Below are 230686 nucleotides of genomic sequence, written 5' to 3' on the forward strand. Positions count from 1 at the left end.
TGCGAGACTCCTGCGGGAAAAGCGCGTCCAAGGGAGACCCCACAGGCGCAAAGGCGCCGAGGAGGCTCCCGGACCGCCCGCGGAAAGCGAGTGCCCTACGTTCCAATCAACGTTCGAATTTTTAAAACCCTCAAAAAAAACTGTAGACAAACTCGATTTTCATCGAGTTTGTCTACAGTCTGAAGTGGAGTGTCTAATGACATTCCACTTTTGTTAAAAATTACGGAAGTTTTATTTTATTTTAAATAAATTGGTAACCATTTCATTGGTAAATCCGTCTATTTCTTAGGAGGGATTTTCATGAAGATGATGTTAAACCTTTTTTTATATACACTAGTGGCTATTATTCTGGGAAGCTGTCAATCCTCTTCAGAAAAGAACGCGCATGAGGCCATTTATAAGGGGGAAGAAGGTTTCATTACGGATCTTGATGATAAAAAGATTTTGATTAAAGGGACGTATTATAAGGTGACCAATGATACATATATTCAAGATCAACATGGTAATGACCTCGATTATTCTGACTTGGAGATCGGGATGAAGGTAAAACCATGGCATCGGGGTGATATTAAGAAAACATATCCTGCAAAAGCGGAAGCAGAATTGATTCGCGTGCTAACGGACGAAAAGAGCTTGGCGGAACAAAAGGCGGTAACTGCTGCAATTGAGCATATGAGCAAAGCGGAAAGTCAGCGATTCATGGTACTTGAAGTCATGCATTTACCTTCAGAGCATGTGTATAATATCGAAATGATGAATCGTTCCAACCTAGATTCATCATTTATAGTGACTGTAGAAGATTTTACGGATGAAATCTTATATATAAACTAAACCGGACAGAATCATTTATAAATTCTGCCCGGCTTAGTTTTTAGAAATTTCTATAAGAACTTAGCCTATGTTCTTATCAGTATTTTATAAAGTTTTCGCACCTAAATATTTTGGTTTCCAATAAGAATTATCCATATCCGTGATGGTTATTCCTTTTGAAGACGTAGCACTAATGAATTGACCATTTCCGATATAGATCCCAACATGCGATACTCCTGTTCTTCCAGAAGAAGTATCGAAGAAGACAAGATCGCCTTTAGATGGTGAAGATACTTTTAAACCCGTATTGGAATAGAGCAATGATGTTGTACGCGGTAAGGTAATTCCTTGTGATTTCTGGAATACATAATAGATGAATCCTGAACAGTCGAATCCAGTTGGTGTTGTCCCGCCCCATTTGTACGGTGTGCCTATTAAGGTTTTTGCATAGCTGATCAAGCTTGTATTATTGACATTATAAACACCAAGCGCATTAAATGTGCCTCGGCCGGCAATTCCGTCGGCAGTTAACCCTTTAGATTTTTGGAATTTTTTTACTGCAGATGTAGAATAGGTGCCGTAATATGTAGTCAGTGAACCTGAATATGTGAAATAACCTTTAGTTTTTAAAAGTTGTTGTAGTTGTTTGACATCGCTATGAGTCATTCCGGGTCTGAGGGTTTGATCTCCAATATTTGCAAAGGCTTGCAGTGGGGTTAGCATCATTGCAGAAGCAACGGCAGCTGAAGCAATCCATTTCTTCATAATTTTCATTTCCTCTCTCTCTATCTCTCTATTATTCTTAACAATATTATCCTACAATACCATTATGACAATTAGACATAATTTTGGTTACAGTTTCATTACAAAAAATGAGCAGTAAGACTAAAATAAGATTAGACTAAAGGCTATTGAAAAGGGAGGTTTTTTTAAAAAATAATGGGGATTAAGTTATATTTTTAATTATTCAAGATACTAATTAATCTATTTTTAAAAAACTATTTGGTTATAATGTATTTTTATGGTAATTTAGTATTTTTTAGTTATATTTAGTTTTTGAAGGGGATTTCCTTAAAAAGTAGAAATTTGCAATAAAACTTCCATTGAAAGAGAACGTATATTCGGTTAAAGTTATGGATATAATAAAAGCGAACGTATATTCTTATTAGGGTGAAGAAATGATGGATTATAGGACGATGCCGAAACAATCAATTATGTGTATTGATATGAAAAGTTTTTATGCAAGCTGTTCAGCGGTCATGCTTGGTTTGAATCCACTCGAATGTTATCTAGCGGTGGTTGGTGATTTGAATAGGACAGGTAGCATTGTGCTTGCGGCTTCTCCGAAAATGAAGAGGGAATTTGGTATTAAGACAGGTTCGCGGATGTTTGAGATCCCGAATGATCCAAGAATTGTCCTCGTTGAACCTAAAATGGCAACCTATTTAAGGATTTCGACGGAAATTACCCGCTTGTTCAACCGCTATGTCCCGAAAGAAGCGATTCATGTCTATAGTGTGGACGAAAGTTTTGTGAAAGTCGATGGAGCCGCTTCTTTATGGGGAGATACCCGGGTGATAGCTGAAAAAATAAAAGATGAAATCGAACGGGAATTACAACTTCCATGTGCCATTGGAATTGGGCCAAACATGCTGATGGCGAAGCTTTGCCTTGATCTGGAGGCCAAACATAAAGGGATTGCCGAATGGAAGTATGAAGATGTGCCAAACAAGCTTTGGCCGATTTCTCCGCTTCGTGAAATGTGGGGAATCGGAAGACGCGTAGAAAAAACTCTTCATGGAATGGGGATATTTTCGGTTGGCCAGCTTGCCAATTATGATCTTGAATTACTTGAAGCGAAGTTTGGAATTATGGGCAATCAGCTCTACCACCACGCTTGGGGAATAGATTTATCGGATATGGGAGCGGCGATTATCGAAGGACAGGTCAGCTTTGGCAAAAGTCAAATTCTCCTGCGGGATTATAAGGAGGAGAATGAGGTCAAGCAGGTCATAGTGGAAATTTGCGAAGAAGTTGGAAGAAGGGCACGTACTCACCGAAAGGCAGGAAGGACGGTCAGTCTAAGCATTGGCTATAGCAAGAATGAGTTTGGCGGAGGTTTTCACCGTTCTCGTTCGATTAACGAACCGACCAACATTACGATGGAGTTATATAAAGTCTGTCTGGAGCTTTTTCATGAGAACTATAATAAGCAAAAAACAGTTCGAAGCATATCGGTCACGCTCTCAAATATCGTGGATGATAACGAGATGCAACTGACTTTATTTGATGCTTCGCGCTGGAAAAAACGGGAGTTGGGTTATACGGTTGACCGGATTCGCCATAAATATGGATCCAAATCACTGTTGCGTGCGGTTTCGTATACAGAAGCAGGTACAGCTGTTTACCGAAGCAGGCTGCTTGGTGGGCATAAGGCGTGATAGAAAAATTCAGTAGTGACAAGTGATTTTAGATAATAATGTCACACAAAATGCAATGGAAAAGTAGGTGTTTCGAGGTGATTCGCGACAGGGGCCGTATCAAATGGGTTTCAATGATGTTACCGGAACATGTAAAATTACTAAGAGAATATAATGAAGGTCTGGATAAAGTCGAAAAGCCGGTTTTAGATGAACAAAAATATGAAGAATTCAATGAAATTATCTGTAGGGCCATGGAAGAGAATATTACTCTAAAATTTACTTATTATCAAAAAGGTGAAATTAATAAATTTATTGGTAATATTCATTATATCGATGGACTAAAGGAGAATTACGAATTATTAGCCAGGCATCCAAGAAGTGTATCTTAAAGTTAGTAAACATTATTGAAATTGAATATTAAGTATGATTTTTGGTTTAATTGCCATTGAAAAATAGGGATAGCCTGTTTTTTAAAACAAAAGGATCAAAACAGGCTATTTCGACGATTTAACCAACTTGATACTAGGGTTCAGCAAAGTCGCCATCAAGTGGAAGTTTCACAGTCCCCCCGAACGAAATTTCGGACAACATTTATTTCTCAATGAATGCACGTAAATGGCTGATAAAGTTTAAAATTTGAAAATGGATTTTCGCCATATCTTCTACCGTTTGCTTTTCGCAATTATCCAGCCACTCCTGAATTACCCCTAAAATGGCAGATGTCATAAAGGCGTGCATATAATTACGAAAAGCATCATTTTGTGCTGCTGGATGTTGACGAATTAAACGTTCTAATAGTATTTCACCAAATATATGCTTCAATTTTTTTGCAAAGGAGGGGTCTCCGTGATCGCCAAGAATGGCACGCAATGCATGGGCATGCTCACTAATGAATTGAAAAATTGCTACAAATGGTGGATATAATTGTTGCTGATGGAGGGCTAAAAAAGCCTCTTTTGGTAGAATAGAAGTAATGCGAACTTGAAGTTCTGCTAACAATTCCTGCTGTAAGTGATCCATCAACTCATATTTATCTGCATAATGCAAATAGAATGTACCTCGATTAATACTCGCGCGATCTGCAATTTTTTTCACCGATACATGCTGAAATCCTTCTTCCTCAACAAGTGCGATAAAATGCTGTTGAATGTGCAGTTTCGTTTTTTGGGCCTTTTGCTCATGAGTCGTCGCCATCGAATTTCTCCTTCACTAAACAGTCTTCAAAAATGTGTTGATTGTATTTGACCAAATACTATCTTAGAATGTTGATACATTCAACACCGTGTTAATTATTAAAGAGGAAGGGTGTGCGTGCAGTGAAATATGCGATTACCATTGAAGAAATTGCTAAAGGCTTTAAACACAAAAAAGTAATTCAGCCATTAAACCTGAGTATTGCAGAAAGAGAAATTTTCGGCTTATTAGGACCATCTGGTTGCGGGAAGACGACCTTAATTAAAATGATTGTCGGTATGATGAAGCCGGACGCTGGAAAAATCACAGTGCTTGATTGTGAAGTGCCAAATGAAGCATTGTTATCAGAAATCGGATATATGGCGCAGTCCGATGCCTTATATACAGAACTGACGGGTGCTGAAAATCTTGAATTTTTTGCAAAGCTTTACCGTTTATCGAAAAAGGAACAAAGAGAACGCATTCAGTATGCAGCCGAAATCGTACAGTTAACGAATGATTTGTCCATACGGGTTGCGTATTATTCTGGCGGCATGAAGCGTCGCCTGTCACTTGCTATTGCCCTCATCCAAAATCCGAAAATTCTTATTTTAGATGAACCAACTGTCGGCATGGACCCTATGTTGAAACAATCCATCTGGAAGGAACTCAAACGTTTAAAAAATGATGAGCATAAAACAATCCTCATTACAACGCATGTAATGGATGAAGCAGAACGTTGCGATAAACTAGCGATGCTACGTGAAGGAAAAATCATCGCATCCGGCACACCTGCCGCATTAAAGACACAATTCGGGGCACAAACCTTTGATGAAGTGTTTTTAAAGATTGTAGGTGAGATGTAATGCGTATTATATCTCTTGTTACACGAATTACACGACAAATGCTCCGAGATCGAAGAACACTTGCTTTACTCTTCTTTGCACCATTGCTCATCTTAACGCTCATATATTTTATTTTTCATTCAGAAGCGAGTGATTTAAAAATCGTTGTTACAGGTAGTAATGAAAACATCGCTGAAGCATTGAAACAAGCAGATTTTCAAGTAACGGTTGCCAAGCATTTTTCAAAAGAGAGCATGGCCAAAAATAACATCGACGGCTGGCTGCAATTTGAAAATGGCAACATGAAACTGACCCTTTTAAATGATGAACCGTCTCGTGCTAAGGCCGTTCAAATGAAATTAGCGCAAGGCTTGCAAGGAGATGCAAACAATCCTTCGATTGATGCACATTATGTGTATGGTGATGCAAATACGAAGATTTTTGATATTTTTAGTCCAATGCTCGTTAGTTTTTTCGTTTTCTTCTTTGTTTTTTTAATATCGGGGATTGCGCTGCTAAAAGAGCGTACAAGTGGTACATTAGAACGGTTACTTGTGACACCAATTAAACGATATGAAATTGTTGCAGGCTATGTAATTGGATATGGTTTGTTTGCACTCATTCAGACTATAATTGTTGTACTATACGCGGTAAATGTGCTGGATATTGTACTCGTCGGCTCCATTTGGCTCGTTTTATTGACGAATATACTTGTCGCACTTGTGGCATTATCACTCGGTACATTGTTATCGAGTTTCGCAACATCTGAATTTCAAATGGTACAATTTATTCCACTCGTCATCGTTCCACAAATCTTCTTTACGGGTATTTTTCCATTAGATGGCATGGCAGACTGGCTGCAACAAATTGGCAAAATCATGCCACTTTACTACGCATCGGATGCATTGAACGGTATTATGTACAAAGGCTTCACTTTCGCTGAGGTTGTGATAGATTTACTCATTCTCCTTGCATTTGCCATTGTTTTTATCACTTTCAATATTTTTAGTTTAAAAAAATATCGTGCCTTATAAATATATCTGTTAAGCCGATATAGCGCATGTAAGGTTAATAGAATAATAGGTGAAGGGCTGTTTGATAGGACTTTTTATCGGAAATAAAAGGAAATATCAGTAACGTTGAGCAGTGATTTTCTTAATGGAGGCAACATTGGTGAAAAAGAACCTCATCGAGTATCTTGAAAGTGGACTAAAGCAGTTTCATTAACAGAAACGTTTTTATCGTTTATAATGAGGGAACGAAAACACATGAGGAGGTATGTAATCATGTATATTGAATGGACGGAAAGAGCGGCAGATAAAATAGCCGGTAAGATACAGGGGCAAGAAGGATTTTTACAGTTGAAATATGACACAGATGGCTGTGGCTGCGTTGTGAGTGGTGTCACAGCACTATGGTTGGTCAGCGAACTTGATGAAGGTAACGAGAGAGTGGAAACAAACGGAATCTCTCTGTACGTAGAAAAGTCAAAAATGATTTTTCTGGATGAAGTTATGAAAATAGACTTTGTGCCGGAAGCGAATAGCTTTCAGTTAAAAAGTCCGAATCAAATCTTAAATCCGAGAATGAGTTACTTTAATAAAATCTAAAAAGAAGAAAAAGAGAGGATATCAAGCTTTCATGATAGATATCCTCTCTTTTTCTATCTCAAAACAAGCTGTTTAAGAAACAGATCAATTTGTTCTTCATATTCTTTTGGATTTTCATTATAAGATTGAGCGTGGGCGCCCTTTTTAGCAATGTACAGCTGCTTTGGGCCCTCTTTTGCTGCATATAATTCCGTTGTCATGGAAACAGGGATATAGGTATCATATTCACTATGAATGAACAGTACTGGTTTTTTAATATTTTTTATATAATTGATCGGTGACACTTCTTTAGTCCAATATCCGTCACGAAGTTTGATGAACGTACGACCAAGCGGAAACACGGTCCAAGAGGGCAAAGGGATTACCGAGTTGATTTGGTGTTTGATCTGCTCCTCAAAGTTAGAAAATGGGCAATCGGCAATGTAAAAATCAGCGCCATCTTCAAGCATCCCAGCATAAAGAAGCAGAGTCGCGGCTCCCATAGATTCCCCATGAATGCCAATGTGAAGGCCGTCGGAGCCTTTACGTCTTTTCAATTCGTCAATCACGGCCTTCAAATCGAATTTTTCATAATGACCATAACTGCTAGTCTTACCACCAGAATCTCCATGTCGGCGATGATCATAAATGATAGCATTGAAGCCGCGCTTAAGAAAAATATTCATGTACTTAATCGAATTAATTTTGTTCTCAGTCACACCATGAGAAATAATAATCCAATTATTCGATTCAAACGGTTCGATAAACAAACATTTCAAGGAATATCCTGATGGTGAAGGTACCCAGATTTCAGTTTTAGGTAGGTTATCAAAATCCTCTCTAATCAGACGCTTAGCCATGATTTCACGATTTTGGATAAAATCATCTTCCTTCTTTTTCATGTACATGATCCGATTAGAAAAATAAACGCCGACGCCGATGATATAGGTCAGAATTCCAGCCAATGCAAGCCACCATTTTTTCATGAAGATCCTCCTTAGTTATTTTCTTTATTTTACCATGAGGAAAATGGAGAAAACACTGTTTGAAAATCATAATGAGAGAAACCGCAGTCGTGATATAATAATTTCATAATGGCTAGGAGGTTTTAGGGATGAAAAAGAAACAGCCACGGAATCAAAGTCAAAGCAAAAAACAAGATAAAGAGTCATCATCATTGAAACTTGGTGATATGCTTAATCAAGATATCATGTCCCAGCTTCGTCAAAAGCAAAAAGAACTGAATGATGCTGAACAAGAGAAAAAAGCAGCGGAAGAAGAAAAAAAACGCGAAGAAAGAAAGCGGCGTGAGAAAAATAAATCATTCGAAGAGCTGCTGGGAGAAAGCGATCTTAACTGGAAGAACTATAAATGATGAAAAAAGGGAGCAGACTTGGGTACTGTCTCCCTTTTTGATAAACCACTCTTTCTGAAAGAGGACGACGATATTTATTCCATAACCAATATTGCTTTATTTTATAAAGTTTAACGATTATATTAAAGATAAGTTTGATGTGTATTCACATATCAAATGGACTACTACTAGCTGGTGATATGATGGAAAGAAAATTAGAATATGTACTGGAAAATCAATTATGTTTCCTTCTTTATGCAAGTTCAAGGGAAATGACAAAGAAATATAAACCGCTGCTTGATAAACTTGAAGTAACATATCCTCAATATCTTGTTCTTCTTCTATTATGGGAACAGGATACACTTACAGTAAAAAAACTAGGGGAGCTCCTTGCCCTCGACTCAGGAACGCTTACCCCCATGTTGAAACGAATGGAGCAGAATGGCTTGATTGTCCGTGAACGTTCTTCTGAAGATGAACGGTCTGTCATGATTAAGTTGACGGAAAAGGGACTTGGTTTACAGGAAGAGGCCTGTTTCATTCCCAATCGCATTTCGGCAATGTCGGGTGATGATAAGAAGGTGGTTGAGGATTTAAAAGCTTCGCTGCTCCAACTATTGAAAACATTACAGGAATTTTAGCAAAGAAAAGACGCTTGGTAACCCCAAGCGTCTTTTTGTCGACAAAAGGAGATTCGGAATGGTCTGTACCCCGAACCATGACTATAAAAGAAGACTTGGTTATCCTTCAGAATTATTACCTTTCTATATGGAATGACCTTGTTGGATTGAAGAAATTTACGAAACTCCTGCCGAATAACTGGCTAGCCGAGACACCAAAGGCGCTTGCTTTGATGAGGCTTGGCAGACAGTCGGCGGAAAGGGAGCGGATTTCTGAAAAAGGGTTTGTGAAATGATTTCCACTCCAGGCACTCGCTTTCCGCGGGCGGTCCGGGACCTCCTCGGCGCCTTTGCGCCTGCGGGGTCTCCCTTGGACGCGCTTTTCCCGCAAGAGTCTCGTACCTTCCATTCCAATCAACGTTGTTTTCTTTTAGATAGAACACGGATTACCCTAAAAAAACTGTAGACCGACAATAGAACATGCCTGTCTCAGTCTGAGGTGATTATTACCAAATCATTAAACCAAGACTTGGTTATACTCCATGATTTATTACTGTTTTATATGATGAAACCTTGTTGGATTGAAGAAATTTGCGACACTCCTGCCGAATAACTGGCTAGCCGAGACACCAAAGGCGCTTGCTTTGATGAGGCTTGGCAGACAGTCGGCGAAAAGGGAGCGGATTTCTGAAAAAGGGTTTGTGAAATGATTTCCACTCCAGGCACTCGCTTTCCGCGGGCGGTCCGGGAGCCTCCTCGGCACCTTTGCGCCTGCGGGGTCTCCCCTAGACGCGCTTTTCCCGCAAGAGTCTCGTACCTTCCATTCCAATCAACGTTGTTTTTCTTTTAGATAGAACACGAATAACCCTAAAAAAACTGTAGACCGACAATAGGAACATGCCTGTCTCAACTGAAATCAACTGCAACTTTTTCAAATAAAAAACTGCAGGCAAACTCGCTTTTCTTCGAGTTTGTCTACAGTCTGAGACGCTTGGTAACCCCAAGCGTCTTTTTGTCGGATTTAATCTACATCTATTTCAAAGGTGACGTCCACATTGCCATTAATTGCTTTTGAATAAGGACACATTTGATGCGCTTTATGAACAAGGGTTTCGAATGTCTCCTTGTCGACCCCGGATCCCTTCACGGCCAAAGTTACAGCCAAGCTGTACTGATGCATCTCACCCATCAAAAGACTGACGCTTGCGGTGACTTTGGAATCGAAAGAAACGCGTTCAATTTTACCAACTGATTGCAAAGCACTATCAAAACATGCAGCATATCCAGCTGCAAAAAGCTGTTCCGGATTAGATGCTTCAGGCATCTGTTTAGCCCTAGGTGTTCCAGGCATCGCAATATCAACCGTGAAGTTGCCGTCAGCAGAAATTGCCGTTCCTTCTCTTCCGCCATCAACTGTTACAGACGTTGTAAATAATGTTTTTGTCATCATTTTTTCTCCCTTATCTTCTTATTTTTTAATTGTGCGCAATTGAATTTTACAATATTAATTTTGGAATGTCCAAAGAAAAAGTTAAAAACGTTGGTATGAAGTTAAATTGGTTTGGAAAAGGGATTAGAATGATGGGAAACTTGAAAGCGGTACAGAAGCAGTAAGACGAAAAAAACGAAGGAACGGAAAAAGGCTGCCTATCACGTTGGTTAAACGGAGATAAGGTAGCCTATTGCTGGTTTATATTTTTTCTTGGAAACACAAGGTTAGTTTAAGTTCTCCCTTTTATTCCCGATGACTTTCATATTTGTTTGCTTTGGTCAACTGCTTCAACACATCAAGTTCAGTTTCAGAAAGCGAAGAGCTGTTAACGGCACGGCAGTTTTCACGGAGCTGCTGTAATGAGCTTGCTCCAGGTACGACAGCAGCAACGCTTTTGTGTGACAATATAAATTGCAAGGCCGTATCATTCAACTTTCTACCGGAAAGCTTGTTCTTTAATTGTGGAAGTAGATCTTTAAGTTCTTGATAACTATAGTCAAGATAACCATTTTCATTTGCCTTTTCAAGCATTTTCTCACTAAGTAGTCCTTTGGCAAGGGGGCCACGGGCAATGATGCTGATCTGATTGTTTTCCAAAAGAGGCATCCACTCTTCTGGGCGGCGGTCGAGTAGGCTGTACTGCATCATCACGGAGTCAAGATCAGACTTTTCGGTAAATTGCTTAATTACGTTGGGGCGAATTGAGGAAATTCCATAGTACCGGATATAGCCTTCCTTTTTTAGCTCCTCAAATGCTTCAACTGTTTCATCGATATTGTCTGAAATCGTGCCCCCGTGTAGCTGATAAAGATCAATATAATCGGTTCCTAGCCGTTTTAAGCTGTCCTTGACTGCCGTTTTGATATGGGTGCCAGATGGGTCCCAGCTCCAACTATCCTTATTTTCATTCCAGCGGTTTCCGACCTTAGTGGCTATGTATACTTGGTCGCGGACCGATTTTAGGTTTTTTCCGACGATTTCTTCATTCACACCGAAATTATATAAGTCAGCAGTATCAAAATAATTGATTCCTTCATCCAAAGCAGCCTGTATGATCTCAGATGCCTGACTTTCGACAGTACCCAATGACATGCAGCCGAGCCCGATTTCAGATACAAATAACTCTGAATTTCCTAGTCTGCGTTTTTTCAATTTTATCCACTCCCTTTACCTACATTGTAAAGGACAAATCCATTTCGCTCAAAGAATTCACTTGATTCGTTTTAAAGGAGAGGTTGCCTGCTGATCGTGTATGTCGGCAATCCAATCATTGATATAGACATATTTATTTTGCAATTGTTTTAGTTTTTGAATGACTTCCCAACTCTTTCCAGATAAAATGACGCCTTTTTCCAATACATAAACTTTCATCAAATCGCCCTCCATCTTTATTATGGTAAAATGTATGAAGAATAATGCTGCAATTAGAACAGAGGAGTGGTCAGGATGAAAAAATTTGAAGAAAAAACGATATCTTCGGAAAAAGTCTTCACCGGTAAAGTAATCAGCCTACAGGTGGATGATGTGGAGCTTCCAGATGGAAAAACAAGTAAACGTGAAATCATCAAGCATCCGGGAGCAGTTGCAATCATAGCGATTACAGCAGACAATAAAATCATCATGGTGGAACAGTACCGTAAAGCTTTGGAGAGAAGTCTGGTTGAAATTCCTGCAGGAAAGCTTGAAAAAGGCGAACAACCGATTCTGTCGGCAGAAAGGGAACTTGAAGAAGAGACAGGGTATGTATGCGAAAAAATGGAGCATATCATTTCCTTTTATACGTCCCCAGGCTTTGCTGATGAATTGGTCCATATTTATGTGGCCCACAGTTTGAAAAAGAAAGAAAATGCGGCCCCCTTGGATGAGGATGAATTTGTCGAGGTGATTGAGCTTACGGTAGAGGAAGCTCAAACCTATATAGATGAAGGGAAAATCCAGGATGCCAAAACGGCATATGCAGTTCAGTATCTGCAGTTGAAAAAGGTGATGAATTCATAAATGAAAGAGTGTTACGCTGACCTGCATATCCACATAGGCAGAACAAGAAGTGGAAAGGCCGTAAAAATAACCGGTGCTAAAACCTTAACCTTCAGCAAGGTGATAGAAGTGGCAAGTGAGAGAAAAGGTCTCGATTTAATCGGGATAATTGACTGCCATTCTCCTGAAGTTATCGAAGAGATTGAAGCAGGAATTCTGGACGGGAAGATTACGGAGAAGGATGAAGGCGGTCTTCTTTACCGGAACACAACAATCATTCCAGGCTCTGAAATTGAAATTTATGATCAGCATTGTAATGGCCCAATCCATGTCCTTGCCTATTTTCCTACTTTGGAAGCGATGAAGAATTTTTCGGTGTGGATGAGCGGTTATGTTAAAAATATCACCTTAAGCTCTCAAAGAATTTATTGTGAAGGAAGAACGCTGCAAAAAATCGTAAAATCACTTGGCGGCTTATTTATCCCAGCGCATGTTTTTACTCCCTTTAAAAGTCTATATGGTAAAGGGGTAAGATCGAGTCTGGCTGAAGTATTCGATCCTGAGTTAATCGACGCCATCGAGCTTGGGTTAAGTTCTGATACAGATATGGTCAAGGATATAAAAGAGTTAGAATCCTATGTCTTCGTGACGAATTCTGACGCCCATTCACTTGGGAAAATTGCTCGTGAATATCAAAAGCTTCGGCTTAAAGAACCAAGTTTTAATGAGTTGGCAAAAGCCCTTCAAGATAAAGAAGGACGTAAAGTAGCAGTCAATTATGGGTTGAATCCCTTATTGGGAAAATATCATCAAACCGTTTGTTCAGGATGTTTACATCAATTGTTAAGGGATAATGAACAATGTCCTGAATGTGGTAACAAGACTATCATAAAAGGGGTGTCGACTCGAATAGAGGAACTATCAGTTCCTAAAATAAATGGAGAGAAACGAAGGGAAAGACCGCCATATATTCATCAAGTACCGCTCGATTTCATCCCGGGACTTGGTCCAAAATCAATGGAAAAACTTCTAGAGGCATTCGGAACCGAGATGAATATCCTTCATGAGGTAACCCTAGAACAGCTCACAGAAATCGTTCCTGAAAAATTGGCCCACTATATCGATTCTGCCAGAAAAGGGGAGCTTACTTTTGAAGTAGGGGGCGGGGGGAAATATGGGAAAGTAAAAAAGAACAGCTAAATTATTTGTTTATGTAAGTGAAGGAAAAAGAGTCCTGACAGAGGAAGTTTATACTGTCAGGACTTTTTTTAGTTTGCTGTTTTTGCATATATATAGGTGTCTCGCAATTCCTTACCGTCTGCACTTAGACAGTCATTATGTAAAGTTCCTTCAAGAGTAAACCCTAGTTTTTCGGGAATTCGTTTACTAGCAAGGTTGTTAGCGTCACAGCGGATTTCAACACGTTTTGCCCCATAATGATGAAAAGCAAATTGGGTTAACTTTTCTATCGCTTCTGTTATGTACCCCTTTTTACTGTGCATCGTATCAATCCAATAGCCAATTTCAAATTTGGGGATATCCCAGTTAATTCGGTGCAACCCAGTGGAACCGATGAATTTGTCGTCTTCTTTCCTATAAATATGAAGTCTAATATCCTCTTTTAAAATAAAGTCCGCAAAGGCTTTTAGGACGTTCTGTTCTGAGGTTTCCAAGGACGGTTCCTGATGGGCAAATGGAAGCCATTGTTTTAGTTCATTCTGGGAACGGACAATGGCTTCATACACATCAATTCCATCTCCAGGTTGACAAGGTCTTAAATATAGCCGTGGAGTTTCAATTTTTTCTGGGAAATCCATTAATATAGCTTTCATATATAACACCTCCAAGTAATGGTTGTGGAAAATTATAACACAATATTACTCTGAGGTGCTTTTCCTGATTAGGAATTCATCCTTGTTTTCTTTAGCATATATGAAAGAGTAAAAACATAGATTCTAGTAAGCGGAGTTGGGAGGATGAAAGATGAAAAAAAAATCTGTCGTACAAAATGCCGTAATGAAACACATTAACGAACATTCCTCATTATATGTCTTTATCACTGTGCTTTTTTTAATGGGTGTCATTTTTGGCGCTGTACTCGTTAATAGTTTGAGTTTTACCCAAAAAGAGGACTTGTTCTATTATTTGTCACAATTTTTTGGACAAGTTACCAAAGGGGAATTTGCATCTTCGCATGATATGTTTAGCCAAAGTATTATGCATAACATAAAATATATAGGCCTCATTTGGATACTTGGGATTTCGGTCATTGGGTTGCCGGTTATCTTGATTTTGTTATTTATAAAAGGAATGGTTGTAGGGTTTACAGTAGGCTTTTTAGTTAATCAAATGGGGTGGAGCGGGTTCTTATTATCATTTGTCGCAATTCTACCACAAAATATATTCATTGTACCGATTTTCATCGTGATAACGGTCCTTGCTGTCTCGCTATCAATGAAAATGATCAGCCGGATTTTCCTAAAGCAAATTCGTGAGCCGCTGAAGCCAATTATATCACGCTATATTTTTTCATTAATTTTGTCAGGATTATTTTTAATTGCAGCTGCTGTATTTGAAGCATACTTATCACCCTCTTTAATGAAAAATGTCGTCAGTTTCCTGGGCCATTGAAGGAAATTTGCTAATCACAACAATTTTTTTATCATTAACAAGAAATCTATTTTGACAGTTTTCCCTCATTTGATATAATGGATAAGATAGCGGCGCGGGAGGGAATATAGGTATGGAAATAGAAAACAGAATTGATAGAATAAAAAAGCAGTTGCACTCGTCCAGCTACAAACTAACGCCTCAGCGAGAAGCGACCGTCCGCGTTTTACTTGAGCACGAAGAGGATCATTTAAGCGCAGAAGACGTTTACCTCCTTGTCAAAGAAAAGTCGCCGGAAATTGGATTGGCAACAGTATACCGTACGCTAGAGTTGCTGACTGAATTGAAGATAGTAGATAAAATTAACTTTGGAGACGGGGTTTCCCGTTATGATTTAAGACAAGAAGGGGCTGCACATTTCCATCATCATCTTGTTTGTGTGGAATGTGGTGCGGTAGATGAGATTCAAGAAGACTTACTTGAAGACGTAGAATCCATTGTAGAACGCGACTGGAACTTCAAGATAAAAGATCATAGATTAACATTTCATGGTATTTGTCATCGATGCCATGAGAAAGACGAGAATAAAGGTGAATAAAGTCGGACCTTTTCCATTAAATGGAGAAGGTTTTCTGCATTTTTAAAAGGGAAAATATCTGCAGAGTAAGGTTCATTCAACATGTAGCTGAATTCAGGAAATTAGGATAACGTCTCTTTTCTCTTTTATAGCTGTTTTGCTTTCTTCTTACCGAAACATGTATAAAACTTGTCCTGTTGGGCATAGATTGATACAAAGGATAGAATGGGAGGGGAAAGGTGATGAAAACTTCATTGTCGCTTGTTCTACATACAGCTAAAGTGATGATTCTCTTTGTTAGCTTCACTATTCTTTTTTATATAGGAATGGTATGGTTAAATCAGGAATATCAAAATTATCATCGTTATGATGAACCAAAAGGTATGGCTGTAAAAGTATCAAAGGCTGTTGATACGGGTGATGATGCATGGCTTGAACGCTTAATGTTGTTTTATTTAAACGGGGAGTAATGAATATGGAGAATCAAATTAGGGATTTTATTCATTTTTTAACCATTGAAAAAGGACTTGCTAAGAATACGCTCGTTTCTTATGAACGCGACTTAAATTCATATTGGAGCTACTTGAAAAATGTTGAAACCATTACCACCTGGAATGATTCGCGGAGGGTGAACATCTTGCATTTTCTCGTTCATTTGAAGGATCAGGGCAAATCGTCGAAAACGGTAGCGCGTCATATTGCCTCCATTCGGTCTTTTCATCAATTTCTTCTCCGAGAAAGGGTGACCGACCAGGATCCATCTTTACATATAGAAACACCAAAACCAGAGCGAAGCCTCCCAAAAGTGCTAAGCATGGAAGAAGTGGAAGCGTTATTAGAAGCCCCAAAGGTAATGGATGAATTTGGTTTGCGTGATAAGGCGATGCTTGAATTGATGTATGCGACAGGGATGCGCGTTAGTGAGTTAATATCAATGGATGTGAGTGATGTTCATGCATCGATGGGCTTTGTCCGCTGTATTGGAAAAGGAAATAAAGAAAGAATTATTCCAATAGGTCAAACGGCACTAGGTGCTATTGAACATTATTTGGATAGGGCGCGAGGGAAATTAGCTAGTCCAAAGCACCGAACAGAGTCACTTTTTTTGAATCATCATGGAAACAGGCTGACAAGACAGGGATTTTGGAAGATTTTAAAGAAACTTGTGAAAACGGCGCAAATAGAAAAAGAAATCACACCACATACTTTGCGTCATTCCTTCGCGACACATCTATTAATGAATGGGGCAGATTTGCGAGCCGTCCAAGAGATGCTAGGTCATGCGGATATATCGACGACGCAAATTTATACGCATATTACAAACGTTAGGATTAAGGATGTATATTCAAAATTCCATCCGCGAGCTTAGAAGTTTAGTAGAATGATAGAGAGGTTGTGAACTTCACTGCAAAACAGATGAAGGAGCAGCCTTTTTCGAAATTGAAAGAGAATAAACGGTCGATACCAAATTGCTGTAGTGGACATTGTGAACATCTAGTGATACTTTTTTTTTCAGAAATATATTATTTGTCTCCATCATGGTAATCGTTTACAATGTAGAGAGGTCAGACTTCTGACGTTCTCGAGGTTTTCATTTTATTGAAGAGTAACTAAACAGTATACGGGTAATATAGAGAGTATAAAAACTGATTTACTATTTTAGGAGGAATGAGCATGAAAGGGAATTCAGCGTTTAAACGTATTTTTGTAGTGGTTATGGACTCAGTAGGGATTGGTGAAGCACCGGATGCAGATTTATTCGGTGATAAAGGGTCAGATACACTCGGTCATATCGCAGAAAAAATGAATGGATTGAACATGCCGAATCTCGCAAAATTGGGTTTAGGCAATATCCGTGAAATTAAAGGGATAGATAAAGCGAAGCAACCGCTCGCATACTATACGAAAATGAAAGAAGCGTCTACAGGAAAAGATACGATGACCGGACACTGGGAAATAATGGGGTTAAATATATCTACTCCATTTCGTGTGTTCCCAAATGGTTTCCCAGAATTATTAGTCAATGACCTCGAAGCGAAAATGGGTCGTGGAATTATTGGAAATATTCCGGCTAGCGGGACGGAAATTATAGAAAGACTAGGCGAAGAACATATGAAAACTGGTGCATTAATTGTATATACATCAGCGGATTCAGTTTTACAAATTGCTGCCCATGAAGATATAGTTCCGGTAGAAGAATTATACCGAATTTGTGAAATAGTACGTGAAGTAACAATGGCTGATGAATTCAAGGTTGGACGCGTAATCGCAAGACCTTTCACAGGCCAACCAGGCAGCTTCAAAAGAACGCCTAATCGTCATGATTATGCTTTAAAACCATTTAACAGGACGGTTATGGATGAATTGAAAGATTCCGGATATGATGTTCTTGCAATCGGGAAAATATCGGATATTTTTGATGGAGAAGGGGTCACTGAATCCTTAAGGACCGTATCTAATATGGACGGAATGGATAAATTAATCCAAACCATCGAACAGGATTTCAATGGTTTAAGTTTCCTTAACCTGGTCGACTTCGATGCTTTATACGGTCACCGACGTGATCCAGAGGGTTACGGAAAGGCATTAGAAGAATTTGATGCTAGAATGCCAGAAGTACTCGATAAGTTAAAAGAGGACGATTTATTAATCATCACTGCTGATCACGGAAATGACCCGGTACATGAAGGGACCGACCATACACGTGAATATGTGCCATTATTAGTTTATTCTAAACGATTTACAGAAGCTACCGAGCTTCCGATAAGGGATACATTTGCTGATATAGGGGCGACAGTCGCTGCTAACTTTGATGTTAAAATGCCTGCTTTCGGAAAAAATATTTTGGGCGATATGAATTAAGGGGAGAGAATAAATATATGTTTAAAAAAATAGAAGCAGCTGCCTCATTTATAAAAAGTAAGATTGATGGTTCTCCAGAAATAGGATTGATTCTTGGTTCGGGACTTGGTGTATTAGCAGATGAAATTGAGAATCCAATTACGATCCCATATCACGATATCCCAGAATTTCCAGTATCAACTGTTGAGGGACATGCAGGCCAGCTTGTCATCGGTATTCTAAGCGGCAAAAAAGTTGTAGCTATGCAAGGTCGTTTTCATTTTTATGAGGGATACTCTATGGAGAAAGTCACATTCCCTGTGCGTGTAATGAAGCTTCTTGGAGTTGAGCAGTTAATTGTAACTAATGCTGCGGGAAGTGTTAATGAAAGCTTTGCACCAGGAGACTTGATGCTAATTACGGATCATATCAATTTAATGGGAGCAAACCCATTAATTGGTTCAAACGAAAAGCGTTTTGGTCCTAGGTTCCCTGATATGTCAGAAGCATATAACAAAGAGCTGCGAGCTCAAGCTAAAAAAATTGCTTCATCTCTAGGTATGGACATTAAAGAAGGTGTCTATATTGGAAATTCAGGTCCGACTTATGAAACACCCGCAGAAGTGAAAATGGCAAGGATTCTTGGCGGGGATGCAGTCGGCATGTCCACTGTTCCGGAGGTCATTGTGGCAAGACATAGCGATATGAAGGTACTCGGTATTTCATGCCTTACCAACATGGCTGCAGGCATTTTAGATCAGCCGTTGTCACATGTAGAAGTAATTGAAACGACGGAAAAAGTGAAAAGTAGTTTTCTGGAATTTGTTAAACAAATCGTTAAAGACATATAAAACAGTTCAAAATAAAATAAGCACAGCTAAATGTAGCGGTGTCTTTAAAAAAGCGGGGTATCTAATATGAGAATGGTAGATTTAATCGAGAAAAAGCGTGATGGAGAGGCTCTTTCTACGGAAGAAATTCAGTTCATTATCCAAGGGTTTACTGATGGAACCATTCCTGATTACCAGATGAGTGCTTGGTCAATGGCCGTTTATTTCAAAGGTATGAATGAGCAGGAACGTGCTGATTTAACCATGGCTATGGTTGAATCGGGCGATCAAATTGATTTAACTATGATTGAAGGAGTTAAGGTAGATAAACATTCCACTGGAGGTGTTGGTGATACGACAACTCTTGTTCTTGGACCATTAGTGGCTGCAGTTGGTGTTCCGGTAGCGAAGATGTCAGGACGCGGTCTTGGCCATACAGGCGGAACAATTGATAAATTGGAATCTGTTGCAGGTTTTCATGTGGAAATAGAAAATGACGAGTTTATACGACTTGTGAATAAAAATAAAATAGCTGTTATTGGTCAAAGTGGTAACTTAACACCAGCGGATAAAAAGTTATATGCATTGCGCGATGTAACGGCTACCGTTAACAGCATCGGGTTGATTGCTGGTTCAATTATGAGTAAAAAAATCGCTGCAGGTGCCGATGCAATTGTACTTGATGTGAAAACGGGAGCAGGCGCATTCATGAAAACTCTCGAAGACTCTGAAGAATTAGCTCATGCAATGGTGAGCATCGGGAATAATGTTGGGCGAAACACGATGGCTGTAATTTCAGATATGAGCCAGCCGCTAGGTTACGCAATCGGGAATGCTTTAGAAGTGAAAGAAGCAATCGATACGCTTAAAGGTGAAGGTCCCGAAGATTTAACGGAACTTTCCTTAACACTAGGCAGTCATATGGTGTTCCTTGCTAAAAAGGCAAGCTCGCTTGAAGAAGCTAGAACTCTGCTTGAAAACGCTATAAAAGATGGTTCTGCTCTTAACTCATTTAAGGTTTTCCTAGAAGCGCAGGGAGGCGATGGATCGGTTGTAGATCAGCCAGAAAAACTTCCGCAGGCTGCTTATACTTTTGAGCTTGAAGCAAAAGAAGATGGATATGTATCAAAAATCGTTGCCGATGAAGTTGGAACAGCGGCTATGCTTTTAGGAGCCGGACGAGCGACTAAAGAATCAGAAATTGACCTAGCAGTTGGGCTAGTACTCCGTAAAAAAATCGGAGAAGTCGTGGCAAAAGGTGAATCTCTGGTGACGATTTACAGTAATTTTGAAGATGTTTCAGAAGTAAAAGAAAAATTGTATGAAAGCATTTCTATCTCAAAAGAAAAAGTCGAAAAACCTACGCTTATCTATAAAGAGATTATGGAATAATGTAACTTCAAAAAGGTCGCTCTTTTTTTTAGAGAGTGACCTTTTTGTAACATTAGAAAAGCTTATGTTGCTTAATATAATCCCATGATTTTTAAAAAGAGGATGCCTATGCGCAGCCTCTTTTATTTTTGTGTTAATTTTCCTAATAATTATTATATTTACAAAATTTATCTTAAAATGAACTTATTTGTATAAAAATGGGTGTAATGGAAAAAATAAATCATATAAAGATTGGAGGGTATGGAGATGAAGCGGATTCTTTCTCTATTTTTAACCGTATTAATAGCTGCTGGTTTTAGCATCCCGCATACAAAAGCAGCGGAAGATAAAGGAGTCGACTTAGCGACTAATGCTAAATCTGCTATTTTAATTGAACGGGATACAGGCACCGTATTGTATGATAAAAACGCAGATGATCGTCTTTCACCGGCAAGTATGACCAAGATCATGACGATGCTGCTAATCATGGAAGCAATCGATAAAGGCGAACTTACCATGAAGGAAAAAATCAGGACAAGTGAGTATGCAGCGTCGATGGGAGGTTCTCAAATCTTCCTCGAGCCAGGCGAAGAAATGACCACGGAGCAAATGCTTAAAGGCATCTCGATTGGTTCGGCGAATGATGCATCGGTGGCAATGGCGGAACGAATTGCTGGATCGGAAGAAGAGTTCGTTAAGAAAATGAACAAAAAAGCGAAAGATCTAGGGCTAAATAACACAAAGTTTCAAAACGCGACAGGCCTTCCTGTTAAAGATCATTACAGCTCGGCTAATGATATGTCCATCATGGCAAAGGAGTTATTGAAATACGAGACAATTACAAGGTTCACGGGTACATATGAGGACTATCTCCGTGAAAATACCGAAAAGAAATTCTGGCTTGTTAACACGAATCGATTAGTGAAATTTTATCCGGGGGTAGATGGGCTAAAAACAGGATTTACAAATGAAGCGAAGTATTGCCTGACGGCTACAGCGAAAAAAGGGAATATGCGGGTCATTGCCGTCGTTTTCGGAGCAGCATCTCCGAAGGAACGAAATGCTCAGGTTACCAAAATGCTTGATTATGCATTTTCACAATACATCACATTTCCTGTATATAAACGAGGCGAGGTGATAGGAGAATCAAAGGTAAGTAAAGGTCACAAGAAAATGGTTATAGGAGTAACAAGTGAGCCTATTTCAGTTTTGACAACCAAGAATGGAACAGCAAAGGACTTCACAAAAAAAATTACTCTTAATAAAGATTTGAAAGCACCAATCAAAAAAGGCGATCAAATTGGTACGCTTGAATTGAAGAAAAACGGCAAGGTGTATGTCGAATCGCCAATTGTTGCGAAGGAAACTGTTGAAAAAGCCAGTTGGTGGCAATTGTATAAACGGGTTTTCGGCATGTTTACTCAAGTGAAATAGAATAAATTGTCGCATTACATGATAAATGTACTAATTTAGGCGAAAACCCACTAGTTTTGCTGTGAAGAAGGAATCTGCAAGTGAAAAAGAGAATTTGACTCTCTATAAGACAGTGAAGGAGGCTGTATATAGTGAGTCTTACGATTAATTTGGAGGCGAAAGATCGCGTCTTGTGCATTCGTCTCAGAGGTGATTTAGATCATCATACAGCAGAAAAATTGAAAAAACAGGCAGAGGCAGCAATTCAAAAGCATAACATCAAGCACATTATTCTCAACTTAGAAGAATTACATTTTATGGACAGTTCAGGACTAGGTGTTATTTTAGGGCGTTATAAGCAGGTAAACAAGAAACAGGGTGAAATGGTCGTCTGCGCAATTTCTCCAGCAGTAAAGCGGTTATTTGAGATGTCAGGGTTGTTTAAAATTGTTAAAATGGAACTATCCGAAAAAAACGCTTTGCAAAGACTGGGGGTTGCCTAAGATGAAAAATAAAATGGAAACGAAATTTTCTGCACTAAGCCAAAATGAATCTTTTGCCAGGGTTACAGTTGCGGCTTTTATTGCCCAGTTAGACCCGACAATGGATGAATTGACAGAGATCAAAACTGTCGTGTCAGAAGCAGTTACGAATTCGATTATTCATGGATACGAGAGTGACCCGGAAGGATGGGTCTACATTTCCGTGATTATTGAAGGTGATACTGTAGAGCTGACCATCCGTGATGAAGGGCTGGGCATTGAAGATGTCGAGGAAGCTAAACAGCCACTATTTACGACAAAACCTGAACTTGAACGTTCCGGTATGGGATTCACCATTATGGAAAACTTCATGGATGAAATCAATATTATTTCCCATAAGGGTGAAGGTACGATCATTCGATTAAAAAAGCACTTAACTACAAGCAGAGCTTTGTGCAATTAAGGGAGACTTGCATATGGATGTGGAGGTTAAAAAAGAGAAGAGCAAAAAAGGTCAGACCCATTTAAAAGATGAGGAATTACGGAATTTAATCCAACGCAGCCAGAGCGGTGACCAGGACGCAAGAAACTTGATTGTCAATAGCAATCTAAGACTTGTCTGGTCCGTAGTACAGAGATTCCTCAATCGAGGTTATGAACCGGATGATTTATACCAGATTGGCTGTATTGGACTTTTGAAGTCCGTAGATAAATTTGACTTATCGTTTGAAGTAAAATTCTCAACGTATGCTGTACCAATGATCATTGGAGAGATTCAACGTTTTATCCGTGATGATGGAACTGTAAAAGTCAGCCGTTCTTTAAAGGAAATGGCGAATAAAATTCGTAGAGCCAAAGAGGAACTTTCAAAAACGTACGGCCGTGTTCCAACTGTCAATGAATTGGCGGAGCATCTTGAGCTGTCACCAGAGGAAATAATCATGGCTCAAGAAGCTAGTCGAAGTCCTTCTTCTATCCATGAAACGGTTTATGAAAATGATGGGGACCCGATAACTCTTCTTGACCAGATTGCCGACCATAATGAAACATCTTGGTTTGACCAAATCGCTTTAAAAGAAGCCATCCATGAATTGAATGAACGTGAAAGACTAATTGTTTTCCTCAGGTATTATAAAGACCAGACGCAATCGGAAGTAGCAGCAAGACTTGGCATATCCCAAGTTCAGGTGTCACGGCTGGAAAAGAAGATTCTCCAGCAGATGAAAAACCACATGAATCAGTGATTCATGTGGTTTTTTTATTTGAGAAAAATTTGGGTTTTAGGAAAAGGTAAATATACTCTAGTCTTATTAAAAAGAAGCCCAAAGCATATGGGTATTTATGGAAATGCGGAAGTCGATGAAATTTTTTAGTTGAAATTAGAATTAAAAACGAATATTATAGTAAAGGTCGCGCTTTTCATTCGTTTTTTTACCTTTCATTCAACGAATGTGGTTAATCTAAAAAAAGTGTAGATGCAGTACAATTTTTAGGACACCTTTGACTTCGCATGCAAACGATTGTATCGGTGTTTCCTTTAGATCTGGAGGTCTAAATTATGTTTTTAGAAAAGTTTTTCTCCCTAAAAGAAAATAGGACGGATGTCCGTACTGAAGTTATGGCGGGTGTTACGACATTTTTAACTATGGTTTATATCCTTATTGTGAATCCGGCTTTATTATCCTCAATCGGAATTCCTTTTGAACAAGTCTTTATGGCAACAGTCATATCTGCAGTAATAGGTACCCTTATTATGGGGGTGGTCGCAAAATATCCAATTGCGATTGCACCGGGGATGGGCTTGAATGCTTATTTTGCTAGTGTAGTTGGTGCCCAAGGTCTTTCATATCAAACTGTATTTGGAACAGTTTTCATTGCAGGCTTGCTATTTTTATTGATAAGTGTAACGAGCTTGCGCAAAATGATAATTGATGCCATTCCGAATTCATTAAAATATGGAATCACCTCTGGAATTGGTTTATTCATCGCGTTTATCGGATTAAAAAACGCGGGAATCGTCGTACCAAATGATTCAACTATGGTGACGCTTGGCGATCTGCATCAACCTGGAACAGTTTTAGCACTTGCAGGTTTATTTATAACGTTAATTTTAATGGCACGCAATGTTAAAGGAGCAATTTTTATTGGGATGATCATTACGGCAGTCATTGGCTACTTTATCGGTCTGCTCAACTTTAACAGAGTGTTATCTGTGCCGCCAACACCGGTATTTTTCGATATTGATATTGCTGGGGTCTTTACGAACTCTCTATATTCAGTTGTTTTTGCCTTTTTACTTGTGACAATCTTTGATACGACAGGTACATTGATTGGAGTAACGGAGCAGGCAGGTTTAACGAAGGACGGGAAAATACCTCGTGCGAAAAAAGCATTTTTAGGAGATGCAATTGCAACGACAGTTGGCTCGATGTTTGGAACAAGCCCTTCCACTGCATATGTTGAATCTAGTACAGGTGTGGCCGCAGGAGGCCGTACCGGATTAACAGCCACAGTGGTAGCAATCTTGTTTGCAGTTTCTATTTTCTTTTCTCCCTTGATTTCGGCCATTTCTTCAGTTTCAGCAATCACTGCACCTGTATTGATCATCGTAGGTTGTTTTATGATGGAAGGTCTCGCTAAAGTCAATTGGAAAATGTTTGATGATGCATTTCCGGCATTTGCGATTATTTTAACGATGCCTCTTACATCAAGTATATCAACGGGGATTGCTATTGGATTCATAACCTATCCTCTTATGAAGTTATTTAGTGGAAAAGGAAAATCAGTTCATCCACTTATTTATATTTTTGGATTGATATTTTTAGTTCAACTGATTTTTTTCCCTACTCATTAAGTTAATAATGTAATCAATAAAAGACATGCTGTCATTCAGCATGTCTCAGACTGTAGACAAACTCGATGAAAATCAAGTTTGCCTACAGTTTTTTTATGGCTTGCAATTTGAACGTTGATTGGAACGTAGGGCACTCGCTTTCCGCGGGCGGTCCGGGAGCCTCCTCGGCTTGCGCCTGCGGGGTCTCCCCTAGACGCGCTTTTCCCGCAGGAGTCTCGCACCTTCCGTTCCAATCAACTTTGTTTTAGCCATTAGATATAACCGCTTTTGCCTACAGTCTTTTTTGTTTTAAAATAGGAGTATTAAAACTTGAGGTGATGACGATGCTTTCGAAACATAATTCTATTCAGCGAGATCAACTTGAAATGATTACTTTGGATCAACTGGTGCCAGCGAACCATTTGGTTCGTAAAATTGAGGCGGCCATTGACTTCACTTTCATTTATGACTTGGTGAAAGATATGTATTCAGAGATAGGGCGCCCAAGTATTGATCCAGTTATTTTAGTTAAATTGACATTCATTCAATATACCTTCGGTATTCGTTCAATGCGTAAAACGATTGAAGAAGTTGAAACAGATATGGCTTACCGTTGGTTCTTAGGCTCGATGGGCAAAGGTAACAATCAAAATGTTCATCGTAAACATAGTCATGTTTGCGGAAGAATCCTTCTTTTGTTCGAGGACGTGTATACGGTAAAGCGGGTGTTATTTTATTACCAAATAGATAGCTTGTAATCGCGGGTGTTTTATAAGCTATAATCTTGCCAAATATGGCGTGTCACTACTTTTTGATGGTCTTTACTTTCGGTACACTTTGATAAAAATGGACATGTCACACAAATGTGTTTTGGTGATTTGTACTCGCGAAAGCCCTCTTTATTCGTTGTTGAGTACTTTAAAGTCTCGCCCCATGAATTTAAAGAAGATGGCCAATTGGACATGCCAAGGTCCAAAAATGGCCTAACATAGTGGGCTCGTAGAGACCCAATTCCTTAATATTGAGCAAAATTCAAAGGGAATTTCAAAAGGGGTTCGGAATGTTTTAATTCCGAACCCCTTTTGTCTACAAACTGAGACATGCTGTCATTCAGCATGTCTTTTTTTGATTTATCTTTCACCCTCGCAATTAGTAATATTTGGACATCAGTTACTTCCTGCATTTTCACTGTGTTTCCAATCCATACTACAAACATAAGGAAATAAAAGGTCGGGATGTGATGATAATGGCAGTTGTATATATCAGGATGAGGAACCGTGTACACGTAAATGGAAATCAAACGGTGAGGATTAAAGATATTGCAAGGATAATCGGACCTGAAGAAGTGATTCAAACAATTGAAGAAACCTTTTTATTAACAGTAAAGAAGGAAGATAAGAATATTATTGTCATTGATTTGGCCCAACTTATCATGGCGATTCGTAAAGTGGATCCGCAAATTGAAGTGGAAACATTTGGGCCATCCCAGACCATCATCGAAGTCATATATTCGAAAAAGAAAATGTCTTACCTAACTTTTGCTCTAGTTTGGTTCTTATTATTTATTGGAGCTGGAATGACGATTATGAATTTCCATGTTGATGTCAGTATGGGGGAAGTTCATCAAAAAGTCTTTACGTTAATAACGGGAAAGATGGATGAAAAGCCACTATTAATACAAATACCTTATAGCTTCGGACTTGGCATAGGAATGATTTTATTTTTTAATCACTTTTTTAAAAAACGCTTTAATGAGGAACCTAGTCCGCTCGAAGTTGAAATGTTCAATTACCAGCAGGATTTAGACCGTTATGTCACCATGAATGAAAATAAGGAAAACGTGCGCCAGCTTGATGACAGGTAAAATTATCTTCGGAATCTTTGTCGGTTTAGCTGGAGGTTTTGCAACAGGTGCCGGTTTTGTAGCGTTTTTAACTGTACTTGGAGTGATTCCGAGACTGACTCAGCTGACGAAAACTATGAAAATGATTCATTACTATGAAGGAGCAATTATTGCCGGTGTTGTAGCTGGTACATGGTTCGGCTTACAAGAAACGAGATTGTTCCTGCATCACTTTTTATTAATTCCGATTGGCTTAGCAGACGGGATTTTTAATGGGATGCTGGCTGCTGCCTTGACTGAAGTTTTGAATGTTTTTCCAATTCTTTCTAAACGAATCGGAATTCAAGAGAAAATTATTTATCTATTAATGGCACTCGTTTTAGGGAAGATTGCTGGTTCTTTATTCCAATGGGTTTATTTTGTGGATTTGTAAGTTCTTAAGTACGATTCCTGATGATGAAAGAAGGGCCAAGATGGTGACCAAACGAAAAGTTATATTGATAACGGATGGAGATGAGTATGCAAAACGGGCTGTGCAGCTTGTAGCTAAGGAAATTGGAGGGCGATGCATCTCTATGTCCCAAGGTAATCCATCGCGTTATTCCGGTAATGAGCTAGTTGAATTAATAAAAAAGGCGAAGTATGATCCTGTACTGGTTATGTTTGATGATAGTGGCTTTATCGGTGAAGGATTCGGTGAACAAGCGATGAAAGTGGTTGCCGGCCATCCTGAAATAGATGTCCTTGGAGTGATTGCGGTTGCTTCAAAGACAAGGAGGGAAGAATGGACCAAGGTAGATGTTTGTATTGACCGGGATGGGAATTTAACACCAAACGGAGTTGATAAGTACGGGGCCGAAGAATTTGAACTAGGAAAGATTACAGGAGATACAGTGTATTGTATCGATGAATTAAATGTTCCAATAGTGGTCGGGATAGGGGATATCGGGAAAATGTCCCATCAAGATGATTTTAAAAAAGGAGCACCCATCACTAAGCTAGCAGTAGAAATTATATTGGAAAGGAGTGGTCAAGATGGCTTCAGAAAATCCTCAAGACATGAAACCGATTCCGAATAAGGTAGCAGAAGTAGACTCGTTCATGGAAGATAAGGTCGGTCTTGGCGTCAGCTTTGACTTAGGGGTAAGAAAAATAAAGGTCTTAAAAAAAGATGTACATCTTTACTATGTGAATGGGCTGACGGATACTGAGTTCATCATGGAAATCCTTGCCTCGCTAATCCATAACAAAAATACTGAAATCATGACGACAAAAGTGTTTGAATTAGTCAAAAACTTGCTTGTCCACCAATCTGTTGAAGAAATAAGTACGATGGATGAGCTTGTTGATCAAGTGCTGTCCGGTTTGATAGTCATCGTAGTCGATGGCAAAGCAATGGGATTGGTTGTCGATGTCAGGAGTTATCCAGGAAGGCAGCCTGAAGAGCCTGATACGGAAAAGGTGGTCCGTGGATCCAGGGATGGTTTTGTCGAAAATATCATCGTTAATACAGCGATAACCAGACGGAGAATTCGGGATGAAAGATTGCGTTTTGAAATTTTGAAGGTGGGGGAACGTTCGAAAACGGATATAGCAATCGGATACATTAAAGATATTGCCGATCCGGATTTAATAGAAGTCGTACGCAAGGAATTGAAAAATATAGAAGTTGATGGCATAACGATGGCGGATAAGACGATTGAAGAGTTTATCGTCAAGCAAGGATATAACCCGTACCCGCTCGTAAGATACACGGAGCGTGCTGATGTAGCGGCAACGCATTTACTTGAGGGGCATGTCCTTATTTATGTGGATACTTCACCGAGTGTCATCATTACCCCGTCCACTCTTTTCCATCACATGCAACACGCTGAGGAGTATCGGCAGGCACCTGCTGTTGGAACCTTGGTGCGCTGGGTACGTTTTTTAGGGATTTTTGTTTCGTTATTTATGCTGCCGATTTGGTTATTGTTTTGTTTAGAGCCGTCGCTTCTCCCCGATAAGCTTGAATTTATCGGGCCGAATAAAAAAACGCATATACCGATTGTTGTCCAAATCTTTATTTCTGATATTGGGATAGAATTTTTAAGGATGGCTGCCGTTCATACCCCTACCCCGCTTTCTACGGCAATGGGTTTGGTTGCGGCAGTTTTGATAGGACAGATAGCGATAGATGTTGGCCTATTTGTCCCGGAAGTGGTTCTCTACTCTTCCGTAGCGACAATCGGTACATTTATCACTCCAAGTTTAGAACTAGGGGTTGCGAATAAGATTTCCCGTTTAGCGCTGCTTGTGTTGGTTGCTTTATTTAAAGTGCCGGGCTTAATTATAGGTATCACACTTTATATTATTTTGCTTACCAGTTTAAAAACGTTAAATACACCGTATTTATGGCCGCTTCTCCCGTTTCAGCCGAAAGCTTTGTCTCATATAATATTTAGAAGACCTTATCCAGGTTCTATAGAACGTCCGAGTATTGTACATCCCCAGGACGTATATAGGCAGCCTAGAAAATCTAAAGGTTGATGTTGTCGAAAAGTTGTGGTAATTTAATTTTATTCGGAAAAAGCAGTAAAGTTAAGGCTTCACAAAGAGAAAGAGAGCTCTTTTGTCTCTTTGAAGTTAAACCAATCTGGCTTTCCCTTCGAACTACTTAGCAGTTTGTTTGATTAATGAGGATAGAAAACATTTTTATTCGGGATAATCGATTAATTTGAATGAGGCTTTTTCAAAGAGGGAGAACCTTTTTCGCTTGCATAAGTGGGAACTCTCTTTGAGGCTGCCTCATTTATTATTAATCGTTAGTTTTAAGTCAGGAAGGTGAGGCTATCATGCATTTGTACGGAACCGGTCGTGTCAATGATCGTGGACATCTTGAGATTGGTGGAGTGGACACAATCGAATTGATTGAACAATTTGGAACGCCATTATATGTTTATGATGTAGAGTTAATTCGCGAGCGTGCTAGAGGATTCAAGCGAACATTTGAGGAATTGGGAATTTCTGCTCAAGTCGCCTATGCGAGTAAAGCTTTTTCTGCGATTGCAATGATCCAGTTGGCCGATCAAGAGGGCCTATCACTCGATGTTGTCTCAGCGGGAGAATTGTATACAGCAATTAAAGCAAATTTTCCAACTGAACGTATTCATTTTCATGGAAACAACAAAAGTGAAGAAGAGCTACATATGGCTTTGGATTATAAAATCGGCTGTATTGTAGTCGATAATTTTTCAGAGCTGACATTATTAGAAGAGATTTGTACACAGCGAGAACAAAAAGTAAAAATCCTTCTTCGTGTGACTCCAGGTATTGAAGCCCATACGCATGATTATATTTTAACAGGGCAGGAAGATTCGAAATTTGGCTTTGATCTTATTAACGGGCAGGCTGAAGAGGCCCTTAGACAAGCACTACAAAGCGAATGGCTAGAAGTACTAGGACTGCACTGCCATATTGGTTCGCAGATCTTTCAAACGACTGGCTTCCTTCTTGCCGCACAAAAAATTATCGGCAAGCTCAAAAATTGGCATAAAACATTTGATTTCCAGCCAAAGGTATTGAATCTTGGAGGCGGATTTGGAATCAGATATACCGAAGAGGACGACCCGCTTCCAGCTTCTCAATATGTAGAAGAAATCGTTAGGGAAGTGCAGAACCTGGTTGCTGATTCTGATTTGGAGATGCCGGAAATTTGGATTGAGCCTGGCCGTTCATTAGTCGGCGACGCTGGTGTTACTTTATATAAAGTTGGTGCTGAAAAGGAAGTACCTAATGTTCGTAAATATATAGCCGTTGATGGTGGTATGAGTGATAATATTCGCCCAGCTCTATATGAGGCTAAGTATGATGCAATTCTTGCCAATCGGCCGCTTGATCTAGTAGAAGAAACAGTGTCCATTGCTGGGAAATGCTGTGAAAGCGGAGATATGTTGATTTGGGATTTACCTTTGCCAAGAGCTGGACGAGGGGATGTATTGGCAGTCTTTTGTACAGGGGCATATGGATATTCCATGTCCAATAATTACAATCGGATTCCTAGGCCAGCTGTCGTCTTCGTCGAAGATAGGGAAGCTCGTTTAGTCATTAAACGCGAAACCTTCGAAGATCTTATCCATTTGGATTTGGCACTTCATGAAGCAGCCGTTATGAATAAGGATTAAGAAAAGAGGATGGCATAGGCCATCCTCCCAGACTGTAGACAAACTCGATAATAATTGAGTTTGTCTACAGTTTTTTTAGGTTTTTAAAATTTGACCGTTGATTGGAACGTAGGGCACTCGCTTTCCGCGGGCGGTCCGGGAGCCTCCTCGGCGCCATTGCGCCTGCGGGGTCTCCCTTGGACACGCTTTTCCCGCAGGAGTCTCGTACCTTCCGTTCCAATCAACTTTGTTTTAACATTTAGATAGAGCTCCTTTTTCCTACAGTCTTTTTTGTTTTAAAATAGAAGTATTAAAACTTGAGGTGATAAGGATGCTTTCTAAACATGATTCTTTTCAGCGAGATCAACTTGAAATGATTACTTTGGATCAACTGGTGACAGCGAACCATTTGGTTCGTAATATGGAGGCAGCCATTGACTTCACTTTCATTTCACGCGGCCGCAGATGCAGCTGATAAAACACCAGCCATTACAAGCTATCTATTCGAAAAAGAAATTACACCGGCTTTACCATATACACGTCCTCGCACAAAAGAAGGATTCTTTCGCAAACATGCCTATATTTACGATGAACATTTTGATTGTTACCTTTGCCCTTCGGCGAGACTTTAAAGTACTCAACAACAAATAAAGAGGGCTATCGCGAGTACAAATCGCCAAAAAACATTTGTGCAACATGCCCATCTTTATCACGGTGTACAGGAAGCAAAGTCCACCAAGAAGTGGTGACACGGCATTTCTGGCAAGCATATGTGGAAGAAGCAGATCATCTGCGTACTCATCAAGATGTATGCGAAACGTAAAGAAACGATTGGGCGTGTATTCGCAGATGCAAAAGAAAAGCATGGTATGCGTTGGACTACTTTAAGGGGACTTAAAAAATTTTCGATGCAGGCGATGCTTACTTTCGCTGCCATTAATTTAAAGAAGATGGCCAATTGGACATGGCAAGGGCCAAAATTCAAAGGGAATTTCAAAAGGGGTTCGGAATTTTTTAATTCCGAACCCCTTTTGTCTACAAACTGAGAGGATGGCATAGGCCATCCTCCTTTTTATCTAAATCAGTTAAAAAATGATTTGATTGCGTCTATTAAACTATTGAAAACTTCTTTCAATTTATCTAAAAATGATTGTCCTTCTTCAGATCCAAGGAAATTGGACAGCTTATCTTTTGCCGCTGTCAGCTGATCACCAACAGCGTTCCAATCAATATCCAATTCTTTTAGCTTATTAAATAAATCAATCAAACTTTGGGTTTGATCTTCATTTAATACAATTCCCAGTTCATTTGCAGACGATTCGACAACCTTGCGGACTTCTTCAGTCGTAGTCGGTGGATTTTCAGCCATTTCTCCTTTAATTTTTGTTACGAGTGCAGAGGCTTCCTCTGTACCGATTTCATCACCCAATTTAGCTGTCTTCACCATTTCTTCATTTGCTGCTTGTTTCACATCCTCCGGAATTGTTTTATCGGAAGAAATCTCATACGCTTTAATGACTCCTGTTAAAGCGGCTGTACCTGAAACTGGTATCGGTGCAGTGACATAGACGGTAGCATCTTTTACCCCAGCAGTCGCCAGAGCATTGATATACATTTCATCAGTAACCCAATTAATGTTTTTCGACTCCAATTTAATGCCAGTACCTTTTTCCTCTAAAGTAATAGCAGAGGATGAAATCGCTTTTGTGCCGATTAGTCGGCTAGCAATATACCCTCCTAAATATTCATGTTCTTCTGCATTGGTAACCGTTAAAACCTCAACATCATCAGGAGCTTTCATTTCTGACAATAACATACTTTTTTGTTCTTTTGTCAAATTTTCCCCAAGTGTGACAATCATTTCACCAACAGCTGCGTCCGCAAATGCTTTGTATGGTAATAATAGGCATAATAAAATAGTCACAATGACCCATTTTTTCATTTTTTTCATAGTTATCCTCCTTAACATTTCCTGCTGAATTGAAACCTTTTATTTAAAGAGCACCGCTTTAAATAAAAGATTCATAGTATTGGACGAATCAAAAGGTAAAAAAGATACAGTTTTATCAAAAAATATTTATTTCGTCCAAAATAGCTAATGTTCTTATTAAGGACGAAAAGTGATTGTATCCTTGTCTAATATACCTGTGAGACACGCTATGAATCCAAAGTTTACTTTATCAAAGTAGTAAAACCAATGCAAGATTGCAAGGGGTATTTGTCAGATTGTGCTAAGTTATAGTAAAATGAATTCGTTGTTTAAATATTAGACCATTGAATAAAGGGAGTATGGGATGAGGAAAAGTAATAAAACTCTTTTACTTATGATGCTTGTTATCGCTTTGATGTGGGGAATCATATATTGGCTGTTCATCGCGTAGCACATAGGAGATCTTTAAATCAAGTGCTGAAAGTGATGTTGAAACGAAAGAAGATTTTATGTATGATGGAAATGTTATAAGTGGGGATTATTATTCAAAGCAAATTAATTAGAAACAGGTAGATAATAAAAACGTTATTTAGTAACGAGGGATATTATGTTGATTAAGTATAAGAAAAGTTATGAGAAGTTTGCCATGGGATTATTATCTTTCATGCCAAATGAAAAAGAGATAAAAGTGCTTCGGAATACGATGAAGGATTACGAAACAGATGGAAATCTACAGTTGTTCTTATGGAAAGAAGAAGAGATTACAGGCTTGATCGGAATAGAAGTCTCTCCAAATCACATTGAGATTCAACATATATCTGTAAATCCATCTTTTCGAAAGCAAGGTATCGGTAAAGCAATGGTCAGGGCGCTAAAGGAGCAATATCCTGACAAAGAATTCAAAGCAAATGAATATACGGAAAGCTTCCTTGACAAATGTGAAGAAGCTTAAACCATGAGAGCAAGAATAGAGGACCACTCTTAAGAGTGGTCCTCTATTCTTGCTCTTCGGAGGGATAGTTGTCGAGCCCTTTCTGAAATAACATCTGAACGGTCACGTTTTAGATGCTTGTCTATTAATGATAAATTACCCATGTCGCTATCTGTGCACCATTTGTATCCTTCCTGGCTGCATATTGCTTGGCATTGTACAATCAAATCTTGATCCGTTATCGGAAGGTTGATGCTTTCATATGGTTTTTTAGACAACATACGTGTATGGGTGTTCTGAAGCAAATTGAGCAGTTCTTCGGGATTGATGCCTAACTGTTGCAGCTCTACTTTTTTCGAACGGAGATTGGCGATAGCTTTAGCAAGGGTCCTTGTAGCACCTTGTTTGTTGCCTCTACGGTCGTGATATAGGGCAACTGCAATTTGAATCAGCCCGACCCAATGCGAGTAACGCTCTTTTGGTTCAGTATCCTTCCAGTATTCTTCAAGAATTTCGTGACATTCAAAATAATCCCTAGTGCCATGAAAATGGACAAGGAAAGACAGGTAGTCTTCCGGGTAATTCAATCTGAGCACCCCTTTTGTTTGATGGGTTCATTTAAGGTAGAAAAGCCATTTTAACCAGCTTTACACCGTGCGTGTATACTCTCTTTAGTTTATCACAGAAGATTACCCTGGAAAATAAGGAAAGCTGATTGCTATGCAATCAGCTTGATTCATCAGTCTTCAATTAGCACCAAGAAGCACCGACAATAATTAACAAAATGAACAATACTACAATAAACGCAAATCCGCCGCCGTGCCCAAAGCCACCGCTACCCATAATAAGTTCCTCCTTTGTTCTGCTATTCTTACATTCCTAGGTTATGTTGGTTTTACAAATGTGATTGGGCAGTGACCCAATTAACAAAAATCCCTTTTAAGAACTTTTCTAAGTGCCGCAAATTATTATTATTGGATAAAGGTCGGTAATCCACTATACTTGATTAGTAAAAGAAATAGGCCTAACATTGGCCAATTAGATTTAAATGGGGTATTTTTATGGGTTATAATATTAAAATTGATGCTTTTGAAGGTCCGATGGATTTACTCCTTCATTTGATAAATCGTCTTGAAATAGATATCTATGATATTCCAATGGCTGATATCACAGAGCAATATTTAGGTTACATTCATACGATGCAGCATCTTGAATTAGATGTGGCCAGTGAATATTTAGTAATGGCTGCGACACTACTTGCCATCAAAAGTAAAATGTTGCTGCCTAAGCATGAAGATGAACAATTGATTGATGAAGATGGAGAACTATTTGAAGAAGATCCACGGGACGAGCTCGTGGAAAAACTATTAGAATATAAAAAGTATAAAAATGCTGCAGAAGAATTTAAGGAGTTGGAAGAAGAACGAAGCTTGATGTTTACAAAACCGCCAAGTGATTTATCTGTATATGTAAAAGAAACGGAAAGTGAAAAACAAGAGTTGAATATTAGTCTATACGATATGTTGGGCGCTCTGCAAAAACTGTTGCGAAGACAAAAAATACAAAAGCCCCTATATACAAAAGTGACGAAACAAGAGATATCAATTGAAAAACGCATGGATGAAATCATGATTGAGTTACAATCATTTAAAGGAAAAAAAAGCTTTTTTGAGCTCTTTTCACAACCGGTTAAGGAGCATATCGTCATTACCTTTATAGCGGTATTGGAACTAATGAAACAAAATGAAATAATCGTTGAACAAGAAGATAATTTTTCGGAAATTATGATTGCAGCTAAGGAAGGTGTAGAACCAATTGGAAGTTATTAATTGGAAGGGGATTCTTGAGGCATTATTGTTTGCTGCTGGAGATGAAGGACTTTCAGTCAAACAAATCGCCTCTGTCCTAGAAATTACAGAATATCAGGCAACAGACATCGTTGAAAGCTTAAAGGAAGAATATATATCGGATGTACGAGGGGTTCAAGTGATTGAAATAGCAGGTGTGTTTCAAATGACTACAAAAAAAGAACACTCGAATTATTTAAAAAAACTTGTAGAAACTTCAAGTACTCAAGGTTTATCACAAGCTGCTTTGGAAACACTCGCAATCATCGCGTATAAGCAGCCGATTACGAGAGCTGAGATTGATGAAATTCGCGGTGTCAAAACGGAACGCCCGATTCATACACTTGTAACTAAAGTACTAATAAAAGAGGTCGGACGTGCTGAAGGGTCTGGTCGGGCTTATTTATATGGGACAACGAAAGAGTTTTTGGATTATTTCGGCCTGAACTCAATTAAAGAATTACCGCCACTCTCTGATAATCCAGATGAAAGCTTCGAAAACGGTGAAGCAGATTTGTTTTTTGAGAAATTTCAACAAACAATCGAATAACATTTTTCTTTAAATTGTGATAATATAGAAAAAACTGAATGCGGGGGGATTTCGGGTGAGAATTGTAACTTGCAATGGATTTGAGCTTGAAAAAGAAAAGTCAAATTCTCCGGAGGAATTTTTTAACCGATCCGTTATAGAATACATAAAGGATGGAGAAGAAAAGACACTGAACGTACTGTATCTTCGCTATTTTGATGAGATGGCCGCTCGTTGGACTCCGTATCCCACCAATCCTTTATTCAAAAGTTTTGACCGAGATATTTATATGGCTGATATCATTGCAATGGTTTGCCTCTTCAAAGACCCGAGTTTGTCCAGCCGAAAACGTATATACATTAATTCAGAACAAGAGTTAGCTGGTTATTTCGAAAATATAAATTTTGAAAAATTGGAGAAAGTGTTTATATCTATTGACCAAGCTAAACCATATGATATTAAATCACAAATAGATTTTTATATTTATTCATAATCATTTTGAGGAGGGTTCACGGTTGGGGAATACATTGGTAAAATCTCAGCTTGAGGATGTAAAAGGCTTTTTAGATACCACAGTAGCTCAATTAGAAGAGTTCTTAAATGAGACGACCTATTCTAAGCTTCAACAGGAAAAAAGAGGGGAAGAAAGTTATTATAAAGGAATTCTCTCTAGTTTAAGAAGAATGCTTGTAAGTTGTGAAGAGGGTTTAGAAGCTTGCCAAATCGTTCTTAAAAATGAAGTTTTTAATAAAGCTGCAGCTGAAAAGACGCTATATAGAGTGTATCATCAATGTATAGAAGAATACTTTTCCCCAAAATCAGACCGTTGGTTTGAAGACAGCCGATCTGCTTATACGGGAAAAAACTCGATTAAATTTCATCAAGGTGTACCGGACAGCATTATATCTATTCTGAAATCCGTAGAAAGTGGATTTCAGACCATGCGAGAAGATTTAGAGTATTATGAAACGGATTACCGGACAAAAATGTTACAGTCAAGATAAAGAAACAGCGAGGCTTAATAGGCCTTGTTGTTTTTTTTTTGTTTATAAATGGAATCTCCGCTTATTTGTAACATAAAATACTCTGATGATTTATGTGTAATTAGGTTACAGGGGGGTTGGAAAATGTCTGATGTAAGACAGTATGCAAAAGAGGTAAGTGATTGGATTGATGAAATTATGGCATATCTTGAGAGGATAGATATCACCGATTCTACAGTGTTGGCAAACATTGAAAGGCTTTCCCAATGGACTAATGATCTAGTTTCAGAGGAAATAGATTATGAGAATATGGTATTGATTGAAGAAGAGATGGCTCGGGTCTACGAAGAAATTGAAGAGATAGCTAGAGATCTCGGTACTCAGCAAAGACATACTCAATCTGTAGCAATTGGAAAACATACGCTTCCGCCGCTACCTTATGCCTATAATGCGTTGGAACCGACCATTTCAGAGGAAATCATGTACCTTCATCATGATAAGCATCACCAAACATATGTAGATGGTCTGAATAAAGCAGAATTAATGATGAAAAAAGCGAGGGAGACTAAGGATTATTCATTGTTGAAACATTGGGAAAAAGAAGCAGCCTTTCATGGATCCGGGCATTATCTGCATTCAATATTTTGGGAAGGGATGATACCAAGAGGCGGCGGACAGCCAAAGGGAGACTTACTTAAACAGATCGAGAAGGATTTTGGAAGTTTCGCGGCCTTTAAAAATCACTTTAGTGAAGCAGCAAAACAGGTTGAAGGTGTTGGCTGGGCGATTTTAGTCTGGGTCCCACGTGCGCGTAAACTAGAAATTCTTCAATCAGAGTTGCATATGATTTTAACACAATGGGATACGATTCCAGTACTTGTATTAGATGTGTGGGAACATGCATATTACTTGCAATATAAAAATAATAGAGCTTCTTATGTGGATAAATGGTGGGATGTTGTAAACTGGCCCCAGACAGCTTTACGGTTTACTGAAGCGAAAAAGCTTACTTGGAAATAACAATAACGATAAAATATATGTCGTACCAAAAACGAATTGTTTTTGAGTAGAAGGGCCGAGCCGTTAGGGTTCGGCATTTTTTCGTCTAAAAGGTCTGAATAGATTAGTTTTTTAGGATTAATTAGGAATAATGTGGGAAGTATATGAAAGATGAAGTAAATAATATTACGAATCGACAATTGATTCTCATTTGAAATTTATTATTTTATTGAAAAGGAGACAATATCATCTTTCAAAATAATTAGGATAGTTGTTATTTTTAACCTTGATATAACATTGAAGATATGTTAAGTACGCTATTTTAAAGTACAATGCGGTTTTATAAATTATTTAATGTATATCAATATAAAAACTGTGGCTAATTTGTGAACTTAAAAATTATTAAGGTATATTTATTGACTAGTTTCTATTTAATAATTATTATAAATAGGAGCAGATAAAAAAATATACTATTGGAGGAATTTATTATGTCATTGATTAATAAACAAGTTGAAGATTTTAAAGTACAAGCTTACCATGCAGGTGAGTTCAAGGAAGTAACATTAGAAGATGTTAAAGGAAAATGGGCAGTATTCTTCTTCTACCCAGCTGATTTTTCATTTGTATGTCCAACAGAATTAGCTGATCTTCAAGACAACTATGAAACATTCAAAGAAATTGGTTGTGAAGTTTACTCAGTTTCAACAGATACTCATTTCAGCCACAAAGGATGGGCTGATGCTACTGATACAATTGGTAAAATTCAATATCCAATGTTAGCTGACCCTGCAAACGTTTTATCTCGTCAATTCGGTGTATTAATCGAAGAAGATGGTTTAGCTCTACGTGGAACTTTCATCGTAAACCCAGAAGGACAAATTAAAGCATACGAAGTGAATGATTTAGGAATCGGTCGTAATGCTGAAGAACTTGTGAGAAAAGTTCAAGCTGCACAATTTGTAGCAGAACATGGTGATAAAGTTTGCCCAGCTAAATGGACTCCAGGTGAAGCGACTCTTGAACCAAGCTTAGATCTAGTAGGTAAACTTTAATCTTAGGATATAATCCGATTCGTTAATGGACACTATCTACACATTAATTACGAAGTCAATTCGTTTGACAAAACTTTTAATGACAAAAGGCACTTACCTAAAATAAGTGCCTTTTGTTATTCAAAATAAACTGTTTTTTAGTACGTATTATTATTCAACAAGGAGAACAACAATGGAAAAAATACATGATTTAATAATTATTGGTGGCGGTCCTGCAGGTCTTTCTGCGGGTGTATATGCAGGTAGAGCTAAAATTAAAACAATAATTCTTGAAAAAGGTACAGGTGGCGGACAAGCTGCAACAACATCAGAAATTGCAAACTATCCTGGTATTCGACACATTTCTGGCCCAAGGTTAGTTGAAGAAATGAAACTTCAAAATGAAGATTTTGGAGTGGAGTTTGCCAAAGCTGATGTAACAGGAGTGGATTTCTCTGGTGAGGTAAAGGTCGTTAAAACGCTTAGTGGGGATTACCATGCGCGAGCTGTAATTATTGCAACAGGCGCCTCTCCGAGAACACTTGGATTCCCTGGGGAAGAAGAATTTACTGGTCGTGGAGTAGCTTATTGCTCAACCTGTGATGGCGAATTTTTTGAAGGGTTGGAAGTTTTCGTTATTGGAGCAGGATATGCAGCAGCTGAAGAAGCTATCTTCCTGACTCGTTTTGCTACAAAAGTCACAATCATTGCCAGGGAATCAAGCTTCTCATGTGCTCCTTCTATTGTTGATAAAGTAATGGAAAACGATAAGATTGAAGTGAAATTCAATACAGAAATCCTTGGGGTATATGGGGATGGAATGATTCAAAGTACCCGCTTTATCAATAACGTTACCAAAGAAGAGTTTGAATATGAAGCGAAGAAAGAAGACAGTACGTTTGGAGTATTCGTATTCATTGGTTACGAGCCGAAAACAGAGATTTTCAACGGACATATCGAAATGGACCATGCTGGTTACATTCTCACAGATGATGATATGAAAACGAATGTGAAAGGTGTATATGCAGCTGGCGACTTAAGACCAAAATCCTTGCGTCAGATTATCACCGCTGTTTCTGACGGAGCGATTGCAGCAACGGATGCAGGTAAATACATTGCTGAAGAAAAAGATCGCTTAGGTATTAAAGATGAGCCTGCAGTTGAAAAACCAGCGAAAAAAGAACAGGCTGCTGTTCCAGCAGGAAAAAGCGCCCTATTAAGTGACGCATTACGTGGTCAATTAAAAGGAATCTTCGGCAAGATGGAAAGCGATGTAACGTTGGTATCTATTGTGGACGAAAGTTTGTCAAAATCAGTCGAATTGCGTGATTTTTTGTTGGATGTTGCTGAATTAGGTGATAAGCTTCATCTTGAGTTATATAACAAAGGTGAAAATAAGGAAATCGAAGAAAAAATCAATGCTGATAAGTTCCCGGTTGTCTCTCTATTAAATTCGAGAGGTGAATACAGTGGTGTCAAATACCATGGTGTACCAGGCGGTCATGAGTTGAATTCCTTCATTTTAGCTATTTATAACCTAGCTGGACCTGGTCAAGCGTTGGATTCAGTTGTTTTAAATTCGATTAAATCAATCAGTAAAAAAGCCAACATTAAAGTTATGGTATCATTGGCATGTCACTACTGCCCAGACGTTGTAGTGGGTGCACAACGTATTGCTATTGAAAACCCTAACGTTGAAGCTGAAATGGTCGATATAAGTAATTTCCAGGAAATCAAGAAGAAATATAAAGTCATGAGCGTGCCGGCTATGATCATTAATGATGAAGAAGTAGTATTCGGAGCTAAGAAAATTGATGAAATCGCTGCATTATTAGTATGATAGAACGCTAAATCGATAGGGGGACATCTTATGTCCCCTATCGATTTTTTTTTGGTTTAAACATGGAGGCTTCATCGGAAATTCACTCTACACAAAATATAAAATGATCCTCCTTTCATACTCCTCAATGAGTGGAGGGGCATTTGGATTTACCCTGATCTAGACTAGTACATGGGTAAAATTTTTTAATGTTATATAAAGTTTTATGGGAATAGCCCTTTTAAATCCTAGGATCTTATAGATATTCACATTCTTTTTATTCATAACCCTTGTCCCTTTGCATAAACTTGTACAAAAACAAGCTAAGAGACGAGGGGGCACTCATGCGTTTTCTATATAAAGGGTTATCAGGTTTGTCTATTGTCATTCTCCTATTGTCTTTTCTAACACCGGTACATAGCGCCAATGCTAACGTAGCCGTTAGTGCCCACAGCGCGATATTAATGGATGAGGAAAGCGGAAGGGTCATTTATGAGGTGAATGCTCATGAAAAAAACCGTATTGCCAGCATCACGAAAATCATGACGGCTATACTGGCTATTGAATCGGGGAAAATGGGGGAAACAGTAAAGATTAGTAGTAATGCCTTCGGGACTGAGGGTTCTTCCCTTTATTTAAAAGAAGGAGAAAAGATTAAGCTTGAAGATTTGGTATATGGATTGATGTTACGTTCGGGGAATGATGCGGCAGTCGCAATCAGCGAAAAAGTTGGCGGGAGCCTTGATGGCTTCGTCTGGATGATGAATCAAAAGGCAGAGGAAATCGGTATGAAGAATACAAATTTCTCAAATCCGCATGGTTTGGATAATACGAATAACCATTATTCAACAGCATATGATATGGCTTTACTGACTCGTTATGCCATGCAAAATAAAACGTATAAAAAGATTGCAGGTACTAAGGTGCACCGAGCACCTAATTCAACAGAACAATGGGATTATGTCTGGAAGAACAAAAATCGACTACTGACACAGTTATATGAGTATTGTACTGGGGGAAAAACAGGGTTTACCAAACTGGCAAAGCGTACTCTGGTCACGACTGCTACAAAAAACCATCATAATCTAATAGCTGTAACATTGAATGGTCCAGACGATTGGAATGATCATATTCAAATGTATGAATCCGCTTTTAAAGAATATAAGCCAACTGAAATTTTACCTGAAGGCTTGGTAAAAGATATGAAAAATAAAACCTATAGAGGCCATGTATATATTAAAAACGATTTTTCGTATCCACTCACTAAAGAAGAAAGAAAACTGGTCAATGTGAAAATGAAATTGTTGAAACCACAAAAGGCTTGGGAAGATAAACGAAAAATCCCTGAAGTAATTGGCAAAGCTACTATCTATCTCGATGGAAAAAAAATCGGTTCACGTTCTATTTTTTATGGAGAAGCTAAAGAAAGCTTCAAGCATCAATCCTTTCAATCTACCTGGGCTGAACTATTTGAAACAGTATTAGGAATCAAAAGCAATGGTTAATTATATTTGGGTTGGAATGACGGTGATCGGCATCGTATTTGGAATGATAAATGGAACGATGGATCAGGTGAATAAAGCACTTTTTGTCAGTGCAAAGGAAGCAGTCACCCTTTGTCTAGGGTTGATGAGCATTCTGGTTTTTTGGCTGGGGTTAATGAAAATAGCGGAAGAATCTGGACTGCTCGATAAGTTATCCAACTTGTTCAGACCTTTCATGAGGTGGCTATTCCCAGAGGTCCCACCCAATCATCCAGCAATGGGATATATATTATCGAATATGATGGCAAACACATTTGGACTAGGGAATGCAGCCACGCCTCTTGGTATTAAAGCCATGGAGCAGTTAAAGAAACTAAATGGAGGAAAAGCAACGGTCAGCCGCTCGATGGTTACCTTTTTAGCGATAAACACATCGAGCGTTACTCTGATTCCAACGACAGTCATTGCGATTCGAATGAATTATAATGCTCACTCCCCGACAGATATCGTATTTCCTACTATTATCGCCACGGCCATTTCAGCGGTTGGAGGGATTGCGATTGATCGATATTTTTATTACAGGAGAAAAAGGAACGGGAGGGAATAGGATGTTGCACTGGATGACCACCATTTCAATTTGGATGATACCGCTTTTGATACTAACAATATTACTGTACGGGACATTGAAAAAAGTTCCTACCTATGAGACCTTCGTCGAGGGGGGGAAAGAAGGAATTAGCATGTCCTTTTCCCTAATCCCTTTCTTAGTAGGAATGCTTGTGGCCATTTCCGTATTTAGGGCATCAGGGGCACTGGAGTTTATTGTACAATTTTTAAATCCGTTGCTTTCCCTGCTTCATTTTCCAGCAGAGGTTTTACCACTTGCGATAATCCGCCCGATATCAGGTACTGCGGCTTTAGGAATGACCAGCGACTTAATTGCAGTTTATGGGCCTGATTCCTTCGTTGGTCGCTTAGCTGCCACGATTCAGGGCAGCACAGATACCACATTCTATGTTTTGACCGTTTATTTTGGAGCTGTGGGAATTAAGAAAATGGGTGATGCGCTCAAGGTTGGTCTTTTAGCGGATCTAATCGGAATTGTAGCTGCTGTTATCGTTGTTACTCTCGTTTTCGGAATGAAATAAAAGTCTGGGAAATGGGTATCATTCCATTTCTTTTTTTTGTCCTTAAACTTAAACTGGGCCAGTATTTAGTGGAAAATTCAAACCTACATCTAAAAGAAACATTTTTTTGTATGGAAAAATAAGCTATGTTACACTCATTATGGAAACCAACCCATTTAACCGTCTGTATAATTGGTGTAATAATAAAAGAAAAGCTCTTAATCACGAAAAACCTTTTGTTTTTGCCTCTCTATATGTAATAATTGTATGATTGTGTATGTATAGACAATAACAAACGAATGATTATACTATGGGGTGAAGATAGATGGAACGATTACAAAAGGTGATAGCTCATGCTGGTCTGGCTTCCCGTCGTAAGGCAGAAGAGTTGATTTTAGAAGGTAAGGTAAAAGTGAATGGCAAAGTAGTGAAGGAATTAGGTGTGAAGGTAGGTCCAAATGACAAGGTTCAGGTTAATGAAGTCCCACTTGAAAAAGAAGCTCCTGTTTATTTCCTATTCTATAAACCGCGTGGTGTTATATCTGCAGTTTCGGATGACAAGAATAGAAAAGTTGTAACGGATTATTTCCCTTACATTAATGAACGGATTTATCCAGTTGGCCGCCTGGATTATGATACTTCTGGTTTATTGCTTTTAACGAATGATGGTGAGTTTGCAAACACGTTAATGCATCCAAAACATGAAGTAGATAAAGTGTATGTGGCAAAAGTGAAAGGAATGCCATTACGTGAAAGCTTGAAAAAGTTAGAAAAGGGAATTAAGTTGGAGGACGGTAAGACAGCTCCAGCTAAGACTAGGGTTCTGTCAACCGATAAAAAAAAGCAAACGGCTATTGTGGAAATCACTATACACGAAGGAAGAAATCGACAAGTCCGCCGGATGTTTGAAGCAATTGGTCACCCTGTAATTAAATTGAAGCGGGAACAATATGGCTTTTTAACTTTAGCCGGCTTAACTGCAGGTGACTCCCGTGAATTGACTCCACATGAGGTCAAATTAATGCGAACTTTAGCAACAACCGAGCCTAAACAACGGAGAATGTAAGAAAGAAGTTATCCTTGTATTAATAGGTTGAAACCACTACCCCATTCTTCTTACTTGAGGGATGGGTGGTGGAAAACAACCTGTAAATACCCTTTCTTTCATGAATCGGAAAAGAATGTCACAAAACCTTCGGAAATGTAAAAAATATGGACATGGTGTTAAATGGTATAATGGTATGGTTAAATTTTAGTGTTGCCTTAGGAGGATTTCTATGGATAAAAAAAAGCGACGCCTTGTTAGCAGAACCATCATTCTTCTGCTATTAGGTGCAGCTTTAGTGTTTGCCCTTTATACAAACTTCACTAAAGATAAGAATGAAAGTCTTCGAAAAGGATCAGATGCACCTAATTTCGTTTTGACGGATATGGAAGGCAAAGAGCATAAGTTGTCTGACTATAAAGGAAAAGGTGTCTTCTTGAACTTTTGGGGTACATATTGTAAGCCATGTGAATATGAAATGCCTTATATGGAAAGTCAATATAAAAACTATAAAGAAAAGGGCGTTGAGATATTAGCGGTTAATGTTGGGGAATCTGAATATGCTGTCAACAATTTTATTGCAAAACATAATCTTACCTTTCCTGTCATGATCGATAATGGTAGTAAAGTAGAGAATGCCTATCGCGTGGATATTTTGCCGGTCACCTTTTTGATTGATAAAGAGGGAGAAGTAATAGATATCATTACCGGAGCTTTGACAGAGGAGAGCATCCAAAAGCATATGGAGAGAATTAAACCATAATATTGGGGAGTTTTTGACATGAATGAAGTAAAGTGCGATTGTGGTCATGTAAATCCGTTTGGTACAAAAATTTGTGGCAACTGCGGGATGGTACTTGGAAACGAAAAAGAAAACAAGCTTATTGATATGCGATATGAAGGTAGTGCCAGGCGCTCACAAACCTATAAGAAAACAATCATTGACAAAATATGGAACTTTTTTTCTTCCGTTAAGGTAGGAGTTACGCTCATTGTCATTGCCTTAGTTGCTTCAGCGATTGGTACAATTTTGCCACAGGAAATGTACATCCCTTCGACTGCGACGCCAGCAGAGCATTATGAATTAGAATACGGCTGGTTTGGAAAGGTGTATTATGAACTTGGATTTCATAATTTGTATAGTTCATGGTGGTATTTGATTATCATTGGCATGTTGGGTATATCACTTTTGATTGCCAGTATTGATCGTTTTTTTCCTTTATATCGTTCATTGAAAAAACAAGGAGTCACACGTCATGACGGTTTTATGAAACGTCAGCGAATATATGGAGTAACAAAACTGGATGATCAAGATATCGACCTTGAAGAAGTGAAAAAGAGATTGAAAAAGCAGCGTTATCATATACGAGAGGAAAGCGGTAATATTCTTGCTGAAAAAGGCCGTTTTTCACGTTGGGGACCCTACGTAAACCATATCGGTCTTATCATTTTTTTAATTGGGGCGTTATTGCGCTCTGTCCCCGGGATGTATATTGACAAAGTTCTCTGGCTCCGGGAAGGCGAGACGAAAGAAATTCCGGGTACAAATGGGGAATATTATCTTCAGAACAATGGGTTTACCTTAGAGGTGTATGACAAGGAAAATGAAGAGGACGAGCAATACAGTGCCGCAATAGACAAAACCGGTACGATAGCTAAAACCTATCAATCCGATGTCACACTATATGAACGTCAGGGAGAAACGATACCTGGGGAAAAGGTTGACCTTGCTAAGCTCAAAGATTTTAAAATTAAAGTCAATGAACCTTTGAAACATGATCATTATGCTCTCTACCAAGTGGACTATAAACTAGATGAACTTAGTACGATGGCTTTTAATTTAATTAATAAAAAAACCAAAGAGAATTATGGAAGCTTGAAGGTTGATTTGAATAACCCTCAAAAGAAATATGAATTAAATAAGGGATATTCAGTAGATTTAATGAGTTACTTCCCAGATTTCGAGTTCGATGAAAAAGGCCAACCGAGAACGATATCGAAGATTCCGAATAATCCGGCATTTATCTTTAAAATGTACACACCGGATAAACCAGAAGGTGAAGTCAGTTTTGTTGCGATAAAAGAGACTGTGGAACCATTAGGGGAAAATACATATAAAATGGCTTTTAATGGTATAGAAACTAAAGATGTCACTGCTTTAACGGTTAGAAAAGATCTTACACTATGGATTCTGTTCACCGGTGGAATCATTTTCATGGTAGGTGTCGTCCAAGGTTCATATTGGAATCACCGTCGGATTTGGATTAAAAGGAAAAATGAGGAGATTTTAATTTCCGGCCATACAAACAAAAACTGGCACGGTATTAAAAGAGATATAAAACATGCAATAGAATCCACTTCTCTTTGCGAACCATCGGATCAACTTGAGGAGGAGAAATCTTCTACTAAGGGGGAAGTTTTAAATGGCTGAATTAAGCAGTAACTTTTTATATGCAGCTTTCATTTTATATCTGATTGCTACCTTTCTATTCGGAGGATCGATTAAGGATAAACGAGGAGCAGAGGAAAAGAAACAAAACAAATGGGCTAAATTGGGGATAATGATTACCATTCTCGGCTTTGCTTCACAAATTGGATATTTTATCACTAGGTGGATTGCTGCCGGACACGCGCCGGTAAGTAATCTATTTGAATTTACGACTTTTTTCGGAATGATGCTTGTTGGTGCTTTCATTTTAATTTATTTCCTTTATAAAATGCCTGCTCTTGGGTTATTTGCCTTACCTATTGCCTTATTAATAATCGCATATGCAAGTATGTTCCCAACAGAAATATCACCGCTCATTCCTGCTTTGCAGAGTGATTGGCTTCATATTCATGTAACAACTGCAGCAGCAGGACAGTCTATCCTAGCAATTAGTTTTATTGCTGCTATAATTTATTTAGTCAAATTCGTAGATCAATCTCAACCGAGCAAACGAACGTTCTGGCTTGAAATCATCATGTACACGTTAGTAAGTACCATAGGTTTTGTCATTATAACTTCAACTTTCGCAGCCATGGATTATAAAGCGAATTTCGATTGGGTCGATAAACATGAAAAGTTGGCTAAACAGGAATTTAACCTTCCTGCACTTGTAGGTCCCCATGAAGGGGAACTAACTGATACAGAACGATTTGAACCACTGGTGAACATGCCTGCGCTAATTAATGCTAAGAAACTGAATACAGTCATTTGGTCGATGGGAGTCGGACTCGTTCTTTATGGCCTGATAAGACTGATTTCTCGTAAAAGAGTTGCAGCCTTGATCAAACCGATTGTTAAAAATGTGAATTTGAATTTATTGGATGAAATCAGTTATCGTTCGGTTCTTATCGGTTTTCCAATCTTTACACTTGGAGCCCTCATTTTTGCCATGATCTGGGCTCAAGTTGCCTGGACACGATTCTGGGGCTGGGATCCGAAAGAAGTTTGGGCACTGGTTACCTGGTTGTTTTATGCAGCTTTCTTACATTTACGTATGTCAAAGGGTTGGCAGGGAGAAAAATCAGCTTGGCTAGCCGTTATCGGTTTTGCTATTATGATATTTAACTTAATATTTGTTAATCTTGTTATTGCTGGTTTGCATTCGTATGCTTGATTCGGTAATTTAATAAATTTAAGGGGGTCTTTTGATTGAAACATCGAGGAGAATACTTATCGATGTTTCTAAGAATGATCCCTTTTTCTATCCTTTTCTTTCCATGTTATTTCGGGGGAAAAAACAACCAGGCATTAGTGAGGGAATAGTAGGAGTGTGTTTATTGTGACAAAATGGTGAATAGTTCATAGAAGCTAACCAGAATTGGCTATTTATCGTACTTTAGATGGAAAAAATATTAGTCATAGAAGTTTTCGTTTTGTAAAATATATGTAGGGAGGCTGATTACATAATGTATAATGCTATTAAAGTTCTCGTAGTGGATGATGAGGAAAGAATCCGCCGTTTGTTAAAAATGTATTTGGAAAGAGAAGAATATATAATTGATGAAGCTGAAAATGGTGATGTTGCTTTATCAAAAGCTCTAGAAAATGATTATGATTTAATTTTATTGGATATTATGATGCCAGGAAAAGATGGAATCGAAGTTTGCCGTGAGTTAAGAGAGAAAAAAGCAACACCTATAATCATGCTTACTGCAAAAGGAGAAGAAGTCAATCGGGTACAAGGATTTGAAGTAGGGACTGATGATTATATTGTCAAACCATTCAGTCCTCGTGAAGTGGTGTTAAGGGTGAAAGCGTTATTACGCCGTTCTTCAAGCACGAGTTACATGCAAACCGAAACGACGACAAAAGATGTGATTGTCTTTTCCCATTTAACAATTGATAATGATGCACATCGTGTACTTGCAGATGACAAAGAGGTGTCTTTGACACCAAAAGAATATGAATTATTGTATTTCTTAGCGAAATCACCTGATAAAGTATTTGATCGCGAGCAATTGTTAAAAGAAGTATGGCATTATGAATTCTTTGGAGACCTTCGAACTGTTGACACGCATGTTAAACGCCTACGTGAAAAATTAAACCGTATATCCGAAAATGCTGCCAAGATGATTGTCACTGTTTGGGGTGTCGGTTACAAGTTCGAAGTTATTAATGACTGATGTTATGGGGCAGTGTTGTAGGGAAGCTTTGGGCAACCATTCTATTGCTCGTGTCTTTTGTATTAATCGTTTTAACAGTTCTACTAGTAGAATTCTTTCAGAATTTCCAAATTGAAAATATTGAAAATGATTTAACCAAAACGGCAGAGCAGATTATAGAGGTTACAAATAATCATCAGGGCTCTAGCGATAATGTTTTACAAATAGCTTCGGAATTGATAGGCAACGAAACGAAAATGATTATCCTTAATGATGACAAAATGATATTCTCATCAATCGGTGATAAGGAGATTAAAATTACGCCAGAGTCTATTAAAAATGATCCCGATTTGCTAAAAGTTTTTACAGAAAGAAAGACTGTAAAAAAAGAAATGGCGCTATCTGATGACAATGGAAATAAGGAATTATCTGCAATCGTTGTCGGAGTGCCACTTGAACTAAATGGGGAGCAAGACGAGGTCTTCTTATTTCAATCCTTGGAATCCATGGAAGAAACAACTAAGTCCACGACGCAATTCATTCTGTTGGCCGCAGGGATTGCAATTATTTTAACAACGATTTTTGCTTTCTTTTTATCTACAAGGATCAATGCCCCGCTGGTGAAGATGAGGGAAGCTGCCCTAGCCATTGCGAGGGGGAAATTTGATACAAAGGTGCCTATCTTGACTCAGGATGAAATTGGTGAGTTGGCAATAGCATTTAATCAGATGAGAAAGCAATTGAAATTCAATATGAATGCTCTTAGCCAGGAAAAAGAACATCTTTCGAGCATCCTTAGTAGTATGGCGGATGGGGTCATTACCTTCAATAAAGATGGAACTATCCTGGAAACGAATCCGCCAGCAGAAAGATTTCTGCAATCTTGGTACTTTGAAAAAGGCTACAACCGGGAAGATAACGTAAATGTCCCTTTGGTACTGATGAATCTATTTGATGAATCGGAGTCTTTCGATAAGGAACAGGTCGGTGAAATTACATTGCAGGGAAGGGATTGGGGGTTGATTGTCAGTCCTTTATATACAAATGCCGACAATATTCGCGGAGCAGTAGCCATCATTCGTGATATGAGTGATGAAAGGCGTATGGACAAACTTAGGACTGATTTCATAGCAAACGTCTCTCATGAGTTAAGAACGCCGATTTCAATGCTGCAAGGATATAGTGAAGCAATTGTTGATGACATAGCTGGAAGTGAAGAGGAAAAAATGGAGATGGCCAGGATTATTTATGATGAATCTCTAAGAATGGGCCGTTTAGTCAATGATTTACTCGATCTAGCTAAATTGGAATCAGGAAAAATGAGTCTCAGCTATGAATGTATACTTATTTCATCTTATTTAAAGAGGATTACAAGCAAATTTTCAGGGTTAGCTAAAGAAAAAGGGATAACGATATCCACTAATCTTCAAGACAACGGAATCGAGTGGTGTTTTGATCCCGACCGGATTGAACAGGTATTGACGAATTTAATTGATAATGCTATTCGTCATACCCCTCCAGGCGGGAAGATTGATGTCATTCAAAGGACAAGTGATCGAAGAGGGTTGATTATTGATGTGAAGGACTCTGGTTCAGGTATCCCTGAAGAGGATTTACCATTTGTATTCGAGAGATTCTATAAAGCGGATAAAGCACGTACACGAGGTCGATCGGGTACTGGCTTGGGATTGGCTATTGTTAAAAATATCATTAATGCCCATGATGGCTACATTTCGGTAAACAGTTTACCTAAAAAAGGGACGACATTCAGCATTATCCTACCTCGAATAATGGAAAATACTGAATGAATAACCGGTAGTTTGCCAGAAAATCTTGTTTCATAAGAAACAGTTGAGACAAAGGCAATTGGATTTATTTCCAACTTGTCTTTGTTTTTTTTCTTAGAAAGGGAGCAGGTTAGTAATATTCTAGTGAATAGGACTCTTCTATATAGATATTCACTCAATTTTGTAATAAGATCATATGTAAAGTGTAACTTTTATATATGAATGACGACTATATTTATGAACGGATGTGGGGAAATGATGGATTCCGTTTTCCACGATCTTTATGAAAAATATCATCAGGAAATTTATCAATTCATTTTTTATATGACTAAAAATCGTGAATCGGCAGAGGACCTTGTTCAAGAGGTCTATATAAGGGTTATGAAGGCCTATGACCGATTTGAGGGAAAAAGCAGTGAAAAAACCTGGATATATTCTATTGCGAGAAATGTGACGATTGATTATTTTCGGAAACAAAAAGGGTGGAGAGACAAAATCTTTTCTAACTTCGACTGGGAGAGGCAAATGATTAAAGATACACAGCCTATTCCGGAAGAGGTGGCTATTATGCATGATGATATCCATGATATATATCAATGTTTGAATCGATGCAAGGTCGACCAAAGGTCCGTCATCATATTACGATATATTCAAGCAATGTCCATATCAGAAACTGCTGAGGTATTAAATTGGACTGAAAGTAAGGTTAAAACAACCCAGCATCGTGCGTTAAAGGCAATTAAAAAGATGATGGAAGATTTGTCTGGAAAGGAGGATGACCCCATTGAGAAAATCCCGTTGGAAAGAAAACGAAATTGAAGACATGCTTCACCAGCTTCCGAAAGTAAAGGACAAACGAACAAAGGATGAGGTGTTTGCAAGGATTCATAATAAAAAGCGGAAAAAACAATGGTTTCCTCTTATTGCGGGTGTTGCCTCCTTATTCTTAATGGTTGTCCTGGCCTCTTCACTGATTACCGGGAAAGAAGGGACTACAAGCAAAGAGGAGAGCAGCGATAATGGGAATTTAGCCCTCTCTGAACTTAAAACCCTGTCAGATCCTGAACAACAGGATGCAAAAATAAAAGATAATTCTGCCGAAGACAAAGAGGAAAATAGCAAGTTTCAGAGTATGCATGAAGAAGAAATAGACAATAAAGAAAAAGTTTCTGATAGTGAACCGGTAAAAAAGGACAGTGAAGTAGCCCTTGCTCCTGCAATTTACCCAGACGATCTAAAAAATAAATCGACGATTACCATGGGTGTGCCAGATAATCAACTGAATTTTGTCATCCCGATTTCATTTGTTGTCAATCGTTATGATGAATCGGATACTGTAAACCAGTTAGTTAATCAAATGTCGGATATCAATGAGGAACAATATGGTCTCTCTGACTATTTCCCGCTTGATATAGAGATTACCCAAGGAACCGAAATGAATACTGCTCATATTGAGCTACATAAAGACAGCCAGTTATTGGATGAGGATATCCTCTTTCTCCATACGATGGAAGAGACGCTGTCCTATCTAAATATAGAGAAGATGACCTTTGCCACAGATGGAAAGCAAGGTGCAAGGTTCGCTCATGCAGGATTTTTAAAAGAAGCAGATATACCTAAACAAAAAAATCGCACATTTCTACTTTATCAAAATGATGAATCCTCACCAAAGTTTCTAGTACCAAGTAATATGAATTATCAGGATTTTGAGGAGGCACTTCAGGCAGGAAAAGAGGAGCCAGGCATAGAGGGAATATCTTCTGCTATCCCTGATGATTTAATTTGGGAAAAAATAAGTTCAGTTGGAGATCTTGTGACTATTCAATTAGCAGAACATACTGCAATTGAAAATAGTGAGGATTCGCTTCAAGCTTTAGAAGCTATCCTCTTTATTGCTAAGGAATTTGGCTATAAAAGAGTAAAATTTGAAAATGCTCCAATAGAAAAGGTTGGCAATCTAAATCTAACCGAAGACCTAGTAGTACCCAAAGCCCCTAACCAAGTTAATTGAGGTGAGGAAGTCCGCCAAAAGGAGTGGGAGCTAGGCTAAATAAAACATCCTGATAATGGTTGCTGTGTATCTAAAATCTCGTAGAAAAAGAATGTGCCCGCAATTAAGGGGGCACATTCTTTTTTTCTTATAATGAAATGCGAGCCATGAATGTAATTTCTTCTGTTTCCTTTAAAAATTGCTTCATGTTATCACTTAAAGGTTTATCAAAGCTTAAAACCATGATAGCTTCCCCACCAGCTTCTTTTCGACCTACCTGCATGGTGGCAATATTCACTTCATGATCACCAAGGATCTTACCAACGTTACCGATTACACCAGGTTTATCGGTGTGTTGAATATATAGTAAATTTGCTTCCGGATGGAAGTCGATTTTGAAGCCATTTAAACTTACAATACGAGAACCATAATTTTCAATGTAAGTTCCACTGATTGTTAGTTCACGATTATCACCTTTTACTTTAAGGCTAATAAGGTTAGAATAACCTAAAGAGTCTGCAGAGATTTTTTCTCCAACAGTGATGCCACGCTCTTTTGCAATAAGCAAGGCATTCACTTCATTGACAGAAGCGTCAACTCTTGATTTAAAGAAGCCTGATATTAAACTTTTTGTCAAAATGGCTGTATCAAAATCCAATGATTCTCCCGCATATGTAACGGAAATCTCTTGGATGCCTTCTTTCATGCATTGAGAAGCAATTGAGCCCATTTGCTGTACGAGTTGATAAAATGGTTGAACCTTTTCAAACACTTCTTTAGAAATGGCTGGAAGGTTGATAGAACTTGAAACTGGATTTCCCTCAAAATATGTCAGCACTTCTTGTGCAACTTGTACTGCAACATTTAATTGAGCTTCTTTTGTAGAAGCACCTAAATGAGGTGTAGCAATGACATTATCAAGTTCAAGTAGTTTATGGCCAAGTGGAGGTTCTTCAACAAAAACGTCCAACGCAGCGCCTGCTACATGCCCTTTAACAATCATTTCATATAGATCATCTTCGTCAAGAATTCCGCCACGAGCACAATTTAATACATAAACACCTTTTTTACAGGTAAGCAGTTTTTCTTTATTTATTAATCCTCTAGTTTCATTTGTTAGAGGTGTATGAACAGTAATAATGTCTGCTTTAGGAAGCAATTCATCTAATGGCAGGGAGGTGACAGACATTTTTTTTGCACGATCAGCTGTTAAGAATGGGTCAAATACAATGACTTCCATACCAAAAACTTTTGCGCGTTTGGCGATTTCTCCTCCGATACGTCCAAAACCAACTATACCTAATGTTTTACCGCGAAGTTCTGTTCCAGTATAAGAAGAACGTTTCCACTCGCCATTCTTCAGAGATGCATATGCTTGAGGAATGTGGCGCATCATTGAAGCCATCATTGCAAATGTATGTTCAGCTGTTGAAATGGTATTGCCGTCAGGGGCATTAACTACAACAATCCCACGTTTTGTCGCAGCAGGGATATCAATATTATCAACGCCGACACCAGCGCGTGCAATAATTTTCAACTGTGGCATACGGTTCATTAAATCTTCTGTAACTTTTGTTGCGCTTCTAACAAGTATTGCATCAATCTGATCAAGTTCATTTGCTGCTTCTTCTACTGTCTTTTGAATAAGAAGAATATTGGATGCCTCTGATAGTGGTCCGAGTCCTTCTGGTTTGATGGCATCTGCTACTAAAATCCGATACACGTGTAAACACCTTCCTAAGGAAAAAGTTATCTTAAATTTCAGTTAATTTTACAATTGAAATACCGAATATGTCAATTTGGCATTTTAAAATGTAAGCGCTTAAAATAAGTGTTAGTAAGTGAATCAATTGTATAAGTCCGCAATATTAATGGCTTTATCATCTATTGTTTGAAAAAGAACAATTATTTTCATAATCTTAAAAATGATATAATCGCCAATATAATTTTTGTTTTAATTCATCATTATGTAGATGGTGAGATGTAAGAAAACATGGTGGTCTTTAAAAATGGATATCTTTATACAATTTTTTATAATTAAAAATACTATTCAACAAAAGGAAAGTCATATATAATGTAATATGTAAAATAAAATTTTATAGGTCTATCTTCGGGGCGGGGTGTAATTCCCCACCGGCGGTGATGAAGAAATAATTCTTCTAAGCCCGCGAGCCTTACAGGGCAGGATTTGGTGTGATTCCAAAGCCGACAGTATAGTCTGGATGGGAGAAGATGGAGGTTCCTGATTGCGTTCAAACAGTCATTTGCTGAACGTTTGTTTGATGAAACCTTTAATTTATCCCTTTAATTCAATCGGAATTAAAGGGTTTTTTATTGAACATCAACATGATGAAGGAGCACTAACCTCTTTTTCGGGTAGATCAGAAAAAGAAGGAGAGAGAACTATGAAAAAGAACAAAGTGAATAAAATGGTCACACTGGCAATGTTGGGAAGCATTTCATATCTATTGATGCTTTTGAATTTTCCGTTTCCAGGATTTCCACCTTTTCTGAATGTTGATTTTAGTGACATTCCAGCACTGATGGCAGCATTGATTTTCGGTCCGATGGCTGGAATTCTAGTTGAATTTCTTAAAAACCTATTGGATTTAGTCATGACAGGGACAATGACTGCTGTACCTGTGGGGCATATTGCTAACTTTATAGCAGGAATACTGTTCGTCTTGCCAACTTACTATGTATTTAAAAAAATCAATTCAAAAAAAGGGATGACTTTCGCTTTGCTTGCTGGTACAGTTTCCATGGCGGTAGTTATGAGTGTTTTAAACTATTATGTCTTTTTACCGGCATATACCTTCTTTATGGGATGGGATGCAATGTCGGCGCCCGAGTCAAGAAAGTTCGTAACGACGGCAATCTTACCTTTCAATATGATTAAAGGCGTGCTTATCACTTCTGTATTCATGTTGTTGTTTATTAAATTACAGACATGGATCAATAAGCAAATATTATATAAAAATGCTTAATGGCATTAAATATAGAAAACAAAAAACCGGATATTTATGTCCGGTTTTTTGTCTGTTTAATTTGATTAGTAGGTGAAGTGACATAAGAAGCAAGAAAAAGCCATTTTCGATTGAAAATGGCTGGTACCTCTATTCGAATTTTAGTGCATCCCCGTCAAATGACTCGTCAGCAACTTTAATTGAATCCGTTGGACATCCTTCAAATGCATCCATCATGTCATCTATAAGTACATCTGGAATTTCAACGATTCCTTCGTTATCGTCAAGGGTAACAAATGCAATCCCTTCGTCATCATAATCATATATATCCGGTGCTGCTGCTCCACAAGCTCCACAAGCGATACATGTTTCTTTATCAACAATTGTAAATTTAGCCATGAATATAACCCCTCCTAAGTTGATTAACAACTGATAATCTTTTTATTTCAGATTATTTTCTCTTTCCTATTGTAAGACCGAATGCCAAACTTTTCAATAGAAATTGTATTGATAATAACTATCATGTAGCAGAATGTCAACGAAAATCATCGGAAAAATTAACATGGCCCTTTCCATGATTCGTCATTTAGTCACATAATTTTCCTTGTATTAATCAATAAAAACGGTGATTTTTGCAGTTTTTTGTTACAATAGGTTTAATTGGTTAATTGAAACAAGGATGTGAGTCCAATGAATAATTATCTACAGGTAATCATTCTATATGCAATAAAAAAATTTCAAGGCGAGCGTTCTATTTATGCTATTTATCATATGTTACAGGGCAAGAAGTCGTCACAGACAATCCAGGATGCCCACTTATTCGGGTTAACAAATATATTTGGGACAATACCTGGTTTTACCCGACAACAATTAAATCAAAACATTCAACTATTTCATGAGCATAGTTTCATTGAGATAACCGATAAAACCGATGCTTATATAATCAGTGGGCAAGGCGGGAGAAAGTTAACCGATTATTTGAAGAAGTATCCTTTTCCATCATACTTAAATGGCTGGAAATATCAAAGTATCACCCCGATATTCTGGGGGAGATTAAACTTACTCATTCAAACTATATCCCATATTGTCCACAATGAAAGACGTTTTTATCCTATACAACGAAACCCCAAAATCCAATATTTCGTAAAGGAATTCTTACAAAACAATCGCCAGGACCGTGGGTTGATCGCGCAGCATCTTTATGAAGAACTGATATCGTTATTAGAGCAGCAAAGTCATTTAAAAAGAGATATTTTTATTTTGAAATTAACAGGTGTTAACAGGATCGGACTTACGTTTGAACAGATTGCAAAAAGGAAAGATGTAGAAGAAGAGTATGTGCGCTTTACATTTCTTGACTCGTTACATCAAATGCTTGCGGAAATAGAACAGGTAACAGATTACCCTATTTTGGCATCTTTATTCAGTGATTGGCAAAGGAGTGGTAATCCTCATTTGACACACTCTACCCAAACGACATTGCGATATATTCAAGCGGAGAAAACTTTGTTTGAAATAGCAGAAATCCGTCGTTTAAAAGTCAACACCATTGAAGATCATCTTGTTGAAATTGTCTTATCTGATAAAAGCTTTCCAATTGCTGAATATGTATCCCATGAGGATGAAGGGAAAATTATCGCTGCAATCAAGGAACTAAATACGAAACAGCTAAAGGCGATCAAACAGGAAGTTGATAATAAACAGATTAGTTTTTTCCAAATAAGGCTTGTGCTTGCGAAATTGGGTGATGGATGATGAATTTAGAGCATGTCTTAAAAGAAAAATTCGGATTTGATAAATTCCGTCCTGGACAAAAAGAAGTGATTGAATCATTGATGTCTAGCTGTCATACTTTAGCGATGTTGCCAACGGGATCAGGTAAGTCATTGTGTTATCAGTTGCCTGCTTACCTTTTAAATAAGACGACCTTAATAGTTTCCCCGTTATTGTCTTTAATGCAGGATCAGGCAGATCAGCTCAAAATGAGAGGTGAAAAAAGTGTATTAACCCTTAATTCTTTTTTGACGTTAAATCAAAAAAGGGAGGCTTTCGATCGTTTACATATGTATCGGTTTATCTTTTTATCTCCTGAAATGCTTAGCCTTGAGGGTGTGATAAAGTCCTTAAAGAACTTAGACATAGGTTTGTTTGTCATTGATGAAGCACATTGTATCTCACAATGGGGGTATGATTTTCGACCTGATTATTTGAATTTAGGAGAAGTTAGACGTGAGTTGAACAATCCGCTAACGCTCGCCTTGACAGCAACTGCAACCAAAGAAGTGCGAAAAGATATCATTGGAAAACTCAATATCAGTCAAGCTAAAGAAACCGTATCATCTGTTGATCGGGATAATATTGCCATACTTGCTGAGAGACTATTCAGCTACGAAGAAAAGCTATCCCGTGTGCTAGAGCTTGTCAGAAAATTCACGGGGAGTGGCATTATTTATTTTTCATCTAAAAAGGTGGCAGAAGCCGTCACTGGATTTTTGCAGGAAAACGGGGTAGAAAGCGTCAATTTTTATCATGGCGGCATGGATCAGGAACAAAGAATGCTTATTCAGCAGCAATTCATTTCTGGCCAATTAAAAATAATATGCGCAACGAGTGCTTTTGGCATGGGTGTAAATAAATCAGATGTCAGATATGTTATCCATTTTCACATGCCCTCTACAATGGAATCTTATTTGCAGGAAATAGGCAGGGCGGGACGTGATCGGAAACAAAGTGTTGCTGTCTTATTATATAGCGAAGGAGATGAAGGGCTTCCCCTTCATTTGATGGAACAACAGTTGCCGACTGATATGCAAATCGAGGGTGTTTGTTCTTTTCTAAGCGAAGCAAAAAAGATAGCAGCAAATTTGACTCTTTCTGAAAAAGAACAGCTGTCTCAAACTTTTTCTTTAAATGATATCCAGCTTCGTTTCTTTACACAGTTTTTTTCAGGAAATCAGGATCCTTATCAGCATGTGGCAGAGATGAGAGAGTATTGTCAAAAGAGGAAGGCCCAGAATCAGGAAAAGTTGCTTAGATTTCTTAATTGGATATATGCTCAGAAATGTCGCCGTTTGGGAATTCTGAATTACTTTGATGAAAAGCAGCAAAAGCTGAATCCTTTCTGCTGCGACTTCTGTGGAATGGATGCGAATAAAATGATCGATTTATTGCCTGCAGTGAAGGTAGAACAGGTTAATTCTTATACTACTTGGAGACAGGAATTGGCTTTTATTTTATTAAAGAAGGAAAATTGGGATGAAAAATAAGCAATCTGAATTAATAAAACAGCTAACAGATAAACAATTGCTATATAATTTGTTTCTTACACAAATTATTCTCTTAACGTTAGCATTTTTTTTAGGTATTATTTTATTTAAAGATCGTTCTGCTTTTTTCGACTTATTTATCTTCAATGACCTTAACATTATGTTATTTGGTATCCCTGCAGGAATTATAGTCGTTCTATTTGATTTATTAATGATGAGAGTGACACCATCATCATATCAAGATGATGGTGGGGTTAACGAACGCATTTTCAGTAGTCTGTCTTACTCGATGATTTTTGTTGTTGCTTTAGTGGTAGCAATAAGTGAGGAAATATTATTTCGTGGAGTGTTGCAAACTCATCTTGGTTTACTTTGGACGAGTATTATTTTTGCTGCGGTTCATTATCGCTATTTATTTAATTGGTTTTTATTTTTAAATGTTTTGGGTTTGAGCTTTTTTATCGGGTTTTTGTTTGAATGGACAAATAATATACTGGTGACGATCACGGCTCATTTTTTGATTGACTTTATCCTTGGAGTATTAATCAGGAGAAAACAAGCAAAGCGGGTTAAGCAAGAAGGGGGGTGACCTATATGAATGATGTAAAAAAGAGTGGGAAAGACAAAGATCAGGCTGGTGAACTTGGGACGCGAGTCGAACGTCAGAAATCGAAGTCATCTCTGCCAAAGCGTAGCCAAATCCATCAAAATAAAAAGAAAAAAAGTAAAGTAAAGATTAAGTTTCCGATGATTAAGTTATTATCGTTGTTTTTTATCTTGCTTCCATTTGGAATTTACAGCCTTTATACATATCTTCAAGAAAGACCTGAACATGATACAAGAAGTGATCAGGTAGTGAACTATAATAATAGTGAAGACGCTGGTAAAGAAACGATACCAACTACAGCAACTGCAGATGATTTAAAGGATAATGATTTAGAGAAAGAAGAAAAAAATTCTCCTAAGTCTGAAGCAGAGAAGAAGAAAGAAAAGCAGAATGCTGAAGAAAAGGAACAAGCGAAGAAAAAGGCAGAAGAAAAAGAAAAAGCACAGCAAGAAGCTGAAGAAAAGGCAAAGGCAAAGCAAATAGCTGAAGAAAAAGCACAGCAAGAAGCTGAAGAAAAAGCCAAGGCAAAACAAATAGCTGAAGAAAAAGCACAGCAAGAAGCTAAAGAAAAAGCCAAGGCAAAACAAATAGCTGAAGAAAAAGCTAAGAAAGAAGCAGCAGAAGACAAAAAAACAGCGGAAAGAGCACTGGCAGTCAAGCCAAATAAGGATGAATATAAGGTTGTCTTACATACTGTTAAAGCGGAAGAAACATTATTCCGAATTTCCATGAATTACTACAAATCACAGGAAGGAATTGCTCTAATTAAGGAGTGGAACGGCCTGAATGGCAATGAAATTTCCAAGGGTCAGGTTTTAAAAATTCCAATAAAGAAATAATAATGAACACTCTGCCTATTGAGGCAGAGTGCTTTTACTTTTATACAGATTTTCTTTGTTCCGCAAAGAAGCTAATCATGCCTAGTTATTTATCATTTTTTTCTGGACAATCTCATATTATGACTTCAAGGGTAGTTATGAGGGGGAAAGAAAATGGAACCGACAATTATTTTATTGGATGAAAAAACGGATCAAGCTACAAAACAAATGCTGCAGAACGTTGTGGATCGAAAAAAAAAGTTCGAGGCTCTTAAAAAGAAACATCTTCATAGTTTATGGGCAACAATGATTATTGCTGCTCTTTTTTTGGTTTATCTTTATTTTTATATTGTAGTCCCTTATTCCTATTCCTTTTTCAAGATGTTTAGTGTTTTTGTTGACCATTTCAGTCATTTTCTTTTTTTAGCAGCAGCAATAGGGCTATATGGATATATGATATTAATTAAAAAGAAGCTTGATAAAGCTGAGAAGGAGTTTCAGTTGCTTCGTTGCGAGATCATTAATAAAAGTAAGCAGCTGTGGGAAAAAGAGGATGAATGGAAAAGTCGACATAAGGTTTTTGAAATGATGAAGAAGAACTATGATATAAACTTATATCATGAAAATAAATGATTATTCCCGTTAAGAATATTTAATTGCGGGTAATATGGTTTTATGGTTATATGAAGGTAACTCTTGCCATTTGTAGAGAAAGAAGGTTTAACGGAAGATGTTATTGGTATATGGATTATTTTTAGGCTTAATTCTGCTGTTATTTGCTACTGTTATACATATGTGGCGTACGGCAAATCAGGATAGGATAATTTTTCAAGACTTATATTTCAACGACTTTCCTGAAGGATTTGGCGATGTTCGGATTTTTTTTATATCTGATCTTCATCGACGGATCGTGTCGGATAAATTGATTGAGGAAGCCCGCGGTAAAGCAGATATGGTAATTATCGGTGGTGATATCAGAGAAAGTGGGGTTCCTCTGGAGAGGGTTGAACAAAATATTTTGAAGTTAAAAGTACTTGGTCCCCTTTATTTTGTTTGGGGAAATAATGATTACGAAGGAGACTTTCATGAGCTAGATGCATCACTTCTGAAGCATGGTGTGAAAATATTGGATAATACAGCCGTTTCTTTTGAGTCCCAAAAAGGGGAGAAATTTGCTCTCTTAGGTATTGATGATATAGCAGTAGAAAGAGATAGGCTTGACCTTGCTCTATCAGATTGCGAGAACGAGCCATTCCGGATTTTGGTCAGTCATAACCCGCTAGTTAGAAAACAATTAACACCAGAACATCATATAAGACTTGTCCTATCAGGTCACACCCATGGAGGACAGATTCGGATATTCGGGCTTGGGCCATATCAGATCGGTAGTATAAAAAAAGAGGGTGACTGCTTGTACATGACGAGTAATGGTTATGGGACAAGCGCAGTGCCATTAAGACTTGAAGCGAAGCCAGAAACTCACCTTTTTACGCTGAAAAGAGGAGAACATACGCAAATTGGCAAAGCCGTGGTAAAGACCTATTAATCTGCCTTCGTAAACAAGCATATCGAAATTTTACAGAGTTGAAAGAATCCACTATAATTTCAACAAATGAATGTTCAGTTATTGGAGGCTTTGTAAAACCATGCAAGAAGGTAAATATAATATTAAGGCAGTTTCTAAACTGCTAGGCATTCAGTCGGGTACATTGAGAGCATGGGAAAGGCGCTATCAATTTATTGAACCTGTCAGAAATGATTCTGGTCACCGGCTGTATACAGAGAAACATCTTCAAATCCTCAAATGGCTAATCAATAAAACAGATCAGGGCTTTACAATCAGTCAGGCCGTTTCACTGCTCGAAACCAGCACTGTCTCGACTGATGTTCCTGAAGCAAAAAGAAATAATGAGCAATCTATAAAGTTAGCCGATGAACTACTTGAAGCTCTAATAAGCTTCAATGAAAATAAAGCTCAAATGCTGATCAGCCAAGCTTTTAGTATGTATACAATTGAACATACTGTAGTTGATATGATTGGTGCCATACTTGTTCAGATTGGCGATAAGTGGGAAAAAGGAGAAATTACTTCTGCTCATGAACATTTTGCATCTAACATTCTAAAGTCCAGAATTAGTTCCGTAATGCATACGATTCCAACAAGTGAATTCCTTCCTAAAGCTCTTACTGTTTGTGCCCCTGGTGAAAAACATGAATTGGGCCTGTTGATTTTTACAATCTTATTAAAGCGAAAAGGATATGAAACGGTTTATTTAGGAGAATCCATCGCCGACAAAGATCTTTTTACCGTTTTAAAAATAATAAGACCATCCTACTTATTTATGTCTTGTTCACTTAATGAAAACCTCGCAGGAACCTTAAGACTTGTCGAAGAATTAAGCCGGGATTTTCCTGATTTGAAGGTTGGTCTTGGAGGAACGGCACTGAACCATGTATCAGATGAAATCAAAACCTCCTTCAGCAGAGTTTTAATCGGGGGCTCTCAATCAGATTGGGAGGAATGGTTGAAAATTTAGTGGTTATTGTTTGGTGAATAATGGATATGCACCCTGAGACCAAGGCTTCATATGATGTATGAAGATGGTAACCAGGGGGCATTTTTTTATGAAGCTGGAGCGATTAACTAATAATAAAATCAAGATTTTTTTGACCCTTGATGATTTAATTGATAGAGGCATAACAAAAGAAGATATTTTAGGGAATTCTTTAAAAGTCCACAAGTTATTTCAGGATATGGTGGAGGAAGCGTGTGAAGAACTCAGCTTTAAAATGAGTGGTTCCATTGCAATCGAGATTTTTTCCCTGCCTGCTCAGGGGTTGATAATCATTGTAACGAAGGAAGAAGAAGAGTTATTAACAGAAGAAGAAGAGTTCCTGGATTTGCAAGTGAAAATTGATGAATTCCCCCATATTCTGTATGTTTTCAATGAGTTTGAAGATATCGTTCAATTATCTCATAGATTGTCATATCAAGGCTTGCTTAAAAGCACTCTTTATCATTATGAGGGAAGATACTATTTGCTGATTGAGAATGTCAAAGATACGACTTATGATACGGTTATCTCCTTAGCGGCTGAGTATGGCCGTGCTTCAACTCTTACGCTATACCGCATCAATGAATATGGAACATGCATAATCGAGAAAGAAGCCATACGTGTATTAATCTCACACTTTAATTAGTTGTAAAAGAGGGAGGCAGGCAGGGCAGACAAATATTGACCATCCCAATTCGGTTTGCCTTATCCGTCTCAAATTCCCTGTTTAAGATAAAATATGTATAGGAAAAAGAGGAAGAAAACAGTTGGTATGATAACGTTTTCATTTTTAGAATATTTCCAACTTTTAAATTCCCATTTTAACTCTTGCATAAATATAATGAAGGTGTATACTAGCACTTGAAGAGGACTATTTGTAAATAATAATTAATATTTGTATGAGATTTTTTAGGAGGTACTATTGATGGAATCGGCAAAAGGTAATGGCCATGTAAATGAGGAAGAAAAACACGACGTGTTGAAGTCTACCCAGACTGTTATACATAAAGCGTTAGACAAGCTGGGATATCCTGAAGAGGTATACGAGCTGTTAAAGGAACCTTTACGTTTATTAACCGTGAAGATGCCAGTACGTATGGATGATGGTTCGGTTAAAATTTTCACGGGTTACAGGGCACAGCATAACGATGCTGTTGGACCAACAAAAGGTGGCATCCGTTTTCACCCAAATGTGACTGAACGAGAAGTAAAGGCATTGTCCATTTGGATGAGTTTGAAATGTGGTATCGTTGATTTGCCTTATGGCGGAGGTAAAGGCGGAATCGTTTGTGATCCTCGTAATATGTCCTTCCGCGAGCTGGAAAGACTAAGCCGGGGCTATGTCCGTGCTATCAGCCAAATCGTAGGACCGACAAAAGATATCCCGGCACCTGATGTATTTACTAATTCCCAGATCATGGCGTGGATGATGGATGAATACAGCCGTATGGATGAATTCAACTCACCAGGATTCATTACGGGTAAACCGCTTGTACTAGGTGGCTCTCATGGCCGTGAGTCTGCAACAGCAAAAGGTGTAACTATCTGTATAAATGAAGCTGCGAAGAAGCGTGGAATTGATATTAAAGGAGCACGAGTTGTTATTCAAGGATTTGGTAACGCTGGTAGTTTCTTAGCTAAATTCATGCATGATGCAGGTGCTAAGGTGATTGGGATTTCAGACGCATATGGTGCACTGCATGATCCTGAAGGTTTGGATATTGACTATCTTCTAGATCGTAGAGACAGTTTCGGAACAGTTACTAAATTGTTTAAAAGCACAATCTCAAATAAAGAGCTGCTTGAATTGGATTGCGATATTTTAGTTCCGGCTGCTATTGAAAATCAAATTACTGAAGAAAATGCTGCAGATATTAAAGCTTCGATCGTTGTCGAGGCAGCAAATGGTCCAACAACAATTGAAGCGACACAAATCTTAACGGATCGTGGCATATTACTTGTTCCTGATGTCCTGGCTTCTGCTGGCGGAGTTACCGTTTCTTACTTCGAATGGGTACAAAATAATCAAGGATATTACTGGTCTGAAGAAGAAGTGGACGAAAAGCTTGAAAAGATCCTTGTGAAATCTTTTAACAATATTTACGAGCTTGCACAATCCAGACGTGTTGATATGCGTCTTGCCGCTTATATGATTGGTGTAAGAAAAATGGCTGAAGCTTCACGTTTCCGTGGTTGGATCTAATAGGTTCAAAGCTTGGATTGTATACGAATAATTGCGTTCATTGCATTATCATTGAAAAGATTTGTAAAAACTCCTATCATGTATTGATAGGAGTTTTTATTTTTTTTAGAAAAACGAATTACATAGTGTGTAGGAAGGCAGTGGAATAGAATGAATTTTGAAGAAGTAATTATCATAGGTGGAGGTCCATGTGGATTGGCTGCTGCAATTGCCCTGAAGGAAGTGGGGATACAGTCTCTAATTATTGAAAAAGGCAATGTGGTCGATTCCATATATCGGTATCCAACACATCAAACCTTTTTTAGTTCAAGTGAAAAATTGGAGATTGGTGACACGGCTTTTATCACGGAAAACCGTAAGCCTGTCCGAAATCAAGCACTTGCCTATTATAGGGAGGTAGTTAGAAGGAAAGAACTGCGAGTGAATAAGTTCGAAAGAGTTGAAAAAGTGGAAAAACAGGATAATGGAAAATTTTTAGTCCGGACATCAAAAGGCAACTATACAGCTTTGAGAGTCATCGTATCGACCGGTTATTATGATCATCCTAATTATATGTGTATTCCCGGTGAGCAGCTTCCTAAAGTGTTTCATTATTTCAAGGAGGGTCATCCGTATTTTAATTGTGATGTTACAGTCATCGGTGGTAAAAACTCAAGTGTAGATGCAGCGCTGGAATTGGTCAAGTCAGGGGCAAGAGTTACAGTCCTGTATAGAGGCTCAGAATTCTCTTCAAAAATTAAACCATGGATTCTCCCTGAATTTGAATCATTAGTCCGTAATGGGACAATTATGATGGAATTTAATGCGGTTATTGACGAGATCACTGAGGAGAGTGTCATTTATCACGTAGGTAACGAGGAAAAGGTTATTAAAAATGATTTTGTGTTTGCAATGACTGGATATCATCCTGATCATACATTTTTAGAATCAATGGGCATCAAAATTGACAAGGAAACAGGAAGGCCTACTTATAATGAGGTAACGATGGAGACGAACATTGAAGGTATCTATATTGCTGGAGTTCTAGCAGCCGGAAATAATGCGAATGAAATCTTCATTGAAAATGGTCGGTTTCATGGAGGCTTGATTGCATACCATTTGGCTGTTAAGGAAAAGTGATTTTTTTACAGGAGCTGAAAGTATGGAGAAAATATCATTAATAACAACAGGTGGAACAATTGCCAGTAAAGAAACCACGAATGGTATGTTGGCTTCTGGTGCATTAAGTGGGAAGGAATTAGCATCACTTTGCAAACTACCAAACCAAATTGAAATGAAAGTTGTAGACCTTTTCCAGATTTCTAGTATGTCCATGGGTTTTGGGAAAATGGAAAAACTTAAATTTGCAATTCAAAAAGAATTAGAGGATCCAGATGTTACTGGGATTGTCGTAACACACGGTACGGATACATTAGAAGAAACGGCTTATTTCTTGGATGTTACCATTAAGGATCAACGCCCAATTGTTTTAACCGGTTCTCAGCGATCTCCTAAAGATGTAGGAACTGATGTGTATTCGAATTTAAGAAATTCAATATTATGTGCCGCGAGTGATTTGCTTCATGACGTTGGTGTGGTTGTTGTTTTTAATGAAAGAATCTATTCAGCAAAATATGTAAAAAAAGTACATGCTTCCAATTTGCAAGGATTTGAATCTTTTGGCTATGGGTATTTAGGAATTATTGATAACGATATTGTTAGCATATATCAAAAACCACTACATCGGGAGTGCTTTGATATCCATCATCGTATCCCTAGAGTGGATATCATCAAGTGCCATACTGGCGCTGATGGCCTTTTTATAGAAGCTTCGGTCAAAAAAGGCGCTAAGGGTATCGTGCTCGAAGGTGTTGGAAGAGGGCAGGTTACTCCGGAAATGATTCCTTCCATCCAAGAGGCAATCGATAATGGTGTTACTATCGTCATGACAACAAGTGCGGAAGAAGGAAAAGTATATCCTGCTTATGATTATGAAGGTAGCGCATTTGATCTAAAGCAACGTGGAGTAATATTAGGAGCTGATTATGACAGCAAGAAAGCTAGAATTAAGTTAGCAGTCGTTCTGGCCAGTGAACACACCGTAGATGAAAAATTCTTTAAGTACTGAGGGATTAAAAAATGTAGAAAGACTTTGATTCTTAGATTTAGTTTTTCTTCATTCCATGGTACGATTAAGAAAAAGAAAAAGAAAAAGAAAAAGAAAAGGAAAAGAGGGTCAGCTCATGCTGGTCATGTTGTCAGCAGCTATTGCGCCAGGGTTGGCGCTACTCAGCTATTTCTATTTGAAAGATCAATATGAAACCGAACCAATTTCGGTTGTCATCAAAACTTTTCTCTTCGGTGTCTTCCTAGTTCTGCCGATTATGTTTATCCAATATGTGCTTGAAACGGAACATATTTTAAATACCGATTTTGCTAATGCTTTTTTATGGGCTGCATTGCTTGAAGAATTTTTTAAGTGGTTCATACTCATTTATGTAATATATCATCATATAGCCTTTGATGAGCCATATGATGGAATCGTCTATGGTGCAGCGGTATCCCTAGGGTTTGCTACAATGGAAAATATATTGTATTTGCTGGCCAATGGAGTAGAACATGCTTTTATCAGAGCTATTCTCCCTGTATCAAGTCACGCTTTATTCGGTGTAATCATGGGTTACTATTTGGGCAAGGCTAAATTTTCTCCTTCGAATAATAGGTTCTATTTATTCTTGGCACTTGTCATACCAATCTTGCTACATGGGGTTTATGATTATATTTTAATATCACAAAAATTTTGGGTATATTTTATCTTGCCATTTATGATTTATTTATGGTGGTTAGGTATGAAAAAGGTAAAAAAAGCTCGTTTATTGTCAGAGTTTCATGTAGAAAAACTTTCTCAAAAACATTTTCTTAGTAAGTAATATGTATTTCTATGACGGAGTGCTGGCATATTTTGCCCGCTCCGTTTTTTATTGTTTTGGAATAAAAAAGCCAGTTAAGAAGAAAATAGAATTACATTAATTCAAGAAAAAGAGGAGTGTTTTTGATGAAAGGAATTTCGTCAAAATGGAAATGGCTTTTGCTGTTTTCGTGTATAACGATTTGTTTCGGAATTTTCCCGGAAACAAGAACAAATGCCTTTTCGAGCCAAGTTATTCAAAAAGGCGCGGTTGGTGATGATGTAATTGAACTTCAGGCACGGTTACAAAACATTGGATACTATCAAGGAAAGATTGATGGAGTCTATGGCTGGGGTACTTATTGGGCACTTCGAAACTTTCAACAAGATTTCGGACTTCCAATCGATGGCCTTGCCGGGACCTCGACAAAACAGAAGTTGGCAAATGCCTCAAACTTTAACAGGGAATTTGTTCACGGACAGATTAATAAAGGTAACGAGTTTACGTATTATGGAGGAGTAGATATTGAAAAGCAGGTAAAAGTGAAGGGGAATACATCAGGAACTAAGCCAAGTGGAGGTAAAGCTCCATCCGGTAAAGCTCCATCCGGTAAAACACCCTCCAAAACTGCTACAGCAGCGAACCTTCCGGGCGGATACTCTCAGAATGATATACAACTGATGGCCAATGCTGTTTATGGCGAGGCACGGGGGGAACCATATACCGGTCAAGTTGCTGTTGCAGCGGTTATTTTAAATAGGGTGGAGAGTGTATCTTTTCCTAATACCATTTCGGGAGTGATTTTTGAACCTGGGGCCTTTACGGCTGTTGCGGATGGACAGATTTGGCTGACACCGAACGAAAGGGCAAAAGAAGCCGTCGTGGATGCTATCAATGGTTGGGATCCAAGCGGTAATGCAGAATATTACTTTAATCCCGATACGGCAACAAGCAAGTGGATCTGGTCAAGAGCACAAATTAAAAGAATCGGAAAACATATCTTTTGTAAGTAAAGAGGTGAAGGGAAATGATTAGGAATATAGTGATTGTCCTGCTTGTTGTAGTCGTTGCAGGAACCGCATTCTGGGGCTATCAAGAACATAAGGAAAAAAATGCTGTATTAATCAATGCGGAAAACACGTATCAGCGAGCCTTTCATGATTTAAGCTATCAAGTGGACTTATTGCATGATAAAGTCGGCAGCACATTGGCTATGAATTCTCGATATTCATTAAGTCCGGCCTTAACCGATGTATGGCGTATCACTTCCGAAGCCCAAAGTGATGTTGGACAGCTGCCGTTGACTCTGCTCCCATTCAATAAAACGGAAGAATTTTTATCTAAAATTGCAGACTTTAGTTATAAAACAGCTGTACGTGACCTTGAAAAAGAACCATTGAATGATAAGGAATATTCAACTTTACAATCCTTGTACACACAGGCAGGTGACATACAGGGCGAGTTAAGAAAAGTGCAATATCTAGTCCTTAAAAACAATTTACGCTGGATGGATGTCGAAATGGCTCTTGCATCAGGAAAAGAAAATTCGGATAACACGATCATCGACGGATTAAAAACGGTAGAGAAAAAAGTATCTGGATATGGGGAAACAAATGAGATGAATCCGACTTTTACTTCTGCACAACAGAAGGAGGAAAATTACAAAAATTTAGAAGGTAAAGTCTTTTCAAAAGAAGACGCTGTTGCTGTTGCAAAAAGATATGCGCATATTAAAAACGGCAATTTGAAGGTGAATGTTGAAGAAAACGGCAAAGGATCCGATTACGGATTTTACAGTGTAAGCATTCTTAATAAGGATACCGATAACGAAGTGAATATGGATTTGACAAAAAAAGGCGGTTATCCAATTTGGTATATCAATAATAGGGACGTTAACAAAACAAATATTGATTTGAATCAGGCATATACTAAAGCCGCAGATTTTTTAAAAGAACATGATTTCAGTTCACTTGAATTGTTTGAAAGTGCGCAATACGATAATATCGCTCTGTTAAATTTCGTGACATCAGTAGATGGAGTCAAGATTTATCCGGATTCTGTCAAGGTTAAAATAGCATTGGATGATGGATCTGTTATAGGATTTTCAGCGGACGAGTATTTAAAATCACATAAGGTTAGGGAAATTGGAAACCCAAAAATTTCTGAGGAAGAAGCAAAGAAAAAGATTAACCTAAATGTTAAAATAATGGATCAAGGGAAAGCGTTAATCATTAATGATATTGGCGAAGAAGTACTCTGTTATGAATTTCTTGGTACCATCAAAGAAGATACATACCGTATTTTCATTAATGCTGATAACGGCCAAGAAGAAAAGGTGGAAAAATTAAAAAATTCCGAGCCGATATACGAAAATCTTATGTAATTCTTTTATAATTCACTTACTATCATAGGGGAATGTGCCTAGTCACTTTCCCTTTTTCTTATTTCATGACATAAGAATATAAACTATTTATGGATTATATGGAAAAATTTTATGCTATCTCCTTCTTTAGTGGCTATCATAGAATGCGAAGGACGTGGTGATATATTAATGCTGGAACAAAAATATTCTTCTCAAAATGATAAGATCAAATGTATGGTTGTAGAAATGGAAGCTGGGTGTTTATATAAACTTTCCCATCAATTTAGCGACTGGAAAAATTGCATTTTCTTGTGGACGGAACTCAAGTGAACGTTACATTTTCTAATTAGGACAATATCGATGATTCAACTATTTTTGCCGGATGTAGAAACATTTGTGAAGATTCAAAGAAGGCATTACGTTCGTCTGGATGTAACGCTTGATACAGCCACCCATCCCGAATGTTTTGAGTTTACTCCATTTCGTGCACTTACTGAGGACATCAGTGCCGGCGGAGCTTCTATCAGGCTTTTAAAAGGTGCAAATATAGGATCGGTTTCACAATTATATCTGTGGATAGCTCTTACTCTAAAATCAGGGCAAATCCATTACTTGCAGTTAAAAAGTCGAGTCATTCGAGTAACGGAGAAAGAACATGGTAATTTGCTACTGCACATACAATTCATTGATTCGACCAAAAATGATGTTCAAACATTAATAAGATTTATTTTTGAAAAGCAGGTGGATTTTAAAAAAAAGGCTATGAAAACATAATTGTTGATTTTTCAAACTATGTTGATTGGAGCGGAAGGCACGAGACTCCTGCGGGAGTAGCAGGTCAGGGGGAGACCTCACAGGCGCTCTGCGCCGAGGAGGCTACCCGACTGCCCGCGGAAAGCGAATTGCCTGTGGCGGAAATCAACAGGCAAGTTTAACACAGCCAAAGAAAAAAGGGTTGTATGTTTGACTGATTGAATGAAAAACAGCGATTCTTTCCATACTGATAAGATAATCAGTATGGAAGGAGCAGCTTATGAAAACATTTGAAAGGCTGTTAATTAAAGTCATTATTATCCAACTGGTCTGTTTGTTCTTTTTTCAGTTCCTTTTGAGCAGGGAGAATCATATCTTCGAATTAACTAAGCTCTCTAGGTATGAAGGTGTCAATAGCAATAATTATACGAAAATCATTGAAACCTTCAATGGAATATCAAAATAAAAGCGGCCAATCCGCTTTTTTTTTGTATGAAGTTTTTTTCATGAAGGAAACTATTAATGACCTTTTAAATCGAAAGTGTACAAAAGCGATTTTGGATGTACACGCCCTTTTATTAATGATTTTTCCGTTAATTGTGATAAAATGAAAGGGTATTAAATAATCAGCATGATTGTAGGATTCTTGGGAGGATTTATGGAAAAAAAATTATCAGTTGCAATCGATGGACCAGCTGCTGCTGGAAAAAGTACGGTTGCTAAAATTGTTGCAGAAAAGTTCAATTACATATATGTGGATACAGGTGCAATGTACAGGGCCTTAACCTATAAAGCTCTGAATCATCAGGTTCCTTTGAATGATGAACAAGCTTTATTTGAGATTCTTATTAATACAGAAATTGAATTAAGACCGAGTGAAAATGGGCAGTTGGTGTTCTTGGATAATGAAAACGTTACAGCCCAAATCAGAAACAATGAAGTGACTGGATCTGTATCAGAAGTGGCGAAGCACCGGAGTATCCGAGAAGAAATGGTGCGCAGGCAACAGAATTTTGGTGAAAATGGTGGAGTTGTCATGGATGGAAGAGATATCGGGACACATGTGTTACCTAATGCCGAAGTAAAAGTATTTCTAATTGCCTCTGTAGATGAACGAGCTCAGCGGAGACATCAAGAAAATATTTTAAAAGGTTTTCCATCCGATATTGAAAAGTTAAGAGAAGAAATTGCAACAAGGGACAAGCTGGACTCGGAACGCGAAGTAGCTCCCTTGAAAAAGGCAACAGATGCAATAGAAATTGATACGACTTCATTATCGATTCAAGAAGTGGCTGAAAGTATCATGTCTTTGATAGAAGAGAGGAAAAGATGAAAGTGGATTTTTACACATTTGCCAAAAACGTCGTAAAAAGCGTTTTAATGCCTTCGTACAGGGTTAAAACTCTTGGGAAGGAACACTTCCCTAAAGATGGAGGGGTATTGATTTGTGCCAATCACATTGATAATTTGGATCCGCCTATCGTTGGCATAACTTCTCCAAGGGATATTCACTTCATGGCGAAGGAAGAGTTGTTTCATGCACCGGTTTTAAAGGGTATTTTACCTAGAGTAAATGCCTTTCCCGTAAAGCGGGGCAATAGCGATCGGGAATCTCTTAGAAAAGGTTTAAAGCTTTTAAAAGAAGGTAAGGTGCTTGGACTGTTTCCGGAAGGGACAAGAAGTAAGACAGGTGAATTGGGAGAAGGTTTGGCTGGAGCTGGATTTTTCGCTTTGCGTTCTGATGCAGTCATTATTCCTTGTGCAATTATTGGTCCCTATAAGTTTTTGCGTCCATTAAAAGTGGTTTATGGTCCACCAATAAATTTTACTGAATATCGGGAAAAGAAGATTTCAGCCGATGAAGCAACCAAGATTATTATGGACCAAATCGGAAAATTGATTTCTGAGCATAAATAATCCTTCATACTTGACAATTTTATGATTTTGTTAGAATTTATAAAATAGGGGTATAGTTCCGTTTTAGGAATGAAAAGGGAAAAAACCTTGTTACTCTAAAAAAGCTGTTTTTATCTTTATTAGGAAAGTGTTTTTATTGAACCACTTTAAATAAAATATGTGGCCGATGAAGAGGAAATTTGCTGATCAGTCATGGGTTAAGGAGGAGTTAGTAATGACAGAAGATATGAATCAGGTAGAAGTGAACAATTACAAAGTTGGGGATCAAGTAAAAGCAACCGTTTCAAAGGTAGAAGAAAAACAGGTTATTGTAGATGTAGAAAACAGCAAGTCAGATGGAATTATTCCAATCAGTGAGCTGTCCAGCCTTCATGTCGAAAAGGCGTCAGATGCCGTTTCGGAGGGGGATATATTGGAGCTTGAAGTTATTAAAGTAGAAGAAGAAGCTCTTATTCTATCAAAACGTAAAATTGATGCGTTAAAGGCATGGGATGACCTGGAACAAAAATTTGAAAACGGAGACGTATTTGAGGCAGAAGTAAAAGATGTTGTCAAAGGCGGTCTTGTTGTAGATCTAGGCGTACGTGGTTTTGTTCCAGCTTCTTTAGTAGAAGACTACTTCGTTGAAGACTTTTCTGATTACAAAAACAAAACTTTAACATTCAAGATTGTTGAGCTTGAGAAGGATAAGAATCGTTTAATTCTCTCCCATCGGGCAGTCGTGCAAGATCTAAAAGAAAAACAAAAAGCAAATGTTCTTGATAGAATTGAAAGCGGGCAAATACTCCAAGGAACGGTACAAAGGATTACCGACTTTGGTGCATTTGTCGATATTGGAGGGGTAGACGGACTTGTCCATATTTCGCAGCTTTCTCATGAGCATGTAGATAAGGCATCAGATGTCGTTACCGAAGGCGATGAAGTGCAGGTGAAAGTTCTTTCTATTGACCGCGATAATGAAAGAATTTCACTATCCATAAAGGATACTCTTCCGGGGCCTTGGGCAGATATTTCTGATAAAGCCGCGAAAGGATCTACACAAAAAGGCATCGTTAAACGCCTTGTTTCTTTCGGAGCATTCGTGGAGATTTTCCCAGGAGTAGAAGGGCTTGTCCATATTTCGCAGATTTCACACAAACATATAGCAACACCGCAGGAAGTGTTAAAAGAAGGTCAGTCTGTCGAAGTGAAAGTTCTTGATGTAAATGAAAAAGAACAACGTTTATCATTGAGTATCAAAGAACTTGAAGATCCGCAGTCCAATTACACATCAGATTATGAACTCCCTGAAGAAACAAAGGGCTTCCAGCTGGGTGAAATGATTGGTGATCAATTGAAAAAACTAAAATAAGAAAATAATGGTGATAGCCTTGGAGAGAGCAAAACGAAAATTAGAGCATATAGATTTTGCATTAAAAACAGGTCAGCAGCGTAAATCCGGACTAGAAGATATTTCGTTTATTCACCAGAGCTTACCAGGAATTTCTTTGAATAATGTGGACCTTACAGTAGAAATTGGCGGACTTAAATTAAGTTCGCCAATTTTTATAAATGCAATGACCGGAGGCGGTGGTCCTGAAACGGAAAAGTTGAATGGGGATTTAGCCATTGCTGCAAGGGAAACAGGAATTGCTATGGCAGTTGGATCACAAATGGCAGCCATAAAGGATTCCAGTCAGCGTGCATCCTTTAAAGTAGCAAGACAGGAGAATCCTAATGGAGTACTGATTGGAAATTTGGGAGGTGAAGCAACTGTAGAGCAAGCAAAGCGAGCGAGCGATATGATTGAGGCTGACGCTCTACAGATTCATCTCAATGTCATTCAAGAGCTAACAATGCCTGAAGGAGATCGGAATTTTGCAGGTACATTATCACGTATTGAAGAAATCAACAGAAGCCTTGGGGTTCCATTGATTGTAAAAGAAGTCGGGTTTGGAATGAGTAAGGAAACGGTTGAACAATTACTTTCCGTTGGAGTTTCGATTATTGATGTGGGCGGGTTCGGCGGAACGAATTTTGCGAAGATTGAAAATGAAAGACGAGCGAAAATACTCAGCTATTTTAATGAATGGGGTATTCCAACTGCTGCCTCAATAGTAGAAGCGGTAAATGTTTCACCTGCGCTCTCTGTTATAGGATCAGGAGGTATTCAAAGTCCTTTAGAAATTACAAAAAGCCTAGCCTTAGGAGCAAAAGGTGTAGGTTTAGCAGGCCATTTCCTAAAACTGCATAAAGAATTGGGCTTGGCACAGTTAATTAAAGAAATAAACTACATACATGAAGATTTAAAAATCATTATGACAGCCGTTGGAGCTGTTAATATTTCTGAATTAAGGAAATCAAAAATAGTTATTGCTGGCAATACCTATCATTGGTTAACTCAAAGAGGTATTGATTGCTCGACATATGCTAAATGACACAAAAAGAAGCATCTCTAATTGTTCAAAGACAATCGGATGCTTCTTTTTTTATTTAGCTGTTTCTTTTTCTTGCCTCTTCCGGGCTTTCCATTATAGTGGCTCCTTTTTTATCCAGTGATTGGTCTGTATCAGATTCCACCCGTTTACTTTCTTTCAATTTCTTTTCTTGACGATCTTTACCCATGAGTACACCTCCTTTTTATAAATAACTTAATGAACAGTTTTATGTATAGGTATTACAAGAACTCATTAAAAATTGTGCTTTACGTTTATTCTTTAAATAAACAAGCCATAATGTTTCCTAAAAGGGGGAAGCTACATGGATGGAATTTTTTTTTATTGGATGTCATGGATAGTTTGGGTCATTGTCATGTATTTTATTCCAAAGACGGTTCCATTTCGTTTTGATTTTCTTTTTCATCTGTTAGCTGTCATGGTTTTAGCAGGATATAATCTGGAGGTTTCCTTGCTTTCTATACATATGAGCGGTTTATATCTTATCTTTATACTTTGTGTGTACATAAGGAAGCAATCAATCATCAAGATTATAGAGCTGATCACCGGTTGCCTTATCATCACCCTTGCTTATGCTAGTTTTCAGTTATTTTCTATGCTTGATCCCATTTGGCTCATTATGAAACCTTCTTACCTTTTGTGTATTTTTCTGAATTATCTTATCCTATTACTTTTTAAAAATTGGAAACATCGCTTGTTCGTCCTATTAGTTGGGTTAATTATGGGTGACCTCGTCTATTCGGGATTGCTTGTCTATCATTCATTGTCTTATGAAGCTCTAACATACGCATGGCATGATACTGCAGTACTGATATTGAGTGCGAACATAGTCTGGAGACTATTGGAACTTATGAGTAGATACATTTTTTTATCATCTCAATCGAGGTTTTTATCAAAGCAGAGAAAAGGGAATTTTAATCAATGAAAATTTCTGACTTAACTATTAATAAAGTCGGAATATACGGTATGAGGATAAATGCTCGGTTTTATCCAATAAGCAAGAGTGTATTTGGAATTAATTGGAATCGGAAGGCTTTTATGCATACAAACATTGTTGATTGTCGAGAAATTTGTTACTATAGGATAGTTAGAGGTCTGTAGATAAATCGTAATATGCTCTAATCAAATAAAAAGGAAGCTGAATGCCGAAAGCTTTTTTCGGCTATCTTCATTTTTTTGGGCTGTTTTTAATCACGTTTTACCATGCTGAGAGTTCAGCTTCATGTCACCTGAGGAACAGGGGAAGTGAATTGGACAATCAGCCTGTAAATACTTGATACGTTTAACTAACTATCAGTGGGGAACTCTCTTACTGATGGAAGTTTCCTTTATATGATGGTGGATGCAGCCTTTTCCTTGAAAAGGAAATAATGAAAATCAACAATGCAGACGCAATACTAAAAAAATGCATTCATGAATTTCGTGACTTTGACAGAGATATAGTAGCAGAAAGGGTGAATAGCAATGCCAAAACCGGTAATTGCGATAGTCGGTCGGCCGAACGTAGGTAAATCGACAATCTTTAATAGAATAGTGGGAGAACGTGTTTCAATAGTGGAGGACGTTCCAGGAGTAACAAGAGACAGAATTTATAGTTCAGGTGAATGGTTGACACATGATTTTAACATAATTGATACAGGCGGGATCGATATCGGTGACGAGCCGTTCCTCGAACAAATTCGCCAGCAGGCGGAAATTGCCATAGACGAAGCCGATGTAATTATCTTTATGACGAATGGTCGTGAAGGAGTAACAGCTGCAGATGAAGAGGTTGCAAAAATACTCTTTAAATCGAAAAAACCTGTCGTTCTAGCGGTCAATAAAGTCGATAACCCAGAAATGAGAGATCAAATCTATGATTTCTACGCGTTAGGTTTTGGAGATCCATTCCCAATCTCTGGATCTCATGGTCTTGGTCTTGGAGACCTTTTAGATGAAGCGGCAAAACATTTCCCTAAATTCAGTGGTCAGGATTATGCCGATGATGTTATTAAATTTAGTTTAATTGGCCGACCGAATGTTGGTAAATCATCACTAGTCAATGCCTTGCTAGGAGAAGATCGGGTTATCGTCAGTGATATTGAAGGCACGACTCGTGACGCGATTGACTCACCGTATAAATATAATGGTAAAGAGTATGTCATTATTGATACTGCAGGGATGAGAAAAAAAGGGAAAGTGTATGAAAGTACGGAAAAGTATAGTGTACTTCGTGCATTGAGAGCAATTGAACGTTCGGACGTTGTTCTTGTCGTCTTGAATGCGGAAGAAGGTATCCGTGAGCAGGATAAAAAAATTGCTGGATATGCCCACGAAGCGGGTAGAGCGGTCATAATTGTCGTCAATAAATGGGATGCTATTGAGAAAGATGAAAAAACCATGAAGGACTTTGAAGAAAAGATTCGTGCTCATTTCCTATTCTTAGATTATGCGCCGATCATTTATCTTTCTGCCCTAACAAAAAAACGTACACATACGTTGATACCAGTCATTGATCAAGCTAGTGAGAATCATGCTATCCGTGTTCAGACAAATGTATTGAATGAAGTGGTTATGGATGCAGTGGCTATGAATCCGACACCAACTCATAATGGGAACCGTTTGAAAATTTACTATACGACCCAGGTAGCCATTAAGCCGCCAACTTTTGTTGTATTTGTTAATGATCCAGAGTTAATGCATTTCTCATATGAGAGATTTTTAGAAAATCGAATTCGGGACGCCTTTGGATTTGAAGGAACACCGATACGCATTTTTGGACGCCAAAGAAAATAGAAAGGGCGGTATGTACAATGGTGAACGCAAAAGAAAGTATCGCAGTTATTGGTGCAGGGAGCTGGGGAACTGCTTTAGCGATGGTATTAGCTGATAATCAGCATGAAGTAAGGTTATGGGGTCATAATCCGAAACAAATTGATGAAATAAATCAAGCTCATACTAATAAAAAATATTTGCCGGGAATTGAACTTCCATTAGGAATTAAGGGATATTCTTCAATCGAGCAGGCTTTAGTTGGAATTGAAATAATTATATTGGCTGTGCCGACGAAAGCCTATCGTGAAGTGCTTGGTCAGATTGAGGCAGCTCATGATAAGCCTTTAACAATTGTTCATGTAAGTAAAGGTATTGAGCCTGATTCGCTACTTCGTATTTCAGAAATGATTGAAGAAGTATCTTCAACAGATTGGCTTAAAGATATTGTGGTCCTTTCTGGGCCAAGTCATGCTGAAGAAGTCAGTTTACGTCATCCAACAACTGTTGCCGTTTCTTCAAAAAATATGAATGCGGCAGAAAAGGTTCAGGACATCTTTATCAATCATAATTTCCGTGTGTATACAAACCCAGATTTGATTGGTGTCGAAATCGGAGGAGCTTTAAAGAATATAATTGCTTTAGCTGCCGGTATTACGGACGGGTTAGGCTATGGGGATAATGCGAAGGCTGCCTTAATTACACGGGGATTGGCTGAAATCTCCCGTCTAGGTGTAGCCATGGGCGCTAATCCACTCACTTTTTCAGGATTAGCGGGTATTGGTGACTTAATTGTAACTTGTACAAGCGTACACTCCCGTAATTGGAGAGCAGGAAATATGCTTGGAAAAGGACAAAAGCTTGAAGAAGTTTTAGAAAACATGGGGATGGTTGTTGAAGGTGTAAGAACAACTAAAGCTGCCTATCAACTAGCTCAAAAGTACGAGGTGAATATGCCGATTACAGAAGCCTTGTACGATGTCTTGTTTAATGGTGAAGAAGTGAAACAGGCAGTTGATCTCTTGATGAATCGTTCGAAAACGAATGAAATGGAAGAACTCTTTAACATTTTGGATAGCAGACAGCAGGATTAACCTCAAATCTGTAGTTTCAATAAAAGAATTTCATTAAAATGGGCATTCGAGGATGCGCCTTGCAATGTATCAGCATACAATGCAACGAAAGTAAACTAGTAATTTGACCTCGGCACGGGGGATTTAGTCAAATGGGCAGAAGATATCTTAATATCTTCTGCTTTTTTTTATGAATAAATCACAAAATCACGTACAATTTCGTTTATTACAAATTTTATTTTTATTTTAAATACTTATTTATTGTTTTTTTTATTTGATTTTTACAAATTATGAATAAATGAATAGATTATTCAAGTTTGCATGAAATTTCTACTAATTCCCTTATTATTTGCCTAATTTCGACTATTTTTTTTGGTATGAAAATTGCGTAGTGTAATATATTCAGAAATTTCGCAATAAGGAGGCCCTAAAAAACGTTGGTTAACTTTTAATCGTGAACACAGATAATTAGGAAGGGGAATGATAAATGCAAACAGGTCAACTCAACAGGTCTTTAAACTTATGGCATATTGTATTGCTCGGCGTTGGATATATGACCCCAATGGTTGTTTTTGATACATTTGGGATTGTTTCTGAAAAAACAGGGGGCCATGTACCGACAGCTTATGTTATTGCTCTATTAGCGATGCTCTTTACGGCTGCCAGTTACGGGAAAATGGTAAAAGTTTACCCACAGGCAGGTTCGTCCTATACTTACACCCAAAAAACGATTAATCCACATTTAGGCTTTCTTGTCGGTTGGTCATCGATGCTTGATTATTTATTTTTACCAATGGTGAATGCCGTATTAACAAAAATATATTTAACTGCTCTTTTTCCTGAAGTGTCTCCATGGATATGGGTGGTTGCTTTTGTTCTTTTAATGACGGTCATTAACTTATTCAATGTGAACTTTGCTGCCAACTTTAATAGCTTTCTTGTTTTTTTTCAAATGCTAGTCATTATCATTTTTGTCGTACTGGTTATTAAAGGAGTTATAGGTGGTGAGGGAGCAGGAGAGGTCTTCACGATTCAGCCATTCATTGGGCCACATATGGAAATGTCCACTCTCATAACAGGTGCAACGATTCTATGTTTCTCTTTCTTGGGATTTGATGCGGTCACTACGTTATCAGAAGAAACACCAAATCCATCCAAAACAATTCCGCGTGCCATTTTTTTAACTGCTTTTATTGGCGGAATTTTATTTGTGACAGCTGCCTTTTTTACACAGTTATTTTTCCCTGATGTTTCCCGTTTTGCTGACCCGGAAGCGGCATCACCTGAAATTGCCCTTTATGTTGGAGGAAAACTTTTTCAGGCGTTCTTTCTTGCAGGTACATTATCTGGTACCCTTGCTTCAGGTCTTGCATCACATGCTAGTGTTTCAAGGCTGCTATATGTTATGGGTCGAGACCAGATGATCCCGAAAAAACTTTTTGGATTTGTCCATCCTAAATATAAAACACCATTTTACAATGTCATCTTTGTTGGGGCTATATCACTGGTGGCATTATTCCTTGATTTAGTGACAGCTGCTTCCCTGATTAATTTTGGGGCTTTAATTGCTTTCACTTTCGTAAATATTTGTGTAATCATCCATGCAATTAGAAATAAAAGCTATCGTTCAGTTAAAGGATTTCTAAGTAATATCTTATCCCCGGTAATAGGGGCAGCATCAGTGTTCATTCTCTGGCTTAATCTTGAAATGAGTTCACTGATTCTAGGGGTTATTTGGGCGGTAATCGGTATTGGTTATCTTCTTTATCGGACGAAATGGTTTACCTATTCTCCTCCTCAATTTCAATTTGAAGAAGCTCAAAAAATCTAAAAAAACCAGTACAAGAAAGGTGTCATATATCTGATAAAGATGTCGTTAACGCTCATACCTGTTGTTCTATTTGGTTTTTCGTTTAGGACGTTAGCAAGAGTGTTTAGCACATTTGCTCAGTATTTAAACCTTTCAGTAGTGAAGCGGATCATAACAATACTAATGAAAAATCTAAAAAGAGCATGAAAATTAGAAAGGAAAAATGTGTACAACTCAGCTTAAAACAAATTGGAGATGCATTAGCGTTCTATGTAAAAAGGGTCCTATAGAGGGCCCTTTTTTATGTTTAAAAATTCAGTTATATTGAAGATGAGTTCAGGAGGAACTGTTTATTTTTTATCTAGCAATTCAGAAATATGTTAAAATAAAGGCTAGTGACAAAAGGAGAGTGAAACTGTGCTATCCATACCGGATGATAAAATTAGACCATTCATAACTATCACAATTGACCAACCTACATTTTCAGCTCAAAAAGTTTATGAGATACAGGAACCTTTCTTTTTTCTGATGAAGGAACAGCAAGTGTTTGCCTATATCCGCATGGAAGACCTCCCGTTAAACGATAGAACATTAACAGTCGAACAGCTTGTGCAGTATGCCTTTTCAATTGATAATGTCTGTAAGTTGCCTCCGAACATCTCTCTGCCGCTTCTTTATCAAATTATCGGTGAACCTATCGTATTGATAAAAACGGACGAAGGCATGCTTTCCGGCTATGTTAAAAGAGAAGATGTGTTAGCTGAATTATTCAAGCAGGACAGCAAACAAAATTTAGATCTGTTAAAAGTTATTTTGACATCCATTCCTATGGGGATCTTTGTAGCTGATAAAGACAGAAATATTGTTAACTTTAATGAATCAGGCTTGAAAATGATAAAGAAGCCTTCAGAACAAGTACTTAATCAACCTGCTGAGACAATCTTTAATAAGCAGCATATACATAGTGTGTTTACCAGTGGAGGCAGTATCCTCAATCAGCTGGAAATTACGGATATAATGAGTGTGCTTGTCGATTATAGCCCAATTCTAAACCATACAAAAGAAGTGGAAGGTCTTATTATCATCGTTCAGGACTTACCAATGGTTGAGGAAATGGCTATGGAAATAGAGTTGATAAAAAGTTCGAATAAGGATTTAAATGCCATTTTAGCAAATATCTACGATGAAATTCTAGTCGTTAATCAAAAAGGGGAACTGCTGCGCTACAGTGATAGCATCATTTCTGGATTCTGGGGTATGGATTTAAAGGATTATATTGGGAAAAACCTCTTGCAAATAGAGGATGAAGGGATATTTAACCCTTCGGTCACCCGGTTAGTTCTTGAGCAAAAGAAGAAAGTATCGATAGTCCAAGATACGAAAATGAAAAAGAAAGTCCTTTCCGTAGGAACCCCTGTGTTCAATGAAAAAGGAGACATTGAGCGAATTGTCATTGCATCAAGGGATATTACAGAAACAACTCAGTTAAAATCAGAGTTAAATGAAATGAGAAAAGAACTTGACTCGTTCAAAAAACAAGATCAATTTTACAAAGAGTTGATTTTCGCCAGTCCTAAAATGGAGCAGATTATTAGTCAAGTGAAGAAAATTGCCCATTTTTCATCTACCGTGTTAATCAATGGAGAGTCTGGGGTGGGTAAAGAAGTGATTGCCGAGGCAATCCATAAAATGGGTAGACGCTCCAAACAACCTTTCTTGAAAATAAATTGCGGAGCGATACCGGAAAATTTACTCGAAAGTGAATTGTTTGGTTATACGAAGGGATCATTTACCGGCGCAGATAAAAATGGAAAGGTAGGATACTTTCAACAGGCGAATAATGGCGTTTTATTCCTCGATGAAGTTGGAGATATGCCTATACACCTGCAAGTGAAATTGCTTCGTGTTTTACAGGAACAGGAAGTGATTCCGATTGGTAGCACTACACCTATACCCATTGATGTTCAAATTGTTGCTGCCACGAATAAGAGACTGGAAAAAATGGTCGAGATGGGGACATTTAGAGAAGATTTGTTCTATCGGTTAAACGTCATTCCCATTCATGTTCCGCCTTTAAGGGAAAGGCCGGAGGATATACCGCCGCTAGCTTTTCATTTTCTACAAAAGCTAAATGAGCGGTATCACCGGAATTACCATTTTTCTCCTGATGCTCTAAATATTCTGGAGGTCTATTCATGGCCGGGTAACATTCGTGAATTGCAAAACATGATTGAAAGATTGGTTGTCTCAGCGGATGAAGAAATGATTGATGCCGACTTTATCCAGAAGTTCCTTACGGTTGGCAGCGACTTCAAACAGACAAAACCAATCATAACGAGAATTCTTCCTCTTCAAGAGGCACAGGATTATGTGGAAGAGCAATTGATCATGCTTGCAATGAAACAATATAAAACTACGACGAAAGCGGCAAAAGCGCTAGGGATCAGCCAATCGTCAGTGAGCAGAAAGTATCAAAAAATCTTAGCAGAGCAAAATAAGAGAAGCGAAAAAAATGTATTATTTTGAATGAAAGCTGTTGACAAGTGTTTAACTTGTACAACGGCTTTTTTTTTATGTAGTAATTGGAAAGCTTCTCGAAGGACTTCTAAAAAGGGATGTATGCATCAGAAAATAAGCTATGCATATTTGCATAGTTTTTATAGATTTTTAAAAGAAAAATAGCTATATCCTCAATGAAACATGTTGGCATGGTTCTTGCTTGTATATATGTATAAGCAAAAAGGGAGGTAAACAGTAAAGTTTTATCAGAGCTATCTTAATTAACCTACCACTACAGATTACAAAAAAGGAGTTTTTTATATGTCAATTAATGTAGAAAATAAAACAAATCAAGTGAGCCAATTAGAAACACAGGATTATATTAAAAAAGTGCTTCAATTAATCGAACAAAAAGAAATTTCAAAAGAAGATGCTCAATGGGTAACGAAAGAAACTGTTGAAAATTTCCGTAATCATGTAAACCCAGGTTTTTTAGAATATCGGAAAACGGTAACGAAAGATACACAATTCGCAGCAGTAGAATGGTCTGACCAGGATTCCTGTTTTACAGATGTTAATGGAAAAAAATACATTGACTGTTTAGGCGGCTTTGGTATCTATAATGTTGGCCACCGTAACCCCAAAGTTGTAAAAGCCGTTACTGATCAATTGCAAAGACAAGCACTTCACAGCCAGGACTTACTAGATCCATTACGGGCAATGCTTGCTAAGATTCTTGCTGATATTACACCGGGAGATTTAAAATACTCCTTCTTTACGAACAGCGGTACTGAAAGTGTAGAAGCTGCGTTGAAATTGGCTAAAATGTACAGTGACCGATTCACGATTATTTCGACGACAAAATCATTTCACGGAAAAAGTCTTGGTTCTCTTTCGGCTACTGCAAAGGGCATGTTCCGTAAACCGTTCCTACCACTGATTCCAGGCGTACGTCATGTACCTTTCGGTGATATCGATATGATGAGGAAAACGTTTGAAAGTAGTGCACTAGTCGGTGAAGATGTTGCTGCTGTATTGTTGGAACCTATCCAAGGAGAGGGAGGAGTCATTCTGCCTCCACAAGGTTATTTGAAGCAAGTTCGAGAATTGTGTGATGAGTATGATGCGTTATTAATTTTGGATGAAGTGCAAACGGGAATGGGGCGTACAGGCAAAATGTTTGCCTCTGAGCTTTATGATGTTGTTCCAGACATTATTTGTTTAGCTAAAGCATTTGGTGGTGGAGTGATGCCAGCTGGGGCTGTTGTAGCCAATGAGAAAGTGTTTAAAAGCTGGTTCGAAAATCCGTTCATGCACACAACCACGTTCGGAGGAAACCCACTTGCCTGTGCTGCAGCCATTGCTACAATCGATGTGCTCTTGGAAGAAAAATTACCGGAGCGTGCCGCAGAAGTAGGTGAATACTTCCTTAATGGATTAAGAGAGGTAGCTAACGAGCATAAAGATAAGGTTTTGGAGATCCGTGGTCAAGGTTTAATGATTGGCATTGAGTTCCATAAAGACGAAGTAGGTTATGAATTCTCAAAAGCTCTCTTCGATAAAGGTATTTTGGTAGCGGGTACGCTTATAAACTCTAAAACAATCCGGATTGAGCCGTCATTGACAATCCACTTGGATGAAGTTGATACAGTTATCAAAGCGTTTAAAGATGTGTTGCCAGCACTAAAATCTTAATTTTAATTCAACAAAAAAAGCAGCCGAAGGGCTGCTTCAGACTGTAGACAAACTCGATGAAAATCGAGTTTGTCTACAGTTTTTTTGAGGGTTTTAAAAATTCGAACGTTGATTGGAACGTAGGGAACTCGCTTTCCGCGGGCGGTCCGGGAGCCTCCTCGGCGCCTTTGCGCCTGTGGGGTCTCCCTTGGACGCGCTTTTCCCGCAGGAGTCTCGCACCTTCCGTTCCAATCAACTTTGTTTTAACAATTAGATATAACCGCTTTTGCCTACAGTCTTTTTTGTTTTAATCGAGTAATTTGCAAGAAGTGGCAGCTTTTTATCGGACTAAATGCAAGCTAAAGGTAGTGAAATTGAAAATTAATATTTATCAATTGAATGGACAAGCAATTTATTACACAGTTTGGACAATGATTTAATTCCTTTAACGTAATTTGGTATGTTATAATAATTTCTGGAAAAAGGAGTGATTATGATATGACACCTGCTCTGCAAAAAATGTGGATATCCTTTATAGCTATGGGCTTTATGGTTATCTCTATATTTCTTATTTACTTAAGCCGCTATAAATTAAAAGGTTTTTGGAAAGGCTTAACAGCAATTATTGCATACATACTTATGATTCTAGCCGGCTTGATCATCCTTATCGTTGTTCTTAGCGGGCCAACCACTTGATAGGTGAGGAGAAATGATGAGAAATTTTTTCAAAATATTATGTTTATTATGTATCTCGGGGTTATTGACTGGATGTTTGTATCCTCAGAAGCAAAAAGTGCAAAATCAACTGCCTTATAAAGAGCAAATTCAATCTGTCCAAAGCGCAGTTGATCAATTTCAGAAAGATGAAGGCGGCATTTTACCAATTGTTACAAAAGAGGCTGAAACACCAATTTACCAAAAATACGTGATTAAGTTTTCAAAGATTTCACCCAAATATATGGCAGAACCGCCTGACAGTGCCTATGAATCAGGAGGAGTTTTTCAATATATCCTTGTTAATGTTGAAGATGATCCGACGGTAAAGCTTTTGGATGTCAGGATGGCTCAAAAAATTCAGGATATTTCCTTGAGATTGAAAGCTTATCAGCAAAGTAACGGATATCCCCCATTCAAGGAAAGGTTAGCGGATAATGTCTTTACTCTGGATTATGCAAAAATGGGTCTTAAGGAAGCCCCTACGGTCACGAGTCCATTTTCACAAAAAGACTTATATTTGGTGGTTGACGGTGAAGGCAATATTTTTGTTGACTATACACCTGATTTATATGATGTATTGCAGGGGCATGACGGAGATATTAATCCTGGTGATGATATACGTGAACTCCTTGTACAAAGTTCAGAGTTTGTTCCTGCCTATTCACTGCCATATACAATTGATAAAAAAACAAATAATCCAAAATTTCTTTCAAAATAGTCATAACCCTTCTTCTACAAAATATATTGTAGGGGAAGGGTTATTTCTTTATTTTTATTTCATCTTACTTTTAAAATAACAACCCTTATATAAAATTTCTGGTGGAGGAAGGGATTAAACCAGGGAAATAATTGGAATAAATTTTTAGGACAACATCATAGATATATAGTGTCCTAAATAAAAGTAAATGGATAAACGAAATCCCAAAACTCTAATTCGGGAGGGGATACCTTGGAAAAGGTAGATATTTTCAAAGATATAGCTGAGCGGACCGGTGGCGACATTTATTTAGGTGTGGTCGGTGCCGTCAGAACTGGGAAATCCACATTTATTAAGAAATTCATGGAGCTTGTTGTTATTCCGAATATACCGTCAGAAGCTGACCGTGCCAGGGCACAGGATGAATTGCCTCAAAGTGCCGCTGGAAAAACGATTATGACGACAGAACCTAAATTCGTACCGAATCAGGCAGCGTCAATTCAGGTAGCGGAAGGGCTTGAAGTGAACATTCGTTTAGTCGATTGTGTGGGTTATACAATACCTGGGGCTAAAGGGTATGAAGACGAAAATGGTCCCCGTATGATTCATACTCCATGGTATGAGGAGCCGATCCCGTTTAATGAAGCAGCTGAAATCGGCACACGAAAGGTAATCCAGGATCATTCCACTCTAGGAGTAGTAGTTACTACGGATGGATCAATTGGAGAAATTCCACGCAGTGATTATTTAGAGGCGGAAGAGAGGGTTGTTGAAGAATTGAAGGAGGTTGGCAAACCATTTATTATGATTGTCAATTCCGTTCAGCCCCATCACCCAAATACAGTCGCACTAAAGGAGTCTTTACAGGAAAAGTATGATATACCTGTATTGGCCATGAGTGTTGAAGGGATGCGGGAATCAGATGTATATAGCGTCTTGCGTGAGGCCCTATATGAATTTCCTGTTCTTGAAGTCAATGTGAATCTTCCGAGCTGGGTAATGGTTTTGCGGGAGGATCATTGGTTAAGGGAAAGCTATCAGGAAGCTGTTAAAGAGACCGTGAAGGACATTAAACGCCTAAGAGATGTCGACCGTGTAGTCGGTCATTTCAATGAATTCGAGTTTATCGACCGTGCTGCTCTTGCAGGTATTGAGATGGGTCAGGGTGTGGCTGAAATCGACCTTTACGCACCAGATGAACTCTATGATGATATTTTAAAAGAAATTGTCGGTGTGGAGATACGGGGGAAGGATCATCTCTTATCTCTGATGCAGGACTTTGCCTATGCCAAGGCCGAATATGATCAGGTTGCAGATGCATTAAAAATGGTTAAACAAACGGGTTATGGCGTCGCAGCCCCTTCTCTTAATGATATGAGTCTAGATGAGCCGGAAATTATCCGTCAGGGAGCCAGGTTCGGGGTAAGGCTCAAAGCTGTAGCCCCTTCAATTCATATGATCAAAGTCGATGTTGAATCGGAGTTCTCACCAATCATTGGAACGGAAAAGCAGAGTGAAGAATTGGTTCGATATTTAATGCAAGATTTCGAAGACAATCCACTTTCCATTTGGAATTCTGATATTTTCGGCCGAAGCCTGAGTTCTTACGTAAGAGAAGGCATTCAGGTGAAATTAGCGATGATGCCGGATAATGCACGTTACAAATTGAAAGAGACGCTGGAAAGGATTATTAATGAGGGCAGTGGGGGATTGATTGCTATCATATTATAAAAAGGTTAAAAGCTGGACCAACTCCTTCATCGGATTGGTCTTTTTAGAATTTAATAAGAATAAAAAAATGGGTGATACCTTTTTGGCTTAACATTAGGTCGTACTGGCTTCTATGTTGCCAAAGTAAGAGAGGGAACAATTATTTTCCTGAAAAATTTCTCTTGATGGGAGTTTCTTTCTTGAAAATCTGGATGTTTTTCCGGTATAATCTCTAAAAGCCCTATGGCTATGCGATTTTCAGTAATATAACAAGTTTAATTTCTATAAAAAAGGGAAATGATGAATAGCGAAAGACAAAATTTATAATATATACAATTATTTATGAAAGAATTCCCATTATTTTTTGAATTCCCTTGCTAAGCTAATAGGATTTGTGATAATCTACATACAGAAAACGCGTTATATCAGCGATTTCAACCTGTTTTAAAATTTCTAGGTGCATTTTTTGGGAAATTATTTCAGCTGGGTTAACCCTGATTATCAGGGAACGGAAATTTTTGACCGAAACTAATATCAAATCACTATTATAGTGTTGTAATAATGATTTTTTATAAAATCCTTTTGGGAGGAGGTGAATGGCATGAACAAAACAGAATTGATTAATGAAGTTGTTACAGCAACTGAAATTTCTAAGAAAGACGCTACAAAAGCTGTTGATGCTGTTTTTGATACAATCTTAGAAGCTCTAAAAAACGGTGATAAAGTCCAATTAATTGGTTTCGGTAACTTTGAAGTTCGTGAACGTGCGGCTCGTAAAGGTCGTAACCCGCAAACTGGTGACGAAATCGAAATTGCAGCTAGCAAAGTGCCAGCTTTCAAACCTGGTAAAGCACTGAAAGATGCAGTGAAGTAACTCTACCATTACATACGGGTGCTTAACCGGAAAAGGGCCGCGTGCAAACGCGGCCCTTTTTTTGCTTCTTAATTTCTATCTGTGATAATATAAAAGACAGTGAATACTTTAGATAAGGTGATTTTGATAAATTTATTCAAAAGGATCTATCATTATGAAAAAAGCAAATCCGACAAAGCTAATTTCGAGTTCACTATAAGCTAATACATAGCAGTTAGGCATAGGTTTGCTTTAAAAATAGGAAATATGAATGTCAGGGTGAAACGCCATGCATTTTTTTCTGAATACATATTATTTATTTATTAGGAGGTAAGTTTAAATGGCTAATGTTGACCATGCCAAAATTGAAGAAGCGGTGAAAATGCTTCTTGAGGCTGTTGGGGAAGACCCTACTAGAGAAGGACTGCTTGATACCCCTGGCCGTGTAGCAAGAATGTATGAAGAAATTTTTTCCGGACTTACTCAGGATCCAAAAGAATATTTCGAAACTGTTTTTGGAGAAGACCATGAGGAACTTGTCCTTGTAAAAGATATCCCGTTTTACTCCGTCTGTGAACATCATTTAGTGCCTTTTTACGGAAAAGCTCATGTAGCATATATCCCGAAAAATGGGAAAGTTACAGGCTTAAGCAAGTTAGCCCGAGCTGTAGAGGCAGTTTCAAAGCGTCCACAACTCCAAGAGCGCATCACCTCAACAGTAGCGGACTCCATAATGGAAAAGCTTGAACCTCATGGTGTCATGGTGGTAGTAGAGGCTGAACATATGTGTATGACAATGAGAGGTGTCAAAAAACCCGGATCTAAAACAGTGACTTCAGCTGTAAGAGGAACGTTTGCTAAGGATCATCGTACAAGAGCTGAAGTACTGGCATTCATTAAAGACTAAGGATATGGGGGGGGAGAAAATGAATGAAAAAAAGATCTTGAATGATTTTGTGGTAATTAAAGCCATTGAGGATAGTGTAAATGTCATCGGTTTAACTAGAGGAACGGATACTAAGTTTCATCACTCTGAAAAACTCGATTCAGGGGAAGTGATGATTGCACAATTCACAGAGCACACTTCTGCGATTAAAATCAGAGGGAATGCAAAGATTTATACTCCATTCGGTGAGATTGAAAGTGATTCGAAAAAGAATCCTTATGACAAGTAAAATCTTGTCCCTAATTGGTTATGTTTTAAATCAATCATCTGATATCACGTTTTAACAAGCTGTAAATTTCCCGCATCCATTTTTTTGAATGAACATAAGACGATGGTTTCCTTATTTATGGAAGTTTCATTTTATAAACGTTGTCCATTTCATCTGATTGTTTTTATGGTATAATAATGTGTATTTTACACAGACAGAAACCAATATGTATGAAAAAAAATTATCTTTCGGGGATGCAAGGGTGATCTCAATTGTTAAACATAACGAACGACTTAATTCAATTAAAACAATTAATAGAAACCAAAGCTCAACATCCATATTTATTGAAATATATTCAAAAGCCAAGCTTAGACGACGATAAACTGTTATTGCTTTGGGGATTGTTTAACGATGTGGACGTTTTAAGCGAAGAACGGAATCAATACATTATTTCAACTATGTTAGTGCAAATAGCTCTTGATACCCATGAAATAGTGTCAAACTCGGGCGAAGGAATAGAGTTGCCTGAGGAATTGAAAAATCGGCAATTACAAGTTCTTGCTGGTGATTATTATAGCGGCTTATACTATCAAGGGCTTGCCGGTGTAGGTAATGTTGAGATGATTCGTATACTATCAAGCGCCATTAAAAAAATAAATGATCATAAAATCATTCTTTATCAACAACGGTCCATTAAGGATGTACCAACGCTTATAACGACAATTAAAGCGATTGAGGCTTCGCTGATTTTTAAATTGGCTGATTATTATAATCAGCCTGCCTGGATTGACATCTCAGAAGACCTGCTTCTTTTGAATCGGCTGCAAGCTGAGATGAGAAACTATCTAACGTCTGGTCAATCGGTAGTTTTTGATGTCTTAAGAGACATATCTTTTGATGATTCGAATAGTAATGATGCTTCAGAAAAGGAAGCACAGATACGGAATCAATTCGAAAAGTGTCTGAGGGATGCCAGGCAATCTGTAAAGCTTTCGATGCAGAAGCTAGTAACTAAGAATGACTATTTACTTCAAAGAGTAAATGTAATTTTGAAACAAACTGAGAGTGAAGTAATTTCATACGTGAAAGAAGGGTGAGTCATGGAGCAGTCTAAAGAGCAAAAAGTTCATCATGTTTTTGAAAAGATTTACGGTAATTATGACAAGATGAATTCCCTCATCAGCTTTAAGCAGCATCTTAAATGGCGGAAGGCTACAATGGCTATAATGAATGTCCCAAAAGGCGCCCATGCACTTGATGTATGCTGTGGAACAGCGGACTGGACCATTGCCCTTGCTAATGAAGTAGGACCTGAAGGAAAGGTTGTTGGCCTAGATTTTAGTAAAAACATGCTAAAAATTGGCGAACAAAAGGTGAAAGAACTCAATTTAGATCAAGTTTCCCTTTTGCACGGGAATGCGATGGAACTTCCTTTTGAGGATAATAGCTTTGATTATGTCACAATCGGATTCGGGTTGCGGAATGTTCCTGATTACATGAAAGTGCTCAAAGAATTAAACCGTGTTGTCAAACCGGGTGGAATGGTCGTTTGCCTCGATACCTCACAGCCAACAATGCTTGGGTTTAAACAGGGCTATTATTTTTATTTTCGTTTCATAATGCCCGTGTTTGGCAAATTATTCGCTAAAAGTTATAACGAATATTCATGGCTGCAGGAATCGGCGCGTGATTTTCCGGGCATGAAAAAGCTTGAAAGCATGTTTAAACAGGCAGGAATGGAAAATGTCAGTTACAAGGCCCATTTCGGCGGTGTTGCAGCAACACATTTCGGGTACAAGCCTTCAAATTAAGCATAATAGCAATGGACAAAGCTGGGTGAAATGTATGAAATTTAAAATGATGTATTCCTTTTTGAATACAGATTTGCAATTAATAGAAAAAAAACTAGAAGCTGCAATTGAAGCCGATTCCACTGTTTTAAGGGAAGCTTCACTGCATTTACTGCAATCCGGCGGAAAACGAATTCGTCCGGTATTCGTCCTTTTGGGTGCGAAGTTTGGCGATTATGATATTCATGTCGTGAAGCATGTTGCAGCAACATTGGAACTAATCCATACTGCTTCTCTCGTACACGATGATGTTGTTGATGATGCGGACTTACGCAGGGGATCTGCAACTATAAAATCAAAGTGGGATAATCGTGTCGCCATGTATACAGGCGACTTCATTTTTGCACGGGCACTAGAAATGATGGCAGTAATTGAGTCGCCGCTTGCGCATCAAATTCTCGCGGATACTATGGTTGAACTATGTCTCGGAGAAATTGAGCAAATTAAAGATAAATACAATTTCAATCAAAATTGGCGGATTTATTTCCGAAGAATCAAACGAAAAACAGCATTACTCATTGCTTCTAGCTGCCAGTTGGGAGCTATTTCGGCGGGCGTTGATGAGAAAATTCATCAAAAGCTATTTAAATTTGGTTATTATGTCGGGATGTCTTATCAAATTACTGATGATATCTTAGATTTTACGGCTTCGGAAGAGGAACTTGGGAAACCGGCCGGAAGCGATTTGATTCAAGGAAACATTACTTTACCAGTATTGATTGCGATGGAAGATCCAAAGTTGAAAACGCTTATCGAAACAGTTCGGGAAGATACGTCTAAAGACGAAATGACCCATATTATTAATGCTATAAAATCTTCAGGCGCCATTGAGCAAGCTGCTAGAATCAGTGACATGTATTTAGAAAAAGCTTTTTCCGAGTTGAAAGGTCTTCCTGCTATAAAGGCGAGGAAAACATTATCTGATATAGCGAAAAATATCGGAAAAAGAAAGTTTTAGGACTTGGAGTTGCGAAACTCATCAAACAATGGTAATATTCTAAAAGGATTGCCTTATATAGGCAAATAACAATGATACATATTAGGAGTGACAATTATGGAAAGAACATTTTTAATGGTAAAGCCTGACGGCGTTCAACGTAATTTAATCGGTGAAATCGTTTCCCGCTTTGAAAAGAAAGGCTTCCTTCTAGCAGGAGCGAAATTAATGGTTATCTCTCAGGAATTAGCTGAGCAACATTATGGTGAGCACAAAGAACGTCCTTTCTTTGGCGAATTAGTGGACTTCATCACTTCAGGTCCTGTCTTCGCAATGGTTTGGGAAGGTGAAAATGTAATCGCAACTGCACGTCAAATGATGGGTGCTACTAATCCTAAAGATGCAGCAGCAGCTACAATTCGTGGGGACTTTGCAGTAACTGTAGGCAAAAACATCATTCACGGATCAGATTCAGCTGAAAGTGCTGTTCGTGAAATTGGCTTATTCTTCAAAGAAGAAGAACTTGTTGAATATTCTAAACTTGTTAACGAGTGGGTTTATTAATAGTTAGTTAATAAATTTCAAAAAAGCGGGTCTGTCGTCCTTGTGCGATAGAACCTGCTTTTTTTTTGAATCTTTGACTATTTTACCTGTCACAAGTCGTAAAGAGCCGTTTTTTAAAGAATAATTAGCCCTCTCCGATATATAAAGAGAAGAACTACTTTTACAAAGGGAGTCGTAGGGATGCCTCAAGAATATGAAGAGTTTATTCGAAAAATCAAAATGTTGACAGGAATTGATTTGTCATTATATAAGGAAGGGCAAATGAAACGGCGCCTCACTTCACTTTATGAAAAAAGAGGTTATCACTCATTTCGTGAATATTATAAAGACATTCAAACAAGTCCCAACGTTTTAAATGAATTTTTAGACAGAATGACAATTAATGTTTCGGAGTTTTATCGAAACGCGAAAAGATGGGAAGTATTGGAGAAAAAAATTCTTCCCTCTTTATTAGAAAACAAAAAAAGGTTGAAAATATGGAGCGCTGCCTGTTCAACTGGTGAAGAACCATACACAATTGCAATGATTTTATCCAATCTTGTTCCCTTTAGCCAGATAGAGATGCTAGCGACGGATTTAGATGAGAATGTATTAGCACGTGCGAAAATGGGAGTTTACCCTGAGCGTTCTTTGAACGAAGTACCTGCCGAAATAAAAAAGAAATACTTTATAAAAGAAGAGGATTTTTATCGGGTCGATGATGAAATTAAGCGGAGTGTCACATTTAAGAAACATAATCTTCTTGCAGATCGATTTGATCAAGAATTTGACTTAGTCGTATGCAGAAATGTATTAATTTACTTCACTGAAGATGCCAAAAGTCTTTTATATGAAAAATTCAGCGCGTCATTGAAAAGTGAGGGAGTGTTTTTTGTAGGAAGTACAGAGCAAATATTTAATCCCGGAAAATATGAGTTTGAAACGATTGACACATTTTTTTATAAAAAAAGCAAATAGTAAGAACAAGGGACTGATAATGCATTCAGTCCTTTTTGATTTGCTAATTAAAAAACAGAGTCTTGATATGAGAGATTAAACTATATCGAAAATGTTGGAGAACATGTAAAATAAAAAGAAAAGTGTGTATATTCAAACAACAAATAAGGTTTTAAAGTTGTATACCCACATTTCATAAAATTGTGGTATATTGATACATATACACTTTAAAGTGCTAAAAGGGGGCTGGAAGATGAGATATTTAACAGCGGGAGAATCACATGGTCCGCAACTGACTACTATTATTGAGGGATTACCGGCAGGAATGCCGATTACGAATGAGGATATTAATGAAGAATTAGGACGCCGGCAAAAAGGGCATGGGCGTGGACGAAGAATGCAGATTGAGAAAGATCAGGCTTTTATATCTTCGGGAATAAGACATGGCTACACACTAGGTTCACCGGTTGCTTTAGTTGTTGAGAATGATGACTGGAAACATTGGACTAAGATCATGGGAAGTGAAGGGCTTTCAGAGGAAGAAGCTGAAGAAATCAAGCGTAAAATTACTCGTCCTCGTCCTGGTCATGCAGATTTGAACGGCGGTATTAAATATGGGCATCGTGATTTAAGAAACGTATTGGAACGTTCTTCAGCCCGTGAAACGACTGTAAGGGTTGCTGCAGGTGCAGTTGCTAAAAAGTTATTGTCGTTATTGGGGATTGAAGTGGCATCACACGTATTGGAAATTGGTGGAATAAAGGCTGAACCACCACAATATGAAACAATTCAGCAATTACAGCAGGTGACCGAAGAATCTTCTGTTAGATGTTTTGATAAAAACGTAGAGCAGCAGATGAAAGATGCAATTGATGAAGCGAAGCAAAAAGGGGATTCGATTGGCGGCATCGTTGAAGTCATTGTAGAAGGAATGCCAGTGGGCGTAGGAAGTTATGTTCATTATGACCGTAAACTAGATGCTAAGCTTGCAGCAGCAATTATGAGTATTAATGCGTTTAAAGGGGTAGAAATAGGTCTTGGATTTGAAGCGGCCCATCGTTTTGGAAGTGATGTTCATGATGAAATTGCTTGGGACAAAGAAAATGGTTATTACCGTAAAACCAATCGCCTTGGCGGTTTTGAAGGCGGTATGACAACTGGAATGCCGATTATTGTTCGTGGCGTTATGAAGCCAATTCCTACTTTATATAAGCCGTTGAAAAGTGTTGATATTGATACAAAGGAAGTATTTGAAGCAAGTGTGGAACGTTCCGATAGCTGTGCAGTTCCTGCTGCTGCTGTTGTTGCCGAGGCTGTAGTGGCTTGGGAACTTGCAGCTGCGATTGTTGATCAATTCCCTTCAGATCGTTATGAGCAATTGGCAGAATACATAAACTCTTATCGGGAAGAAGTAAAGGAGTTTTAAGCTATGGAATCCATGCAAATAAAAACGGCTTCCAAGCAATATCCAGTTTTAATTGGCAAACAGGCGATTAACGAGCTGCCTGATTTTATTACACATGAATTAAATCAACTAAATAAGATTTTGATTATAACCGATGAGAAAGTAGCTGAACTTCATTTACAAACTGTGAAAAAAGCTCTGATTAAGACGGGAAAACAGGTCCTGCATTATGTTGTACCGGAAGGGGAGCATGCTAAAACGTTCGAAGTGTTTTATGAATGCCAAAGCTATTGCTTATCTCAACAACTTAATCGCAAGTCATTGATTATCGCCCTTGGTGGTGGTGCAGTCGGTGATCTGGCTGGATTTGTTGCGGCTACCTTTATGAGAGGGATTCCATTTATCCAGGTTCCGACGACTCTGCTCGCCCATGATAGTGCTGTGGGCGGCAAAGTTGCCATCAATCACCCTCTTGGAAAAAATATGATTGGGGCCTTTCATCAGCCTGAAGCAGTCATTTATGACCTTGAATTTTTACAGACTCTCCCACTTCAAGAATTACGGTCGGGTTTTGCTGAAGTCATTAAACATTCCTTGATAGCTGATAAAGAGTTTTATCGGTGGTTAAAGTCGAATATTGTTGATTTGAATAATATAACGGATGAGCAATTTTTAACAATGATTACAAAAGGCATTGGCATAAAAGCGTCCATTGTCGAAGAAGATGAAAAAGAAATGGGGATTCGTGCTTTTTTAAATTTCGGTCATACACTTGGACATGCTGTTGAAGGCTCTATGGGATATGGAAATTTTACGCATGGTGAATCCATTTTAATCGGGATGGTATATGCTCTTAAATTAAGCAGTAAAGAACAGGGTCTAGATTTTAAACTTGACGAGTTTATTAATTGGGTTTCCTCTTTAGGTTATCAAACAACCATTCCTTTACAACTAGAAAAAGAAACCTTACTTAATTTAATGAAAACAGACAAAAAATCAATCAATGAAGGTGCTACCTTTGTCTTGCTTAAACAATTGGGGTCACCAATATTAATGGATATAGCCGACTCTGTGCTTATAGAGGAAATGATTGAAATGAAATAAAAAACAGGAAATGGGGGAACTGTGTGTGATAAGAGGAATAAGGGGCGCAACAACAGTAGAGAAGGACACAGAAATAGAAGTAATTGCTGCTGTTGAGCAGTTGATGGCAGAAATCATTCGGGTCAACGAGATTGATCCTGATATGGTTGCCTCTGTATTTTTTTCTGCAACGGATGAGATACGCTCTGTCTTTCCAGCCAAAGCCCTACGTAAATTCGAGGGTTGGACATATGTGCCAGTAACGTGCATGCAAGAAATACCAGTAAGCAACTCCCTTCCATCTTGTATACGGGTAATGATTCATGTAAATACAACAAAATCTCAAAAAGAGATACAACATGTTTATCAAGCCGGAGCTGTCGTATTGCGGCCGGATTTGACAAATAAAATATAAGATATGAAGTTATGAAAAATATGCTATACTATTCTCACACTTTCTCACTTTAAAGTGATAAAAATATAGAGGTGAATGACATGAAATGGAATGATGCGGTCCTTTCCTTGAAGTCTTATCAACCTGGGAAATCAACCGATGAAGTAAAAAAAATGTACGGTCTTGAAAAAATCACGAAATTAGCTTCAAATGAAAATCCTTTTGGTTGTTCTGAAAAGGTCAAAGAAAGCGTTAAGAACTCAACCCATTCTTTTGCTATCTATCCGGATGGATATGCAACATTGCTTAGAGAAGCTGTTGCAAAGCATACAGGTGTAAAAGAAACACAGCTTATTTTCGGAAATGGGTCTGATGAGAACATTCAAATCATTTCTAGAAGCCTATTGGGAGCTGGTAAGAACACCGTCATGGCAACAGGTACTTTTTCACAGTATCGCCATAATGCTACACTCGAAGGAGCGGAAATCAGAGAAGTTTCTCATATTGACGGAGCACATGATTTAGAAGGTATGCTAAAAGCGATAGATGAGAACACGGCTGTTGTCTGGGTTTGTACACCTAATAATCCAACAGGAAAATACATTCCGGAACAGGATTTATTAACATTCATTGAAAAGGTCCCGAATGATGTTCTTGTCGTATTGGATGAAGCTTATTGTGAATATGCAGTGGCTGAGGATTACCCGAAAACAAATCAATGGATCAATAAATATAAGAATTTGATTTTACTTCGCACCTTTTCAAAAATTTACGGTCTTGCCAGCTTTAGGGTCGGGTACGGATTGGCAGATGATGATATTATTCAGAAGCTCGACCCATCCCGAGAACCATTCAATGTCAATACTTTCGCACAAAAGATTGCTATTGTTGCTCTGGAAGATCAAGCTTTCATTGAAAAGTGTAATACTGAGAACCAAAAAGGACTCAAACAATATTATGAGTTTTGCAGTAAGGAAAATCTAGCTTATTACCCATCACAAGGTAATTTTATTTTCATACATTTCAAACAGGATGCGGATGTAGTATTTCAATATTTGCTAGAGCGTGGATACATTGCAAGGTCTGGAAAATCGTTCGGTTTCCCGAACAGTCTGCGTGTAACGATTGGTTCAACAGAAGAAAATGAAGGAATGATTAATGCTATCAAATCTTTCTTAAATGAAGATGCTACTTCTTCTAATTCGCTTCTTTAATCGTTTCAGCAAGTATATAGGAGCAAAAAGAAGCGGAGGAGAGAAGAGTGAAGGGAAAGGTTTTTGTAATAGGTCTAGGTCTAATTGGTGGATCTTTGGCCATGGCTGTACGCCATGCACATCCTGAAGCTGTGATTGTTGGATTTGATCTAAGCGAAAAGAATATTCAACTATCAAGGCTGCTGGGAATCATTGATGATTCAGTATCTTCTCTTGAAGCAGGAGCGTGTGATGCTGACTTAATTCTGCTTGCAGTTCCCGTAAATGAAACCGTCCAGATTTTAGCAAAATTAGCTGAATTGGATTTGAAGAGAGATGTCCTCATTTCTGATGCGGGTAGTACAAAGGAGAAAGTCGTAAAAGCGGCAAGACCATTGATAGATAAAGGTGTGGCTTTCATCGGTGGTCACCCTATGGCTGGGTCTCATAAAAGCGGGGCAGGGGCCGCCAAACTGCATTTATTTGAGAATGCGTTTTATTTACTTACTCCAGAAGAAACTGTCGAAGAAGGTAAAATTGAGCAGTTAAAAGAATGGTTAATTGGCACTAGAGCGAACTTTTTGGTAGTAACTCCTGGTACCCACGATAGACTGACAGGTGTAATCAGCCATTTTCCACATATTGTCGCTTCCGGTTTGGTTAAACAGGCAGAGACATATAGTAAGGAAAATGAGCTGATTTCTAGACTTGCAGCCGGAGGGTTCCGAGACATTACGAGAATTGCCTCAAGCAGTCCAGAAATGTGGCGTGACATATTGCTACATAATCGTGAGGTGTTACTCGTATTAATGAATGATTGGCTGAAGGAAATGGAGAATGTCAAAGAGCTTGTAATAAATGAAGATAGTGAAGAAATTCTGCGTTTCTTTAAGGATGCAAAGACTTTTAGAGATGATTTGCCAACCCATGCGAAAGGCGCCATTCCTGCCTTTTATGATTTGTATATTGATGTACCGGATTATGCTGGCGTAATTTCTGAAATTACCGGATATTTAGCTCAAGAAGGAATCAGTTTAACAAACATAAGAATTATTGAAACTAGGGAAGAAATATACGGTGTTCTAGTTATTAGCTTCCAAACGGATGTAGACCGTATTAAAGCATCGGAATGTATTTCAAGACATACAGAATATGAAACAATTCTCGCATAATAAAATAATAGTCGAAGGATGATTGTATGAATACAAAAAGTTTAAAAACGAACATTCAATCATTACGTGGTGCGATTGCTGTACCAGGAGATAAGTCCATCTCCCATCGTTCGATTATGTTCGGAGCCCTTGCCGAGGGTGAAACGACAGTTACTAATTTTCTGCCTGGAGCAGATTGTTTAAGTACTATTTCCTGTTTTAAACAGCTTGGAGTAAACATTGAACAAGATGGGCAGCAGGTCCGTATTGAAGGCAAAGGTTTTAATGGTTTGACGGAACCACGTGAAGTACTTGATGTCGGAAATTCTGGTACTACGATCAGATTAATGATGGGCATTTTGGCTGGCCAGGATTTTTCGGCTGTGTTGGTAGGTGACGAATCAATAGCTAAACGCCCGATGACCCGAGTAGTGAATCCTCTCAGTCAGATGGGAGCACACATTGATGGCCGTAAAGGAGCCGAATACACTCCGCTTTTCATAAGGGGTGGCAAATTACAAGGGTTTAGCTATAAATTGCCTGTGGCAAGCGCACAAGTCAAATCAGCTTTACTCCTTGCTGGCTTGCAGGCAGAAGGGGAGACAATCATTGTCGAACCGGAAGAGACTCGTGATCATACGGAACGAATGATAAATCAGTTTGGCGGAAAAATCGAAAAAGACGGTCAAACGATAAAAGTAAAAGGCAATCAAGTGTTCAAAGGAACCAATATTCATGTACCGGGAGATATTTCTTCGGCAGCGTTCTTTATGGTGGCTGCTGCGATTACAGAAAATAGTGAAATTGTTCTGAAGAATGTGGGCCTTAATTCGACAAGAACAGGTATTATTGAAGTTATGGAAGCGATGGGGGCAGATATAACGGTCGAGAAGAAATCGAGCGAAGGTGAGCCGGCAGGCGATATTACTGTCAGAAGCTCTCGCTTAAAAGGAACAACAATCAGCGGTGATTTAATTCCGCGCCTAATCGATGAGATACCGGTTATTGCACTTTTGGCCACCCAGGCGGAAGGAATAACAACAATCAAGGACGCAGCAGAGCTTAAAGTGAAAGAGACCAATCGAATTGATACGGTAGCCAATGAACTCTCCATCCTTGGAGCGGATATAACGCCGACTGTTGATGGTTTAATTATCAATGGACGTAAAGTACTAAATGGTGGCACGGTTACAAGCCATGGAGACCACCGTATTGGGATGATGCTGGCTGTAGCGGCATTGATCACAGATGGTAAAGTAGAACTTGAGGATCCGGATGCAATTGATGTTTCATATCCACAATTTTTTGAGCATTTGACTCATTTAATACAGTAAAGATTATAAGAAGTTTGCAGACCTTATTAGAGTCTGCAGACTTTTTTATATTTTTTTTTCGTAGATTAATCCCTTGGAATCGTTGAAAGCGCTATCATTATAGTCTTTTTTCAAATAATGACTCCTTAGAATAATAAAAAAGGTGATTATCACCAAAAAGGAGATTTACCTTTGTATGGAGAATTAACTATTAACCTTTTTTTAATGAGAATGGGGGGAGAATTTCATCAATGGAATACAGGGCTGCAGTATGGTAAACTAATGAATACTGTTTTTACTATGCACCTCACGATTAGATACAACATTTTGTACTTTATGGAAGAGAATATAAGACTATCGCGTGAGAGTGTTTGTCTAGAGACTAAGTTTATTATGCAAAAAGGAAGGAAGCAGCAATGAACACAGTAGATCAAGTTATTCAGCATTTAAAAAAAGGGGAATTAACAGAGGCTCTTAAACATATAAATCGAATTAAATCATCAGAGTCAGCCGAGGACATTTTGTTGCTGGCTGAGGAAATACTCCAGCTTGGTTTTGTAGAGGAGGCAAAAGATCTTTTTGAGCATCTACTAGAACTATATCCTGATGAAGGAGAATTGATTGTTTCATTAGCTGAAATTTTGATTGATATGGATCAAGAAGATGAAGCGATGTTAATGCTTGAAAAAGTAAGTGTAGATGATGAAGTATATCCAAGTGCATTGCTTTTGGAAGCAGACCTTTATCAACTACAGGGGATGGATGAGGTCAGTGAGCGAAAATTGATGCAGGCAAAGGGAATACTACCAGATGAGATCATCATTGATTTTGCACTAGGTGAACTGTTCTATCACCAAGGAAGAGACCAGGAAGCCATTGCAAATTACATAAAGGTTTTGGAACAGGAACAAGAAATTGCTGGAGTTAATGTCAATCAACGACTAGCTGAAGCATTAAGCAGTTCTGGGAAGTTTGAGGAAGCCCTTCCGTACTTTGAAAAGGCTCTAAATGACGGACTCGAAATAAATACGTTATTTGAGTATGCATTTACAGCTTTCCAAGCAGGTCTTTATGAAACAGCCGTGCGTAAGTTTATTGAATTGAAAGAATTGGATCATGAATATCATTCCTTATATTTATATTTGGCTAAGAGTTATGAACATCTTGAAGATTTGGAAAATGCTTTGAAAACGGTAAAAGAAGGCATCAAGGCTGATGAATTCAATAAGGAGCTTTATTTCTTCGGCGGTAAAATAGCCTTAAAAAGCGGACTTGATAAAGAAGCAGAAAATTTATTCAAAGAGGCTCTTGCTATTGATCCCGGCTATTTAGAAGCTGCACTTACTCTATTGAAACTGTATATGCATCACGAAAGATATGAAGATATCTTAGAGTGTATTGGCGAGGTTAGAAGATACGGTGAGGATGATCCGCAGTTTGAATGGATAGCTGCCGTATGTTATCAACACACAGAACAATTTAAAGAGTCATTAACCTGCTATCATAAAGCATATAATTCTTTCAAGAACAATCCAGACTTTCTTGAAAACTATGGTTTCTTTTTAATTGAAGAAGGAGACAGAACCACATCTAGAGAAGTATTTAATAAGCTGCTTGAGATAAACCCAGCAAACGATGAGTATGTGATGATTTTGGAGCGGCTTGACGAAAGTCCAGAGGAATTGTAGAGAAGAGAAAATAAAATCAAGACAGAGGAGGGAATTCATGGTGGCTGCCCCTGTTTCTGTGAATGAGAAAAAGGATTTTATTCGGTGGTTTTTAAATCATTATCAACTGAAAAGAAGAGAATGTGTTTGGATATTAAATTATTTAATGAGTCATGATCAATTAATGAAAAAGGTTCATTTTGTAGAAAATGCACAATATTGTCCACGCGGATTAATTATGTCGACACATTGTGTAGAAGAGGTTCCTTTTAGGTTCTATAAGTCCAATATTATGACGACCGATGCAGAGAAATCTTTTCATGATATCCGCTTAAACCGGGATGAAGATATTTATATTCAACTCAATTTTAAATCCGCTTATTCTTCATATCAGTACGCAGCAGTGCTTGAGAATAACCCTTTCATGCCGAAATCCACGGCTGCAAATGAAAAAGATCAGCTGCTGGCTGAGCAATTTTTGGAAAAAAGTATGCTGTATTTTCAAAGGGACCGCCTACTTAAGGAAATTGATGAAGCGCTAGATAAACATGACGAACAGGCATTTAAGAATTTAACCGAACAACTTAATCAATTAAAAGTACTTGGCTAACTAAAACGACCTTTCCGTAATCAGGAAAGGTTTTTATTTTTTATAAAACACTGATAAAATCCACATTTTTGTAAAGACTATAAGTATATGGTAAAGATGTAATAAAAAAATGGTAAAATGAAAAGGAGTTGATTTAATAAATCGGGAGTGAAGAAAAAATATGAAGTGGACAGCAAAAGATTTGGATATGTATATCCAGTCAAAAGAGTATGTGGATACTGTTTTAATTCCTTTGGTTCCCATAACATTTGGAAGTCAAATTAAGCAAACTGGTTCAATGAATGAATTTCTTACCATTTTAAGCTCGGAAATTGAAAAGCAGATGAAAGGAAGAATTCTTTTAATGCCAACTTTTCATTATTTGAGTGATGAGGAGGATAAGATTGATTTATTAAAGCGTTGGACCAACAAAGTGAAAGAAAATAATTTTAAACATATTTTTTTTCTTACATCAGATATTGAATGGAAAAAGGAAGAGCGGGAATTAGAACATAATTTAGTATGGATTCCAGCCATCCCTCTTGAAACCCTAGAAAATAACCAAGCTAGGGAAATGATTAACCAGCAGGTTCTCCAGATCCTTGATATTTTCACTTATAATTGGAAAAATGAAAAAAAGTAGGATTTTTCGCATTATTTGACACATAGTTGCCACCTTTTGGGTTTTACAAATATTGACCTTGGTAAATTATTGAGATATCATGGAAATGTCCTAGTTTTATAGTGTTGCTATTTATTGGTCCTTTGGGCTCTCAGTATAGTAATAGAGGGGGGGAAAACGCATGAGCAAGCGTAATGTTTCACGACGTCAATTCCTTAATTACACACTTACTGGCGTTGGTGGATTTATGGCGGCCGGTATGTTGATGCCTATGGTTAGGTTTGCAATTGATCCTGTATTATCAGCAGATAAAGGCGGGGATTACATTGCAACTAAACAAAAGGTAAGTGAACTGACTACCGAACCAACCCGTGTTGACTTTAGTTTTAAGCAGGTCGACGGGTGGTATGAGTCTGAAGAAACAAATACAGCTTGGGTTTATAAAATGGAAGACGGTAAAATCGTTGCTTTATCTCCAATTTGTAAACATTTAGGTTGTACGGTAGCGTGGAATACGGATAAGTCTAATCCGAATCAATTTTTCTGTCCTTGTCATTATGGCAGGTACACGAAAGATGGTGTGAACGTGAAAGGGACACCGCCGGTTTCACCTTTGGATGTCTATGACACGAAAGAGAAAGATGGAATTCTTTATTTGGGTCAACTAAAACCGCATGGGGAGGCGTAAACATTGCTAACAAAGTTATATGACTGGGTGGACGAGCGTTTAGATATTACGCCATTATGGCGGGATATTGCTGACCATGAGGTTCCTGAACATGTTAACCCCGCACATCATTTTTCTGCATTCGTATATTGTTTTGGTGGGTTAACTTTCTTTATCACGGTCATCCAAATATTGTCGGGTATGTTCTTAACGATGTACTATGTACCGGACATTAAAAACGCTTGGGAATCTGTTTATTATCTGCAAAATGAAGTTGCCTTCGGTCAAATTGTCCGTGGTATGCATCACTGGGGAGCAAGTCTAGTTATTGTTATGATGTTTTTACATACTCTTCGTGTCTTCTTCCAGGGAGCTTACAAAAAACCGCGCGAATTGAACTGGATGGTCGGCGTATTAATTTTCTTTATTATGCTGGCATTAGGATTAACAGGTTATTTACTGCCATGGGATATGAAAGCGCTATTTGCAACAAAGGTTACTTTGACAATTGTCGAATCGGTACCGTTAATGGGACCAGCACTTAAGACATTGATAGCAGGAGATCCAACAATAGTTGGAGCACAGACATTGACAAGATTCTTCGCAATTCATGTATTCTTCCTGCCTGCAGCATTATTTGCTTTACTAGCGGCTCATTTCTTGATGATCCGGAAACAAGGTATTTCAGGTCCACTATAAAAGAATTATGAACTGAGAATCATAAAAACCTTTTCATAAAGGAGGGGATTGTTCAATGCATCGTGGGAAAGGTATGAAATTCGTAGGTGACTCGCGTATCTCCGCGAACCGTAAACCGAATATTCCGAAAGATTATTCAGAATATCCTGGGAAAACTGAAGCATTTTGGCCTAATTTCCTTTTAAAAGAATGGATGGTCGGAGCTGTATTTCTTGTAGGCTATTTGTGCCTAACAATTGCACATCCGTCTCCATTAGAAAGAATAGCAGATCCGACAGATACAGCGTATATTCCGCTACCTGACTGGTATTTCCTATTCCTTTACCAATTACTTAAGTATACTTATGCATCAGGTCCGTATAATGCAATCGGGGCTCTCGTTATACCTGGACTAGCATTCGGAGCATTGCTCTTGGCACCATTTTTAGACCGTGGTCCAGAGCGTAGTCCAGCAAAACGTCCATTTGCTGTAGGTTTTATGCTATTAGCAATGGCTGGTGTTTTTTATCTAACATGGGAGTCTGCAGCCCATCACGACTGGGAAGCTTCTAAGAAGCAAGGTGCAATCGTAGAAGGTGCAGACATTGATAAAGACAGCGAAGGTTATAAACTCATGGATGCTAGTGGTTGTATTAGTTGCCACGGAGCAGAGTTAACAGGTGGAGCAGGTGCACCGAGCTTGATTGACACTGGGTTAACCCCAGAAGAGATTTCCAAAATTGCTGTCAAAGGACAAGGTGCTATGCCAGCTGGTATGTTCAAAGGTTCTGATGAAGAGTTGGCAACATTAGCTGAATTTGTTTCGGGTTTAACAGCAAAATAAAGTATTTATCGACAGCATTTTCTTCATATGCTGCCGAATGGAAAAGCTGACGACTACGGTTGTCGGCTTTTTTATTGGAAAATTGAAGCGAATCTGATAAGAAATTGAAATGAAAACTTGGATTTAAAGATCAGGAACTGTAAAATGGTTGTATTGAGAATGTAAGAGAGGTAAAAAGAATGAATGTTATTTACAGCTGGCTTGCAAATCGGCAAATGCTCTTTTTGTTATTAATTGTTAATATATTCGGAACTCTATTTGGATATTATTGGTATGGTAGTCAGTTAGCAAACACACCGACTATTTTTTTAGCATTTGTACCAGACAGTCCGACTGCTAGTTTATTTTTTGTATTTGTATTACTGGGGTTTCTTTTGAAAAGAAACTTTGGCCTAATGGAGGCATTGGCGATAATAACCCTATTCAAATATGGTTTATGGGCAGTTGTGATGAATGTACTGACATATATGACAACAGGTTCATTGCCTTGGGAAGGCTATATGTTAATGGCTTCTCATTTGGGTATGGCGATTCAAGGGATATTATATGCACCATTTTATCGAATAAAACCTTGGCATTTGGTTGTAGCAGGGATTTGGACAATACATAATGATATTATCGATTACGTTTTTGAAATGATGCCTATTTATCGTGATTTATTGGTCTATATGAATTCGATAGGTTATTTCACCTTTTGGCTTAGTATCCTTTCTATCTTTGTTGGATGGTACTTTGGTTTTAGAAAAAAGCGATTTACTCTTTCAATGATTAACTAATGGTTAGCCCCGCATTCATTTTTGTGAGTGCGGGGTTAACTTTTTATGATGAACAAGGTCTACTCATGTTTTTTGTTTCATATCGTTTTAGTAGAGATATGAGGAGGGACGAGTAGCATGTTGAAAAAATCTATATTAACCATTGCTGTTTTATTTGTCGTCTTACATTTCCCTGTCTATGCAGAATCCTCTTCAAGTTTGGAGCAATTAGATAACATTTCCGATAGTGCATTGGAAATGACAAAGTTGAAGCGATATGGAGATTCGGAAAAGATGCTTACGTTTTTTTCTGACCAGTTTATAAAAGAGACAGCGAAAGAACAGATACTTGACATGGACGAACTTAGAATTATAACTGTAGCCCATAATGAAGCATTGATGACAATAAAGGATATGAATAAGGGAGATTCTGAAAAGATAAATTCAGTTACAAAATTTAGGCTTGTTGTGGATGCTGTGAAGTCAACGCATCAGCCTCTTTGGACCGAGATGGAGGATCAAATGATGAATTCCTTCAGGCAAACAAAGGATGCCGCAATGCATCAAGACACAATAACATTTAATAATCAATTGAACTTATTCCTTTCACAATATGAAATGATATATCCAAGCTTGAAGGTCGACCTTTCTAAAGAAAAGATTCAGCAACTGGATACTAGGATTCAATACATTAATCAATACCGCCCTGAAGTAGTGAGCGATAGTGAAAGCCAAAAAGAGCTTGATGCATTGCAAAATGAATTATCGTCTATTTTTAATGATATGGGAGAAGATGATGCAGATCCTTCCCTTTGGTGGGTTATCATAACTACTGGCAGTATAATTATTATGACTCTTTCTTATGTCGGCTGGAGAAAATATAAAGGAGATCGGGAAAAACCTAAAAAAGGACATAACGATTGAAGGTAAGTGAAGAGAACTCTATATTTGACATGGTTGCATTCATTCCCTAGAATTGAGAGTAATAATAGTTTTAGGAGGATACCATGTATTTCATTTATTTGGCGATTATCATTTTAATCCCGATTTATGCACAAATGAAAGTGAAAAGTACGTATAAAAAATATTCAAACGTATCGGCTTCTTCTGGTATGAATGGTGCTGAAACTGCGAGGGCCATTTTGGATCAAAATGGACTATATAATGTCAGGGTCGAAGAAACACCTGGAATGCTCTCAGATCATTACGACCCAAGAGATAAAACGGTCCGGTTATCGACTGATAACTATCATGGGCATTCTGTTGCCGGCGTTGCTGTTGCAGCCCATGAAGTGGGACATGCGATTCAAGATAAAGAAGCTTATGCGTTCTTACGTTTTCGTCATGCGTTAGTACCTGTCGCTAACTTCGGTTCTAATATATCTTGGATCTTAATTTTAATCGGGGTGTTAGCCAGAATTCCAGGCTTATTAATAGCGGGTATCGTATTTATGTCAGCAGCAGTATTATTTCAAGTAATCACTCTGCCAGTGGAGTTCAATGCTTCCTCTCGGGCAATGGATCAACTCGTTTCTGTAGGAGTTATCCGTAATGATGAAGAACGAGAAACAAAAAAAGTATTAAATGCAGCTGCGATGACGTATGTTGCTGCGGCACTTGTAGCCGTGCTTGAACTAGTTCGACTTCTGCTTATGTATACAGGTATGAGAGAAGAAGATTAAATAAAAAGGACTTCATCACATGATGAAGTCCTTTTTATACGTTTACGATATATACCAAGGATAGTTAAAGATACTTATAAAACTTCACTATTCGGGGAATATATAAAATGATGTAATGGTTTCACAGTGGTTACTACCGTTCGATTGGATTCTTATTCTCATCATGGGTAAAGCCTTCACCTAATACATCGTGCACTTCACTTACAGATACAAAAGCATGAGGGTCCACTGATGTAATGGCATTTTTCAAGCGAACGAGCTCGTTTTTACCGACAACACAATATAGAACTTCTCGATCAGTTTTTGTATAGGATCCGTATCCCCTTAAGACTGTTACTCCTCGCTCCATATCTTTCATGATTTTATCAGCAATTTCCTCATTCTTCTCACTGATAATCATTGCTCCTCTAGCAGCATAGGCTCCCTCCTGCATAAAGTCGATAACCCGCGCACCGATGAATACCGCCACTAGGGTATACATGGCTTCCCTGTAATTCAAGTAGGTGAGAATGGATAGACCGATAACAATGGCATCAAAAATAAACATGGTCCGACCCATGCCCATTCCTAAATATCGATGGGCAAATCGGGCAATAATATCAACGCCGCCAGTTGTCCCGCCATAACGGAAGATGATACCTAGCCCAACACCAACAAAGACCCCGGCAAACAATGCCACCAGCATCAAATCATTCCCGAGATTTATTTCGATTTGATATCTTTCGAATACCCATAGCCAAACGGATAAACCAACTGTTCCAATGATTGTATAAAAAAAAGAAGTCCGCCCTAAATATTTCCACCCTATTAAGAATAAGGGGATATTTAAAACCAAATTAGAATAAGAAGGATTTATCCCAATAAGTTGATATATAATCAAGGTGAGACCAGTGAAACCGCCTTCTGCCAAGTTATTTTGCATGTTAAAATGTACGAGGCCAAATGCGAAGATTCCAGCTCCAAAAAGGATAAATATAGTGTTTTTCAATTTTAAGCCGAAAAGCATGTCTTTTACCTCCAAAACGTTTGAATGCGGTTAATTTACTTATTATAACTAATTAACCAACTATGGGCAATTGTTGTTACCGAACGTATCTGTTGTCATCTGATTCACTTTTAGCTAACATAAAGAAGGTATAATGTTTATTAACGAAAATCAAGAATGGGTGACTAAATGGAAAAGCAAAAGACGATCCAACAAATGCAAGCAGAAGTCGACCAATACATAGGACAATTCAAAGAAGGATATTTCAGCCCTTTGGCTATGCTAGCACGCTTGTCAGAGGAGCTTGGTGAACTGGCTAGGGAAGTCAATCATTACCATGGTGAAAAACCTAAGAAATCAACTGAAATTGAGAATACAGTTGAAGAGGAAATGGGTGACATGCTATTTGTGTTAATTTGTTTTGCTAATTCACTTGGTATTGACCTTCAAAGCTCGCACGATACGGTCATGCATAAGTTTGCAACACGTGATAAAGACAGATGGACAAAAAAAGATGAGAGTGTAGAGGGGGAAGTAAAGGATGAGTAAAGTAAGAGTGATTGTAGCTGGACCTCGTGGCAGAATGGGTAATGAAGCGGTTAAGTTAGTACATAGAACAGAAGGGTTTGAATTAGCAGCTGTTATAGATCGTAAATATAACGGGGATAGCCTCTCAAATATTGATGGTTTTCAAGGAATTGAAGCACCTGTTTTTTCCGATATTAATGAATGCTTCTCGGCTGTAAATGCAGACGTATTGATTGACCTAACTACACCTGAAGTAGGAATGTATCATACAGAAACTGCACTGAATCATGGAATTCGTCCTGTTGTAGGAACAACAGGATTTACAAAGGAAGATTTAGCAAAGTTGGATTTGTTAACTAAGGAAAAAGGTATTGGATGCATTATCGCTCCAAACTTTGCAATTGGGGCTATCTTGATGATGAAATTCTCACAAATGGCTGCAAAGTACTTCCCAAATGTAGAAATCATTGAAATGCATCATGATCAAAAATTGGATGCCCCTTCAGGTACAGCTGCTAAAACAGCAGATATGATAGCTGCAGTACGTGAGACAAAACAACAGGGTCATCCGAATGAGAAAGAAACCATTCAAGGGGCTCGAGGAGCAAATATAGATGGTATGCATATCCATAGTGTTCGTCTACCGGGCCTTGTTGCTCATCAACAGGTCCTTTTCGGAAGTGATGGAGAGCTATTGACGGTTCGCCATGATTCATTTAATCGCGCCTCCTTTATGACAGGAGTTAAACTTGCTGTTGATTCAGTCATGAAGTTAGATGTACTTGTATACGGCCTAGAAAATATTATCGAGTAGGGATTAGGAGGATTACGATGAAAATTGCCTTAATTGCCCATGATAAGAAAAAAGAAGATATCATACAATTTGTAACAGCCTATAAAGCTGTATTTCAACAACATGAGTTATATGCTACTGGTACAACAGGGAAACGAATTATGGAAGAAGTATCATTGCCTGTCCATCGTTTCCATTCGGGGCCTTTAGGTGGAGACCAGGAAATCGGGGCAATGATTGCCCGTGGTGAAATGGATATGGTCCTATTTTTCAGAGATCCATTAACATCGCAGCCACATGAACCGGATGTATCTGCACTTATACGGCTCTCCGATGTCTATGAAATTCCATTGGCCACAAATATGGGTACGGCAGAAGTGCTAATTCAAGGTTTGAAACATGGATATATGGACTGGCTTAAACTACGAAAAAAACAAGGTGAGATAAATGACAAACAAAAGTAATATTGATATCCTCGCTTTCGGGGCACATGCGGATGATGTTGAAATTGGTATGGGTGGTACGATTGCTAAATATGCGCAACAAGGTAAGAACATCGTTATTTGTGATTTGACAAAAGCCGAAATGTCATCCAACGGTACCGTTCTTTTACGGCAAAAGGAAGCAGGTAAGGCCGCGGAAATCCTAGGAGTTGAGAGAATAACCCTAGATTTACCCGACCGTGGTTTATATATGAAAGAAGAATACATTAATCAAATAATAACTGTTATTCGCAAATATAAACCTACACTTGTATTTGCCCCTTTTTTGGAAGATCGTCATCCTGATCATGGGAATTGTGCAAAATTAGTGGAAGAAGCAGTTTTTTCGGCGGGGGTTAGAAAGTATATGGAGGAAGATGGTCTTGAAGCTCATCGTGTCCAAAATATGTACTATTTTATGATAAATGGTTTTCACAAACCTGACTTTGTCGTTGACATTACATCTTATATATCGGAAAAATTGGACAGTCTTAGAGCATATGAAAGTCAATTTGATAAAAGTAATACAACAGTGGAGACACCGCTTGTGAATGGATATATCGAGACAGTTGAAGCGAGGGAAAGGATGTTCGGCAAAGAAGTGGGTGTCGCATATGCGGAAGGATTTATGTCAAAAAAACCGTTGCTGATCGAAGCCGGTTTGTTAGGGGAAAAATAATCTTATGAAATTAAAAATTGGAATTACCTGCTACCCTACAGTAGGAGGTTCGGGTGTTGTTGCAACTGAATTAGGCAAAATGCTTGCAGAAAAAGGACATGAAATTCATTTCATTTCTTCAAGCCTCCCATTCCGCCTAAATAAGATGTACCATAATATTTATTATCACCAAGTGGAAGTCAACTCTTATTCTGTTTTTCAATATCCACCGTATGACCTTGCGCTTGCGAGCAAGATAGCGGAAGTAGTGAAGCGGGAAAAACTTGATATTCTCCATGTTCATTATGCAATTCCACATGCTGTTTGTGCGATTCTTGCAAAGCAGATGTCAGGAAATGAAGTTAAAATAGTCACGACTCTTCATGGTACAGACATTACTGTACTAGGCCATGACCCTTCCCTATCCAATTTAATAAAATTTGGGATTGAACAATCAGATGTTGTTACGGGTGTATCTAATTCGCTCGTACAACAAACACATGAGTTAATCTCTCCGAATAAGGAAATCAAAACCGTTTATAATTTTATTGATGAAAGGGATTATCATAAAACCAATTCAGAATATTTACGGGACGAATACGGAATCCAAGATGATGAAAAAGTCATCATTCATGTATCGAATTTCCGTTCAGTCAAGCGGGTTAAAGATGTTATCCAAGCGTTCTTTTTAGCTCAAAAGAAAATACATGCTAAGCTTCTTCTCGTTGGCGACGGCCCGGAAGTAACAACGGTATTAAAGTTGGCTAAAGATCTTGGAATCGATGAAAAGGTCTTGTTTCTGGGTAAGCAGGACAACCTTGCCGAATTATATTCAATCAGTGATTTAATATTACTACTATCAGAAAAAGAAAGTTTTGGACTGGTACTTCTTGAGGCGATGGCATGTGGTGTTCCTTGTATAGGAACGAATGTCGGAGGAATTCCAGAGGTTATCGTTGACGGAAAAACTGGCTATATTTGTGAATTGGGTAACGTCAAAATGGTAGCTGAAAAGGCCGTCGGACTTTTAAGCAACCCGATTTTACATAAACGTTTTTCTGAGGCTGCTCTAGAAAGGGCCAATACTAAATTTCACTCAGATACCATTATGTCAGAGTATGAAGCAATATATGTTCAAGCGCTTGAAACTAATTCTATTGAATAAGGAGGGGATGCTGATGGATCAGTTATTCTTAAAATCAGTGCCCATTCTTGAATTGATTGAAAAAGCAGGATTCGAAGCCTATTTTGTGGGTGGTTCTGTAAGAGATTATATTCTTGGCAGGCCCATCAATGATGTGGATATCGCTAGTTCTGCTACACCTCAGGAAATTAAAGGAATCTTTCCTAAAACAGCAGATATCGGAATCGAACATGGAACGGTGCTTGTAATTGAGGAATCTGGTACGTATGAAATTACGACTTTTAGAACGGAAAGCGGGTATACGGACTTTCGCAGACCTGATTCCGTACAATTTGTCCGGTCTTTGACAGAAGATTTACAGCGAAGAGACTTTACGATGAATGCGATTGCTATGGATAAGTCTGGGAATATGATTGATCCATTTAACGGTAAGCGTGATTTGTTACAAAAAAGAATTATCACTGTTGGCAATCCCCATGAAAGATTCCATGAGGATGCCTTAAGAATGATGCGGGCATTAAGGTTTGTCAGCCAGCTTGATTTTGAACTGGATCAGCAAACTTTTGATTCACTTCAAGAGAATGGACCAATCCTTAGCGAAATTGCAATCGAAAGAATTCTCATTGAATTTGAAAAACTTTTAGCTGGAGCCTACAAGACAAGGGCTCTCTCGCTCTTACTAGAAAGCGGGTTATACCAATACTTGCCCCAATTTTCCAATCAAAAAGAAAATTTGGAGAAGTTATTAAATCTGCCGCTTCATCACTTAAAAGCGGCAGAATTATGGTCTGTTATCATGATTTATACGAATGCTCAGGATATTGAAGCGGCGTTAAGAGAGTGGAAACTGCCCCTGAAAACAATTAGAAGTGTCCAACGTATTATTCAGATAGCAAAGAAAGAACCACCGTTTGAAAATTCTTCTCTCGAAGTATTTCAGGCAGGTCATATTAAAGCTGTCCAAGCAGCTAAAGTCCGAGCTGTATTAACAGGAAGAAATGTTAAGGATGCGGAGAAGGTCATCCATCAACAATTTAAAGAACTTATACTTAAACAGATGTCCGATCTTGCGGTAACGGGTAAGGACTTATTGAAATGGCGTCAAGAAAGACCGGGTCCATGGGTGAAAGAATACTTGGAATTGGTTTTGAAAGCTGTTTTGAATGCTGAATTAAGAAATGAAAAAGATGAAATTAAGAGGTGGCTGGAGAAATGCAATCTGATTTAAGAACAAAGCTGATGGAAGCCCTTTCAAAGGCGAATGGTGCATTTATATCCGGTCAAGAAATTGCTGAATATATAGGCTGTTCGCGCACGGCCGTCTGGAAGCATATAGAAGACCTGCGCAGTGAAGGTTATAATGTTGAAGCTGTCCGCAAAAAAGGCTACCGGATTATTTCAACACCGGAAAAAGTGTCAGAAAGCGAGATACAGCTTGGTTTGGAAACAAAAAAACTTGGGAAAATGATTCACTATCAGGAATCTGTAGAATCAACTCAAAAAATTGCCCACCAACTTGCAAATGAAGGAGTTCAGGAGGGAACTCTTGTTGTTGCTGAGGAACAAGTTTCTGGAAAAGGAAGACTCATGAGATCTTGGCATTCTCCAAAATTCAGTGGCATCTGGATGAGTCTAATTTTAAGGCCAAAGATTCCACTCCATGAGGCCCCTCAGTTGACTTTACTGGCCGCGGTTGCCGTGGTTCAGGCAATAGAGGATATAACGGATTTACAACCTCAAATCAAATGGCCGAACGATATTTTGATAAATCGAAAGAAAGTAACTGGCATTCTGACAGAAATGCAGGCAGAATCGGACAGAATTCATTCTGTCATTATCGGAATTGGAATGAATATCAATCAACAAATAGAAGATTTCCCAGAAGATCTGCAGGAGAAAGCGTCTTCTCTTTTCATAGAAAGCGGAGAAACGGTTTCAAGGTCAAAGGTAATTCAACGTGTGTTGGTTCGTTTAGAAAATTTGTATGATCTTTATTTACAAGAAGGCTTTATGCCAATAAAGGGTCTATGGGAGAGTTATGCCATCAGCCTGGGCCAGTTTATTAAAGCGAGTACGGTTAATGATACAATTGTCGGAAAAGCATTGGGGATAACAGATGCTGGTGTTCTGCTACTTGAAGACAGAATGGGAACCGTACATTCGATTTATTCCGCAGACATTGAAATTCAGTAGATTTTTTGTCAAATCTGTGAAAAATAAATAGAATTTTTGAATTTGGCTTGATATAATGCAAGTGGGCAGTATCTCATGTGAACTGCACCCCCATAAATACCAAATTATTTGAAAATCTGCCTTGATCCAGAGAACTGGACTAGGACGGAGGGATGAAACTTCTGATGTTATCAAAGAGATTGACTAAAAGGACAGTGCTGTTTAGTTGACAATATGAGGCGTTTTTGCCACTTATTGTAACGAAACGGATACTCTATTTAGTCAGTCTTTTTTTTGCGTATGAATGTATACACACCAGTTTTTTAACGCTGATGTCTTCATCTCCTCCATCAAAAAGGAGGAAACGTAATGAAATTATCCGGAGATTTTTTGAAAATGAAACAAAATCAGGAGAAAATTGTCATGCTTACGGCATATGATTATCCGTCAGCAAAGTTAGCCGAACAATCAGGTGTCGACATGATTTTAGTTGGCGATTCTTTAGGAATGGTTGTATTAGGTTATGACTCTACCATCCCTGTTACGGTTAATGACATGATTCATCATACAAAAGCAGTTAAACGAGGGGCCCCTGATACGTTTGTCGTGACGGACATGCCCTTCATGAGCTATCACCTTTCTTTAGATGAAACACTTAAAAATGCGGCCCGTATCATGCAGGAAGGCCATGCAGATGCTGTGAAGGTTGAAGGGGCAGATGACGTTGTTGAAAAAATTGCAGCATTAACAAAGGCTGGCATCCCGGTAATAGCTCATCTTGGCCTGACTCCCCAATCAGTCGGTGTGCTTGGCGGTTATAAAGTACAGGGCAAAGATGCCGAAGCAGCTGCACAGCTCGTGGAGGATGCTAAAAAATGCGAAGCGGCAGGAGCCATAGCGATAGTATTTGAGTGTGTACCATATCAAGTAGGAGAACTCGTCACACAAAACCTAGCAATTCCAACTATTGGAATTGGGGCGGGTGCAGAAACAGATGGTCAAGTCCTTGTTTATCACGATGTCATCAGTTACGGTGTTGATCGTGTTGCAAAATTTGTTAAAGTATACGGAAATGCGAATGAACTAATACGCAATTCAATTACAAGTTATGTAAATGAAGTGAAAACTAAGGATTTTCCAACGAAAGAGCATACTTTTACGATGAAGGAAGAGCAGCTTACAGCTCTTTACGGGGGAAAAGAATGAAAACTTTTACATCTGCAGCTGAACTACAAAAAATAATCCTTAAGGAAAAAAGCAATCACAAAAGTGTCGGCTATGTAGCGACAATGGGCTTCTTACATGAGGGACATGCCACCCTTTTAGAAAACGCACGTAAAGAAAATGACATCGTTGTTTTAAGTATTTTTGTCAATCCGTTGCAGTTCGGACCAAATGAGGACTTTGAAACATACCCTCGCGATTTGGAACGTGATGAAAATGTCGCAGCCAATGCAGGCGTGGATTATCTTTTCTACCCAACTGTCTATGAAATGTACGGTGAAGAGCCTTCAGTCAAGGTTGTCGTCCAAAGCAGGACGGATTGTTTATGTGGTAGACAAAGACCAGGCCATTTCGATGGTGTAGCGACGGTCCTTACGAAATTCTTTAATATCATTCTTCCAGATAGAGCTTACTTCGGTAAGAAGGATGCCCAGCAAGTCGCAGTAATAGATGGTTTGATCCAGGACTTTAATTTTCCAATTAAACTGGTTGCTGTCGATACCGTTCGTGAAGAAGATGGATTAGCAAAGAGCTCCCGAAATGTATACCTTCTAGATCATGAACGCATAGAAGCAAAAGAATTATATCAAAGTTTATTGAAGGCGATAGAGGCGATTAATAAAGGGGAAAGAAATCCTAATACAATTGCGGCACTAGTAAGGGAACATGTTGAAGCACGTACAAATGGGATAATAGATTATATTGAGGTTTATCAATATCCAGAGCTCAAGCCGATTGAAACGATATCAGGCAATATCATTATAGCAATGGCCGTGAAGTTTAAGCATGCAAGGCTAATTGATAATATTACATTGACGGTAGAATAACACCTAAAGCTTAGGGGGAATTTACATGTTTCGAACAATGATGAATGGAAAAATCCATCGCGCAAGGGTTACTGAAGCCAATTTGAATTATGTTGGCAGTATTACAATTGATGAAGACATTATTGACGCGGTAGGCATTCTGCCGAATGAAAAAGTAGCCATCGTCAATAATAATAATGGTGCACGCCTTGAAACGTATGTAATTGCAGGTGAACGGGGCAGTGGTGTTGTTTGTTTGAACGGAGCAGCAGCAAGACTAGTTCAGCCTGATGATATTGTGATTATTATTTCTTATGTGATGATCGCTGAAGATAAGCTAAGTGAACATCAGCCTAAAGTTGCGATTATGAATGAAAATAATCAAATTGTTGAACTGATTTCACACGAACCTGCAGCTACTATCATGTAAGCGAAAGGCCGGCTCTTATGCGCATGTATCATGCATATGTTGAGCCGGCCCTTTTCATTTGCTCAGAATTGTATTACCAGGAAGAGGCAGGGATTGAAGTGAATTAAAAAGTAATAAACTGCGTGTTTCCTTTATTACGATTATTATGGTATAAAAAAGATAAGAGAATTCCATCAGGAAGTGGAGAAAGTGAAGTTTGAGGTGTACAATTCATGACACAACGATATGTAGTGGTTGATTTGGAAACAACAGGAAATTCTCCAAAAAAAGGGGACCGGATTATTCAATTTGCAGGCGTAGTCATCGAAAATGATCAAATTGTAGATGAATACTCAACGTACATCCACCCTGGACAAGAAATTTCCTTGTTTATTGAAGAATTGACCGGAATAAGCAACGAGACGGTAAAGAATGCACCTGACTTTGAAGATGTTGCAGAAAATATTGCCAGGCTTATAGAAGGGTCTTGTTTTGTTGCCCATAATGTTCTATTTGACTTATCTTTTTTACAGGAAGAATTAGTACGCTGTGGATTGGAGCCTTTTTATGGTTCCACACTTGATACTGTAGAGTTAGCAAAAATTTTGAAACCGACATCCGATGGATATAAGCTACATCAGCTGGCCAAAGAAGAAAATCTAGATCATTCTCGGCCTCATCAAGCGGATAGCGATGCATATGCTACCGCTTTATTATTATTGGAATTGAAAAAAAAGCTCATGAATCTTCCAGTGATGACGCTTAAACAGTTATACCGCTTATCTTTTTCATTACAAAGTGAAATTTCCGAATTGATAGATGCTTGTATTGCAAGCAAACTTACAAAAGCAGAAGTTCATTCACCTGAACTTATTACATTTAGAGGCCTTGCATTTAAAAAGGTCGACGAAGAAAGTGATCATAAAGACAGAGAAGCAGAATTTCCGCTAGATGATGAGAAGAAAATGGCCATGCTACAAAATGCGTTTCCCGCTTTTGAAGCGAGAAACGGTCAGCTGGAAATGATGAATATGATTCATCATTCCTTCGAATCCAGTCAAGACGCAATCATTGAAGCTGGGACTGGGATTGGGAAATCCTTAGGCTATTTGCTTCCTGCCGTTTATTTTGCGAGGAAACATCAAAAGCCAGTAGTCGTTTCGACGTATACGCTTCAGTTACAGGATCAACTTCTTCAAAACGAAGTTCCTAAGCTGAAAAAAATCCTTCCTTATTCTTTTCAAGCTGTGTTGCTAAAGGGGAGAAGTAATTATTTGAGTTTGGCGAAGTTTGAACGGGCATTACGTGAAAAGGAAGATAATTACGAAACAGCAATAACAAAAATGCAAATATTAGTTTGGCTAACTGAAACGGAAACAGGAGATAAAGATGAATTAAACCTCACAAGCGGTGGACAACTTTTTTGGAATAGACTTCAAAGTGACGGGCTTACATACGTCGGTTTAAAACAACCATGGCTTGAATTGGACTTTTTTGAAAGAGCAAAAAGAACAGCGGGCAAAGCAGATATTATCATTACTAATCATTCCTTTTTAATGACTGATCTTCTTACAGAAGATGCCCTGATTCCAAAAAAAGGGTATTTAATTCTTGATGAAGCTCACCATTTGGAACAGGCCGCTTCTAAACAGCTTGGACGAAGACTTAATTATATTTCCGTGAAGACGGTGCTGAACAGACTAGGGACAACAGATCAAAAGCAATTATTATACAAACTTGAAAAATTGCTCTCAAACAACGGCTTAACTGAAGGTAAGTCCACGCATGGCCTAGATCAAAAGCTTAATGATTTTTCCTATGAATTTGAACAACTTTTTTATTACATCTCCAACCAGGCCGAAAAACTATCTCATTCAGTGAGTCCGAAACGTCTTTCCTTTAAGATAAGTGACCATCGATGGAGTAAAGCGATTCTGGTTGCTGAGCGGTTAGTAGACTTGCTAGGATCAATCATCATGGAATTGGAGAAAAGATTGAGTCTTTTATTAAATAATGAGGCCTCGTTAGGGAAAAATGCTTTATTTTATTTAAATGATATTGAAGTGCTGCTTGGACATTTGCAGGATACAAGGGATTCCTTACATGAATTTTTTATCAATCCTCAAGAAGAAAATATTTATTGGCTTGATTATACAAATACAGCACCACAACATGGCGTGACATTAACTGTTCAGCCAATTGCAGGAAGTAAATGGTTGTGGGATTCCTATTTTGGACGCCAGAAAAGTGTGATCATGACATCGGCAACCCTCGTGGTGAAGGATTCATTTCAGTACTTTAAAGCACAGCTTGGTTTAGATAATGAACCAATACAGACCGCAAGTTTTCCTTCGCCTTTTCGTTATAAGGAACTTGTGAAGGTGCTTGTTCCGAACGATATTCCGGATATTAATTGCTTATCAGTTGAGGAGTTCTCGGAAGCAGCGGCAAACCATATAATTGCCGCTGCACAGGCAGCTAAAGGGAGAATGATGGTTTTGTTCACCTCACATGAGATGCTGAGAGCAACCTATTTTTCCATCAAAGACTCAGGGGTCCTAGATGAGTATACCTTGTTTGCACAGGGGATTTCTGGTGGTAGCAGAATGAGGTTACTCAGAAATTTTCAAAACTTCGAGAAAGCCGTGCTATTTGGAACAACTAGCCTATGGGAAGGTGTAGATATTCCAGGAGAGGATTTATCCTGCCTAATCATTGTCAGGCTGCCCTTTTCACCACCGGATGAGCCGGTCACAGCTGCAAAATGCCAACTTCTCGAAAAGCAAGGCAGAAACGCCTTCTCTGCGTATTCTTTACCTGAAGCCTTGCTAAGGTTTCGACAAGGATTCGGGAGGCTGATACGTACTCCTGAAGACAGAGGAGTTCTAGTTGTTCTGGACCGCCGCATTATCACCGCCAAATACGGTCTAGAATTCCAAAAGTCCATCCCGGCCGTTGACTGGCATCAAGCCTCAATTAATGAGATGGTGGAAATGATAGAAGAGTGGATTTAAAGAATCTTTAGATTATTCATAAATCTAATTGAATTTTTATAAAATAATAAAGAAAAATAACCTTCAAGCTGTTATAATATGAAAGGTAGTAAAGCCTTCTAATCCTATTCATACCAGTGATTGTTGACAATTTATAGTTAAAATGGAGGAGCGTTTTCATGGAAAGTAAAATTGAAGTAATCTCGACAGTCAGGTTGCAAAATTCTCCTGATTTGTATAAGATTGTAGATTCTTTGAATCGGACGTTGAAAAAGGACGACTTAATGTTCGGACTTGCATTAGATTCAGAAAATCAAGAAAAAGCGATATTTACAATTTATCGTACATAGAAAGAGGGAAAGCGGCTTTGAAAAAATGGTTGATTATTGCTTCTATCCTAGTCCTTTGTTTTATCGGATTTGTCGGCGGGGCATATATTAAAGCGTTGCAGCCTAAAAAAGAGGCTGGTAATGAGGCTTTTGAAAAGGCGAAGGAAGAGGGCGGCCTTGAAACCATGGAAGATTTCTACCTTTATAATGGGCAGGATTCGTATTCTGTCATCATAGGTAAGGGAGAAAATGGTGCCAAAAAAGTAGTTTGGCTTCCTGAGGACGAGAAGAAAGAAATTGTAGTGGAAAACTATAAAGATGGTAAGTCAAAAAAAGAGATTTTAAGCATTGTTAATGAAAAGCTAAATCCTCAAAAAATCATTTCAGTTAAGCTTGGTATGGAAAAAAACGTTCCACTTTGGGAAGTAACATATCTTGATGAATCTGAGCGTTTTAATTATGATTATTATGATTTTAAAACAGGAGAATGGCTCAAGTATTATCGAAGCATTTAGAATGGAGGATTAATTTATTATGAAATTAGCTAACCGGGTTCAGTCATTAACGCCATCAACAACATTGGCAATCACAGCAAAAGCAAAAGAACTTAAAGCTCAAGGTCTTGATATAATTGGTTTGGGGGCCGGTGAACCAGACTATAACACTCCTCAACATATTATTGATGCAGCCTTTCAATCGATGAATGAAGGGCAAACTAAATATACGCCATCAGCAGGACTTCCAAAGTTAAAAGCGGCGATTGCAGCTAAATTAAAGCGTGATCAAGGTTTAGAATACAAGCCTTCTGAAATTATTGTGGGTTCAGGTGCTAAGCACGCCCTGTATACATTGTTTCAAGCGATACTTGATGAAGAAGATGAAGTTATTGTTCCAATCCCATATTGGGTAAGTTATCCAGAACAAATTAAACTTGCTGGCGGAAAACCAGTATATGTTGTAGGTACTGAGGAAAATCAATATAAAATTACAAAAGAGCAGTTGGAACAAGCAATTACTGAGAAAACGAAAGCAGTTATCATTAACTCTCCAAGCAATCCAACTGGTATGCTTTATTCTAGGGAAGAGTTAGCGGCTATCGGAGAAGTATGTATAGCACATGACATCTTAATTGTTTCCGATGAAATTTACGAGAAATTGGTTTATGGAAATGCATCACATACATCGATTGCGGAGATTTCTCCTGAATTGAAAAAGCAAACAATCATCATCAATGGTGTTTCTAAATCACATTCAATGACAGGCTGGAGAATTGGTTATGCAGTAGGTGATGAGGCCATCATCAAAGCTATGACAAACCTTTCTAGCCACAGCACATCCAATCCTACGACAACTGCTCAGTACGGTGCAATTGCTGCTTATGAAGGTTCACAGGATCCTGTGGAAGAAATGCGCCAAGCATTTGAAGGTCGATTGAATACCATTTATGATAAATTAGTGGAAATTCCAGGCGTTAGCTGCATTAAACCACAAGGAGCATTTTACTTGTTCCCGAATGTTAAACGTGCGGTTGAATTAACTGGCTACAGCAATGTGGATGATTTTACTACTGCATTGTTAGAAGAAGCTCAGGTAGCAGTAATTCCAGGTTCAGGTTTTGGTGCTCCTGACAACATCAGACTATCTTATGCGACTTCATTGGAACTGCTTGAAGCAGCGGTTGAAAGAATCCATTCATTTGTTAAGTCAAAAATGGCATAGATTTTTAAAGCCTGCAGAACAACCGGGAAAAACCGGGTGTCTGCAGGTTTTTTTTGTTTAATAAATATTTGAGTGGTACAGGATGTACTTGGTTCCCTTAATAAAAGGATGTGACCAATTGTTTTAGATAAATTGTGCTGAGGTAGATTCAAATATTGATAAGTAAAAAGATTATTAAAATTATGTGTAACCGGCTCCCTCAAGATTAAGTTTGAAGTTCAATTACCTAAAGAATTATAAACGAATATGTATTTGAAGAGATGTTGATAGTTGCCATGACTTAAAAAAGGCCTGGGGAAACTTTTCCACATTATGTAGTTATTAAAATAATGGCCAATTTTTTCTATGAGGTGTAATAAAAGTTAATACTATAAACCTAGAGTTAAAGATGCGAAATCATAAATTAGAACGGGCTTTGAAGCTCTTGAAAGGGTAAAGGATTATTCTGGAATGAATTTTATATGGTGGATTTTCTTTAAGAGAATAAATTATCATTTATTTGGACCGTTCATTTATTCAACCCTTTTTAATTGTATGGTTAGCCTATAAATTTTAAAAAACAAAAGAATGAAAATAACTATTGCATTTTGTATCAGCAAATACGTTAGTAAATAAGTAATCTGACAAGTACAAGGGTAATAAGCTCCCATTAAAAGTATGAATAAACGGAATATAAAAGAGTTTTGGAACCTCTGATTTATGTGATTTATTTGCTTGTATGGTGGGCTATAGGTATAATAAGTAGAGTAAATTCCTTAGTAAGTTAAGCTATTTTTGGAGGGAAATTCCGTGAAAATTACAATAAAAGAAGCTAGTAAATTTGTCGATCAAGAAGTGACCATTGGAGGCTGGCTTGCTAGCAAACGTTCCAGTGGGAAAATTGCTTTCCTTCAAATCCGTGATGGCTCTGGTTTCATTCAAGGTGTGGTCGTGAAAGCAGATGTGGGCGAAGAGGTTTTCGCTCGTGCGAAAACGGTTACGCAAGAGACATCTATGTATGTTACAGGTGTCATTCAGAAGGATGAACGCTCGCCGTTTGGATTTGAATTACAGGTAAAAGATATTGAAGTCATTCATGAATCGGTTGATTATCCAATTACTCCTAAAGCACATGGTCCTGAATTTTTAATGGATAACCGACATCTTTGGTTGCGTTCAAAGCGCCAGCATGCGGTTATGAAAATCCGTAATGAAATCATCCGTGCTACATATGAATTCTTTAACGAAGAAGGATTTGTTAAAGTCGATCCACCGATTTTGACAGGAAGTGCTCCAGAAGGAACGAGTGAATTATTTGCGACGAAATACTTCGATGAGGATGCATACCTTTCACAAAGCGGACAGCTTTATATGGAAGCAGCAGCCATGGCATTAGGAAAAGTATTTTCTTTTGGTCCTACATTCCGTGCAGAAAAATCAAAAACAAGACGTCATCTAATTGAGTTCTGGATGATTGAACCGGAAATGGCTTTCATCGAATTCAAAGAAAATCTGGAAGTCCAGGAACAATTTGTTTCATCTATCATTCAGTCTGTATTGAAAAACTGTCAGCTTGAGCTGAATACTTTAGGTCGTGACACAGCGAAGCTTGAACAGATCAAGGCTCCTTTCCCAAGAATTACATATGATGAGGCGATTAAATTCCTTCATGAACAAGGGTTTGAAGATATTCAATGGGGTGATGATTTTGGAGCTCCGCATGAAACGGCAATAGCTGAGAGTTATGAAAAGCCTGTATTCATAACACATTATCCGACAAAAATTAAACCGTTCTACATGCAGCCAGCTCCTGACAGAGAAGAAGTCGTTCTATGTGCTGACTTGATTGCTCCAGAAGGATATGGCGAGATTATTGGCGGTTCAGAGCGAATCCATGATCAGGAACTGCTTGAACAGAGAATCGCAGAGCATGGCTTGAGCGAAGATGCTTACAAATGGTATATGGAATTACGAAAATATGGATCTGTACCACATTCAGGATTTGGATTAGGCTTAGAACGGACAGTAGCGTGGATTAGTGGAGTGGAACACGTTCGTGAAACGATTCCTTTCCCTCGTCTATTAAATCGATTATATCCATAATTTCATGATAAAGCGGTTATTTGTCGTATTAGACAGATAACCGTTTTTTGTTAAAATTATAAGCTTATTCGGAATCGCGTATTCATGTTATACTTGTTTAGAGGTGTACAATACATGAATAAAGAACATTTATATGCGTGGTTTAAGGAAGGAACGATAACGATTCCATCCTTTTTGTTGACTAACTATAAGACAATGGGGCTGAATGAACAAGAAATGGTCCTATTACTTCAATTGCAAAGTTTTATCGATAAAGATAATCATTTTCCTGCTCCATCCCAACTATCAGAACGAATGACATTACAGGAATCTGAATGTCTATTTTTAATTCAACGTTTGGTTCAAAGAGGATTTGTGGAAATGGTGGTTGAAGGTAATCAAGAAATCGGCCAGGAAAAATATTCTCTGGCTCCACTTTATGAAAAAATGATGGATTGCTTCTTAAAGTCTTTGAAACAGGCTGAATCCGCTGAGGTACAAAAAGCGGGGGAGAGTCTTTATACGATTTTTGAACAGGAGTTCGGGCGCCCATTATCTCCATTTGAATGTGAGACATTGGCAATGTGGATGGAAGATGATCATCAACCGGAAATTATTAAATCAGCTCTTAAGGAAGCTGTCATTTCTGGTAAATTGAATTTCCGTTACATTGACCGGATTTTATTTGAGTGGAAAAAGAATGGAATAAAAACCCTGAAACAAGCAAGGGAGCAAGGCCAAAAATTTAGAGCTCATCAAAAAAAGGACCGAAAAATAGAGCAAGCACAACCAATGAAAGATGTACCATTTTATAACTGGCTCGAGCAGTAATGTGAATTAAAGGAGATTGAACATGCTGAATAAAGCTCAAATTCGCTATTGTCTGGATACAATGGGTGAGATGTTTCCGGATGCCCATTGTGAGCTGAATCATTCCAATCCATTTGAATTGGTGATTGCTGTTGCCCTATCAGCTCAATGTACGGATGTATTAGTCAATAAGGTTACTAAGGATCTTTTTCAAAAATATAAAACTCCTGAGGATTACATAAGTGTTCCGTTAGAGGAGTTGGAAAATGACATTCGCTCAATCGGGTTGTTTCGTAATAAGGCAAAGAATATCCAAAAGTTGTCACGAATGCTGATTGAGGAATACGACAGGGAAGTTCCACGGGATCGTGATGAGCTTACTAAATTACCTGGTGTAGGCCGAAAGACGGCTAATGTAGTCGTATCGGTCGCGTATGACGTGCCAGCGATTGCTGTTGATACACATGTAGAGCGTGTTTCCAAGCGACTGGGAATATGCCGCTGGAAGGACAGTGTGCTCGAAGTTGAGAGAACATTAATGGTCAAGATACCAAAGGATGAATGGTCTGTTACGCACCACCGGCTGATATTCTTTGGTCGCTACCATTGCAAGGCCCAGTCACCAAGATGTGAAACCTGCCCGCTTCTAGAGCTGTGCCGTGAAGGGAAAAAAAGAATGAAAAGGGTAGAGGTCAAATGACGCAATTGCTTTCATTAATAGTGCCTGCTGAATTAAAACATCCTTTGTTTTTTTCTAATGAGGAAACCATCTTGGAAAAAGAAGACTATAATGAGTGGAATTGTTTGATTCAACTCGAGAATTTCCCGTATGAGTTGTTTTATTATAATAAAGAAGAGTCTTATTTACCTTGGAAAGATGGATATGGGCATGTCCCGGAACTGCTGGAAAAGTGGAAGAAAATCGAAGCTGAATGCGGTCTGCTATTTTCAGAGAGAAAAGCGGGACTGGCTTTGGAACCTATGAAGCAGGGAATTGGTTTATTTTTGTCTGCAATCTATTGGATGCATGGAATGCCAGTTGTATTGAATGCTTGGCAAGGGCATGTAAAGGGCTTCACTAATGTTCCAGTAAATTTGGTTGAAAGGCTTTCTTTTATCCTTGAAAGACCTGCTTTTTTTCATTCGTATAGGCAGCTCAGTGTATTGTTTCGGGAATTTGAAAAACAATATGTAAAGTCTAGAATGAAAAAATAAGAACGATAAAAAACGTCTAAGCTCAAAGCTTAGACGTTTTTTTATCGTTAGTCTTTATTTTCTATATCTGGTTCAGGAGTGGGTTCAGGAGTCTCGACTGGTTTTTCTGGTTTATTCTCCTCTACTGTTCCAGATCCAGTATCTCCTTCTTCAACACCGCCTTCCTCGTCTTTGTTGCCATTTCCATCATCGGTGTTGCCGTTGTTATTGCCGTTTCCATTTTCGTTCCCATTGCCGTTATTGCCATTATTGCCATTATTGCCATTATTGCCATTATTGCCATTATTGCCCTTGTCCTCGCCTTGATTTTCCTCTCCTTGATTGTCCTGGCCTTCAGTTGGGGTATCTTGTTCCAGATTTTCATCTTCGGCTGGTTTTTCAATATCCTCGTCTGGTTTCTCAGGTTCTTCCGCTTCTGCAGGGATTTCTACAGATGTACTAGCCGGATCACTTTTTTGATTATCCACAATAGCTACAACAGAGAATGTATATTTACTTCCAGGAGTTGGCTTTGGAATCGTCAAGCTAGTATCCTTAGATTTTTTCAGCACACTTTGAGCTCCGCCATCAACGGACACGTTGACTTCGAATTTCGGATCCCCACCACTATGAGGATATGACCATGATAGCTGAATTTCATCGCTTTCTTGATTATAGGAAGCGTTGATATTAGGTGAGTCCACTTTCTTATATTCCGTAGTCACTTGTGTTGGTTCGTGCCCTTTAACATAATATTCATATGTGATTTTATCACTTGGCGTATATTCATTGGCTTTAATAGCTGGATTCGAACCTTTTATGATGCCTACTTTTACTACACTGTCAGGTTGTTCAAAGTCTTTCGTTTCTTTTGATTGAGCCATATGTTCCATCAAATTCTTAAAAATTGATTTAGGGATCCTTTGAGATGAATCACCCAGATATTCCATTTTCTTGCCTGATGCATTATCATAACCAGCCCATACTGCAACTGTATAATTGGTTGTATAACCCGCCATCCAGCTATCTTTTACACCGGAGGATGGGATGTTGTTCCGTGCACGCTGGTCAGGCGTGAAATTGGTTGAGCCCGTTTTACCGGCTACCGGAAGATTAGGTATATTGGCTAGCCTTCCTGTTCCATAAGGTTCTTTCATGACGCTCTTCAACATGTCCGTCACGATGAAAGCCGTGGAATCTTTCATGACCGGTTTCGATTCCGTCTTGTTTTTGATGGTGGTTTTGTCACGTAAAACAATTTTTTTCACTGTATGCGGTTTGTTATAGATTCCGCTGTTACCGAATGCGCTGTATGCTCCGGCAAGTTCTAGTGTGGAAACATCTTTGCCACCGCCAATTGCAGCGGATTCGGTGATTTCCTTATCAAAAGGAATGCCTAGGTCTACAGCAAAATCACGTGCCCGGTCCAAGCCGACTGCTTGAAGCGTTTTTAAGGCAGGGATATTTAATGACCGTGCCAGTGCATCACGAGTCGTTACAGTACCATAATGTCGCCCGGAAGCATTTTTAAGCGGTGTTCCATCACTGTAAGTATATTCCTCATCTTTGATTTGATGGTAGGTGGACCAATTTAAATATTCTACGGCAGGACCATAATCCAGAATTGGCTTAATAGTCGAACCTGGCGAACGCTTGGCATCCGTTGCATAATTCCAGCCGCGTTTAACCGTCGTGTTCCTGCCGCCGCCCACTGCTTTAATTTCACCAGTTTCAGTATCTAGTAAGGTAACTCCAGCTTGGAGATCTTTACTTGGATAATTGATGATTTCATCACTGTTCAACATTTTATAGACATATTCTTGGGCATCTTTATCAATGGTCGTTTGGATTTCCAAACCATCGGTAAAGACGTTATAGTCACCCATATCTCCGACTTCCTCAATGACCAAATCGATGAATGCATCATAAGCAGTCGTGTCTTTTTGGCTTTTATCGATTTCTTGAAGTCCTTCTGTTATATCGATGCTTTGTGCATCTTTCATTTCCTTTTCGGTGATATATCCATGTTTATTCATTAAGTGAAGGACAATATCACGGCGTTCTTTCGCGCGTTCAGGGTGTTTATAAGGGTCATAACGGCTTGGGCTTTGCGGTAAACCTACAAGCATGGCCGCTTCGTTCAATTTCAATTGGCTTAGATCTTTTCCATAATAAGTTTGGGAAGCAGTTAAGATCCCATTGGCACGGTTTGCAAAGAAAATCTTATTCACATACATTTCGAAAATTTCTTGTTTTGTATATTTTCTTTCAAGCTGTATGGATAGCCACATTTCCTGGACTTTCCTTTTAATGGTCTTATCAGGTGTTAAATAAGAACGCTTGATAACCTGCTGTGTCAATGTACTTGCACCCTCTGAGCCGAATCCGTGTTTGACGTTGGCGATGACGGCACTGCCCAGACGTAAGAAATCCACCCCGTGGTGTTCATAAAAGCGGGAATCTTCCGTAGCCAGGAAAGCATTTTCGACAAGGTCGGGAATGTCTTCATAATTTACATAATCCCGGTTTTCTGTTCCGACCTCAGCTAGCAATTTACCATTTTCATCGAGAATTTTGGATGTGACCGGATCTTTTAAAAGCTTTTCATCAAGTTTTGGAGCGTCGCTTATAAAGTAAGCCATTGCAGCTCCTCCGGCAACCAAGCCTATAATTCCAATTGTAACAAGTATAAGGAAAATGCGCTTAAGCATATTGGTTGGCTTTTTAGGTCCTTTATTCGGTCCCTTTTTTTGTGTCTGTCCCTGCTTTCGGCGTTCTTCTCTAGTATTATATTTTTCAGCCATTACAGCTAACCTGCCTTTCTAAAAAAACTAAAAATTTTCTGCGATGAGCGAATCTACTACTTTAATATAGTCAATTCTCGGTTGAAAGCCAAGAGTAATCTTTCGTGAACTGCTTTCAACCTCTTGTAGAGTTATAGATTTGCGTCCGCCGTCTTTCATTCTCTTCCAATAAAAACTCAGTTGCTCAGAACCCATTAGATATATATCATCCATTGCGGAAAACCGGATGATGACAAATGCAATTCCGTCATGCTGAACGATGTGTTTCATATGTTCAATTTGATGTTCATGAAAATTCTTCAGAGGGAACGAACTGCTGTTTTTCGTTTCCTTTGCCTCAAAATCAATGTACTTTCCTTTATAAACACCATTGTAATCGGTAGTCGATGCTTGTTTGAAGTATGCTTCTTTAATAACAGCGGCACTTCTCTTCGGGTAATGGACATCGACAATTTGAATGGGTGTCGGTTTTTTATGAATGACGGCAATGCCGTGTGCTAAATAAAACTGATTGGTTTCGTTCAAATCGTCTTCCAATGTTTTTCCCCGGTTGCTGTAACTGATTTTTTTTAGTGGGCTTTTCTTTTCTTCCATAGCCTGCGGTACAAATCTTCGTCCATTGGGATAATGAAATGCCACTTTTACCCCTCCTTTTTTTCACTTATCTATATTAGCAAAAAAAGAATCTAAAATGTGAATAAAAAGAATTGTTTCTTAGAACGATAGGATTTAAGTACAACAATTGTCACATTTTATCCTTCTTGAAAGGTTGGGAGCATAAATATGCGAATGTTAAAGACGGAAATGCAATTGCTAAACTCCATAAAAGTTCAAACAGCAAAAGGGAATAGAGATAATATATCAAGAACTAAAGCTTATGAACAATTTTTTAATGTTCATCCAGAAATCCAATGGTCCTTTTTGGCAGGTATGGTTTCCCGAAATGCAGGCTGGAATATGTGTGACCTTGAAGGGATTTGGTTTTCCCATATACTTAGTTCTAAATACAGACTTCAATTATTCCTAACCTATGAAGAAGCGAATTGGCGTATTTTCCAAGATGCTTATCCACAATTACTGCTCTATCATTATTCGACGAAGTATGGACGTCCTTTGTTTCACTTATGTCGTTATTTTTTTATTACCAAATTTATGACAAATCAATGGAAATCTTTTTGGGAACATAGAAATCACGAAAAATTAGCCACTGCTCTAATAATAAATGAACAAAATATCATTGAAAAACCTGTTATTAAAAAGCAATCTTTCGTATTTCATTCATTATTATTTTTACTGCAGGACTGGATGCATTTTAGCACTGTGTTATTTCCTACCTGCAATGGGAAATTGTATGGTTCGTCCGTTTCGCATTTTAGAAATATCGATGAAAGAATTAAATTGGGGAAAAAATTGGTTAATCTTTTATTTTCTAAGGAGTTGTTTCCACAATTTCATGATTTTTCCTGCCGCACTGAGCCAACCGGAGCCCGCTTTGATTATGAACAATATCGAAAAAGGCCTAGGTACCACGAGACACCGATGCTGCGGGGAGTATATCCAATCATCCATCATAATGCAGAAAAGATTGAACAGTGGGATTCAAATAAAAAAATTAAAAAGGAGTGGTTTACAAAACCTAAATGGGAGGAAGACCCTATGTTGACCGACTGGTATGATCATAAACAAAAACAGCTACACACAGCCGTCATGGTCAAAAATTGGATTTTTAATAAATAGACAAACAGGGAAGGCGCTGATTAAGCCTTCCCTGTTAATGATGATGCAAGTGTTTCAGCCTTAGGTAGAGGGGCGGTTTTCTCCGCTAAGTTTCGGATTTCCCGTACCTGCCTTTTTGGCGGGCGGCTTTTGTCGTTTTTCGTTTTCTTTCTGTCTGCTATCATTCGACTGCATATAATTCACCTCCTGTCTGTATTTTTGTTTAAAACATCATTCTTCATTCTGTCATTGTTGTCGAAGGTCCCAATAAATTAAGTGAATAGCACTTTCTTTGCCGATTCCCTTCTAGTTTTGTCAACCTTGAAGGGCTTTCTAATAAAAAAAAGAATAGTACAGGTAATGAATGGGAGGGGTCAGCATGGTCAATAAAAGTGTCGCAACAGAGGAAATACTAAGGATGATAGCTGAGATCAGTACCAGTCTGGACTGTTTGGAAAATTCATATGGAGAAACTGTTAATACAGTAAGGTGTAAACTATGGGCAGAGCAATATACATTAGTAAATGAAGCCCAGGAGGCCATTGAGAAAGCAGAAGATTATTGGATTAATACTGAAAAAGAAAACCATTCCTATTCTATTACCCTAGATAAATCTAAAAGGACGCACAAGATTTTAGCTGAAGTGCAGTTTTAACCCGACAGGATTTCATTTTATAAGGAACTAGATTATACTATTGGAAACAAATGTACGGAGGGAATTTATTGTGCAAAAAGAAAATCTTCAAAGATTAACTGAACAATTATTGAATTATGCGGTTGAAGCGGATAATATATATGAAAATGTACGTAGGGAAGGAAAAGAAAAGGATTTCTTTTCTGAGGTTAAGCCGTTTGCAGATCAAGTCAGAACCATTTGTATAGAATGGGAAAGCGGAATGAAGGAGTGGATGAAAGAAACGGAGTTTAAACATCTTTTCCCCGAGCAAATTGAACAAACAGCCCATAACCTTTCCGATGTAGCCGTTCAGGCATTTTTTCCAAAAACCAGTTACAAGCGATTTAAAAGTCATGTCCAATCGGTAGTGTTTATCCTTAATAATGTAAAATCAGAAATCGATCGGATATTATCATAAAAACACCTACACTATATTTCCTCTTTTTTCATATATTATTGGAACCATGCCATGAAAAAAGAGGAGGGCTCATTGATAATGATGAGATCCGGTTATTACCAAGTCTCCCCTAGTCAAGAACATTACCCTCAATCAATATCAGAATACTGGGGAGGATACCAGCAGCCTATGATGTATCCTCAGCCAAGTAATCAAGAACCATATATGCATCCTTATCCTCCCCAGGAAAAAGGGGGCTATATGCCGCCAAATCATGACCCATATCAACAGGCGGCTTATCATCCGTTTCAACAAATGCAGCAACAGGCGATGCCTGTGGGAGCATTTCCAGGGAACAGTGTAATGCAACCGATGCAGCCATATCAGCAACCATATCAGCACCAAAATCAGCCTCAAGCTTTTAGCCCATTTGCTAACCCGCTCCAGCCGGCTAAACGTCCTCCACAAAGTCAGCAGCAGGCTCACAATCCATATCCAAAGCAGCAGTTCATGCAAAAACAGCAGCCATCGGGTATAAAGTCGGTTATGAATCAATTCAAAACACAAGATGGCTCCATGGATATAACAAAAATGATGAACACAGCTGGACAAATGATGAATACAGTCTCTCAAGTGTCTTCAATGGTCAAAGGAGTAGGGGGCTTCTTCAAAGCTTAGATGTTGAATAAAGTAAAAGCAGACTTACAAGTGACCCAGCCACTTAATTAAGTCTGCTTTTTAATTGCTTAAAAAGATTAATCGTTGATTTCAATTCGATTTCCCTTAACCTTGGGTAAATGAAGAGTGAGAATCCCGTCGCGATGCCTTGCTGTTACTTTTTTTTCATTAATTGGTTTTGGAAAGGAAATGGTTCTAGATAATCGACTTGCTGATAGATCTTTCTGAAACATTCCTTGAGTTCTATGTTGAGTAGCAAGGCTATCTACATGATTTGCCGAGATGGTTACCGCCTGGGTCAACAAATCAATCGAAATTTGGCTGCGTGCAATTCCGGGCAAGCTAGCAGTAAGGATATATTCGGAATTCGTCTCATGAAGGTCGACTGGAAAGCTTCGTTCTTTTGCTGAACTAAAGAAATCATCAAGTGATTGCAGCATGCCTTTAGCGGGTCTCTCGGAAAACATTCGATCCATCTTGTGAATAAAATGGGTAAAAGGCTCTTTTCTGTACTTATTGTTATTATTTTTTTCAGAAGAGGTCATCACGGTGCTCCTTTCTAAAAATTCCTTTGCATATAGGCTATGTAGAGACTTAATATATGTGAATGCAAAGAAGGGTTTAGATATAGAGAGGAAGGGAATAACGTTACTAAATGATTATTTTAAGAAAAGAGGGATAGAGATGAACCAAAGTAGTAAGCTTCCTTACATAGATAGCGGGGAAGGTAAAAAAACGTTGCTATTTATCCATGGATTTTGCGGAAGTCATGGGTATTGGCGGGACATCATTACTGGATTAAAAGATAAATACCGAGTTATTGCCATTGATTTGCCAGGTCATGGTGCAAGTGAGCCACTAGGGGCATCTTTCACGATTGAAGAAATGGCAGAGAATATTGCGGAATTTTTGGAAGAACAGAAAATCGATCAGGTTTACTTGTTCGGTCATTCGCTCGGAGGCTATATCACCTTGTCATTCGCTGAGCAGTTTGCTGAAAAATTGGTTGGTTTCTCACTCATTCATTCGACGGCTTTGCCAGACGATGAGGCTGGGAAGGAAGGGCGGTTAAAATCTGTTGAAAAAATTGAAATTGCCGGGATCCCTACCTTTATTGACGGACTTGTACCGAAGCTTTTTGCTAAATCCGATGATCCTAACATTGAAAATGCAAAAGAAATAGGTTATAAAACGAGTGAAAGTGGAGCAATCGGTTCTTTGCATGCTATGAGGAAAAGAAAAGACCGAAATTATGTACTGAAAGATACAAAGCTACCGGTTCTTTTGGTTGCAGGTGAGCAAGATAAGGTTATTCCTGCTAATAAAACCTTTACTGTAAAAGGGGATCATATTAAAGAAGTTATTCTCGAAGGAAGCGGTCATATGGGGATGTTGGAAGCTCCAGGCCAACTTGCAGGTGAAATTATCCGGTTTGTCGAAGGAAATTAAATTAAAAAATAACAAGTAGGAAAACGGGATTTTACCGTTTCCTGCTTTTTTTTTGTAAAAGGAAATAGTTTCCCTTTTGTACAGAACGTTCATTCGGTAGAATAGGAGTATGAGGTGGTTATATGAAACTGCGAAAAAATTTACAAGAAATTATCACTGGTTTAAAAACAAATGAGGAATTTAAAGATAATATTGTTCACTGGCAAGTTATTGACGCGAAAGAGGCAAAAATCGTCTCTTTTCCAGATCAAATAGATGATAAAATCAAGCAGGCTCTTAATAAACGAGGGATAAAAGGGTTGTATACCCATCAGGCAACTGCTTTTGAGACCGCTGTGAGTGGTAATAGCCTTGTGGCTGTCACACCGACAGCTTCTGGTAAAACGTTATGCTATAATTTGCCAGTTCTTCAAAAGGTACTCGAAGATGAAAAAACAAGAGCACTATATATTTTTCCGACAAAAGCCTTGAGTTATGATCAAAAAAGTGAATTGAACGAAATGATTAATGAGATGGATGCTCATATAAATAGTTATACGTACGATGGGGATACACCATCCAATATAAGGCAAAAAATACGTCAGGCAGGGCATATCGTGATTACCAATCCTGATATGCTCCATTCGGGAATTCTGCCGCATCACACGAAATGGGTTTCTTTATTTGAGAACTTAAAGTATGTGATTATCGATGAACTTCATATATACCGAGGCGTTTTTGGAAGTCATACGGCAAACGTCATTAGAAGACTAAAACGAATCTGCCAGTTTTATGGGAGTGATCCTGTATTCATCTGTACATCTGCGACTATCAATAATCCAAAAGAGTTGGCTGAGGAACTTACGGAAAAAGAGATGGTTCTTGTCAATAACAATGGAGCACCGAGCGGAAAAAAACATTTTGTGTTTTATAATCCGCCAGTAGTCAATAAACCACTTAATATTCGAAGGAGTGCGGTGTTGGAAGTCAGGAAACTTGCAAATGAGTTTTTGAAAAATAAGATTCAAACGATTATTTTTGCTCGAAGCAGGGTCCGTGTAGAGATTTTATTGACCTATTTACAGGAACTCGTGTCCAAGCAGCTGGGTCCAAAATCGATACGAGGCTATCGCGGAGGTTATTTGCCGACGCAGCGTAGAGAAATTGAACAGGGCCTGCGGGATGGTTCAATTTATGGTGTAATCTCTACGAATGCTCTTGAGTTAGGAGTTGATATCGGTCAGCTTCAGGTTTGCATCATGACTGGCTACCCTGGATCAATATCGAGCGCCTGGCAGCAGGCAGGACGTGCAGGAAGAAGGCATGGGGAAGCTTTAATCATCATGGTCGGCAGCTCTAGTGCTCTTGATCAGTATATCGTTAAGCATCCTGACTATTTCTTTACGAGAAATCCGGAAACAGCAAGAATTAATCCAGATAATCTCGTAATCTTGGTTGATCATATCAAATGTGCAGCATATGAGCTTCCTTTTAAAAAAGGAGATACCTTTGGCAAGTCGGAGATAATGGACGTTCTTGAATTTCTGACAGAAGAAAGAGTTTTACACCAAAATGGAGATAAATGGCATTGGATGAATGACGCATTTCCGGCGAGCAATATCAGTCTTCGTTCTGCAGCACAGGAAAATGTCGTTATCATTGATCAAACGAATGTCCCAGACAATAGGGTCATCGGAGAAATGGATACGTTCAGTGCGATGACCCTTCTTCACGATGAAGCAATTTATTTGCATCAAGGAATACAATTTCAAGTGGAAGAATTAGATTGGGAAGAAAAGAAAGCGTATGTACGTGAAGTCAATGTGGACTATTACACTGATGCTAACCTTGCTGTACAGTTATCTGTATTGGAAGTGGATAAACAGCAAACATTCTCTTCAACTACAGCAGCTTTCGGGGATGTCGCTATCCGGGCGATGCCTACGATATTCAAAAAAATTAAATTTGAGACTCATGAAAATATTGGATCAGGGCCAATCAGCCTCCCGGAGGTGGAACTTCATACGAGCTCGGCCATGCTTTCCATGGAGCCAGATATTTTTGAATGGGATGAAAATCGAATAGAGCAAGGAATGATTGGTGCTTCACATGCGTTGAACTACATGATTCCGCTTTATGTAATGTGCGATCCCCATGATATTCATGTGTATCCGCAAGTTAAGGCAGCACATAATGAAAAACCCACCATTTTTATTTATGATAGTTATCCAGGTGGAATAGGACTAAGTGATAAAGTGTATGAAAATGCTGCGGTCATTTTGTTGGAAACAAAATCAATGATCGAAAATTGTTCTTGTGAAAACGGCTGTCCTTCCTGTATCGGAACGGAATCTGCTTCTAAGACAGCCAAAAGTGATGCCAAGCGGTTATTGGATCTGTTTTGTAAGGAAAACCATGCATCAATTGCAAGGGTATGTGAATAGAGGTGCAGTATTTTGTCATTAAAAAATAAATTGAATCGTATGAAAACACATATGAACATAGAACCAGTGAACCATCCTTCTCCTATAAAGGAAGATAGCAGGTCAGTAAATACAGATATTCCTTATCATGATAAGTGGCTGGAGAACGATACCGTTTCCTTTCATTTCGATAATGACTATTGTTTCATCCGTGAAGTCCGCTATCCTTTAAATCATAAGCATGGATTGTATTCATTTTCTGAGTTGAAAAAGATTGTGAAAGAATGGAATCAAACTTCATTGGTGCATCCCCTTTCCGCTAAGGGTGTTAAATGCGAAGAACTCTTTTTCTTCGATACGGAAACAACAGGGCTTGGCGGTGGAGCAGGAAATACAATTTTTTTACTAGGTTATGCCTATTTAGAAGGTGAAGAGGTGGTCGTTAAACAGCATATCTTGCCACAGCCTGGTAGTGAAATCCCGCTTTACCAAAGCTTTCTGGAAAACATCAATTATGAAACACTTGTCACATATAATGGTAAGTCATTTGATTGGCCGCAATTAAAAACCAGACATACCTTGATAAAGGAACATGTTCCAAAATTGCCTGAATTCGGACATTTTGATTTGTATCATGCGTCAAGACGCCTTTGGAAAAACAAATTAGAACGTGTAAAATTATCTGCTGTCGAAACAGACATTTTAGGTGTAAAAAGAGAGGATGATATTCCTGGATATTTGGCACCGATGATTTATTTTGATTTCGTCGAAAGAAAGAACCCGGAAATTTTATTTGGAATCATGAAGCATAATGAAGTGGATATTTTATCACTAATCACTCTGTATATTCACCTGTCACGGAAAATTCTCCAAATAGATGGATATACGGAAGAGTCGATGGAAATTGCACGCTGGCTCGATTATCTAGGAAAAAAAGAGGAATCTGTTGAGACCTATCAAAGAATATTAGAAGTAGGAAATGAGGAAGATCGGATTATAGCTGGCAATGCCTTAGCCTTTCAGAAAAAGAAGCAAAAACAATTCAATGAAGCGTTGGAGATTTGGAAGGAAGTTGCTATAAAAGGGGATGGTCATTTAAGGATACAGGCTCAGATTGAATGTGCAAAATTATTTGAACATCAATTTAAGGACATCGCTTCAGCAATAAATTGTGCTAGAATTGCGCATCAAGAGATGATGAGGACAGGGAATGACATCCATATAGCAAAAAAAATCTTGGATTTGGAAAAAAGGATTCAACGGCTCGAAAGAAAAAAAGGTTCTAAGGGTAGACTTGTATAATATAGATAGTCTTTAAGAGGAATCTACATAGCCAATAAAAAAGTGATTATGAAATAAAAAATATGGTTACAAATATTGTAGCATTCAGTCATTATGTGTAAAATGGTAATGGTTGAGGGTGAAATTCTGAAACATTGATTTCATGCCTTACATCATTTAAATTCAAGGTGAAAGCGGAGCGGAGAAATGTATAAAACGACTTTATTTCTATTTTTTGTTGTCCTTTGTTTAACGATTGTTTTATTTACATCTTTAAAAGAAAGTTTCTACTCCTTTTTATAAGAAATTCACTCTGCAAGCATTTTGTAGGGCTATTCATATATAACGATGTGTACTTTAGGTTGTCGCATATAGTTTTATACTTATTACGTATAAATAGGTCATTTCATCAGTACACGTATCCCCTTTTTTTCATAGTCTATAAGGGTAAGACTAAACTTATTATGACGAAAGGGGACGTATTATAAATGAATTTTCGTAATTGTGGAGGACATAAATCCAATGTTATGGGAACATCCAATGTAATGGGTGCATCGAATGTAATGGGAGTATCAAATGTAATGGGTGCTTCAACTGGAAAAAAACCTTCCCATGTAATGGGAGCTTATACTAGTCCGATGGCTGGCGGTCAATATCCGACTGCTGTATCTCCAGCGCAATATGGTCCAACATCTGCACTTCCAACTCAAGTAGCCCCAGCACAGGTATCTCCAACGCAGCAATTTGTTAATACAAACGTATCGAACACAGTGATACCTGTCGTTCACCCATCACATACTACAACCGTTAATAAACATTGTAACACGTATAAACATTACTTTCCGCATACTCAATCCGTGGTGAACGAGTGTTATACGCAAAACTTGATATGCAGAACGCCGATGCATAACCCATGCTGTCCGCCAATGCATTTCGGATACTAAAAAAAGTAAGGGCTTATTAAGCCCTTATTTTCTTACATAAACATGTTAAAAGGGAGATTAACCAAGCAATGAAGGTTTTGTATATGACTGGCTACAAAGCTTTTGAATTCGGTATATTCAAAAATGACCATGAAGCGGTAAAATATATAAAAAAAGCGATGAAACAACGTCTTCTGCCATTGGTGGAAGATGGATTGGAATGGGTGATTATATCAGGTCAGTTGGGTACGGAACTATGGGGTGCCGAAGTGGTGTTCGAAATACAGGAAGAATATAATCAGCTTAAATTAGGGGTGCTTACTCCTTACCTGAAACAGGAAGAGTCATGGAACGAGACGAATCAAGACTATTACCGATCCATCTTAGCCCGCGCCGATTTTGTTGAGTCCATTTTCAACAAAACATATGAAGGTCCGCAACAACTTAAAATCAAAAATAGGTATATGGTCCATAAAAGTGATGCCTTGCTAATCATTTTTGATCCTGAAAAAGAAGGATCCGCCAAATATCCATATTTCGAAGCTATGAAAAAAGCGGAAACTCAACTATACCCCATTTTACAGATAAGCTTTGATGATCTGCAACTGGCTGCGGAAGAAGACAGCTGGGCCGAAGAGTAGCACTGTAAAAATAATTAAGGATTAAAAGTTGTTTCAAAAGCATATTCATATTATGATGAAAATTAGATACAGATTTATGGGAGTAATATCGTGCACAAAAAAGTATGGCTTATTAAAAAAGTGTTTCGTTGACAAACCCAAGTATATTTGAAAAAATAATAAAAAGTCGATTGTATTGGCGAAAGTATTGAGGTGAAGTCTTATGCTATCCGATAAGATAAAATTAACGGCTAAAGATATTCTTGAAAAAGATTTTAAAACGGCCATGCGAGGTTATAAACCTGAGGATGTGGATCAATTCCTGGATCTAATCATAAAAGATTATGAAGTGTTTCATCAGGAAATTGATGACCTTAAACAAGAAAATCTTAAATTAAAAAAACTGGCTGAAGAGAGTACAAAACGTCCAAACCAACCTGCACCTGGTGCGACTCCAGGAACCACTAACTTTGATATCCTTAAACGGTTGTCTAACTTAGAAAAGCACGTATTTGGAAACAAGCTTTTTGATTAATGCTTTTTAAAAGGGAAAATAATTTGTATTGTGTTTTCTTGAAGAATGTATTATAATCAATAATGTTATGTTAACGTTTGGGTAATTGCTGCTGCATTTTTTGCAGTAGAGGAAAGTCCATGCTCGCACGGACTGAGATGTCCGTAGTGTTCGTGCCTGGCGAAAAAATAAGCTTGGGCAGCAGTCTTGGATTGCTGACGGCTGGGAAAATGCCTAAGTCCTTTTGGATATGGCATGAATACCTATAAAAGTGCCACAGTGACGGAGCCTTTACAGAAATGTAAAGGGTGGAACGAGGTAAACCCCACGAGCGAGAAACCCAAATTAATGGTAGGGGCGCTTTCTTCCTTGGAATTGAACGAGGAGAAGGACAGAAGCTATGCTTCTGTAGATAGATGATTACCGCCGAAGTACGAGACGTGAGTCGCTTGCAGTGCTGAGGAACAAAACATGGCTTACAGAACGTTATCATATAACACTTAAAGCACAACTCTCCTTTGTAAAAGGAGAGTTTTTGTTTGTAAAAAAAATGTCCATTTTAAAATTTCCCAACACTAGTGCTGCAAAATATCATATCATAGAAGTGAAAATGACTAGGTATAATGGAAGAGTATTTTAATTACAACTTTCAAATGATATAATGAATACTTTTGTATGAACTTGGAGCTTGACCGCTTTAAAGTAAGTAATGATATTTTCTGTCATAGTGAGGAGTTCATTTCGATTGCAGAAGAGACAGGCCTTGTCAACCACATCAGCCTGTGGGTTATAAAACGAGCGTGTGAGTATGTTAAGTAATTCCATATTTTTGGGTATCCTAATTACAAGGTTTGCATCAACAGATAGAACTTGTATTTTAACAGGAATAATTTTAGAAAAAGGTAATTGTCCTATTTAAAAAAGAACATGACTCTATTGCGCAAGGATTGGAACAGATGGAGAGCAGATTATGCCTAATGCAGAGGGTTCTGTTGAATAATTGGTTAATCTTAAAAAACAAAGGATTATTGTCTATCGATGATTTTGGTACTGGTTATTCTTCCTTAAGTTATTTTTAGTGTTTTCCGATTGATACATTGAAAATTTATCAATCAATTATAAAGGTGACTTGCCTATTGTAAAAGCTACCATCACGATGTCGATGGCACTTAATCTTGAATCATTGCTGAAGCCGTTGAACATAAAAAGCATATAGACTTTTTGAATAAGCAAAAGTGTGGTATCATTCAAGGGTTTTACTTGTCGAAATCGCTCCCTGTTTCTGAATTTAAAAAATGGAAAAGCGGGAACCGATTTTGATTAATGGAAAGTAGGTGCATGAAGAAATGAAACAATTCGATATTATTGCAACATCAGCAATGGGATTGGAATCAATTGTTGCCAAGGAAGTGCGGGATCTTGGTTACGATTGTCAAGTGGAAAATGGGAAAATTATGTACAAAGGGGACCAATCAGCCATTGCTCGCTCTAATTTATGGCTGCGCAGTGCAGACCGCGTGAAAATTAAAGTCGCTGAATTTAAAGCTTATTCTTTTGATGAGCTGTTTGAAAAAACAAAAGCCTTGAACTGGGAAGATTACTTATCTGCAGACGTTGAGTTCCCTGTAAGTGGTAAATCAGTTAAATCACAGCTTTACAGTGTCCCTGATTGTCAGGCTATCGTTAAAAAGGCGATTGTTGATAGATTGAAAAGTAAATATAAACAAGTATCTTGGTTTGCAGAAACTGGTCCTTTGTTTAAAATTGAAGTATCAATCTTAAAAGATGTAGTGACACTTACTATGGACACATCAGGTGCCGGACTTCATAAGCGCGGATACCGCACAGGGCAGGGGGAAGCACCCCTTAAAGAAACTTTGGCGGCTGCATTGATCATGCTGACTAATTGGAAACCGGATAAACCTTTCATTGACCCGTTTTGTGGATCTGGTACTATTCCTATTGAAGCTGCATTGATTGGGCAGAACATCGCTCCTGGTTTTAATCGGGAATTTGTTTCTGAAAGCTGGGCTTGGATGGACAATAAGGTTTGGGATGAAGCGAGAATTGAAGCTGAAGATTTAGCGAATTATGATCAGTATTTAGACATAACAGGTTGTGATATTGATCATCGTATGGTTGAAATTTCAAAAGCCAATAGTTTTGAAGCAGGTCTTGGTGATCTGGTTGAGTTCAAACAAATGCAAGTGAGAGATATTTCGACTAGAAAAGAATATGGTGTTATTGTGGGGAACCCACCTTATGGTGAACGTCTCGGAGAGAAAAAGGCTGTTGAGCAGATGTATAAAGAAATGGGACAGGCCTTCAAGAAGCTTGATACTTGGTCTGTGTACATGATTACCTCAAACCCTGACTTTGAACAGTATTATGGTAAACCTGCAACGAAAAAAAGGAAGTTGTTCAATGGATTCATTCGAGCGGATCTTTATCAGTATTGGGGAAAAAGGCCGCCAAAACAACCGAGAAGTGAATAAATAGGTATAATATAATGGAAAATTTGGAATAGTCAGGACATTTTATTCATAATAGGTTCCAGTCTTGCTTATCATTTCCTTTTCTGTTATTCTAATAATGAATTATTTTTGTTCAGTTTTAAGGAATACCTTAATATTCAATGAGCAAGGATAGTAATATAATGTGTGGCAAACACACTAGGAGGCAACAAAAATGGAACAAGGTAAAGTAAAATGGTTTAACGCAGAAAAAGGTTTTGGATTCATCGAACGTGAAGGTGGAGACGATGTATTCGTACATTTCTCAGCTATCCAAGGAGAAGGTTTCAAAACACTTGAAGAAGGCCAAGATGTTACATTTGATGTAGAACAAGGTCAACGTGGACCACAAGCATCAAACGTAAACAAAGCTTAATTCAACTATATAGTACTTACAGACAGGCTCTCATGAGGAGCCTGTCTTTTATTTTACGGGCTGGTAGCGCTCGCTAATATATACATAGAAGATGCAGTATCTACGGGGAAATTCATTTCTTGAAGAAAGGTAAATAACTTGACTATCATTGTAGAATAAAGGATAATATACTTTTGCCTAGATAAGTTATTATACGGAATTTTATATACTGATGTTAGATAAAAGGGGAGACCATGATGCTTAAAACACTGCCTTTTTCGGTTACAAAGGAAGATTCTTTTTACGATAAGCTTTCAGAATGGATCGGTGATGTTTTTTATGACATTCTTCCCGAAAAAGGATTTGAGCTGCGTGACGAACAAATCTTCATGGCATTTCAATTAGAAAAAGCCTTTAAAGAAAAGAATGTAAGTTTTGCGGAAGCTGGTGTAGGGACTGGTAAGACATTGGTCTATTTACTATATGCCATTTGTTATGCCAGATATACTAATAAACCGGCAATTATTTCGTGTGCAGATGAAACATTGATTGAACAGCTTGTCAAAGAAGAAGGCGACATTCAAAAAATTAAGAACGCATTAGGTATTGAAGTAGATGTTCGTCTTGCCAAATATCACGATCAATATGTATGTCTTAAGAAATTGGAGTATGCAGTGAATCATGAAGATTCAGAGGGAATAGATCAGCTCTATGATGAACTTCCCAAGTTTGTCCATGATAACTCATCCATGAATGCTTATACAGCTTACGGGGACCGTAAACAATACCCATATTTGAATGATGAAGACTGGTCAAAAGTAGGCTGGGATCAGCTTCAAAACTGTTTTACGTGTGATAAACGCCACCGTTGTGGACAAACCCTTTCCCGTGACCACTACAGAAAATCAAGTGATTTGATCATTTGTTCACATGACTTCTTTATGGAGCATGTTTGGACAAAAGAAAAACGTAAGCGTGAAGGACAGTTACCGTTATTACCAGAACATAGCTGTGTTGTCTTTGATGAAGGACATTTATTGGAGTTTTCTGCTCAAAAGGCGCTAACGTATAAAGTTGGTGAACAAACTCTTGCTTCGGTTTTAGAATTGTTAACAGCCAACCAGGTACGTGAAGAAACGTTATACATCATTGAAGACTTAATTGACATAAATGAAGAGTTTTTCGATTTACTTGATGAAAAGGCCATTCACGTTAGTGGTTCTAATCGGTATGAAATTCCGATGTCCAAAGAAATTACAAACTTTGCACAAAAGCTTCATAAAAAGGTTGAAGAGTTAGAAGAAAACCTGGTTTTTGAAGCGGAAATGTACACGATTAATGACTATGATTTAAAAGTGACAGAAGAATACTTAGAACAGCTAGGTTACTCTCTTTCTCTATTTGTGAAAGATGAACAGGCGGTATCATGGTTTGAAGAAAATGAAATGACAAAAACATTGGTCATTATGCCAAGGCTTGTACAAGATATTTTGTCTGAACAAGTTTTTTCTAAAAAAATCCCTTACATTTTTTCTTCGGCAACATTATCTGATAATAAATCGTTCCAATACATTGCAGATAGCTTAGGGATAGAGAAGTATGATAGCTTTTCTGTTGAATCGCCTTTTGATTATGATGAAGTCATGAAAATGAATATGCCAGTCTTTGAAAATGGAGACCAATTGGCTAAACTTAATTATACAATGAAGACGATTGAGGAAAATGAAGGTAGAACGCTAGTATTATTCCAATCAAAAGAAGAATTGCTATGGTTCAAGGAAAACAGCCAGAAAACAGCATATCCCTTTTATTTTGAAGGTGAAGCGGAGATTAGCGATCTTGTTAAAAGATTTCAAGAAGAAGAGCAGTCTGTTTTGTTCTCATATCATTTATGGGAAGGGCTCGATGTTCCGGGGGCTTCATTACAAAATGTAGTGATACACTCACTTCCATTCCCGCCACATGATCCAGTATTCGAGGCCAAACGGAACTCGGTTACCACTCCTTTTGAAGAAGTGGATCTTCCATATATGCTCCTTCGTTTGCGTCAGGGAATCGGACGTTTGATCCGTACCAGCAATGACTCGGGGACCGTACAGATTTTGATTGAGAAGGATCTTTCTGAACAGGTAAAAGAGAAAATTATTTCTGTTCTTCCTGTTACGCTTTAATTATTCTATGTTGAGAGCCAAGGGGCAAAGCAAGCCCTTGGCTCTTATTTTATTTTAAGTTGCGGGTAGTTCTGATATGAAAACTTTTTGTATAATATGGTAAAGTGTAGATGGAAGGGGCAGTGAATATGAAAAAGGGTATTAATCTGATAGAAAAAGAATTTCAAGAATATGTAAAGAAAATTTCAGCCTATAATGAAGCCCTCGCATTAATTTATTGGGATTTACGTACAGGTGCTCCCAAAAAGGGAGTAGAGCAGCGCTCTGAAGTTATTGGGGTAATTTCCTCTGAAGTTTTCAATATGATTACAAGTAAAGAGATGGAATGCTTCATCGAGGACCTTACAACAGAGGAAGCTTCTCTTAGTGAAACGACGAATAAAATGGTTCAAGAATGTAAAAAAGAGTTTGAAAGGAATAAGAAAATCCCAGCAGACGAATTTAAAGAATTCGTTATTTTACAATCCCGGTCTGAAAGTGCATGGGAGGAGGCAAGAGAAAAGGCGGATTTTTCGTTATTTCAACCTTATCTGGAACAAATTGTCGCCTATACTCGTAAATTCGTTGAATATTGGGGTTATGAGGGTGAGAAATATAATACCCTATTAGATATGTATGAACCAGGTATGACTGTTGACATTCTTGATAAGGTATTTAGTCAATTGCGAGCAAGTATAGTTCCTCTAGTAAAACAAATAGCAGAGAGTAAATATCAACCTGAAACATCTTTCCTATTTAAAGAATTCCCGAAAGAAAAACAGCATCAACTCAATCTTCGAGTTTTAAAACAGCTTGGATACGATTTCAAGGCTGGCAGGTTGGATGAAACAGTCCATCCTTTTGCGACTGGAATCAACAGAGGTGATGTAAGGGTGACAACCCGCTATGATGAATATGATTTTAGGGGGGCAATTTTTGGTACGATTCATGAATGTGGGCACGCTATCTATGAGCAGAATATCGCTGAAGAGTTAACGGGTACACTGCTTGATAATGGGACGTCAATGGGAATCCACGAATCACAATCATTGTTTTTCGAAAATTTTATTGGACGGAACTATAGTTTCTGGAAAAATAAATACCCTCTTTTAAAGGAGTGTGCACCAGAACAGTTTGCAGATGTGAAACTTGAAGACTTTTACCGCGGCATTAACGAATCAAAACCGTCCTTCATCCGTATTGAAGCTGATGAACTGACATATCCTTTACATATTATGATTCGTTATGAACTGGAGAAAGCACTATTTAATGGAGAGCTTGAAGTGAAGGATTTACCGGAGGTTTGGAATAAAAAATACAAGGAATACTTAGGGATTGTACCTGAAGATGATGCTAAGGGTGTTCTACAAGATGTACACTGGTCAGACGGCAGCTTTGGTTACTTCCCATCCTATGCATTAGGGTATATGTATGCTGCACAAATCAAGCAGGCTATGCTTAAAGATATACCTGACTTTGATAATTTGTTGGCATCCGGTGATATTGCTCCAATTAGAACATGGCTTAATGAAAAGGTACATAAATATGGAAAAACTAAAAAGCCACTTGAGATTTTGAAAGAAACTACAGGAGAAGGCTTAAACGTGCAATATTTAATAGATTATCTTGAAAGTAAGTATAAGGAAGTTTATAAAATTAATTAAAGTCTTCAAATAAAAAACCCTTGGCAAATCTGCCAAGGGTTTTTTATGGCTTGTACAATTTGAACGTTGATTGGAACGTAGGGCACTCGCTTTCCGCGGGCGGTCCGGAAGCCTCCTCGGCTTGCGCCTGCGGGGTCTCACCTAGACGCGCTTTTCCCGCAGGAGTCTCGCACCTTCCGCTCCAATCAACTTTGTATAAAATTTAGATAGAACCCCTTTTGCCTACAGTCTTTTTTGTTTTAAAATGGAAGTATTAAAACTTGAGGTGATGAGGATGCTTTCTAAACATGATTCTATTCAGCGGGATCAACTTGAAATGATTACTTTAGATCAACTGGTGCGAGCGAACCATTCGGTTCGAAAAATTGAGGCCGCCATTGACTTCTCATTCATATATGACTTGGTGAAAGATATGTATTCAGAGGTAGGACGCCCAAGTATTGTTCCAGCTATTTTAGTTAAACTGACATTCATTCAATATACTTCGGTATTCGTTCAATGAGTAAAACGATTGAAGAAGTTGAAACAAATATGGCTTACCGTTGGTTCTTAGGCTATGGGGTTCGGAATGTTTTAATTCCGAACCCCTTTTGTCTACAAACTGACCTTGGAAAATCTGCCAAGGCTTTTTATGGTGTAGGATCACCATAATTTAAATCCTTTTGATCCCGGTGGTGCATTTTGAAGAATATCAATAAACGGAATTGTATACGCAAAGAGAATGAGTGCTGCCGTTATTCCAAGCCATAGTTTCCAATTTTCAAAAACGAGTGGCGTTTTTTCGGCTTTATCAGAAACTTCACCAACAGGGAACTCTTCGTTGCCTTTTGGAGCAAAGAAGGCCAACTGTATAAAAATAATGAGATATAAAATAATCCCGATAAAGAGTATAGTTCCACCTACAGCTTGTGCAATTTGATAAGGAATCCAATCAAGTGCCTGTGTGGAATCTCCATAAGTGGAGTACGAAGAGCGGCGAGGTGCTCCCAGCAGTCCAGCGATATGCATGGCCCCAGACATAAAGGACATCCCAATTGCCCAAAAGACCCCTTGAATAATCGCTAATTTATTTAATTTTTTTGTTAAGGTGCGTCCAGTTAAATGGGGAACAAGCCAATACGAAATCCCAAAGAATGTTAGGATTACGGAAGTCGCCAATGTTAAATGAAAATGTCCTGTAACCCATATAGTATTATGGACAACCTGGTTTAATTGGTTTGAGGCATTGACTAATCCTCCGGCACCTGCTGGTATGAAAGCCGCCATTCCGATAAAAGGTACGGTAAAACGGGCATCTCCCCAAGGTAGCATCTTAAACCAACCGAATAGCCCTTTGGCACCCTGTGAACGTCCGTATTGTTCAAAAGATCCGAATAAAGAAAAGGCAGTCATTAAAGATGGAACAACGACTAAGAAGGTTAAAATTACTTGTAAAAACTTCCAGACGGGATCGATACCGGGTTCTAGCAATTGGTGATGAAGTCCAACAGGGATAGAGAAAAGCAGGAAAAGAATAAAAGACATTCGAGCCAATGAATCTGAAAAAATTTTCCCGCCAATGACTTTAGGAATCACTACATACCAGCACATATAGGCTGGTAGCAACCAAAAATAAACGAGCGGATGTCCAAAATACCAAAATAAAGTTCGGCTTGCTAAAACGTTAATAGAATCCACCCAACCTAAAGACCATGGGAGAATTTGAAATAACACGGTAGCTGCCACTCCGATAGTAGCAACAATCCACAGTAGAGTATTTACAACAGCCATAAAACTTAATAATGGGCTTGCTTGGCCTCGATTGTTTTTCTTCCACTTGCAGTATGCCGCTATAAGGGCTCCACTACTAATCCAGCTGCCAACGATCACAAGTGTTAAGCCACCATAGAAAATAGGATGAGCTTGAAGAGGTGCATAAAAAGTATAAAGGACAGATGCTTCATTTAATAAAACCATAACAGCGGCCATAACAGTGCCGAGTGTCATTGTCCAAAAACCAATCCAGCCTGCAATTCTGGAAGGGGTGGACAATGGACCGATTGTTTTACTAACTGCTGATAGCTGGAATCCTATGATAAAGAAAGTTGTTAACACCAGAGCAAGTAAAACTCCGTGAACCGTAAGTAATTGATAATACGTTATACCGGCAGGTAATTCCATTCTGCCTGAGCGAACCAAAGTTTGAAGTAATCCTGCAAATCCTCCAAGTGCTAAAGCAATAATGGCTACATAGAAATGAGCCATGGATAGTTTTGCATCCAGTGGGTGAACTTTTTTATTTTCAGCAGTTGTTATCATTTTGAAACCACCTCGATACGGGAGCTCATCATGTGGTGACCAACTCCGCAATATTCATTGCAAATAATCAATTTTTCTCCTTCATTATTAAATCTAGTGGTATATTCACTGACGAATCCAGGTTCAAGCATCATATTAACGTTAGTCCCAGCTATCTCAAAGCCATGGATAACATCTTTAGATGTTGCGATAACTTTGACAGTTGAACCTTTAGGGATCTCCACTTTTACAGGACTATACGAAAAGGCAGAAGCTACAAACACTAATTCATAGTCCCAATCTTTTCCTGTTACTTCATGTAAGCCAGGGGCATTAAATGGAGCAGTGACCTCCACTTTTTCAGGATCAATTGTAACTAAACAGCTGGGAGGTTGATTCCCTAGATAGAAAGCACTAACCCCGAGCACTGTCAAGAAAACTAGCAGGGCAACTGTACCGAAAATCAACCAAATCTTTTCAAACTTGTGCATGTGCATTATTTCGCCTCCTCAATTAACCTAAACGATTTACAAAAATAAAATAGATACTGACCCATACAATAATTAGAATAATTCCTAGTATTAAAACAGAAGCAAGTGTACCTTTTAAATTAGAAGTCTCTTTTATTTGTAATTTGTTCTCAAGTTTAGGTGCGGCCATCGTTTTCACTCCTTTCTAATTTCAAAAAAGACATGAGTACATGTTCATCATACAAAAGTAACAGTAAAATAGTATCCATCTTTTCTCTATTCACAAATTGTTCAATCGTTACTTTTATAAGTTCGATATAGTGTAAAGTTGAAGTGAGTATAAAAACTTGCATTTGATGTGTACCAAGTTGTGAAATAATTGTGAAGATTATACAGTCTGGATATTTTCACACGTAGACGATAGGGAAATATCCTATGAAACAATTGATTAATTTCTAAATTTTCTAAAAATGCGAATGATCATTTATTATTTTAAGTGAAAGTTCGGTTTTTTTGTTGAAAATACCTTTTCAAATAGAGCAAGCGTTGTTATAATTCATATATTACAAAAATATAAAGTTTCACTCGTATAATAGCAGGGATATGGCCTGCAAGTTTCTACCGAATTACCGTAAATAATTCGACTATGGGTGAGTAATAGATCTTGTTGCACAATGAAAGGGTTTTGTTGATTCCTTTTTCATTTATGCCCGGGAAATATTGCCTCACTCTAAAAAAAGTGCTGCAATGTTTCTTGGGTTTTTTATTTGTCGGGAAGCATTTGCATGACAATGGGTTAAATATACATCCAAGATTGGGAGGAACCTTCATGCAACTTTTAAAGGAAAAAATCTTGTCCGAGGGTCAAGCTTTATCAGAAGATATTTTAAAAGTAGATTCATTCTTAAACCACCAAATGGATCCTATCCTGATGAAAGAAATCGGTAAGGAATTTGTGAAACGTTTTGAACATAAGGAAATAACGAAAGTACTGACGATTGAATCTTCAGGAATTGGACCCGGGCTTATGGCGGCCTTAGAATTGGAAGTTCCACTAATTTTTGCACGTAAACGTAAATCACTTACTTTGACTGAAGGTTTAGTGACAGCTTCTGTTCATTCCTTTACCAAACAAGAAACGAATACAATCACGGTGTCCAATAAATATATTGAAGCAGGTGATAAGGTATTGATCATCGATGACTTTCTTGCAGTTGGTCAAGCAGCCCGAGGTCTAGCGGATATTTGTGAGCAGGTTGGAGCAGAAGTGGCTGGAATTGGAATAGTAATTGAAAAAGCTTTCCAAAGTGGTGGGAAGGATCTTAGAGAACAAGGCTTCCAAGTAGAATCTCTAGCTCGAATCGCAAAATTGAAATTCGGAGAGATAACATTCGCTGATGAACAGGAAGGGGCAACAGTAAATGTCTAAACAATCACCAATAAAAGTTGCTTCTTTAGGATTACAACATGTACTTGCGATGTATGCAGGTGCGATTGTTGTTCCCTTGATAGTCGGTGGGGCGTTGGGGTTAAACGCAGCGCAGTTAACTTATTTAGTATCGATTGATATTTTAATGTGCGGAATAGCAACCTTATTACAAGTGTGGAAAAATAAATTCTTTGGAATTGGGCTCCCAGTCGTTCTTGGGTGCACATTCACAGCAGTTAGCCCGATGATTGCGGTTGGTACACAATATGGAGTCACTACCATTTATGGAGCCATTTTGGTCTCAGGATTGATTGTGGTTATAATTAGTAAATTTTTTGGTAAATTGGCAAGATTTTTCCCACCTGTTGTTACAGGATCAGTAGTTATGATTATAGGAATCACACTCATTCCAGTTGCGATTAACAATCTGGGGGGCGGCCAAGGTGCTGCTGATTTCGGTGCCTTGAATAATGTGGGTCTTGGTTTTGGAACGTTGCTATTTATCATTTTCATGTATAAATTCTCAACGGGATTTGTTCGTTCCATTTCTATTTTATTAGGGTTACTAGTTGGAACATTCGTGGCTTTCTTCTTAGGTAAAGTGGATTTCAGTTCAGTAGCAAGTGCTTCTTGGTTGCATTTACCTCATTTTTTCTACTTTGGAACTCCGACTTTTAACATAACAGCTATTATTACTATGACATTGGTGGCAATAGTTAGCTTAGTGGAATCAACAGGTGTTTATTACGCATTAGGGGAAATTACAGATAAAGAGATTTCAGAAGATGACCTAGCACGTGGATATCGTTCTGAGGGGATTGCAATCATGTTGGGCGGGTTGTTTAATGCATTTCCTTATACGGCATTTTCACAAAATGTCGGTCTTATTCAATTGTCCGGTATTAAGACAAGAAATGTCATATATACAGCAGCTGGCATGCTTATTTTGATCGGATTTGTTCCTAAGATTGGCGCGTTCACAACCATTATTCCTTCATCTGTTTTAGGCGGAGCGATGGTAGCCATGTTCGGAATGGTTATTGCAGCAGGAATTAAAATGTTAAGCAAAGTAGACTTTGCTTCCCAAGAAAATTTATTGATTATCGCCTGTTCAGTAGGAATGGGACTTGGAGTAACGGTTGTTCCTGAGCTATTCGCTCAAATTCCAGAAAGTATCCAAATTTTAACGGATAACGGAATTGTGGCAGGAAGTTTGACAGCTATTTTCTTGAATATTGTTTTCAACATCTTCCCTGCAAACGGGAAAGTGAAGGAAGCACGTATCGAAGGACGGAAAGTAGCCTAAATAGTTTCGAAAAAGCTGATAGATTTATACCTTAAAGTAAACTGCCTCAAACGCACAGATATTTTTGCGTTTGAAGCAGTATTTTTTTATTCTGATTAGTTATTAAAACAATACCGGATTAGAAAGAAAGCCCTCCAAAGAATTCTAATTTTTTTAATAAAAAAAAGATTTAACAGATAAAAGGAAACTCTCTTCACTTTTTGAATATATTGATAGTATCTATACAGGAAAGTAAGTGATAGAGATGGAAAAGAAATATTGTATTCATTGTCGAACTATATTAAATCAGGAATGTAGATGCCGAGTGTGTGGAAAAGAGGAATTTCAAAATATCATTATACAAGTACAAAACCAATCCTCAATAAAGAAGGAAGAATGAAGGCCCCCCTTACCGTTTGTAAAGGTAAGGGGGGTTTTATGATTTAAAAACTACATTTCAATCATCAAGATATTATAATCTTACGGTTCCCATTCAGTATATGGGTTTTTTACCTGCTTTATAAAAAGGAAAAACCCAAATATTTAAAAAACATATATATATCACTATTTATCGTTAAAGCATTAAATGGTTTTTTGTGGGTATATTAACCATATCATGTATATTAAGGGGTGGGTTCATGCCATATGTATTATCCGCATCTCATATAAAACTTCCTTATTTACTTTCACAGGAAAAGATCATGGAATTTTCCAGGGAAATCTTTGGTTCCTCTTTTAAGAATATTGAACGATTATTGAGGGCATTTAAAAATGGCCAAGTCGAAAATCGTTATTTTTCAAATGATCTTGATTGGTTCAAGGAGGAACATACGTTCGCGGAAAGGAATGATATATATATTAAACAAGCAGTCGAGTTTGGTAAAGAAGCAATTGAAAAATGTTTAGCTAACACTGAATTTTTAAAAGATAAGCTGCAGCCAAGTGAGCTTGATGCTTTCTTTTATATTTCAAGTACAGGGATGGCTACTCCTACCATTGATGCAAGAATAATGAATGAACTTCCTTTTAACCCACATACAAAAAGAATTCCAATATGGGGGCTAGGGTGTGCGGGGGGAGCGAGTGGGCTATCGCGTGCTTTTGAATATTGTAAAGCATATCCGAAAGCAAAAGTCATAGTATTAAGTGTGGAATTGTGTAGCTTAACCTTTCAAAGAAACGATATTTCTAAGAGCAATTTAATTGGAACTTCCTTATTTTCTGATGGAATTAGCTGCGTTTTAATTTGTGGTGATGAAGTGTCAGCTGAACAGTTCTCGAAAAAAGAGCAGCATTTAAAATTTTTAAATTCCCAATCCACGCTTATGCCGAATTCGTTGGATGTAATGGGGTGGGATGTTAAAGATCAAGGGTTGTACGTGGTCTTTTCGAAAGATATTCCAACCATTATCAAGGATTGGCTTAAACCTAACGTGGAAGCTTTTTTAGTGGAGAATGGATTGATACTGGGGGATGTGAAAGATTTTATAGCGCATCCAGGCGGAAAAAAAGTAATCGATGCCTATCACGAAGCTCTGGGATTCAATGAAAGCATGACAGCAGAGTCAATGGGTATATTGAGGGAGTTCGGAAATATGTCTTCAGCTACGATTTTGTATGTACTAGAAAAATTCATGATGCGTGGCGGGAATTTAGGCGAACATGGCTTGGCTGCTGCATTGGGGCCAGGGTTTTCCTCAGAACTAGTGTTAATGAGGTGGGAATGATGATTTTCAGCATTTTTATTTTGCTGATTGCTATTCAGCGTCTTGTTGAATTATATATTGCAAAACAAAATGAAAAGCAGTTGAAAATGAAGGGGGCTGTTGAGTTCGGCGAGGCACATTATCGGTGGATGGTTCTGATGCACCTGAGTTTTTTTATTGTACTCACTATCGAGGTAATGGTCTATGAAAGGAAAATCGCTACGCTTTGGCCAATCTGGCTGACTCTTTTTCTCATTGCTCAGTCAGGAAGGGTTTGGGTAATCAGTTCACTAGGAAAACATTGGAATACGAAAATCATTGTTGTGCCAAATGCCGAAGTTGTAGTTAAAGGCCCTTATAAATATTTTAAACATCCTAACTATCTTATTGTAGCAACTGAGATTATCGTCATTTCCTTATTATTCAATGCTTTTTATACAGCTATAATTTTTAGTTTGTTGAACGCTTGGATGATGGCGGTGAGAATCCCCTTGGAAGAGAAGGCTTTAAAGACACACACAGAATATTCTACGGTTTTTAAGCAAAAATAATAAAAGTTTCATTTTTCTTATTGAAAATGATTATCGTTCGTGATAAGATTCTAATTGAAGATGAAAATTATTCTCAATCTCTTACTGATAAATATTTTAGAAACTTAAAAGCAACCCAATATAAAAGAGGATGGTGTTCGTAATGGTCTGGTTATTCATTTTATTGACAATCGCTACATATAGTTTTGTGATGAAACATGTATTAAGTAATATTCAAAAACCGGCAAAGGCAGTAAAATCTTATACGGAGTCAACAATGGAAAACCGAGCTACATATAACCCATCTCCTACAACCAGGTAAATTACCTGGTTTTTTTATGCAATCAGACAGTAATTACGAAGATGTAAAAAAACAAAGTGGAACCCACCAATCGGTGGATTTTTTTGCTTTCTGAACACGTTTGGTAAGAATTCATATAGTAAAACTAAAAGCTTTCGGTATGAATAACAATCGAAATCGTTTACAATAAGATTATTAAAAATGACGATAGATTAAGGGGTATGGATTCATGATTCAAGAAACATTAAAGCAACAGTCTAAATTGGGGATTTTGACTGCCATGTATGAGAAATTTCAATCAGCAGGAGATACAAGCAATGCTGATAAACTGAAACAGCTAATCCTGAAAGTAAAAAATGAGGAATTTATCATTGCTTTTTGCGGGCATTTTTCAGCGGGGAAATCAAGCATGATCAACTTCTTCCTAGATGATCAAGTATTGCCTTCAAGTCCGATTCCAACGAGTGCCAATACGGTTAAGGTTCAAAAAGGGGAGGACTATGCCAAAGTCTTTTATCATCATCAGGCACCGGTCGTATTTCCCGCACCTTATGATTTTAAAGAGGTAAAGAAATTTGCTAAAGATGGTGATTCAGTATCGGCAATAACAATAAGCTCCAATCAGTTTTCACTGCCAGAGTCATGTGCAATCATGGATACTCCAGGGATTGATTCGACAGATGATGCACATAGAGTTTCTACTGAATCGGCCTTGCATCTTGCTGATGTTGTCTTCTATGTTATGGATTATAATCATGTACAATCAGAAGTGAATTTTCTTTTTACTAAAGAATTGTTAGAAGCGGAAAAACCAACATATTTAATTATCAATATGATTGATAAACATGATGAAAATGAGCTCAGCTTCCAAGATTTTAAATTATCCGTTTCTGAAGCATTTGCAAACTGGAATGTATACCCTGATGGAATATTTTATACATCAGTCAGAGACTTGAACAATAGCGAGAATGAAATCGAAACCGTTCGTCAATTTATATATGAAATGGCAGAGAAAGGTCAAAATGATGGGAAAGATGCCATAATGCAATCGGCAAAGGCCCTAATCGAAAGACACCTTATTTGGCTGAAGGAACAGTACGAAGAGGATCATGCCAGTGAATTTGAAGTTTTATCAGAACTTCCATATGAAGAGCGAATCGACCTAACAAATAAAGTGGACAGCCTTATAAAGGAAAAAAAATCATTAACAGAACGTTTAGAGAATGTGAAAGTGCAATTTGCTGAAGATTTAGAAACCATTTTGAAAAGTGCTTACATCATGCCGGCGGCTACACGGGACCTAGGTAAATCATTCTTGGAATCAGCACAGCCCGATTTTAAAATGGGGCTTTTATTTGCCAAGAAAAAAACGGAGGCCGAACGCGAGGAACGTCTTAACGTATTCTTGGCAGATTTACAAGAGAAGGTCAAAACCCAGCTTGAATGGCATCTTAAAGAGTTAGCGGTAAAAACCCTTACTGAAGCTGAAGTCCATGATTCAACACTTGAAAGTAAGGCTCAGGCCCTGCACATCGGGGTGACAGAAGCTTACATAAAAAATTCTTTAAAGCCCCAAGTCAATATTACAGGTGAATACGTTTTAAACTATACAAATGATTTGGCCTCTGCTATCAAAAAAAAGGCACGTGATGAAGCTGAAGAATTTTTGCACAGCATGATTGCTGCCATGCAGGGTATAGTGGAGCAACAGACGATATCCATCGATAATGAACTTGAAGGTTTTGCTGAATTTGCGGAAGCCCTCAAAGTTACCGCAGCGATGAATGCAGAAATCGAGTCTCAAACAGAACAATTAGAGGGTATTGCTAATCAAACGGTATCGCTAATGGATGAGCGTTATGTCGAGACACTTTTGACTGAATGGGATGAAGAAGAAAAAAATATTACAGTCAAAATTATGAATACGGATGATGACAATAGGGCTAAGCAGGCTAACGAACTACATGCGGCGGATCTTGAAATCGAAACTAAGGCAGCAGAATCAACTGTAGGCGTTCCTTTATCTAATACTATAGATTTACGTGGGAAGGAAAAGTTAATAGAGACTGCATCGAATTTACAGCAGGCAGCCAAACTAATTCAACCTTTGAAAGGTTTTCAATCACTTTATAAAGAATTAACAGATAAGGCAAACCGACTAGAAAAGCAAACTTTCACGGTTGCACTATTCGGTGCATTCAGTGCAGGCAAATCTTCATTTGCAAATGCGTTAATGGGAGAAAGCGTTCTTCCTGTTTCGCCAAATCCTACTACTGCAGCCATTAACAAAATCATGTCATCTGACCCTGAGCATCCACATGGTACGGCAACAGTTAAATTAAAAACCGAAGCTATGCTACTAGAAGACGTAACCTTAGCTTTAGTTGCTTTTGGTAAGAAAGCAAATTCACTCGATGAGGCTCATCAACTTGCCGGACAGATCATTGAAACAGCAGGGGAAGTGGATAAAGGGAAAACGCATCTATCTTTCCTGAGGGCTTTTTATCAAGGATTGCCTCCTCACAAAAGTGATTTAGGAAAGGTCATCACAGTGGATCTTGAAGGGTTTAAACGTTTTGCTGCCGAAGAGTCCAAATCGTGTCTCGTTGATTTGATTGAATTGCGTTATGACTGTGAAATGACAAAGCAGGGAATGGTGCTTGTTGACACTCCTGGAGCAGATTCAATAAATGCTCGGCATACTGGTGCTGCTTTCGAATATATTAAGAATTCTGATGCGATTCTTTTTGTGACCTATTATAATCACCCATTCTCTCGGGCAGATCGGGAGTTCCTAATCCAACTTGGACGAGTGAAAGATTCCTTTGCTATGGATAAGATGTTCTTTATTGTCAATGCGGTCGATCTTGCTCAAACTACTGACGAACTGGACGAAGTTATGGATTATGTGAAAGATCAATTAAATGGATTCGGAATCCGTTTTCCAAAGCTGTTCCCGCTTACAAGTAAGGGAGCATTGACAGAAAAACAAATTCCAGGTTCATTTATGCACTCTTTCCTTCCTAATAGTGGAATTTCGGAATTCCAATTACAATTTGATTCTTTCATCGAGAACGACTTAACAGGACTGGCAATTGAATCAGCGCATGCAGCAGTAAAAAGAACAGAAGAACTGCTTCGAGATGTAATTACAGCGTCCAAGCAGGATGAAAAAGCGAAACAAAAAGCGCTCGACACTCTAGCTCTTGAGGCGCAGTCTATTTCTGGTCTTCTGGAAGTCATTAAAGGGGACGCCGAAAAGCAACGTTTGAAAAAAGAGATTGATGAATTGACTTTCTATAGTAAACAACGCGTCTTTTTCCGGTTTAATGATTTCTTCAAGGAATCTTTCAATCCGGCTGTAATTAAAGACGATGGGCAGGATTTGAAGCTGGTCCTTAAACAAGCATTAATGAATTTATTAGAAGCGCTAGGCTTTGACCTTGCACAGGAAATGCGTGCTACGGCGTTACGGACTGAAATGTTCGTCAATAAATTATTGAATGAGAAACAAGTCGGATTGCTTCAGCAGATACAGAAAGTAAGAAAAACTCTTTCGTTACAGCCATATGAACCAAATGAGAGGGATTCCCTTGAATTTTCGGGTGCTTTTGTCCAATTAGACACGAGTGAATTCAAAAAAGAATTGGCACTGTTTAAAAATCCAAAGGCTTTCTTTGAAAAAAATGAGAAAGTGAAAATGAGCGAGGGACTTCAGCAGCGTTTGGATGAACCTGCCCTTATATATGTAAAAGAGCAAGGTGGGCGAATATTCGAAATGTATACGGAAATTCTTGATCAAGAGTTACTTTCCATTCAAAAAGAATATAAAACGGAAATATCGGATATTTTCGCAGGCTTACGTGCAGCCTTAGAAGAAAAGGTTGATTTACCGTATTATGAAAAGGCTGTAATAGAATTGGAAAAAATGCATTTGTAATAGAAACGAGGTTCGTTTATGAAAGAAAACCTTATTTCAATTTTGAGAAACCTAGAAAAGAAAAAGAATATCACAATATTAATGGCTGCTGTAACTGGCAGCCATTCTTTTGGTTTATCATCAGCCAAATCAGATATTGATGTCAGGTTTATATATGTTCATAATGATAGGCGGTCCTATCTCTCACTTAGTCAACCCGATGAAGTGATTCAATTGAATGAAGGCTCTAGTGATGTTGAAGGCTGGGATTTATTTAAAACATCAAGGCTTACGTTAAAGAGCAACCCCGCTCTATTTGAATTATTTCAGTCGCCCATCCACCTGATTGCTCAACCGGTTTATTATCGGGAGATGAAGGGGTTAATAGAAGAATGCTATTCCAAAAAGGCTCTAGGACATCATTACTTCCGGATGATGACAGGCAATCTTCAGCAATTGACAAAAACAAGTGGGTCCGAAAAAAAAGTGCTGAAAACATGGGTGCAAGTTTATCGTTCCTATTTAGTACTGCAATATTTAATCCAGTTAGAAGCTCTGCCACCTTTAAGCGTTTGGGAATTACTCGATTCTGTATTAATTGAAAAAGAAATGAAAAGCAGAATGACGCGAATATTTACAGCAAAACAAAAAGAAGAATTTTCAAAACATGAAGGTATAAAAAGTCTTGCGTTTTTGGAAGGGAAATTGCCTTCCATAAAGAATGAAATAACTAAGCTTCCTATGGGGGAGCACATGGAAGAGGATCTTAATCAATTAATTTGGTCCATTTTGAAATAGGGAGATGTGTAGATGGGTTTTATAATGGAAAAAGAAGAGCTGTTGTCGATGTTGAATTCTAGAGATATTAGAATTTGTGACTGTCGTTTTCAGTTAGGAGCCCCTGATGTGGGTTATATTGAATACGAGAAAGAACATATTACCGGTGCTGTCTATTTTGATCTTGAAAAAGACTTATCCGGACAGGTTGAAAAACATGGTGGAAGACATCCGCTTCCTGACCTTAATACATTAAAAGAGAGGCTTGAATCAAATGGTATTACAAATGATACAGTACTTATTGCTTATGACGGTGGGGAAGGTTCCTTTGCTTCGAGGTTTGTCTGGCTGCTGAGTTATCTTGGTCATCAGAAAGTGTTTGTACTTAACGGCGGCTTTAGGGCATGGAAGGATGCGGGCTACCCGCTCGAAACGAATCAGTCGAAATATGCTTCGGCCGAATATAGTATAGATTTAAATGAATCTGTTTTGGCTTCTTATCAAAAAGTGAAGGAATATACAGTAAAAAGGCCTAATGATGTTGTTTTAATTGATTCAAGGGAGTCTAAACGGTTCCTAGGGATTGAAGAGCCGATTGATAAAAAAGCGGGACATATACCTGGGGCAATCAACAAGGTGTGGACAATGGTTCTTGATAATGGATATTATAAAAAATTGGAAGAACTTCAGTTAAGTTTCACAGACATTAGCCGAGATAAGGAGATTATCGTTTACTGTGGTTCAGGTGTGACGGCTTCTCCCAATTATTTAGCCTTAAAAGAAGCTGGTTTTAAAGATGTGAAGGTATATGTCGGTAGTTTTAGTGACTGGATTTCCTATCCTGATAATCCTATTGAATAATTAGGTTTTCCAATTAACGATCCTCAAAAAGGTGGACAGCTATGTTAAAATAGATATACATCATGATAGAGGTGATAAATGTGTTAATGAAAGAAAACGAACAGCATCCTTCCTTTATGCTTGTCGACGGGATGGCGCTTTTATTTAGAGCTTTTTATGCAACAGCCGTTACAGGTCAATTTATGGTTAACTCAAAAGGCATTCCGACAAATGCCGTACAAGGTTTCTTAAAGCATATGCTTACAGCGGTGAATCATTTTTCTCCTAGTCATATAGCAGTATGTTGGGATATGGGAAGCAAAACTTTCCGCAATGAACTATTTGATGGATACAAGGCTAATCGTTCAGAAGCGCCAGTTGAAATGATTCCTCAATTCGATTTAGCGAAAAAAGCGGTTGAAGCCTTTGATATCCCGAACATCGGTCTTTCCGGATATGAAGCTGATGATTGTATTGGGACAATAGCAAAAGCATCTGCCGAACATAGCCGAGTAGGCATATTGACAGGCGATCAAGATATGCTTCAGTTAATTGAAGAAAACATTTCCGTACTTTTATTGAAAAAAGGGTATGGTAATTATGAAGTGCATAATCCCGATAGTTTTTTTGAATGGAAAGGGATTACACCAAGACAAATGATTGATTTAAAAGCTTTAATGGGAGATACAGCTGATAACTATCCCGGCGTCAAAGGAATTGGGGAAAAGACAGCTTTGAAATTGTTGGTTCAGTATCAAAATATAGAAGGTATTCTTGAAAATGTTGCGTCATTAACCAAAGGGCAGCGAACTAAGATTGAATCGGCTGTCGATATGCTTCACCTATCGAGACAACTCGCCGAAATCAAGTGTGACGTACCGGTTTCATGCTCCTTAGATGAAGCGGTGTATCAGTATGACCGTGAAAAAGTGAAAAGCCTGGCTAGAGACCATGAATTTAGGACTTTACTGCGAATGCTGTAAAATAAATGAAGCGGAGTTCCCATTGGGAGCTCCGTTTATTTTTATAGGAAGTATTTTGTCGAAAAATGGATAGGCAAAATCTTATATTTACGGTAAGATGAAATTAAGGCAAGTATTATGGAGTGGATGCAGAAGTGGGGAAATCAACTGAAGAGTATGTGAGTTTTTTAGAAGGAAAGGGATTCACTTTTGGGAATGATGCTATTGGTTTTATTTATTTTGGCAAACGCTATACAAACGCCAGTGATATTTTAGTCAATGCAGCAATCGAATTGACGTTGAAAGTTCAAAAGAATTTTGATGGTAGCTTTTATATTTCCTTTTTAGAAAACTTAAAACAAAATGGCATTGAAACTCGCAGTGCAGCGGTATCATTTGCAAAAAAGCAGGGACTGCTAAAATAAATCGGACTTCGTAATTTAGAAGTCCGATTTATTTTTATTAAGTCTTTTAAGAAAAATCTTGAGTTGCTATCGATTTCTTTTTCTTCGATGGCAACTCAGCGAGAATCATGCCAAGGAAAATGAATACGCAGCCGATGATTGAAGCAGAAGTCAATTTTTCGCCAATCAATATGAATGAGGAAAACGCCGCAAAAACCGGTTCCATTGAAAAGATTAATGCGACCCTTGTAGGTGTCGTATAAGCCTGGAAGAAGGTTTGTGCGAAAAAGGCAAATGCCGTTGCAAGAGCAGCCGTAACCAATAATGCGGTCCAGACCTCTGGTTGTAACATGACTTCCGACTTAAAGATTACAGAATAATCTTCATTAAATAATATGGCTGAACTTAAGGATAAAAAAGAAACCGTGAAAATTTGAATCAGAGTTAACGGTAAGGCAGGAAGGGTTTTAGCATACCTAGCAGTCGTAATGATCTGCATGGCAAAACTGATCGCACATAAAAATACTAGAAAATCACCAATATTCAAGTTCGAGCGGTCGGCGAAAGTCATTAAATAAAGCCCAATCGTTGCGGCAACGACACCCAATACAGTATTACGTGATAGCCTCAGTTTTAATAGCAACAAAGAAAAAACGGGTACCATGACAACACTTAAGCCTGTTATGAAGCCAGTTTTGGCAGGGGTAGTATAATTCAAGCCTATTGTTTGAAAGCCATAACCCAAGAAAAGCCATACCCCGATATGAAGTCCTGCAATTATCAATTTCTTGTTCCAGGTTTTTCCTCTTCTATGTAAGGTTAATAAGTAAGGTATAAACAAGAAAACAAAGGCCATAAAAAACCGGATAGCATTAAATGTGAAAGGTTCAAGAAATGAAAGGGCATTCTGCACCATAACAAATGTGACACCCCAAATGAATACAACAAATAATAATGAAATATCAGCTGTCTTTTTCATGATTTTCCTCAACCTTGTTTAAACGAATGGCCCGTCGTGCTAACTCATCCGCTCTCTTATTTTCCAGATTTGGAATCCATTTCACAAAAAATAACTCAAGTTGTTCTGAAAGCTTAAGTGCTTGATCAAGAAGGGTGGCGTATTTTTTTTTAGCAAACCTTTTTTCAATGGCCTGGTTGATGGCCTGGGAATCAGTCCGAAAAGAAACGACTTGATAATGACTGGTTATACATATCTCCAATGCCTTGATTAAAGCATGGTATTCCGCCTCATGATTTTCCATATTTCCAAGTGGGATGGAATGACGCTCGACTACACCGTTATTATTAATGAAAATTCCTGCGCCGCTCGGCCCCGGATTGCCCGCACTGGCTCCATCAATATACACTTCAATCATGTTGTTCCTCCTCGAGTTTACACTGTTCATATGCTATGATTAGTAATTGTTTCATATAATAATTAAAGATTGAAAGATGCGAATCATGAAATTAAAAAGATTCTAATTCAATAAGAGAATTTCAGGCTGTTATGGGAACTATAAAGAAATAATTAAAAGAATATTTGATTGTTTAAATTATATTATAAATGGTATTACGAAAAATAGGTATGATAATTGACAAATTTTATCATGGGATAGATGACAAGGAGCTGGAAATCATTGAAGGTAATTATGCAATGGACATATCATGCTTCAAAAAGACCAACTGCTGATTTTGTTTCCGATTGGCTGGATGCTGGTACTGCCTTAGTCATTACAGAAGATCTTGAAAAGGCAGGACGTTTGAAGGAAGTAGAATTCAAGGATGAATTCGATACAACTTGGACAAAAAAAGAGTTAAAGAAACTCTTAACAGAGGTAGAGGAGGAACCTCAGGATGTGACGGTGTTTTTTGATGGTGGTTTTCAAAAAGAGCAAAAAGTAGCCGGAATTGGTGCTGCTATATATTATCGTCAAGGGAAAAAGCACTGGCGTATCCGTACTAACCTAATGCTTGAGCAACTTGAATCCAATAATGAAGCAGAGTATGCTGCTTTTTATGAAGCAGTGAGACAGATGGAAGAACTTGGAGTTCACCACCAAAGCTGTTTATTTAAAGGGGATTCACTAGTTGTATTAAACCAACTTTCTGGAGAATGGCCCTGTATGGAGGAAAACTTAAATAAATGGCTCGACCGTATAGAAGCGAAGCTAGAAAAATTAAAGATTATCCCGGTCTATAAGCCAATTTCACGGAAAGATAACCAGGAAGCCGATCGTCTGGCAACACTTGCTCTTCAAGGAGAAGTCATATATAGCAAATCGGAAATTGCTGAGTCAAAGGAGTCGTAACAAAAATGAACAGGAAAAAAATATATGAAGAAGTAGAAGACGTACTTACCTCATTTTGCCATGAATGTTTTTTACAAAAACATTTTCGAAAGGAATATGGACGTTCATATGCTCACCAATTCTGCATTTCTCAGTGTACCGTTGGGGAGAAATTAAAACAGCTCGGCAATGAACTTAACGACCATTCTTAGGCAAAGGATATAGCTTTCATTTTCTCAAACATAACGGGATTCCCCCTCTTACAATTCCTGAAATTGATTTCATAATCGAAAAAATGAATAAAGGGAAAGAAAGCGAATTTATAAGGATAATATTGGTGTAAAATCATTGGCACTTATTTAGGAGCAAAACTTGGCTTATCGAAGGAAAGTCTTTCAGATCTGGCATTGGCAGGTATTCTGCATGACGTAGCTAAAACGAGAATTCGTGAGAGATTATTAGAAAAACCGGGGAAACTGACTGCGACAGAGTATAATAAAACGCCATACAATTTATGGATATGAGTCCTTAAAAGTATCCCGAGTATTCCCCCTTCGATAGCTTTAACGGCTCTTCAGCACGATGAAAGGGAAGATGGGCAAGGGGCTATCCCTTTAATGTTTACTATCTTTGAAAGGTAATGGCAATAGCTGATGTATTTCATACTATGTCAGCAGATCTTGTTTATTATCAGGCTATGCCAGTTTATAAGGTGATTGAGCAAATGAACCGCTATGTTTTGGGAAATTCAATCCAAAAATGTTGCTAGTATTCATTAACCAATTGATGAGTACCTTAGTTGGAAAAGAAGTCATGCTTACTAATCAAAAAATCGGAACAATTATCATGATAAATCCTTAAGACCATCTTAAAGTTTTAATGAAAACTAATTCAGGTATCATAGATTTACATTTAGAAAAAGAATTGCAGATCGAACGGATTATAGGTAAATGAGGAAAGAGCCCGATTATTATAAATCGGGCTCTTTCTCACTATGCTTTACCGAATCGAAATAGGCTTTGAGCATTGCTTTATTTTCGCTGAAGTCAGCAATAGTATATTGGTCAAGGACCTGTAGAAAAGCATCTAAGGCATTATTAAGTACGAATTTTAATGAACAAACGGGAGAAATCACACAGTTATCATGTTCTTTAAAGCATTCCACTAAATAAAAATCCTCTTCAGTTTTCCGAACTAATTCCCCTACATTTATTTCAGCAGGAGGTTTTGCGAGCCGGAAACCGCCATTTCGTCCTCGTATCGTCTCAATATAGCCTAATTTACCGAGATTATAAACAATCTTCATAAGATGATTTTTTGATAGTTGATAAACCTCAGAAATCTCTTTAATATTTGACAATTTGCTTTGATCTTGGGAAGCCAGGTAAATCAACACTCTTAGTGAGTAATCAGAATAACTCGTTAACCTCATGTTTATCGCCTCACATTCTATCCCTATTTGACTATATCATAAATGTGAACATTTTTTAAACATTAAGACGAGTAGTATAAAAAGATGTATTTTATATATTGCTTTTCTAGTCATTACGTTCTAAGATAAACATGTATTTAAAATACTTGTTTGAGAAAAGGGGTTTACACATGCTATCCCAAAAAACTATTGACATCATCAAATCCACTGTACCTGTTTTAGAAGTACATGGTACAACTATTACAACTGTATTTTATGAAAATCTTTTCGAAGCGTATCCTGAACTATTGAATATTTTCAATCACGCCAATCAGAAAAAAGGACGCCAACAAAATGCACTTGCTAACACCGTATTAGCCGCAGCTAAATATATAGATCAACTTGAAACGATTTTACCAGCTGTGAAACAAATAGCACAAAAACACAGAAGTCTTGCTGTTAAACCGGAACATTACCCTATTGTAGGAGAATACTTATTAGGAGCAATTAAAGAAGTATTAAAAGAAGCGGCTACCGAGGAAATCATCCATGCATGGGGAGAAGCCTATGGAGTCATTGCCGGTGTATTTATTAGCATCGAAAAGGAAATGTACGATCAAGCTTCCAATCAGGACGGAGGATGGTCTGATTTCAAACCATTCACTGTAGTGGAAAAAGTACAAGAAAGCGATGTAATTACTTCCTTTTATTTAAAGCCAGTAAATGGTGATGCGGTTCCATCATATTTACCAGGACAATATGTGACTATACGTATGGAGATACAGGGTGAACGTTACTTATTCAACCGTCAGTATAGTTTATCAGCTGCACCTGGAAAAGATTACTTCCGGATTTCTGTTAAAAAAGAAAAGCCGGGAATCTCCCCAGATGGTAGAGTCTCAAACTATCTGCATGAAGTTATTCAGGTGGGAGACATGATAGACGTAACCGCTCCTGCTGGAGATTTCACTATCGACATGGAAAAACAAACACCTCTAGTATTTCTTAGCGGCGGCGTTGGAATAACTCCTTTCATGAGCATGGTACATGCTGTTGCTAATCAAAGCCCTGATCGTGATGTACAATTTATTCATGCCTCTGAAAATGGTGCATTGCAGCCGTTTAGAAGTGAGTTGACAGAACTCTCTCGAAAATTAACTAATTATCAATTATCTTTTGTTTATAAAAATCCGAACGAAGAGGATAAGAACTTACCGAATTTTGAGAAGCAAGGTTATATGGATGCGGAACTATTAAGCGGTCATGTAAAACCTGAAGCTGATTATTATGTATGTGGTCCGGTTCCGTTCATGAAAGCCATTATTACTTGTCTGAAAGAGTTGGGGGTTAATCCAGAAAAAATCCACTATGAGTTCTTCGGCCCAGCTATAGAGCTTTAAGATTTCATAAAGGCTTGGAATGGTGTTGACATCAAGAAAATAATTTTGCATACTATATTAAAACCATGAACGTTGAAGGAAGATTAGTATGCGAGAATTTACTGTGACAGAGAGCGGTGTTAATTGCTGGAAGACCCGCGACAGAAAAGCGCAGAACCTGCTTCTTGAGTCCTATGCGAAACATAGGCGCAAATCCTGGCGTTATCAGGCAAAGTGGGATGCATAAATTTGCATTCAATGAAGGTGGTACCACGGAGAGCAGCCCTTTTCGTCCTTGTTTCGAGGACGAAAAGGGCTTTTTTTCATGTCTAAGATATTAATTGGAGGAAAAAATCGATGGAAAAGAAGCGCATCGTTGTAAAGATAGGAAGTAGTTCTTTAACCAACACACAAGGAGAAATCGACCAAAATAAATTTTCCGATCATATCCAGGCAGTGGCAGCCTTAAGGAAGGCTGGACATGAAGTTGTTCTTGTTTCATCAGGGGCGGTAGCAACCGGTTTTCGTAAGCTCGGATATCCTTCAAGACCTGTTACTTTAAAAGGAAAACAGGCAGCTGCAGCCGTCGGGCAAAGCCTGTTGATCCAGTCTTATATGGAACAATTGGGGCACTTTGGAATTGTTCCAGCACAAATTTTACTTACAAGAAAAGATTTTTCAAAAAAAGATCGGTATAAAAATGCCTATGCCACATTAATGGAATTGCTTGAGCGGGGCATTCTCCCGATAATAAATGAAAACGACACCGTATCGGTAGAAGAGTTGACTTTCGGTGATAATGATATGCTATCTGCTCTTGTAAGCGGTCTTGTCCATGCCAACAACCTGATTATTTTAACTGATATTAATGGGCTCTATGATTCTAATCCTCAGACAAATCCAGAGGCTAACAGATTTGATAAGCTTTCCGAAGTTACCGAAGAGTTTTTACAAATGGCTGAAGGAGCGGGTTCGAGTGTTGGTACCGGGGGAATGAAATCTAAGCTGATTGCAGCGCAAACAGCACTGTCTCTTGGAGTCAAAGTATTTATCGGTTCAGGAGAGGGAAGTGAAAAACTTCTTACAATACTTTCAGGAAATGGTGATGGCACGTATATTGGCAATGATGTCTTAACAACTGTTACAAAAAACAAACAGTGGATTTCCCTTCATTCAAAAGTATCCGGGAAAATCTATGTCGATGCAGGTGCCGAAAAGGCGCTAGTTTCAAATGGAAGCAGCCTATTACCGGCGGGGATTTATGATATTAAAGGAGTTTTCAATAAGGGAGATGTCGTCGAGGTCTTCGGGGAAAACGGATTATTAGGACGTGGAGAGGTTCTATATTCCGAAGCGGAGTTAAAACAGGCGATGGGCAAACGAACAACGGAGCTTGTACTAACTTCAATTGAAGTAATTCATCGTGATAAATGGGTGAAAGCATAGTTGTAAATCAATTTAATCGAAGAAGTAAAGGGGGCTTATATTATGAGTGAAGTGATTGCGAAAGGAAAGGCAGCGAAAATAGCAAGTTATCAGCTAATCGGGCTGTCTACTGAACAGAAAAATGAGGCGCTTGAGAAAATCGCTAAGCAACTAGTTATTGATAGAGAAAGTTTGTTAATAGAAAACCAAAAGGATCTCGAACAAGGCCGGCTAAAAGGTTTTAGTGAGTCTACGTTAGACCGAATTATGTTAAACCCTAAACGTATTGATGACATTGCCGCAGCGATACGGCTTTTGATTGATTTAAAAGATCCAATAGGTGAAAAATTGGAAATGATAGAAAAAGAAAACGGTTTATTAATAAAAAAATTACGTGTCCCAATCGGTGTTATTGGAATGATTTATGAAGCAAGGCCAAATGTGACTATCGATGCAGCTACATTATCTTTAAAAACAGGGAATGCGGTCATATTACGGGGAAGCTCTTCAGCAAAGTATTCCAATATGGCACTAGTTACTTCAATTCACAAAGCATTGAAGAATACGAAGATTCCAGTAGATGCTGTTCAATTAATTGAAGATACAAGCCGTGAAACAGCTAAGGAACTTTTTCACCTTAAAGATTATTTAGATGTTTTGATCCCGCGCGGAGGAAAGAATTTAATTGAAACAGTAATTAGGGAGTCCACCGTCCCTGTCCTTGAAACTGGGGCAGGTAATTGTCATATCTTCATCGATGAGACGGCAGATTTCACCATGGTGGAGAATATTGTCTTAAACGGTAAAACACAGCGTCCTTCCGTATGTAACGCAATTGAAAGCCTGCTTATTCATGATAAATGGTTTAAGGAAAATGGGAAGAGTCTTTTGACAGTCCTGAACGAAAATGGCATTGAAGTGTACGGTGATGCAGCGGTTTGTAACGCTTTTCCTGAAGCGAAAACTGCCACGGAAGAAGATTGGTCAACAGAGTATTTAGCATTGAAAATCAGCGTGAAAACCGTCAGTTGTGTTTCAGATGCTATTGAACATATTAATCGATACGGTACTAATCATTCCGAAGCAATCCTTACAAAAGATGAACAAAATGCGGCTGTCTTCTTGAATAAAGTAGATGCAGCAGCAGTTTATCATAATGCTTCCACACGTTTTACCGACGGCTTTGAATTCGGTTATGGCGCTGAAATCGGCATTTCTACACAAAAGCTTCATGCGCGTGGACCAATGGGCTTGCCGGCTTTAACTTCAAGCAAATATTTTATTTATGGCGAGGGACAAATCCGAGAGTAATTCCATTTAATAATTGATGGTTATCAAAACTCACTTAAGGGTATTGAATAGTACATTACTTTTAAAGGAGAAGATACCATGAACAATAGATTTATAGCAATTTATGATAATGAAAATGCAGCAACCTTAGCAGTTGAAAATTTAAAGAAAAAAGGTTTTTCATCCGATCAAATATCTGTAGTCGCAAAAAATATTGATAAATTACCAAATGAAGCCGAGGAAGTGAGTCCTGCAAAGACTGATGGATTCGTAGCAGGTGCAGCCGCAGGTGGCGCTCTTGGTTTAACTGGTTTAGTTATTGGGATGAGTGCATTGGCTGTACCTGGAATTGGCCCAATATTGGCTGCAGGTCCTATTTTCACCACATTTGGAGGAGCGGCAGCTGGGGCAGCCTCAGGTGCCGGAGGATTGAAAAAGCCATTATTGGATATTGGTCTAAATGAAGCAGAAATTGATCAGTATGTTGAGGATATCAAAGCTGGGAAAATCCTCGTCATTGCAGATCATTTTAAGTAAGTCGTAAGTAAACCTCCTTGAATTGAACAGATTTACGCTGATGGACAACTGAGCTCCCTGTGCACAAATGCTCAATATGAAACAGGTTGTGTTCATTGAAAACCCCGTTCAGGATTTCTTGAACGGGGTTATTCTGTTTGTAGATTAATTTTATTGTTAGTAACTTTAATATCAAAAGGAATTTCACATTTGTATGAAGAATATAAGGAATATAGTCCTATTAGGTGAAAGGAATGAAAATTTTGAAAAAAAATAGGTATTAAATGAAATGTCCTAGGAAATTGGTTTAATGACAGCAAAGGGGGATCACACATTTTTAGTTCAGACTTTAAAAAGTATTAATGAGATGTTTTGAATGAGACACCTATTACCCTTTAAGAAGGTGACTAATGTATTTGATGATGGTCAACACCAATTGAAATACTAGAGATTAGAATTAAAAGTGAAAAGACTGTTTATTGATGAAAAAACCCACGATAACAGGGTTTTTTATTTTTCAAAAGTGATTTTTAAAAATGAATCCAATTTCTAAATAATTTGCGGACGATTACTTTTAAAGAAAGTGTCAATTGGTACTTAGGATGGCAAGCCATTACTTTCCTATTGCGATTTTGAACGAAAATTTTTCTTGGCATTCATAGCTATCTCGATATATCAAGTCCGAGTTAGACTAGGGCTTTAATAAGAGGTTGCTAAGTTATAATATCTAATAAACCAAAATGATTTTAAGTTGGAGGTTGGTGTTTTGATAAAAATTAAACTCGTTGTTCCTCGAAAAGGGTATATTACTGATGCTTTTGAAAGATTTGAGGAATTCAACCAATTGGAAGAGTCGGAAAATAAAGATAATGGTTCAGTGAAGTTTGTGTTAGAGGAGGTAGTTGTAGATGCTGATCAGATAATGAAGTTGAAGCTTGATGCTGATGTAGTCATCTCAAGGGGTTTAATCACGAAACTTTTAAAAGAAAGCAATGAATTTATTCCTATCGTTGATATACCTGTACAAGGTATTGATCTTATTCGTTGTCTATATGATTGTAAGGCACGTTTTGGCAGTAAAAAAGTGGCAGTTATAGGAGCACTAAATATGATTTATGGCGTGGAAAACCTTTCGGATATCGTTGATTTGCCAATTCAGTCCTATATATTAAATGATATCGAGTCATCAGCGAGTTTAGTAGATTTAGCTGCCAGTGATGGCTGTGAGGTGATACTTAGTGGTTTAAGTACCTGTGAATATGCTGAAGAGATAGGATTGGGAGCCATTTTAGTTGACACTGGAAGGGAATCATTTCGGCAGGCGTTGATTGAGGCGAAAAGAGTAGCTCTTGTCAGTAGAAGGGAACAGGAGAAGACCAAGCGTTACCAAACGATTCTTAATTATGCCTATGAAGGAGTTATTGCTGTTGATTTAAAAGGACAAATATCTGTATTTAATACGGCTGCTCAGGAGATATTATCCATTTCCAAGAAGAGCTTAATTGGAGATTCTATATACGATATAATAAAGCACGGAAAATTTCGTAATATGCTGTTAAGTGACGATGAATACGAAAAAGATATAGTTGCTTACCAATCTATTCAATTATCCGTAAAAAAAGTTGGGATATTTTTAAAAGGTAAAAAAGTGGGGGATATGGTTGCCTTTCAAGATGTTACACGCATTCAGGAGATGGAAGGGAAGTTCGCTAGGAAGATTCATTTACGCGGACATGTGGCTAAGTACACATTTGATGATATATTGTATCGGAGTTCCGAAATTAGGAGGACGATTGAAACAGCTAAACGCTATAGTGAAGTAGATTCAAACATTCTTATAATTGGAGAAACCGGAACGGGCAAGGAAATATTCGCCCAAAGCATACATAATCATAGCAACCGGAAAAATAACCCGTTTGTAGCCATTAATTGTGCTGCGCTTCCCGAAAATTTATTGGAAAGTGAGCTATTTGGATATGCAGAAGGAGCTTTCACAGGGGCTATGAAAGGCGGAAAGCAAGGATTTTTTGAATTGGCACATAGAGGTACGATCTTTTTAGATGAAATAGGAGAAATCTCCCCACAAATGCAGAGCCGACTGCTTCGTGTCCTGCAAGAGCGGGAAATCATACGCATCGGTGATGATAAGGTAATTCCGGTTGATGTGAGAATTGTGTCGGCAACGAACAAAGACCTCATGCAAATGGTCAAAAGTAATGACTTTCGGGAGGATCTGTATTATCGCTTGAGTGTACTGGACCTTTTATTGCCTCCACTTCGGGAACGCAGAGAAGATATTCCGTTATTGGTGAATGCTTTTATTCAGAAAGGACATTCGAATCAAAAACAAATTAAGATTACGGATGCTGCCAAGAAAAAGCTGAGTGAAGAGAATTGGGAAGGGAATATTCGCCAATTGCAAAATTTTTGTGAGCGATTAAGCGTTCTTTATAAAGACAAGTTAATTGATGTGTACGATATCGAAATATATTTTCCGAATAATAGTAAAAAGAAAATAATATCGAATCAAGAGGAAGAAAGGGATATGTCACCTGGAATACATTTATCCGAACGTGAAAGAATTGTTCAAACGTTAAAAAAGGTTAACTTTAATAAAGGAAAAGCTGCCTCTGAGTTAGGGATGAGTCGCACGACTTTATGGAGAAAGATGAAAAACTTGAATGTTGAAACAAATTGAAACGTAATGAAACTATTTAATTCATTTTGAAACAATTTGTTAACTTTATTTATGTCTTAATTAGGAACTAATTGGCTTCTTTCATGGATAAACTGATGTTTTTTTATGTTGGCACGATTATTGTATATATACAATGGAGTAGGAAAGATTTTTCCTTGCAGGTTAACATGAAAGGGTGGTGGGCATGTGAGTCATTTAGTGTATATTCCTCAAGATATTGAGAAAGAGGGGAAAAGTTATTTAGTAGAGAAAGGCTATAAAATTAAAGTAGGGTCAGATCTGGCACAAGAAATTCTTATTGAAGAAATCAAGGATTGTGATGCAGTATTAACGAGATCAACGGCTGTTATAAATAAAGAAGTTATTCAAGCAGCTGAAAAACTCAAAGTAATTGCTAAGTATGGAGTGGGATTGGACAATATTGATATCGAAGCTGCTACAGAGCGTGGCATTTATGTAACAAATACGCCAGAGGCAAATGCGAATGCTGTAGCTGAACATGTTATGGCATTAATTTTATCATTGTCCAAAAACTTAAGCTTGGCTGATAAAGAGCTACGCAGTGGGAATTTTGCTATCCGTAATCAACTTTTTGGCATGGACTTGGAGGGCAAGACCTTGGGGATTATTGGACTAGGGAGAATCGGTAGAATTCTGGCAAAAAAGGCTTCTAAAGGCTTCGACATGAAAGTAATTGGCTACGACCCCTATGTTACAGCCAGCAAGAACCCGGAGTTAGAGATAGCAACAGATTTAGAATGGGTATTCAGAAACTCTGATGTTATAAGTCTGCATCTGCCGTTAACGAACACAACAAAAGGTATAATTGGAAGCCGTGAGTTTTCCTGGATGAAATCTTCATCCTATTTTGTGAACGCTTCCAGGGGCGGTGTAGTGAAGGAAAGTGATTTAGTAAATGCTTTGCAAGCGGGAGAAATTGCCGGCGCTGGAATAGACGTCTTTGAAGTTGAGCCTCCTGATAAATGTCATCCTCTTTTTAAATTAGATAATGTGATTGTCAGTCCTCATAATGCGGCATTGACGAAGGAAGGTTCGATACGCATGGCTGTACATGCAGCAATGCAAGTGGATCAAGTACTTACTGGTGTGAAACCGAAGTGGACTGTAAATGAACCCTTAACTAAAGGGTTGTCAATGTAATAATACAAGTTTAATTATCTGTTTTTTTAGAATATTAAGATATGAAAGGGTCGAGTTTGGCATTTGTTGATATGGATGGTGAACAAATGAAGAAAATAATCTATGTGATAAGTGTGGTACCAGCAATTGGCTCGCTTGTTGTTATCAATCGAATTGAACCTTATGTTTTAGGGATGCCATTTGTTCTTTTTTGGGCCATATTATGGGTTTGTCTTTCATCAGTGTTTTTGATAATTGCTAATAAACTAGATCCTGCAACCAAGGAGGAAGAAGGCTAATGAATGCAGCCCTGCTTGTTATCCTTTTCTTTCTAGTTCTGTGTATTTGGTTAGGGCTTCAGGCCCGAAAAGGAAAGAATATGAGTTTGGAACAATGGGCTATAGGTGGACGAGGTTTCGGCAGCTTTTTGCTCTTCTTTTTGATTGCCGGTGAAATGTTTACGACATATACGTTTTTGGGGGCCAGCGGTGGCGCTTATAGATCTGGTATGCCACCTGCCTTATACGCATTCAATTGTTTCTATTTTGTAATCGCCTATTGGCTGTTGCCGCCAATTTGGAAGTATGCCAAAAAAAACAATGTCATATCTCAATCTGACTTTTATGACAAAAAGTACAATAGTCCCGCTTTAGGTGTTCTTGTGGCGGTAATTAGCGTTATTTCAATTATTCCTTATCTGATTATGCAGTTAAAAGGGTTAGGAATTATCGTATCAGAAGCATCCTATGGGTCCATCTCTCCTAATGTAGCCATAGTTGTAAGTGTAATTGCGATCACAATTTATGTAACTGCTTCAGGGATGCATGGCGTAGCGTGGACGGCGGTTATTAAAGATATCATGATTTTGGCAGTTGTCGTCTTTATGGGAATTTATTTTCCACTTCATTATTACGGTGGTTTGCAGCCAATGTTTGAAGCAATCGATACAGCAAAACAAGGATTATTGATATTCCCTGAACAAGGATTGAGCATCTCTTGGTTTATTTCCGCTACTATTATGACAGCACTGGCATTCTATATGTTTCCTCATATGTTAGCGGGAGTGTTCTCTGCAAAAAGTCCAAAATCACTTCGTTGGAATGCTGGGGTTATGCCAATTTATCAAGTAATCATCATTTTTTCGCTTTTTATTGGTTTTTCCGCGATTCTTCAAGTACCGAATCTACATGGAGCAGAAGCAGACTTAGCTTTATTTAAAATGGCGAAGATGTCATTTGATCCCTGGTTTGTTGGAGTTATTGGAGCATCAGGGGCGATGGCCGCCCTTATACCTAGTTCACTCGTGTTGACGGCTATGGCCACGATACTTTCAAAAAATGTATATAAGGTGTGGAAACCGAATACATCAGATGACCAACTTCGAAGATTGAGTAGGATGTTAGTACCTGTCATTGCTTTAGTGGCTTTATACTTTACGTTCAATGGTGGGGAGTCGATTTTAACGTTGTATCTTATGGCATATAGTTTCATGGCACAGTTGTTCCCAGCACTATTTTTCAGTCTGTGGAAAAAGAATCCTGTTACCGTTCAAGGAGCTTTTGTCGGAATGATTGTTGGAATTCTAATTGTCATATACTCGACTATTTCAGGTACGACACTTGCCACATTATTTCCATCTCTACCGCAAGTAATACAGGATCTTGATGTGGGGTTAGCTGTATTATTTATCAACATTGCAGTGACTTTGGGTGTAAGTGCTGTTACAAAAAAACCTCCTATTGAGATGGAAGAAGATAATAAACATGTTTCTGGACTGGGGAAACTTGTTAAATGATATTGAAGATGAGTCAATATTCATATAAACATAAATTACTAGAACAAAAATACGTACTTGAAAGCGGGAGGCTTAATTATGAAAGTCAATGGAGGTAGAGCAGTCGTAGAAGTAATGGCTAAAGAAGGGGTGAAAAAAGCTTTTTGTGTACCAGGTGAAAGTTATCTCAGTGTAATGGATGCACTATATCAACATCCTGAAATAGAACTTATTTCCGCCAGACATGAAGGAGGTGCCTCTTTTATGGCGGAAGGGTATGCAAAGGCATCAGGTGAGGTAGGAGTTTGTATGGCAACGCGTGGAGTGGGTGCTACAAACTTAGCTATCGGTATTCATACTGCTGCTCAAGATTCAACCCCTTTAGTTGCGCTTATTGGCCAAGTTGAACGCCCTTTTAAAGAAAAGGAAGCATTTCAGGAAGTAAATTTGACGGGTTTTTTTAGTCATTTATGTAAATGGACGGTAGAGATTGATCGTGTGGAAAGAATCCCAGAATTAATGCAACGGGCGTTTCATATGGCGCGATCGGGACGTCCAGGCCCTGTATTAGTGGCTTTGCCGCATGACATGTTAGAAGATGAGGCAGAGTTGAACATCAACCCTTCTTATAGCTCGCTTCCTCCTCAACCACATATGGAAGATGTGAAACAGGCGATAGAGACAATACGAAACGCGGAGCGCCCCGTATTGATTGCCGGTGGCGGTGTGATACATGCTAAGTCTAACAGGTTGCTTGTACAGTTTGCCGAGGCGATGAAACTCCCTGTTGTTACCGCTTTCCGTCGATTCGACGCGTTTCCGAACTCACACCCTTGCTATGCAGGATGGCTTGGGTTTGGGACACCTCAATATTTACTTGATGCAATCCGAGATGCAGATGTAGTTTTGGCGTTAGGGACGCGTTTCTCTCAAGTAGGAACACAAGATTACACCTTGCTTTCTGAAAATACAAAACTGATCCATGTGGATATTTGTCCTGAAATTTTTGGTAAAGTGTATGCTCCTTCTCTTGCCATTGAAGCCGATGCCAAGAGTTTCTTAGAACAAGCGCTACAAGCGCCAGGATTAGATTCTTCTATTTCAAGCGAAGATAATGTGACAGAATTGCACGATAAATATATGGAATTTTCTGAACCAAAGGCCGACTACACAGAAGATTTCGTGGATATGGACGGATTAATGCATGACATTGCTGTCTGTCTTCCGAAGGATACCATTATTACAAATGATGCCGGCAACTTTTTTGGATGGCTATCCAGATATTATCGTTTTGAACATGAAAACACTTACGTGGGGCCAACATCGGGAGCCATGGGATATGGACTGCCTGCGGCAATTGGGGCAAAGCTGGCGCAGCCTCACAAACATGTTGTTTCTTTTTCAGGAGATGGCGGCTTTATGATGACTCTCCAAGAGATTGAAACGGCTGTACGATATAAAATTCCGACTATATCAATTGTTGTGAACAACAATATTTACGGAACAATTCGTGTACATCAAGAAAGGCATTTTCCAAATCGGGTCGTTGGAACTGACTTGTCCAATCCTAATTTTGCCGAATTGGCCCGCTTATTTGGAGCGCATGGTGAAAAGGTTGAAAAAAATAGTGATTTTGCGCCAGCACTGCAAAGGGCGATTGCTTCAGGGCTTCCGGCTGTAATTGAAGTTGCAGTCAATCCAAAGATTCTATCTGTTGGCCAAGACAAGAAGGAAGTGCACCAAAAGCTATTGTCCAACAAATAGTTGCGGGGCATATATGCTGTGGCATTGTTTTTGCATTAGAAGTTAGTAGGAATAATAAAAGATTTTGGGGAGGTTTCACAGATGTTCAAACCATATTTAGTTGTGGAATGGAATGATACGGAAACAGATGCAAAAGGTTGGCTGGTCGTGCATAACTTTGTCAAAGGCTACTCAGGCGGCGGTACAAGAATGCATCCAACGGTCACAAAAGAAGAGGTCCAAAGGTTAGCTGAGGCGATGGCTTATAAGTATGTAGCCGGTGAATCTGAGACGACTGGCGCATGTAAAGCGGGCATTGCCTATGACTATAAAGCGCCAGACGCGTATGCAGTATTAAGAAGATTTCTAATTGCGATGATGCCTTATATAGACATCGGGGTATCTTTAGGCAGTGATTTAGGTACCAAATATGAAGATGTGCTCAAAATATTTAATGAATTTGGTATTGATATCCCTCTTACGAAATCAATGAAGCAGAATCCGAATGTACTACAAGGGATAAAGGACTTTGATGCACTGTTGAAAACAAAAATTGACGGGTTGTTTTTAAACGATGTCGTAACAGGCTATGGTGTAGCATTTTCGGCAGATGAGGCCTGGAAATTTAAAAGCGGAAAAGATGGAGCGAGAGTTGTCATTCAAGGATTCGGCTGTGTAGGAGCAAGCTGCGCATTGAAAATGTCCCAGTTAGGTTATAAAGTTGTTGGAATTTCTGATGCAACCCTTTTGGTAACGTGTGAAGAAGGATTAGATGTCCAAAAGCTTATTGATCATAAGAATTTGTACGGAGAAATGGATAAAGACTTTTTTGAACCACATTATAATGTAAGGTCAAACACGGAATGGCTCGATATAGATTGCGACATTTTAATTCCGTGCGCACTAGAGGATGTCATCCACATATCCAATGCAAAAAGCGTAAAAGCAAGCTTAATTGTGGAAGCGGCAAACATTCCTATTTCTTCTGAGGGAGACGAAATCATAAAACAAAGAGGAATTGATGTTGTCAATGATTTCGTTGCCAACCTGGGGGCGGTAAGGTTTTATGATGTGATTATTTTCGGACTAGTTAAACCAGATCCGCAAGCTGTAGTTGATGATATCGAAAAACTATGTAGGAAAAATACGTTTCAGTTGTTTACAGAAGCAAAAAACCAAAATAAATATCAAAGAGAAGTAGCTTATGAAATATTTAAACCGACAATCAGTGACTTGCTAGAGTATGCTGAGCCTTCCGAAGCGTTATCTGCACAATAATAATGTGGTTTAATTTCAGAATAATGGGAACTCTCGTTATCTTGTGTTAATCATAAAAATGTATAGAGCAGTTTATAGATTAGAAACGGGGGGGAATTAATGCAAACAGTACATGAAAATCAGCCAAAAGAATTACAGCGTTCGATGAAGAGCAGACATTTATTTATGCTCTCCTTAGGTGGGATTATTGGAACAGGTCTTTTCCTGGGATCAGGTTATGCGATCGGTGAAGCCGGACCCGCAGGAGCGATTGTTGCCTATTTGTTCGGTGGTTTATTAATGTACTTGGCGATGATTTGTCTCGGTGAATTATCGGTAGTGATGCCGGTGTCCGGTTCCTTTCAGGTCCATGCAACGAAATTTATTGGACCCGCCACTGGATTTGTCATTGGATGGATTTACTGGCTGAGTTGGGCTCTTTACGTAGGCTTAGAATTTGTAGCGGCTGGTTTGCTTATGGCTAGATGGTTTCCTAATATACCAGTATGGGTATGGTGTATGATATTTACCGTACTTTTGTTCACAATAAATGCCTTAACAACGAGAAGTTTCGCGGAGACTGAGTACTGGTTCGCAGGGATTAAAGTACTTGCTGTTATTCTGTTCATAATTATCGGTGCGGCAGCAATGTTTGGATTGATTCATATGGATGCACAACCTGCTCCGTTTTTTTCTAATTTTATGGGTGATGGACTATTTCCTACAGGATTCACGGGTGTGTTTATATCGATGATGACGGTCGTATATGCATTTCAGGGATCAGAAATTATGGGGGTTGCAGCAGGCGAGACGGAAAACCCGCAACAAAGTATTCCGAGAGCGATTCGAAGCATCGTAATACGTGTGCTGCTTTTCTATGTTCTAGCAATCTTTGTCTTGTCGGCTATCGTTCCGTGGCAAGAAGCTGGGGTGCTGGAAAGCCCATTTGTTACCGTGTTTGAAATGGTAGGTATTCCTTATGCAGCTGACATTATGAATTTCGTAATTTTGACGGCGGTCCTCTCTGTAGGGAACACGGGTCTGTTTGCTTGTACCAGGATCCTTTTCTCCCTTTCTCAAAACGGAATGGCGCCCCCTTTATTTGGAAAGCTAAACCGGCGCGGTGTACCTATTAATGCCTTACTCATCACCTTGGTCTTTGCCTTACTGTCGTTACTTACAAGTGTAGTAGCAGAAGAAACGCTATTTGTTGTGTTACTTTCTATAAGCGGGGTTGGAGGGGTACTTACTTGGATGGCGATTGCGTTCGCACAGTACAGATTCCGTAAGCAGTATATCAGAGAAGGAGGAAAGGTTGAAAATCTGAAGTTTAGAGTACCTTTCTTCCCGTTTGTCCCGATTCTCTGCATCCTTATGTGTCTAGGTATTTTCGTGTTCACCGCTTATGATTCGACACAGCGCAATTCGTTGTATTGGGGATTAGGTTTTGTCGCTGCTTGCTATATATTTTACTATTTTAGGTATACGAGAAGGAAGGTAGATGTGCCTACCTTTACAAATGAACAGCCTAATGATTTGGTTCAATAGAAATTATTCTTAATATGCCGACAAAAGAAAATGTGCAACCATTCGAGTATACCGAATGGTGGAAGAATCCATTTTAGAAGTTTCCAGTTATAAGCAAATCTATCATCTAGAAGTAGAAAAATAGAATACGGGAGGAGATTGTATGCGTTACTTAAATTATATTAATGGAAAATGGAAAGAACCAACTACAGGGGAGTATAGGGAAAATCTTAGTCCCCATAATGGAGAAAATTTAGGGGAATTTCCATCCAGTGCTGCGGCTGATTTACATGATGCAGTGGCAGCAGCAAAAAATTCATTTCCCGAATGGAAAAAACTGTCGTTTCAGCAACGGGCTTCATACTTGCAGCAAGCAGCTGATATTTTGAAAAAGAATGTGCAGGAAGTAGGTCAGGATTTGATAAAGGAAGAAGGAAAAACCTTCTTGGAAGGGATGGGGGAAGCCAATCGTGCTGCTAGCATACTTGAATATTATGCCGCTGAAGCTCGGCAGCCACTTGGAGAAGTAATTCCTTCAGCGAATGCCAATACATTTTTGTACACTACTCGTACTCCGCTCGGTCCGGTGGGGTTGATTACACCATGGAACTTTCCAATAGCTATCCCCGTGTGGAAATTGGCACCTGCCCTTATTTATGGGAATACTGTCGTGATTAAACCGGCTGATCTTACACCTAAGTCGGTCTATCATGTGATAAAAGCATTAGATGAAGCAGGTCTTCCGGCTGGTGTCATTAATTGTGTATTCGGAAGGGGTTCCGTCATTGGTGCTGAATTAGTAGAACATCCGGATGTGAAGGCAATATCTTTTACAGGTTCGAATCAAGTAGGTCAGCAAATTCAAAAACAAGCCATTGAACATGGGAAGAAAGTGCAAGTGGAAATGGGAGGGAAAAACCCGCTCATAGTTCTCGCTGATGCTGATCTTGAAAAAGCAGTTGAAATCGCTGTAGGCGGAGCTTTTAAATCCACAGGGCAAAAATGCACAGCCACTAGCAGGGTGATTGTCGAAGAAGGAATTTACGAAGCATTCCGTGAACGTCTTGTCGCCCGTACGAAAGAATTAAAAGTGGGCGACCCGCTCAACGAAGAAACATATATCGGTCCCGCTGTATCTAGATCACAACGCGATGGCGTGCTTGAAATGATTGATGCTGGGAAATCAGAAGCAACGCTTTTGTGTGGAGGGGAGATTCCGAAAGAAGAGGAATTGGCGAACGGTTTTTATGTCCGACCGGCTATCTTTGAAAATGTTCCTCAACATGCTCGCATTGCACGTGAAGAAATCTTTGGACCAGTCATCGCACTTTTTAAGGCAGGAAATTATGAGGAAGCAGTTAAGATGGCGAATGATACAGAGTATGGATTGAGCGCAGCAATTTGCACGAATAATTTAACGACGGCTCAACGGTTTATTGAAGATGTCGAAGTTGGTATTGTCCATGTCAATTCGGAAACAGCAGGAACCGAACCGCAAATGCCATTTGGCGGATGTAAAAATTCAAGTGCAGGCAGCCGTGAACAAGGGAAGAGTGCTGTTGAATTCTATACAGAAGTTAAGACAGTCTACATGGATCGGGTATAACTAGAAATTAAATATTGTACTAAGCGGTTTTTTGAACTTTAAAATTAGATAATTATCAGGAGGGATTTTCATTATGAATACGAAAGAAAATGTTCAGTTTAGCCCAACACTACCTTATTCACGGTATGTCGATCCTGAGGTATTTAATGAAGAAAGAAGAAAGATTTTTAGGGAAAATTGGATATTAGTGGGGCATACCAGCCAAGTTGAAAAAGTAGGAGATTTCTTGACATTAGATGTCGCCGGAGAGCCTATTATCGTATCTCGCGGTACTGATGGTGAACTGCGTGCTTTCTACAATATTTGTCCGCATCGTGGAATGAAAGTAGAACACGCTGAAAAAGGAAATAAAAAAGTTTTACAATGTGGATACCATGGTTGGACATTCAATTTAGATGGAAATGTAAATAGAGCTCCTAATTTTAAAACGAATGAACTGGGAGTACACAGCTGTATGAAATCCATTCGCTTAGAAGTTCAGAATGCTATGATTTTTTGTCAATCTAAACAAAAATGCACCTTCACTGGCAGAAGCATATCAGGAATTTTTAGAGGAAATGAAAGAGTATCCCTTCTTTGATTCTCTAAAACTAGTTAGGGAAACTCGTCGTGTAGTTAAAGCTAATTGGAAAGCTGTTATTGACAACTACCTTGAATGTGATCATTGTTCCATTGCTCATCCTGGCTTTGCAAAATCTTTTGATATATCGAACTTTTGCACAACGACACACGACAAATTTACCTATCAATATATGACAGCAAGTAAGAATGCTGAAGGTGACCAAGCGCGCTTTTATTGGATATGGCCAAATATGATGATTAACGTTTATCCAGGAGACGGAAATGTGAATACCATTCAAGTTATTCCTGTTGATGCAGAGACGTCGCTAGGTATTTATCGTGATTACTCTCTCAATGAAAAAACAACTATAGAAAAAGAAGAATATTTTAAATTTGTTGATCAAGTACGGCAAGAAGATTTTGAACTGGTGGAAAAATTGCAAAAAGGATTAAGTTCCCAGGCATTTACAAATGGCATCTTTTCTCCAACTGAACATGCGGCAGTTTATTTTCATGAACTTATTAATAAGACACTCCATGACTAATTACTGTTTGCTGCCCATCAAAATACACGGCATTAAAAAAGAAACGTGAATACAGAGAATTTGTAAATACCAAGAAATTTTATTCAACTTTTTTTGGAAAGGATCTATTGTAAAGTGGCTTTACCGTGTCAAATAGACAGTTTAAAAGCCTAAACAACCAACAGTGTGAATCGGTAGAGTACCGATTCACACTGGTTGAGTTGTTTTATTATCTTTTATTTTTTTAAGCGCTAATCGTTTGTTGACTCATTTCAACGACCGATAAAGTTATAAAAATTTGCGAATTTCGATTTTGTATTTATTCATTTTGGTAGAATTGGTTTTTTCTTTGTTCTTCTTCCGCAAGAAACTCCAAAAAGACATTCATTGCAGATAGCGGCTGCTCATTTACCTTTTTATAGTAATTACTTTTCCTGGCATCGGTTAAATAGTTGCTTTCTTTCATTCTCTCCAGCATATACTTTTGGCTCATTTTCACTATTTCTTTTTGGTTGTGTTTGTTTTCCTTTAAAAGGGCAAATCCTATAGCACCCACTAATGCATATATTCCAAGTGCAATTTTAGAGATAGGATATGAGTCGTTTTTAAATAAGAGGAAAAAAAGATTTATGATGGAAAACCCTATCATCACGGTCGAAAAAAAACCGTATTTCATATTTTTTTTCAATAATGGAGAAAGTTTAGATTGAAGCTTTTCGATTTCGGCCTGCATGAAACGCGGTATATTATTTATCTTAATATTCATGGTTTCCTCCTTAATATGCATACGTGTAATATCTATTTTTGTATTGGTTACCTTTTGTACATTTCATGGTCGGTATATTTATACGAACCTATTTAAGGAATTAGGAAAAGGAACCTAATTCTCTATATCTTATCGCTTAGATACTTATTTGTCATTTATTATACTTTAATATTAAGTAATCAATATGGGGGATAAAGCAAAAAGAGATTTTATAGAATAGCCTTGAACATGATGTTCATAAACTTAAAAAAGAAGTCTTGCTATTATAAAAAAAATTTGTTAATATCATAAAATAACTTATTGACCGTTTTGTTCATATGGTCAGTTTGAGGTGATATATGTCAATTGACAGGAAAAAGTTAATAATAGAAGCTGCGACAAAGTCTTTTTCACTCTTTGGTTATAAAGCAACAACAATGGAACAAGTAGCGAAAATAGCAAATGTTGGCAAGGGGACGATTTATACTTTTTATGCCAATAAAGAGCAATTGTTTAAAGAGATTGTGTTACTAATGATAGAAGAAATGAAATATGAGGCTGAGCAGTCAATTAAACCAAACTTAACCTTTTATGAAAACCTGCATAGCGCACTATATCGAATCTTAGAATTCAGAAAGGAGCATCAATTATCACTGACGCTATTTCAGGAAGAAAAAGAAATGGGAACGCCAGCTGTTTTACAAATGCTAAATGAAATAGAAATAGAGATAATTTCCTATATTAAGGGAAAAATTAAAATAGCTATTGAAAAGAAAGATATTTCTCCATGTAATCCTGAAATAACAGCTTATATCATGTTGAAGATTTATTTAGCACTTATATTCGATTGGGAAAGAAATCATAAACCACTTGAAAAAGAAGAAATAGCAGAACTATTTCAGTTATATTTGTTTAACGGATTGGCTGTCATTCCTGATAGTCCTTATTATTTACAAAAAAATGACCAAATGAATTAATTGGTCAATTATTCTTAGGGGGAAATTCTTTGAAATCTAGTTTAATAAAACAGGAGTTACTTGGCCTGTTTAAAAATAAAAAACTGCTTATCCCAATTATCGCAATTCTGTTTATTCCTATTTTGTATAGTGGTATGTTTTTATGGGCTTTTTGGGATCCGTATGATCGCCTAGAAGATTTACCAGTTGCCATTGTAAATAATGACACTGGTGCTAAGTTAGAGGGAGAAGAATTAAAACTCGGTGATGATTTTGTAGAAAACCTGAAGAAAAGTAAGGATTTTAATTTTCAGTTTGTTGATCGTAAAACGGGCTACAAAAACTTAGAGGATCAAAAGTATTACTTACTAGTAGAAGTTCCAGAGAATTTTTCGAAAAACGCGACGACATTAATGGATGATAAGCCGCAAAAACTCGAATTAAAGTATGTTCCAAATGAAAGCTTTAACTTCTTATCAGCTCAAATAGGAGAAACTGCTGTTCAAAAAATCCAAATGGCTCTAGCGGAAAAAGTAACTGAGACATATGCAGAAACCATGTTTGACATCATAACAGAAATGGGCGAAGGGTTTCAGTCAACGGATGAAGCTGCTGGGAAACTGAAAGATGGAATCCTGGACGTTGATAATGGTGTAAAAACTTTAGAAGAAAAATTAACATCATTAGCTGAGAAACAAGTTGAATTTACAGGTGGAACTAAGAAAGTTCAGGACGGTACCGCAGAGTTACAAAAAGGAGCACAATCACTTGCTGATGGTTTAGGCCAATTATCTAACGCTCAAAATCAATTGATTGACGGAGCGAAAAAGGCAGAAGATGGGGCAGGAAGCCTTCAAGCTGGTATAGAAAAAACTCATACTGGCATCGGTACAGTTGAAGAGAAGATGAATGAGGTTGTTTCGGGTACGGAAAAAATTCATGATGGAAGTAAGCAACTGACAGGTTCCTTGCAACAGTTAGAGTCAGGTTCAAATAGCTTAGCTGATGGAGCATCAGGATTGAAAGAAGGAGTTTCTACCCTTCAATCGCAATTAGAACCGTATATGGGAGCATTACCTGAAGAACAGCAGGCAGCATTGAAGCAAGCATTTGATAATTTGTCAGCTGGCGCTACAAAGCTTGAAGCTGGAAATAAAGAGCTTGCTAACTCTGCAGGTCAAATTGGAGCAGGTTCAGCTAGTCTTTCTGAAAATATTGCTAGCCTGAATAATGGGCAAAAGGCTCTTCAAACAGGTGTTTCTCAATTAAATGAAGGAGCAGGTCAATTAACAACAGGGGCAGCTCAATTAAAAGAAGGTCAATCTCAATTAAGAGTAGGACTAGTAACATTCGGTGAGAAATTATCAGAAGCAAAAACTGGTAGTCAAAACCTCGCTTCAGGTTCAACGACACTTGCAGATGGAGTCAATCAACTTACAGCAGGATCGGCAGCATTAGCTGATGGATCTAGTCAATTAGCGGATGGTTCTAGTAAAATTGTAAGTGGAACAAGTAAGTTAGCGGAAGGGTCGACAGAGTTTAAGGATAAAGTCAATAAAGCGGCCAAAGATTCAGCAGATATTAAAGCTGGTGAAGAAACGTATAACATGGTTGCAGAACCTGTTAAGGTTGAAAAAGAAAGTATCAATAAAGTTCCGAACTATGGAACTGGTTTTGCCCCTTACTTCCTATCATTAGGTTTGTTTGTAGGTGCATTATTGCTCTCAATTGTCTTTCCATTAAGAGAGCCGATTGGAATTCCGAAAAACGGGTTCACTTGGTTCTTAAGTAAATTTGGCATTATTGCTTCAGTAGGTATTATTCAAGCAATTATTGCCTCAGGATTAACATTAGTACTGCTTGATATGGAAGTGAAAAGTGTACCGTTATTCGTAATGTTCTCGATTATAACGAGTTTGGTATTCATTACATTGATTCAGTTGCTTGTAACAACAATGGGAGATCCAGGTCGTTTCATCGCGATTGTTATCTTGATCTTACAATTAACGACAAGTGCTGGAACATTCCCACTTGAATTAATACCAGAACCATTACAAATATTCAATAACTGGTTACCGATGACTTTCTCAGTTAGAGGTTTTAAAGAAGTTATATCAAGTGGTAACTTTGGTTTAATGTGGCAAAATGTCTATGTTTTACTTGGCTTTACAATTGGCTTTATGATATTGACATTGCTTTACTTTGTCATGAAGCATAAGAAAAGCTATTCAGGAGTAAGCGAAACTACAGAAAATTAAACACAAACAAAAGAACGATTCCTTTTAAAGGAATCGTTCTTTTTTGCTTGCAGTAGAAACGCAAAATTCATATTTAGTTCTAGTACATATCATGATTGTGCTAGTAGAGTAGGCTATATACCTAACATAAAAAAAATATTCATCTTTTTATCCTAATAGGCCATAAATAACGTCTTTTTTTTTTGGTAACATTGTCCTCATATGGTATGATAGATATAGAAAATGAGTGTGTTAGCTGTTGATAAACTAGAAAATATGCTAATTATTCCTTTTTCTGTATTAACTGCATGGCTTTTGTGGTATTTTATTCTTTTAAATCGAGTTTTCGTATAAATCAATATATAATTAGAAAGCGAGATACTAGAATCAAGTTAGGAGGGACATAGAATGATGGAATGGGCGTTAGTCATTTTGTTTGGTGTAGGAGTTTTACTGTTCATTTTGTCGTTTATTAAAAAGGATTCAATAAAAGTGGACCAACAATTAGAACAGCTTGCTTGTACTTTTGGAGATGAAGTAAATCAACTACAAGAAAAAATTCGGAAAATCGAAATAGATACTGAAATTACAGCACAAGAGACAGGCATTCTTGCAGGTTCTTCTGAACAGCGGCTCTTGTTACGTGAGGTTCTCGACTTACATAAGCGTGGGTATTCATTTGAAAGTATCGCATTGAAAACAAAGCAATCAGAAAATGAGATAGAACGACTGCTTACTCCTTACATAAAAACAAATAATGAAAGGAGAAACGTTGCCAATGACATCTAAATCAATGCGCAGCTTTGCAGGAGGTCTTATTGTTGCGGCAGGTTTGTGCGGTGCAGTATACTTCTTTGGTCCCGGTGAAGTGACCGGAACACAGACTTCAGAGAAACTGTCAGAAGATGATATGAAAGATTTGCTGTCTTCTGAAGGATATGTCATACATTCAGAAAAAGAGTGGGAAGATCAGCTTGCTGAAACGAAATCCATTAAAGATAAAGCGAAAACAGAAACAACAGAAAAGGTCGTATACCGTACAGTTTTAAAGGTGTCTAAAGGTTCGACAAGTATTGACGTTGGTAAAACCCTTCAAAGAGCAAAGGTCATTAAGAATGCTAAGGATTTTTCTGATGAAGTTGAAAAGAAAGGTAAGGCCAACGGATTACGTCCTGGAACATATGTGGTAGATAGTGAGATGACTACAGAAAAAATTATCTCAACCATTTTTAAATGAACAAATTTCAAATGAAGTATTTTCATAAAAAACGACTATTATATAATGATAGTCGTTTTTTATATTCATAGCCCTAGTCATTTAATGAGAAATTGGAATCAGCGAGAGACGCGGCATGGGCAAAACGATTGCCGGAGCCGATGACAAACGTATCAAAGGTATTTTTCGCATTTAACATATGCTGAGGAAATGCATTGTGTTCTTTATCCTGTTTTTTAATCTTTTTAGGCTGAACAGGAACAGTAAAATCACCATCTTCTTGATTGGGAGGAATGATGAAAAAATGCTTTACTTTAATTATGAAGGTTGCTGCAACAATGAATTAAAATTATTCAGAATGATTTAAATGTTTATTCTTTTCATTAAAGAGACTTGATAAAATGAAGAAATACTTAAAACAATGATAGGGGAAAAATATGCCTAGCGTAGTTGATCATTTGAATAATTGGATAATTAAGTCCCAATGAGCTCAGTGGGATGACTGAATTAGAGGTGTCACAAAGACCTAAGCCAGATAAATGGTCAAAAAAAGAGATATTGGGCCATCTATGTGATTCATCGATTAATAATTCTTGAAAGATTTATCAAAATTCAATATGAAAAACAGCCATTTGTCCTTACTCCATATAATCAAGATCAATGTGTGGATTTACAAGATTATCAAGAAATATTCAGTGAAGAAATAATAAATCTATGGTGTAGCATAAATAAAAAAAAAATAAAAATTATTGCTAAGACGCCAAAGGAAAAGCTAGCGTATCTATGTTATTGGTAATAATCAAATTAAGACTCTTGAGTGGCTTATTCAAGACTATCTTGAACATTTGGAACACAATTTAAAAAATCAGATTTTCAAATAAATGAGTGATTTTTAAAAAGTTAACCCTCTTTGGACGTACAAGTGGGTTGTTTACTCAATCATTTGTTGCATTAAAGGGCGCTATAATTAAAGAAAGTAACGTTTTTTTCCTATTCAATGGAAGGATAGTTGAATATAAAAGCATTGGTGCTTCTAAAACAGGACATAAGCGTCGAAAATTCCTGCTCTAATATTCCCATTCTTCTTTAGATTCTAGAAAAGAATTGACGGAGTCATCCAATAATCTTTCCCGATTTGGGTCTTCATTGACATCTGTATCCACTTCCATTGCTTGTTTAAGTATGTCGAATGTATCATTCTCTTTATTTAATCGATTAACTTGATTTTTATGTGGGGCTGGATTAAGGCGATTATTTTTTTGATTTTGCATATATTCTCCTTTTGTAACATGTATTTTATATTAGTATGAACAATTGATCCAAAATAAAATCCAATACTTTTTTTCATGGCTTATTATTTCATCTTCTTTCACGAAATAGGTCCTGTAATTAATCAATGAGAAACTCTCTTATCTAAGCACCAATCATACAGAAGCATCCAAAATCCTATTGACGTTTCTGCCCGTTATTACACAAGGGACAATTAGTCCAGATACATTACTCCAAAGACAAATAATAGCAAAAAGGCTCAAAATAATATTTCGAACCCACAAAAAAACCAAACCATTTTTAGGTTTGGTTTTTTAAAAGAGAAACTCATTTCAAGTTCATCTCTTTCTTTTCAGTAGATTTCATTTTATCTGACATAAAATTCCGGTGGCTCAATCCCAAGTGTTCTAAGATAGATAAAACCTTGCCCTCGGTGATGTATTTCATTTTCCAAGGCATATTGTAGTCTTGCAAAGTGGCTTTGGGGAGGTCCAAAAAAGGGATCCTTTTCAACCATTTCAAGTTTTTCCTCAGTAACTTTCACCCACAATTTTCTAGTATCTTCCCGCACATCTTCGCATGCTAATACTAGTGCCTCTTTTGTAGAAAGAGTAGCAAAAGAATCTTGAAACTCCCACTCACCGAGCGCAATCCCTCGCATATATCCTCTTTCAATGTTCATAATTTCTTTAACCATCTCTGCGAAGGGACGAAGCTTTTCGACCGGTGCATAGTGAAATAAATTTTCTTCCGGAAAGGCTTCAATCACACGCATTGTTAATCTCCTGTTTCCTTCTATTATATCAAACAAAGCTTCTTTCGATAGGAACATAATTCCACTCTCCTCTGATTCAATGCTCAATAAGAAAGTTCGACCAAAAGTTGAAAAGTCCTGCAAATCTACAATACATAGTTTAGGTAACAATCGGAGCTGTATATGTGGTAGCTTTTTCTTAGTGTGCTAATGGGTTAGTTCAACAAGAAATTTGATAAAAAAAATAAAGAAATGAAAAAGGGAAAAGTCAATTATCTTGGTTGTGATTTTATTTTGCCTTTTAGTTATATCGCAAAGTTAAGTGTTGAAGAAATTAATTCTGTTGGATCTCAAGGTTTAGAAATTTCTCTTTTAGATGAGATGATCATTGAATACGTAGATATTGGATGAGAATACGATACTTCTTTTGATTAACGAGCAGTTGCCTGTCCTTGCATCGGGTAGACCTTTATTCCAATGTTAGAATTTTACTATCCTATGATTTATATTTATATCTAAAAAAAAGGATAGAGCCAATAGGCTTCTATCCCTTTTTGTTCCATGGTTTAACTAATATAAAATATTAACCCGTTATTTTATATTTTGAACGTCAGATAAAACACCATCTAACTCTTTTGCGGCTTTAGTAAGTGTTTGCACATCAAGTGGTGAAGACGTTGCACCAGCTTCTATTGTCGAAAGGGGAGTTTCTACCTTACCATATAGATCCGGGCTTTTAGCTTTCACGTCGTCTTCAAACGTTTGCCAAGATTCCTCAAGTTTCGCTCCACTTTCTTTTACTTTTGTAGAATCCTTAGCTTTTAGTTGAGCATTTAGGTCAGCAATCGTTTGTTTCATATCCTTCGCGCCATCACTTATGGAAACAGATTTTGGAGAGGACTGTTCTGTTTTCTCGGTTTCATCTGCTTTCTTTTCGTTATTGGTTCCACAAGCAGTTAAGCTCAATGCAGCTACGAAGATAATAGGGACTAGTAATTTACGAGATTTCAATTTTGTTTCCTCCAGTATGTACGTTTATTTTACTATCTTTTCTTTTATTTAATAACGCTGCAATAACAGCAATTACAAGTAAGATCACCTGAGGAATAAAACTTTCCCAAGTTGAATATACACCGAAAAAGTTAATGCTAGGGATAGGTGCTTGAGTCGCCGGTAATAGCCCGGCCAGCTGTAACCCGTGAATCCCCATACCAGCAAACTTTATGCATAAGTAGAACATCAAAATGCTTGATACGAGGAAGAATGGACGCATCGGAATTTTCAAACCTACCTTGAGTATTAGGTATGAAACGATAATAAGGATGAGCAGGCCAATGGCAATCCCTAGTAAAAGCGATGGTAACTTAATGGAGGCTGCCATCCCGATAAAGAATAAGACGGTCTCTGTTCCTTCACGGAAAACAGCTAGGAACGATAGAATGGCTAAGGAGTACAAGCTACCAGTATCAAGTGCTTTTGTACTTTGTGTCCGAATATATCGTTGCCATTCAGCAAGACTTGATTTACTGTGAAGCCAATAACTCATGTATAGGAGCATCACAGCTGCAAATATCCCTGTCCAGCCGGATATCATGAAATTATTACTTCCGAATGTACCAGCAGAAAATAATAGGTTTACAATTACGCCAAGTACAAGGCTTACTCCAAGTCCGGCTCCGACCCCGAACCAGATCCATTTACTTTTCGCTTCATGGCCAGCTTTTCTCAAAAAGCCAAGCAAAGCTACCACTACAAGCAATCCCTCCAATCCTTCGCGAAGAAGAATGGTTGTGGCATCAAGCATCGTATAGTTTGTCTTTGCTACCAGTGGAGAGAGGTAATCGCGCATATCTTCAATTGTTTTTTTTGCACCGAGCACATCTGGGGGATTGGAGGATAGCATAGCGTAGCTAGCAACCATATCCCTTTCCGCATTACCATATATTTTTGAGGATTGCGTAAGGACAATTCCCTCGACATTCAACCATGATTTTCGGAACTTCTCTATGTCCCCTCTTGCGCCTTCAATATCATTATCATTAATTTTCGAAAGAGACTGATTTAGCAGGGTCACAAGTTCAGCTACATCTCCAGTATTACCTGAGTTTTTATCGCTCTTAGTTGAAGAAGAATACTTACCCTCTATAAACTTTTGGTTGGTCTCTTTTAACCTTATAAGTGCATTTTTCAATTTCTCATTATCCACTGGCTGCTGAGCAAAAGCAAATTGAGCTTGACCCATGTTATCTTCAATATCATGATAGGCCAGCTGAGAATGGTTTTTCACCCCATCTTCAATTGAAATCCAAGTGGATGTAAAGGTTTGGTATTGCTTAAAAGCTTCCTTAGTGTCTCCCTTATCCACAGATTTGATAGTTTCCGCAATTATCTTGTTTGCCTTTTTCATATCAACGGATGCATTAGCTGCAAAACTGTTTATTGGTAAAATGACAAAGGCTGTCAGTAAAATTAAAAAAGTTGTAACTATCTTACTTTTCATAATGGCCCCCTATGGAATGAAGAATATCTTGTTATGTAAGAATTCTGGTTTCTATCATTGGTAATGAAAATCATTATCGATTAAGTCTAAAAAAATTATACTTTCTTTATTAATGGCTGTCAATAAACATTTTAATATGAAGGGGTTTACTGACCCAACTTGTTAAAAACCCTAAAAGGAAGAGTCATAATTCTAGTTCTACACCCATTCCTATGTGCTAACAGTAGATGAGCTCCTTTTTTCTTTTCGGCATACTGAACCCACACCAGAGCTTAGAAGACTAAAAACGAGTTGATATAAACAGGGAACTAGGTTTCTATTTGTAATAAAATTAATATTGCTCATATGAGTAATAGTTACAAGAAAGGTTTTAGCAAAAGACATTCGAATATTATATGCTCTTTTGCTGTGGCTGAGTTCTTAATTGTTAATCTAATCGAAAAAAGGCTGCTGAAGCAGCTTTTTTTTCGATTAGATTTGTAAGTTTACTTGATTATCTTTTGTTGATTGAAAGATTAGAGAATTTTAATGAAACTCTAATCAAAGTCTTATGCCTTCTTCATTAAGTCTTTATTTCTGTAGGGTAAGATACTAATTGTAGTAAATAGGAGGGATTTTAATGAATATGAAATTTAAAAAATATGTCATTCCTGCGATTGCAGCCACAATTATTGGAGGGGGGGCATCGGGTACAGCCCTTGTTTTTGCCTCATCAAAGGACAAACCGGTGGAGCAACAAGAGTTGAGTGAAAAACAAGAAAGTGCAGAATTAGAGAGAAAAGCTAAGCTAACCGAAGCGGAAAGTAAAAAAATTGCACTTGAAAAAGTGCCTGGTACCGTTAAGGAAGTGGAGCTTGAGGACGAAGATGGAACAGTCGTTTACAGCGTAGATGTACAAGCAAAAGACGGAAGTAAACAAGAAGTCAAAATTGATGCACAAACGGGTAAAGTCCTAAAAGTTGAATCGGATGATGAAGAAGAGAATGGCAAAGAAGAAAATGATGATCAGGATCAAGTAGCTTTAGCGAAAAAGGCGAAATTAACAGAAGCGGAAAGTAAAAAAATTGCACTAGAAAAAGTACCTGGTACCGTTAAGGATGTTGAGTTGGAAGATGAAGATGGAACGGTTGTATATGGAGTAGAGGTGCAATCGGAAGGCGGTACTAAACAAGATGTCAAAATTGATGCAAAGACCGGTAAAATCATAAAAGTTGACCTGGATGATGAAGATTCAAATGAAAATGATAATGAATAAGAGAATGGTGATTAAAAAGTAGTACAATAATAATGATATACATTTAAGAGAAAAATAATGAAGGGTGTCCATCAATTTCATGGCACCCTTTTTGTTGAAAAAAAATTAACTCAGGAGCCTTTTATGAAAAAAATATTGATTATAGAAGATGAAGAAAACTTATTACAATTTATTCGTTTAGAGTTAGAGTATGAAGGCTATGAGGTTATTACTGCATACGATGGAAGAGAGGGTTTGACCATAGCCTTGAATCAAAATGTTGACCTTATTTTATTAGATCTAATGCTTCCAGGTCTAAATGGAATTGAAGTATGCAGGAGAATTAGATCCAGTCTGGATAATACTCCGATCATCATGATCACGGCTAGAGACAGCGTTTTAGATAAAATATCTGGTTTGGATAGCGGAGCGGATGACTATATTTCAAAACCCTTCCAAATTGAAGAACTGCTAGCAAGGATGAGGGCGATTTTCAGAAGAAGCGAAATTCCTTTCATTAAAAACAATTTAAGCTACAAAGATTTGGAATTGAATTTAGAATCCAGAATCGTAAAACGAGGAAATGAACCAGTAGAACTTACAAAAAAAGAATTCGATTTACTTTTTATGTTAATGAAAAACGTGAATAGAGTTTTGACAAGAGAATTCATTCTAGAAGAAATATGGGGATATGATACTACTATTGAGACGAATATTGTAGATGTATATATAAGTTACCTTCGTTCGAAAGTTGATGGAAAAGAAAAGGAATCTTATATCCAGACCGTTAGAGGAACTGGATATGTATTAAGAGATTAAAGGTGGATGAACAACATGTTGAATAGGGTGTCTATTAAATGGAAAATGACCATTTTTTCTGCCATATTTATATTTATTATTTTTATATTCTGCAACCTTATTCAACTCATTCTTATCCAGACTTTTACTTCTAAACAAGAACAAGAGCAATTATATAAACGTTTTGAAGAAATCCGCACGATTATCAAGGAGCAATCCAAGCAGGTTAGCGGGAAGAATCTTTTAGTCTCGGAAGACCTCTTTGATAAAATTGTAGAAAGAAATGAAATGATAAGAGTTCTAGATAAAGACGGGAATGAATTGTATAACATTTCCAATGACTTTCCTGATCAGGATAAAGCATTGAAAAATGGTTTTTACCGTTTGGAAGCAGGCGATGAAGATTTACTTCTAATAAAAGAGCCATTAAGGGTGGATTCCTTTAACGGTACACTGGAAATTGGTAAGAATATTGAAACATTCGATACGTTTATGGAAAAAGTAATCTGGGTCTTGGTGTTGGGGACATTTTTGTCATTAGCATTAAGTCTTGTAAGTGGTTGGTTTTTGGTAAGGAAATTGTTATCGCCTCTTACTCTAATGACGAATACGATGAGAAAAATTGAAGACAATCAATTCCAGGAACGAGTTCCAGTAATGGAATCAAAAGATGAATTTTCACAGCTTAGTATAATTTTTAATTCGATGATGGATAGGATTGAGGCTTCAATGGCTCAACAAAAAAGATTTGTTGAAGATGCATCACATGAACTTCGGACTCCATTAGCTATTATTCATGGACATCTTTCTCTATTACAAAGATGGGGGAAAAATAAAAAAGACGTTTTAGAAAGCTCGCTGCACACAAGCATTAAGGAAACAGACAGAATGATTGAGTTAACCAATGAGTTATTATTGCTTACTCGAATGGATAAGCTGAAAGAAGTGCAAGATCCTTTCATTCCTTGTAATGGTTTAGAGACAATAAAAGAGGTACTTAACGATTATCAACTGATTCATGAACAATTAAAAATAAATAGAGATGAAATGGTCCATTGTGATACCTTGCTTGCCATTCCTCAGGAGCAGCTTAAGCAAATTCTCATCATAATCCTAGATAATGCAATAAAGTACAGTGGTGAAGATAAAGAAGTAACAATAAAAACCAGTATTGAGAAAGATAAATATAATATCGAAATTCATGACAATGGATATGGCATCAGTCAAGAGGACATTCCATATATTTTTGATCGTTTCTATAGAGTGGATAAGGCACGAAGCAGGGGGAAGGGGGGAAATGGTCTTGGTCTGTCCATCGCTAAAGATATCACGGAGGAATATAAAGGAGCCATTTTTGCTGAGAGTACGATCGGTAAAGGTACAGCTATCATTCTTCTACTACCCCTTAATTCATGAATGAAGAGTATGGAAAATTGCTATAAGTATAAGCTGGTTCCAAGACAAATGAAATCGAAGAATAATGATAGTAGAGTAAAAATTATGAATGTAGAAATTATTGGAAATACAAAAATCAAGCCACTAACAGTCGAAGTATTAATATAGCTGCTTACTCTATTGTATAGATTGTAGGGAATCTCAGGATTAGTTCCATTCGTGGGTGAATCTAAATCCCGCATTCAACAGTTGTTAAGAACTCCCATCCTCGGTAAATCATTATGCTCGCTGGGTTAAGTCTAAAAGAAAATACGTCTGGTAAGCACAAGAGACAAACGGGGATTACTAAGCAATGGAGAAAGAAATTGCGTGTTCTATTGCTTAGGGGTGTGTATGATACTCATTGCGAAGAATACAGCTTTTAAAGCACTCCATTCGAACTTTATGCAACGGCCTGACAATCCATTGAAAAAGATGAAGTCCCTGATAGCATTCTGTAACAAACGCATTCTGATCTTATTTACCATTGGCAAATAATTTGCATTTCAAGAAGAAAAAATGTTGAAGGATATCCTTCATAGGACAGGACATTAGAACGCAGAAGCAGCCGTTTAATTCTTGTATAGATTGGATTGAATAGTCGTTATGGTATCAATGATTATTGGACATTTGAAGCACGGACTAGTCAGTAAAACAATTAGCATGAACCCTGTGAGGCAGCTAGACTGACATCCACCACATGGAAAGGTTGGACGAAGGAATTTGAGAGCGAAGACTCTGTGAGACATGTGAGAGTTGACCTACATGATATATGTGGACATTCAATTAGCGCGATCATAATTTATCACATTACCCAAATTTTATATGAATTAGCTAGTGGGTATGAGTCTTTTTTTAAAATGTCCAGTAATATCCTTTTTAGATGGTTTAATCCGTTTTGAAGATAACCCGTAAAATCAGATACTATGAAACTCTAAGTAAACACGAGAAATCGTGAGATTCCGCTATTTATATTGAGGGAGGATAGTTGAACAGTGAATGTTATGATAATATTGACAATAGCTAGAGGGCTACGAATAATTAAATTTTAATTACTTAACTAATAGTGATGGACAGACCTATTTAAGAAAATTGAAGAATGGGATGATAATATGAATTACGAATTATTTAAAAGCATCCATAATTTATCTGGTCATAGTAATGCATTGGATAACTTAATGGTATTTATAACAGATAAAGCTATTTACATTTTTGCATTGGCACTTTTGGTTCTTTGGATATTTGGTGGAAAATCCATGAAACGTGCTGTATTATATGCCGGTGGAACAGGAGTCATTGCGTTAGTCGTAAATGTTCTTATTGCTCAAATTTACTATGAACCTCGTCCATTTGTCACTCATCACATCCAGACCTTGATTCCTCATGCTAAGGATTCTTCATTTCCAAGTGATCATTCGACAGGTGCTTTTTCAATTGCGATAGCCATGTGGTTTCGATATAAAAAAATCGGTATTCCCATGTTTATTTTAGCCCTATTAACAGGTTTTTCCCGCATCTGGGCGGGACTTCATTATCCGTTTGATGTATTAGGCAGTTTAATGGTGGCAATTGTGGTCTCTTATGTGATAGTAAAATTATCAAGATTGTTCGATCCACTTGTAAACTGGATTATATCTATCTATGACTCTATTTTTGGCAAAAGAAGAACATCTAATAAAAAATCTTCTCGAACTTAAAACTTCTAAAAAAGTAGCCTTTTTCGAATATCCAGCACCTTTATACAGACTTACTCATTAATGCTAACTTTACGATGGAGTGGAACAATTATGTTTTTAGGTTTAATTGAATGTATGATTTTTTTACATAATCTCGTACATTTAAATTCAAATAAAGATATCCTCCTTCGTATAAGAAGCAGGAGAAAAAAAGGGTCTTCTAATCCAAGACCCTTTTTGCATTGCCGATAAGCGCCAGTATGAACTAGTTTCTTTTTAGACAAAGAAGAAGGCAACCAATTTATGTGCTCGTTGGCCAGATGTGGTCAGGAGGCTGTGGTCTCTTTATCCTAATTTGGATTTTTTAAGGCTCTATTATTTTATTAAGCAAATAGAATCCCAAAACCAAAAGAAAATGCTGCGGAAAAGCTCAATTCATAGTATCCCCTAGTTGAAAGATCATGCATTATGAAAGTTACAATGATTACAGTTGTAAAAGAGAAAACCATATATATGACGAATTTCCTAAGTGAAACCTTTTTGGTTTTCTATTTAAATAGAATTGTAATTGGATAGCAAACATTACAATTCTTTTGAAACAGATGGAGTCTTTACATTATTAAGAGCTATTATCAATACGTCTTTAATCATCGTCTTCATTTTATTTTTGGTTGTCAACCTACCTAAAACTAAAAACAAATTCATCAATAGCTACACCTTTATGAGCCTATGAGTAATATCTATAATTGTATCTGCTCAAGTTATCATTTATGAAGCTATCATTGCGGATGAGCTTGGATTAGAAGGAATTACGATTATATAGTTTAGCAATTTAAAGTCATAAAAACATTCATAAAAATAACCGATTGAGAAGTTAATCCTATTTTGCGTTTTCTGATTTTGTCTAGAGAGATATAAATCAATCATGATACGAGATTTCACCCCAAATATTAACTCACTCCTTATGAAGGGGTGTTTATAAAATGGGGAAGATGGAAATACCAACTGATGGAGAGGTTTCTATTGGCCCTCTTAAATCAAAATGGATTGAATGAAGGGTTCATTTTGTATACCGTTGAGGGAGGTGCCTGTTATTTTACAGTATAAGGGAGGAAAAACATTGAAAATTTTTCGTTTATATGTAGTTGGATTCATTTTCGGAACGCTCTTTTTGGCTGGATGCAATAATACAGCCGAACCTGAAGAAACTGGGAGTACACCAAAACAACAATTAGAGGAAGCAAATCCAGTTACTAATATGAAAGAAAATAATGGGACAAACAAGGCTATTAAAAATGGAGTCAATACTGTACTTAAATCGATAAGTACCTTGGATCAAGAAGTAAATGCGAGGGCAGACTCAGCTAAAATTCAGGAAATTGGCAAAGAAATTAGTTCTAGCTGGGATACGATTGAAAAGCAAGTAGAAGATCAGTACCCCGATTGGTATGAGAGAATTGAGAAAAACCTTTATCCTTTAATTGGTGAATCTGGAAACCCGGTTAAAAACGTAGAAAAAATCAAACAGTTCTCTAAAGCAACAAAAGCAGATTTGCAGTCCTTTATGGAAGAAGTGAATAGGTAATATCTAATATCAGGCTTATTTCCAAAGGAGAATTTATTTGCTATTTGGAAGTAAGTCCTTTTTTTATACGTAGTATATGAATAAGAAGGATGATCTTGTTCTCAATAGAAGTTCGGTATCCGTTTTTTAAAGATTGTAGGTGAGGACTGGATTATTTTAATCATTACTTTTTTTCTCCATTATCTTAGCGGGAATCATCAGATCATCATCTGGTGTATTCATCGTTCCGTCCATTCTTTGACCTTTGCAATAAGTATCATAATAAAACGGTTATTTTCGATGTTTACTTATGGAAATCTTAATGAAAATTCCCCTAAGATATATCATCGAAGGGGAATATGAAACATCACATCTAACTATTTTACATTTTTTATAGGATGCTTTCTTCTTAATTCAATGATTTAGAAGGAGGGAAGGTTATGTTTCCAAGAATGACATCATTTTTAGCACCGGTAGCCTTGGGAACGTTACTAGGGTTACCATGAAAAGTCTCATTTGCAAGGAGAGCAAATGCCACAGCTTCTTTTGCTTCAGAAGAGTATCCCAATTCTTCTTGAGTCAAGACTTGAATAGAATTTCCAAGTAATGACTGGATCATTTCCAATAACGTTTTATTGTAGCTGCCACCACCACCAATAATTACTTCTTCTATTTTGGTTATTGGAAAGATGTAAGCACGATAGTTCTCCACAATAGACTTTGCTGTAAACATCGTTACAGTTGCTAAAATATCTTGGCTGGGAAGTGATTCAAACATTTTTAATAGCTTTACTACATATTGCCTACCAAACAATTCTCTACCTGTTGATTTTGGTGGAGGGCTCATAATATATGGGTGGCTGAAACAATATGATAAAAGCTCTTCATTAATTAGTCCTTGTTTAGCTATTTTACCACCTTCATCATATCTTAAATTAAAAAGTTGGCGGCATACTTCATCAATAATCATATTTCCAGGTCCTGTATCAAAAGCATACATGTCATTCAGAGGAGCTTGCTTGGGTAAAACAGTTACATTTCCAATGCCTCCTATATTTTGAAGCAATCTTCCCTTCGTTTCACTTCTATAAAGAATATATTCAGTAAAAGGAACGAGAGGAGCTCCTTGTCCTCCTGCAGCCATGTCCATCGTACGAAAATTAGATATTACAATTGTATTTGTATCGTGGGCAATTACTGCAGGTTCCCCAATTTGTAAAGTTGAAGGTACCCAGTTTTGTTCTTGCAAAGGCTGATGGTAAATAGTTTGTCCGTGGGATCCTATAAGATCCAACTGTTCAATAGGGAGTCCAGCTTTTTCGCAAACTTCCTTTGTTGCATCTGAAAATAATTTTCCTAGCTTAAAATTCAAACTACAAATTAACTGCACATTTGATGTTTCTACAGACAAAGACTGCATAATTTCTTTTTCAATATCTTTTGGAAAAGGATATGTTATGAACTCAATCATTTCTATTTCAGTTTTTAGTCCAGTATTATTCACACGAACAAGTGCTGCATCAATTCCATCTAAAGATGTTCCAGACATTAATCCTACTATGTACATTGTCATCCACCTACTTTTAATTGTCTATTAAAATCCTAGTTAATCAATAGTTTTCAAGAATAAAATCATACTAAAGTTGAGGCCCCTTCTAGCATGGTTTTAAATGTATAAATTTCGTCTTTTGTAATGTCCTCAAGGATTTATACTTATTCTAAAACGCTTACAAGATTTTTTTTCATTTATTTCACACTTAAAATATATTTTGATGATTATTTTATTTTTATTTTAATCTGTTTTGTTTGTTTGCTTTCATTGTGAGTACGGTCTAAGGCAGTCACAACATATGTGTAAGTCTTTCCTTTTTGTACAGTGTGATCAATAAATAATTGACTTTTCTTTTCTTTATGAACTGTAGCCAGTAAGTTCGTTGAATCTTCTATGTTTCCTTTTTTCTTCCCATCAAAACGATAAATTGCATAATAGGATGCATCTGAATGCTTGTGATCTTGAATTTCAAATTGGATTCCAGCACCTGTTTGTTTTGACCTGCTAACATTTGGAGCCTTTGGAGCATTATTATCTATCCAAGGCATTGGTGGAACTAATGCGGGATATTTATAAATGTCGTTGCTTAAACGATCTGCTACTCCAAGGGGATTTTTACGTAAATCTTTTGCACTGAAATGCATGCTTCCATCAAATTCTTTATATGTTCGATTTAATTTTAACTGGTTTGACATTTCTTCTGGATTAAACCAGTTTTGTACACCGTTAGACTCTGAATTAATTTTATAATCAGCTTGTCCAATATAGAGCTGAACATTTTTACCTTTGACTTCTTTTGTCCACCAATCAAGTAGCTTTGCATAGTCGGCTACTGGCAATCCAATATTCCAATATAATTGTGGGGCAATATAATCAATGTATCCATTATTAATCCATGTTCTTGTATCCGCATATAAATCATCGTAATTTGTTTGTCCAGCAGCAGTGTCAGATCCGGTGGGATCTACTGCTTTGTTACGCCAAACTCCAAATGGACTAATACCAAACTTCACATATGATTTTTCTGCTTTGATTTCTTCATTAATATGCTTAACAAGATTGTTTACATTATCCCTCCGCCAATCTTCTACATTTGTAAATTTACTTGCACCATATTTTTTGTATGAAGCTTGATCAGGGAAAGGGACACCCTCAATTTTATAAGGGTAGAAATAATCGTCCATGTGAACTGCATCAATATCATAATTCTCAACAACTTCCATAATACCGTCAATCACAAATTGCTGTACCTCAGGAATACCAGGGTTAAAGTACAATTGTTGTCCATATGGTATGACCCAATCTGGGTGCTCTCTAGCAGGATGAGATTCTGGTAGTTTATCAAGGTCTGAGAGTTCAGCCGTTTTTCCTAAAGGCATAGTAATACGATACGGGTTGAACCAGGCGTGAAATTCCATATTTCGTTTGTGGGCTTCTTCAATCATGAATGAAAGAGGATTGTATCCTGGATTTTTCCCCTGAACTCCTGTTAAATATTGTGACCAAAGACCATATTCAGAAGGATAAAAAGCATCAGCAGTGGGTTTGATTTGCATAACGACAGCATTCATACCCATTGCTTTTTGTTCATCCAAATATTTTATAAATTCTTCTTTCTGAGTTGAAACTGATAAACCGGGTTTTGATGGCCAGTCAATGTTTAACACACTTGCAATCCAAGTTGCGCGCAATTCCTGTTTTATATAAGCCGTTTGTTGAGGGATAGACTCGGATTCTGCACTTACAATCAAATTAGATGGCAGGAGAAGTGATCCCCCCACAAAAGCAGCTATTGCCAATGAACCTAATTTTCTCTTTGAAATTCTTTCATTCAACAATAGTACAACCTCATTTCTTAATATTTATTTATATATGATCATTTGTAAGCGGTAATAAATGATGAATATACTTACTTGTCATCTAAATGAATAGAGGATAATTTCTAAACTATAAAAAGGTCATTCATAAATACAAAGGTTTGGTTTGGTTAATGAAATAGCTAGTAGCTTTTAGGATAGAACAACATATTTAGTAGAATATTAAAAATTATTAATTTATATTATGTTTATTTTAAAATTAATTTTTAGAAAAGTATACACATTATTGAAATTAATTTTTAATAGTGTTATATTCTCTATAGATTAAGAAATTTCGAAACTTTCACTACTGATAAAAAAGGATGATATGTATGCTAGAGCATTTAACGACAGAGTGTCGTAATGAAAAGACTATGTGTTTAGATGAAATGAAAACGATTGAATTTTTAGAGGTGATGAACGATGAAGACATAAAAGTTGCTCATTGTGTAAAAAAAGAACTTCCGCAAATTTCAAAAGCTGTGGAGATGATCGTTGCAGCAATGAATAAGAACGGAAGATTAATCTACATGGGGGCTGGAACAAGCGGACGAATTGGTTTATTGGATGCCGTAGAATGCCCGCCAACATTTAATACTGCTCCTAGTGAAGTAGTAGGTCTGATCGCTGGAGGAGAAAGCGCATTCATTAAAGCAGTTGAAGGTGCTGAAGACAGTTTTGAATTAGGTCCTGAAGATTTAAAGAAGATTCAATTAACAAACAAAGACGTTGTAGTAGGCATTGCGGCTAGTGGACGCACTCCATATGTTATTGCCGGTTTGGAATATGCCAATCAAGTTGGAGCAGGAACAGTATCGATAAGCTGCAACAAAGGTTCAGAGATAGGGAAAATTGCCAATGTTGCTATTGAAGTTGTAAACGGGCCTGAAGTACTGACTGGTTCTACACGGTTAAAAGCTGGAACATCGCAAAAGTTAGTATGCAACATGCTTTCTACAGCTTCAATGGTGGGAGTTGGAAAAGTTTATGGGAATTTAATGGTAGATCTACAACTGACAAATGAAAAGCTAGTTGAACGTGCAAAACGTATTATTATGGACGCTACTGACTGCAGTTATGAAGTTGCAAATAAATTTTTAGAAAAGGCACATTCCCAGCCCAAAATTGCAATTGTCATGATTTTAACGAATGTTTCATATGAAGAAGCATCAAATCGTTTAAAAATGGCACAAGGATTCATAAGAAAAGCTATTTAAAGCTTTTTTATAAAAAAATAATAGGAGGAACAAAAAATGAGAGTATTATTCGTATGTTCAGGTGGAATGTCAAGTGCAATTGTTGTAAACGCTTTAAAAAAAGAAGGGGAAAAACAGGGTGTAAATATAGATGTATTAGCAGTTGGCACTCAAGAATTTGATTCAGAGGTTCGAAACAGTTGGGATGTTGCAATGGTAGCTCCTCAAGTCAAACATCGTTTTGATGGCTTTAAGGCTTCTGCCGATGAAGCTGGAGTCCCATGTCAAGTCATTCCAGCTCAAGCATACAGTCCACTTGGTGGCCCTACGCTATTAAAACTAATAACCGAACTAGTAAAAAAATAATCTAACAAGTATGTCTTAACTATTAAAAATTAAAAGGGGATAACACGAATGGACAAGTTTGTTGCTTTTTTAGAAAACAATCTTTCAACACCCATGGCTAAATTGTCTGAGCAAAAACATTTACGCGCAATTCGTGATGGTGTGGTTTCTGCTTTACCATTCATCATCTTTGGGAGTTTATTCCTTATCATTGCATTTCCACCAGTTGCAGCAGACACTGCATTAGGTGAATGGGCGGCAAAACATATAGCTGAAATTTTAATACCATATCGATTAACGATGTTTATTATGACGCTATATATTACTTTTGGTATAGGGTACAGTTTATCTCAAAGCTATAAATTGGATCCACTATCAGGAGGTTTACTATCATTAGCGGCCTTCTTGTTCACAATAGGTGTAAAAATGATGGATGGTGTAGGGTTTGTTTTGCCAATGACAAATCTCGGAGGCCATGGCCTTTTTGTAGGAATGCTTGTATCCATTTTTGCTGTTGAAACTTTACGTCTATGTAAGACCAAAAATATTACAATAAAAATGCCGGATTCTGTTCCAACTTCAGTAGCCCGATCATTTGAAGCATTAATACCGGTTACAATTGTTCTGCTTGTTATGACCTTAATTACAGTCGTTTTTGCTGTTGATTTACATTCACTTGTTGATAAAGCGGTTGCACCACTTATTAGTGCAGGCGATACATTGCCAGGTGTATTAATCCCAGTGTTTTTGATTACATTCTTCTGGTCATTTGGTATTCATGGCGTATCAGTAGTAGGTGCCGTTGCTCGTCCAGTTTGGGAAGTTTACTTAGCTAATAACTCAGCAGCAGTCGCAGCTGGGACGGCAATTCCTCACGTAGCTCCTGAAACATTCTTCCAATGGTTTATTTGGATTGGTGGGTCTGGTGCAACCTTGGGGTTAGTAATTGCTATGCTCTTAACTGCAAAATCTACTTATAGTAAAGCCATGGGGAAAGCAACAATCGTTCCAAGCATCTTTAACATCAATGAACCAGTTATCTTTGGGATGCCAATTGTATTAAACCCAATATTGATTATTCCATTTATCATAACTCCACTAATTGGTGCGACACTTGCATATATAGCAACGTCTATTGGGCTAGTAAACCCCACATATGTAATGGTTCCCTGGACATTACCAGCTCCAATAGGTGCCTATCTTTCAACAGGCGGTGATTGGAGAGCAATTATTCTCGTGCTGGTGAATTTAACAATCTCAGTTGTTATTTATCTGCCATTCTTTAAAATGTACGATAAAAAGCTTTTGGCACAGGAAAACATGGTAGAAACAACAGATAATAAAAATATCGCTTTATAAGGAATATCTGAAAGGGAGTTTGGGACTAATAGCTCCAAACTCCTTTTAATATAATAGAGAGAGGGAGGATAAACATGAATTCAACAACCAGAATTCACTTTTTTAGTTACAAAAGTGCCTTTCTATTTTTTAGTTTTATTCTTGTTTTTAATTTTATCTTTAACACATTAATGAATGCCTTTGGGATAGATAAACAATTATCACTGTACTTAGGAAATACCTTTGCCATAAGCGCAGGATTGACGATTGTTATTATTTTGGTTGAAGGTAAGTTTAAAAACAAGAAACAAGCGACACTTTTATTCTTGTCTTTATTAGCAGTAAGCGCACTGGTTTGTTATGCAATTATCTATGCGTAAATGAAAAATTGCAGGTTTTGTTAAATAAATGCTTACTATGAGGTGTTAGGAAAATGGAAATGAAAAAAGGATTAAAAATTGCCACAATTGGAGGCGGCTCTAGTTATACACCAGAATTAATAGAAGGTTTTATTAAACGTTTTGATGAGTTACCTATTAGAGAACTTTGGTTAGTGGATATCGAAGCAGGAAGAGAAAAACTTGAGATTGTAGGAACCTTAGCAAGGAGAATGGTAGAAAAAGCAGGAGTTCCAATGGAAATTCATCTAACATTAGACCGCCGTCAAGCATTGCATAATGCTGATTTTGTCACAACGCAAATGAGAGTTGGTTTACTTGATGCACGAGTCAAAGACGAGCGTATCCCATTGGAATTAGGATTAATTGGTCAAGAAACCAATGGTGCAGGTGGTTTGTTTAAGGCACTACGAACCATACCTGTCCTTCTAGAAATCGCAGAAGAAATGCAAGCGCTTTGCCCCAATGCATGGTTAATTAACTTCACAAACCCAGCTGGAATGGTAACGGAAGCTCTTCTCCGTTACAGCAAGCATAAAAAGGTAATTGGGGTATGCAATGTCCCATTTAATATGCATATGTCTATTTCTAAAATGTTGGGTGTTGAAATGGAGAGAGTACACATAGATTTCGCTGGGTTAAATCATATGGTATTCGGGATTCATGTGTTCGTTGATGATCAAGAAGTAACAGATAAAGTGCTTGAAATGCTGGGTAATCCAGAAGTTCAAATGACGATGAAGAATATTGCTCCTCTGGCTTGGAACCGAAGATTTTTGAAATCATTAGGAGTTGTACCTTGTCCTTACCATCGCTATTATTACAAAACACAAACTATTTTAGATGATGAGTTAGAAGCATTCAAATCAGGGGAAACTCGAGCTGAAATTGTGAAAAAATTAGAAGTAGGTTTGTTTGACCTATACAAAGATGAAACTCTTGACATCAAGCCTCCACAATTAGAGCAACGCGGCGGTGCTTACTATAGCGATGCAGCGTGTAATGTAATTGCTTCTATTTATAATGATAAAAAAGACATTCAAGTTTTAAATGTACAAAACAAAGGATCGCTTACTGAAATTGATTATGATTCAGCAGTCGAAGTAAGCTGTATCGTCACCAAAAATGGACCAATTCCTATGACAATGGGTAAATTACCCGTACAAGTACATGGCTTAATTCAACAAATTAAATCATTTGAAAGAATAGGTGCAGAAGCAGCTGTTACAGGTTCTTATGATAAAGCGTTATTAGCTTTAACTATTAACCCCCTTATTCCAAGTGATGATCTAGCTGAATTGGTTTTACAAAAAATGTTAAAGGCGCATGAAGAATACTTACCACAATTCTTCAATCAAAATGGACTACCTAACATCTAGTAAATTTTCTCCAGTAATTCAAACTGGAATACTATAATCCAATCTTTTTAATGAGAATATTACTTTCATAATATATTTAAATAGGAGTGTAATTATATGTCATCTGAAATTAACAATAACGAAATGGAAATTTTTGAAATAATATCACATAGTGGAAATGCGAGAGGATTAGCATTTGAAGCATTGGCAGAAGCGGAAGAATTTAATTTTGAAAAAGCAGTAGACCTAATTAAACAAGCTGAGGAAGAATTAAATTTGGCCCATAAGACACAAACCAAGTTAATTCAAGCTGAATTGAATGGAGTTCCCAGTGAAAAAACTTTATTAATGATTCATGCTCAGGATCACTTAATGACGGCAATGAGTGAACAAAAACTAATTGAACATATGATTCGGATTATAAAAAAACTAGCCCCACAACAGTAAAAAAATAAACATAGAGGTGATTAAACTATGGGGAAACTTGGTATTTCTATCTACCCAGAACATTCAACCGTTGATAAAGACATAGAATACATTGCGCTTGCACACAAATATGGATTCAGAAAAATTTTTACTTGCTTGCTTTCAGTTGAAGGCGATAAAGAGAAGATTTTAAAAGAATTTAAAGAAACGATTTTGTTTGCAAATCAACTGAATATGGAAGTGATGGTCGATATTGCTCCTCGAGTATTTGGGGCGCTAGGTATATCTTATAATGATTTATCATTCTTTGCAGAGTTAGGTGCGTATGGAATCAGGCTAGACATGGGTTTTACAGGAAATGAAGAGTCCATTATGACACATAATCCATATGATTTAAAAATTGAAATAAACATGAGCAATGCAACAAAATATTTAGAAAACATCATGGATTACAAACCTAAAAAAGAAAATTTAGTTGGATCACATAACTTCTATCCTCATCGCTATGCAGGATTGAGCTATCCACATTTTATAAAATGCTGTGAACAATTCAAAAAGCATAATATTCACACGGCAGCTTTCATTAGCTCACATGCAGCGACGTACGGACCTTGGCCTATAACTGAAGGATTATGTACATTAGAAATGCACCGGGAATTACCCATTACTACACAAGCGAAGCACTTATTTGCAACTGGATTAATTGATGATGTAATTATTGCAAATGCCTACGCATCTGAAGATGAATTAAAACATCTTAGTATGTTAAACAGTGGATTGATAACATTTAATGTTAATCTTCACGACACTATAACAGATTTAGAGAAAAAAATAGTATTGGAAGAATTTCATTTTTACCGTGGAGACGTATCTGATTATCTTATTCGCTCCACACAATCACGCGTAAAATATAAGAATGAAGATTTTAAACCAACATTCACCCCTGATATTAGACGTGGTGATATTTTAATTGAAAATGAGCTCTATGGACAATATAAAGGTGAATTGCAGATTGCATTGAAAGAAATGAAGAACTCTGGGAAAACAAATGTAGTTGGCCGATTAGCAGAAGAGGAAATTTTTCTGCTAGATTATTTGGAACCATGGGGGAAATTCCAATTCAATATTAATTAGAATCTTCAAAGAAGATAAAGGGAAGGAACAGTGATACTCCTTCCTTTTTTACTGAATAGGAGAATGATATGAGTTATATTATCGGTGTTGACGGTGGTGGCTCTAAAACCGAAGCAGTTGCTTATGATTTAGAGGGTAATAAATTAAGTGAAGGCAAATCGGGATATGGAAATTTGCTTATAAATGAAAAACAAGCCATTGCTAACATTATTCAGGCAATTGAACAATGCGTAGCTCCTATTAATAATGGAAATTGTCACTACATTTGCTTAGGATTAGCAGGGTATGGAGGAGTTGAAAATCCACAGGGGATAAAAAGTGCATTAAGCAAGGCATTTAATACCCCATTTACAATTGTAAATGATGGAATTATTGCCCATGCTGCTTTACTAAAAGGAAAAGATGGCATTTTGACAATTTCAGGAACAGGTTCTGTAAGTATTGGAATTCATAATAGTATTGAGAAATTGGCTGGTGGCTGGGGACACATTCTTGGGGATGAAGGAAGCGGCTATTGGATTGCCATGCAGACTTTTATAAAAATGACGAAAGAAGAAGATGAGGGATTAAATTATAGCCATTTAACTAAGTTAATACTTACAAAACTTGGCTATCACAGTGTATTAGAACTGAAGAAATTTATTTATACCGCAACGAAAGCCGAGATTGCTGCATTTGTTCCACTAATTGTCCAACATGCAGAAACTGGCGATGATTTCTCGCAAAATATTCTTAGAGAGGCAGGATATCACCTTTCTAAGAATACCCTTGATGTTTGCAAGAAGTTGAATTTTAGTGAGAATGTTACAATTGCTATTAAAGGTAGTATATTGACTAATATACCATTGGTGCAAAGCTCTTTTATTAATCATATTAAACTTGAAAAACCGGAAGTAAAACTTGTTTTAGAAGACGTATCTTCTACATTAGGTTGTTATTACATAGCATTGAAGCATATAGGTTAATTAAAGATCAAGGGAGAAAATAATATGCACGTTGAAAATGTTTTATTAAGAATTGAGAGTTTATTAAATCAATTGCCTAAATCAGAAAGAAAAATTGCACAATATATCTTAGAAAATCCACAGGATATTATAAGAATGACTATACATGAATTAGCTGCTCAAGCCAATGCCAGCAGTTCGGCTGTAACAAGATTTTGTCGTTCTATAAAAGTTAACAGCTTTTCAGAACTAAAGGTATCTTTATCATCTCTTATTTCGCAACCAGAGAAAAAAGGTTTCTATGACATTGAACCTAATGAAACAATAGCGTCCATTAAAGATAAAATAGTTTCTAACTCTGTACAAGCTATACAAGAAACCGCACATTATTTGGATGAAGCCGTTCTAGACAATATAATTGAAACCATGAAAAGTGCAGATGTAATTTACGTCTATGGAATAGGAGCTTCATGGCTCATTGCTGAAGATATTACACAGAAATGGTTACGGTTAGGAAAGATTGTAAGTGCAAATCAAGACCCTCATATTACTGCCACAGCGCTTGCTGCATCATCAAAGAATACCGTTTTTTTCTGTATATCTAATAGTGGCGAAACTGAAGAAGTTCTGCAACTTGTTGATATTGCTAAAGCATATGGTATTAAAACAATTGGTTTATCGCGATTGGGGAACAATGGATTAACTAAAAAAGTCGATATGTCTTTACACCATGTACGTGCACCAGAGGCTAAATTTCGAAGCGCAGCAACAAGTTCCCTGTTTGCACAATTTCTAACTGTTAGTATTATTTTCTATGCGTATGTTTCAAAGTTCTATAATGAGAATAAAAATGAAATTGAACGTTCAAGAGAGTCTGTATTAAAATTCACAAAAAGAAATCTAGATACTTTAGAAAAGTGAATCTAATCTGCTGAAATTTTTTATCGTGTGTTTTTTACTTTCAAAAAGCATTGGTAGGATCAGGAATGATTTTACGCTATTTTAGCTTGAGATGATCCCGATCAGGATCCTTTTCAAAATTACATCACGATGAAAGGAAGATGTACGCTAAATGATCCAAAAGAATTCTCCGCTTCCGATTTATTATCAACTTGAAGAGGCGATTAAAGAAGCGATTCAAAACCTTGAATTAGAGCCAGGCGAGATGATACCTTCAGAAAAAGAATACACTGAAAAATATGAAATAAGCAGGATGACGGTGAGACAAGCCATTTCTAATCTTGTGAATGAAGGTTATTTATACAGGCAGCGCGGGAAAGGAACATTCGTTGCCCACAAGAAAATCGAGCAACCCCTGCAAGGATTAACAAGCTTTTCAGAGGATATGCGTTCAAGAGGACTTAAACCAAGTACACGTGTTATCAGTTTTACAGAGGTCAATGCAGATCATGATCTCGCTGCAAAGCTTGAGGTTGAAGCAGGAACTCCTATTTTCGAGCTGAAACGTGTAAGGCTTGCTGATCAGCAGCCGATGGCATATGAAATGCTATATATTTCAAAAGATCTTGCCCTGGGTCTAACGAAAGAAATAGCCGTAACCTCCATTTATAGCTATGTAGAAAAAACGTTCGGCTTAAAAATTCAGCATGGCAGACAGGTGATTGAAGCATCAATTGCTCAAAAAAAAGAGGCGGAAATGCTAGAGATAGCTGAAGGGGCCCCGGTATTGCTAATTGAACGAATAAGCACGCTTGATACAAAAAAACCACTTGAGGTTGTAAGATCCGTCTACCGTGCAGATCGATATAAATTCACAATTAATATGGAGCGACTATCATAATTAGTAAAAGGCGATAGAAGCAAAAAGTGAGAGGACTACGATATTAACAGGTAAGTTGTCTTCAACTCTAATTGGGTACATTTGAAGTGAAATCCACGCTAATACTTTTTAGTATTTAAAAGGATGATATGGACTCTAAGCAGTTATCCTAAAACGTACTTCTCAAAAAATAGTGTTAATTTGTTTTGGGGAAGTAGTTTGGGAGTGAAAATACGACGAATTAAGTAGTTTGATAGTCAATCATATAACTTCCTATAACAACCAATTAAGGGAATACCCTTAATTATCAAGGGCGCCAGCTTTAGTACGGAACATGTGATAAAAAGTTGTTGTTTTAAATAGAAGAAACTCGTTGACGATAATCGCTTAATTTTTTTCTTAAGCCTAATAAAAATTGTTAGTGAAAAATGAATAGGTACAATAATTTGTAAGTGATATATTGGATTCCTGAAAACCAAATATATTGAGGGCGATTCTATATTAAGAAGGATCGCCTTTTCGTGTGTCAGCATGTTAGTAATGACTGATAAATAACCCGATCTGAGTGGGCAGAAAAATTAGAAAAACCGTAGTGTTTTCGTATTTCTTCCATATCATCTTGTGTAAGGGTATAGTCGTATGCTAATTCTCAATTGCTTAAAGTAAAAGGGATTGTCAAGAGATTCTTTCTTTTATCTGTTGCAAGTAGTTCCGTTGCTCTTATGTCCACAGGATAATCCCTCTATTCCAACCCCAAGGTTAAATGTTTTCCTAAGCTCGATATAATACTGATCTACTAACACCCGTCATATCCGTAATTTCTTTGATGTTAAATTGATGAGAAGTATGTAGTTTTAAAGCACCTTCTACCATCTTATGGTCTTTGGAAGGTCTTCTTCTATATCGACCCAATCTTGCAGATTGTAATCCTGATAGGGTAAGCTCACTGATAATATCCCGTTTTTTAGAAAATTTTAGAGAAGTGGCATTTACCTGACTCATCCTATTCATCCTCTTTAATTCCCTGAAAAAGTGGGGGTGATACTTTTTTCTATCACTTTATTGTTAGCGGCTGGGTTTTTAATTATTTTTGCGATAACGGGCGATATAAAGTCTATAGAGTATTTTTACAAAAAATCTTATGTGCAAAAGCCATTGACTGCAATAGAAGAAAGTGCGTTTCTCGATTTAAAGTTATTGGCTAAAAATAATCCTACGCAGCTTCTAAACGAAGAGCAGCTGAAGAAAATTGAACAGAAGGATATCGAGATTGTCGTTAGAAAAGATACGAACATCGAGTATGCTTCCCCCTCATTGGATAAGCAGGTATTGGTTAAGTCGCTTCCTGGATTTGAAGAAACAAACATCAATACGCGAGATACGATTAAAATCGAAGACTTTTTTTTCACGTATGTGAAGTTTGATTTTTATTTTTTGGATAAAAGCAAAGGAAGTATTTTTGTATTGAGAAAGGCGAGTTCCTATGCCGAGTTGGCTCGAGAGTTGTTTCCAATTTTATTTGGTCTATTGCTATTTTTGTTTATTATGATTATTGGGCTTTTAAACTATTTAGTTTCACGAAGTATCATCAAGCCCATCTCAGTTCTTAAAGAAGGTGCTAAACGAATAAAATCAGGAGATTTAAACTTTGAAATTAAAGCTACTTCGAATGATGAAATCGGACAGTTAAATAGAACGTTTGATGAAATGAGAATAAAATTAAAAGAGTCCGTTAATATCCAGCTTCAGTATGAGGAAAATCGAAAAGAACTTCTATCAAATATTTCACATGATTTGAAAACGCCTATTACTTCGATTATTGGATATGTTGAGGGTATAAAAGACGGTGTAGCAAACACCCCGCAGAAAATGGAAAAGTATATACTTAAAAGCAAAAGATATGGATTCATTGATAGATGAGCTGTTCTTATTTTCGAAGCTAGATTTAAAAAAAGAACCATTCACTTTTGAAACTGTCGAACTGGATAGATATATGAGAGACTACGTAGAAGAACTTCATTTAGATTTACTTCAACAAGGGATCCAGATCGAACTTCATCTTCAGGATAAACTGATATACGTGACTGCAGATAGAGAGAAATTAAAACGAGTATTGGCTAACCTAATCAGTAATTGTGTGAAGTATACGAAGAAAGAAAAAAAGAACATTGCCATTTCTCTGCATGAAGGACCATACGATGTAGTTGTACAAGTAACAGATAACGGGCAAGGAATAGAATCTTCTGCTTTACCTTACATTTTTGATCGCTTTTACCGCGCAGAACAATCTAGAAATTCTCTGACAGGCGGAAGTGGCTTAGGACTTGCGATTGCAAATCAGATTATTCACGAGCATGGAGGGGATATTTGGGCTACTAGCGAGATAGGAAAAGGGACAAGTGTCTTCTTTTCCCTAAGGAAAGGTGAGGAAAAATGATAAAAATATTACTTATTGAAGACGATGTTAGCATTGCAGAATTGGAGAGAGATTATTTAGAAATTAATGGTTTTACTGTTACTATTCAACATACAGGAGATGCTGGGCTTCAACAGGCTCTTCAAGGGAATTATGAATTAATTATTCTGGACATCATGCTTCCAGGAGTAAATGGATTTGAGATATGCAAACAAATACGTGCTGTCAAAGACATCCCTATTTTGCTTGTGTCGGCCAAAAATGAAGATATCGATAAAATTCGAGGTCTTGGTTTAGGGGCAGACGATTATATTACAAAGCCTTTTAGTCCAAATGAACTGGTTGCTAGAGTGAAAGCGCATTTAGCCCGTTATGAACGTTTAGCAGGAAGGCAAGCCAAAACAAATACAGTTTTCGTTCATGGAATTTCGATAGATAAGTCAGCGCGCAAAGTTCATGTTAATGGAGAGGAAATTTCGTTTACTACAAAGGAATTCGATTTGTTACTGTTTCTTGTGATGCACCCGAACCAAGTGTTGAGCAAAGAGCAGCTTTATGAAAGAATTTAGGGGATGGAGTCAGCTGCGGATGTTTCAACTGTGACAGTCCATATCAGAAAATTACGTGAAAAAATCGAAAGAGATCCTGCACATCCGAAATTCTTGGAAACCGTTTGGGGAGCTGGATATCGCTTTAATGTTTAATTAGTTTGTTTTGACCCGTCACAAAGGTGGCGGGTATTTTTTATAAACATTAAAAAATTTTATTAATAAGTTTATCTTTTTTTAAGAAATTGTTTAGAGTGAGCTTAAGATTAAGTTCTAACATAATTTAAGACATTAAAATTAATAAGGAAGGAAAATTTCATGGAACCTCAAGAATTACTATAACAGGCCATTTTACTGGAACATATGAATGTACCTGAAAAAGGAGGACGTCCTTTTGGGGCTGTTGTTGTACGAAACGGGGAAATCATTGCTATCGGTACTAATGATGTATTGGAAATCACATCGAAATGACAGCAATTCGGGAAGCGAATTTCTCTCCGATTGAGAGATTTAAGGAATTCGCGAACCTTGCCCTATGTGTCAAGGAGCCAATAGAAAGAAGTACCCTTTCATTACATTGAGATGAAAAGTGCATAGAGGCCTTGATTTATGGGTCAAGAAAAACAGTGATAATAACAAATAATAGGGACGTGTATTTTATGTGGAAGTGGCTGGCAGTAAACATAGGATGCATTCTCTTGCTTCAAGGGTGTATCTCAGATGACAAGGAAGAACTGAAAATACAGGAAAAGGAGAGACAAGGAGTGAATGAAGTGATTGAACGGATTTTGACAAAAGAAGGAGCAAAATAAACAGATGGACTAGGCCTTCCTACCAGTGAAATCACTCTGATTTGTTTACAAAACGTCAAACTTTAACATCTTGTACGACAAATACCGTAATGTCTGATTGGGCAAATATCTAAATTCCAAGCTTTATTGCTGAAGCGAATGCCTCACCTCCACTCAAGTCCGCAAAAGCAATCGACAACAATCGTATCAGAGAACTTTTAATAAAGATCTAGGTTTTGAGCTATTTTTTGGTCGCTAAACAATTGGGCAACTGCAGAGCATGTACCTCTAATAGTAAAGTGAAATTTAGAAATAAAAGGAAGAGAGACGATTAATGTTTTCGCTCTTTTTCTCGTAAGGAAGAGCTAACAACGTAAATTACTAGATACGGAATGAACCTTGTTTCAAAACGAGCGAGTGATGGTAAATAGTCCTGCCAAGGAAGCCTATTAAAACAGGATTTGCTATACCATTACCCCAGCCCTAAAAATAGAACAGTGGAGATAAATATTGTAGTATGGCACAAGGCCAAGAAACATGAAAAGACCGCAATGTGTTCTTGAATAAGAACATTGCAGCCTTTTGTCTCTTTGTTTCAGAGGTAAAATAAATAGTGTGAATCTAAAACGTGAATTTATGACTCCTACGAAAAATCTGCTAAAAAACTGAAAGAATAGGGTCTTCTAAAATGGCCAACACACCCAAATACTCCAAAGCCAAATGGCCACCACAAGTCATTTAAATCCATATTACTATTCATCAATTCTGGATTCACGAAGGGACTCTTTTCTATCTTCGACAATCATGCGCAACCCACGCTTTGGTCTGAGTGTAATAGATGGAAGTGGTTTTACTTCATGATGGTCCGGCGCAAGCCTTATCCGATATCGTTGAGCAATGCACGCTAGGACAAGCACAGCTTCCATCATTGCGAAATGATTACCGATACAAACTCTTGCCCCTCCGCCAAACGGAAAGTAAGCGAACTGAGGTAGAGTTTTCACAAAGTTGTTTTCAAATCGCTCAGGATTAAAAGACTCTGGATTATCAAAATACTCTGGCTTGTGGTGCATCACATACTGACTTAACAAGAGCATATCGCCTTTTTTAAAATGATATCCTCCTATTACCACATCCTCCTCCGCTTTCCGTGATACTATATAGCCAGGAGGGTATATGCGCATTGATTCATTGATAATATTTTGTGTGTACGTTAATTTCATATAATCGCCAGGAGTAGGGTTACGATTGCCGATTACGCTATCTATTTCATTGAAAAGTTTAGTTTCCACTTCAGGGTGTTGTGAAAGCAAGTATAAGGTCCAGGAAAGCACGTTTGCAGTTGTTTCGTGACCGGCAAGGAAAATGGTCATTAACTCATCACGTACCTGCTGGTTTGTCATACCTAAGCCATCCTCATCATCTCGAGCATCCATAAGAATCCCAAGCATATCCTCATGTCTCTCTGAATCTTCCCTACGTTTTTCAATAAAGCTATAAATCACTGAATCAAGTCTTTGTATCGAATTTTTAAATTCACGGTTATTTTTAGTCGGAACCCATAGTGGCAATTGAAGAAGTGTTCTCATCCTTTTAACAGCAATTCTCATAGATGCTTCTATAGGTTCCCCGAGCTCGTCATATCCTTCTTTGAGGTTCATACTGAACATGGTCTTGCTGATAATACCGAGAGCAAGGCTCATCATATCCTCCGTAATAATCCGTTCTTCCCTGTTTTTCCAATTGGAAATATAGTTCATTGTTATATCAATCATATCCTGGGCATAATTGCTAATATGAGACTTTTTGAAAGAAGGTTGAATAAGCCTTCTTTGGCGCATGTGAATTTCTTTTTCACTTGTAAGAAGGCCTTCTCCAAGTAATGGTTTTAAAGCATGGAAGTCATTTGATTTCAATAAGGATTTTTGTTTTGTTACAAGTACCTGCTTAATTAAATCTGGATTTGAAATGAAGTAAACATTTTGGAAAGGTCCAAAACGAATTTTAGCAACATCTCCATATTCTTTTGCTAAGTGGGTAAGAAAGCCAAGTGTATCTGAAATAAACTCCTTTGAATGGCCAGTAATTAGTCTTCCTTTTGGGCCCTTGGGAGAATCATGTGAAAAATCTGTGTCACTCAATGGTTTGTTCCTCCATTTCGATATAATTACTTGTATTCATTCTATGAGGAAAGTATAAATTGGTTTGGACAGGTTGTTAAAAAGAAGACTAACAAATATTTTTTTAAGGAAAAAAATTCAATCGGGTTCAATGTCAATTATAAAAACTGATGGTTCTTAAAAGAGATGCAAAGAAGAGATCCTCCAGAAATGGGATGACATCACGAAAAATATTCAAGCAGATATCGTGGTGATGGATATGCCTTTGTTGGACACCACTCAATTTAAGGATAGTTTAGGAACCTTCATCACAGATCTTGTTTTACAAATCCTTTTCTGGATGGCTGAAGAAGAACGATCGTATACGAAAACGGCAGGTGAAGGAATTGATGCCTTCGGCCGGCCGAAAGCTTAAGAAACGTAGAGCTTAAAGAAGTCTTTGACTTATGGAAAGCAGGAGAGATGACAGCCGTTAAAGCCATGGCGGAATTAGGCGTTAAAAAGACTACTTTTTATAAGTTGGTAAAGGAATATGAAAAAACTTTAAAAAGATCATTATAAAATATAGTAGAAACTCGTAAAATAACAGCCTTTGCTCATTGAGAGTAAAGGCTGTTTAAAAGGATAAGGGAAATATTTTGTTAAATAAGTTTAAAACATCTATTTAAATAAGTTTTAGTGTTGAATTTTTTTCTCAATAACTCTAGTTATTCTCAATAACAATACAAGCCATTTTATATAAAAGACATATCATGTATAGATGGAAGGATATTGTCAATATAACCACGAACTATAGACGCCTGGATAGACGGTGAAGAACGAATCAAAACGCAGGAGATGATGAGCATTGCTCTTGGCATCATAAGCATGACCATGTTCAGCATGGATTTCAAGGAAGGCTATGCGTACTCGGGGGACGATTGAATCCGCCATAGAATAGCAGTGAAAAGGATGAGAACTCTCCTTCAACTGACTTTATAGGTTCCGACTAAAAAAGCAATCGAATCGGTAACCGCCTCCCTTCGCCTGGGGATTTCATAAAACTAACTTATACTCAAAATATAATCTGGGAATCGATGCGCTTTTTCCCTCCAGTCTTTGTCGCTGGACGTAAAGTGGTCCTTGTAAGGCAGTGTGTAATTCATCGAAAGCCCGAGTATTTCAAAGATCAACAGTCTATTAAGCCTGAACGATTTGAAAATAATTTTGTGTATGCCTACTTTCCATTTGGCGGAGGTAGGAAAGATTGTATTGGCAATCTTATTGCATTGATCGAAGCAGTGCTTATGCTTGCGAGGATTGCGTAGGATCGTGAAAAAAACAAACGAATTCGATCAACCCAAGTTGCAAAATAAATAAATTCTGAACGCTACAATATAAACAGCCAGAACGCAATCTTTTACTCATTGACTCTTCTAAGTATTTGTTTCTCTGTCTACCTGGAAATTTTTTTCTATGGTTACAAATTTTTTAATAAAAAGGAGACGTTTAGGGGATGTGCCCAATTAACAATGGTAATGAAGGATTACAGTCGAGTAAAAGTTCTATGTTGTCCCGTGAAGAGATAAAAGCCATTGAATCCTGGATATCTCAAATGGGAGAATACCAATTTTTAAAAACGGCAAGACAAAAAATGGTTACTGCTAAAAAAACTCTAAAATTCAAGTATAAAATGATTGGATATGGTTATAACAGAATTGTCTATGACCTCAATAATGGCTATATCTTAAAAATTGCATTATGTGAAGTAGGATTATTAGGCAACGCAAATGAAGCCTACATTTATAATAACTGCAATGAGGAAGTCCAAAAGTACCTATGTCCGGTTAAGGAGTTTGGTTCTGGCTGGGTTATTATGAAGAAGATGGGCACAAAAGTGCCATTTGCAATCACGGGATATAGTAAACTAATCGGGTTAGAATTGAAATTCCTAAGATACGGCATTATTCCAATCGATTTGCGGTTAGATAATGTCGCATTTTCAGAGGATAATGAAATGGTTGTCATTGATTACGGCCTATTCAACATGGATCTCAATAGCACTGTGTTGCGTTGGCTAGATTGATGATGGTTCTATTTAAAGAAATGAAACTTTTTTTTTCATTTAGAGGGACTAGCCGTTACAGGTAAGGACAAACATTAATAATATAAAGAAAAGATGAAAGGAGTGTTATTTATGAGAAGAATTCGCATTAGAAGACCTTATACTCGTTTATTAAAAGAGAGCCAGTTACTTCACTCGCAAATTATTGATCATCAAGTAGAATTCTTACGTAAAATAAGAGACTCTTTAAAATAAAGAGTCAATTCTAGCTGCGATAACAAAAAAACTGAAGACTACAACCAGCCACCCTAGAAGCTGGTTGTGGTTTTTAGATATAGGCCCAGTTATCTAGATGTATATTTGCATTACTTCTCGATTGAGCTGTTTGTAGACTGATAGGAATTTATTAAAAATTTCACGCTGTTAAGTTTTTAATACCTGTTCATAATCTTCCGATATAATATGGTATTGTTTCCGTCGTTATCTTTTAACGCACAGAGTGGTCTATAAATACAAGTACAGTAGATTCCTTTTTACGGAATTTTTCCGTTTAACATATTTTGTATCCGATTTTTTAGTAAGCCGCAATATTTCTTTCACTCTTAGGTAAACAGTTCATACTGCTGTTAAACTGTGATTCTATTTCCTTCATCATTTGTTCTCTGATACCTCTTTAGAATCGGAACTAAAAGATCCCGGAGACATTAATATTGATCAGACTGAAAATACGATAACAGAAACAACAAGAAGATGGAGAAACCATTTCTATCTTTGCGATGCGCAAAAAGAGCAGATCCGTTGAGGGCTGCTCTTTTCGAATTGCAACTCAACCTATCTTATATCTCGATAAAATTTTTCCACAAGTTGGGGGCTCTTATTGGAAAGAGACATAAAAAAAGCTTATCACACTAAAAAGCATCCATAATTTTTTAAAATGATTGACGAGAAATTCTAATATAGCTGAATTGTCAAAAGAAAAACTGAACCTTTCGTGAGCTTTTGCATATTAATCTGCCTATATTTGGCCGAGACTTATCTTAAGCAAAAAAATCCCTTCCCCTCTGGCGTTAAGTAATTATTTTATACTGTTACAGGAGCAGTTCTGTAAAAACTAACTCAAATCTAGCTGATATATATATTTAAGGTATAATAATAACAGAGGCGTTGCTGCCTTATACTTTTTCCTAAAATCAGCCACTAAAGGGTGGCTTTAATTTAATAAAAAGAACAAAGGAATACACATAATATACATGACTAATAGTGTAGATTTAGGTCTTGATAATTCCAGGACAGTTTCTCTATTACCATAATCATGATTCTAATTGCGTCCAACTTCCTTCAATTTCTTGATCTGGCTTATAGCGTGATCGGTCATGAAGGAAGCACGATTCTCGTCATTCTTAACAGCTTACGATTATTAAGGAACTAAAAAACTGAACGTACAAAAGGGAGCCTAAAATGCTCCCTTTTGTATTCAGCTTAACTTTTTAATGATCGCCATTCTGCCCATTTGCAGAACCTGATGTTTTATGGTTCCCCTTTTTACCCTTATGCTTTCCTTTCTTACTCATGAAAGAATTCCTCCCCAATACAAGATGTTATTTCTTAGACTTCTTTTATTTATCTGTAAAATGTTTCTATTCTTTTATCTTAATCAGTTTAAATACTTTATCGAATTTGGTTTACTGAAATTTAAGTCCATATCAAAACATTGCCAGCATCATCAAACCCCTAAAAGCAAATATTAGATGATGGAAGGGAAAAATTTTGCTTTCCAAATTTTATATAGAGGAAGTGCCTGAAAATGAATAACTGGATACCAGCGCTTTTGAATACAGGGAGAAAGCAAAACATGTTAACGATGTTTGGCAGAAAAAGAAATAATAGAGGTATGATGTGGGCTTCTTTATTAGGTCTAGGAGTTAGTGCAGCTGCTATTGGATTAGGAAGAAATCGAAACAGAAATATGCTGCGTCCTGTTCAAAATGTAATGAATAATATTCGAACGCGAACAGCTGGCCGAATGCTAAACACTGCTGCTATAACAGAGTTTTCAAAGGAATTAGTACCTGACAAAAATCCTTTAACAAACAAATGAATTTCTATTCACATAAAAATGCCCAATTCAATGTGGGCATTTTTATGTGAAGAAATTGGAATCAGTAAAATCCGAAAAAAATTTTATCTTGGTAAAAGACTGATTACTGTATAAAAACCATGATTTCGACTAAATATAGCTGCTATTGACAGGCAAAAAAATTTACTCAGCGGGCAATTTTATCTAATATGATGCTGGTCATGGTTGCAATAAAGGCACTTCCAATAATATCAGATGGATAATGATGTCCTACCCAAATACGTGAGAAGCCCGTCAGCACAGATAATACCCACATGATTGAACCAAGGACACGGTCATAAAGAAAGATAGAAGTAGATATAGCAAATACAAGCAGAGTATGTTTACTTGGAAATGAAGAAACCATTTTTGAAGGAATGAGTATGCCGACCCGACGTTTCACAAACGGACGTGGTTTAAAATAAAACAATTTAATCAAAGTGTTAATAAACAAAGTTACCCCCACAGATATCACCGCGTTGCAAGACACTTTTTTGTAAGAATCATTTCTAAACCACATGAAAATCAAAACAAAAATAAACACATAACGAATTTTATTTGATATCAATATCATCAGCAAATCAATTGGAGAACAACGTCCAGAAAGCTGATTAATTGACTTAAATACTTTGTAGTTCATAAAAATTATCTCCTTACTTTATAGATACAAATAAAATTCCCTCCTAAGCAAGAAATATGTAAAAATCGAGAAAAGAGATTTCTCTGGAATAAAGGAATTGGGTCAAGTCAGAATCCAGTTGTTTCTTTGTATAAGTTATCAAAAATAAGATATAAAAAAATTTTACAATGGAAAAATAAATAAAACAGTCTTCAGTATGAGTTAGAGAAGATTTTTAGGCTGGTTCAATAAATAGGAGAAGGATGATTTAAGAGTGGCATCTTTCACAAGAAAAAAGTTTCAAAACTTAAACCAGTAATTATGCTTGTTATTGATACATTAATGGACCCACCTCTACAAGAGGCCATCAAAAATAATCGAGCACCGGCATTCAAGTTTTTAATTGAGAACGGCATGTACTTTCCAGATGTGGTCAGTCCTTTTCCAACAATGTCTGTTAATGTTGACACGACACTACTTACGGGTACTATTCAGGCATTAATTCTCTATAACAAATAGGAACTTCAATTAAGTGAGAAGAAGCCGTCATGTTTGACGACTTCTTTTTCAAAATCATCATGCTGCGCTTTTTTCATTTAATATCGTTTAAGAAACAGGATAATTCACATTATCAGAACTTTCCAGGACGGTAGAATATGAATCATATGCTTTCCTTTCTCAAGTTCCTTTAGAAGTAAGTAAATGTCCACATTACCTATCTATCCAGAACCCTTATTAAACTATAGCAACCCGTTTCTTAAATCGAAAAGTCACCCAACCATCTTTGACATGGAAGGGGGATTATTTGTTGATTGGAAGAAATTACCTTAATTAGGAAATTATTTTTCCGGACTGTTGTTGATTCTGTCCTTGTATGCCAGTCCCCATTCCCATCATATTTTTCATTTTTCCGCCATTTCCACTCAACATTTGATAAGCAGCAATACCTACTCCAACTGAAGCGAAAACGGGTAAAATTTTATCCATGTTTGTCTTCATCTACATCACCTTATTTTATTAAATTTTTGTTCATTTCCTGAACCTTAATATCTTGGGGTAAAAAAAAACTTAAAAAATTCAAGGTGTTTGTTACCAAAACAATTAGTAATAAAAAAATGATATAAAGGAAAAATAAGATATAAAAAATTTAAAGGGATATATGATAAGAAAACAAAAGACGGTAATTGCGCAATTATTCTTCTATGGGAATTTTATTTTTATATACCTCAACCCATATATCTCTAAATCAAGTCGCTTGTCATTAAGATAAAAGCACTTATCATTTATTAGATTTATGGGATTTAGTATAGCAATACATACTTCAACCATTCTGAATAAAGAATAGTTGAAGATTTTAGAAACGATATCAGATTATTTGAGGTGATCATATACATGCCAATGTTAGATGTGGACGGTATTAGCTTGTATTTTAATGTTAAAGGACAAGGGATTCCGATTGTTTTTATTCATCCTCCTGTACTCACAAGCATGAATTTCAAAAACCAAATAGAGGAATTATCCCAAGAATTTCAAGTTATTACTTTTGATATTAGAGGTCACGGAAGGAGTCAGGATTCAAAACCGCCAGTAACCTATCCGCTGATTGTAGAAGATATCAAACATCTGTTGGATCATTTAAAAATTAAAAAAGCATTCATATGCGGATATTCAACCGGAGGCTCTATTGTATTGGAATATTTGCTGAATTCTGCCGATTGGGCTCTAGGAGGCATTGTAATAGGTGGAATATCTGAAGTGAGGGATAAATATTTAAAGCAAAAGATTTCTTTAGGAATATCACTTGCAAATAAAGGAGCAGTTCCAATTCTTGCGCTATCCATTTCATGGAGCAATTCAAATACGCAAAAGTTGTTCAACATGATGTTTAATGAAGCCCTAAAAGGAGATGCCAGAAATATCGAGCAGTATTACCATTATAGTTTGCATTATAACTGTACCCATCAGCTAGAAAAAATCAATCTTCCAATTTTATTGGTCTATGGTAAAAAAGATAAACCATTTTATCATTATGCTAAGTTATTGCATGACAAATTGCCGTATAAGGAATTAAAATTTATTGATCATGCAAAGCATCAGATCCCTACAAAAGCAGCTAATGATTTAAATGAAATGATTAAGCATTTTATCTATACACATAATGAGATGAATACAGATGAAACGTACCTCTAACAGATATTAATCCCTTAGTTCTCCCTATATTTATTCTTTCGATTGCATAATCTAATAACCTAATCCATCAAGTACTCTGTAGAAATTTCTGTCTTTTACAATTGAAAATATCATAAATCTAATGGAGTGAAAAAATTGAGAAGAGATAAAAGTATACTATTGCTAGTTACTGCAGTTTTTATTTGGTCAGTTATTCAGCCAGAAGGATACTTGATATGGACAATGGAAGTACTTCCTGCCGTTGTGGTTCTGATCATTGTAATTGCTACATACAATAAATTTCGCCTCACCACATTATCCTATATCATTATTGCTATTCTTTCGATTACTATGTTCATCGGTGGTCACTATACTTACGCAAAAGTTCCTCTATTTAATTGGATAAAAGATCATTTTGATTTAAACCGGAACCATTATGATCGGTTTGGGCATTTTTTAAAAGGTTTATTTACGATTGTAATTAGAGAAATATTAATACGTAAAACCCCGCTAACAAAAGGTCCGTGGTTATATGCTGTTACTTTAAGTTTTGCACTTGCTTTTGGAGCCTTATATGAAATTATAGAATGGTTAGCTTCTATAATTTCAAAAGGCGGAAAAGCTTCAAAAGAATTTTTAGGAACACAAGGTGATTTTTGGGATGCACAATGGGATATGTCGTTAACATTAATAGGCTCTATTATTGTATTGCTTACCTTATCAAAACTACATAACAAGCTGTTAGGTGTTAAGAGATAATAAAGGCGACTCGATGAAAAAAATTCTATACATAAAGAAGTTGGTTGCTAGGACCATCTCCATTTGCCTTCAAGAGGGAAAAGAAACCCCCATAGATCGTAAAGCGTCTTTTGCTTGATATAAATAGTATTCTGCTTGTTCTTGTCATTTGATAATCACTTTAATAAACGAAATATATTCAGGACTAGCATTTTTTCTCCATCGTATTAATCCTTCACGTACTTTTTTATCTCGGGTTTCAGCATTCATTATACAAGTTACCATTGTTTCTATAATGGATTGCTGTTGCTCACCATTTTTTACCCTTTGAGATGACCCCACTGCGGTTACACGGTGTTATGAAGCAGGGACTAGATGGCTATGCATCTCAAGATTCCCTTTTAAATCTTTGGTTGCTGGTATATGGAAAAGCTCACTACTCATAGCACATACCATTTCTTCAGCATATAAACTTTGATGTAACATATATAAAATAGGCTCCCAGTTGTTAAATCGGTAATAATAATCATCCTGATACAAAAAATCATCTCCTCTTTCAAAAAATAAAACTTACATTTTATAGATATGAATAAGTATCGAAATTAATGAAAATGTATTATCCAGTATGTGTTTATGAATGTTGCCCAATCCAGAGGAGTGGAGACATAGTTTAATGGGGAAATATTGAAGGGTGTTAAAATACTTCAGTGATTAATAAAAAAAAGCCAGATTTCTCTGGAAAATATAGAGATAAATCGGCTTATAATAATAAAAATACCTTAATGTTGTAAATCTACTTTTTCATAAATGTATCCTTGCTACTGAAGGAATTGGTTTAAACTCATTTTTCCGGAAGATTTACTTTTATCTTAGTACTCTATTTCATCGTAATCTTTAGGCTGAGGGAGCGGCTGCCCGGATTCGCTTCTAGAAATATCATTAATTGTTTGCAGCTCATTTTGCCTTTCTTCAGCACCCTTTTCATTTTGCTTTATTTGCTTTTTCATGGTGATTACCCCTTCCAATTGATCTAAAAATTATTATGCACTACTGGAGGTTTCACCATGCATCTAAGAATAATGCAGCCAGGTCTGACTGCAAATTGATTGAATAATTTTTTCATCCTCATATTTCTTTTCACGCTAACAAGGCTTAATTTGTCCGCGAATTTCTCCGTCCGGATTTTGGGCGGTATGGACGTTGACGTATGTTTTCTATCTCTCATCCAAGCCGATAACGGGCTTCCCTCTAAGTGGACGACATTTATCATAAGTCATTTATATTATCTGGGTCGTACATCTTTATGGTCTTCAATTGGATCTTCAAATCAGGAACCACATCATCTTCATCATCATTAATTTTTTCATTATCTTCATCTATATTATCCGGTTCAGTTGCACATTGAGGATCTTCAATTGGTTCCCTTGTATCAGGAACTTCTGGAGGTGGATTATTATCTTCTTCTACATTACAACCCATTAACATGATGGCAAAAGAAGTTCCGACTCAATAATCCCAGCTAAATGGGTGGCATGGCCATTGTCATCATCAGAAAATCGTTTATTTTCCACTACACTGTATCTGTTAACCGTCTTCTCAAATCAGACTGGTTTAGATCAACATCGGTGTTTACAACTGTGCAAGAAGAGCTGTTAATCGAATTAATTTCGAAATACAACGTCAAACACTGTTAGTGTCATAATTTCCAAAAAATGGTTTCTGAAATTCTGAAGCTTTATGTCACAATATATCTTCTAGGGAAGGATTCATTTGTTAAAAATAACAATAAAAACATTCTTGATGGATATATTAAGAATGTATTCTATAAAAAATAAAAAAGGAGCAAGTGTTATGCGGTTACCCGAAGACTTTAAAAATTTTTTAGAAATAAATCCAGCTAGGCATAAAATAGAAGGGTTAAGTTTAGAACCAAACTTTTCACATCTCATCATACATAAGGAAATACATGGGGATAAAGTATTTGTACCATTAGATTTAAAGGGATTTTGGAATCGTTTATAGCAATGAAAAAAAGCAACAATTTGGATATAAAACGGTTGCTATTATATAAACTGTGGCCTAGGAGTTTAATAATTTGTATCCGTGAGTTATTTGGATGTAATTACAATTCCGTTGGTACATATAGCTTGTACGAATTTCACCCGAGTTTTTTTGTACAATTAATATGTAGAAAAGAGATTTAGACTTTTTATCGAAAACTTCATGGAAATATTCGATAAAATAACTATCTTAGAACCATCAAAAATTCACGTCGGTAAATCATATTTGGAGGAGAAAAACCATGAATGCAGAAGTAAATGTCGGGGATATTATTTTTCAATTATTTGCTTAGGGAGTACCAATATTTTTTATAGCAATCCTATTATTATATTGGCGTTCTTCAAAAAACAGAAAAGAACAATTAAACCGTATTGAAGAAAAGTTAGACACGATGCAAAAAAAAGTATTTATAAGTTGAAGGACTATATTCCTTGAGGTATTTTTGTTCAAATAGGTGCGTTAGTTGAGATGCGGGGTTGCCATTTGGTGGCCTTTTTTTTTTGAATTTACTAATAAATGCGGAAGCGATAAATATGATAAGTACTTTTGTGGTAACAAACGATTAAAACTAATAACTGATATACCATTAAAACGATTAGATGATTCAGAAATTAAATGATTTTGGGTAGATTTCGATACATCTAATGATGAAGTAGCATGCTTTTAAAGACTCATTTTGATTTCCATCCACTTGCAATTGAAGACTGCTTACATTTCCTACAGCGTCCAAAACTTGATTATTATGATGGTTAAAATTTTTTTGTTCTGCACACTTTAAACCAATACTCCCTTGCACCTGAAGATTAGATATATTTGTCGGACACAATTTTATTGTAACTTTCCATGAATCACCTTCAAGTGAAATAGGAATGGTTCGAAAAAGAGTAATGGAGGATAAAAATACAATTAATTTTTTATTCAGTAATGGATGAAATTGTATTTGAGTATTCCCAAGTATTTATAAAAGTGAAGATGAATTGAATGAAATAGAAACGAAAAAAACAAATCAAGATTTAATTGAAAATTATGTTAAATATCCTTATGCAAAAAAACTATTGGTTCTGTGATGCCTTTAAGTATCTCATAATAACAGTTTGCTCGAAGGCATAGCAGAAGGGATTAACCTTGGTAATCAGTATATAAAAGTTAAGCCAACGACATCTAAAATATGATACATCGCATTTTAGATGTCGTTGGCTTAATATTACTTAGAAACGGGCTGAACATTATAGTATTCTTCGAGTGTCACCCCTAGAGCTTGAATGTCTTTTGCTATCTCTATACCTACATAACGAATATGCCAAGCCTCATATTTATAGCCTGTAATTTCTTGCTTACCTTCTGGGTAACGAATGATAAATCCAAACTCACTTGCATTTTTAGCTAACCAATCAGCCTCTTTAGTTTGACCAAAACATTCTTCAGCAGCACAAGTGCCATTAATGCCACTTACATCAATAGCCAAGCCTGTTTGGTGTTCACTGGTTCCTGGATATGCACTATAAGTTTTAGCCTTTTCAAGTCCATCCCTTTCTACATAATTATTAAAAATAGCTTCTTGCGTTTCCTGTGAACGAAATGCAGATACGCCTGCTAATTTAATATCGTCTTCTTCAGCCTTAAGAAATAATTTTTCCAAGGCTTGCCCGGCCTCTTTGCGCATCATTCGTTTTTCGATTTTTTCCTTGAAAATAAACGGTACATTTGGATAAAAAAGGTCGTCAGGTCTGTATTTATCTGGAAGTGGATTTAACTTATTTACTAATACAGGAATGCTTTCAGGGTTTGCGGAGACTTTAATAGCCTCTTGTTGAACCGTGTTAATATTAGGTTCATTTTCCTTTGAGTTAGAAGCTGAATTTTTCGTACCTACACTTTGATCGTGTATATTATCTTCTTCTTTAGAGCTATCCTTAACTGTGCAGCCTAAAGTACATAATAAAATACATGTTAGTAAAGCTATGGTGTAAATGGATCTTAACATAGTGCGGCCCCCAGGTTCAATTTGTTACTAATCCTGCTTAATATTTTATATAAAAATTAAACAATCGATATGTTAGGGAGGGAGAAAACAAAAATGAAGTGTCCTATCATTTAGTCTCTTATATCCATCACATTTCGATTAATCATTCAATATGATAATAGATCTTATTAAAAAAGAAAATAGTCGATAGATTCCCATAATTTAAACATGAAATCGTATATCATGTATTTGTCTTTATAAATCGTAATTGTTACTATTTATAATTTGATAAAACTCACAATATCAAATAAGAAGATAAAAATCAATATCTTTAAAGTACATTCCTACTAATTTCTGTAATGCCCATTCATCTTTTCCTTCTGTTAGAAATCCCCATATATTGACGACCATAAGGTGCTGTGTAATGAAATCCCAGTTTTGCGCAGCGGAAAGGCCATAATTTTCTATTCAACCCTTATGATAAACTCCTGGATTGGCTCATTTTGTTACTTTTGTTCAGATTTGCAAATAGGATTTTATATTACCAACAG

The 230686-nt window shown here is 37.6% G+C and carries 225 protein-coding genes, 1 other RNA gene, 12 pseudogenes, 2 riboswitches and 1 other annotated feature; of the genes and pseudogenes, 195 read left to right on the forward strand and 43 right to left on the reverse strand.

What is annotated here, in order from left to right:
• The first annotated feature begins 300 nt into the window (after positions 1 to 300).
• Entirely contained in the window at positions 301 to 831 is a 531-nt protein-coding gene (locus ACQKMR_RS05300; RefSeq protein ID WP_427696352.1) for a hypothetical protein, read from the forward strand.
• Positions 832 to 915: 84 nt separating this feature from the next.
• On the opposite strand, the gene ACQKMR_RS05305 is transcribed toward ACQKMR_RS05300, so the two are convergent.
• A complete protein-coding gene (locus ACQKMR_RS05305) occupies positions 916 to 1575 on the reverse strand; it encodes a C40 family peptidase (RefSeq protein ID WP_427696353.1) in 660 nt (219 codons plus the stop codon).
• Between the two features lie 413 nt (positions 1576 to 1988).
• Between ACQKMR_RS05305 and ACQKMR_RS05310 the strand changes: the two genes are divergently transcribed.
• Positions 1989 to 3251 (forward strand): DNA polymerase thumb domain-containing protein, encoded by a 1263-nt coding sequence (locus ACQKMR_RS05310; RefSeq protein ID WP_427696354.1) that lies wholly within the window; start codon positions 1989 to 1991, stop codon positions 3249 to 3251.
• A gap of 77 nt (positions 3252 to 3328) precedes the next feature.
• A complete protein-coding gene (locus ACQKMR_RS05315; RefSeq protein ID WP_427696355.1) occupies positions 3329 to 3622 on the forward strand; it encodes a YolD-like family protein in 294 nt (97 codons plus the stop codon).
• A gap of 202 nt (positions 3623 to 3824) precedes the next feature.
• On the opposite strand, the gene ACQKMR_RS05320 is transcribed toward ACQKMR_RS05315, so the two are convergent.
• Positions 3825 to 4427 carry a TetR/AcrR family transcriptional regulator C-terminal domain-containing protein gene (locus ACQKMR_RS05320; protein WP_427696356.1) on the reverse strand — a complete coding sequence of 201 codons (603 nt, stop codon included), beginning with the start codon at positions 4425 to 4427 and terminating at the stop codon, positions 3825 to 3827.
• Between the two features lie 122 nt (positions 4428 to 4549).
• Here ACQKMR_RS05320 and ACQKMR_RS05325 point away from each other — a divergent pair, with 122 nt between their 5' ends.
• The 3 genes from ACQKMR_RS05325 to ACQKMR_RS05335 all read left to right on the forward strand — a co-directional run bounded on the left by ACQKMR_RS05325 (position 4550) and on the right by ACQKMR_RS05335 (position 6861).
• On the forward strand, positions 4550 to 5272 hold the full coding sequence (locus ACQKMR_RS05325) for an ABC transporter ATP-binding protein (RefSeq protein ID WP_427696584.1): 723 nt from the start codon (positions 4550 to 4552) through the stop codon (positions 5270 to 5272).
• Entirely contained in the window at positions 5272 to 6285 is a 1014-nt protein-coding gene (locus ACQKMR_RS05330) for an ABC transporter permease (protein ID WP_427696357.1), read from the forward strand. The genes ACQKMR_RS05325 and ACQKMR_RS05330 overlap by 1 nt, the downstream gene beginning before the upstream one ends.
• 252 nt (positions 6286 to 6537) lie before the next feature.
• Entirely contained in the window at positions 6538 to 6861 is a 324-nt protein-coding gene (locus ACQKMR_RS05335; RefSeq protein WP_427696358.1) for an iron-sulfur cluster biosynthesis family protein, read from the forward strand.
• A 53-nt stretch (positions 6862 to 6914) separates the two neighbouring features.
• Here the strand turns inward: ACQKMR_RS05335 and ACQKMR_RS05340 are convergent, their stop codons facing one another.
• A complete protein-coding gene (locus tag ACQKMR_RS05340; RefSeq protein WP_427696359.1) occupies positions 6915 to 7826 on the reverse strand; it encodes an alpha/beta hydrolase in 912 nt (303 codons plus the stop codon).
• Positions 7827 to 7954: 128 nt separating this feature from the next.
• Here ACQKMR_RS05340 and ACQKMR_RS05345 point away from each other — a divergent pair, with 128 nt between their 5' ends.
• From ACQKMR_RS05345 to ACQKMR_RS05360, 4 genes are all read left to right on the forward strand, one after another.
• Positions 7955 to 8215, forward strand: coding sequence for a YqkE family protein (locus ACQKMR_RS05345; RefSeq protein WP_427696360.1), 261 nt, complete (start codon positions 7955 to 7957; stop codon positions 8213 to 8215).
• Positions 8216 to 8397: 182 nt separating this feature from the next.
• Complete coding sequence (locus ACQKMR_RS05350) at positions 8398 to 8835, forward strand: MarR family winged helix-turn-helix transcriptional regulator (RefSeq protein WP_427696361.1); 438 nt, start codon at positions 8398 to 8400, stop codon at positions 8833 to 8835.
• A 35-nt stretch (positions 8836 to 8870) separates the two neighbouring features.
• The gene (locus ACQKMR_RS05355) at positions 8871 to 9110 is read left to right on the forward strand and encodes a hypothetical protein (protein WP_427696362.1); all 240 of its coding nucleotides are present in this window, start codon (positions 8871 to 8873) and stop codon (positions 9108 to 9110) included.
• 285 nt (positions 9111 to 9395) lie between these two features.
• Positions 9396 to 9524 carry a hypothetical protein gene (locus tag ACQKMR_RS05360; protein WP_427696363.1) on the forward strand — a complete coding sequence of 43 codons (129 nt, stop codon included), beginning with the start codon at positions 9396 to 9398 and terminating at the stop codon, positions 9522 to 9524.
• A gap of 311 nt (positions 9525 to 9835) precedes the next feature.
• Here the strand turns inward: ACQKMR_RS05360 and ACQKMR_RS05365 are convergent, their stop codons facing one another.
• The 3 genes from ACQKMR_RS05365 to mciZ form a co-directional block, all read right to left on the reverse strand.
• Positions 9836 to 10261, reverse strand: coding sequence for an organic hydroperoxide resistance protein (locus ACQKMR_RS05365; protein WP_377408354.1), 426 nt, complete (start codon positions 10259 to 10261; stop codon positions 9836 to 9838).
• 288 nt (positions 10262 to 10549) lie between these two features.
• Entirely contained in the window at positions 10550 to 11458 is a 909-nt protein-coding gene (locus tag ACQKMR_RS05370; protein WP_427696364.1) for an aldo/keto reductase, read from the reverse strand.
• A gap of 57 nt (positions 11459 to 11515) precedes the next feature.
• The gene (gene mciZ / locus ACQKMR_RS05375) at positions 11516 to 11677 is read right to left on the reverse strand and encodes a Z-ring formation inhibitor MciZ (protein ID WP_427696365.1); all 162 of its coding nucleotides are present in this window, start codon (positions 11675 to 11677) and stop codon (positions 11516 to 11518) included.
• 75 nt (positions 11678 to 11752) lie between these two features.
• Between mciZ and ACQKMR_RS05380 the strand changes: the two genes are divergently transcribed.
• Together ACQKMR_RS05380 and ACQKMR_RS05385 are read left to right on the forward strand one after the other, a co-directional pair.
• Positions 11753 to 12304, forward strand: coding sequence for an NUDIX hydrolase (locus tag ACQKMR_RS05380; protein ID WP_427696366.1), 552 nt, complete (start codon positions 11753 to 11755; stop codon positions 12302 to 12304).
• Positions 12305 to 13483: an endonuclease Q family protein gene (locus tag ACQKMR_RS05385; RefSeq protein ID WP_427696367.1), complete on the forward strand. Its 1179-nt coding sequence runs from the start codon at positions 12305 to 12307 to the stop codon at positions 13481 to 13483.
• A gap of 68 nt (positions 13484 to 13551) precedes the next feature.
• Here the strand turns inward: ACQKMR_RS05385 and ACQKMR_RS05390 are convergent, their stop codons facing one another.
• Positions 13552 to 14115: a GNAT family N-acetyltransferase gene (locus ACQKMR_RS05390; protein WP_427696368.1), complete on the reverse strand. Its 564-nt coding sequence runs from the start codon at positions 14113 to 14115 to the stop codon at positions 13552 to 13554.
• Positions 14116 to 14266: 151 nt separating this feature from the next.
• Here ACQKMR_RS05390 and spoIIM point away from each other — a divergent pair, with 151 nt between their 5' ends.
• The 13 genes and pseudogenes from spoIIM to ACQKMR_RS05455 form a co-directional block, all read left to right on the forward strand.
• Entirely contained in the window at positions 14267 to 14914 is a 648-nt protein-coding gene (gene spoIIM, locus ACQKMR_RS05395; RefSeq protein ID WP_427696369.1) for a stage II sporulation protein M, read from the forward strand.
• Positions 14915 to 15032: 118 nt separating this feature from the next.
• The gene (locus ACQKMR_RS05400; protein ID WP_053348129.1) at positions 15033 to 15491 is read left to right on the forward strand and encodes a Fur family transcriptional regulator; all 459 of its coding nucleotides are present in this window, start codon (positions 15033 to 15035) and stop codon (positions 15489 to 15491) included.
• 221 nt (positions 15492 to 15712) lie between these two features.
• On the forward strand, positions 15713 to 15940 hold the full coding sequence (locus ACQKMR_RS05405; protein ID WP_427696370.1) for a YqzK family protein: 228 nt from the start codon (positions 15713 to 15715) through the stop codon (positions 15938 to 15940).
• 5 nt (positions 15941 to 15945) lie between these two features.
• Positions 15946 to 16839 carry a site-specific tyrosine recombinase XerD gene (gene xerD / locus ACQKMR_RS05410; RefSeq protein WP_427696371.1) on the forward strand — a complete coding sequence of 298 codons (894 nt, stop codon included), beginning with the start codon at positions 15946 to 15948 and terminating at the stop codon, positions 16837 to 16839.
• Between the two features lie 305 nt (positions 16840 to 17144).
• Complete coding sequence (deoB, locus tag ACQKMR_RS05415; RefSeq protein WP_427696372.1) at positions 17145 to 18332, forward strand: phosphopentomutase; 1188 nt, start codon at positions 17145 to 17147, stop codon at positions 18330 to 18332.
• A 17-nt stretch (positions 18333 to 18349) separates the two neighbouring features.
• Positions 18350 to 19162 (forward strand): purine-nucleoside phosphorylase, encoded by an 813-nt coding sequence (locus ACQKMR_RS05420; RefSeq protein ID WP_427696373.1) that lies wholly within the window; start codon positions 18350 to 18352, stop codon positions 19160 to 19162.
• Between the two features lie 66 nt (positions 19163 to 19228).
• Entirely contained in the window at positions 19229 to 20533 is a 1305-nt protein-coding gene (locus ACQKMR_RS05425; RefSeq protein WP_427696374.1) for a pyrimidine-nucleoside phosphorylase, read from the forward strand.
• Positions 20534 to 20779: 246 nt separating this feature from the next.
• Entirely contained in the window at positions 20780 to 21946 is a 1167-nt protein-coding gene (locus tag ACQKMR_RS05430) for a D-alanyl-D-alanine carboxypeptidase family protein (RefSeq protein WP_427696375.1), read from the forward strand.
• A 131-nt stretch (positions 21947 to 22077) separates the two neighbouring features.
• Complete coding sequence (gene spoIIAA, locus ACQKMR_RS05435) at positions 22078 to 22428, forward strand: anti-sigma F factor antagonist (RefSeq protein ID WP_427696376.1); 351 nt, start codon at positions 22078 to 22080, stop codon at positions 22426 to 22428.
• A gap of 1 nt (position 22429) precedes the next feature.
• Positions 22430 to 22870 carry an anti-sigma F factor gene (gene spoIIAB, locus ACQKMR_RS05440; protein ID WP_053346844.1) on the forward strand — a complete coding sequence of 147 codons (441 nt, stop codon included), beginning with the start codon at positions 22430 to 22432 and terminating at the stop codon, positions 22868 to 22870.
• A 13-nt stretch (positions 22871 to 22883) separates the two neighbouring features.
• A complete protein-coding gene (sigF, locus tag ACQKMR_RS05445) occupies positions 22884 to 23651 on the forward strand; it encodes an RNA polymerase sporulation sigma factor SigF (RefSeq protein ID WP_427696377.1) in 768 nt (255 codons plus the stop codon).
• Between the two features lie 314 nt (positions 23652 to 23965).
• Entirely contained in the window at positions 23966 to 25261 is a 1296-nt protein-coding gene (locus tag ACQKMR_RS05450) for an NCS2 family permease (RefSeq protein ID WP_427696378.1), read from the forward strand.
• A 323-nt stretch (positions 25262 to 25584) separates the two neighbouring features.
• Positions 25585 to 25866, forward strand: a pseudogene (locus ACQKMR_RS05455) (transposase); the annotation flags it as partial.
• A gap of 4 nt (positions 25867 to 25870) precedes the next feature.
• Here the strand turns inward: ACQKMR_RS05455 and ACQKMR_RS05460 are convergent.
• Positions 25871 to 26017 (reverse strand): annotated as a pseudogene (locus tag ACQKMR_RS05460) (IS5/IS1182 family transposase); the annotation flags it as partial.
• A gap of 4 nt (positions 26018 to 26021) precedes the next feature.
• Positions 26022 to 26162: pseudogene (locus tag ACQKMR_RS05465) on the reverse strand (IS5/IS1182 family transposase); the annotation flags it as partial.
• 321 nt (positions 26163 to 26483) lie between these two features.
• Here ACQKMR_RS05465 and ACQKMR_RS05470 point away from each other — a divergent pair.
• From ACQKMR_RS05470 to ACQKMR_RS05500, 7 genes and pseudogenes are all read left to right on the forward strand, one after another.
• Complete coding sequence (locus ACQKMR_RS05470) at positions 26484 to 27104, forward strand: stage V sporulation protein AA (protein WP_427696585.1); 621 nt, start codon at positions 26484 to 26486, stop codon at positions 27102 to 27104.
• The gene (locus ACQKMR_RS05475) at positions 27094 to 27516 is read left to right on the forward strand and encodes a stage V sporulation protein AB (protein WP_427696379.1); all 423 of its coding nucleotides are present in this window, start codon (positions 27094 to 27096) and stop codon (positions 27514 to 27516) included. The genes ACQKMR_RS05470 and ACQKMR_RS05475 overlap by 11 nt, the downstream gene beginning before the upstream one ends.
• 40 nt (positions 27517 to 27556) lie before the next feature.
• Complete coding sequence (locus ACQKMR_RS05480) at positions 27557 to 28162, forward strand: stage V sporulation protein AE (RefSeq protein ID WP_427696380.1); 606 nt, start codon at positions 27557 to 27559, stop codon at positions 28160 to 28162.
• The gene (locus tag ACQKMR_RS05485; protein ID WP_427696586.1) at positions 28143 to 29609 is read left to right on the forward strand and encodes a spore germination protein; all 1467 of its coding nucleotides are present in this window, start codon (positions 28143 to 28145) and stop codon (positions 29607 to 29609) included. The genes ACQKMR_RS05480 and ACQKMR_RS05485 overlap by 20 nt, the downstream gene beginning before the upstream one ends.
• Positions 29610 to 29914: 305 nt before the next feature.
• A complete protein-coding gene (lysA, locus tag ACQKMR_RS05490) occupies positions 29915 to 31243 on the forward strand; it encodes a diaminopimelate decarboxylase (protein ID WP_427696381.1) in 1329 nt (442 codons plus the stop codon).
• A gap of 310 nt (positions 31244 to 31553) precedes the next feature.
• Positions 31554 to 31697 carry a hypothetical protein gene (locus tag ACQKMR_RS05495; RefSeq protein ID WP_427696382.1) on the forward strand — a complete coding sequence of 48 codons (144 nt, stop codon included), beginning with the start codon at positions 31554 to 31556 and terminating at the stop codon, positions 31695 to 31697.
• A pseudogene (locus ACQKMR_RS05500) lies at positions 31681 to 32268 on the forward strand (transposase); the annotation flags it as partial. The gene ACQKMR_RS05495 and the pseudogene ACQKMR_RS05500, both read left to right, overlap by 17 nt.
• 35 nt (positions 32269 to 32303) lie before the next feature.
• Here the strand turns inward: ACQKMR_RS05500 and ACQKMR_RS05505 are convergent.
• Positions 32304 to 33173, reverse strand: a complete 870-nt coding sequence (locus tag ACQKMR_RS05505; protein ID WP_427696383.1) for a DUF1002 domain-containing protein — start codon at positions 33171 to 33173, stop codon at positions 32304 to 32306.
• Between the two features lie 586 nt (positions 33174 to 33759).
• Between ACQKMR_RS05505 and ACQKMR_RS05510 the strand changes: the two genes are divergently transcribed.
• The gene (locus tag ACQKMR_RS05510; protein ID WP_427696384.1) at positions 33760 to 34104 is read left to right on the forward strand and encodes a GNAT family N-acetyltransferase; all 345 of its coding nucleotides are present in this window, start codon (positions 33760 to 33762) and stop codon (positions 34102 to 34104) included.
• 29 nt (positions 34105 to 34133) lie between these two features.
• On the opposite strand, the gene ACQKMR_RS05515 is transcribed toward ACQKMR_RS05510, so the two are convergent.
• Entirely contained in the window at positions 34134 to 34670 is a 537-nt protein-coding gene (locus ACQKMR_RS05515) for a DUF309 domain-containing protein (protein WP_427696385.1), read from the reverse strand.
• Between the two features lie 163 nt (positions 34671 to 34833).
• Positions 34834 to 34926, reverse strand: a complete 93-nt coding sequence (locus ACQKMR_RS05520) for a YjcZ family sporulation protein (protein WP_082527555.1) — start codon at positions 34924 to 34926, stop codon at positions 34834 to 34836.
• Between the two features lie 218 nt (positions 34927 to 35144).
• On the opposite strand from ACQKMR_RS05520, the gene ACQKMR_RS05525 reads away from it, so the two are divergent.
• The 18 genes from ACQKMR_RS05525 (at position 35145) to ACQKMR_RS05610 (ending at position 53335) form a co-directional block, all read left to right on the forward strand.
• A complete protein-coding gene (locus ACQKMR_RS05525) occupies positions 35145 to 35912 on the forward strand; it encodes a segregation/condensation protein A (protein WP_427696386.1) in 768 nt (255 codons plus the stop codon).
• Positions 35899 to 36480 (forward strand): SMC-Scp complex subunit ScpB, encoded by a 582-nt coding sequence (gene scpB, locus ACQKMR_RS05530; RefSeq protein ID WP_427696387.1) that lies wholly within the window; start codon positions 35899 to 35901, stop codon positions 36478 to 36480. Before ACQKMR_RS05525 ends, scpB begins: the two co-directional genes overlap by 14 nt.
• Positions 36481 to 36535: 55 nt before the next feature.
• Positions 36536 to 36952, forward strand: coding sequence for a hypothetical protein (locus ACQKMR_RS05535; protein ID WP_427696388.1), 417 nt, complete (start codon positions 36536 to 36538; stop codon positions 36950 to 36952).
• A gap of 22 nt (positions 36953 to 36974) precedes the next feature.
• On the forward strand, positions 36975 to 37463 hold the full coding sequence (locus ACQKMR_RS05540; RefSeq protein WP_427696389.1) for a YpuI family protein: 489 nt from the start codon (positions 36975 to 36977) through the stop codon (positions 37461 to 37463).
• A 123-nt stretch (positions 37464 to 37586) separates the two neighbouring features.
• The gene (locus ACQKMR_RS05545) at positions 37587 to 38462 is read left to right on the forward strand and encodes a superoxide dismutase (protein WP_427696390.1); all 876 of its coding nucleotides are present in this window, start codon (positions 37587 to 37589) and stop codon (positions 38460 to 38462) included.
• A gap of 467 nt (positions 38463 to 38929) precedes the next feature.
• Entirely contained in the window at positions 38930 to 39493 is a 564-nt protein-coding gene (gene ahpC, locus ACQKMR_RS05550; protein ID WP_057217417.1) for an alkyl hydroperoxide reductase subunit C, read from the forward strand.
• A gap of 172 nt (positions 39494 to 39665) precedes the next feature.
• Positions 39666 to 41312: an FAD-dependent oxidoreductase gene (locus ACQKMR_RS05555; protein ID WP_427696391.1), complete on the forward strand. Its 1647-nt coding sequence runs from the start codon at positions 39666 to 39668 to the stop codon at positions 41310 to 41312.
• 323 nt (positions 41313 to 41635) lie between these two features.
• Entirely contained in the window at positions 41636 to 42796 is a 1161-nt protein-coding gene (locus ACQKMR_RS05560) for a D-alanyl-D-alanine carboxypeptidase family protein (RefSeq protein WP_427696392.1), read from the forward strand.
• Entirely contained in the window at positions 42789 to 43382 is a 594-nt protein-coding gene (locus ACQKMR_RS05565) for a nucleoside recognition domain-containing protein (RefSeq protein ID WP_427696393.1), read from the forward strand. Before ACQKMR_RS05560 ends, ACQKMR_RS05565 begins: the two co-directional genes overlap by 8 nt.
• Positions 43383 to 43395: 13 nt before the next feature.
• Positions 43396 to 43923 (forward strand): spore maturation protein, encoded by a 528-nt coding sequence (locus ACQKMR_RS05570; RefSeq protein ID WP_427696587.1) that lies wholly within the window; start codon positions 43396 to 43398, stop codon positions 43921 to 43923.
• Between the two features lie 304 nt (positions 43924 to 44227).
• A complete protein-coding gene (rluB, locus tag ACQKMR_RS05575) occupies positions 44228 to 44968 on the forward strand; it encodes a 23S rRNA pseudouridine(2605) synthase RluB (protein ID WP_427696394.1) in 741 nt (246 codons plus the stop codon).
• Between the two features lie 211 nt (positions 44969 to 45179).
• A complete protein-coding gene (gene resA / locus ACQKMR_RS05580) occupies positions 45180 to 45710 on the forward strand; it encodes a thiol-disulfide oxidoreductase ResA (RefSeq protein ID WP_427696395.1) in 531 nt (176 codons plus the stop codon).
• Positions 45711 to 45728: 18 nt separating this feature from the next.
• Positions 45729 to 47378, forward strand: a complete 1650-nt coding sequence (gene resB, locus ACQKMR_RS05585; protein ID WP_427696396.1) for a cytochrome c biogenesis protein ResB — start codon at positions 45729 to 45731, stop codon at positions 47376 to 47378.
• Positions 47371 to 48549 (forward strand): c-type cytochrome biogenesis protein CcsB, encoded by a 1179-nt coding sequence (gene ccsB, locus ACQKMR_RS05590; protein WP_427696397.1) that lies wholly within the window; start codon positions 47371 to 47373, stop codon positions 48547 to 48549. Before resB ends, ccsB begins: the two co-directional genes overlap by 8 nt.
• A 292-nt stretch (positions 48550 to 48841) precedes the next feature.
• The gene (locus ACQKMR_RS05595) at positions 48842 to 49558 is read left to right on the forward strand and encodes a response regulator (RefSeq protein ID WP_427696398.1); all 717 of its coding nucleotides are present in this window, start codon (positions 48842 to 48844) and stop codon (positions 49556 to 49558) included.
• Positions 49555 to 51345 (forward strand): ATP-binding protein, encoded by a 1791-nt coding sequence (locus tag ACQKMR_RS05600; protein WP_427696588.1) that lies wholly within the window; start codon positions 49555 to 49557, stop codon positions 51343 to 51345. Before ACQKMR_RS05595 ends, ACQKMR_RS05600 begins: the two co-directional genes overlap by 4 nt.
• A 237-nt stretch (positions 51346 to 51582) precedes the next feature.
• Positions 51583 to 52143 (forward strand): RNA polymerase sigma factor SigX, encoded by a 561-nt coding sequence (gene sigX / locus ACQKMR_RS05605; protein WP_427696589.1) that lies wholly within the window; start codon positions 51583 to 51585, stop codon positions 52141 to 52143.
• Entirely contained in the window at positions 52109 to 53335 is a 1227-nt protein-coding gene (locus ACQKMR_RS05610; protein ID WP_427696399.1) for a hypothetical protein, read from the forward strand. The genes sigX and ACQKMR_RS05610 overlap by 35 nt, the downstream gene beginning before the upstream one ends.
• Positions 53336 to 53462: 127 nt before the next feature.
• Here the strand turns inward: ACQKMR_RS05610 and serA are convergent, their stop codons facing one another.
• Positions 53463 to 55037, reverse strand: coding sequence for a phosphoglycerate dehydrogenase (gene serA / locus ACQKMR_RS05615; RefSeq protein ID WP_427696400.1), 1575 nt, complete (start codon positions 55035 to 55037; stop codon positions 53463 to 53465).
• 379 nt (positions 55038 to 55416) lie between these two features.
• Positions 55417 to 55552: riboswitch (FMN riboswitch) on the forward strand.
• 167 nt (positions 55553 to 55719) lie between these two features.
• On the opposite strand from serA, the gene ACQKMR_RS05620 reads away from it, so the two are divergent.
• Complete coding sequence (locus ACQKMR_RS05620) at positions 55720 to 56301, forward strand: ECF transporter S component (RefSeq protein WP_427696401.1); 582 nt, start codon at positions 55720 to 55722, stop codon at positions 56299 to 56301.
• A gap of 129 nt (positions 56302 to 56430) precedes the next feature.
• Here the strand turns inward: ACQKMR_RS05620 and ACQKMR_RS05625 are convergent, their stop codons facing one another.
• The gene (locus ACQKMR_RS05625; protein ID WP_214789522.1) at positions 56431 to 56679 is read right to left on the reverse strand and encodes a ferredoxin; all 249 of its coding nucleotides are present in this window, start codon (positions 56677 to 56679) and stop codon (positions 56431 to 56433) included.
• Between the two features lie 291 nt (positions 56680 to 56970).
• On the opposite strand from ACQKMR_RS05625, the gene ACQKMR_RS05630 reads away from it, so the two are divergent.
• The 20 genes from ACQKMR_RS05630 (at position 56971) to fni (ending at position 76066) form a co-directional block, all read left to right on the forward strand.
• Positions 56971 to 58035, forward strand: coding sequence for a helix-turn-helix domain-containing protein (locus tag ACQKMR_RS05630; RefSeq protein ID WP_427696402.1), 1065 nt, complete (start codon positions 56971 to 56973; stop codon positions 58033 to 58035).
• The gene (locus ACQKMR_RS05635) at positions 58035 to 59546 is read left to right on the forward strand and encodes a RecQ family ATP-dependent DNA helicase (RefSeq protein ID WP_427696403.1); all 1512 of its coding nucleotides are present in this window, start codon (positions 58035 to 58037) and stop codon (positions 59544 to 59546) included. Before ACQKMR_RS05630 ends, ACQKMR_RS05635 begins: the two co-directional genes overlap by 1 nt.
• A complete protein-coding gene (locus ACQKMR_RS05640) occupies positions 59536 to 60135 on the forward strand; it encodes a CPBP family intramembrane glutamic endopeptidase (RefSeq protein ID WP_427696404.1) in 600 nt (199 codons plus the stop codon). The genes ACQKMR_RS05635 and ACQKMR_RS05640 overlap by 11 nt, the downstream gene beginning before the upstream one ends.
• A gap of 5 nt (positions 60136 to 60140) precedes the next feature.
• Entirely contained in the window at positions 60141 to 60992 is an 852-nt protein-coding gene (locus tag ACQKMR_RS05645) for a LysM peptidoglycan-binding domain-containing protein (RefSeq protein WP_427696405.1), read from the forward strand.
• Between the two features lie 153 nt (positions 60993 to 61145).
• Positions 61146 to 61604, forward strand: a complete 459-nt coding sequence (locus ACQKMR_RS05650; protein ID WP_427696406.1) for a YpbF family protein — start codon at positions 61146 to 61148, stop codon at positions 61602 to 61604.
• Between the two features lie 97 nt (positions 61605 to 61701).
• Positions 61702 to 62517: a metallophosphoesterase gene (locus ACQKMR_RS05655; RefSeq protein WP_427696407.1), complete on the forward strand. Its 816-nt coding sequence runs from the start codon at positions 61702 to 61704 to the stop codon at positions 62515 to 62517.
• 100 nt (positions 62518 to 62617) lie between these two features.
• Complete coding sequence (locus tag ACQKMR_RS05660) at positions 62618 to 63508, forward strand: MerR family transcriptional regulator (RefSeq protein WP_427696408.1); 891 nt, start codon at positions 62618 to 62620, stop codon at positions 63506 to 63508.
• 88 nt (positions 63509 to 63596) lie between these two features.
• Positions 63597 to 64172, forward strand: a complete 576-nt coding sequence (locus ACQKMR_RS05665; protein ID WP_427696409.1) for a genetic competence negative regulator — start codon at positions 63597 to 63599, stop codon at positions 64170 to 64172.
• A 279-nt stretch (positions 64173 to 64451) separates the two neighbouring features.
• Positions 64452 to 65729 carry a Glu/Leu/Phe/Val family dehydrogenase gene (locus ACQKMR_RS05670; RefSeq protein ID WP_427696410.1) on the forward strand — a complete coding sequence of 426 codons (1278 nt, stop codon included), beginning with the start codon at positions 64452 to 64454 and terminating at the stop codon, positions 65727 to 65729.
• Between the two features lie 150 nt (positions 65730 to 65879).
• Entirely contained in the window at positions 65880 to 66848 is a 969-nt protein-coding gene (locus tag ACQKMR_RS05675) for a YpdA family putative bacillithiol disulfide reductase (RefSeq protein WP_427696411.1), read from the forward strand.
• A gap of 22 nt (positions 66849 to 66870) precedes the next feature.
• Complete coding sequence (locus ACQKMR_RS05680) at positions 66871 to 67836, forward strand: asparaginase (RefSeq protein ID WP_427696412.1); 966 nt, start codon at positions 66871 to 66873, stop codon at positions 67834 to 67836.
• Positions 67837 to 67951: 115 nt separating this feature from the next.
• Positions 67952 to 68638: a glutamic-type intramembrane protease PrsW gene (gene prsW / locus ACQKMR_RS05685; RefSeq protein ID WP_427696413.1), complete on the forward strand. Its 687-nt coding sequence runs from the start codon at positions 67952 to 67954 to the stop codon at positions 68636 to 68638.
• A gap of 125 nt (positions 68639 to 68763) precedes the next feature.
• Positions 68764 to 69630 (forward strand): spore cortex-lytic enzyme, encoded by an 867-nt coding sequence (gene sleB / locus ACQKMR_RS05690; protein ID WP_427696414.1) that lies wholly within the window; start codon positions 68764 to 68766, stop codon positions 69628 to 69630.
• A gap of 14 nt (positions 69631 to 69644) precedes the next feature.
• Positions 69645 to 71000: a germination protein YpeB gene (gene ypeB, locus ACQKMR_RS05695; RefSeq protein WP_427696415.1), complete on the forward strand. Its 1356-nt coding sequence runs from the start codon at positions 69645 to 69647 to the stop codon at positions 70998 to 71000.
• A gap of 339 nt (positions 71001 to 71339) precedes the next feature.
• Entirely contained in the window at positions 71340 to 71753 is a 414-nt protein-coding gene (locus ACQKMR_RS05700) for a flagellar brake protein (RefSeq protein ID WP_427696416.1), read from the forward strand.
• Positions 71754 to 72012: 259 nt separating this feature from the next.
• Positions 72013 to 72198: a YpfB family protein gene (locus ACQKMR_RS05705; RefSeq protein WP_427696417.1), complete on the forward strand. Its 186-nt coding sequence runs from the start codon at positions 72013 to 72015 to the stop codon at positions 72196 to 72198.
• A 192-nt stretch (positions 72199 to 72390) separates the two neighbouring features.
• Entirely contained in the window at positions 72391 to 73065 is a 675-nt protein-coding gene (gene cmk, locus ACQKMR_RS05710; RefSeq protein WP_427696418.1) for a (d)CMP kinase, read from the forward strand.
• A gap of 2 nt (positions 73066 to 73067) precedes the next feature.
• Positions 73068 to 73649 (forward strand): lysophospholipid acyltransferase family protein, encoded by a 582-nt coding sequence (locus ACQKMR_RS05715; RefSeq protein WP_427696590.1) that lies wholly within the window; start codon positions 73068 to 73070, stop codon positions 73647 to 73649.
• 214 nt (positions 73650 to 73863) lie between these two features.
• The gene (gene rpsA / locus ACQKMR_RS05720; RefSeq protein ID WP_427696419.1) at positions 73864 to 75000 is read left to right on the forward strand and encodes a 30S ribosomal protein S1; all 1137 of its coding nucleotides are present in this window, start codon (positions 73864 to 73866) and stop codon (positions 74998 to 75000) included.
• Between the two features lie 19 nt (positions 75001 to 75019).
• Positions 75020 to 76066 carry a type 2 isopentenyl-diphosphate Delta-isomerase gene (gene fni / locus ACQKMR_RS05725; protein ID WP_427696420.1) on the forward strand — a complete coding sequence of 349 codons (1047 nt, stop codon included), beginning with the start codon at positions 75020 to 75022 and terminating at the stop codon, positions 76064 to 76066.
• 55 nt (positions 76067 to 76121) lie between these two features.
• Here the strand turns inward: fni and ACQKMR_RS05730 are convergent, their stop codons facing one another.
• A complete protein-coding gene (locus ACQKMR_RS05730) occupies positions 76122 to 76253 on the reverse strand; it encodes a YpzI family protein (RefSeq protein ID WP_427696421.1) in 132 nt (43 codons plus the stop codon).
• A 135-nt stretch (positions 76254 to 76388) separates the two neighbouring features.
• Here ACQKMR_RS05730 and ACQKMR_RS05735 point away from each other — a divergent pair, with 135 nt between their 5' ends.
• From ACQKMR_RS05735 to ACQKMR_RS05890, 32 genes are all read left to right on the forward strand, one after another.
• Entirely contained in the window at positions 76389 to 77009 is a 621-nt protein-coding gene (locus ACQKMR_RS05735) for a YphA family membrane protein (RefSeq protein WP_427696422.1), read from the forward strand.
• A 539-nt stretch (positions 77010 to 77548) separates the two neighbouring features.
• Positions 77549 to 78859, forward strand: coding sequence for a ribosome biogenesis GTPase Der (der, locus tag ACQKMR_RS05740; protein WP_427696423.1), 1311 nt, complete (start codon positions 77549 to 77551; stop codon positions 78857 to 78859).
• Between the two features lie 17 nt (positions 78860 to 78876).
• Positions 78877 to 79929 (forward strand): NAD(P)H-dependent glycerol-3-phosphate dehydrogenase, encoded by a 1053-nt coding sequence (locus ACQKMR_RS05745; protein ID WP_427696424.1) that lies wholly within the window; start codon positions 78877 to 78879, stop codon positions 79927 to 79929.
• Between the two features lie 466 nt (positions 79930 to 80395).
• Positions 80396 to 81739: an APC family permease gene (locus ACQKMR_RS05750; RefSeq protein WP_427696425.1), complete on the forward strand. Its 1344-nt coding sequence runs from the start codon at positions 80396 to 80398 to the stop codon at positions 81737 to 81739.
• Between the two features lie 396 nt (positions 81740 to 82135).
• Positions 82136 to 84244: a sigma 54-interacting transcriptional regulator gene (locus ACQKMR_RS05755; protein WP_427696426.1), complete on the forward strand. Its 2109-nt coding sequence runs from the start codon at positions 82136 to 82138 to the stop codon at positions 84242 to 84244.
• Between the two features lie 294 nt (positions 84245 to 84538).
• Positions 84539 to 85912 (forward strand): putrescine aminotransferase, encoded by a 1374-nt coding sequence (locus ACQKMR_RS05760; protein ID WP_427696427.1) that lies wholly within the window; start codon positions 84539 to 84541, stop codon positions 85910 to 85912.
• 477 nt (positions 85913 to 86389) lie between these two features.
• A complete protein-coding gene (locus ACQKMR_RS05765; RefSeq protein ID WP_427696428.1) occupies positions 86390 to 86587 on the forward strand; it encodes a DUF2768 domain-containing protein in 198 nt (65 codons plus the stop codon).
• Between the two features lie 16 nt (positions 86588 to 86603).
• Positions 86604 to 87326 carry a hypothetical protein gene (locus tag ACQKMR_RS05770; RefSeq protein ID WP_427696429.1) on the forward strand — a complete coding sequence of 241 codons (723 nt, stop codon included), beginning with the start codon at positions 86604 to 86606 and terminating at the stop codon, positions 87324 to 87326.
• A gap of 231 nt (positions 87327 to 87557) precedes the next feature.
• Positions 87558 to 89036 carry a stage IV sporulation protein A gene (gene spoIVA, locus ACQKMR_RS05775; protein ID WP_053346784.1) on the forward strand — a complete coding sequence of 493 codons (1479 nt, stop codon included), beginning with the start codon at positions 87558 to 87560 and terminating at the stop codon, positions 89034 to 89036.
• 580 nt (positions 89037 to 89616) lie between these two features.
• The gene (locus ACQKMR_RS05780; RefSeq protein ID WP_034308023.1) at positions 89617 to 89889 is read left to right on the forward strand and encodes an HU family DNA-binding protein; all 273 of its coding nucleotides are present in this window, start codon (positions 89617 to 89619) and stop codon (positions 89887 to 89889) included.
• Positions 89890 to 90208: 319 nt separating this feature from the next.
• The gene (gene folE, locus ACQKMR_RS05785; protein ID WP_427696430.1) at positions 90209 to 90775 is read left to right on the forward strand and encodes a GTP cyclohydrolase I FolE; all 567 of its coding nucleotides are present in this window, start codon (positions 90209 to 90211) and stop codon (positions 90773 to 90775) included.
• 19 nt (positions 90776 to 90794) lie between these two features.
• A complete protein-coding gene (gene mtrB / locus ACQKMR_RS05790) occupies positions 90795 to 91043 on the forward strand; it encodes a trp RNA-binding attenuation protein MtrB (RefSeq protein ID WP_427696431.1) in 249 nt (82 codons plus the stop codon).
• Positions 91044 to 91294: 251 nt separating this feature from the next.
• Positions 91295 to 92119, forward strand: a complete 825-nt coding sequence (locus tag ACQKMR_RS05795) for a heptaprenyl diphosphate synthase component 1 (protein ID WP_427696432.1) — start codon at positions 91295 to 91297, stop codon at positions 92117 to 92119.
• Between the two features lie 3 nt (positions 92120 to 92122).
• Entirely contained in the window at positions 92123 to 92833 is a 711-nt protein-coding gene (locus tag ACQKMR_RS05800) for a demethylmenaquinone methyltransferase (RefSeq protein WP_427696433.1), read from the forward strand.
• A gap of 34 nt (positions 92834 to 92867) precedes the next feature.
• Entirely contained in the window at positions 92868 to 93830 is a 963-nt protein-coding gene (gene hepT, locus ACQKMR_RS05805) for a heptaprenyl diphosphate synthase component II (protein ID WP_427696434.1), read from the forward strand.
• A gap of 96 nt (positions 93831 to 93926) precedes the next feature.
• Positions 93927 to 94373 (forward strand): nucleoside-diphosphate kinase, encoded by a 447-nt coding sequence (ndk, locus tag ACQKMR_RS05810; RefSeq protein WP_034308008.1) that lies wholly within the window; start codon positions 93927 to 93929, stop codon positions 94371 to 94373.
• A gap of 180 nt (positions 94374 to 94553) precedes the next feature.
• The gene (locus ACQKMR_RS05815; RefSeq protein ID WP_427696435.1) at positions 94554 to 95330 is read left to right on the forward strand and encodes a CheR family methyltransferase; all 777 of its coding nucleotides are present in this window, start codon (positions 94554 to 94556) and stop codon (positions 95328 to 95330) included.
• A 232-nt stretch (positions 95331 to 95562) separates the two neighbouring features.
• On the forward strand, positions 95563 to 96735 hold the full coding sequence (gene aroC, locus ACQKMR_RS05820; protein WP_427696436.1) for a chorismate synthase: 1173 nt from the start codon (positions 95563 to 95565) through the stop codon (positions 96733 to 96735).
• Positions 96736 to 96738: 3 nt separating this feature from the next.
• On the forward strand, positions 96739 to 97818 hold the full coding sequence (aroB, locus tag ACQKMR_RS05825; protein WP_427696437.1) for a 3-dehydroquinate synthase: 1080 nt from the start codon (positions 96739 to 96741) through the stop codon (positions 97816 to 97818).
• 25 nt (positions 97819 to 97843) lie between these two features.
• Positions 97844 to 98212 carry a chorismate mutase gene (gene aroH, locus ACQKMR_RS05830; RefSeq protein WP_427696438.1) on the forward strand — a complete coding sequence of 123 codons (369 nt, stop codon included), beginning with the start codon at positions 97844 to 97846 and terminating at the stop codon, positions 98210 to 98212.
• Positions 98213 to 98292: 80 nt separating this feature from the next.
• Complete coding sequence (gene hisC / locus ACQKMR_RS05835) at positions 98293 to 99405, forward strand: histidinol-phosphate transaminase (RefSeq protein WP_427696439.1); 1113 nt, start codon at positions 98293 to 98295, stop codon at positions 99403 to 99405.
• Positions 99406 to 99452: 47 nt separating this feature from the next.
• Positions 99453 to 100556 carry a prephenate dehydrogenase gene (locus tag ACQKMR_RS05840; RefSeq protein WP_427696440.1) on the forward strand — a complete coding sequence of 368 codons (1104 nt, stop codon included), beginning with the start codon at positions 99453 to 99455 and terminating at the stop codon, positions 100554 to 100556.
• Between the two features lie 26 nt (positions 100557 to 100582).
• Positions 100583 to 101869, forward strand: a complete 1287-nt coding sequence (aroA, locus tag ACQKMR_RS05845) for a 3-phosphoshikimate 1-carboxyvinyltransferase (protein WP_427696441.1) — start codon at positions 100583 to 100585, stop codon at positions 101867 to 101869.
• Between the two features lie 395 nt (positions 101870 to 102264).
• Complete coding sequence (locus ACQKMR_RS05850; protein ID WP_427696442.1) at positions 102265 to 103536, forward strand: tetratricopeptide repeat protein; 1272 nt, start codon at positions 102265 to 102267, stop codon at positions 103534 to 103536.
• Positions 103537 to 103573: 37 nt separating this feature from the next.
• Positions 103574 to 104125, forward strand: a complete 552-nt coding sequence (locus ACQKMR_RS05855; RefSeq protein WP_053346769.1) for a ReoY family proteolytic degradation factor — start codon at positions 103574 to 103576, stop codon at positions 104123 to 104125.
• A 160-nt stretch (positions 104126 to 104285) separates the two neighbouring features.
• On the forward strand, positions 104286 to 104747 hold the full coding sequence (locus ACQKMR_RS05860) for a YpiF family protein (RefSeq protein ID WP_056525040.1): 462 nt from the start codon (positions 104286 to 104288) through the stop codon (positions 104745 to 104747).
• A gap of 160 nt (positions 104748 to 104907) precedes the next feature.
• Positions 104908 to 105414, forward strand: a complete 507-nt coding sequence (locus tag ACQKMR_RS05865; protein WP_427696443.1) for a ubiquinol-cytochrome c reductase iron-sulfur subunit — start codon at positions 104908 to 104910, stop codon at positions 105412 to 105414.
• 3 nt (positions 105415 to 105417) lie between these two features.
• Positions 105418 to 106092 carry a menaquinol-cytochrome c reductase cytochrome b subunit gene (qcrB, locus tag ACQKMR_RS05870; RefSeq protein WP_034307974.1) on the forward strand — a complete coding sequence of 225 codons (675 nt, stop codon included), beginning with the start codon at positions 105418 to 105420 and terminating at the stop codon, positions 106090 to 106092.
• Positions 106093 to 106147: 55 nt separating this feature from the next.
• Entirely contained in the window at positions 106148 to 106915 is a 768-nt protein-coding gene (locus tag ACQKMR_RS05875; RefSeq protein WP_427696444.1) for a c-type cytochrome, read from the forward strand.
• Between the two features lie 179 nt (positions 106916 to 107094).
• Positions 107095 to 107691 carry a DUF1405 domain-containing protein gene (locus ACQKMR_RS05880; RefSeq protein ID WP_427696445.1) on the forward strand — a complete coding sequence of 199 codons (597 nt, stop codon included), beginning with the start codon at positions 107095 to 107097 and terminating at the stop codon, positions 107689 to 107691.
• A 117-nt stretch (positions 107692 to 107808) separates the two neighbouring features.
• Positions 107809 to 108594 carry a sporulation protein YpjB gene (gene ypjB / locus ACQKMR_RS05885; RefSeq protein WP_427696446.1) on the forward strand — a complete coding sequence of 262 codons (786 nt, stop codon included), beginning with the start codon at positions 107809 to 107811 and terminating at the stop codon, positions 108592 to 108594.
• A gap of 83 nt (positions 108595 to 108677) precedes the next feature.
• Complete coding sequence (locus ACQKMR_RS05890) at positions 108678 to 109352, forward strand: zinc metallopeptidase (RefSeq protein WP_427696447.1); 675 nt, start codon at positions 108678 to 108680, stop codon at positions 109350 to 109352.
• A gap of 133 nt (positions 109353 to 109485) precedes the next feature.
• Here ACQKMR_RS05890 and ACQKMR_RS05895 read toward each other — a convergent pair whose 3' ends face one another.
• A complete protein-coding gene (locus tag ACQKMR_RS05895) occupies positions 109486 to 110358 on the reverse strand; it encodes a YitT family protein (RefSeq protein WP_427696448.1) in 873 nt (290 codons plus the stop codon).
• 168 nt (positions 110359 to 110526) lie between these two features.
• Between ACQKMR_RS05895 and ACQKMR_RS05900 the strand changes: the two genes are divergently transcribed.
• The 18 genes from ACQKMR_RS05900 to ACQKMR_RS05985 all read left to right on the forward strand — a co-directional run bounded on the left by ACQKMR_RS05900 (position 110527) and on the right by ACQKMR_RS05985 (position 127680).
• Positions 110527 to 110886, forward strand: a complete 360-nt coding sequence (locus ACQKMR_RS05900) for a nucleotide pyrophosphohydrolase (protein ID WP_427696449.1) — start codon at positions 110527 to 110529, stop codon at positions 110884 to 110886.
• A complete protein-coding gene (gene dapB / locus ACQKMR_RS05905; RefSeq protein ID WP_427696450.1) occupies positions 110879 to 111679 on the forward strand; it encodes a 4-hydroxy-tetrahydrodipicolinate reductase in 801 nt (266 codons plus the stop codon). Before ACQKMR_RS05900 ends, dapB begins: the two co-directional genes overlap by 8 nt.
• A 17-nt stretch (positions 111680 to 111696) precedes the next feature.
• Positions 111697 to 112122, forward strand: a complete 426-nt coding sequence (locus tag ACQKMR_RS05910; RefSeq protein ID WP_427696451.1) for a methylglyoxal synthase — start codon at positions 111697 to 111699, stop codon at positions 112120 to 112122.
• On the forward strand, positions 112106 to 112819 hold the full coding sequence (gene bshB1, locus ACQKMR_RS05915) for a bacillithiol biosynthesis deacetylase BshB1 (protein ID WP_427696452.1): 714 nt from the start codon (positions 112106 to 112108) through the stop codon (positions 112817 to 112819). Before ACQKMR_RS05910 ends, bshB1 begins: the two co-directional genes overlap by 17 nt.
• Positions 112820 to 112823: 4 nt before the next feature.
• The gene (gene bshA / locus ACQKMR_RS05920; RefSeq protein ID WP_427696453.1) at positions 112824 to 113963 is read left to right on the forward strand and encodes an N-acetyl-alpha-D-glucosaminyl L-malate synthase BshA; all 1140 of its coding nucleotides are present in this window, start codon (positions 112824 to 112826) and stop codon (positions 113961 to 113963) included.
• Positions 113964 to 113976: 13 nt separating this feature from the next.
• Positions 113977 to 115170 (forward strand): CCA tRNA nucleotidyltransferase, encoded by a 1194-nt coding sequence (locus ACQKMR_RS05925; protein ID WP_427696454.1) that lies wholly within the window; start codon positions 113977 to 113979, stop codon positions 115168 to 115170.
• Positions 115155 to 116135, forward strand: a complete 981-nt coding sequence (locus ACQKMR_RS05930; RefSeq protein WP_427696455.1) for a biotin--[acetyl-CoA-carboxylase] ligase — start codon at positions 115155 to 115157, stop codon at positions 116133 to 116135. The genes ACQKMR_RS05925 and ACQKMR_RS05930 overlap by 16 nt, the downstream gene beginning before the upstream one ends.
• A 348-nt stretch (positions 116136 to 116483) precedes the next feature.
• Positions 116484 to 117320, forward strand: coding sequence for a 3-methyl-2-oxobutanoate hydroxymethyltransferase (gene panB / locus ACQKMR_RS05935; RefSeq protein WP_427696456.1), 837 nt, complete (start codon positions 116484 to 116486; stop codon positions 117318 to 117320).
• Entirely contained in the window at positions 117317 to 118165 is an 849-nt protein-coding gene (gene panC / locus ACQKMR_RS05940; protein WP_427696457.1) for a pantoate--beta-alanine ligase, read from the forward strand. Before panB ends, panC begins: the two co-directional genes overlap by 4 nt.
• 25 nt (positions 118166 to 118190) lie before the next feature.
• Positions 118191 to 118574: an aspartate 1-decarboxylase gene (panD, locus tag ACQKMR_RS05945; RefSeq protein WP_427696458.1), complete on the forward strand. Its 384-nt coding sequence runs from the start codon at positions 118191 to 118193 to the stop codon at positions 118572 to 118574.
• A gap of 212 nt (positions 118575 to 118786) precedes the next feature.
• Positions 118787 to 121567 (forward strand): ATP-dependent DNA helicase DinG, encoded by a 2781-nt coding sequence (dinG, locus tag ACQKMR_RS05950; protein WP_427696459.1) that lies wholly within the window; start codon positions 118787 to 118789, stop codon positions 121565 to 121567.
• Between the two features lie 158 nt (positions 121568 to 121725).
• Positions 121726 to 121896, forward strand: a complete 171-nt coding sequence (locus ACQKMR_RS05955; protein WP_082527552.1) for a YpmA family protein — start codon at positions 121726 to 121728, stop codon at positions 121894 to 121896.
• 17 nt (positions 121897 to 121913) lie between these two features.
• Positions 121914 to 122390, forward strand: coding sequence for a DUF5590 domain-containing protein (locus ACQKMR_RS05960; RefSeq protein WP_427696460.1), 477 nt, complete (start codon positions 121914 to 121916; stop codon positions 122388 to 122390).
• Between the two features lie 19 nt (positions 122391 to 122409).
• Positions 122410 to 123594, forward strand: a complete 1185-nt coding sequence (locus tag ACQKMR_RS05965) for a pyridoxal phosphate-dependent aminotransferase (protein WP_427696461.1) — start codon at positions 122410 to 122412, stop codon at positions 123592 to 123594.
• Between the two features lie 789 nt (positions 123595 to 124383).
• Positions 124384 to 125676 (forward strand): asparagine--tRNA ligase, encoded by a 1293-nt coding sequence (gene asnS / locus ACQKMR_RS05970; RefSeq protein WP_427696462.1) that lies wholly within the window; start codon positions 124384 to 124386, stop codon positions 125674 to 125676.
• Positions 125677 to 125790: 114 nt separating this feature from the next.
• Positions 125791 to 126486: a DnaD domain-containing protein gene (locus ACQKMR_RS05975; RefSeq protein WP_427696463.1), complete on the forward strand. Its 696-nt coding sequence runs from the start codon at positions 125791 to 125793 to the stop codon at positions 126484 to 126486.
• Between the two features lie 22 nt (positions 126487 to 126508).
• Positions 126509 to 127165 carry an endonuclease III gene (gene nth, locus ACQKMR_RS05980; RefSeq protein ID WP_427696464.1) on the forward strand — a complete coding sequence of 219 codons (657 nt, stop codon included), beginning with the start codon at positions 126509 to 126511 and terminating at the stop codon, positions 127163 to 127165.
• Entirely contained in the window at positions 127162 to 127680 is a 519-nt protein-coding gene (locus tag ACQKMR_RS05985; protein WP_427696465.1) for a YpoC family protein, read from the forward strand. The genes nth and ACQKMR_RS05985 overlap by 4 nt, the downstream gene beginning before the upstream one ends.
• A 47-nt stretch (positions 127681 to 127727) precedes the next feature.
• Here ACQKMR_RS05985 and ACQKMR_RS05990 read toward each other — a convergent pair whose 3' ends face one another.
• Together ACQKMR_RS05990 and recU are read right to left on the reverse strand one after the other, a co-directional pair.
• Positions 127728 to 130463: a PBP1A family penicillin-binding protein gene (locus ACQKMR_RS05990; RefSeq protein WP_427696466.1), complete on the reverse strand. Its 2736-nt coding sequence runs from the start codon at positions 130461 to 130463 to the stop codon at positions 127728 to 127730.
• Positions 130464 to 130490: 27 nt separating this feature from the next.
• Complete coding sequence (gene recU / locus ACQKMR_RS05995) at positions 130491 to 131102, reverse strand: Holliday junction resolvase RecU (RefSeq protein ID WP_427696467.1); 612 nt, start codon at positions 131100 to 131102, stop codon at positions 130491 to 130493.
• Between the two features lie 144 nt (positions 131103 to 131246).
• Between recU and ACQKMR_RS06000 the strand changes: the two genes are divergently transcribed.
• From ACQKMR_RS06000 to ACQKMR_RS06015, 4 genes are all read left to right on the forward strand, one after another.
• Complete coding sequence (locus tag ACQKMR_RS06000) at positions 131247 to 132200, forward strand: DUF2515 family protein (RefSeq protein WP_427696468.1); 954 nt, start codon at positions 131247 to 131249, stop codon at positions 132198 to 132200.
• A gap of 358 nt (positions 132201 to 132558) precedes the next feature.
• Positions 132559 to 132834 (forward strand): hypothetical protein, encoded by a 276-nt coding sequence (locus ACQKMR_RS06005; RefSeq protein ID WP_427696469.1) that lies wholly within the window; start codon positions 132559 to 132561, stop codon positions 132832 to 132834.
• 70 nt (positions 132835 to 132904) lie between these two features.
• Positions 132905 to 133273, forward strand: a complete 369-nt coding sequence (locus ACQKMR_RS06010) for a YppE family protein (protein WP_427696470.1) — start codon at positions 132905 to 132907, stop codon at positions 133271 to 133273.
• A 78-nt stretch (positions 133274 to 133351) separates the two neighbouring features.
• Positions 133352 to 133930: a YppG family protein gene (locus tag ACQKMR_RS06015; protein ID WP_427696471.1), complete on the forward strand. Its 579-nt coding sequence runs from the start codon at positions 133352 to 133354 to the stop codon at positions 133928 to 133930.
• Positions 133931 to 134007: 77 nt separating this feature from the next.
• Here ACQKMR_RS06015 and ACQKMR_RS06020 read toward each other — a convergent pair whose 3' ends face one another.
• Positions 134008 to 134475, reverse strand: coding sequence for an Hsp20/alpha crystallin family protein (locus ACQKMR_RS06020; protein WP_427696472.1), 468 nt, complete (start codon positions 134473 to 134475; stop codon positions 134008 to 134010).
• A gap of 139 nt (positions 134476 to 134614) precedes the next feature.
• On the opposite strand from ACQKMR_RS06020, the gene ACQKMR_RS06025 reads away from it, so the two are divergent.
• From ACQKMR_RS06025 to ACQKMR_RS06080, 12 genes and pseudogenes are all read left to right on the forward strand, one after another.
• Positions 134615 to 135379: an alpha/beta fold hydrolase gene (locus ACQKMR_RS06025; RefSeq protein WP_427696473.1), complete on the forward strand. Its 765-nt coding sequence runs from the start codon at positions 134615 to 134617 to the stop codon at positions 135377 to 135379.
• 122 nt (positions 135380 to 135501) lie between these two features.
• Positions 135502 to 137802 (forward strand): DEAD/DEAH box helicase, encoded by a 2301-nt coding sequence (locus ACQKMR_RS06030; protein WP_427696474.1) that lies wholly within the window; start codon positions 135502 to 135504, stop codon positions 137800 to 137802.
• A 12-nt stretch (positions 137803 to 137814) separates the two neighbouring features.
• On the forward strand, positions 137815 to 139083 hold the full coding sequence (locus ACQKMR_RS06035) for a ribonuclease H-like domain-containing protein (protein WP_427696475.1): 1269 nt from the start codon (positions 137815 to 137817) through the stop codon (positions 139081 to 139083).
• A gap of 467 nt (positions 139084 to 139550) precedes the next feature.
• Positions 139551 to 140006, forward strand: coding sequence for a CotD family spore coat protein (locus tag ACQKMR_RS06040; protein WP_427696476.1), 456 nt, complete (start codon positions 139551 to 139553; stop codon positions 140004 to 140006).
• A 68-nt stretch (positions 140007 to 140074) separates the two neighbouring features.
• Entirely contained in the window at positions 140075 to 140626 is a 552-nt protein-coding gene (locus tag ACQKMR_RS06045; RefSeq protein WP_427696477.1) for a DUF1273 domain-containing protein, read from the forward strand.
• Positions 140627 to 140828: 202 nt separating this feature from the next.
• Entirely contained in the window at positions 140829 to 141140 is a 312-nt protein-coding gene (gene gpsB, locus ACQKMR_RS06050) for a cell division regulator GpsB (protein WP_427696478.1), read from the forward strand.
• Between the two features lie 73 nt (positions 141141 to 141213).
• Positions 141214 to 141603: RNase P RNA component class B (gene rnpB / locus ACQKMR_RS06055), an RNA gene on the forward strand.
• 862 nt (positions 141604 to 142465) lie between these two features.
• Entirely contained in the window at positions 142466 to 143614 is a 1149-nt protein-coding gene (locus tag ACQKMR_RS06060; protein WP_427696479.1) for a THUMP domain-containing class I SAM-dependent RNA methyltransferase, read from the forward strand.
• A gap of 193 nt (positions 143615 to 143807) precedes the next feature.
• A complete protein-coding gene (locus tag ACQKMR_RS06065) occupies positions 143808 to 144008 on the forward strand; it encodes a cold-shock protein (RefSeq protein ID WP_034307871.1) in 201 nt (66 codons plus the stop codon).
• A gap of 233 nt (positions 144009 to 144241) precedes the next feature.
• A complete protein-coding gene (locus ACQKMR_RS06070) occupies positions 144242 to 146158 on the forward strand; it encodes an ATP-dependent DNA helicase (RefSeq protein ID WP_427696480.1) in 1917 nt (638 codons plus the stop codon).
• A 128-nt stretch (positions 146159 to 146286) separates the two neighbouring features.
• Positions 146287 to 147801 carry a carboxypeptidase M32 gene (locus ACQKMR_RS06075; protein WP_427696481.1) on the forward strand — a complete coding sequence of 505 codons (1515 nt, stop codon included), beginning with the start codon at positions 146287 to 146289 and terminating at the stop codon, positions 147799 to 147801.
• A gap of 274 nt (positions 147802 to 148075) precedes the next feature.
• A pseudogene (locus ACQKMR_RS06080) lies at positions 148076 to 148362 on the forward strand (transposase); the annotation flags it as partial.
• Between the two features lie 81 nt (positions 148363 to 148443).
• Here the strand turns inward: ACQKMR_RS06080 and ACQKMR_RS06085 are convergent.
• The 3 genes from ACQKMR_RS06085 to ACQKMR_RS06095 are packed head-to-tail and all read right to left on the reverse strand — an operon-like array spanning position 148444 to position 150738.
• On the reverse strand, positions 148444 to 150099 hold the full coding sequence (locus ACQKMR_RS06085; RefSeq protein WP_427696482.1) for a b(o/a)3-type cytochrome-c oxidase subunit 1: 1656 nt from the start codon (positions 150097 to 150099) through the stop codon (positions 148444 to 148446).
• Complete coding sequence (locus tag ACQKMR_RS06090; RefSeq protein ID WP_427696483.1) at positions 150096 to 150575, reverse strand: cytochrome c oxidase subunit II; 480 nt, start codon at positions 150573 to 150575, stop codon at positions 150096 to 150098. Before ACQKMR_RS06090 ends, ACQKMR_RS06085 begins: the two co-directional genes overlap by 4 nt.
• Positions 150576 to 150591: 16 nt before the next feature.
• Entirely contained in the window at positions 150592 to 150738 is a 147-nt protein-coding gene (locus tag ACQKMR_RS06095) for a cytochrome c oxidase subunit 2A (RefSeq protein WP_427696484.1), read from the reverse strand.
• Positions 150739 to 151113: 375 nt separating this feature from the next.
• Positions 151114 to 151215: riboswitch (purine riboswitch) on the forward strand.
• 162 nt (positions 151216 to 151377) lie between these two features.
• Between ACQKMR_RS06095 and ACQKMR_RS06100 the strand changes: the two genes are divergently transcribed.
• The 10 genes from ACQKMR_RS06100 to ACQKMR_RS06145 all read left to right on the forward strand — a co-directional run bounded on the left by ACQKMR_RS06100 (position 151378) and on the right by ACQKMR_RS06145 (position 162722).
• The gene (locus tag ACQKMR_RS06100) at positions 151378 to 151977 is read left to right on the forward strand and encodes a xanthine phosphoribosyltransferase (RefSeq protein ID WP_427696485.1); all 600 of its coding nucleotides are present in this window, start codon (positions 151378 to 151380) and stop codon (positions 151975 to 151977) included.
• A complete protein-coding gene (locus tag ACQKMR_RS06105) occupies positions 151970 to 153283 on the forward strand; it encodes a nucleobase:cation symporter-2 family protein (RefSeq protein WP_427696486.1) in 1314 nt (437 codons plus the stop codon). The genes ACQKMR_RS06100 and ACQKMR_RS06105 overlap by 8 nt, the downstream gene beginning before the upstream one ends.
• 617 nt (positions 153284 to 153900) lie before the next feature.
• A complete protein-coding gene (locus ACQKMR_RS06110) occupies positions 153901 to 154989 on the forward strand; it encodes a type III polyketide synthase (RefSeq protein ID WP_427696487.1) in 1089 nt (362 codons plus the stop codon).
• The gene (locus ACQKMR_RS06115) at positions 154989 to 155519 is read left to right on the forward strand and encodes an isoprenylcysteine carboxyl methyltransferase family protein (RefSeq protein ID WP_427696488.1); all 531 of its coding nucleotides are present in this window, start codon (positions 154989 to 154991) and stop codon (positions 155517 to 155519) included. Before ACQKMR_RS06110 ends, ACQKMR_RS06115 begins: the two co-directional genes overlap by 1 nt.
• Positions 155520 to 155661: 142 nt before the next feature.
• Positions 155662 to 155820 carry a hypothetical protein gene (locus ACQKMR_RS06120; protein ID WP_427696489.1) on the forward strand — a complete coding sequence of 53 codons (159 nt, stop codon included), beginning with the start codon at positions 155662 to 155664 and terminating at the stop codon, positions 155818 to 155820.
• Between the two features lie 208 nt (positions 155821 to 156028).
• A complete protein-coding gene (locus ACQKMR_RS06125; RefSeq protein ID WP_427696490.1) occupies positions 156029 to 159739 on the forward strand; it encodes a dynamin family protein in 3711 nt (1236 codons plus the stop codon).
• Positions 159740 to 159757: 18 nt separating this feature from the next.
• Positions 159758 to 160516, forward strand: coding sequence for a nucleotidyltransferase domain-containing protein (locus ACQKMR_RS06130; RefSeq protein WP_427696491.1), 759 nt, complete (start codon positions 159758 to 159760; stop codon positions 160514 to 160516).
• Between the two features lie 12 nt (positions 160517 to 160528).
• Complete coding sequence (locus ACQKMR_RS06135) at positions 160529 to 161356, forward strand: sulfurtransferase (protein ID WP_427696492.1); 828 nt, start codon at positions 160529 to 160531, stop codon at positions 161354 to 161356.
• Positions 161357 to 161442: 86 nt separating this feature from the next.
• Entirely contained in the window at positions 161443 to 162318 is an 876-nt protein-coding gene (locus ACQKMR_RS06140; protein ID WP_427696591.1) for a 5'-3' exonuclease, read from the forward strand.
• 122 nt (positions 162319 to 162440) lie between these two features.
• Positions 162441 to 162722 carry a DUF6123 family protein gene (locus ACQKMR_RS06145; protein WP_427696493.1) on the forward strand — a complete coding sequence of 94 codons (282 nt, stop codon included), beginning with the start codon at positions 162441 to 162443 and terminating at the stop codon, positions 162720 to 162722.
• A 46-nt stretch (positions 162723 to 162768) separates the two neighbouring features.
• Here the strand turns inward: ACQKMR_RS06145 and ACQKMR_RS06150 are convergent, their stop codons facing one another.
• Both ACQKMR_RS06150 and ACQKMR_RS06155 read right to left on the reverse strand, forming a co-directional pair.
• Entirely contained in the window at positions 162769 to 163680 is a 912-nt protein-coding gene (locus tag ACQKMR_RS06150; protein WP_427696494.1) for a DMT family transporter, read from the reverse strand.
• Positions 163664 to 164077, reverse strand: a complete 414-nt coding sequence (locus ACQKMR_RS06155; protein WP_427696495.1) for a reverse transcriptase-like protein — start codon at positions 164075 to 164077, stop codon at positions 163664 to 163666. Before ACQKMR_RS06155 ends, ACQKMR_RS06150 begins: the two co-directional genes overlap by 17 nt.
• A gap of 261 nt (positions 164078 to 164338) precedes the next feature.
• Here ACQKMR_RS06155 and ACQKMR_RS06160 point away from each other — a divergent pair, with 261 nt between their 5' ends.
• Together ACQKMR_RS06160 and ACQKMR_RS06165 are read left to right on the forward strand one after the other, a co-directional pair.
• Positions 164339 to 165010: a reverse transcriptase-like protein gene (locus tag ACQKMR_RS06160; RefSeq protein ID WP_427696496.1), complete on the forward strand. Its 672-nt coding sequence runs from the start codon at positions 164339 to 164341 to the stop codon at positions 165008 to 165010.
• Between the two features lie 5 nt (positions 165011 to 165015).
• Positions 165016 to 165201, forward strand: a complete 186-nt coding sequence (locus tag ACQKMR_RS06165) for a zinc-finger domain-containing protein (RefSeq protein WP_427696497.1) — start codon at positions 165016 to 165018, stop codon at positions 165199 to 165201.
• A 758-nt stretch (positions 165202 to 165959) separates the two neighbouring features.
• Here the strand turns inward: ACQKMR_RS06165 and ACQKMR_RS06170 are convergent.
• Positions 165960 to 166421 carry an Rrf2 family transcriptional regulator gene (locus tag ACQKMR_RS06170; protein ID WP_056524915.1) on the reverse strand — a complete coding sequence of 154 codons (462 nt, stop codon included), beginning with the start codon at positions 166419 to 166421 and terminating at the stop codon, positions 165960 to 165962.
• Positions 166422 to 166591: 170 nt separating this feature from the next.
• On the opposite strand from ACQKMR_RS06170, the gene hmpA reads away from it, so the two are divergent.
• From hmpA to ACQKMR_RS06240, 14 genes are all read left to right on the forward strand, one after another.
• Positions 166592 to 167800, forward strand: a complete 1209-nt coding sequence (gene hmpA / locus ACQKMR_RS06175) for an NO-inducible flavohemoprotein (protein WP_427696498.1) — start codon at positions 166592 to 166594, stop codon at positions 167798 to 167800.
• Positions 167801 to 167863: 63 nt separating this feature from the next.
• Positions 167864 to 168079, forward strand: a binding site (T-box leader).
• A 57-nt stretch (positions 168080 to 168136) separates the two neighbouring features.
• Positions 168137 to 169225 (forward strand): glutamate 5-kinase, encoded by a 1089-nt coding sequence (proB, locus tag ACQKMR_RS06180; protein WP_427696499.1) that lies wholly within the window; start codon positions 168137 to 168139, stop codon positions 169223 to 169225.
• Between the two features lie 42 nt (positions 169226 to 169267).
• Positions 169268 to 170515, forward strand: coding sequence for a glutamate-5-semialdehyde dehydrogenase (locus ACQKMR_RS06185; protein WP_427696500.1), 1248 nt, complete (start codon positions 169268 to 169270; stop codon positions 170513 to 170515).
• A 78-nt stretch (positions 170516 to 170593) separates the two neighbouring features.
• On the forward strand, positions 170594 to 171031 hold the full coding sequence (locus ACQKMR_RS06190; protein ID WP_427696501.1) for a general stress protein: 438 nt from the start codon (positions 170594 to 170596) through the stop codon (positions 171029 to 171031).
• A 745-nt stretch (positions 171032 to 171776) separates the two neighbouring features.
• Complete coding sequence (locus ACQKMR_RS06195) at positions 171777 to 173708, forward strand: sigma 54-interacting transcriptional regulator (RefSeq protein WP_427696502.1); 1932 nt, start codon at positions 171777 to 171779, stop codon at positions 173706 to 173708.
• Positions 173709 to 173894: 186 nt separating this feature from the next.
• Positions 173895 to 174869 (forward strand): hydroxyacid dehydrogenase, encoded by a 975-nt coding sequence (locus ACQKMR_RS06200; protein WP_427696503.1) that lies wholly within the window; start codon positions 173895 to 173897, stop codon positions 174867 to 174869.
• A gap of 41 nt (positions 174870 to 174910) precedes the next feature.
• Entirely contained in the window at positions 174911 to 175147 is a 237-nt protein-coding gene (locus ACQKMR_RS06205; protein ID WP_427696504.1) for a DUF3311 domain-containing protein, read from the forward strand.
• Positions 175147 to 176643, forward strand: coding sequence for a sodium:solute symporter family protein (locus ACQKMR_RS06210; RefSeq protein WP_427696505.1), 1497 nt, complete (start codon positions 175147 to 175149; stop codon positions 176641 to 176643). The genes ACQKMR_RS06205 and ACQKMR_RS06210 overlap by 1 nt, the downstream gene beginning before the upstream one ends.
• 78 nt (positions 176644 to 176721) lie before the next feature.
• Entirely contained in the window at positions 176722 to 178386 is a 1665-nt protein-coding gene (locus ACQKMR_RS06215) for a thiamine pyrophosphate-dependent enzyme (RefSeq protein WP_427696506.1), read from the forward strand.
• Positions 178387 to 178467: 81 nt separating this feature from the next.
• Positions 178468 to 179643: a Glu/Leu/Phe/Val family dehydrogenase gene (locus ACQKMR_RS06220; RefSeq protein WP_427696507.1), complete on the forward strand. Its 1176-nt coding sequence runs from the start codon at positions 178468 to 178470 to the stop codon at positions 179641 to 179643.
• A 99-nt stretch (positions 179644 to 179742) separates the two neighbouring features.
• On the forward strand, positions 179743 to 181170 hold the full coding sequence (locus ACQKMR_RS06225; RefSeq protein WP_427696508.1) for an amino acid permease: 1428 nt from the start codon (positions 179743 to 179745) through the stop codon (positions 181168 to 181170).
• 142 nt (positions 181171 to 181312) lie between these two features.
• Positions 181313 to 182755 carry an aldehyde dehydrogenase family protein gene (locus tag ACQKMR_RS06230; protein ID WP_427696509.1) on the forward strand — a complete coding sequence of 481 codons (1443 nt, stop codon included), beginning with the start codon at positions 181313 to 181315 and terminating at the stop codon, positions 182753 to 182755.
• Positions 182756 to 182828: 73 nt separating this feature from the next.
• The gene (locus ACQKMR_RS06235) at positions 182829 to 183335 is read left to right on the forward strand and encodes an aromatic ring-hydroxylating oxygenase subunit alpha (protein WP_427696510.1); all 507 of its coding nucleotides are present in this window, start codon (positions 182829 to 182831) and stop codon (positions 183333 to 183335) included.
• Entirely contained in the window at positions 183313 to 183861 is a 549-nt protein-coding gene (locus ACQKMR_RS06240) for an SRPBCC family protein (protein WP_427696511.1), read from the forward strand. The genes ACQKMR_RS06235 and ACQKMR_RS06240 overlap by 23 nt, the downstream gene beginning before the upstream one ends.
• A gap of 298 nt (positions 183862 to 184159) precedes the next feature.
• Here ACQKMR_RS06240 and ACQKMR_RS06245 read toward each other — a convergent pair whose 3' ends face one another.
• Positions 184160 to 184606, reverse strand: a complete 447-nt coding sequence (locus ACQKMR_RS06245; protein ID WP_427696512.1) for a DUF5392 family protein — start codon at positions 184604 to 184606, stop codon at positions 184160 to 184162.
• A 338-nt stretch (positions 184607 to 184944) separates the two neighbouring features.
• On the opposite strand from ACQKMR_RS06245, the gene ACQKMR_RS06250 reads away from it, so the two are divergent.
• The 4 genes from ACQKMR_RS06250 to ACQKMR_RS06265 all read left to right on the forward strand — a co-directional run bounded on the left by ACQKMR_RS06250 (position 184945) and on the right by ACQKMR_RS06265 (position 189015).
• On the forward strand, positions 184945 to 185562 hold the full coding sequence (locus ACQKMR_RS06250; RefSeq protein WP_427696513.1) for a TetR/AcrR family transcriptional regulator: 618 nt from the start codon (positions 184945 to 184947) through the stop codon (positions 185560 to 185562).
• A gap of 29 nt (positions 185563 to 185591) precedes the next feature.
• Complete coding sequence (locus tag ACQKMR_RS06255) at positions 185592 to 187799, forward strand: YhgE/Pip family protein (protein WP_427696514.1); 2208 nt, start codon at positions 185592 to 185594, stop codon at positions 187797 to 187799.
• Positions 187800 to 188186: 387 nt separating this feature from the next.
• Positions 188187 to 188567, forward strand: a complete 381-nt coding sequence (locus ACQKMR_RS06260) for a hypothetical protein (protein WP_427696515.1) — start codon at positions 188187 to 188189, stop codon at positions 188565 to 188567.
• Entirely contained in the window at positions 188557 to 189015 is a 459-nt protein-coding gene (locus tag ACQKMR_RS06265) for a hypothetical protein (RefSeq protein ID WP_427696516.1), read from the forward strand. The genes ACQKMR_RS06260 and ACQKMR_RS06265 overlap by 11 nt, the downstream gene beginning before the upstream one ends.
• Before the next feature lie 100 nt (positions 189016 to 189115).
• On the opposite strand, the pseudogene ACQKMR_RS06270 reads toward ACQKMR_RS06265, so the two are convergent.
• The 5 genes and pseudogenes from ACQKMR_RS06270 to ACQKMR_RS06290 all read right to left on the reverse strand — a co-directional run.
• Positions 189116 to 189295: pseudogene (locus ACQKMR_RS06270) on the reverse strand (DnaA ATPase domain-containing protein); the annotation flags it as partial.
• Positions 189296 to 190061: 766 nt separating this feature from the next.
• Positions 190062 to 190265, reverse strand: coding sequence for a hypothetical protein (locus tag ACQKMR_RS06275; RefSeq protein ID WP_427696517.1), 204 nt, complete (start codon positions 190263 to 190265; stop codon positions 190062 to 190064).
• Positions 190266 to 190630: 365 nt separating this feature from the next.
• Positions 190631 to 191095, reverse strand: a complete 465-nt coding sequence (locus ACQKMR_RS06280; protein WP_427696518.1) for a DinB family protein — start codon at positions 191093 to 191095, stop codon at positions 190631 to 190633.
• Between the two features lie 513 nt (positions 191096 to 191608).
• A complete protein-coding gene (locus ACQKMR_RS06285; RefSeq protein WP_427696519.1) occupies positions 191609 to 192028 on the reverse strand; it encodes a hypothetical protein in 420 nt (139 codons plus the stop codon).
• Entirely contained in the window at positions 192015 to 193517 is a 1503-nt protein-coding gene (locus tag ACQKMR_RS06290; protein ID WP_427696520.1) for an FTR1 family iron permease, read from the reverse strand. Before ACQKMR_RS06290 ends, ACQKMR_RS06285 begins: the two co-directional genes overlap by 14 nt.
• 619 nt (positions 193518 to 194136) lie before the next feature.
• Here ACQKMR_RS06290 and ACQKMR_RS06295 point away from each other — a divergent pair.
• From ACQKMR_RS06295 to ACQKMR_RS06315, 5 genes and pseudogenes are all read left to right on the forward strand, one after another.
• Complete coding sequence (locus ACQKMR_RS06295) at positions 194137 to 194772, forward strand: PepSY domain-containing protein (RefSeq protein WP_427696521.1); 636 nt, start codon at positions 194137 to 194139, stop codon at positions 194770 to 194772.
• 123 nt (positions 194773 to 194895) lie between these two features.
• Positions 194896 to 195570 (forward strand): response regulator transcription factor, encoded by a 675-nt coding sequence (locus tag ACQKMR_RS06300; protein ID WP_427696522.1) that lies wholly within the window; start codon positions 194896 to 194898, stop codon positions 195568 to 195570.
• Positions 195571 to 195585: 15 nt separating this feature from the next.
• Positions 195586 to 196965: a HAMP domain-containing sensor histidine kinase gene (locus ACQKMR_RS06305; RefSeq protein ID WP_427696523.1), complete on the forward strand. Its 1380-nt coding sequence runs from the start codon at positions 195586 to 195588 to the stop codon at positions 196963 to 196965.
• 254 nt (positions 196966 to 197219) lie between these two features.
• Positions 197220 to 197478, forward strand: a pseudogene (locus ACQKMR_RS06310) (transposase); the annotation flags it as partial.
• A 617-nt stretch (positions 197479 to 198095) separates the two neighbouring features.
• Positions 198096 to 198680 carry an undecaprenyl-diphosphatase gene (locus tag ACQKMR_RS06315; RefSeq protein ID WP_427696524.1) on the forward strand — a complete coding sequence of 195 codons (585 nt, stop codon included), beginning with the start codon at positions 198096 to 198098 and terminating at the stop codon, positions 198678 to 198680.
• A 561-nt stretch (positions 198681 to 199241) separates the two neighbouring features.
• Here ACQKMR_RS06315 and ACQKMR_RS06320 read toward each other — a convergent pair.
• A complete protein-coding gene (locus ACQKMR_RS06320) occupies positions 199242 to 199364 on the reverse strand; it encodes a hypothetical protein (protein ID WP_427696525.1) in 123 nt (40 codons plus the stop codon).
• 415 nt (positions 199365 to 199779) lie between these two features.
• On the opposite strand from ACQKMR_RS06320, the gene ACQKMR_RS06325 reads away from it, so the two are divergent.
• Positions 199780 to 200244 carry a hypothetical protein gene (locus tag ACQKMR_RS06325; protein ID WP_427696526.1) on the forward strand — a complete coding sequence of 155 codons (465 nt, stop codon included), beginning with the start codon at positions 199780 to 199782 and terminating at the stop codon, positions 200242 to 200244.
• 388 nt (positions 200245 to 200632) lie between these two features.
• Here ACQKMR_RS06325 and anmK read toward each other — a convergent pair whose 3' ends face one another.
• Positions 200633 to 201790 (reverse strand): anhydro-N-acetylmuramic acid kinase AnmK, encoded by a 1158-nt coding sequence (gene anmK, locus ACQKMR_RS06330; RefSeq protein ID WP_427696527.1) that lies wholly within the window; start codon positions 201788 to 201790, stop codon positions 200633 to 200635.
• A gap of 209 nt (positions 201791 to 201999) precedes the next feature.
• Positions 202000 to 203538, reverse strand: a complete 1539-nt coding sequence (locus ACQKMR_RS06335) for a family 10 glycosylhydrolase (protein ID WP_427696592.1) — start codon at positions 203536 to 203538, stop codon at positions 202000 to 202002.
• Positions 203539 to 203963: 425 nt separating this feature from the next.
• On the opposite strand from ACQKMR_RS06335, the gene murQ reads away from it, so the two are divergent.
• The 10 genes from murQ (at position 203964) to ACQKMR_RS06385 (ending at position 212571) form a co-directional block, all read left to right on the forward strand.
• Entirely contained in the window at positions 203964 to 204848 is an 885-nt protein-coding gene (murQ, locus tag ACQKMR_RS06340; RefSeq protein WP_201185547.1) for an N-acetylmuramic acid 6-phosphate etherase, read from the forward strand.
• Positions 204849 to 204884: 36 nt separating this feature from the next.
• On the forward strand, positions 204885 to 205193 hold the full coding sequence (locus ACQKMR_RS06345) for a PTS sugar transporter subunit IIB (protein WP_427696528.1): 309 nt from the start codon (positions 204885 to 204887) through the stop codon (positions 205191 to 205193).
• A 48-nt stretch (positions 205194 to 205241) separates the two neighbouring features.
• The gene (locus ACQKMR_RS06350; RefSeq protein ID WP_201185545.1) at positions 205242 to 206531 is read left to right on the forward strand and encodes a PTS sugar transporter subunit IIC; all 1290 of its coding nucleotides are present in this window, start codon (positions 205242 to 205244) and stop codon (positions 206529 to 206531) included.
• Between the two features lie 74 nt (positions 206532 to 206605).
• Positions 206606 to 206890 (forward strand): hypothetical protein, encoded by a 285-nt coding sequence (locus tag ACQKMR_RS06355; protein WP_056524851.1) that lies wholly within the window; start codon positions 206606 to 206608, stop codon positions 206888 to 206890.
• Positions 206891 to 206943: 53 nt separating this feature from the next.
• Entirely contained in the window at positions 206944 to 208287 is a 1344-nt protein-coding gene (locus tag ACQKMR_RS06360) for a 6-phospho-beta-glucosidase (protein ID WP_427696529.1), read from the forward strand.
• A gap of 96 nt (positions 208288 to 208383) precedes the next feature.
• Entirely contained in the window at positions 208384 to 208713 is a 330-nt protein-coding gene (locus tag ACQKMR_RS06365) for a PTS lactose/cellobiose transporter subunit IIA (protein WP_056524848.1), read from the forward strand.
• A 27-nt stretch (positions 208714 to 208740) separates the two neighbouring features.
• Positions 208741 to 209826: a DUF871 domain-containing protein gene (locus ACQKMR_RS06370; RefSeq protein ID WP_340890452.1), complete on the forward strand. Its 1086-nt coding sequence runs from the start codon at positions 208741 to 208743 to the stop codon at positions 209824 to 209826.
• 68 nt (positions 209827 to 209894) lie between these two features.
• Positions 209895 to 210791: an N-acetylglucosamine kinase gene (locus ACQKMR_RS06375; protein WP_427696530.1), complete on the forward strand. Its 897-nt coding sequence runs from the start codon at positions 209895 to 209897 to the stop codon at positions 210789 to 210791.
• Positions 210792 to 210815: 24 nt separating this feature from the next.
• The gene (locus ACQKMR_RS06380; protein ID WP_427696531.1) at positions 210816 to 211691 is read left to right on the forward strand and encodes a MurR/RpiR family transcriptional regulator; all 876 of its coding nucleotides are present in this window, start codon (positions 210816 to 210818) and stop codon (positions 211689 to 211691) included.
• A 151-nt stretch (positions 211692 to 211842) separates the two neighbouring features.
• A complete protein-coding gene (locus ACQKMR_RS06385) occupies positions 211843 to 212571 on the forward strand; it encodes a GntR family transcriptional regulator (protein ID WP_427696532.1) in 729 nt (242 codons plus the stop codon).
• A 750-nt stretch (positions 212572 to 213321) separates the two neighbouring features.
• Here the strand turns inward: ACQKMR_RS06385 and ACQKMR_RS06390 are convergent.
• Positions 213322 to 213552 (reverse strand): helix-turn-helix domain-containing protein, encoded by a 231-nt coding sequence (locus ACQKMR_RS06390; protein WP_427696533.1) that lies wholly within the window; start codon positions 213550 to 213552, stop codon positions 213322 to 213324.
• A gap of 30 nt (positions 213553 to 213582) precedes the next feature.
• Between ACQKMR_RS06390 and ACQKMR_RS06395 the strand changes: the two are divergent.
• The 3 genes and pseudogenes from ACQKMR_RS06395 to ACQKMR_RS06405 all read left to right on the forward strand — a co-directional run bounded on the left by ACQKMR_RS06395 (position 213583) and on the right by ACQKMR_RS06405 (position 216326).
• Positions 213583 to 214987 (forward strand): annotated as a pseudogene (locus ACQKMR_RS06395) (sensor histidine kinase).
• Positions 214984 to 215670, forward strand: a pseudogene (locus ACQKMR_RS06400) (response regulator transcription factor). Before ACQKMR_RS06395 ends, ACQKMR_RS06400 begins: the two co-directional pseudogenes overlap by 4 nt.
• Positions 215671 to 216173: 503 nt before the next feature.
• Entirely contained in the window at positions 216174 to 216326 is a 153-nt protein-coding gene (locus tag ACQKMR_RS06405; RefSeq protein WP_427696534.1) for a hypothetical protein, read from the forward strand.
• A gap of 731 nt (positions 216327 to 217057) precedes the next feature.
• Here ACQKMR_RS06405 and ACQKMR_RS06410 read toward each other — a convergent pair.
• Positions 217058 to 218446 carry a cytochrome P450 gene (locus ACQKMR_RS06410; RefSeq protein WP_427696535.1) on the reverse strand — a complete coding sequence of 463 codons (1389 nt, stop codon included), beginning with the start codon at positions 218444 to 218446 and terminating at the stop codon, positions 217058 to 217060.
• 163 nt (positions 218447 to 218609) lie between these two features.
• Between ACQKMR_RS06410 and ACQKMR_RS06415 the strand changes: the two are divergent.
• The 4 genes and pseudogenes from ACQKMR_RS06415 to ACQKMR_RS06430 form a co-directional block, all read left to right on the forward strand.
• Positions 218610 to 218986 (forward strand): annotated as a pseudogene (locus tag ACQKMR_RS06415) (recombinase family protein); the annotation flags it as partial.
• 515 nt (positions 218987 to 219501) lie between these two features.
• A complete protein-coding gene (locus tag ACQKMR_RS06420) occupies positions 219502 to 219732 on the forward strand; it encodes a cytochrome P450 (RefSeq protein ID WP_427696536.1) in 231 nt (76 codons plus the stop codon).
• 188 nt (positions 219733 to 219920) lie between these two features.
• Positions 219921 to 220490, forward strand: coding sequence for a hypothetical protein (locus ACQKMR_RS06425; RefSeq protein ID WP_427696537.1), 570 nt, complete (start codon positions 219921 to 219923; stop codon positions 220488 to 220490).
• Between the two features lie 1783 nt (positions 220491 to 222273).
• Positions 222274 to 222567, forward strand: coding sequence for a hypothetical protein (locus tag ACQKMR_RS06430; protein ID WP_427696538.1), 294 nt, complete (start codon positions 222274 to 222276; stop codon positions 222565 to 222567).
• A gap of 166 nt (positions 222568 to 222733) precedes the next feature.
• Here ACQKMR_RS06430 and ACQKMR_RS06435 read toward each other — a convergent pair whose 3' ends face one another.
• Positions 222734 to 223225, reverse strand: coding sequence for an undecaprenyl-diphosphatase (locus ACQKMR_RS06435; protein WP_427696539.1), 492 nt, complete (start codon positions 223223 to 223225; stop codon positions 222734 to 222736).
• Between the two features lie 300 nt (positions 223226 to 223525).
• Between ACQKMR_RS06435 and ACQKMR_RS06440 the strand changes: the two are divergent.
• A pseudogene (locus ACQKMR_RS06440) lies at positions 223526 to 223693 on the forward strand (alkaline phosphatase family protein); the annotation flags it as partial.
• Between the two features lie 342 nt (positions 223694 to 224035).
• On the opposite strand, the gene ACQKMR_RS06445 reads toward ACQKMR_RS06440, so the two are convergent.
• The gene (locus ACQKMR_RS06445; protein ID WP_427696540.1) at positions 224036 to 224203 is read right to left on the reverse strand and encodes a hypothetical protein; all 168 of its coding nucleotides are present in this window, start codon (positions 224201 to 224203) and stop codon (positions 224036 to 224038) included.
• Between the two features lie 393 nt (positions 224204 to 224596).
• Here ACQKMR_RS06445 and ACQKMR_RS06450 point away from each other — a divergent pair, with 393 nt between their 5' ends.
• Both ACQKMR_RS06450 and ACQKMR_RS06455 read left to right on the forward strand, forming a co-directional pair.
• Positions 224597 to 225394 carry an alpha/beta fold hydrolase gene (locus tag ACQKMR_RS06450; protein ID WP_427696541.1) on the forward strand — a complete coding sequence of 266 codons (798 nt, stop codon included), beginning with the start codon at positions 224597 to 224599 and terminating at the stop codon, positions 225392 to 225394.
• A 135-nt stretch (positions 225395 to 225529) separates the two neighbouring features.
• Positions 225530 to 226132, forward strand: a complete 603-nt coding sequence (locus tag ACQKMR_RS06455; RefSeq protein WP_427696542.1) for a DUF2238 domain-containing protein — start codon at positions 225530 to 225532, stop codon at positions 226130 to 226132.
• 336 nt (positions 226133 to 226468) lie between these two features.
• Here ACQKMR_RS06455 and ACQKMR_RS06460 read toward each other — a convergent pair whose 3' ends face one another.
• From ACQKMR_RS06460 to ACQKMR_RS06475, 4 genes and pseudogenes are all read right to left on the reverse strand, one after another.
• Complete coding sequence (locus ACQKMR_RS06460; RefSeq protein ID WP_427696543.1) at positions 226469 to 226651, reverse strand: hypothetical protein; 183 nt, start codon at positions 226649 to 226651, stop codon at positions 226469 to 226471.
• 329 nt (positions 226652 to 226980) lie between these two features.
• Positions 226981 to 227118 carry a hypothetical protein gene (locus ACQKMR_RS06465; RefSeq protein ID WP_427696544.1) on the reverse strand — a complete coding sequence of 46 codons (138 nt, stop codon included), beginning with the start codon at positions 227116 to 227118 and terminating at the stop codon, positions 226981 to 226983.
• A gap of 135 nt (positions 227119 to 227253) precedes the next feature.
• A pseudogene (locus ACQKMR_RS06470) lies at positions 227254 to 227322 on the reverse strand (CHRD domain-containing protein); the annotation flags it as partial.
• A 55-nt stretch (positions 227323 to 227377) separates the two neighbouring features.
• Positions 227378 to 227596 (reverse strand): hypothetical protein, encoded by a 219-nt coding sequence (locus ACQKMR_RS06475; protein WP_427696545.1) that lies wholly within the window; start codon positions 227594 to 227596, stop codon positions 227378 to 227380.
• Positions 227597 to 227881: 285 nt separating this feature from the next.
• On the opposite strand from ACQKMR_RS06475, the gene ACQKMR_RS06480 reads away from it, so the two are divergent.
• Positions 227882 to 228133: a hypothetical protein gene (locus ACQKMR_RS06480; RefSeq protein ID WP_427696546.1), complete on the forward strand. Its 252-nt coding sequence runs from the start codon at positions 227882 to 227884 to the stop codon at positions 228131 to 228133.
• Positions 228134 to 229376: 1243 nt separating this feature from the next.
• Here ACQKMR_RS06480 and ACQKMR_RS06485 read toward each other — a convergent pair.
• Positions 229377 to 230156 carry a M15 family metallopeptidase gene (locus ACQKMR_RS06485; RefSeq protein WP_427696547.1) on the reverse strand — a complete coding sequence of 260 codons (780 nt, stop codon included), beginning with the start codon at positions 230154 to 230156 and terminating at the stop codon, positions 229377 to 229379.
• Positions 230157 to 230686 lie beyond the last annotated feature (530 nt).

The sequence above is a fragment of the Peribacillus sp. NPDC096540 genome, from assembly GCF_050278525.1.
In the GTDB taxonomy this organism is placed as follows: domain Bacteria; phylum Bacillota; class Bacilli; order Bacillales; family DSM-1321; genus Peribacillus.

Coding starts and splice junctions, on each gene's coding strand:
- ACQKMR_RS05300 (WP_427696352.1), top strand. CDS start 301: ATGAAGATGATGTTAAACCTTTTTTTATATACACTAGTGGCTATTATT.
- ACQKMR_RS05305 (WP_427696353.1), bottom strand. CDS start 1,575: ATGAAGAAATGGATTGCTTCAGCTGCCGTTGCTTCTGCAATGATGCTA.
- ACQKMR_RS05310 (WP_427696354.1), top strand. CDS start 1,989: ATGATGGATTATAGGACGATGCCGAAACAATCAATTATGTGTATTGAT.
- ACQKMR_RS05320 (WP_427696356.1), bottom strand. CDS start 4,427: ATGGCGACGACTCATGAGCAAAAGGCCCAAAAAACGAAACTGCACATT.
- ACQKMR_RS05330 (WP_427696357.1), top strand. CDS start 5,272: ATGCGTATTATATCTCTTGTTACACGAATTACACGACAAATGCTCCGA.
- ACQKMR_RS05335 (WP_427696358.1), top strand. CDS start 6,538: ATGTATATTGAATGGACGGAAAGAGCGGCAGATAAAATAGCCGGTAAG.
- ACQKMR_RS05340 (WP_427696359.1), bottom strand. CDS start 7,826: ATGAAAAAATGGTGGCTTGCATTGGCTGGAATTCTGACCTATATCATC.
- ACQKMR_RS05345 (WP_427696360.1), top strand. CDS start 7,955: ATGAAAAAGAAACAGCCACGGAATCAAAGTCAAAGCAAAAAACAAGAT.
- ACQKMR_RS05350 (WP_427696361.1), top strand. CDS start 8,398: ATGGAAAGAAAATTAGAATATGTACTGGAAAATCAATTATGTTTCCTT.
- ACQKMR_RS05365 (WP_377408354.1), bottom strand. CDS start 10,261: ATGACAAAAACATTATTTACAACGTCTGTAACAGTTGATGGCGGAAGA.
- mciZ (WP_427696365.1), bottom strand. CDS start 11,677: ATGAAAGTTTATGTATTGGAAAAAGGCGTCATTTTATCTGGAAAGAGT.
- ACQKMR_RS05380 (WP_427696366.1), top strand. CDS start 11,753: ATGAAAAAATTTGAAGAAAAAACGATATCTTCGGAAAAAGTCTTCACC.
- ACQKMR_RS05385 (WP_427696367.1), top strand. CDS start 12,305: ATGAAAGAGTGTTACGCTGACCTGCATATCCACATAGGCAGAACAAGA.
- ACQKMR_RS05390 (WP_427696368.1), bottom strand. CDS start 14,115: ATGAAAGCTATATTAATGGATTTCCCAGAAAAAATTGAAACTCCACGG.
- spoIIM (WP_427696369.1), top strand. CDS start 14,267: ATGAAAAAAAAATCTGTCGTACAAAATGCCGTAATGAAACACATTAAC.
- ACQKMR_RS05405 (WP_427696370.1), top strand. CDS start 15,713: ATGAAAACTTCATTGTCGCTTGTTCTACATACAGCTAAAGTGATGATT.
- xerD (WP_427696371.1), top strand. CDS start 15,946: ATGGAGAATCAAATTAGGGATTTTATTCATTTTTTAACCATTGAAAAA.
- deoB (WP_427696372.1), top strand. CDS start 17,145: ATGAAAGGGAATTCAGCGTTTAAACGTATTTTTGTAGTGGTTATGGAC.
- ACQKMR_RS05420 (WP_427696373.1), top strand. CDS start 18,350: ATGTTTAAAAAAATAGAAGCAGCTGCCTCATTTATAAAAAGTAAGATT.
- ACQKMR_RS05425 (WP_427696374.1), top strand. CDS start 19,229: ATGAGAATGGTAGATTTAATCGAGAAAAAGCGTGATGGAGAGGCTCTT.
- ACQKMR_RS05430 (WP_427696375.1), top strand. CDS start 20,780: ATGAAGCGGATTCTTTCTCTATTTTTAACCGTATTAATAGCTGCTGGT.
- spoIIAB (WP_053346844.1), top strand. CDS start 22,430: ATGAAAAATAAAATGGAAACGAAATTTTCTGCACTAAGCCAAAATGAA.
- sigF (WP_427696377.1), top strand. CDS start 22,884: ATGGATGTGGAGGTTAAAAAAGAGAAGAGCAAAAAAGGTCAGACCCAT.
- ACQKMR_RS05450 (WP_427696378.1), top strand. CDS start 23,966: ATGTTTTTAGAAAAGTTTTTCTCCCTAAAAGAAAATAGGACGGATGTC.
- ACQKMR_RS05475 (WP_427696379.1), top strand. CDS start 27,094: ATGACAGGTAAAATTATCTTCGGAATCTTTGTCGGTTTAGCTGGAGGT.
- ACQKMR_RS05480 (WP_427696380.1), top strand. CDS start 27,557: ATGGTGACCAAACGAAAAGTTATATTGATAACGGATGGAGATGAGTAT.
- ACQKMR_RS05485 (WP_427696586.1), top strand. CDS start 28,143: ATGAAACCGATTCCGAATAAGGTAGCAGAAGTAGACTCGTTCATGGAA.
- lysA (WP_427696381.1), top strand. CDS start 29,915: ATGCATTTGTACGGAACCGGTCGTGTCAATGATCGTGGACATCTTGAG.
- ACQKMR_RS05495 (WP_427696382.1), top strand. CDS start 31,554: ATGCTTTCTAAACATGATTCTTTTCAGCGAGATCAACTTGAAATGATT.
- ACQKMR_RS05505 (WP_427696383.1), bottom strand. CDS start 33,173: ATGAAAAAAATGAAAAAATGGGTCATTGTGACTATTTTATTATGCCTA.
- ACQKMR_RS05510 (WP_427696384.1), top strand. CDS start 33,760: ATGTTGATTAAGTATAAGAAAAGTTATGAGAAGTTTGCCATGGGATTA.
- ACQKMR_RS05520 (WP_082527555.1), bottom strand. CDS start 34,926: ATGGGTAGCGGTGGCTTTGGGCACGGCGGCGGATTTGCGTTTATTGTA.
- ACQKMR_RS05525 (WP_427696386.1), top strand. CDS start 35,145: ATGGGTTATAATATTAAAATTGATGCTTTTGAAGGTCCGATGGATTTA.
- ACQKMR_RS05545 (WP_427696390.1), top strand. CDS start 37,587: ATGTCTGATGTAAGACAGTATGCAAAAGAGGTAAGTGATTGGATTGAT.
- ahpC (WP_057217417.1), top strand. CDS start 38,930: ATGTCATTGATTAATAAACAAGTTGAAGATTTTAAAGTACAAGCTTAC.
- ACQKMR_RS05555 (WP_427696391.1), top strand. CDS start 39,666: ATGGAAAAAATACATGATTTAATAATTATTGGTGGCGGTCCTGCAGGT.
- ACQKMR_RS05560 (WP_427696392.1), top strand. CDS start 41,636: ATGCGTTTTCTATATAAAGGGTTATCAGGTTTGTCTATTGTCATTCTC.
- ACQKMR_RS05565 (WP_427696393.1), top strand. CDS start 42,789: ATGGTTAATTATATTTGGGTTGGAATGACGGTGATCGGCATCGTATTT.
- ACQKMR_RS05570 (WP_427696587.1), top strand. CDS start 43,396: ATGACCACCATTTCAATTTGGATGATACCGCTTTTGATACTAACAATA.
- rluB (WP_427696394.1), top strand. CDS start 44,228: ATGGAACGATTACAAAAGGTGATAGCTCATGCTGGTCTGGCTTCCCGT.
- resA (WP_427696395.1), top strand. CDS start 45,180: ATGGATAAAAAAAAGCGACGCCTTGTTAGCAGAACCATCATTCTTCTG.
- resB (WP_427696396.1), top strand. CDS start 45,729: ATGAATGAAGTAAAGTGCGATTGTGGTCATGTAAATCCGTTTGGTACA.
- ccsB (WP_427696397.1), top strand. CDS start 47,371: ATGGCTGAATTAAGCAGTAACTTTTTATATGCAGCTTTCATTTTATAT.
- ACQKMR_RS05595 (WP_427696398.1), top strand. CDS start 48,842: ATGTATAATGCTATTAAAGTTCTCGTAGTGGATGATGAGGAAAGAATC.
- sigX (WP_427696589.1), top strand. CDS start 51,583: ATGGATTCCGTTTTCCACGATCTTTATGAAAAATATCATCAGGAAATT.
- ACQKMR_RS05620 (WP_427696401.1), top strand. CDS start 55,720: ATGAAAAAGAACAAAGTGAATAAAATGGTCACACTGGCAATGTTGGGA.
- ACQKMR_RS05625 (WP_214789522.1), bottom strand. CDS start 56,679: ATGGCTAAATTTACAATTGTTGATAAAGAAACATGTATCGCTTGTGGA.
- ACQKMR_RS05630 (WP_427696402.1), top strand. CDS start 56,971: ATGAATAATTATCTACAGGTAATCATTCTATATGCAATAAAAAAATTT.
- ACQKMR_RS05635 (WP_427696403.1), top strand. CDS start 58,035: ATGAATTTAGAGCATGTCTTAAAAGAAAAATTCGGATTTGATAAATTC.
- ACQKMR_RS05640 (WP_427696404.1), top strand. CDS start 59,536: ATGAAAAATAAGCAATCTGAATTAATAAAACAGCTAACAGATAAACAA.
- ACQKMR_RS05645 (WP_427696405.1), top strand. CDS start 60,141: ATGAATGATGTAAAAAAGAGTGGGAAAGACAAAGATCAGGCTGGTGAA.
- ACQKMR_RS05650 (WP_427696406.1), top strand. CDS start 61,146: ATGGAACCGACAATTATTTTATTGGATGAAAAAACGGATCAAGCTACA.
- ACQKMR_RS05655 (WP_427696407.1), top strand. CDS start 61,702: ATGTTATTGGTATATGGATTATTTTTAGGCTTAATTCTGCTGTTATTT.
- ACQKMR_RS05660 (WP_427696408.1), top strand. CDS start 62,618: ATGCAAGAAGGTAAATATAATATTAAGGCAGTTTCTAAACTGCTAGGC.
- ACQKMR_RS05665 (WP_427696409.1), top strand. CDS start 63,597: ATGAAGCTGGAGCGATTAACTAATAATAAAATCAAGATTTTTTTGACC.
- ACQKMR_RS05670 (WP_427696410.1), top strand. CDS start 64,452: ATGGAATCGGCAAAAGGTAATGGCCATGTAAATGAGGAAGAAAAACAC.
- ACQKMR_RS05675 (WP_427696411.1), top strand. CDS start 65,880: ATGAATTTTGAAGAAGTAATTATCATAGGTGGAGGTCCATGTGGATTG.
- ACQKMR_RS05680 (WP_427696412.1), top strand. CDS start 66,871: ATGGAGAAAATATCATTAATAACAACAGGTGGAACAATTGCCAGTAAA.
- prsW (WP_427696413.1), top strand. CDS start 67,952: ATGCTGGTCATGTTGTCAGCAGCTATTGCGCCAGGGTTGGCGCTACTC.
- sleB (WP_427696414.1), top strand. CDS start 68,764: ATGAAAGGAATTTCGTCAAAATGGAAATGGCTTTTGCTGTTTTCGTGT.
- ypeB (WP_427696415.1), top strand. CDS start 69,645: ATGATTAGGAATATAGTGATTGTCCTGCTTGTTGTAGTCGTTGCAGGA.
- ACQKMR_RS05700 (WP_427696416.1), top strand. CDS start 71,340: ATGATTCAACTATTTTTGCCGGATGTAGAAACATTTGTGAAGATTCAA.
- ACQKMR_RS05705 (WP_427696417.1), top strand. CDS start 72,013: ATGAAAACATTTGAAAGGCTGTTAATTAAAGTCATTATTATCCAACTG.
- cmk (WP_427696418.1), top strand. CDS start 72,391: ATGGAAAAAAAATTATCAGTTGCAATCGATGGACCAGCTGCTGCTGGA.
- rpsA (WP_427696419.1), top strand. CDS start 73,864: ATGACAGAAGATATGAATCAGGTAGAAGTGAACAATTACAAAGTTGGG.
- ACQKMR_RS05730 (WP_427696421.1), bottom strand. CDS start 76,253: ATGGGTAAAGATCGTCAAGAAAAGAAATTGAAAGAAAGTAAACGGGTG.
- ACQKMR_RS05735 (WP_427696422.1), top strand. CDS start 76,389: ATGGATGGAATTTTTTTTTATTGGATGTCATGGATAGTTTGGGTCATT.
- der (WP_427696423.1), top strand. CDS start 77,549: ATGCCAAAACCGGTAATTGCGATAGTCGGTCGGCCGAACGTAGGTAAA.
- ACQKMR_RS05745 (WP_427696424.1), top strand. CDS start 78,877: ATGGTGAACGCAAAAGAAAGTATCGCAGTTATTGGTGCAGGGAGCTGG.
- ACQKMR_RS05750 (WP_427696425.1), top strand. CDS start 80,396: ATGCAAACAGGTCAACTCAACAGGTCTTTAAACTTATGGCATATTGTA.
- ACQKMR_RS05760 (WP_427696427.1), top strand. CDS start 84,539: ATGTCAATTAATGTAGAAAATAAAACAAATCAAGTGAGCCAATTAGAA.
- ACQKMR_RS05765 (WP_427696428.1), top strand. CDS start 86,390: ATGACACCTGCTCTGCAAAAAATGTGGATATCCTTTATAGCTATGGGC.
- ACQKMR_RS05770 (WP_427696429.1), top strand. CDS start 86,604: ATGAGAAATTTTTTCAAAATATTATGTTTATTATGTATCTCGGGGTTA.
- ACQKMR_RS05780 (WP_034308023.1), top strand. CDS start 89,617: ATGAACAAAACAGAATTGATTAATGAAGTTGTTACAGCAACTGAAATT.
- folE (WP_427696430.1), top strand. CDS start 90,209: ATGGCTAATGTTGACCATGCCAAAATTGAAGAAGCGGTGAAAATGCTT.
- mtrB (WP_427696431.1), top strand. CDS start 90,795: ATGAATGAAAAAAAGATCTTGAATGATTTTGTGGTAATTAAAGCCATT.
- ACQKMR_RS05800 (WP_427696433.1), top strand. CDS start 92,123: ATGGAGCAGTCTAAAGAGCAAAAAGTTCATCATGTTTTTGAAAAGATT.
- hepT (WP_427696434.1), top strand. CDS start 92,868: ATGAAATTTAAAATGATGTATTCCTTTTTGAATACAGATTTGCAATTA.
- ndk (WP_034308008.1), top strand. CDS start 93,927: ATGGAAAGAACATTTTTAATGGTAAAGCCTGACGGCGTTCAACGTAAT.
- ACQKMR_RS05815 (WP_427696435.1), top strand. CDS start 94,554: ATGCCTCAAGAATATGAAGAGTTTATTCGAAAAATCAAAATGTTGACA.
- aroC (WP_427696436.1), top strand. CDS start 95,563: ATGAGATATTTAACAGCGGGAGAATCACATGGTCCGCAACTGACTACT.
- aroB (WP_427696437.1), top strand. CDS start 96,739: ATGGAATCCATGCAAATAAAAACGGCTTCCAAGCAATATCCAGTTTTA.
- hisC (WP_427696439.1), top strand. CDS start 98,293: ATGAAATGGAATGATGCGGTCCTTTCCTTGAAGTCTTATCAACCTGGG.
- aroA (WP_427696441.1), top strand. CDS start 100,583: ATGAATACAAAAAGTTTAAAAACGAACATTCAATCATTACGTGGTGCG.
- ACQKMR_RS05850 (WP_427696442.1), top strand. CDS start 102,265: ATGAACACAGTAGATCAAGTTATTCAGCATTTAAAAAAAGGGGAATTA.
- ACQKMR_RS05855 (WP_053346769.1), top strand. CDS start 103,574: ATGGTGGCTGCCCCTGTTTCTGTGAATGAGAAAAAGGATTTTATTCGG.
- ACQKMR_RS05860 (WP_056525040.1), top strand. CDS start 104,286: ATGAAGTGGACAGCAAAAGATTTGGATATGTATATCCAGTCAAAAGAG.
- ACQKMR_RS05865 (WP_427696443.1), top strand. CDS start 104,908: ATGAGCAAGCGTAATGTTTCACGACGTCAATTCCTTAATTACACACTT.
- ACQKMR_RS05875 (WP_427696444.1), top strand. CDS start 106,148: ATGCATCGTGGGAAAGGTATGAAATTCGTAGGTGACTCGCGTATCTCC.
- ACQKMR_RS05880 (WP_427696445.1), top strand. CDS start 107,095: ATGAATGTTATTTACAGCTGGCTTGCAAATCGGCAAATGCTCTTTTTG.
- ypjB (WP_427696446.1), top strand. CDS start 107,809: ATGTTGAAAAAATCTATATTAACCATTGCTGTTTTATTTGTCGTCTTA.
- ACQKMR_RS05890 (WP_427696447.1), top strand. CDS start 108,678: ATGTATTTCATTTATTTGGCGATTATCATTTTAATCCCGATTTATGCA.
- ACQKMR_RS05895 (WP_427696448.1), bottom strand. CDS start 110,358: ATGCTTTTCGGCTTAAAATTGAAAAACACTATATTTATCCTTTTTGGA.
- ACQKMR_RS05900 (WP_427696449.1), top strand. CDS start 110,527: ATGGAAAAGCAAAAGACGATCCAACAAATGCAAGCAGAAGTCGACCAA.
- dapB (WP_427696450.1), top strand. CDS start 110,879: ATGAGTAAAGTAAGAGTGATTGTAGCTGGACCTCGTGGCAGAATGGGT.
- ACQKMR_RS05910 (WP_427696451.1), top strand. CDS start 111,697: ATGAAAATTGCCTTAATTGCCCATGATAAGAAAAAAGAAGATATCATA.
- bshB1 (WP_427696452.1), top strand. CDS start 112,106: ATGACAAACAAAAGTAATATTGATATCCTCGCTTTCGGGGCACATGCG.
- bshA (WP_427696453.1), top strand. CDS start 112,824: ATGAAATTAAAAATTGGAATTACCTGCTACCCTACAGTAGGAGGTTCG.
- ACQKMR_RS05925 (WP_427696454.1), top strand. CDS start 113,977: ATGGATCAGTTATTCTTAAAATCAGTGCCCATTCTTGAATTGATTGAA.
- ACQKMR_RS05930 (WP_427696455.1), top strand. CDS start 115,155: ATGCAATCTGATTTAAGAACAAAGCTGATGGAAGCCCTTTCAAAGGCG.
- panB (WP_427696456.1), top strand. CDS start 116,484: ATGAAATTATCCGGAGATTTTTTGAAAATGAAACAAAATCAGGAGAAA.
- panC (WP_427696457.1), top strand. CDS start 117,317: ATGAAAACTTTTACATCTGCAGCTGAACTACAAAAAATAATCCTTAAG.
- panD (WP_427696458.1), top strand. CDS start 118,191: ATGTTTCGAACAATGATGAATGGAAAAATCCATCGCGCAAGGGTTACT.
- dinG (WP_427696459.1), top strand. CDS start 118,787: ATGACACAACGATATGTAGTGGTTGATTTGGAAACAACAGGAAATTCT.
- ACQKMR_RS05955 (WP_082527552.1), top strand. CDS start 121,726: ATGGAAAGTAAAATTGAAGTAATCTCGACAGTCAGGTTGCAAAATTCT.
- ACQKMR_RS05965 (WP_427696461.1), top strand. CDS start 122,410: ATGAAATTAGCTAACCGGGTTCAGTCATTAACGCCATCAACAACATTG.
- ACQKMR_RS05975 (WP_427696463.1), top strand. CDS start 125,791: ATGAATAAAGAACATTTATATGCGTGGTTTAAGGAAGGAACGATAACG.
- nth (WP_427696464.1), top strand. CDS start 126,509: ATGCTGAATAAAGCTCAAATTCGCTATTGTCTGGATACAATGGGTGAG.
- ACQKMR_RS05985 (WP_427696465.1), top strand. CDS start 127,162: ATGACGCAATTGCTTTCATTAATAGTGCCTGCTGAATTAAAACATCCT.
- ACQKMR_RS05990 (WP_427696466.1), bottom strand. CDS start 130,463: ATGGCTGAAAAATATAATACTAGAGAAGAACGCCGAAAGCAGGGACAG.
- ACQKMR_RS06000 (WP_427696468.1), top strand. CDS start 131,247: ATGCGAATGTTAAAGACGGAAATGCAATTGCTAAACTCCATAAAAGTT.
- ACQKMR_RS06005 (WP_427696469.1), top strand. CDS start 132,559: ATGGTCAATAAAAGTGTCGCAACAGAGGAAATACTAAGGATGATAGCT.
- ACQKMR_RS06015 (WP_427696471.1), top strand. CDS start 133,352: ATGATGAGATCCGGTTATTACCAAGTCTCCCCTAGTCAAGAACATTAC.
- ACQKMR_RS06020 (WP_427696472.1), bottom strand. CDS start 134,475: ATGACCTCTTCTGAAAAAAATAATAACAATAAGTACAGAAAAGAGCCT.
- ACQKMR_RS06025 (WP_427696473.1), top strand. CDS start 134,615: ATGAACCAAAGTAGTAAGCTTCCTTACATAGATAGCGGGGAAGGTAAA.
- ACQKMR_RS06030 (WP_427696474.1), top strand. CDS start 135,502: ATGAAACTGCGAAAAAATTTACAAGAAATTATCACTGGTTTAAAAACA.
- ACQKMR_RS06040 (WP_427696476.1), top strand. CDS start 139,551: ATGAATTTTCGTAATTGTGGAGGACATAAATCCAATGTTATGGGAACA.
- ACQKMR_RS06045 (WP_427696477.1), top strand. CDS start 140,075: ATGAAGGTTTTGTATATGACTGGCTACAAAGCTTTTGAATTCGGTATA.
- gpsB (WP_427696478.1), top strand. CDS start 140,829: ATGCTATCCGATAAGATAAAATTAACGGCTAAAGATATTCTTGAAAAA.
- ACQKMR_RS06060 (WP_427696479.1), top strand. CDS start 142,466: ATGAAACAATTCGATATTATTGCAACATCAGCAATGGGATTGGAATCA.
- ACQKMR_RS06065 (WP_034307871.1), top strand. CDS start 143,808: ATGGAACAAGGTAAAGTAAAATGGTTTAACGCAGAAAAAGGTTTTGGA.
- ACQKMR_RS06070 (WP_427696480.1), top strand. CDS start 144,242: ATGATGCTTAAAACACTGCCTTTTTCGGTTACAAAGGAAGATTCTTTT.
- ACQKMR_RS06075 (WP_427696481.1), top strand. CDS start 146,287: ATGAAAAAGGGTATTAATCTGATAGAAAAAGAATTTCAAGAATATGTA.
- ACQKMR_RS06085 (WP_427696482.1), bottom strand. CDS start 150,099: ATGATAACAACTGCTGAAAATAAAAAAGTTCACCCACTGGATGCAAAA.
- ACQKMR_RS06090 (WP_427696483.1), bottom strand. CDS start 150,575: ATGCACATGCACAAGTTTGAAAAGATTTGGTTGATTTTCGGTACAGTT.
- ACQKMR_RS06095 (WP_427696484.1), bottom strand. CDS start 150,738: ATGGCCGCACCTAAACTTGAGAACAAATTACAAATAAAAGAGACTTCT.
- ACQKMR_RS06100 (WP_427696485.1), top strand. CDS start 151,378: ATGCAACTTTTAAAGGAAAAAATCTTGTCCGAGGGTCAAGCTTTATCA.
- ACQKMR_RS06105 (WP_427696486.1), top strand. CDS start 151,970: ATGTCTAAACAATCACCAATAAAAGTTGCTTCTTTAGGATTACAACAT.
- ACQKMR_RS06110 (WP_427696487.1), top strand. CDS start 153,901: ATGCCATATGTATTATCCGCATCTCATATAAAACTTCCTTATTTACTT.
- ACQKMR_RS06115 (WP_427696488.1), top strand. CDS start 154,989: ATGATTTTCAGCATTTTTATTTTGCTGATTGCTATTCAGCGTCTTGTT.
- ACQKMR_RS06120 (WP_427696489.1), top strand. CDS start 155,662: ATGGTCTGGTTATTCATTTTATTGACAATCGCTACATATAGTTTTGTG.
- ACQKMR_RS06125 (WP_427696490.1), top strand. CDS start 156,029: ATGATTCAAGAAACATTAAAGCAACAGTCTAAATTGGGGATTTTGACT.
- ACQKMR_RS06130 (WP_427696491.1), top strand. CDS start 159,758: ATGAAAGAAAACCTTATTTCAATTTTGAGAAACCTAGAAAAGAAAAAG.
- ACQKMR_RS06135 (WP_427696492.1), top strand. CDS start 160,529: ATGGGTTTTATAATGGAAAAAGAAGAGCTGTTGTCGATGTTGAATTCT.
- ACQKMR_RS06140 (WP_427696591.1), top strand. CDS start 161,443: ATGAAAGAAAACGAACAGCATCCTTCCTTTATGCTTGTCGACGGGATG.
- ACQKMR_RS06150 (WP_427696494.1), bottom strand. CDS start 163,680: ATGAAAAAGACAGCTGATATTTCATTATTATTTGTTGTATTCATTTGG.
- ACQKMR_RS06155 (WP_427696495.1), bottom strand. CDS start 164,077: ATGATTGAAGTGTATATTGATGGAGCCAGTGCGGGCAATCCGGGGCCG.
- ACQKMR_RS06165 (WP_427696497.1), top strand. CDS start 165,016: ATGAACAGGAAAAAAATATATGAAGAAGTAGAAGACGTACTTACCTCA.
- ACQKMR_RS06170 (WP_056524915.1), bottom strand. CDS start 166,421: ATGAGGTTAACGAGTTATTCTGATTACTCACTAAGAGTGTTGATTTAC.
- hmpA (WP_427696498.1), top strand. CDS start 166,592: ATGCTATCCCAAAAAACTATTGACATCATCAAATCCACTGTACCTGTT.
- proB (WP_427696499.1), top strand. CDS start 168,137: ATGGAAAAGAAGCGCATCGTTGTAAAGATAGGAAGTAGTTCTTTAACC.
- ACQKMR_RS06185 (WP_427696500.1), top strand. CDS start 169,268: ATGAGTGAAGTGATTGCGAAAGGAAAGGCAGCGAAAATAGCAAGTTAT.
- ACQKMR_RS06190 (WP_427696501.1), top strand. CDS start 170,594: ATGAACAATAGATTTATAGCAATTTATGATAATGAAAATGCAGCAACC.
- ACQKMR_RS06205 (WP_427696504.1), top strand. CDS start 174,911: ATGAAAGGGTCGAGTTTGGCATTTGTTGATATGGATGGTGAACAAATG.
- ACQKMR_RS06210 (WP_427696505.1), top strand. CDS start 175,147: ATGAATGCAGCCCTGCTTGTTATCCTTTTCTTTCTAGTTCTGTGTATT.
- ACQKMR_RS06215 (WP_427696506.1), top strand. CDS start 176,722: ATGAAAGTCAATGGAGGTAGAGCAGTCGTAGAAGTAATGGCTAAAGAA.
- ACQKMR_RS06220 (WP_427696507.1), top strand. CDS start 178,468: ATGTTCAAACCATATTTAGTTGTGGAATGGAATGATACGGAAACAGAT.
- ACQKMR_RS06225 (WP_427696508.1), top strand. CDS start 179,743: ATGCAAACAGTACATGAAAATCAGCCAAAAGAATTACAGCGTTCGATG.
- ACQKMR_RS06230 (WP_427696509.1), top strand. CDS start 181,313: ATGCGTTACTTAAATTATATTAATGGAAAATGGAAAGAACCAACTACA.
- ACQKMR_RS06235 (WP_427696510.1), top strand. CDS start 182,829: ATGAATACGAAAGAAAATGTTCAGTTTAGCCCAACACTACCTTATTCA.
- ACQKMR_RS06240 (WP_427696511.1), top strand. CDS start 183,313: ATGAAAGAGTATCCCTTCTTTGATTCTCTAAAACTAGTTAGGGAAACT.
- ACQKMR_RS06245 (WP_427696512.1), bottom strand. CDS start 184,606: ATGAATATTAAGATAAATAATATACCGCGTTTCATGCAGGCCGAAATC.
- ACQKMR_RS06250 (WP_427696513.1), top strand. CDS start 184,945: ATGTCAATTGACAGGAAAAAGTTAATAATAGAAGCTGCGACAAAGTCT.
- ACQKMR_RS06260 (WP_427696515.1), top strand. CDS start 188,187: ATGATGGAATGGGCGTTAGTCATTTTGTTTGGTGTAGGAGTTTTACTG.
- ACQKMR_RS06265 (WP_427696516.1), top strand. CDS start 188,557: ATGACATCTAAATCAATGCGCAGCTTTGCAGGAGGTCTTATTGTTGCG.
- ACQKMR_RS06275 (WP_427696517.1), bottom strand. CDS start 190,265: ATGCAAAATCAAAAAAATAATCGCCTTAATCCAGCCCCACATAAAAAT.
- ACQKMR_RS06280 (WP_427696518.1), bottom strand. CDS start 191,095: ATGTTCCTATCGAAAGAAGCTTTGTTTGATATAATAGAAGGAAACAGG.
- ACQKMR_RS06290 (WP_427696520.1), bottom strand. CDS start 193,517: ATGAAAAGTAAGATAGTTACAACTTTTTTAATTTTACTGACAGCCTTT.
- ACQKMR_RS06295 (WP_427696521.1), top strand. CDS start 194,137: ATGAATATGAAATTTAAAAAATATGTCATTCCTGCGATTGCAGCCACA.
- ACQKMR_RS06300 (WP_427696522.1), top strand. CDS start 194,896: ATGAAAAAAATATTGATTATAGAAGATGAAGAAAACTTATTACAATTT.
- ACQKMR_RS06305 (WP_427696523.1), top strand. CDS start 195,586: ATGTTGAATAGGGTGTCTATTAAATGGAAAATGACCATTTTTTCTGCC.
- ACQKMR_RS06315 (WP_427696524.1), top strand. CDS start 198,096: ATGAATTACGAATTATTTAAAAGCATCCATAATTTATCTGGTCATAGT.
- ACQKMR_RS06320 (WP_427696525.1), bottom strand. CDS start 199,364: ATGAATTTGTTTTTAGTTTTAGGTAGGTTGACAACCAAAAATAAAATG.
- anmK (WP_427696527.1), bottom strand. CDS start 201,790: ATGTACATAGTAGGATTAATGTCTGGAACATCTTTAGATGGAATTGAT.
- murQ (WP_201185547.1), top strand. CDS start 203,964: ATGCTAGAGCATTTAACGACAGAGTGTCGTAATGAAAAGACTATGTGT.
- ACQKMR_RS06345 (WP_427696528.1), top strand. CDS start 204,885: ATGAGAGTATTATTCGTATGTTCAGGTGGAATGTCAAGTGCAATTGTT.
- ACQKMR_RS06350 (WP_201185545.1), top strand. CDS start 205,242: ATGGACAAGTTTGTTGCTTTTTTAGAAAACAATCTTTCAACACCCATG.
- ACQKMR_RS06355 (WP_056524851.1), top strand. CDS start 206,606: ATGAATTCAACAACCAGAATTCACTTTTTTAGTTACAAAAGTGCCTTT.
- ACQKMR_RS06360 (WP_427696529.1), top strand. CDS start 206,944: ATGGAAATGAAAAAAGGATTAAAAATTGCCACAATTGGAGGCGGCTCT.
- ACQKMR_RS06365 (WP_056524848.1), top strand. CDS start 208,384: ATGTCATCTGAAATTAACAATAACGAAATGGAAATTTTTGAAATAATA.
- ACQKMR_RS06370 (WP_340890452.1), top strand. CDS start 208,741: ATGGGGAAACTTGGTATTTCTATCTACCCAGAACATTCAACCGTTGAT.
- ACQKMR_RS06375 (WP_427696530.1), top strand. CDS start 209,895: ATGAGTTATATTATCGGTGTTGACGGTGGTGGCTCTAAAACCGAAGCA.
- ACQKMR_RS06380 (WP_427696531.1), top strand. CDS start 210,816: ATGCACGTTGAAAATGTTTTATTAAGAATTGAGAGTTTATTAAATCAA.
- ACQKMR_RS06385 (WP_427696532.1), top strand. CDS start 211,843: ATGATCCAAAAGAATTCTCCGCTTCCGATTTATTATCAACTTGAAGAG.
- ACQKMR_RS06390 (WP_427696533.1), bottom strand. CDS start 213,552: ATGAGTCAGGTAAATGCCACTTCTCTAAAATTTTCTAAAAAACGGGAT.
- ACQKMR_RS06405 (WP_427696534.1), top strand. CDS start 216,174: ATGTGGAAGTGGCTGGCAGTAAACATAGGATGCATTCTCTTGCTTCAA.
- ACQKMR_RS06420 (WP_427696536.1), top strand. CDS start 219,502: ATGCGCTTTTTCCCTCCAGTCTTTGTCGCTGGACGTAAAGTGGTCCTT.
- ACQKMR_RS06425 (WP_427696537.1), top strand. CDS start 219,921: ATGTGCCCAATTAACAATGGTAATGAAGGATTACAGTCGAGTAAAAGT.
- ACQKMR_RS06430 (WP_427696538.1), top strand. CDS start 222,274: ATGAATAACTGGATACCAGCGCTTTTGAATACAGGGAGAAAGCAAAAC.
- ACQKMR_RS06435 (WP_427696539.1), bottom strand. CDS start 223,225: ATGAACTACAAAGTATTTAAGTCAATTAATCAGCTTTCTGGACGTTGT.
- ACQKMR_RS06445 (WP_427696540.1), bottom strand. CDS start 224,203: ATGAAGACAAACATGGATAAAATTTTACCCGTTTTCGCTTCAGTTGGA.
- ACQKMR_RS06450 (WP_427696541.1), top strand. CDS start 224,597: ATGCCAATGTTAGATGTGGACGGTATTAGCTTGTATTTTAATGTTAAA.
- ACQKMR_RS06465 (WP_427696544.1), bottom strand. CDS start 227,118: ATGAAAAAGCAAATAAAGCAAAATGAAAAGGGTGCTGAAGAAAGGCAA.
- ACQKMR_RS06475 (WP_427696545.1), bottom strand. CDS start 227,596: ATGTTAATGGGTTGTAATGTAGAAGAAGATAATAATCCACCTCCAGAA.
- ACQKMR_RS06485 (WP_427696547.1), bottom strand. CDS start 230,156: ATGTTAAGATCCATTTACACCATAGCTTTACTAACATGTATTTTATTA.